The sequence below is a fragment of the Paraburkholderia sp. Clong3 genome (assembly GCF_050436485.1).
GTDB lineage: Bacteria > Pseudomonadota > Gammaproteobacteria > Burkholderiales > Burkholderiaceae > Paraburkholderia > Paraburkholderia tuberum.
This window is the reverse complement of record NZ_JBNDMH010000003.1, coordinates 2,754,629-2,982,559: the sequence shown is the minus strand read 5'-3', so window position 1 is coordinate 2,982,559 and position 227,931 is coordinate 2,754,629. Positions and strand designations below refer to the sequence as shown.

Here is a 227,931-nt window from a genome sequence, read left to right as displayed (position 1 = left end):
GTCGAACTTCGCGAAAACGGACGCGGGCCGCGATTTCACGCTGGGCATGCAGGCGCTCAAACGCGTCGCGCAGCCTGACGATATCGCGGGCGCCGCCGTGTTCCTCGCCTCCGACGACGCGCGCTGGGTAACGGGCGACACCTTGCGCGTCGACGGCGGATCGAAGCTCTGAGGTGCTCGCAGCCGCGCGCCGTTCTGAATCGCGGCGCGTGCGATCGTTCAGACGTTGTGGACGAGCGCCGCGCCCGCGATGAGCGACGCCTGGCGTGCGCGCCTGGCACGCGAGCAACGCGACGATCTCCGCGATTGTCTGGGGCATGACCAACCTTCTTTTCAAACGCCTGTGTTACGGAGCAATTCGTGCAGGCGATTGCGCGGCAGCCGTATCGATGCTGTTGCTCGCACTCGCCGCGCGCATTCATTCGCTGCCGCTGCTGATCGTCTCCGTCCTCGTGGCGCGCATCGGGTACGCGCTTCTCTTCATGGGCGGCCTCGCGTTCGCGATTACGGCGTCCCACGCAGGCCTGAGCGATGCCGTCACGAATTGCGCATCGCGATAGCTGTAGCGTGCGTGCTGACGGCAGCAAGCTCGGGAAGGTTCGGGACATCTTGTAGTAATCCGTGATGGGCAAGCTGTCTGAGCGAACGGTTGCCCGCTTCGAAAGTACGCACGAGTGCGTGCGCAACACGTGTTTCCGGCAATATGCCGAGGTGCTGAAAGACGTGCGGCGCCCTGATCCGTTCGACATGCCTACCAGGCATGCCCTCCAGCCTGGAAAGTCTTTTTCACGGCCGCAAGAGACGCCTAAAGTTAGCTCCGTCATGCTCACCGAGCAGCGCGATACGACCGACGTGTCGTGAAACCCACTGACAGGAGCCTCAAATGAACCAACCCGTCGTTCTCATCACTGGCGCCCTGACGGGCATCGGCCGCGCAACCGCTTTTGCGTTCGCCCGTTCAGGTGCGCGGCTCGTCGTATCCGGTCGACGCGCTGCGGAAGGCGCAGCGCTTGAAGCAGAGCTTCGCGTAGCTGGCGCCGAAGCACACTTCGTACAGGCGGACGTGCGCCGCGACGACGAAGTCCGCAACCTCGTGGATCAAACCGTCGCCCGCTACGGCCGGCTGGACGTGGCCGTCAACAACGCCGGCACCGAAGGTCGGCCTGGGCCCGTCGTCGAGCAGACCGCCGACAGTTATGCCGACACGTTCGACACCAACGTCCTCGGAACGCTGCTGAGTCTCAAGCACGAACTGCGCGTGATGACCGCGCAAAAGGCCGGCAGCATCGTCAACATCTCGTCGACTTACGGTCACGAAGGCGCTGCGTTCGCATCGGTCTATGCAGGCAGCAAGCATGCCGTCGAAGGCATCACGAAATCGGCCGCGCTTGAAGTTGCATCGACGGGTGTTCGCGTCAACGCAGTCGCGCCGGGGCCAACCGACACGGGAATGCTCGACCGCTTTACCAGCACGGCCGAAAACAAGGCAGCGCTCGCCGCCACGGTGCCGCTCGCGCGCATCGGCAAGCCCGACGACATCGCCACAGCGGTGCTCTATCTCGCTGCCGACGGCGCCGCGTTCGTCACCGGTCAGATCCTGACGGTCGACGGCGGCAAGACGGCAGGCTAAGCGACCTGACATGCTACGCCTGCGTAGCGACTGCTTTGCGGGCGAGTCAACTCTTCTCATCGAACTGGACCACTACATGAATACCGATCTCACGCTTTACGAATCCAAGGCTTCTCCCAACGCTCGTCGAGTCCGCATTTTTCTTGCCGAGAAAGGCATTGAGATTCCGACGAAAGCTGTGGACCTTGGTGCGAAAGAGCAATTCTCCGATGCGTACGTCGCAATCAATCCTCGCCGACAGGTCCCGACGCTTGTACTCGAAGACGGCACGGCGATTGGCGAAGTCCCTGCAATCTGGCGCTACATCGAGGACGCGTATCCCACGAAGGCCGCATTGCTAGGCACGGCGCCGCAAGAGAAGGCGCTGATCGCCATGTGGGAGCGGCGCGCCGAACTCGACGGATTTGCGGCCGTGATGGAAGGCGTGCGAAACGCGGTCGCCGGATTGAAGGGGCGTGCATTGTCGGGCCCGCATGCTTATGAACAGATTCCTGAGATCGTCGAGCGCAGCAAGCTGCGCGTAGCCAACTTCTTCGCCGACTTCAACGAGCGTCTAAAGACGGTTCCTTTCGTGGCAGGCGACAAGTTTTCCGCCGCTGACATCACAACGCTGGCTACCGTCGATTTTGCGGCGGGCGCCATGAAGATGAGCATTCCCGCCGAATTCGATGCCCTACAGACCTGGTACGACAAGATGTCGGACCGCCCTTCTGCGAAGGCATAAAGGACCGGACACGGAAGGCGATGCCCGATGTTTGGGCATCGCTACGTTGGCTAAAGAGTTCGTTTCAATCCTGGAAGGTGAAAGTCGCGCTATCGCGGTTCGGAACACCGTGACTGGTGGGGATCCGATGTTCGTCGTGCCCCGTCGCCATCCCGGAGGCCCGGCTCCCGAAGTGAAACAGCCAATCGAGTGTCCTGGCGGTGCCCCGGTGAACGGCCGAAAGGGGCCGGGTGCCGACTCATGCCATTGGCATACATGCTTCGCCCTTGCAGGGGTGCGTTCGGCAGCCGGGACCCGTTTGAGACACTCAATGTCGCCGAAAGCAGCCGCTCGACGGCTCGACCACGTCGCCGCGCTACCGCAGAGAAAGCTAGCGGCGCGGAGAATCATTGGAGCTGCTAGCGCCACCCCATTTGCGCTCCCGACCCGGCAACTCCTGCAGCATAGTCATGAACGCTCGCACCTTCGCGCTCAGAAGCCGGCGCGAATTGTAAAGGGCCCAGATTTCCACGGGCGAGCCCGCCTTTCCCCAACAGGCGAGTCTTCCTGTCGACACATCATGCTCAACCAGCAAGCTGGGCAAGAGCGCCGCGCCTACGCCCTCGAGCACCGCGTCACGCACCATCAGCAACGATGACAGCCGCAACACGGGCATCGGCCTGATCGCTATCGCACCACCGTCTTCCGTTCGCATGTGCCATAACGCGCCTGATGGTGCCGCGGCCGACATAACGGCCGGCACCTCCAACCCGGTTGCATCGGGTGCCGGTCTCGAAGGTATCGACATGCCCGGCGCCGCGACCACGAGGCGCTCGTCACCGAGGATGCGCCGTCCCACGAGCTGCTCGCCATGCGCCGGGTCGATACGGATAACGAGGTCGTAGCCGTCCTCCACCGGATCCACGATGCGGTCTTCTGCAATGACCTCAAGTTCGACCTGCGGATAGGCGAGCGCAAAGCGCGCAGCGATCCGGCACAGCACGACATGCGCGAAAACGACAGGCGCGCTGATGCGCAGCCGCCCGCGCGCCACCGGGGCGCGTGAGGCGAGCGCTTCACCCGCCTCCTGAATCTCAGCCATGAGCCCCCGCGTGCGTTCATGGAGTGCAACGCCCTCTTCTGTCAGACGCAGCCTGCGTGAGCCTCGCTCGATCAGCCTGACGCCGAGGCTTTCCTCGAGCTCGGCCACGCGCCGCGAGAGGGTGGCCTTGGGGCGGTCGAGCGCCCGGCTGGCGGGCCCAAAGCCACCGTGCAGTGCAACTGCATTGAAATCGCCGAGCGACGTCAAATCCATGATCGTTCCGTTTACGAGACGAAGTGTATGAATTCTGGCACTTTCGACTATTGAGCGAAACGACTATTGTTTGTCTCACGGGCGGACCCAGCCCATCCACTTCAAGGAGATACCCATGGCAGTCCTCGTTACAGGCAGCACGGGCGTGATCGGTAAGCAGGTTATCGAGCATCTGGGCGGCAGCGGTGCCGAGGTACGCGCGCTGACCCGCACACCGGAGAAAGCGCAATTTACTGGTGGCGTCACCGCAGTGAAGGGCGACCTGTCCGACGTCGACGCGGTGCGGCAGGCGATGACCGGCGTCAGCACGTTGTTCCTGCTTGCGCCCAACGTCGCGGACGAGCTGACTCAGGCGGTGCAGACCCTGAGCGTCGCACGGGAAGCGGGTGTGAAAGGCGTGGTTTATCTGTCGGTGTTCAAGGGCGCCGAATACGTCGACGTGCCGCACTTCACCAGCAAACATACGGTCGAGCGCATGATCGAACACCTCGACCTGCCGGTGACAGTGCTGCGCCCCGCGTATTTCATCCAGAACGACGTCCGGCAGAAAGACCCGCTGCTTTCGCACGGCGTCTACGGCATGCCAATTGGCGCGAAAGGCATTTCCATGGTCGACGTCCGTGATATCGGCGAGGCTGCCGCGCGCGAACTGCTGCGCCGCGAGCGTGGCTCAAACCCGCTGCCGGGCGAGACGTACGAACTCGTCGGTCCTGACGTGATCAATGCGCAGACCGTGGTTTCGATCTGGGCCGAGGCGCTGGGACGTCCCGTCCGCTACGGTGGCGACGATCTCAACGTCCTTGAGCAGCGCCTCAAGTCGGTTGCTCCTGCCTGGCTCGCATACGACATGCGGCTCATGATGGGCCGGTATCAGCAGGACGGCGCGGTCGCGTCCAGCGCGCACGTCGAGCGTCTGGCGACGCTGCTGGGACGGCAACCGAGATCCTATCGGGACTTTGCCGTCGCCATGGCTGCGGCGTGGGCTAAGGACTGACCTGCCAGGATACGCGATCGCGACTTTCAGAGGCTGGCACGCGCGACGGGGGGCTTGACGGGGCCGACCCCTGCTCGCGGGTGTATTCCGCTGCTTATGAAGGCCGCGCGGATATCGACCCAGCGTGACACTCGTGGCTTCAGGGAGCGGACGTCCGTAAATCGTCTCCAGAAGCACGAACGATTCAACGCGTTTCCCGCCGACTTCAGTCAGGGCCTCGCATCCTCTGGCTTGGGGCTCCTGGCATCAGCAAAGCGGCTTTGTACCGCGACGAGTTGGTCATCAGTGGTCGCCACCAGCCACAACCGTGCGTGCTCCGCGATTTGGCGGTTGTGGTCCTTCAACGGGCCCATTGCCGCGGCGGACTTCCAGACCACGGGGCCAATTCGGCTGCTCCTGCCCGACGGCGCACCCACCAGCAGGCAGTATGGCCCAAGAGGAAGCGAGACAAACGGAAGGGCCGGACTAGCGCGCACGCGCCAGTCGATGAACGGCGCCTCGCTGATGAGCAGGGGCGTGGGCAAGCCGTAAAGCACACTGAAATCGTACAGCGCCAATTGCTCGCGCATGCCCGCGTAGATACGTCGGATATCGTCGACAACCGCAGCGCGGATTTCATCCTCGAACATGGGTTCTTGCGCATAGCGTGCGGCGGCCTGCTGGGCGCTCAACTGATATGCGCTGAACAGGCCGAGTTCCATGCAGTCCTGCACTGCGCGCTGGACCTCCACGATAGTGCCGGCCTCCTCGGGCCTGCCTAACTGCGCTGCCCTCAAAAACCGGGCGAGTCCCGCTTCCTGGATCGCAGGACCTTCCACAGGCGCATCGTCGTCAGCATCCTTGTCGAGCGGCACGTGAATGTATTCTTCGGCCGCGAAGCGCGACTTCTTGCCTTCGTCAAACTTGATTTCGCCATCGGTGCAGTCCAGATATCGGGTACCGATTCGGCCATGCTCCCAAACCCAATTCTTCAGGAGCGGACGTAGCGGATGCAGTCTGTCTTGATTAGCCATCGAAGCCTCCAGGTACCCCAGTATAGATCCACATGACCGCTTGCTACGTTGGGGAGGGACATGGCATCAAATCTAACCAGTGGATCGACCTTTTCAAATCAGGCTTTGGGTCTCGCTGGCCAAGCACAGACTGGCCAGATCGGCCGCCCTCGAAATACTTGACGGGGACGGACTCAGGGCTTGTGGCAGCCGCTCAGCGACCTCGCAGAGCCGTTCGCGACGGTCTCAAATTGGCCGAACCGAGACGGCCGGTGACCGTCTCAGGCCGACCCGTTGCAGTCCTTGAAGCCGTACTGTGTCAAAGGCCGGTGTCAAGTACGCAGCGGACGCCGCCTGACAATTACCACAACCGCAGGCGGCGCATCGCGTTCGATCATTCTCTGCTGGACTTTGCCGCGGCTTGCTCGATCAGCTTTGCGACTTCGGCCGCATGCGAAATATAGGCGACGTGGCTCGAGTTGATTTCGACCGTGGTGCTCCCGGCGCGCTTGGTCATGAAACGTTCGAGATCGGGATTGATTGCGCGGTCTGCCGTCGCGACGACTGCCCAGCTCGGCTTCGTTTTCCATGCCGGGCTTGTGATCGGCACGCCAAACGACTGGGCGGCCGGCATCACCTGTGAAATCGCCATGAACTTCGCTTCGGCGGTGGGTACGTCGGCGGCAAAATCCGTATGGAACTGGGCCTGGTCGAGATACAGGTAGCCGTCTGCGGTTGCTTTGATTGCCTTGGTCGCGGGCGGCATTTTTTTTGTCAGATCCATCGGGCTTTCGCCGGCATCCGGCTGGAATGCAGCCACGTAGACCAGGCCCGCCACCTTCGCGTCGTTGCCAGCCTCCGTCACCACCGCACCGCCGTAGCTGTGGCCGACGAGGATGCTCGGACCATCCTGTGCATCGATTACCCGCGTGGTTGCCTTCACATCATCTGCGAAGGAGGTTTCCGGCTCTTGCACGACAGACACGTTGTAGCCGTCGCGCGTCAGGATTTTCGACACTGCCTGCCAGCCCGAGCCGTCGGCGAAAAAGCCATGGACCAGCACGATGTTCTTGACCGGCGCGGCCACCGCGGCCTGGGAACCCAGGGCGGCGAAGGAGAGAGCGAGTGCGGTGGCGATACGTGTTACACGTAAGGCTGCTTTCATTTTCAGGCTCCAAAAAGATCAGGTGATGAGAAGGTGTCGATGGGCATTCCCGATCGACCAAACCATCCTACTGGTAGGATGGTTTGGTCGCAAGTACTTTTTTAGAAATTGGAAATTTTCGCGCTCCGAATGTAGACTTACACTTAATTCAACCGACTCGATGGTAGAGGGAAATGACAGCGACCGGCGAAACCACCGCGGCGAAAATCGTCGAGGCAGGGCGACAGCTCATCATGCGTCGCGGCTACTGCGGGTTTAGCTATGCCGACGTTGCCGACGCGATCGACATTCGCAAGGCGAGCATTCACCACCACTTTCCCGCCAAGGCAGATCTGGTAATCGCCGTGGTGAAGCAGTGGCGCGAAAAGTTCGACTCCGACATGGCGTCACTGGAGGCGAGTGGTGCCGACGCTCTGGCGCAGTTACGGGCCTATATCGGCTTTTGGGAACGCTGCATTGCGGACGACAGCACGCCATTCTGCGTAGCCGGCATGCTTGGCGCGGAACGCCCGGCTTTGCCCGACGAAGTGGCGCAAGAGGTCAGAGCGTATTTCGAGAACCTCGCGGCGTGGCTCGAACATGTGCTCGAGTCGGGCGCGAGAGCCAACCAGTTCAAACTGAGTACGTCGGTTCAGGCTGAGGCCGCAACGCTCGTGTCGTTGGTCTACGGTGCGATGCTGGCCGCGCGGGCCTATGGCAACGCCGCACTCTTCAAGGACGTCACAGACGGCGCCGTCGAAAGGATTGTCAAGCCACGCAAAAGAACCCGAATCGCCTGACGGTTGGCACGCCAGGTCTCTCGGCGTAGACGACGAATCCGGCGTCGGGGTACCTCGCGACTCGCGCTCGGGATGGTCTTGGACCGCGTGAATTTCGAGTCGTGATCACAGGGCGTGGGCGTTCGGACTGGCGCGGGCAGTGCTCAGCGGATAATCGCAACAACCGACAATGCAAAGTGAGTGTCGCGGGCGACTGGCGGCTTGTTGGGGCGGACCGGACGCCCGAGTGTCCAGCTAGAGCGGCAGACGAGCCCCATTGCCGCCAGTCGCATATGCGAAAAGCAGACGTTCACAGCGCGGAGTCGGCGGCTATCTCAGCGCGCTGGCAGCGTGAATCCGGGGGGCGCCCATTTCCTGGGCCTTGTCGTCCAGCAATCAACGTTCGTGAGCAGCAAAGGTGCGATGACAATAATAGGAAAGCTCGTATCCCTGGTAAGCCGTCGGACCTTGCGGGCTGAAGGTCATGTCTTCGCCATAACGCCCGAGCGCATCGGGATTGCGGAAGGGATACACGCTGCGCTTGCGATGGCGCCGATGCTCTGTGCCGCGGCGATTCTCGGTCGTTCGGATATCGCTTTCGGAGCCGTCGCGGCGTTCTGGAACTGTCTCTGCGATCCGCAAGGGTCCAGGTCACAGCGCCTGAAGGCGATGGCCATCTTCACGGCCATGGGCGTTGTCGTCATGCCGCTGGCGTCCTATGCCGCGCATTGGGGCTATGCCGTCAGCATTGTCACCCTGTTTGTCCTGGTCTTCCTTTGTGGACTGACACGGTCCTACAAGCCCTCGCTCGGGCCTATGCCGGCGCAGGCGGGGTTGATTGCCTCGCTCGCGGTCGTGATCGGAATTGCGTCGCCCGAGCCGCTTGCCGCTGCACTCGCTCACGGTGGCTATTTTCTGCTCGGGTCAGCCTGGACCATGCTGTTTTGCATCTTCCTCTGGCCCGTCCCGTTCCCACAGTCCGCGGGCTTCACGCTCGCGACGATCTTCGGCAGGCTCGAGGACATGGCTGGTTTTTTGGAGTCGCTGGATTCGCGGCCTGGAATGGATGTGCAGGGCTGGACCGAGTTCGATACCGTTTATCGCCGCGGGGTGCGCATGTCGATCGAGCGCGGCAGGGCATTGGCGGCGCATGATGTTCGCAACGGCCCTGATCTCGGGCCGGGCGTCGATGCCGCGGGCAGGGTGTTTTCCACGCTGATCGCAATCGGTCATGCCCGACGCAACGCAGCGATTGGCGACGACGATGGATCGCGGCAATCGCTCCAGGGCCTGCGACAGTTGCTGCAAAGCGTGGCCGCGCAGGCACAGCAAGAACTGCACATTCCCGATACGCTGATAGCGCAAGCACACGCATTGTTGCGGCAGACGGCTGAACGGACGGACCAAACGGCAAGCGCCGTTGCCTTTGCGGCAAGGGCCATCGCTCGGCTCGCGGACGGGCGACACGCGCTCGCAATGGACCCCGAGACGCCCACGCCTGCCGCCGCTCGCGCGGTCAAGATTGAAAGGCTGGTCTGGGACCATGCGCTGAGGGTGGCTGTCGCATCGGTGCTCGCTTTCATGATCGGCACATCGCTGAGTGTCACGTTTGCATACTGGGGCGTGATCGCTGCAATCGTCGTGACCCAACCGGTTTCCGCCAATACATGGTTGCGCGTGCTGGAGCGTGCATGCGGCAGCCTCATCGGCGGAACGATCGCCGCTGTTCTTCTGACGAGTCTGTCCGGTCCGGTTGCGGTGACATTGGCAATCTTGCCGCTCGCCGCGGTGACCGTCGCATTGAGGTTGGTGAACTACGGTCTGTTCGTTGTCTTCCTGACGCCGATGTTCATGCTGATGTCGGATTTCATCCATCCGGCGGAGGGACTGATTGTCGCTCGTCTTACCAATGAATTCGTCGGTGCCTGCGTAGGCGTGGCGGCGAGCTTTCTTCTCTGGCCGCAGAAGGAGAGTAACGCGCTGAATGCCGTGATCTCAGCCGCGATTTCGGCCAACATGGCATTCGCGTCCGCCGCGCTTCGGATGGCTGGAGGATCGACCGCCACCCTCGATCGCCTCCAACGCGAAGCCGGTCTGGCCAGCTCACGGCTTGAAGTTGCGAGAGAACGTATGCTCCTGGAGGGCCAGCGGCGATCTGCGCGGCTCGAACAACTGCGGAACCTGACCGTCGCGGTGCGGGTGGTTTGCGGCGCCGCCGCGGTGATCGAAGTCCTTCGGAGCGGGGAACCGGACGCACATGACCGGGAAAGGGCCAATCGCTACGATGAGATGACCGCCACACTGCTGGAAGCCCTGACGTCGAGGGAAGCGATGCCACTGAATCAGTCTTTTGAAACGCCGGCAGATGACCTCGAACAGGCGATCCAGCATCTCGTGACCGCATTTGATAGCTACGTGGGAACCGTATAAGAACGCCAGCGAGCCCCTGTTTGACCGCGGCCTTGCGTCGGGGAATTTCCGCGTTTTCGTGACCGTATTCTTTCAAGCGAAATGACGGCAAGTCCGCTCGTCTACGCAATGCCGACGCTGCACAACCCTCTTGGCTGGGTAATGAGCGCGCGGCGGCGCCGCGAGCTTGTCAGTATCGCTCGACAGCATGGACTGATCCTCATCGAGGACGGGGCCTACGCATACCTCGCAGAAGATGCTCCGCCGCTGTTGGCATCGATTGCTCCGGAGACGACGATCTATGTCTCGAGCTTGTCGAAGAGTGTCGCGACAGGTCTGCGCGTCGGTTTCGTCTGCGCACCACGCGAATGGATTCCCAGGCTTGAACGGGTAATCCGGGCCACGACGTGGAACACTCCCGCAACCATGACGGCAATCGCCTGCAACTGGATAAACGACGGCACGGTGGCCCGGCTCGAAGACGAGAAGCGGCGGGATGCGAAGACGCGCCAAATCCTTGCCGCCGAAGCGCTCGGCAAGCTTAAGACGATGAGCCATCCAGCGTCGTACTTCATCTGGATCCCCCTGACGCAGGAAGTCCGCGCCGACGCGATTGCGATGGCGCTGATGCGTGAGCGCATTTCAGTGTCGACGGCCCTGCCGTTCGCGACATCGACGCATGTCCCTCACGCCATCCGCCTCGCGATTGGGTCCGTCGATCTGGCCACGCTGCGCCGGTCGCTGGAAACAGTGGCCCGGGTTATTACCGAACAGAGCTACTGACCGGCAAGCGCGAGGGCGCGGTCTGTCCACCAGGATTGTCCGGCCAGGACCTGTCGTCTCACTACGACGTACTTTCTGTTGCGATGCAATCGTAGAACACGCCGCGACATACCCTTTCCCGACGACATCGCACGAAACGACCCTCGAAACGGAATGCGTCGCTTTCGAGTTGCCAGCACAAGCATAAGACCGCTTCGTTCCTGCACAAACCGGTGCAAAACGGAAGGGAGAAATGTGCTGACTGGTGCGCAGCGCCCGCGCACGTCCGCAGCCACCCTGGATGGATAGCATCGCGTTGTAAAGCGTCGAGGTCCCATCCCCGGACTGCGACGTGTGTGGTAGTGCCCGCACCTTCGTGTGCGGGTTTTTTTCTGCCTTTTGGAGGCAGGGAAATGAGGCTGGGTGCAAATGTCTCCAGTGTGCGTGAGTACCTCGGATGGACGCGAACTGAGTTCACGTATCGTTTCGCGCCCGCCACGTTCGACCATAACAACAGGAAGCGCTGCTACGACAATCTTCGTTCGCTCGAAGTGCGAAAGCAGCATTCGTCAGAATTGCTTGCGTGGATGGAACCCGTGCTGAGAATCAGCGTCGCCGTGTTGCAGACCGACGATCTGACCCAACTCACGCATGATGCGATGTCATCGTTGCGTGCCCGGTATGTCGGCCCGCCGATGGATGCGCTTACGGTGGTGGTGAACCGGTGCTGTGATGGTGTCGAGTCGACGCCTGATGAATACCGGGCCGCTATGGAACAGGCGGATAAAGCCGGCAACCGCGAAGAGGTGTTGCAGTTGCTGGAGAAAATCGCAACAGAACGGCGCAAGTGGCATCGTGGTGGATCGCCCCTGGCCCAATCGCTGGAATCAGGCGTAACGGCAAAAGGCCCGCGCAGTAGCGGGCCTCTTCGCAGGAAAAGTCGCATTGAAGCGGGACTTATTCGACGGGCATGTTAGCAATGTTTGCCGACGTTGATACACCGATGTCTACTACCATCACGACAGCCATGCCGGAAAACCGCGCTTAGGGACGTGCTCGCTTCACTTTCCGTCGCAGCAGTTATTAGGACAACCGGGGGACAGTTCAATCTCCACACGTCTGACCTTTTCAGGCGGCTCGACGAAATGCTCAAGGGGCTTGTATATTCCAGCGCGGACGTCGTATGGAACTTGAGTAAGACCAAACTGTATCAGCATTGCCTTTGCTGTGTCCGCACGTTGCATTGCCAATTGCTTAGGCTCTTTTTCGCTTGCCTCAGCCACTCCACCAATGGACAGTACCTCTTGAATAGGATACTTAAGGCGCATGTCGATGGCCCAATTTGCCAATTTTAAAATTTGATCCGCCGATACCTGCGTCGAGTTTCTTTCAAAATACAAATCGATATTTTGACCCGGAAGGTTCTGAGATGTATTGCATGCTTGTGCGCTGATAGACAGCAGCCCAAATGCCACGGCACCCAATTTAATATTCATATACGACGTATCCCGCCAGGCTATCTGCATTATTAATTGCTTGCTGCGGATTTTCTTGTCCCCAGGTTGCCAAGAATCTTGTGATCGTATATTTCCAATCTTTGCTCCCAAAAGTGTCCGTAAAGTGCGTGCACTCATGAATGATCGTTGACAGCTTCGAATCCCCTCCTGACGTGAAATCACGGGTTTCGCAAAAGACCTCGTGAATACTAATGGTATGCGTGGCTGTATCAGGGGCGCAAACGTGCGCGGCAGAACCACTGCTGACCGGATGGGGCAAACACCCAAGAACACGGTCAAGCTCAGGAGACTGCCGAACAAAATTCTTGGGTTGGAGACCACGCATAACTCTATTGACTGCGGTAAATCCTTGAATCAGAAGATCGCGCGTTGCATTGTCCTTCGTGCCAAACCAATTGGCGACGCGCGCTTGCTCTGAAGGACTCCATGTCTTCAATGCAGCTATTCGCTTGTCAACCAAAACAACCGCATCGTCGCGCAACTTCATGACCTTGGCGCGAAATTCGGCGTCCGTCATGTTTGGGCATATTGGTGTAGTGTCAATTGTCACATAAACCATTGAGCCTGGATTCGTGTTCGTCACGGCGCCAGAATGAACCTCGAACCATTCTTCATTTTCGTTCGCCTTGAAACCGTACTTATTGCGTTCACCAGATTCGTTCATTCCGGATTTCTCCTGTAATGTAAAGTGTCAAGCTTGATACTGCATTCGTCTTGATGCGTTCGGTCTTTCCATGCGTCTCGATCCCTCACTACAGGAATCCCCATCAGACGCCCGCGCTGATTTCGAGTATTAGCCGCCGCGCGTCTTTGGTGCTGATTCGCTGTGTGCGACCTGCGGCGTCCGTGACGCCACTTGCTACTACGTTCAGACCAACACGCGCTCGATAGCGCGCGTTCGCGAATGGTCGGCCTTTACGATCTCTCAGTACGAACTGTTCATCGAAACGATTCCGGGAGCGTTCCCGGCAATCGCACGCCCATGCGTAACCGAGGGCTTCAGCCATCTCGTAACCATTTGAATACGACTTCAGCCTATCGAACGGAAACCATTCGCCGGTTTCTGCGTTCAGCGCCATTGCGGACGGCATTGGCGGGAAGTTTGAGTAGATTGAATAGGTGATACGGCAAAGCTGGCATTCTTCCTTGCCCCCGGTTTCATCCTGTTTCTGTTGTTCCATCTGACCTCTGCTGATTTTCCAGAACACACCCGACGAATAAACCATCCAAACCGCGACACGGTCAATGACTTTAAATTGAGATAAAACTGTTGTGACAGATATTCACAATTGCTCTGCCCATCTCATTTTCAGGTGCATTTTTCCAGTATCACCGTCCAACAAAAAAAAGCGGCATTGAGCCGCTTTTTTTCCGTAAGTGATCGACGCCGGTTAGTGCTTTGTCCACGAAGCGTCCATAGCCGCCAGTTTCCCGTTCGCGCCCTGCGCAGCGTCAGCGAGAATCGCTGCGGCGTCCTGCGGTGTCAGTTGGCGGTTAGGAAGCCCCCTGGCGTCGAGCGCAAGCACCGTGAACAGTTCCTGATCGCAGCGATTGGCGGCGTGGTAGTCCTCGCCGAGCTGGATCATCACCTCCAGCAGGTTCCGGTGTTCGTGCCTTTCCTCTGCAGTCACAGCAGGACTCCTGAACATCGAGGTCGCAAGTGTAATCAGATGTCGGAGTTGCTGCCCCTGCCGGTCGCAAAGATGGAAGGCGGCCAGCGCGAGCCGTTCATACTGGAGAGCGTCTACAGGGGGACGGTAGGGAGATTGCTGCTTCCTGGTGGGTTTGGTCATGCGCGGTCCCGGTTATCGTGAAAGATCGCCCGGACACATAGGGAGGTCCCGCGCGCGCTGGAAACCGACGAGATCGCCGGCGTGGTTGCGGCCTACCGCCACGGCGCTGAAAACGCCAGAAAGGCAGGGTTCGACGGCGTGGAAGTCCACTGCGCCAACGGTTATCTGCTTGACCAGTTCCTGCAGGACTCCACCAATCAGCGCACTGACGCATATGGTAGGTCGATCGAGAACCGTGCGAGACTGCTGCTCGAAGTCACGGACGCGTGCGTCGCCATATGGGGCGCCAACCGGGTCGGCGTGCATCTGTCTGCGCGCGGTGACGTGAAGTCGATGGGCGATTCGGACCCTGCGGCCACCTTCGGCTATGTCGCAGGCGAGCTCGGCAAACGCCGCATTGCCTTCATCTGCGCGCGTGAAGCGCTGGGAGACGACCGGCTCGGACCCGCGCTGAAGGCAGCATTCGGTGGCATCTATATCGCCAACGAAAAGATGACCAAGCACATCGCCGAACGTTTGCTTGCGGTCGGCGACGCCGACGCGGTTGCTTTCGGGCAGATGTTCATCGCCAACCCGGACCTGCCGCGCCGACTTAGATTGGACGCATCGCTCAATGAGCCGCGGCCCGAGATGTTCTATCACCCAGGGGCAGAAGGGTACACGGATTACCCGGCGCTTGCCTGACCGTACAAATAGCCACCCCCGGGCCTCGCACCGGCGAGGCTTTCTTTGGGACGATCAGCCCAGACAACGGAGAAGCCCGCCAGGTCGACGTACGCTTGCACCTGGAGATGCCGCTTCGGACCTCATCCGCATAGCCAGCCAGGTGCCCATGGGTCAACGCCGTTCTTACCGTATGTTTCACAACTCAAGGCGAACATGGAAGCAGCGATCGTCCCTAGGGTCTGTTTACATATGGAACGCACGTGCGTTGCCGCGAGAAGGGCCGCTCGCAAGGATTGCGACGCCGCGAATACTCCGACGTATTCGCAAGGAGCATGACGCAGCGAGCGGCCCTTCTCGCGGCAACCCCCGTTCTGAATTTCATTCCAGGGGAATGCCCGCTATCGGCCGCATGGCGGCGTCGTGCGTCGCTCACGTGGCGCGGCCACGCAGCGCTCCTTACTCCTTTTGCCCTGCGCCCCGAAGGAAGTCCCCTTGGGGGACGGCCGATAGCGGGTATTCGCACGTGTGTTCCATATGTAAACAGACCCTAGGCATGCACCGGCATCGCAGACGAAAGCGAACGAATCGACAAGCCGTTTTTGGAGCCGGAGCTCTGGTCCCCCAGCGGTCAGTCGATGGCTGGCGAACAAACTTCGCCGTCCATCGCACCGGGAGCGCGGCCCATCCCGAAAGAGTCCGGGTGGGCTGCATCAGCTTGCAGGCATGCCCGGAATGCTGACGCCGAACGACTGAAGCAATAGCACCGCATTCAGCGCGAGGATGACGACCGTCGCGGCAATCGCTGCAATGTCCGTTAGCCGTCTATTGACGAACTCGCCCATGATGTCTTTGCGGCGGGTGAAGAGCACCAGCGCCACCATTGGGATCGGCAACGCAAACGAAAGTACGACCTGACTGATCACCAGCGCCTGGGTGGCATTCACGCCGAGGCCGACCACCACGAACGCCGGCACCATGGTCACCAGACGTCGCACCCAGACGGGAATCCGGAAACCGACGAAGCCCTGCATGATCATCTGGCCAGCCATGGTGCCGACAACGGAACTGGAGATACCCGAGCTGATGAGCGAAATCAGGAAAACCGCCGCCGCGCCCGCACCGAGCAACGGCGTGAGCGTATGGTAAGCAGTTTCGATTTCCGCGACGTCGCGGTGGCCGGCATGGAATGCCGCGCTGGCCATGATTACCATGGCCATGTTGACGAGACCTGCGAAGAAAAGCGCAACGATGACTTCCCGGTTCGAAAAACGCAGCAGTGCGCGGTGCTCGTTCGCGTTGCTCGCCGGAGTCCGGCCCTGAGTCAGCCCGGAATGGAGATAGATCGCATGTGGCATCACGGTGGCGCCCACGATACCGACCGAAACGGTCAGCGCTTCCCGGTTTGGCATTGAGGGCAAGATCGAGTGCAATCCGGCCTGTCCCCATGCGACGGGCGCAATGAACAATTCCACCAGGTAACACAGACCGATCACAGCAACGAGCGCGCCGATGATGATCTCCATTGGCCGGTAGCCGCTTTTTTCAAACACCAGGATGCCGTATGTCACCACGGCGGTCACCGCCATGCCGGCCATCAACGGCATTTTGAGCAGCAACGCGAGGCCGATTGCGCCACCGAGGAATTCGGCCAGGTCGGTTGCCATCGCAGCCACTTCGCTGACACACCACATGACGAAGACGGCCTTGCGCGGCAGTTGCTCGCGACACATTTCCGCCAGATTACGGCCCGTCACGATGCCGAGTTTGGCAGAGAGCGCCTGGAACAGCATGGCGATCAGGTTGGCCATCAGTACCACCCACAGCAGCGTGTACCCAAACTGGGAACCGGCCTGGATGTTGGTCGCGCAAATTGCCTGGGTCCATGTAGGCGATCGAGGCAATCACTGCGGGCCCGGCGAACAGCAGCGCAGAGCGCAAGCCGGTTCGTTTGCCGGCCAGCACATCGCGAATCGCAACAGTCGTGCGATCTGTGAGCGTATTTTTGCCGGCAGTGCTGTTCATGGACACTTCCCGACTTCTCTGGACAAACGTGGCACTGCTATTACTCCAGGTTCTTTAGCGCGTGATGGCAATATACAACGGCCAAACTCCGCGGATGAACGGGGCGGGTGCTGCGCAAAGCGCGCCCGGGGCCGCGGGAAGCTCGGTCAAATACGGCGAAATCGCATGCGCATCGTCAGCTTCGCCTGAAATTTGTTAGGCTACTGACAGGAAGCGGTTGAGCATCGCTCCATATCAGCGCCATTCGCAATTCGTCCTTGCGTGACGGTGAATCCATCCAGCAGAATGAGTGGTTAATTCTCTCATGCACGCCCTCCATGAAGCTTTCACGTCGCGAAGTACTTGGCCGTAGTCTGGCCATTCCCCTGAGTCTCGGCCTGTCGCCTTTCCTCGCCCTTCGTTCAGGTATCGCCAGCGCGGCGCCCCCCAATCTCGCTATCGTAATGAATTCCGGCGAAGCCAGCGTTTCGGTCATCGACATGGCGTCGCACAAGATCGTCCGGACATTGCCGACGTTGCGCGAACCCAGTCACTGGGCGCTTTCGCGCGACAGAAGCAAGCTCTATATTGCCGACGCCAGCGGCAATGCACTGTTCATTGTCGACCCGCACACCGGTTTGGCGCTTGGCCATAAGGTGATCGCCGATCCGTACCAGCTTGGCTTCACGCCGGATTTCCGCTACCTCGTCGTCAATGCACTGCGGCTCAACTATGTCGACATCTACCGCCCCGACGACCTGACGCTCGTCAAGCGCTTCTCGCCCGGCGGCATGCCGAGCCACCTCGACTTCTCGCCGGACTCGCGCTGGAGCTTCAATTCGATGCAGGAGTCCGGCACGCTCGTTTCATTCGACCTGACGAACCTGACGATCCGCTGGAAGTCGAACGTCGGATCGACCCCCGCCGGCGTGCTCTGGCACAACGGCAAGGTACTGGTCTGCGTGATGGGCAGCGACCATGTGGCGGAAGTCGATCCAGTGACGGGTAACGTGCTGCGGCGGGTGAAAACCGGCGTCGGCCCGCACAATGTCTTTCTTACGCCCGACGGCGCGACGCTCTACGTGAGCAACCGGATCGGCGGCTCGCTGGTGGCGCTCGATCCAACCACCCTCGAGCTTCGTCGTACCTATCCGTTCCACGCTGCGGGGCCAGATGATATTGCTGTCGGCCCCGACGGCAAGCTATGGGTGACGCTGCGTTTCCGGGAGCAGGTCGCCGTACTCGATCCAGCCAGCGGTAACTATGAGACCATTAATGTCGGACGCTCGCCGCACGGCATCTTCCTCACCACCGAAATGAGCCGCCCAGGTCTCGTTACCGCCGAAACGCTCTAACGCCCATCATGCTGATATTTCTCGACAGATTCTTCAATATGCTGGCCGGTGAAATCGACCAGTATCTCGTTCTGCCGTTGCTGTATCACTTCGGCTGGATGCAATGGGAAGAGCTTTCCTTCGACTGGGCGCTAATCTGCGTCTATGGCCTCTTCGCGGTTATCGTCACGTATGCGGTTTGCTGGCCGCTCGAAGCACTCTTTCCGATCGAACGCTGGGATGACCGCAAAGCCGTCGTAACCGACGCGTTCTATACGATCCTCAACCGCGTCGGGGTGTTGCCTGTCGTCAGTTTCCTGCTGTTCTACCAGGTGCAGGTGTGGGTGAACGGCTTCGTGGTCGATCACGGCTACATACCGCCAACGCTTGAGACGTTGATACCGCCGCTTCTCGGACATCCGGTCATTACCTTCATCGCGTACGCGCTGATTCTGGACTGTGCCGATTACTGGCGTCACCGCCTGTCGCACTCATACCGTAGCTGGTACGCACTGCATGCGTTGCATCATGCGCAGCGACAGATGAGTTTCTGGTCGGACGACCGCAACCATCTGCTTGACGACCTGGTCGCCGCAATCTGGTTCGGCATCGTCGGCCTCGCGATCGGTATTCCGCCGCTGCAGTTTCCGCTGCTGTTCCTGTTCATGCGCTTCATCGAAAGCCTGAGCCACGCCAATATCAAGCTTTCGTTCGGCTGGCTCGGGGACCGGTTGATCGTCTCGCCACGCTTTCACCGGTTGCATCATGGCCTGCGCGCGGCCGGCCGCAATTCCTGTAACTACGGCGCCGTCTTCCCGATCTGGGACGTCGTGTTTGGTACAGCGGACTTCTCCGCCGAGTACCCGCCTACAGGCGACCGGCGCGCACCGGAATCGATGGCCACGGGCGGCTACATCGCACAGCAACTGGGCGGCTTGCAGTTTTTCCATGAACAGTGGCGGCAACCGGCAAAGGCTCGTCGCAGTTCCTCCTGAGAACATCCCTGCATTGCGCCAATGCCCAAACGGGCCGGTTCATGTGCGCCTGGATTTGGTCCGGACCGGCTGGTGCAAAGAACCTGTCAGCAGACGTAAAGCATCTGCTCTGTGCCTTTGAACCTGAGGTGCGATAATTGCAGTTGCCGGTTTCAGAATGCCCGGATGCCGGCATTTACCCGCGCTCTATCCAGCTATCCTCAGTTCAAAGAGTTCGAAGTGGTAAAGACTCTCAAGCAAAGATCAGGGCACATACACGTCGCGATACGGCCTGCGCTCCGGCAACATAGGGGGCTGTCTCTCCCCGACGCGATGCGCCCGTCAAGGCGCCCATGGAGTGAATGATGTTGCGCAGAACCAGTTCCTGGTTTGTGCGTTACACGCCCCGCGCGCGCGTTCGCACGCTCGCGCGTAAAGCGATCGGGCTGGCAATCTTTGTCAGCGGTTCCGCAGTGATTGTCGTGTATCTGCTACGACGCGTCTCCGAAGGCTAAACGTCAAAGACAGGCGTGGCGCATTTGATTTCCAGGCAGTCCCGCGATGCAAACGTCGGGCGTCTGGAGCTACAGAGCAGCGCCCTCGCGGCTGGCAGCCCGACGCTTCGACTTCCTTTCCCTGGCGTTCAGGCGCGATCACCGGAGGCACAAGGCAGCCGTAGTGTTAGAACGGGCAGCGCAGGTGACGCAGTGACGTACCTGCTAAATCTGGTTGGCGATGACAGTTACGGTATGGCCGTGAGTGCCGCAATCTCGATGACAACGTCTGTCACTTGAATGGCCGCGTTCGCGGAGTCAGCGGTCGCTCGCGTAATGCCGTTAGACGTCTCAAACTAGCCGACACCCGTCCGACGCGATCGGCCGCGCCCGGACCCGTTTCTGCCACTGCGGTAAGTTTCCCATGATGGACACCTCCTGTTCCAAAGGATAGGTGTGCACGAAAGCGGGTCAACTCCACAGCACGAAAAACGCATCCATACATGGGCCGGAGACCGGCCTCTAATTAAACTCGTCATCAATATCTACTGCGTGATTCGTATGAAGGTCAAATTGGAAAGGCAATGACGAAGACGATTCGCTGCCAGTGGGACAGTGGAGAGATCGCGCTGGACGTGGATGAGGCCGGTAGCGGCGCTTCGGTCGTCCTCCTGCCGGCCCTGAGTACGATTTCCACGCGCCTGGAGATGCGCCCGCTGCTCGACTTGCTCGCGCCTCAGTTTCACGTGACGACGGTTGATTGGCCGGGGTTCGGCGATCAGGCGCGGCCAAAGGAAGAATGGTCGCCGGAGCTTCTCTCGGAGTTTCTTAACTGGTTTCTAAGCGACATCGTGGCACCACCGCACGCCATTGTGGCGGCCGGACATGCAGCCACCTATGCGCTTTACCAGGCCGTCTTGCGCTCAGATACGGTTGATCGCCTGGTCCTCATCGCACCGACGTGGCGCGGCCCGTTGCCGACGATGATGGGTGGCCAGCGGGCCTGGTTCTCCCGTGTGCGCTCTGCCATTGATCACCCCCTCGCTGGCCCGCTTCTCTACCGGCTCAACGTCAGCCGCCATGTCATCACCATGATGGCGAGAGAACACGTTTACAGCGATCCTGACTGGCTTGGCGGCGATCGTCTCGCGGCCAAACTCGCCGTCACCCGTGCACCCGGAGCCCGGCACAGTTCGGTACGCTTTGTGACCGGTGCGCTAGACCGGGTCGCCAACCGTGCGGCGTTCCTTGATCTTGCGCGCCGAGCCAACATTCCGATCCTCGTGATCTACGGCGATCAGACGCCGCCGAAATCGCGTGTCGAAATGGAGGCGTTAGGACAATTGCCAAATGTTCAGGTTGAATGGGTCATGAAGGGCAAGCTCGCGATTCACGAAGAGTTTCCAGAAATCGTCTCCATTGCCATCAGGCGGTTTTTGACGAAGGAATCGCCGCTTTAGACGATCAACGACAGACGGTCATAGCCAGACGCTCTGGAATGCTTCCTCTATCAACTGTCAGGCACAGGACGATGCCTGGAACTCCATCGGGCTGCACACCTCGCCAGGCATCCCGGAGCGCGTGTCGCCGCTCGCGAAAGTACTTGCAGCCGCAGTGTGCACGGATCTCTTCGCAGCGCATTTCGAAACCCGCAGGGATGGGGAGCGCGCTGTCGAGCGCGGTGCGCACCTCATGGATGACGCGCATCGCGATCCGGCCGGGCATCAATCATCCGCATTACAGACAGCGGGTTATCCGGGCGACGCATAGCCAAATATGGCCGCATTACGAATCGATGTGCACCGACACGCCGGTGGACGAATAGACCGGCGTCGCCTTGTGGCCGTCGACCGTGATCGTCGTGAACTGCTTCGTCGCCCCGTTGCCATCGATCAGATCGATGGTGTCGCCGACCTTGGGCGCATAGCCGCTCACGAACTTCACGTGTAGCGTGCCGCCGGCGATGGTCAGCTGATTCCCAACGTACAGTTGGCCGGCGCCTTTACCGTCAATGTCGAGTTCGAGTGTCGTGCCGGCGAGCTGCGTGTACTTGCCGACGATGGACACGGGCGACGCCGCCGCGATGGTGATGCCACCCGCACCCACATACACGTCGCCCGTGCCGAACGCATTCGGAGAATCGGCCTCGAGCACGCCGCCGCTTACCTGGGAGCCGCCCGACCAGGTGTTGTTGCCGCCGAGCTTCAATGTTCCGCTACCCTGCAGCGTCAACTTCCCTGCGCCGGCAATGTCGTTGCGCCACAAATCCGACGCGTTGAATCCGCCTTGGGACGCATCCATCGAAACGATGACGCTGCCATGGAACGCACCATATCCGTCCCCGGCTGCAAACATGTTGAGGCGGCCCCACCCTTCCGCATCGTCCATGACCGGATAGCCGGAAGGAAGCTCGGTCGTTTTGAGCACCACGCGGCGCTGCTCAGCGCTCAGATACGGAAAGCGCGTCTCCAGTAACACCTCCGCACCCTTCGGCACAACGGGAGGCGCATTGGTCGATTCGATCGGAGCAAAGCCGAACGTCATACGGCGAGCGAAGTCCGCTTTGTTCGTCGCGTAGTCGGCGAAGCGGTCCGTCGCTGCCGTGCCGGAGTGGGCGAAAGCGGCGAAGCTCGTCGAATTGGTATTCGTCGACTGCATCAGGGCCGCGTGCGCCTGGCTAAATGCGGCGCTCTTCAATGTGGCGTTGCTCGGATCGGAAAGATTCGCAGCAGTCGCCGCAAGTGCAAACATTCGACCAGCAATGACGTCGAGCGGCGAGTGCATACCGGCGAAAATGCGGTTTTCGCCAAGTTCGAGGCCGCGGCTCGCCATCTCCTGGAACCGCTCCGGCAGCACGTAGGCCATCGTCATCGCGTCGCGCATGGCCTCCGCCTCGTGACCGCTGATAAATCCGCCATCGGTCGAAGGCGTGGTGCTCTCGGCAGGCACCAGAGTCGGATCTACCACGACACTCGTGCTCCAGCGGTATGGCCGGGCGTATTTGTAGAAGCGCTTGGCCGGCTCGGTGGACGCGTTGTTGCCCATGATGTTGAGCAGGTCGACAACCTGGCCGAAACTGGTGTTGCCGCCACTGCTGCCGACGCCGATGTTGTTGCCGTTGTCGTTGTACAGAACGGTCGTCGCATCCGCCGGAATCGACGTGATGGTCGTTACCTGCTGCGCCGCCGCGCGCCACGCATTGGTGAGCGGTCCCATGCCATCGGTCACGCTATAACCTTTGCCGCGCCGGTCGTCGTAGTAGGCTGCGTCGGCCTGTGCCGGAGTTCGGTTGGTCGTCTCGGCGACCACGAATTGAATGTTTGCGGCATGGACGGCACTGTTCACGACAGCCCCACCCGGCGTACCGTCATTGGGTAGTCCTGTCCACGTGGACTGCACGACAGCCGGAAAGGAACCATTGGCGGGCGCGGAGACACCCGCATCGACGATCTCGGTCAACGGTTGCCAGATGTCGAGGAATCGCGAGACGACACGCACGCCCGCATTCGTGGCGAGCGTCGCATATCGCGCATCGCCGCGCTGGTTAGTCGCAATCGTGTCGACGAACGCGGGCACGTCGGGGATTGCGGCGTTGTCGACAAAACCGGGGTCGGCAGGGGGCGCCGGGATCGAGGCCGTCGCCGTCGTCGTCGAAGTGTTCGAGGCGCTCGGCGTAGAAGAATCATTGCTACCACCGCACGCGGCTAGTATCGCCACGCTTGCGAGCACCGTGAGGCGCAGCGGGAGAGGGACGCGAAAATGTGGCATCACGAGACTTTCTTGTGGTTGTTGGTGGCGTCGGATTGTGCGGGTGAATTATTACGGCATTGTTGCGACTGATTACGCGGTATCGGATATCGTGGCGCGATTCGCAGGTATCCCGGAAGACCTGGTGGTCGAAGCTGCACATGCGTCGCAGACGTGTGAACGCAGAACTCCTTAGTATTTGATTGCGGCTCATCCGCATTCGCGAAGCATGCGAAAGGTTTCATTCCGCGAGGTATTGGTGCAATGTCGATTCGGAACGCCAACCACAGGGCGATCCTTTAACGGACAACCGTTTCGCGTGAGCCTAAAACCACCCCTTTACCGTCGCCACTCGCCAGACGACAAACATGACGAGGCCCACCGACGCGGCGGTCAACAGAATGAAATCAATCGAGCGCACTAGCTTTTTCATATCGACGTTGGATCGGACGCGCGACGTCCGCATGAGAACCGGAAGTTAGGCGTGTGGAAGTACCGAAACGCTCGTATGGAATGTCGAACGCTCACCAGCACTTCAGTGATGCGAGAAAAGCGCGTTATCTGAGGGCGTTGCGTAGGAAAGGCGATGTCCGGATTGCGAATTCACAACCGGCCCTGAACCGTAGTCGTTATTCGCGTGTGCCTGCCGCGGGCTGCTCTCGTCCGGATAGTGCACTTTCGACTGATGGAGCGTGCCGTTCTGTTCCGCCTGTATGACGTTCGCTTCCACCTCGGAGCGAGTGAGGGGCTGCGCCGACGAGAGCGCTGGAATGGCGATCGTGGTTGCAAGGATCGCATGAGCGATAAGTGCTTTCATAAGTTGGCTCCTTGGTGAATAGGCAAATTTCGATGGATCGAATGGACCACGCTAACTGCATTGAAAGCGAGTCGTTCTTCACGCAGAGGCGGACCGCGAACAGATAGCGATCGACGGGGCGCCCGGGATTCAGTGCGTGGATATGAAGGTACGCCCTGCAACCTTAAAAGCCGCTTATCCCGTCTCCGAAAAATGCGCGGCATCCGCCAGCCATGTTCCGACCGTTTATCAATGAAAAGGCGATCTGGCAGTCGTCTTTGACGAACCGGGTTCGCCTGACTCGCCAGGCACTGCGGACTGACCCGCCGCAACCGCGAATATCCGCACTTCGCCGCCAAACCGGGCCATCATGGCGAGCATTCAGCAGATGTTTTTCGAGCGGACGGAGGCTGCGTTTGTTGCAGGCGCTTCAGTACCGCACGCTCCGACGCGCCTCGCGCTTGCTCGCATGGCGTGGACGACGAGACGGCCACGCCGGGCACCACGCGTTAGCGCCCGGCATTGGACGACCGAACGGTCTGATCAAATGAGGGTCGGTAAATCTGTGCGCTATCGAACACACGCCGGCGAGTCGAATGTCCATGATTTACCGGGAAACGTCATTCCCCTAAGCCGTTTCGAAGTGGCCAGCCGGACTGACTTCGATGGGTGTCAGCATGGCTTGTGCGTAACGCGCTATATTTGAAACCTCACTGCGCGATGCGGCAATGCTCGTATTCGCCCGACAGGCGACGATCTCGAGCTTCTTCTGCACGGCGACGCCCTACTTGCTGCGCGTGTATGCGCCGCGAAAGCTTCGTCTATCGTTGTGAGCGTTGGTGATTTTCAATCCCCGAGATTAACCGGGCTCGTGTTGGACCGTTGCAGACAGGCCTGGCTCGGGTCTTCCGCTTAACCACGACTTCACAGGACGGCAATATGTCACTTCGTATCAATGACACCGCGCCCAACTTCACCGCGCGGACCACGCAGGGCACCATCGATTTCCACGACTGGATCGGCGACCAATGGGCGGTCCTGTTCTCTCATCCGAAAGACTTCACGCCGGTTTGCACGACTGAACTGGGCTACATGGCGAAGATCGAGCCGGAGTTCACCAGGCGCAACGCGAAGCTGATCGGGTTGTCGGTCGATCCGGTCGAAGACCACGAAAAATGGGCCGCGGACATCGAGGAAACGCAGGGCGCCGCCGTCAAATACCCGATGATCGGCGACACCGACCTCGCGATCGCCAAGCTGTACAACATGCTGCCGGCCGACGCGGGCGATACCAGCGAGGGCCGTACCGCCGCGACCAACGCGACCGTGCGCTCGGTCTTCATCATCGGTCCCGACAAGAAGATCAAGCTGACGCTGACCTACCCGATGAGCACCGGCCGCAACTTCGACGAAATCCTGCGCGTGCTCGATTCGATCCAACTGACCGCCAAACACAAGGTCGCGACGCCGGTCAACTGGAAGCAGGGCGAAGACGTGATCATCACGTCCGCGGTCAGCAACGACGAGGCGCAGCAGATTTTCCCTGGTTTCAAGACCATCAAACCGTATCTGCGCACCACCAGGCAACCGGGTTGACAGATGTGGCACGGCGGCCGCGTGCGGCCGCCTCGCCGACCTTCCTAAGGGATACAGATGATTTTTCGTCAGCTGTTCGATCCTGCTTCGTCGACCTACACATACTTACTCGGCGACAGCGGCGAGGCGGTGCTCATCGACCCCGTCTACGAGCAGGTGCCGCGCGATCAGGCGCTGCTGCGCGAGCTGGGCCTATGGCTGCTCACGACGCTCGATACCCACGTGCACGCTGATCACGTAACCGGCGCATGGCGCATGCGTTTGCGTTGCGGCAGCGAGATCGGGCTTGCCGGGGTCGTCGAGGCGAAAGGCGTCACGCGAGCGCTCGCGCATGGCGATCGGATCGACTTCGGCACGCGTCATCTGACCGTGCGCGCGACGCCTGGCCATACGAACGGCTGCCTGACCTACGTGCTCGACGATCTGAGCATGGCCTTTACCGGCGACAGCCTGCTGATTCGCGGCTGTGGCCGCACCGATTTCCAGCAGGGCAGTCCGCAGCAGTTGTTCGCGTCCGTGCGCGAGCAGATCCTGTCACTGCCGGACGACTGCCTCCTCTATCCCGCGCACGATTATCGCGGCATCACGGTGACGAGCGTGATCGAGGAGCGGCGCTTCAATCCGCGTCTGGGTGGCGACGTCGACGTCGGCGATTTCGCCGGGTACATGAACAACCTGAATTTGCCGCATCCGAAGCAGATGGCGGTCGCGGTGCCCGCAAACATGCGTTGCGGGCAACCGGAAGGCGGCGCCGAAGTTGCGACCGAAACGCCGGATTGGGCACCGTTGACGCTGCGCTTTAGCGGCGTGTGGGAAATCGAGCCGATGGCGCTGCTCGAACATGGCGCCGCGTTTCAGATCGTCGATGTGCGCGAGGCGCCCGAGTTCATCGATCGTTTGGGTCATCTGCCGGGCGCGAAGCTGGTGCCGCTGTCGCAATTGACAGGGCGGCTCGATGAACTGGAGCGCGAGCGGCCGGTGGTCGCGGTGTGCCGGTCCGGCGTGCGCTCGGCGCAGGCAAGCGTGTTGCTGACGAAGGCGGGGTTCGGCAAGGTGGCGAATCTTGCCGGTGGGATGCTGCGGTGGAGGACGGAGGGGTTGCCGGTTGCGTCGGATAGTGTTTGAGGGGGAGTCGGCGCTTCGGAACCCCCACAAGCTCAGCCTTGGCCTTGGCGACAGCCTCGACCTTGCCCCAAAGCCGCGCCAGCCTTCGAATAGCCAGCGCTCCGTTGCGCCGGCCGCGTGACCAGCCAGATCCCCCGCATACGAGCACCAGGAAATTGAAAACGGTAACTTTGCCAACGTCGTTATATTTCAGCAGAAGACTCCACAAGGTGAAGGCCACTGCGGACAGCAAAGCGAGATAGGCCAGCAATGCCATCGATCCCAGCGTGAACGCGTGCAGCGAACCACCGGTCGCGTAGCCCGCCGCAAGCAGAACGGCGCCGCCAAACCCGAGTTGATAACCCGTCATGACCATGACGTCCATGCTCTGCGAAATGTGCTTTCCGGGCGGTTTCAAGGGTGAAGCGCAACGGGGTTAATGAAACGCAGGCGGATGCGGCTGCTTCGCGTCTTGCCACGCGTCGCACGGGCACGCCAAATACGGCCGCTGAGACCCATCGGCCATCGAACGAAATGCCACGGGCGACCGGACGTTACGCCGGCTGCTATGTCCGCATCACTGTGTCGGGCGATCTTCCGACCATGCGCTGGCGAGTGGTGCGCACCTTCACACCTGCGGCGCAGGCACCCGTGGGTCCAGTCATTGTGCGCCGACCGCGCGATGCTCGCTCGCGCGGCTTCACCCGGTGCGGACGTCGATTGTCGATCCGCACGCGACTCGTTCGTCGTATAGATGGAACCGATCAGGTTCATCGCCCAGGAGCGCATCATGCGCAAGCACATCGTTTCCATGTTCCTCAGCCTGGATGGCGTCGCTCAATCCCCCGGCGCGCCCGAGGAGGATGCCAGTGGTGATTTTCGTTTGGGTGGCTGGATCGTCCCTTACGCCGACGAAGCGGTCGGCGCAAGTGTGCATCATCTGCTCGCGCAGCCGTTCGAGTTGCTGCTAGGGCGTTGCACGTACGACATATTCGCGCCTTATTGGCCATATGTACCGGCCGATTCACGCAACCGCGACATGGCCGACCAGTTCAATCAGGTCCGCAAGCACGTGGCCACGCATCGATCAGATACGCTCGGTTGGCACAACAGTCATGCGCTGAAGGGCGACCTTGCCGACGCGATACGCGCGCTGAAACTTCAGGACGGTGCCGATCTATTGACGTTCGGCAGCGGCGACATGGTGCGCCAACTGCTGGCGGCGGGCCTCGTGGATGAACTCCAACTCCTGATTTATCCCGTCATGCTCGGGCACGGCAAACGCCTGTTCGGCAACGACGCGCAAGCGTCCGCCTTCACGCTGGCACACGCGACGAGCACCCCCGGCGGCGTGCTGATCACGCGCTACACCCGCAACGGCGAAGTCCGAACCGGAACGTTCGAGTAAGCGCGAAGCTTCCGATCGACGCTTACAAACGAAGGCCTATTTCTTCCTCACGTCCCGCGCTCGCCTGCCACGCGCCACGGTATCGGCGAACAGGTCGATCACGACCTCGCGCAGCCAGCGATTGCCTTCATCCTGATGGACGCGCTCGTGCCACAACAAATGGATCGGCGCGGCGGGCAGCGTCATCGGCAGCGCGCGCAGGCTGAGCGAGAAGGGCGTGGCCAACTCCAGAGCGAGGCGCTCGGGCACCGTGGCGATCAGGTCGGTACGTTGCAGGATGTAGCCGACGCTCATGAAGTGCGGCACCGTCAGTCGCACCTGACGCCGCACGCCGCGCCGTTTCAGCCACTCGTCCACTTGACCGTGGCCGGTGCCGGCCGACACCACCACCAGATGCTCAGCTTCGCGCCACGCGGAAAGCGTGAGCGGCGCGTCCTCGAGTGGGTGAGTGCGCCTGAACAGACAGACGTAGCGCTGATCGAACAGACGCCGCTGATAGAAACCACCCTTCAACTGCGGCAACAGACCGATCGCCAGGTCGACCCGGCCGTCGGCCATTTCGTTGCTCAGATTGACGCTCGTATTGCGCACCGTATTCATCGCGATGCCTGGCGCGACGCGCGACAATCGTTCCAGCAATGCGGGCAAAAACACGACTTCGCCAATGTCGGTCATACCGATCGTCATCGTACGGATCTCGCGCAGCGGATCGAAGCCCGTCACCGGATTGAGCGCGGCGTGCAAGGTGGCGAGCGCCTGCGAGACCGGTTCCGCGAGACGCAGCGCGAACGGGGTAGGCACCACGCCGCCCGGCGCCCGCACGAACAGCGGATCACCGAGCAGGCGGCGCAGCTTCGCGAGCGCATTGCTGACGCCCGGCTGGCTCATGTTCATTTGCTCGGCGACGCTCGCCACGCGCCGCTCCTGCATCAGCCGCTGGAACAGCAGCAGCAGGTTGAGATCGAGATCGCTCAGTTCCATGGTCTCGGCATGACCTAAGGTCATTCATTTCAGTGATGAAGTAGATTCATTTCATCTTATTGAGTAATGATCGTCTAGTGCTGAAAATACCAACACGGTATCCGCATGCGACGCGCCGGGCGCGCGTTCCAGAGTGGCCCGAATCGATAAACCCGCATATCGGAGACACAATCATGAACCGGATGGATCTGAGCATCGCGATCGTCGGCGCCGGCATCGGCGGCCTTACGCTGGCGCTCGCACTACGCGAACATGGCATCGATGCGCAACTCTACGAGCAGACCGATGAGTTGCGCGAAGTGGGCGCGGCCGTCGCACTGTCGGCCAACGCGACGCGCTTTTACGAGCGCATGGGGCTACGCTCCGCGTTCGAATACGTGTGCGCCGAAGTACCCGGGCTCATTTATCGTGATGGCCGCAGCGGCAGCGTCATTGGACATCATCGCGGCATGCCCAGCTATCGCGAGCAGTTCGGTGGCTCGTACTGGGGCGTTCATCGCGCCGATCTGCAGGCGGTGCTGTCGAAGGCAGTTGGTCTCGAGTACATCGAGCTCAGCCATCGCCTGGTCGATCTCGTGCAGCATCCCGATCGCGTGAGTCTCGCGTTCGACAACGGTCGGCGCATCGATGCCGATCTCGTGATCGGCGCCGACGGCGCACGCTCGATTACGCGACGCTGGATGCTCGGCTACGACGACGTGCTGTATTCCGGTTGCTCGGGCTTTCGTGGCATCGTGCCGGCCGAGCGCATGGACCTGTTGCCCGATCCGGAGACGATCCAGTTCTGGGTCGGGCCCGGCGGCCATCTGCTGCATTATCCGATCGGCGACAAGGGCGATCAGAACTTCCTGCTGGTCGAGCGTCATCCGTCGCCGTGGCCGTCGCGCGACTGGGTCATGCCGTCGACCGAAGGCGAGCAGTTGCGCCTGTTCAAGGACTGGCATCCGGCCGTCGTGCAGATGATCACGGCCGTGCCGATCAGTCAGCGCTGGGGCCTGTTTCACCGTCCGCCGCTCGGCCGCTGGAGCAAGGGCCGCGTGACGCTGATCGGCGATGCCGCGCATGCGCTCGTGCCGCATCACGGCCAGGGCGCCAACCAGTCGATCGAGGATGCCGTGGTGCTGGCCGCGCAACTCGCCAAGGCGGGCCCGGGTAAGTGGCGGGAAGCGCAGGAAGCCTACGAGCGTCTGCGCCGGGGCCGCACGCGCAAGGTGCAGTACGCGTCGATCAGCACCGCGGACGTGTTGCATCTGCCGGACGGCCCCGCCGCGCAGGAACGCAACGCGCGGCTAGGGGCGCGCGACAGCATGCTGCATCACCTCGACTGGATTCACGATTTCGATGCGCTTGCGCAAGAGCCGAGCGCGCGACAAGGCGGCACGTGGCTTTGAGCCTCTCCATGAGGCTTCAATAGGGAGGCGGTGGGCCGCATGCTCATGCCAGGCGCCTCTCTCCAGCCACTACGCGTCACATGCAACCCATTGACCGAGTGGCGCGTCAACCTGATCACGTTACCTATATTGCCGCTCGTCTACTATCCGGGAAACTGCGCGCCGGTCGCAATTGCACCTATGTCGCTGCGATCGCAGCCCTTTGTGCTTGCGCTGATTCGCGGCTGACGGTTATTTCTACCAGCTGTCAATGGCCGGTAGCGGCTGGCGACACCACGCTCGGGGTCGCCAGCGTGTCGTTGCTCTTGGGAGCGGCGGTGGTGTCAGACGTCGAGCTGCTATTGCTGCTCGGCAGGCCCGAGTTCGGTGCCTTGGCGCCCATGCCGCTGTCCGAGTTGGTGGTGCCCGGCATGCCGTAGCCGCCCGTCGTTGCGCCGTTCATCTGGTTCGACGGACTAGCCGTGCTGCCGGCTGTACCGGTCGAACCGCTGCCACTCTGACCTCCGGCCGCCTGCGCATAAGCGCCGCCCGACAGCGAGAGTGCGGCGACGGCCGCGACTAGTGTGATGGTTGCCTTGCTCATGATCCGCCCTTCCTTAATTGGACTGGAAGATAGACGCAGACGGTTCCCGCCCGCGCTACAGCAATGTCGCAAACAGCGTGCCGCGTGCTTTTGTAGGCAGCGAAGCGATCGGCGGCGCACGAAGTGGCGGTCGTGGGGCGACTCCAGCCGTTGGATCGCACGAGATCTGCCGCGAAATAAGCCCCTCTCCGCTGGAATAAACCCCGCGCCGTTCTCGTTCATTGACCGTTAAGTCCTTTGGGCAGAACAAGGAGTGCGGTCATGAAGTCTCTACTCGCTCTATTCGGCGTCGTTGCATGCGGCGCGGCCGTCGCGACTCTGATGTCATGCGGCGGCGGTGGCGGTGGCGGTGGCGGCGGTGGCGGTGGCGCGAGTTCGAGCAGCGCGAGCCCACCCGTCCAGTCGTCATTCGCAGCGACGGCCCTCGTATCCGATGGCGCGGTGCCCGCAGCACACACCGACGCTAATCTGAAAAACCCTTGGGGCGTCGCATTCAATCCCAAAGGTTTCGTCTGGGTCGCGGACAACGGCACCAACGTCGCGACGCTCTATGACGGCAATGGCGTGCCGCAATCGCTGGTCGTCACGATACCCGACGGCAAGAACGGCTCCGCATCGCCCACGGGCATCGTTTTCAATGGAACACAAAGCTTCGGCGTCACGGAAAACGGCAAGTCTGGAGTCGCTGCGTTCATCTTCACGGGCGAAGGCGGCACCATCACCGCGTGGGCGCCCGCCGTAGGGCCGACCAATGCGTTCGTCATGTACGACGACGGTACGGGCGGCGCCGTCTACAAGGGTCTCGCGCTCGCCGCGATGAACAACGGCAACTTCCTTTACGCGACGGACTTCCATAACAACAAGATCGACGTCTTCGATACCTCGTTCACGAAGGTCGCGATGCCCGGCGCCTTCACGGACCCGGCGATTCCAGCCGGCTTCGCGCCGTTCGGCATTCAGGCGATCGGCTCGAATCTGTTCGTCACCTACGCGATGCAAGACGCGGCCAAACACGACGATGTCCCGGGCGCGGGGCTCGGCATGGTCGATGTGTACGATACCGCGGGCAACCTGAAGCAACGCTTCGCGACAGGCGGTCCGTTGAACGCGCCGTGGGGCATTGCGCAAGCGCCCGGTAACTTCGGCTCGATGAGCGGCGCAATTCTGATCGGCAATTTCGGCGATGGCATGATCAATGCCTTCAACGCGTCGAGCGGTCAGTCGATGGGACAGATCAGTGGACCGAACGGCAGTCCGATCGTCGAGCAGGGCGTGTGGGGCATCGCGTTCGGCAACGATCTCAGCAATCAGCCTTCCAGCACGCTCTTCTTCGCGGCGGGGCCGAATGACGAAGCCGATGGCGTCTACGGAAGAATCGATCTGAATACGGCGTCGAGCTCAGGTACGAACACGGGCACGAACACGGGTACGAACACCGGCACAAGCGCGGGCGGCGGGATGAGCATTGGAATGTAGCGCTAAGCGCGCAATTGAGAAGCGCCGCTCTCGATGCGAGAACGGCGGTATTGCTTATGCGAGACGATGTGTGCTTGAGCAGTGCGTGTGATGATCATCACATCCACGCGTGGTTGAGCACCAGCGATGTCAGGTCCTGGCTGCCCTGACTCACATCTGATTCTGACGCCGGCATGTCCGCAATATCTGCTGAACTGCAAATGCCCCTCGCACGGTTTGCACATTCTGCAGCGGGCAATCGTAGCATTTTGCGGTTCGGTGCAGCACTTGGCCGACGCCCGTCTTATACTCGACCCGCGAGAGCGGGATCGATCTCGTTGTTCGTCAGGCCGAATTCCGCCATGCGAGCACGATGATCTGGCGAGCCCAGATATGAACGAAGGGCTGTGTTTACCGCCTGGATCAGATCGCTGTTACTTCTATTGAACGAGAATGCCCCGAGCGGAGGCTTCTGCTGCTTGCCCTTCGTTCCCGGTTCGTGCTCGATAGCCTCGAGCATTGAGCCTCCGATCCGGTTCGCAATGTTCCGATTCCCCAAGGCCGTGCTCGCATACGCATCGACGGCGCCAGAGAGAACCGCTTCGACAGCGTCGGCCTGATGCTCGAAGACGACTATTTGGTCCTCGCTTACGCCAGACGCTTTCGCTGAGTCGTGCTGCACCTGTCCGGCTATGATGCCAAGGCGCGCATCAGCGCGTTTGGCAAGCGACACGTAGCTGTCGAGCGCTTTCGGGTTTCCAGTCCGAACCAGAAAACCGTCTGCGATCCCCCATACCGGGACGCTGAACGCGACCATATTGGTGCGTTCGCGTGTGACGAACAGCGGAACGTTCATATCCCACCTGCCTGCTTCAACGCCGGGCAGAAGTTCACTAAACGACGTCAGATGATGCTCGATCCGGGCTACGCCGATCCCTCGAAGAACCGCGTCGGCCAGATCGATGTCAGCGCCCGTGGCGGTACCATCTGCTTCCGTCCAACCGAACGGGGGTTCTTCGATGTACGCAATCGTTACCTTCATCGCTGTGTCTCGCCAATTGGGAACGGCCATCAAATGCCGGGCCGAATGTTGACGATTCTACTTACATGCGCGGTTGTCGTTGCGGCGGCTCTCTCTGAAACGAACGCGGTTATGCCTGGATCGGGTGTCGGTCTTATGAACGTTGGTTGGATTGCGCGGCATCGCTACGGAAACGCACCCACGTCTTCCGGTCAATCAATGGTCACAACCCTGTCACGCACTGCCTCAAGCGAACCGGCAGTTGCTCAAGGAAAGATTTTTCGCGCTCACCACAATATTCGCGCGCCTGAAACGTCTTCAGGCGCATGGAACCGCCACCCACCTCGCACCCGATGACCGACCGAGACAGCGACATCACCGCGACCGTGGTGCGTGAGCGCACGAGGCTCGTCAATTTTATCCGGCGTCGAATACGCGACCCGGATGATGCCGAGGACATCCTGCAGGATGTGTTCCACGAATTCGTGCAGGCTTACCGGCTTCCCGCTCCGATCGAACAGGCGAGCGCGTGGCTTTTCCGTGCCGCGCGCAATCGCATCATCGATGGTTTTCGCAAGAAGAAGGAGCAGCCGCTGACCGATCTGTCTGAGGCCGACGACGACGCCAGCGGTGAGTATCGCCTCGACCTCGCCCTGCCGGCGCACGATGCAGGCCCCGAAGCGCTTTACGCTCGCGCTGTATTGCTCAAGGCCTTGCAGGATGCGCTCGATGAGTTGCCGCCGAATCAACGTGAGGTATTTATCGCGCACGAGCTGGAGGGGCGGTCCTTCAAAGACATGGCGGCGGAAAGCGGCGTCGCGCTCAATACGCTGCTTGCGCGCAAACGCTACGCGGTCTTGCATCTGCGCGCCCGACTGCAGGCCATTTATGACGAACTGGATATATAGAGGAGTCGAGGGATGAAGTTTCGAATCAGATGTGTGGGCAAAGCGCTGCTGGTGGTGGTCGCCATAGCCGTGCTCGGATGGGTGGTCATGACGCTATGGAATTGGGTGATTCCGGCGCTATTCGTTGGCGCCCGTGCGATCGACTTCGCGCATGCGTTGGGCTTGCTGGTTTTGAGCCGCATCCTGTTTGGCGGATTCCGCGGACACGGCGGCTGGCGCGAACGGCGTCACTGGCGCAAATGGGAAGCGATGACGCCCGAAGAACGGGAGCATTTCCAGACGGCATGGCGATCGGGCCGCGACCGGCGCGCGGGAGATTGACCATGCGCGAGACATCAACGGGCGACTGCAAACAGAAGCCGGGCGTGATTGCGCCAGTCGTCGACCTGAAACGTTGCGAAGGCAAGGGCGATTGCCTGGAGGTCTGCCCTGAGAATGTGTTTGAGATCCGGCGCATCGATGAGGTCGATTATCTCAGCCTCGATTTGATGCACCGCCTCAAGCTACGCGTGCATGGAATGAAAGTCGCCTACACACCGAACGCGTACGCCTGCCGGTCGTGCGGTCTTTGTGTGACGGCGTGCCCTGAACGCGCGATCAAGCTCGCCAGAACGGCATAGCGTTACGCGTTTTAAGAGCAGCGCAGGCCGCCTGGCGCAGTGGTCAGTATTATCGATCTCCTCAAGGAGCGCACATGGCTTCATCAACCACGGATCTTCTGCGACAGCTTCACGAACAGAGCCAGACAGAAGTGATAGCCCGCGCACAGGCGCAATTTCAGGGATCGAGCGAGGAGTTTCTGACTCTCGCGGAGGAATACGAAACGCTCGTACCTCGACTCCGTGGACGGTTTCTCGAAACGCTCGGGCTATCGAGCGAAGATTTCGAATCCTCGCAAGGTGCTCCTCTATCGTTAGCCGTGTCAGCGGAAACGGGACGGTTCTTACGCAACATGGTGCTTTCGCACAGACCAGCTCGAATCCTCGAGCTCGGCAGTTCCTGCGGTGTGTCCACGCTGTATTTCGCCGAGGCCCTTCGCACGTTAGGCAGTGGCACGGTTGTCGCGACTGAACTCGATGCTGTTAAGTGCGCACATCTTCGGGCCCACGTCAGAACGGCGGGCGTAGACGCTTATGTTGACCTGCGGGAGGGCGACGTCTTCCAGACCGTTTCCGAACTGGACGGCACTATCGACATGGTGTTTATCGACGTCTGGGCCAACACCTATCTGAATCTGTTCAAGCAGATTGAGCGCCTGCTACGCCCGGGATCCATCGTTCTCGCCGACAACATGTACACCGCCGAGGACGCCGTTCGGCCATACAAGCACTACCTCGACGACGATCCGCGCTTTTCGACCACGACGCTGGACTTTGAATCAGGGGTCGAATTTACAGTCGTCGTGTCATAGGCTGACGAAGAGTGGACGCCGTCCAGAATCCGGTTCATGTGCCATTCAATCTGGAAGGTTCGGCGATGCGATGTCTTGTCGACCATCCGGGGCGGATGCGCTAAATGTCATAGCAACTCCTCGTTAAGTCCGGACAGCACGATGGCGGAATGGCCTGCGCTGCGCCTGTGGACAGACTGCGCGCAAGTCGTGCTGCCCCCGCCGACCTACGCATTCCCACGCCGGGCCCCCGGGGCCGCAGGCGGCGTATCAGCCATCCGACCTGCTGCGGCGCCCGCTGTCCGGCGTGACCGGGTCGTCGAGCGCGTCGACGAGCGTGCGCCGCCCCGCGTCGAGGAGTTCGTCGGCGAAGGCCGGATCGGCGCCTGCGATCGCACGCGACAGCACGAGCGCCCCGACCATCTGACTGAACGCTGCAATTGCATCGCGACGGGTTTGTTCCGTCGTCGCGCCTTCCGTGGCGATCATGGCTGCAAGCCGGTCGAGATACGCGGCGAGGCCGCGCGCGTAGGACGCACGCGCCGCGTCGGTCATCCGCGGAGCGTCGCCAGCGAAGCCGGACAGCGGGCACCCTGCTTCGACGTTGTCGCGGTGCGAGGCGGACAGGTAGCGTGCCGCCTGCTTCCCCAGGCTGCCGCCATTTGGCGAATCCGCGTAGTCTTGCATCGCCTTTTCCATGACCGCGGTGACCAGCGCATCCTTCGACTTGAAGTGGTTGTAGAAGCCGCCCTGGCTAAAACCGGCTTCCTTCATCAACTCCGTCAGCCCCACGGCATCGACTCCGCGTACCCGGAAAAGCCGCTCGGCGGCCGCGACAATCGCGCTGCGGTTCTCGGCGGCCTGCTGTCGTGACACCCCCATCGATCTCTCCCTTATACAAGCGATCGCGTCGATTGAAAAACACAATGTCGATCATCATTGACATGCCGTAATTACGTCGACACAATGCGCCGTAAGACGATGGTGATCGACATTGTCACGAGTGTAGCCGACTTTCGCGCACAACGCGAAGCAACGCCGGCGTGGCACGGATGGCAGTCCAGGTTCGTCGCGGTTCTTTGATGCCGGCGGGCGGCGGGCGGCGGGCGACCGACGTTGGCGCCGTTCGGCGGCGCAACGGTTCGGTACGCAAGGGCAGGTTTGTTTTCTCCGGATTTCACGCGCGCTGCGAACCGGCGCACATGCGATTCATCATGCGAAAGGATGAGATATGAAGATCGAAGGTGCTGTTGTTTTCGTGACGGGTGCGAACCGCGGGCTTGGCCTCGAGTTCGCGAAGCAGGCGCTCGAAAGAGGAGCGCGCAAGGTCTATGCGGGCGCGCGCGATCCGGCCAGCGTAACGCTGCCGGGCGTCGTGCCCGTGAAGCTTGACGTGACCGATCCGGCGGCCGTGGCCGCTGCCGCCGACGTGGCGGGCGACGTCACGCTTCTGATCAACAACGCGGGCATCGCGCGGCTCGGCAGTCTGACGGACGACGGCGCGCTCGACGCGTTACGCGATCACTTCGACACCAACGTGTTCGGGATGCTGTCGATGTCGCGGGCGTTCGCGGGCCACCTTGCCGGCAACGGCGGCGGCGCGATCCTGAACGTTCTGTCTGTTGCGAGCTGGATAAACCGGCCGATCCTCGCGGCTTATGGCGTGTCGAAGTCGGCCGCGTGGGCGGTGACCAACGGCCTGCGTCACTCGCTGCGCGAGCAGCACACGCAGGTGGTCGGGCTGCATGCCGGTTTTATCGATACGGATCTGACGCGCGGGCTGGAAGTGCCGAAGGCGACGCCGGCCGACGTCGTGCGTCAGGCATACGACGCGATCGAGGCAGGGGCGGAGGAAGTGTCCACCGACGAGTTCACGCGGCAGGTGAAGGCCGGGTTGTCGGCAGGCGTCTATCTCGACGCTCCGGCGCCGCACTGAAGGCGCTGGAGCGCCCGCTCGTCGCGCGCGGGCATCTGGACGGAAAAGCAGGTCGCGGGCTGGAAGGAGGTGACCTCTGCGGTTCACGCAGCCGGCGGTCTGATCGTCTCCCAGCTCTGGCACGTCGGGCGAGTCTCCGATCCCATCTTCCACGCCGGCGATATGCGCCACGAATGGCCGGTAGTGGCGTGCGCTGCCCCATGCATGAGGGACCGTTTCCCGTGGCACGTAAAGCGGCGATCTGCGGCAGGCGACCCGGAGCGCCCAGCCATCGCTACAAAAAGCGGACGCATGACGCACGTGATCAAACTGGAGTTGCTCCAATGCAGCTATCCGTGTGCGTATTTCAAGTACCTGCAACACGGATTGCCCGCACGGCCTGTTAGCGTCCCGGGCTCACTCGCCTGGTGGCAAGGAAGCCTCAACCGCGGACCGCCGCAGTAACCACAATGAGAGCCGAGAAGATCAGCGCCGGGGCGAGATGCCGGAACGGTTCCCGATTTCGTAGCAACGTGAAGAGCGCACCGATCATGATCGCACCGGCCAGCGTTAGGCCTAAGACTCTGGTTTGTCGTCCAGCAAGAAGTGCCGCACTCAACAACTCGAGAGCGCCACAGAGCCACTGAAACCATGCCGGATAACCCCAGCGCGCGAAGTCGCGCTTCACCGCGCCGGGTCTTGCGAGATTGACCACCCCAGCAACCGCGAACAGAACCGCTACGATCGTCGCGAGGATCGATTCTAAAGACGCACTGTTCCACGCCATCGTCATGCTCCGTTGATTTGCTGAAAGTGTTTTTGTGCAGAGAGGTCCGCAATCAGGCCGGGGCCATGGGGCTCCCACGCAAGAACTCGGCGGGCATGCTGGCCGCTTACTGTCTGGTCGAGCGCCAGTGCGTCAGCGAACAGTCCAAGCGATTTGCGAGCATCGTCGAGCGACCAGAGTTCGACGCGATCGGCGCCGACCGAGGCCCGAATCGCTTCACCCATTTCGGCAACGGCAACGGCATCTTCCGCGACCACGTTGAAGATCTGTCCCGTAACCCGACCGTCCCCGCTTGCCGCCTGCTCCACCGCGCTCAGGTAAGCCGTGGCGAGATCGTCGACGTGAACGGCAGGCCAGTGATCGCGACCATCGCCGACGACCCTCACACTGCCGGTCTGACGGACCATCCCGGCAAGCATGCCGAAGACGCCACCGCCGTAGCCGTGCACCATCCCCGGCCTGAGAATCACTGCGGCAATCGAGCGGCTCGCCGCTAGCGCCCGCACATGTTGCTCCACTGCGGGCCGCCAGGCGATGAGTGGTGTCGGGTTCAGCGCCGAAGCTTCAGTCGCGGGCTCCCCCTCCGTATTGCCGTAGACCCAGGTGCCCGACGTATAGACAAACGCCGCGCCCGGCTGCAAATGCGAAAGCATCGCTACAGCCGCAGCCTCATCAACGGCACCGGCGGAAGCATCATTGGTCGACGCCATGTGCACCACGCCCTCGGCGGCCCCGGCGGTCGCAGCGAAAGACTGTGGCTCACGCAGGTCGCCGGAATGCAGTTTCACGCCGAGATCTGCTAGCGCGCTGGCAGCAGCCGACCTGTCCTGGCGCACCAGCGCCGTCACCTGATGGCCGCGGCTGATTGCCTTGCGCGCGACCGCTTGCCCGATGTAGCCAGTACCACCTGTCATGAACAGTTCCATAGCGTTCTCCTCGATGATTGCCTGCGAAGTTGATAAGTCACACGAACGAGACTTGCCGGTCTCGTTTTGACAAATCTAAACGAGACTGACCAGTCTTGTCAACTACTCGGCGATCTGTTATTTATCTGGGATGAACACTCCCTCTCTCCCCGACCTGAGCCCGCTGCAACGCCGTAAGCGGTCCGCCATCCTCGAAGGCGCGAGAACCGTTTTTTTAAGCCAAGGTTTCGGCCTGGCAACAATGGACGATGTCGCCGCGGCCGCTGGCGTCGGCAAACAGACGGTCTACCGCCACTTCAAGTCGAAGGAGGCGCTCTTCGTTGGTCTGGTGAGCTCGATGTGCGCTCAGGTGGGTGGACTTCTTGCCGGGGCTCAGGACGAGCAATCCGATGGATCACCCGAAGTCGAGTTGCACGAGTTGGGGTGGTTGGTGGCACGAAGCCTTATCGTGCCGGATCACCTGCGGCTTTACCGGGCCATCGTCGCTGAGGCCGAGCGTCTTCCGGAACTCGGCCAGGTGTTTTACGAAAATGGCGCAAAGGTCGTGCGTGCCTTCGCGGCAAAAATTCTGCGAAAGCGATTTGACGAATCGACTGCTGTATTGCGGGCAGCGACATTCGTTCAGTTGGTGCTAGGCGACGCGTATCTGGAACTGTCAATTGGCTACACGGTGCCCGATGTTGAAGCGCGCTTTGCGCTGCAGATTGACGAGGCGGTGTCGGCTGCACTTCGCTAAAATGGGCCAACCCTGGCAGTTTTCCGCGTAGCGACACTCCACATCAGTTCATTTTGACGCCGCAACCAGACTAAGCGCGTATGCTGGGAATACCACCTTGTCACGCAACGCATCAGGAGCAACACCATGGCCAAGAGTCAATTGCGCAGCACTCGCGAAGCGAAAAAGCCCAAGCAACCCGCGAAGCCGTCAGTGCCGGCGAAGCCGTTCAGCACGGTTCGTTCGCGGGTTGCGAACGAAGCTGTCGCCAAGAAGAAGACGTAAATCGGTTGGCCGCGGACACGCGGCACAGCGATCACATGCAAGTTGTAACGTTCACCGCAGTAAATTGATATCTCCACATTGAAGGCGCAAACCGCTTCGGGAGGCGCATCATGATCCATCACCACTCGGACCCCACTTTTCGTGGGCTTCCGCTCACGGCCGAGCAAGACTCGGAAATTCGTCACTACCTGAACAGGAAGGCCAAGCTGGGCAAGCCATGGAATACTCCCGAGCTGCGCGGGATGCTTGAGGACATGCTGCTGCCGCCAAGTACCGACGACGACAGCGAGAGCGATATCCCGGGCGACGCGTCGAGCGCCGCTGAGCGCGCAGCCGCGTTCGTCGATCAGGACATGGAACCAATCGAGGCGTATGAGGAATTGCATGCCGCGATGGAAGCCGAAAGCATGAAAGGCGATCCGCACTAGCGGGAGCGCGCCGCGCAGGTAGTGAGCGTGCAACCCGGTCCATCTGAGGCGTAGAACGAAGGACGACACATGGCACTCAGTTTTTCCAACCCCAGCCGCAGCTATGATGGGATCAGGCATGGCGTGTGGTTCTGGGGATACGACAAAGCACGCGAGATTACCTTCTTTGTGGAAGACCGCGTACTGAAGCATTTCGACTCCGCCCTCGGTACTGACGAAGCCGAGGTGCTGGCCTCCTTCGACCGGAATCGCAATGAGATCCTGAAGGTCGCCATGACCCTGTATGCCGAGGGGCCGCAGACTCTCTACACGCTGCACTAAAGCTTCATCCGGTCACCCATGCTGAATGAGTTGATCCAGTTCAGGCGATCAACGCGTTTTCATGCAGGCTCGATCCGCTGCTGCCGGTCGACGGCTTCCGCATCCTGAGGCTGTTTTTGATGCACTTCGGCCAGTCGCCGGGGCGATCGCTGACGACTTCTCGACCGAAGTCGACTCTTGATATCAGGACTGGCAAGGCAGTTATAAGTCTCCTTTGCCTGCCTACATTTGTGCATCCACGACCTGGAAGGTCGGGATGCAGGACACCTTGCACGTCTGGAGGCCCTACCATTGATAGCGCACGCCGAGATCGCCCGCGACGCCACCACGGCGGACATTGCTGTCTCCACTCACGGCGAACTGGTAGCCGAACTGTCCGTAAAGGTTCAGCCGCTCCTTGAGCCTGGCGGTGACACCGCCGGCGAGCTCCAGTCGCGTGGCCTGCACATTCAGCGGCACCCGGTCATTGGCGAAGGTCGTGGTGGCCTGGGCATTGAAATCCCGCCACAGATTGGCACGCACATACGGCTGCCACACCGCTCCCTGGCTGCCTTCGATGGTCCACTTCCCGCGCACGCCGAGGCGGCCACTCGCGCCCGAAGTGGAGCCGAGGGAGACTTCACCCAGACCATCGTTCGCGTCGGAGAACGACACGTGCTGCCAGATGATCTGCGCCTGCGGCTCCAGCTCGAAACCCGGGCCGAGCGGCAGGGGGATCGGATAGCCCCCCTCGAGTGATGTCGCGAAGCCCGTACCCCGGACCGGCAGATTCGCAAACTGAGTGGTCGCGGCGCCGTCGTAGTGCGTACCCTGCACAACCGCATCGACATACCAGCCGCTGGGGCCGTAGTCCGTCCAGTAGCCTCCGCCTGTATATGCATTCAGATGCATTGAGCCGGTGTGCTCCAGCGTGTATCCGGTTGCCGCTGCGTTGGTGACCAGGCCATCGACATCTGCACTGCCGTAGCCGTATGCAAAGTAGACGCCTGCAGCGTCGCGATGACCGGGCCAGACGCTTCCACGCCATAGGTCGAGACCGGTCTGCACGCCTCCGACTCCGCCGCTCACGCGCGGATCGGCGTAAGCCTCGTAGCGGTTGTCGATCTGGCCGCCGAACACGCGTCCCCAGGCGGAGCTTGCCCAGCCCGAGCCGCCCGCGCCGCCGCTCTCCGTCGTGAGCGTGTCGCCGATGCGCTCATGGAGCGTCCCGAGCATCTCGACACCCATCTGCCGGGCGACCGGTTGAACTACGCCATAGGTGGCCAGTTCCGGCCCGATGATCGGGTAGACGCCTGGCGGCAGCGGATCCGGTGGGGGCTCGGTGCCAGGTCCAGTTTCCGGTTCCTCTTCGCTTCCCCCCGGTGGGGGCGGCACGACGAACGACGAGCGCAGAAACCAGTCCTCGGGATTGCTGCTGTTGAGGCCACCGCGAAACAAACGATAGTCTTCGGCGCCACCGCGCGCCTCGCCGACGAGCGAAAAGGCGTCCGACGCCGTGGTGCCACCGTTGGTTGTCTCGACGACGAGAATGCCGTTCCCCGTCGTCAATCCACCGGAGCCGCCCGCGTTCGTGATACGTACGGCTGAAGGGTCGGCGCTGCCGCCGTTGATGATGAGTCTGTCCGACGGCGAGCCATCCAGACCGAGGAACGTGCGCAGCGCGAGCGTGCCGCCGGCACCCACGAAATTTTTGACAGTCATCGCACCGAATTGCCCTGCCGGGAGCCCGAAGCCCGGCTCAACCGTTCCGGCATTGGTGACGGTGTTCAAGTCCGTTCCTGTACCGCCTAGGGTCCCGTTCGCCTCCACATTGACCGGCGACTGCAACGAGCCGGTCAGATTGAGCACGCCATTGCGAACGTTGGTCGGACCAGTAAAGGTGTTCTGGCCGGATAACGTGAGCACGCCGTTGCCGGCCTTGGCCAGTGCCCCGCTTCCGGAGAGCACGCCGGACCAAGTCGCACCCATGCCGTTGGTGTCGATGGTCGACGTCGTGCCTCCGACCAGCGTTGCGTTGACGCCTGCGCTCAGCGCCGAACCCACCACCTGTATCGTTCCTCCACCGAGATTGAATGCATAGGTGCCACCCAGATTGTTGAAGTCGCCGAACAGCGAACTTCCGCCAATCTGCAGTGTGCCGCCCGACAGGTTATACGTGCCGTTGCCGGCCGCCGCGAGGAACAGTCTCGACGCGCTGCCGATTGCAAGGGTACCGCCGGTCTGGTTGATCGTACCGGTGCCCTGGCTACCCGTGGACGTGACGTTCGAGCCGATGAACAGCGTCCCGTTAGCCACGTTGAAGGTGCCGCCGCTCAGGTTGAGCGTGCCGCTGCTCGGGTTGCCTTGCGTATTGCGGCCGAGCGTCATGAAGTCGGTGGTGCTGTTGCCGAATGTGACCGTTCCGCCCGCCAGGTTGTAGGTGCCCGTACCGCCCTGGTTGCCGATGTTCAGCGACACCGGCGTGCCCGGCATACCGAAGACGACGTTGCCCGCGGTCTGCGTAACCGTGCCCGTGCCGCCGAAGTCGCCGACCTGGAGCGCGGAGTTGAACGTTAGCGTGCCGCCGCTCACGTTCAACGTGCCAGACGGCGTCGATCCGGGAAGAGTTGGGGCATTGCCCAGGCCCAGCGAAAGATAGTCGATGGCGGCGTCGCTGCTCGTCGCCGCCAGTCCACCGCCAATCACGAATGCGGAGCCCCCCGGATCCTTGCGCCGTCGATCGTCAGTGTTCCGCCCCCCGTTTTGACAAACTGGCCTTGTTGCGACGTTGGATCGCTCGCAACGCCAGCATTGTTGATCGTGCCGGAGAAACTGGTGCTCGTGTTATCGGTGCCAACAAACAGAACGTTGTTGGCGGGGGTGTCGATCGTTTCGCTCCCGGAGAGATTGGGCCGTTCAGTCACCGTCTGCTGCGCCAATGCCGGCACGGGTGACAGGCCCATGAGCCATATGGCATGGAGGATGCAAAAAGGGTTGAGTCGCTGGTGCCGCGTCGTCAGCGGAATCGTCAATCGACCGCGCGCGCCGCCGGCCAACGTGCTTAACGATGCGCGATGAATCGCTCTTGCCGTCACGATGACCCTCCGTTACCTGCCGGTGGAAGTTTGCCAAGTCAAGCGAGCTTGACTTCCGGAGACCGACCCATCGACGTTGACTTTGGAAAGCATCTCCCCGAACAGTCGTTGCCTTACTGGTTGTGCGCACGCGATTGAGTTGTTGCCAAGTTCTGCTAAGAGTAGGTAGGCAGATTGAATTGTCAAGAATTAGCCCGGAAGGCTTCGATTGCGGTCCTGTCATGCGAGTTACCAACGGCTCGCCGCCCAAGAAAAGCGCCTAAGCATATCGTCGTGTCCCGATTGGATCTCCGCTTTCCAGATTGCCACTGACGTTTGACTGTCCCGGCGATGCTTCCGGTGAGCGGCTCCTCGCGGCCGAGCGCAGCCGTTTACCAACCGCGCAACAACCCGGTGATACTTCGGCATCCACTCAGTCAGATCGCGCCTGCCTCAGTTAGAGATGCCTCGGACCCGCCGCGATGCCTCCCGCATCCGTTGGGACTTCTGCTTTCCCAACCATTGCAGCGATTCCCGCACGACCTCGGGCGGAACCTCATTGAATGACGCGCTGCGAATCAGCGCCTCGCTTGCGGCAATGTCGTTGAACTGCCCCAGCTTGTTCTGCACGGATGTCAATTCCTTGATGGTGCGACCGTGTCCGCTTTTGATAACGGGTTGAAAAAACTCCAGCAGGTACCTCAGTTTTTTGCCTGCCTTTCGAACGTCGTGAAGATCCTCCTCGTGAGTGTCCTCGCTGCGTGCAGCGCGTCTGCTTCGCTTTTGAAGTGCACGCCGTGCTAGACGGACACGCTTCTCGGCGAACGCCTGAACGGGTAGATTGTCGCAACGCGACAGCAGTGTGGTTTGCGCGCGAAGCAGGACATCGTTCAGAAACGCCTCGACATCGTCGCTTTTGATCATCGTCCGGCTATGCACCACCGCCTGCGCGCGCTTCTCGCGCGCCGCGGCCACCAGCAGTTCGATCGAGGCGCCGGACTCCTGGGCGGCTCTCAGCAGATCGCCTGCTATGTCCCAGTCACGGGTTCCGCCTGCCACGGCCGCAAGACGCTTGAATTCTTCGGTGGCTTGCGCGGTCGATTCCTCTCCGAGGTATGGAGAGTACGCCCAGTACAAAGCCCGAAGCTTTCTGAAAGCCACGCGAAGCTGATGAAACCCTTCTGCATCGCTCTGCGTGGATAGCTCTCTTGCCCTTTGCACGGCTTCGGCCACCACCGGCGCCGCCAGCGACGAGAAGGTACTAGCGATGGAACTCGTTTTTGAAAGTGATGAACCTGCCGTCCGGCGGTTGACTTTGAAGAGAGTGTTTGGCCGTGGCAAGGACCAGTCACCATCCATATTCATTGCAGCCTCGAGTCGAATAGAAAATCCATTTGCCGAGACCTTACCATAGCGACCCTCTAGCGCCGAGATTGTGACGCGTTGATGACGCACTTTAAGCTGCCGCGCGTCCGCTGTCCTCGCTTCGAAACATTACCGGCTTCTGCTGTTCTGTATTAGGATGCTCAACTATGTCTGGCAACGCCCGATACGCCGCCGTGTGGTGCGCGTCTTGAGAGTATCTGGGGCATAAGTGGGAGTTCGGTTTGAAAAAACGCGCCACCGTGATCTGTCGCAGAGGTAAGCGAATCCTTCTGGTCGCACGTAGTCAAGCAAAGTGGGCTTTACCGGGCGGGATCCTCAAGCGTGGAGAACATCGCACGGACGCCGCACTTCGGGAACTCAAGGAAGAAACTCAACTATCCGGCAAGTCGGCCAAGCATCTCTTCGACTTCCGTGGCAAGCAGAAGCACCATCACGTGTTTTCCTGCGAAATCCCGAATCGGGCCAAAGCTCGCCCGAGTAACGAAATAGCCAGGTGTCGCTGGGTTCACATGGACGAGATCCGTCGCCTCATGACCAGCGGGCCGACGACCGATATCGTGAAGCTCATGTATCAGCGGCGCAGGAAGTAGCCCAGACCTTCAACTGATACCCCGGCGTCCGATTGCACTGCCAGGAACTAAACAAGCGAGGCCGGCGCACCAGCCTCGCTCAGAATTTCGAAAGCCCGAAAAACTACGCCGCGAACTTGAGCGCCTGTGCGAAATCCGCAATCAGGTCGTCGATATCCTCGATGCCCGCGGACAGCCGCAGCATGCCGTCGGAAATGCCCATCGCCTTGCGCGTTTCCGGCCCGGCTTCGAAAAAGATCGTCGGCGCGACGGGAATGATCAGCGTGCGCGTGTCGCCGAGACCGGTCGCCTTGACCGGCAGCTTGAGCGCGTTGACGACTTCGACCATGCGATCCACGTTGAGTAATTCGAACGACAACAGCCAGGATGCGCCCTTGAACAGCGTCTGTGCGATCTCGTATTGCGGATGGCTCTTCAGGCCGGGATAGAACACGTTGCCGATCGCTTCGTGCCCTTCGAGAAACTGCGCGAGCGCGAGCGCATTGTCGCTGCTTTGCTTCACGCGCAAGGCGAGCGTTTCCGCGCCCATCGCGATCGAGTGCGCCTGCTCGGACGACAATGCCGCGCCCATGTCTCGCAGGCCTTTCTTGCGGATCTGCAGCAGCCCCTGATCCTTCGCCGCCGAGCGCCGATAGTCGTCGGCGATGTTCGGATACGCGCTCCAGTCGAACAGACCGGTATCCGTCACCGCGCCGCCGAGGGCCGCGCCATGACCCGCGATAGTCTTCGTCAGCGAGTTGATGACGAGGCTCGCGCCGACCGCCTTTGGCTTGAACAATGCGGGCGAGGTAATCGTGTTATCGACGAAGTACACGATGCCGCGCTCACGGCACACGTCACCGATACCTTGCAGGTCGGGAATCTGCGTGCCCGGATTCGCGATGGTTTCGACGAACACCATGCGCGTATTCGGCCGGATTGCGTTCTTCACGTCGTCGACGTTGCACGCGTCGACGGTCGTGACTTCGATGCCGAGCGCCCGCAACGTGCCGAACAGACTGTTGGTGTTGCCGAACACGTAGCGGCTCGATACGAGATGATCGCCCGCGCGCAGCAGCGTGAGGAACGTCGCGGTGATGCCGGCCATGCCTGTGCTGAAGCAGATGGTGCCGACGCCTTCTTCGAGGCTGGTGATCTTGCGCTCGAGCGCGGCGGTGGTGGGCGTGCCCTGCCGTGCGTAATTGAAGCCGCCTTTCTTCGTGCCCTGGAACACGCCGATCAGGTCCTCGACGCGCTCGAAACCATATTGCACGGACGTATGAACTGGCTGACGCAAGGCACCGTGCTCGGTGCCCGCAATTCTGTCGCCGTGAACGATGCCAGTGGTGAAACCTTGCTTGTCCATTCCTTCTCCGCTTTTTTAGATCGATTGCTTCCAACCGATTATCGCCTGTAACCGCTCGCCGGCGAAGTCCTTGGCGTCCCGTCCGGCGGCGCGGGACACCCCGAATGGGCAAAACCCGCTCCGCGATGTTGCGCTGCGGGGTTGACTAGCCTCGGTGGCACGAACAGGCTCTAGGTCTTCATCGACCAGCACGGGAGCGAACGTGGCCGACCCTGATCATCCTGGTAGCAAGCCGAGGACGGCGCACATCATCGCCGCGCAGGCGAGCCCATGCGACGAGCTCGTCATCCGCACGCAGCCCATCACGACCGGCCGCCCATGCCAGCGCAAGCGCCTCGCGCTGGCCGCGACGATCGGTGGTTCGAGCATGGCGTTCATCGATGGCTCCGTCGTCAACGTCGCGCTGCCGGCCATTCAGAGCGAACTCGGCGCGAGCGTCGCGGCGATGCAGTGGGTCGTCAACGCGTATCTGCTGTTTCTCGGCTCCCTCGTGCTGATCGGCGGATCGATGGGCGACAAGCTCGGCCGGCGCACGGTGTTCATCGCGGGCGTCGCGCTTTTCACGCTGGCGTCGGCCGCTTGCGGGTTTGCACCGAATGCGTTTGCGCTGGTCGCCGCGCGCGCGGTTCAAGGCATCGGCGCATCACTGCTCGTACCCAGCAGTCTCGCGATCATCGGCGCGGTGTTCGACGACGCAGCGCGCGGACGGGCAATCGGCACCTGGGCGGGCGTCGGCGCGATCACGTCGGCCGTGGGGCCGGTGGCGGGCGGCTGGCTCGTCGACGCATGGTCGTGGCGCGCGATCTTCTTCCTGAACGTCCCGCTCGCGGCGCTGACGATCGCGCTCGCCATATCGGCGGTGCCCAACAGCCACGGGGCCGATGCGCCTGGACAGCTCGACTGGTCCGGCGCACTGAGCGCGGCCACGGGCCCTCGCCGCGCTGACGTTCGGCCTGACCGAAGCATCGGCGCGTGGCTTCGCGCATCCGCTCGTATTCTGTGCGATTGGCGCCGGCGTGCTGATGCTCGCCGCATTCGTGACAATTGAGGCGCGCAGCCCCAACCCGATGATGCCGCTCGACCTGTTTCGCTCGCGCGACTTCGCCGGCGCCAACCTCGTCACACTGCTGCTTTACTTCGGCCTTGGCGGCACGTTCTTCTTCCTGCCGTTCACGTTGATCCGCGCGCATGGCTACACCGCGACCGAAGCGGGGGCGGCGCTGTTGCCGGTGCCTTTCATCATCGGTTTGCTATCGCGCTTCACTGGCGGTCTGACTAGCCGCTTCGGTTCGCGCACGCTGCTGACCGTTGGCCCGGGCGTCGCCGGAGTCGGGTTCACGTTGCTGGCGCTGCCGTTCGTGCGCGGCAGCTATTGGGCTGAATTCTTCCCTGCGCTCGTCGTGCTCGGGCTCGGCATGACGATCACCGTCGCGCCGCTTACCACGACCGTGATGGGCGCGGTGCCGAGCGACCGCACAGGCGTGGCGTCCGGCATCAATAACGCCGTTGCGCGCGTGGCGGGCCTGCTGGCGATTGCGGTGCTCGGCATCGTATTCGTGTGGTCGCACCACGCGGCGCTATCGGCGCGCCTCGACGAACTGCATGTGCCGCGAGATACGCGCCAGATCGGGCAATTGCTGGCGCCGGTCGAGCAAGCGGGAGGGGCGGTGGGCGACTCGCATACGCCGCGCGAGACATCCGTGGCGCGCGCGCAAGCCGATGCGATGACCGACGCGCTGCGGGCCGTCGCGCTCGTCTGCGCCGCGTGTGCGTTCGCCGGAGCGGGGCTTGCGATGGCCACCATCCAGCCGCTGCAACGGCCGGCGGTGGCGCGCCCGGAGTGAGAAACGAAACTCAGTGGTGAACAGGCCGCACCGGGGACCCCGTCGGCCGGATCACCGCGGCCGCTCGCGCCTCGATTCTTGCCGCCGACGAAGTCGGTTGATGTGGCGCGCTGTCGTACCCGTTCATTTGTTCATCGATGATGAAATCCGCGACTCTCATCGCGTCCATCGAGTTGCCGTCCACGTCGTTCCACTCGCGAATCGCGCGATTGACCTTGGTTAGCGCGGTGACAGCAAGCAGTATGGCGTCGGTCTCGGTGATCTTGCCTTCGAGATCATCTACGAGGTAGTCCGCAACACGTAGAGCCGCGCCGATCAGATTGCTGTCGTCGCTCAAGTCCGTCAGTACCGCATGAACCACTGCGAGGCAAGCATCTTTGCGTGCAAGTGCGATGTCTGTCATGAGGTTCTCCATAGTCCAGGTGCAAACACAATTTATTCCGGGTGCTCCCTGCATGTCGAATGCGCCCACCTCGAAGCCGCCACCGCGCTGCCTTTACCAGCGCTGGTGGACGTGCGGCGCGATATGGCGCTGATAGACATCCCGGACCCGTTGCATTACCTCGTCGGACAGCGGCGCGAGGCTCGCGGCCGAGACGTTCGACGCCGCCTGGGCCGCGTTTTTGCTGCCCGGGATGATGACGGAGACGGCATCCTCCATCAGGATCCAGCGCAGAGCCAGCTGCGCCATGGAGGCGTTCACGGGTACCAGGCCGCGCAGTTCGTCGACCGCTTGCAACGCGACGTCGTAGGGCACGCCGGAGAACGTTTCGCCGACGTCGAACGCCTCGCCATGCCGATTGAATGCACGATGGTCGTCTGATGCAAAAGTCGAATCCGCGGACATCTTGCCCGTGAGCATGCCGCTGGCCAGAGGTACTCGCGCGATGACTGCAACGTCTTTCTTTTGCGCTTGCCTGAAGAACAGATCGGATGGACGCTGACGGAACATGTTGTAGATGATCTGCACCGAAACCACGTTCGGATATTCGATCGCCTTCAGCGCTTCTTCCACCTTTTCGACCGACACGCCGTAGTAGCGGATCTTGCCCGCGGCGACGAAGTCGTCCATTGCGTCGAACACCTCGGGACGGTAGTAAACCTCCGTCGGCGGGCAATGCAGCTGGACCAGGTCGAGCGTGTCGACGCCGAGATTCGAGCGACTCCGGTCGATGAAAGCTTCGAGCTCGCGCTTGTTCAGATAGCCGCTGGTCACATGCGGGTCGAGTCGGCGCCCGAGCTTGGTGGCGACAATCGGACGTTCGCCGCCTCGTTGCCGCAGCACGTCGCGGATGATCCGTTCGGAGCGACCGTCGCCGTAGACATCGGCCGTGTCGATGAACGTGACACCGTTATCGAGCGCGGCATTTAGCGCGGCCTTGGCGTCATCTTCCGCAACACTGCCCCACGAGCCGCCGATCGCCCATGCCCCAAAACCGATTTCCGACACATTCCAGCCGGTACGACCAAATTTTCTCGTCGAAAGCGTCATTTCGATGCTCATCCTCTGTTTTTTTGCGAAGTTGCGTTGCAGGCGGTTCATGACCCTTGCGGGAGCGCCGGCGACCTTTGTACATAGTGTAGCAAGCGGGCAGGGCCGTTGAAGTGGGGTATGCGTCCGGACGGAATCGATGATCGCCCGCGCGATGCGATGAAGTATGATTTCCACGGCATCGAAGCGGCTGCTCCGACAACAGGACGTGGAACCCGGAAGAAGGTGGCGTAATGACAACCAACGCAGGTTCTGAAGGCATCGCGAAGGACGGGCTCGGCGTCACGCGCACGAGTGCACGGATTCCGGCCATCGCACCATCGCGAACCGCGCTTGTCGTCATGCACTACCAGACCGACATTCTCGGACTCTTTCCATCGGTCGCGCCCGCCTTGCTCGTCAATACGCGCAGCTTATGCGACGCGGCCCGGGCCAAGGGCGTCAGCGTCTATTTCGCCAACCTCAGGTTCAGTCCGGGCTATCCGGAAGTCAGCCCGTTGAACAGGAATGGGCAGGGAATCAAAAGTCTTGGCCTCTTCCTCGCAGACCGGACCGCGCCGGAGTTGGGCCAGCAGGCCAACGAACCGCTCGTCATCGCGCATCGTGCGAGCGTGTTCTTCGGCACCGATCTGGAGGCGAAGCTTTCGGGGCAAGGTATCGATTCGCTGATCATGGTCGGCATCGCGTCGACCGGAGTCGTGCTCTCCTCGGTCGCGTACGCCAGCGACGCGGACTTCCGCCTGTATACGGTGAAGGATTGCTGTTACGACCCGGACCAGGTGGTCCACGAGCGTCTGTTTTCTACCGCATTCGATTCACGCACAACGGTGCTGTCACTGGCGGATGCGCTACTGCTGCTCGCGTAGACCAATATCGCCAGCTCGATTACGTCTTTCCCCGGCGTTCCGTTGGTTTCGCTACGAACAAACCCCGCTATCGCACCAGCGCTTTCGGGCCGCCCGGCGTGACCGAGTAACCGTCGTTCAACGTCTGCAGGAATGCGATGACGTCGCGAATCTCGGCCTCGTTCAGCGCGGGCTTGCCGCCGAGCTTCCGATCCATCGGCGCATCCGCGAAGTCGACGTTGTTGCGATAGCGGCGCGGCAGATCGTCGAATTTGTCGACCTTGCCGTTGGCCCCCTTCGGATACCACTTTGCCGGATTGGTATCGCGCTCGACATAGAAGCGCATCACGTCCTCGAGCTTATGAAAGCGGCCGTTGTGGAAAAACACCGAGCGCGTCGCAACGTTGCGCAGCGTCGGTGACTTGAACATGCCGCAGAAGCCGGTTTCCTTTGCCAGATCCGAGCGATAGGGGCCGCACAGCCCAAGGTCGAAATACGTCGGATCGCGATTGGCCGGAATTTCAGGGTTGCGCGGCACCCCGAGCGCAATGAACGAAAAGTCGGCGAATTGCGCCGGCCGTCCACCGGGCCCGGGCGCGTCCAGATGGCATTTTGCGCAATTGCCCTTGTCGGGGTTGTTGAACAGCGCGTAGCCGCGCAGTTCCTGCGCCGTGAAGTCCGCATTGCCCGACATCGCCGCATCGAACTTGCTCGTGTACGGATGGAAGCTCATGTCTTCGGTCTGAAACGCTTCGAGTGCTTCGCCGATGTGCGCGAATGCCTTGTCCGTCTGCGAGAAGACCTGGGCGCCGAAGACCTTTCTGAAGGTGTCGGCATAAGCGCTGCGCCGCAGCTTCGCGACGACTTCGGCCGCGCTGCGGTTGGCCATCTCGTTCGGATTGAGCAGCGGCATCGACGCCTGATCGTGCAACGATGCGGCGGCGCCGTCGCGCATGAAGCCGCCCGTCGGTCCTTCGTCCTCGGTATCTTCCGAGGCGGGCGTATAGAAGTGCCGGCTGAACAACGGCGTGAAGCTCAGATAGCGCAGCGACGGCACCGAACGCGTACCCGGCTGGCGCATGTCGGCGCCGCCCAGTTGCACGGCAAGGCCGTTCGGTGGACCGTAGGCGTGCTCGGGACTATGGCAGCTCGCGCATGACATCTTTCCCGAGGCCGATAGCGACGCGTCGAAGAATATCTGTTTGCCAAGTTCGGCCCGCTGGCTCAACGCGGCCGCGCTCGCGGGGTAGCGAACCCATCTTTGCACCGAGACTTTGGCGGCCGCCTTGGGCACCGCTTTCGATGCCGCGGCAAAGCCGCCCGCGGCGGCCGTCAGTCCATTGCCCGACGGTGCTTGTGCCGTGGCTGAAAAGCTCGCACCCAGCGTGAAGGCGGCGAACGCGGCAATCGTTACAGCGCCCAATCCACTCGCCACTTTGAAGCAATCTCGAATCATCTGCATGCGTGCGTCGTTTCAACGGAAGACGGTGGAGCGAAGGCCCCACCGTTTTTTCGATGCTCTCGTCGATCAGAAATTGAACATCGCCATCAGGTCGCCGATCGAAGTCGTGTTGATCGGCAGATACGGGCTTTGCGTCGAGGTGACCGGATTCGGCAGACGGTCGCGGCTACGCGTCGACAGCGGCTGCAGGCGCCAGTTGCGTTCGATGAATTTGAGCACCGACGCATGATCGTAGTACGTGTGGTCGACCATCCCCTTGCGGGCATACGGCGACACCACGAGCATCGGAATGCGCGGACCGTCGCCGAAGAAATCGAGGTTCTGGATCGCGCCGGTGTCGAAGTGGCCGCCGCCTTCGTCGGTGGTGATCAGGATCGCCGTATGCGCCCACAGCGTCGGATTGGCCTGGACGTTGGCGATCACGGTCTTCAGGAACGCCTCATAGGTGGCCGGTGCCGAATAGCCGGGGTGACCGCTGTCGAGGTTCTTCGGCACGACGAACGACACCGCGGGCAGCGTGCTGTTCTTGATGTCGTTGGCGAACGTCGTCAGATCGGTCAGGTTCGCCTTCAGCGCGGGCGTGCCCATCACCTTGCTCGACGCGACCAGCGGGTCGCCGATCACGTTGTACTGCGCCGACTGTGCAAGCGCCGCCGCCTGCGCCGCCGGCAACCCGTCCGCGAGTTCCAGCAGCTGGGTTTCAGCTGCAAGGTCGCTGGTGGTGCGCCCGCCCGTATACCACTTCCACGACACGCCCTTGGCGGCCAGCGCCTCGGCGATGGTGGGCACGGTCTGCGGCGGGTAGTTGTAGTTGTTCGGACCGATCGGCTGGACGTTGCCGTTCAGGTCATAACCGGGGTTGTAGTTGTTGACGAGATAGTACTTGCCCGCGTCGCAATTGCTTGCGACCTTCTTCGCGGCGAGGAAATTGAGAATGGCTGACACGCCGGCCTGGCTCGCATCGGAACAGTTCACGTAGGAGCCGCCTTCGTAGCCGTCCTGGGTGTAGAAGTTCGCCGTTTGCGCCATCGGGTCAGGATTTTCGATCTGGTTGGCCGGCGGCGTTGCGACGGTGCCGGCCGTGTTGAAGTACGGCTCGTCGGCCGTCGCGATCGAGAAGAAGTTCGCGCCGGTGCCGCCCATGATCGACTGGTGATAGTTGTCGCTGACCGCGTAGGTTTGCGCGAGTGACTGGAAATACGGCGCATCGCCGGTCGACATGTTCATGAAGCCCATCAGTTCGCCGCCCTGCGACGGATTCTGCGGCGTGATGCCGGTCGTATCGCCGCCCTGGCCGACCGTGGTGGCCACCCACGTGAACATGTCGTGCTTGCTGTTGTCGCCGCCGGTTTGCTGCCACATCTGGAAGAAGCGATGGACCGGGTCGCCGGTCATCGCGTAGAGCGTCAGCAAGGGCGCGACGGCCGTGACCTGCTGCGCGTACGGTACGTACCTGGTGATCTGGAACGGGCCGTTAGGCAGCGTGGCCGGGAAGCGCGTGTCGGCCGTGCCGCCGCCGGTCGTGAAGGTCTGGAGGTTTTCGATGCCGATCTGTTCCGGCTGCGGCAGAGTCGCATACGCCGCGCCGCGCGTCGGGTTGATCGTGTAGGCCGTTTGCGTCGTGCCCTGGTTCTGGGCAGCCTGCGCGAAGTTCGGACCCGGCGTGCCGTCCGCGTTGATGATGCCTTCCGACAGCAGGTTCTTGACCGTCTGGCCGTCCGGCGCGACGTAGCCGCCGAACAGGCCGTCGAAAGTCTGGTTCTCGCCGACCACGACGATGACGTGCTGAATCGGCGTCGTGGTCGCGCTGTTGCTCAACGCGAGCGCCGAGCTCACGGCGGCGGCCGGCATCGCGCCGGAGACCGCGCCCGTGGGCGGGATCGAAACCTGCGCGCGGCTGGCGTCGACACCGGCGGCGACCGTGCCGGCGTGCACCGTGAAGCGCGCGATATCGAACAGGTTATCGAGCGGGTTACTCGCATTCGCCTGATAGGGCGTGCCGATCGGGTCCGCGACGGTATTGACCGGCACGTTGAACGCGCTGAACAGCGGCTGCAACGCGCCCGCGACGGCCGCGTCGGCCTGGGCGATGCTGCTCGCGGAGATCTTCGCCGACGCGATCTGCGCGCTGGTCGGCGCGCCATTGGGCACGATCCCCAGCACGCGCTGCGTGAGCAGCGACGTCAGCGGATTCAGATTGGCGACCACGGACACGGCCGCACCCGACGACGCGGGCGCGGGATCGATGACCGCGGACAGGCTGGCCGGCGTGCCGTCCGCATCGTTGAATGGCGCGGTCAGAACGAACGGCGCCTTGCCCGTCATCGACACGGTGAACTTGCCGGTCGCGTCGGTGAGGCTCGACTGCGTGCTCTTTCCGTCGCTGTCCGTCACCGTGACGGTGACGCCGACGATGGGCGCGCCGGCGGCGGCGATGCCCGTCGCGGTGACGCTGGTGCTGGTATTCGCGCTGGCACTCGAGCCGGTGGCGGGCGAGCTGACATTGTCGGGGCCGCAAGCGGCGAGCGAAAGCATGACTCCCAAACCGGCGAGTGTCGAGGCGCTTCTTTTCATGGTCGTTGGGTCGTGGGGGTTGTCGGTCGTCGTTTTTTTTCTGTGCCGCAAGACTCAAGACCGCTCGACGTCGCGGGCCTCACTGGCGCCGCGATCTTCCCAACGCCATATGACAAGGCCGTGATGACGTCCCGCGGCTCGATCGACGGTTCTCTCTAATTTGCTACGACGGCGCGGTCGATATGGCTCGACCGGCGACGCCCTGCTTGTGCAAGCGGGCCGACTTCCTGCATGCGAGCATGATTCACGCCTCGCGCATGCCATACTCGGCGATCACGATGAGTTACTCGCCACATCGGCATGTGATTTGCTGGCTGATACTGGAAGAGAAACCAACCGGATGACAAAACGTGGCGTCGAAAACAACGGGCATCGCCCCGCTCCAGATGTTCGAAAGCGTCGTCATCCGGTTGTACGACGGCGGCGTCCTGTCGCCGGCCGTGCTCGAACGTGTGATCGGCGCCTTCGCGCAAGCGGATGTCGACTGGCATGACACGGTGGAGGGCCGCTCCGTCGACGGTCGTTCACTGCACGAAATCGTCGCGCTGACGATGCTGCCGGGACAACCTGTCCGATCGGCATCGGCATCGTTCATGACTGTGATCGAACACATCGCGGGCGTCGCGCCGGATACGGACGAGAAAGCAGCGCAGCCAAAAACCGCGCGACGCAAAAAAACCGCGCCGCCGGTGGATGAAACGGACGCGGAGTCGGAGTCCGAATCGCGAGAACTGCTTGCGCAATTGTCGGGCGACGGACGATCCAGCAAGCGCCGCCGCGCGACCGAACAGGATCGGCCGGCGGGTTCGCGCGGTTATAACCCGTTCGTCAACGCACGGCCGCCGCGTTCGAAGAAGCCGTGACGCCGGTTGCCTTCGTCGACAGAAACGGTCGTTGGCATCGTCGTTCTGGTCGGCGACGAGCGGGGTGAGTTGCACTGACATCGTGAGGACGTCTCGCCGACGGGGGCGTTGGCCCGACCCGGTTCCCCCGCTGCCGTACACTGTCCGCTGGCCGCATTGCCCGCTGCCCGCCAGCTCCAACCCATGCCCACTTCACTCAGTCCCGCCAACTGGCTAATCGCCCGCCGCGATGCCGAAACCGGCATCGAGAGCCTGCGCGCGCATTTCGGCGGCCACGCCTACGATCCGCACGATCACGACGACATGTTGATCGGCTATACGGAGCAGGGCGTGCAACGCTTCCAGTGTCATCGGTCGTTGCACACGAGCGTGCCGGGCCGCGCGATCCTGGTCGAGCCCGGCGCGCTGCACGACGGTCACGCGCCAGAGGCGGCCGGCTTCACCTACGCGATGCTGTATCTGCCGCAAGCCTGGGTCGAGCGCGCGGCGCGGCGGCTCGATCTGCCGGGACTGGCCGGCGTCGAGGCGGCGTTCGGCCATACGCTGGTCGACGACCGTGCGCTCGTCGATGCGATCGGCCGGGCCTTCGCCGCGATCTACGGCAACGAGGGCCGGCTCGCGCGCGACCAGACGCTCGATCGTCTGCTGCTGCAACTCGGCGCCCAGCTACGCGATGCGCCGCTGACCGGCGACCCCGCTGCGTCACCTGCGATCACGCGGGTGCGCGATCTGTTGCACGAACACATGGACGGCAATCTCGGGCTCGACGAACTCGCCGAAGTTGCCGGCATCGACCGGTTCAGGTTGACGCGTCTGTTTCAGCGCGCGTTCGGCACCTCGCCGCATGCGTATCTGGTGCGCTTGCGCCTGCGCGCCGCGCGGCGCCTGCTCGCGACCGGCCGCACGCCAGCGCAGGTCGCCGCCGAAGTCGGCTTCGCGGATCAGAGCCATCTCGGCCGCTGGTTTCGTCGGGCGTACCGCATGACGCCGGCGGCGTACCGGCAGATGTGCACAAACGTTCCAGACCGATCGCGCGGCATCGTCGATCATGAGCGGCTCAACGAGGAGTCATCATGTTCGATACCAAAGTGGCGCTGATCGTGCGCAGCGATCTCGCGGTCTGGCAGAAGCTCAATGTGGTCGCGTTTCTCGCGACCGGTGTCGCGGCCGCGGCGCCCGATGCGCTGGGCGAGCCCTACGAGGATGCCGCCGGGCACCGCTACGGCCGCATGCTCGGCCAGCCGATGATGGTGTTCGCCGCCGACCGGTTCGGTCTGCAGGGCGCGCATCGGCAGGCGCTGTCGCGCGAGCTCGGAATCGTGCCGTATGTGCACGCGATGTTTTCGACGGGGCATGACGCGGCGAATCGCGCAGTCTTTCGCGCCGAGGACGCGGCGAATCTCGATCTCGTCGGTCTCGCACTGCACGGACCGAAGAGAGCCGTCGATAAGGCCGTGAAAGGTTTGGCGTTGCACGAATGAGTCAACGAGTGCGCGAGTCGCTCGATTGTCGACGGTACTCGCGCCGAACTCTAAAAGAAAAACGTTTGCCGCGCCGGACGCGAATTGCGTTAAAACAAAAAAGGCTTATTCGGCGAATGCACGGGGCATATCCAAAGGGCATAGATCAGAAAGGCACAAGTAACGCACCCCCTCAATAGCGGATCGTGCCGCCATCGTGGCAATGCGATTGCAAGTCTTTGTCGAGAAACGAATTGTCGGCGATTGCACCCGCGCGCTCGCCAACTCGTTTCAAATGGCTCTTTGCAACAACGGCTTTCTACAGCACGGACATGCTCGCAAGAAATCCTTGCATATACGTTTCCTCCTGAATTTGACCTCAGTCAGAATTGAACGTGTTGATGTTACACTGCAAGCCGCTGGAGCCATTCTGGCAAAGGGCTTTGGTGTTTCCAGCTCAAAGTGGTTTGAAACGCGTCCACGACTTGTCGCCGGTGTCGTGCGTGCGGCAGCCATTCACTGGACTTCTCCAACACCCTGCTGCGTTCCCGGATTCCTCAGGTACTAATACCGTGTACTCTCAAACGCAAATCGACCCGGTGATCAGCTTCCGCAACTCGCAGCGCGAGCACGTGCGTGGGACGATCATTAACCTCCAGAGAAAGTCTTTGGTCATGGAGGTCTATAACCCCTATTCCATCGTGCAGGTCAGCGAGGTGTTAAGCGAGCTGAGCGTGCGCATGGGCACCAAGAATGCCTATCTCGGCAAGGCGGTGGTGGTGAGTCTGGTGAACACCGGTCTGACCGCGGTGGTTTCGCTGGCACTCATCGACGAATGGCGCGAGCTTAGCGTTCTGCCCAATGAAGCGAAGTCGGTCGGCCGGGAAGCAGAACTCTTTATCAGCGACTGGGACGCGCGCTTCAATATCCGGCGCGACTATCAGATCGTCGTGAACGAGATGCGCGCGTTCCTGTCGGAAGTGTCGCGCTGGGTCGAGCAGGTCGACCTGACCGAGAGCTTGCCGAAGACCGAAGAAGGCAGGCTACGCGAGGACCTGTTCTACGAGCTCGCCACGCCGATCATGCTCAAGATCAAGTTCTTCCTCGACCGCCTGGAGGAAGAGGCCGAGCGCGTCGACGCCGAGACCGCACCCGTGCATCGCACGTATGCGCAAGCGGCACTGCATCCGTTGCTGCTGCGCGCGCCATTCGTCTACCGCACGTTCACCAAGCCGCTCGGCTATGCCGGCGACTACGAGATGGTCAACCAGATCCTCAGCGATCCGCAGCAGGGACCGACCACATACTTCCAGATCGTCAATACCGCGTTCCTGCACGCGGCGGTCGCGACCGCGCACCGCAACCGCATCACGCTGCTGATCGACTTTCTGACGCGTCAGGCCGAAGCGGCGCGCGCTGCCGGCAGGCCGTTCCGCATCCTCAACGTCGGTTGCGGGCCCGCTTTCGAGATCCAGCGCTTCGTGCGCGAATATCCGCATCCGGAGCTGCTGTCCTTCGAGCTGGTCGACTTCAGCGAGGAAACGCTGGCGTTTACGAAGGACGCGATCGAAAGCTCGGCGAATGCCGCGGGCCATAAAGCCTCGGTGCAAATGGTGCATCAGTCGGTGCACGATCTGCTCAAGCGTAAAATTTCAACGGACCCCTCCGCGCGCGAATTCGACGCGGTGTACTGCGCGGGTCTGTTCGACTATCTGTCGGACAAGGTCTGCGCGCGTCTCCTGAGTTACTTCGCCGCTCGCACGCGAGCTGGCGGTCAGTTGCTGGTCACCAACGTCCATTCGGCGAATCCGGAGAAGTACGGGATGGAGCATCTGCTCGAGTGGTATCTGATTTATCGGAACGAAAGCGGCATGAGCTCGCTGCTTCCCGCCAACTCCACTGACCAGAAGCTCTACGTCGACAAGACCGGGGTGAATGTGTTCGCGGAAGCCACGATCCTCTGAAACCGTGTCGACATCCCTGTTCATGACTACCAGTCCCCTGCAGAGCGGCTATCAAACCGAGCTGGCCGACTTTCGCGTCACGTTCAGCCGGGGCGGCGCGTGCACAGCGATTGCGCTCGTGCTGCTCGGCGTGGGGCTGGATTACGCGCAGTATCCGCAGTATCAGACGTCGTTCGCGCTCGCGCGCCTGCTCGTGTCGTTGATGATCGGCGGTATCATCGCCTTGCTCGACACCAGCATGGGGCGGCGGCTTACTCCATGGCTGACGTTGTCCTGGCTGCTGCTGCCGCAGGCGATGATTTCATGGATGATCTGGCGCACCGATGGTGTTCTGTCGCCCTACTACATGGGCCTGAATCTGGCCATCTTCGCGTCCGGCATTGCGTTGCCATTCGGTCTGTGGCAAAACCTCGTGTTCGGCGTGCTGTCCTGCTTTCTGTATCTGCTGGCCTGCCTGTTGCCTCCGCATGAGGGCGTGCCGCTCGGCACGATGACCGTCAATGTTCTGCTCCTTCTGTTCGCCGCTGCCGCAAGTGCCGTCTACACGTTTTTCAACGAACGCGTGCGCTTCATGCTGTTTCGCCTGAAGGCCGAGGTGTCCGAGAAAAACGCGGAGGTCTCCGCGAAGAACGCCGAACTCGAAGTGATCAATCGGCAGTTGCTCGACATCAAGGGCCAACTGCTGCAGCAGGAAAAAATGGCGGCGATCGGTACGCTCGCGGCCGGCCTGCTGCATGAAGTGAACAATCCGGTGAACTTCTGTCTGATGGCAATCGAGGTTGCGCTGGAAGAGCCGATCTCGAAGAAGGAGCCGACGCTGCAGGAATGTCTGGTCGATGCGCGGCAGGGCATGCAGCGGATCCAGCACATCGTGTCGGACCTGAAGACGTTCGCGTATCGCAAGCCCGGCGCCGAGGCGGAGCTGGGCACGCCGTTCCTGTTCGAAAAGGCGCTCGATTCGGCGATCCGGCTCGTCGGCCATGAATTGCGGGGCGTCACCGTCACGCGCGAGCTGCCCGCGGATACGCTGGTGCAGGGCGACGAGGCGGCCATCATCGGCGTGCTGATCAACCTGCTGTCGAATGCGGTGCTGGCGATGCGCAAGGCGGCCACGCCCGCGCCGGCGATTCACGTCAACGTCAGATGGACCGAAGACCGCCTGCATGTGACGGTAAAAGACAACGGGCCGGGCATCGCGCCGGAGCATCTCGCGCGCGTGTTCGAGCCATTTTTTACCACCCGCGAAGTGGGACAGGGCCTGGGCCTCGGGCTGTCGATCAGCTATGCGGTGATCGAGCGTCACGGCGGCCTGCTGTTTGCTGAGAGCGAGCAGGGAAGTTGGGCGTCATTCAGTTTCGATCTGTCGCCCGCACCCTGAGAAACACCATGAATGACATCCGACAGACACAGCCCACTCTTCTCTACGTCGATGACGAAGAGTTGGCCTGCAAATACTTCGCGCGCACCGTAGGTGCCGATTACGAGGTCCTGCTCGCGACGAGCAGCGACGAGGCGATCGCTATCCTCGAGCAGGACAACGCCCGCATCGCGGTGCTGGTCACGGACTTCCGCATGCCGGGGCGTGACGGTGGCGACCTGCTGCGCCAGGTGGCGCTGGAATATCCGCACATCGTGCGGATTTTGGTTACTGCTTATGCAGACGTCGAGATGTTATTGCAGACGGTCAACACCGGCGAGGTGTTCCGCATCCTCGAAAAGCCGCTGAAGCCGGCGGCAGTGCGCGATACGCTGCAACTGGCGTTTGATCGTTACCACGAACGCGCGATGCAGAATCAGCGCCTGATCGCCATCGACGAAACCCTGGCGTTCATCGCGCACGAACTGAACACGCCGCTCGCGGCGATCGCGTTGAACGCGCACAGCATCGAAGATCGCATCGACGCGGAGCGCGATGCGGAAGGCGAAATTCTCGGCGCCGCGAAATCGATGCGCGAGAGCGCGCAGTACTGCATGGCGGTGGTGTCGTCCTTCTGGCGCTCGGTACACAACGGGCGGCGCCGGCAACTGGAGGGCGACGAGGCGCGCATCGAGAGTACCGCGCATGGGCTGATCTCGGCATTGCTCGATACGTATCCGTTTACGACCGCGCAGCGCTCGTGGGTGCAGGTCGACGTCGACAGCGACTTTGCCGTGCTCACGCAGCCGAATTGCGTGGCGCTCGTGCTGTCGTCGCTGTTGTCCAACGCGTTGCGCGCGCTCGCGGATGTGCCGTCGCCGTCGGTGCGCTTTACCGTGACAACGGAACCCCACCCGAGCATCGGCATCTGCGACAACGGGCCGGGAATTCCGCCCGAAATCAAAGACCGCCTGTTGACGGACCCAATTACAACGCACGCGAAATCCGGGGGGAACGGCTTGGGCCTGATTCTATGCAACCGTGTCATGCAGTCCTGTGGCGGCGGACTCAGGATCGAGTCCACGTCGGAGGGAGGCACCACCGTAGTGCTGGATTTCCCCCATATCAAAGGTCAAACGCACAGGAGCTGTTGATGAACGAAGCAAAAGCCACAGAGGAGTTGGCGCCGGCGATCATCTTCGTCGATGACGAAGCTACCGCCGTAAAGTACTTCCAGCGTGCCATCGGAAGCCTGGCGCCGGTCCTGACTGGCGGCTCGGTGGAAGAGGGCAAGGCGCTGCTCGACGAGCACGGCGACAGGGTGGGGGTGCTGGTCTCCGACCAGCGTATGCCGGGCGAGTTCGGCAACGAGCTGCTGCGCTATGCGAGCGAGCGCTTTCCGCATGTCGTGCGGATTCTGACCACCGCGTATTCGGAAATCGATCAGACCGTCGCGGCCGTCAACCTCGGTCATATCCATCGCTACATCAAGAAGCCTTGGGACATCACGGCGCTGCGCATGGAACTGAAGCAGGCGCTCGAGCTGGCCGAGCTGCGCAAGGAGCGCGACACGCTGGTGCGCGAGAAGCTGGGCGTGCTGCAAAAGCAGGTGGTCGCCACTCGCATCGGTCTGGTGCGTTCGCTGTCGGCCACGCTGATCGGGCCCGAGCGCTTTCAGCCGGTCGAGACGTATCTCGCCGCAGCGGTACTCGCCGACGTGCCGAACTCCGAGCCGGACTGGCTGCTGCAGGACTACTCCGATCTGATCGCGGCCGAGAGTGCCCGCAGCGGCGCGTTCGGTCATACGGTGGCCGCGCACCTCGCCACGCTGCGTAACCGTCACGGCAGCGCGAGCGTGACTGCGAGCGACGCACTGACGACGCTGGCCGGGGTATTTTCCGAGGCTGGCATCAATGTGCGCCGCGAAGGCGATGGTCTCGTGTGCGACCAGCCGGCCACACTCGCGGAGTTTCTCGCGGAGCCGGGCAACAACGCGGTGTCGAGCGGGCACGCGGTATGGCTGGCGAGCCTTCTGTGGCTCGACGGCAATGACGGTGCACTGCAGCCGGCACGAGAAGGCGATGCGATCGCGTTCCGGCCGGCGCAGCGCGGTAGCGAGTTCGCCGCCGATCGCCTCGCCACGTGGATCGAGCAGTTCTGATTACCTTGCTTCGAGGGCGCGGCGTCTGACGCGCCACTACTCGCACTGGCTTCGCGCTGCAACCCGCCTCGGCTAGCAGCGCGAAGCTGACAACGGCTCGCGCGAGTCGTTCGAATGTTTTTCCACGCGCGCGGACAGACAGCACGCTCTTTTCACCTCGACAAGCGTTGCCTGTCAGGCCTGACTTCTCAAGCCTGAACGCGCGGCGCGAAGCGCCGCGTCCGAATCCACTTGGTCGCCACCCACTTGTCGCCCGTGCGCAGCGGCGTGCTCGCGTGCAGCGAGCTCGGATCGCACAGCCCGTAGCGGTTGCCGTATTCGAAGTAGAGCGCGTGCCCGCGCTGCGGCGCGACCGACCAGCCAAGCTGCGGAAACACCGTCTCACCGCCGCCTTCCACATCTTTCAGATACATCAGCAGCGTGCCCATGCGCTGGCCGCTGCGCGCGATCGACTCGCGATTCGTTTCGTTGCTCGTCATCAGATAGTCGACGTGCGGCGTTGACTCCGCGCCTTCCTCATAGTGCAGCATTTGCAGGCCTTCGCCGTTCTCGACCGGGGTTGCCGTGAGTTCCGCGATGCGCGCCTCGATGCGCGAGATCAACGGCGTCTCGCCCAAACGGAAAAACATCCCGTGACTGCTGCGATGACCGGCGATCACATCGCGGCCGGTCACTGGATCGACGACGGCCGACCGGTCGAGCCGCGGCTGTGCGAGCGCGATCAGCTGCTCGCATTCATCGGCACTCAGGAAATTGGCGATGTGCACGGCGGCCGGTCGTTGCAGCCGCGACAGCACGCGCACCTTGCGCTCGCCGAGTTGGATCAGCGGAGCGTCGGGCACGCGCAGCGGCTCGGGCTGGTAGCTGAGCGGCGCGCTGCCGACTTCGAGCTTGTCGCCGGGCAGCGCCATACCGTACAGGAACGCCGATGCGACCGCATCGACCATCGCCGACGCGAGCTCGGCCGCGTTGTCGCGGCTCACCAGTTCGTTGACGATCGCTTGGGGCGCGACGCCGCGCGAAAGGTTGGCGGCGATCCAGTCGCGGACTTCGGCTGGGAAATTGACGGTGATGGACATCGGGGCGAGGTTGTGGGGTGTCGTGACAGTCGCGGCGCGCGCGACGCTGGCTCGCGATCGTAGCGGACGATTGTGACGATTCTGGACGCACGGCCCGGTTGTCAGTTGGCTGTCGTCTGTTACCGCATGTTGCGATGTCCCGCCGGGCCCATAACTCTGCCCATGCGGGTGTCCGCCCCCACGTGCCGCCCGATCGATGCCCCGGACTCTTCCACCGGCCAACATGTTGCACCCCTGTAACTCAAGGCCGGCGCAAGCCGGTTACATTCACGCATGCCCGTATTCAAGCCCTCGCCCCACTTCCTTACGTTTTCATAACAATACGTCCGAAGGCGTTCGACTGATGACAACGCGCGTGAACCATGGCACTTTTGCGCAGTCCCGTCAGCGGACGAGCTTCCAACCGAGTATCAACACCCATATCCGTTCCCGGAGATCAACATGAGCGAAACCGTGTCCCCGCCGCCAAAGCGCTCCCGACGCGGGCTCATCATCTTCGCGGTTGTCGTGCTCGTGCTGGTCGCGCTCGTCGTGGTTCATCTGCTGACGCGCAAGAAGCCGGTGCGCGAGAACGCGGCGATCGTCGTCACCGTCGCGCAGGCGACGCTCGGTTCGATGCCGGTCACACTGAGCGAGCTCGGCACCGTCACGCCGATCGCAACCGTGACCGTGCTGCCGCAGCTGAGCGGCTATCTGACCGAAGTCGGCTATCACGAAGGCCAGGAGGTGCAAAAAGGCCAGTTCCTCGCGCAGATCGATCCGCGCCAGTATCAGATCAGCAAGCAGCAGGCGGAAGCGACGCTCGCGAAAGACCGCGCGTCGCTCGCGCAGGCGCGCGCCGATCTCGAGCGCTATACGCAGTTGAACGAACGCAAGTCGATCGCGCAGCAAACCTTCGCGGATCAGCAATTCCTCGTGCAGCAGGACGAAGCGGCGGTGAAGGTCGACCTCGCCAACATCGCCCAATTCGATCTCGACCTCGCCTATTGCCGCATCACCGCGCCGATCGCGGGCAAGGTCGGCTTGCGGCTCGTCGATCCGGGCAACTACGTGACCGCGTCGTCGTCGACGGGCATCGTCGTCATCACGACCGAGAAGCCGACCACGGTGCAGTTCACGGTGCCGCAGGATTCGCTCGCGTCGATCCTGCAGCGTCTGGCCACCGGCGCGAAGCTGCCGGTCACCGCGTATTCAAGCGATAACTCGCGCGAGATCGCGACCGGCACGCTGTACGCGGTCAGCAACCAGATGGCCACCGCGACCGGCACCGTCACCTTGCGCGCGACCTTCGCGAACGACGACGAAACGCTGTTCCCGAACGAGTTCGTCAACGTGAAGCTGCTCGTCGACACGATGCAGAACGCGGTGCTCGTGCCGACCGCCGCGGTACAGTCCGGCGCGCCGGGCGACTTCGTCTATCTGGTCAATCCAGACAGCACGGTGTCCGTGCACAAGGTCAAGCTCGGACCGGGCGACGGCAAGAACACGGTGATCGTGTCGGGACTCGCGGCCGGCAACCAGGTCGTGACGGACGGCATGGATCGTCTGAACGACGGCGCGAAGATCCAGCCGGCGCATCCGAAGTCCGCCGCCGCGGCGAGCGGCACGTCCGCAACCGGCACGTCCGCAACCGGCACGTCCGCCACCGGCACGTCCGCCACCGGCCCGAAGGCGCCCGCCGCCGCGTCCGAAGCCGCGCCGGCGTCGAGCGCGGCGGCATCGCCTGCGCCGGCCGCGTCCGAAGCCGCCTCGTCGTAACGGACCCCCGCGCCGATGAACATTTCCCGCCTGTTCATTCTTCGCCCGGTCGCGACGCTGCTGCTGATGATCGCGCTCGTGCTCGTCGGTCTGATCGCGATGCGCGTGCTGCCGGTGTCGTCGCTGCCGAACGTCGACTATCCGACGATTCAGGTGCAGACCTTTTATCCGGGCGCGAGCCCGACGGTGATGGCGACCATCGTGACCGCGCCGCTCGAGGTGCAGCTCGGCGAGATTCCGGGCCTGCAGCAGATGACCTCGTACAGTTCGGACGGGGCGTCGGTGATCACGCTGCAGTTCGATCTGTCGCTGAACCTCGACATCGCCGAGCAGAACGTGCAGCAGGCGATCAACGCGGCGAACAGCTATCTGCCGTCGGGCTTGCCGGCGCCGCCGACCTACGCAAAGGTCAATCCCGCCGACCAGCCCATTCTGACGCTCGCGGTGACCTCGAAGTCGATCTCGCTGACGCAACTGGAGGACGTCGCGAACAACCGCCTCGGCACGAAGATCTCGGAAGTGGCGGGCGTCGGCGTCGTGACGACGAGCGGCGGCAACGTGCCCGCGATCCGCGTCGAAGCCGACCCGCACAAGCTCGCCGCCTACGGTCTGAACATCGACGATCTGCGCACGCTGCTGAGCTATGTGAACGTGAGCCAGCCGAAGGGCAATTTCGACGGCCCCGATCTCGACTACACGATCAACGGCAATGATCAGATCACCGATCCGAAGGACTACCTCGACACCGTAATCGCCTACCAGAACGGCTCGCCCGTATTCATGCGCGACGTCGCGCGCGTGAGCCAGGCTGCGCAGGACGTCGAGCGCGGCGCCTGGTACAACGGCTCGCCCGCGATCGTGCTGAACGTGCAGCGCCAGCCGGGCGCGAACGTGATCCAGACGGTCAACCAGATCATGAAGGAGCTGCCGCAGCTCGAATCGACGCTGCCGGCCGGCATGAAAGTGACCGTGGTGTCGGACAGCACCGGCGTGATCCGCGCGTCGGTCGCGGACGCCGCGTTCGAACTGATTCTCGCGATCGTGCTGGTGGTCGCGGTGATCTTCGTGTTCCTGCGCAACGTGCCCGCCACGCTGATTCCGAGCATCTCGGTGCCGGTCTCGCTGATCGGCACGCTCGCGGTGTTGTACCAGCTCAACTACTCGATCGACAACCTGTCGCTGATGGCGTTGATCATCGCAACCGGCTTCGTGGTCGACGACTCGATCGTGATGATCGAGAACATCGTGCGCTATCTGGAAGAGGGCATGTCGCCGCTCGAAGCCGCTCTCGAAGGCGCGGGGCAGATCGGCTTCACGATCCTGTCGCTGACTATTTCGCTGATCGCGGTGCTGATTCCGCTGCTGTTCATGGGCGGCGTGATCGGGCGGCTGTTCAGCGAGTTCGCGGTGACGCTCGCGGTCACGATCGTGATTTCGGCGGTCGTGTCGCTGACGGTGGTGCCGATGCTGTGCGCGCGGATGCTGCGCGCGCAGGCCGAGCGCCATCCGAGCCGCTTCGAGCGCATCAGCGAGGGCCTGTTCGACAAGACGCTCGCCGCCTACGAGCGCGGCCTGCGCTGGGTGCTCGATCATCAGACGCTGACGCTGATGGTCGCGATCGCCACCGTGGTGCTGACCGGCATCCTGTATGTGGTGATTCCGAAGGGACTGTTTCCGGTGCAGGACGTCGGCGTGATCCAGGGCATCAGCGTCGCCGACAACTCGGTGTCGTACGCGGCGATGGTGCAGCGCCAGAGCGCGCTCGCCGAGGCGATCCTGAAAGACCCGGACGTGGTCTCGCTGACGTCGTACGTGGGCATCGACGGCACCAATGCGACGCTGAACAACGGCCGCTTCCTGATCAATCTGCGCGAGCGCGACCAGCGCTCGGATACCGCCCAGGAAATCGCGCGCCGGCTCGCGCAGGAAGTCGCGCACGTGCCCGGCGTGAAGCTGTTCATGCAGCCCGAGCAGGACCTGACGCTCGACACGACCGTGTCGCCGAACCAGTACAGCTTCGTGTTGCGCGGACCGAGCCAGCAGGCGTTCCAGAAGTACGTGCCGGAACTCGTCGCGCGCCTGAAGCAGATTCCGTCGCTGTCGGACGTGCAGAGCGATCTCAATAGCGACGGCCTCAGCGTGAACGTCGAAGTGAACCGGCAACTGGCCGCGCGCTTCGGCATCACGCCCGCGACGATCGACAACGCGTTGTACGACGCGCTCGGCCAGCGCATCGTGTCGACGATCTTCGAGCAGTCGGCCCAGTACCGCGTAATTATGGTCGCGAAGCCGGAAACGATGCCGACCGTGCAGTCGATCGGCAATCTGTATCTGCCGAGCCAGACCAGCAGCACGGGTCAGGTGCCGCTTTCCGGCATTGCGAAGATCCAGATCGGGAAGGCGCCGCTCGTGATCAGCCATCTGGCGCAGTTTCCGTCGGTGACGGTGTCGTTCAATCTCGCGAAGGGCGCATCGTTGAGCACCGCGGTCAAGGAGATTCACCGGGCCGAGCAGTCGATCGACCTGCCGCCGTCGATCACGTCGTCGCTGCAAGGCGCGACCGCGGCGTTCGAGGATTCGCTCTCCAGCGAGGTCTACCTGCTGATCGCGGCGCTCGTTGCCGTGTATATCGTGCTCGGCGTGCTGTACGAGAGCTTCATCCATCCGGTCACGATCCTGTCGACGCTGCCGTCGGCGGGTATCGGCGCGCTGCTCTCGCTGATGCTCGCGGGTATGGATCTCGACGTGATCGGTATCATCGGCATCGTGCTCCTGATCGGCATCGTCAAGAAGAACGCGATCATGATGGTCGACTTCGCGCTCGATGCCGAACGCAATCATGGCAAGGCGCCGCGCGATGCGATCTTCGAAGCGTCGCTGCTGCGTTTCCGGCCGATCCTGATGACGACGTTCGCCGCGATGCTCGGCGCACTGCCGATGCTGCTCGGCACCGGCACCGGTTCGGAACTGCGCCGGCCGCTCGGTCTCGCGATCATCGGCGGTCTGACGCTGAGCCAGGTGCTGACGCTGTTCACGACGCCGGTGATCTATCTGTTCTTCGACCGTATGGCCACGCGCGTGAACCGCTGGCGCGCCGAGCGCGCCAGGCGCAACGGCGGCGACGAGCCGGGCGGGCGTCCGCCGGAAGGCGGCGCGGAGGGCACGCGGTGAACATCCCGGCGATCTTCATCCGGCGGCCGGTCGCGACGACGCTGCTCGCGATCGCGATCCTGATCTCCGGCACGCTCGCGTATTTCCGCATGCCGGTCGCGCCGCTGCCGAACATCGCGTTTCCGGTGATCGTCGTGCAGGCCAACATGGCCGGCGCGAGCCCGAACATCATGGCGTCGACGGTGGCCGAGCCGCTCGAGCGGCGGCTCGCGACGATCGCCGACGTCGCGGAGCTGACCTCGATCAGCTATGTCGGCTCGTCGTTGATCATCGTCGAGTTCGGCCTGAAGCGCGACATCAACGGCGCCGCGCGTGACGTCGAGGCGGCGATCCAGGCCGCGCGCGCCGATCTGCCCACCACCTTGCGCAGCAATCCGAGCTACCGCCAGTACAACCCGGCCGACGCGCCGATCATGGTGCTGTCGCTGACCTCGGACACGCTGACCAAAGCGCAGCTCTACGACTCCGCCGATTCGGTGATCCAGCAGCAACTGTCGCAGGTGCAGGGCGTCGGCCAGATCACGCTCGGCGGCGGCGCGTTGCCGAGCGTGCGCGTCGAGTTGCAGCCGGGCAAGCTCAATAGCTACGGGATCGGCATGGAAGACGTGCGCGCGGCGATCAGTGCGGCCAATGCCGACAGCGCGAAGGGGCATATCGACGTCGGCGATCAGCGCTACGTGGTCACGTCGAACGATCAGATCACGCACGCGGCGCCGTATCGCGATCTGGTGGTCGCGTATCGCGACGGCGCGCCGGTGCTGTTGCGCGACGTCGCCCAGGTGCGCGACTCGAACGAAAACATCCGCAACGCGGGGCTCTTCAACGGCAAGTCGGCGATTCTCGTGATCGTCTATCCGATGCCGGGCAGCAACGTGGTCAGCACGGTGCAGCAGATACGCAACGTGCTGCCGGCGATCGAAGCGACGTTGCCGAGCAGCGTGCATGTCGATGTCGCCATCGATCGCTCGCAGTCGGTCACCTCGTCGGTCAGCGATACCGAGCGCACGCTGTTCATCGCGATGCTGCTGGTGGTCGGCGTCGTGTTCATCTTTCTGCAGTCGCCGCGCGCGACGCTCATACCGGCGGTCGCGTTGCCGCTGTCGATCGTCGGCACCTTCGGGCCGATGTATCTGCTCGGCTATAGCATCGACAATCTGTCGCTGATGGCGCTGACCATCGGCACCGGCTTCGTCGTCGACGACGCGGTCGTCGTGCTCGAAAACGTCGTGCGGTACATGGAGCAGGGGTTGGGTCCGAAAGAGGCCGCGCTGAAGGGCGCGGGCGAAGTCGGCTTCACGGTGATCTCGATGAGCCTGTCGCTGATCGCGGTGTTTCTGCCGATCATCCTGTTTCCGGGCATCGTCGGACTGATGTTCCATGAGTTCGCGATCACGCTGTCGATCGCGATCCTGATTTCGCTGGTGATCTCGTTGACGGTCACGCCCGCGATGTGCGCGTACGTGCTGAGCCGCGACAACGCAGGTCATTCGAAAGCGCGTTGGGCGCGGTGGATCGAGCGGCAGTTCGATCGCTTCAAGGACGTCTACGCACGCACGCTGACGGCCGTGCTCGATCATTCGCTGCTGGTGATCCTGCTGCTGTTCGCGCTGCTGGTCGGCAACGTGTTCTTGCTGAAGCTGGTGCCGGCCACCTTCTTCCCCGAGCAGGACACCGGCATCGTGATCGGGCAGATCATCGCCGACCAGAGCATTTCGTTCACGGCGATGCAGAAGAAGCTCGCGCAGTTGCAGTCGATCGTGCAAAGGGATCCGGCGGTGCAGTCCGTCGCGGGCTTTACCGGCGGGCGCGCGCTCAATACCGCCAATGTGTTCATCGAGCTGAAGCCGCTGTCGCAGCGGCACGCAACGGCCACCCAGGTCGTCAACCGGCTGCGGCCGAAGCTCGACGAAGTGTCGGGCGCGCGGCTCTTTCTGCAGGCGCAGCAGGATTTGCGCATCGGCGGGCGGCAATCGGCGGCCGAGTACCAGTACACGCTGACGAGCGACGATTCCGCCGCGCTGTTTGCGTGGACGCCGAAGCTCGTCGCCGCGTTGTCGAAGGAGCGCGGGCGGCTGCTCGACGTGAACTCCGACTTGCAGCAGAACGGCCTGCAGACCTACCTGACGATCAATCGCGCGACCGCCGCGCGCTACGGCTTTGCGCCGAATCAGATCGACAACGTGCTGTACGACGCGTTCGGCCAGCGCACCGTGTCGACGATCTACAACCCGCTGAACCAGTACTTCGTCGTGATGGAGGTCGCGCCTGAGTACTGGCAGTATCCAGAGACGCTGAACCGGATCTATCTGAGCACGTCCGCCGGCAATCCGACCGGCACGGCCGCGACACGGATGCCGCGCGGCACGGTGTCGGCGACGACGACTACCGCGACCACGACCACGACCGGCACGTCGTCGAACACGAACTCGCGCAACTCGGACGCGCAGTCGAACGCGACCAACAACAGCATCGCCAACAGCAAGGGCGGCAGTTCGACCGGTAGCGCGGACAGCACGGCTGCCGAAACGATGGTGCCGCTGTCGGTGCTGACCTCGTATAGGAACAGCCATACGTCGACGCAGGTGAACCACCAGAGCGGGCTCGTCGCCGCGACGATCTCGTTCAACCTGCCGGCCGGCGGGTCGCTGAGCCAGGCGGGCGAGGCGATCAACGAAACGATCCGCGAGATCGGCATGCCCGCGAGCATCCACGGCTCGTTCGCGGGCGCGGCGGCGGCCTATTCGCAGTCGATGGGCGTGGTGCCGCTGCTGATTCTCGCGGCGCTCGGCGTCGTCTACATCGTGCTCGGCGTGCTGTACGAGAGCTCGATCCACCCGCTGACGATTCTGTCGACGCTGCCGTCCGCGGGCATCGGCGCGACGCTCGCGCTGCTGATCTTCGGCACGCCGTTCTCGGTGATCGCGATGATCGGCATCATCCTGCTGATCGGTATCGTCAAAAAGAACGGCATCATGATGGTCGACGTCGCGATCCAGTTGCAGCGCCAGCAACAGATGCCCGCGCGCGACGCAATCCACGCGGCCGCGCTGATCCGTCTGCGGCCGATCATGATGACGACGTTCGCGGCCGTGCTCGGCGCGGTGCCGCTTGCGGTCGGCATGGGCCAGGGCGGCTCGCTGCGTCAGCCGCTCGGTATCACGGTGATGGGCGGGCTGATCCTGAGCCAGATGTTTACGCTCTATACGACGCCGGTGATTTATCTGTATCTCGACCGTCTGCGTGCACGGCTGGTCAGATGGTCCGCGGGGCTGCGCTGGAACCGCGACGCGAAGCCGGGACAAGCGGATACGAAGGCATGACGATGAAGATTTCGACTGAACGAATGACAGGGTCTCGCGCCGGGTTGCCGAGCATCGCGACGCTCGCCGTCGCGATGCTGGCGCTGTTCAACGCCGGCTGCGTGGTCGGCCCGGACTATCACCGGCCGCAGGTCAGCGTGCCCGCCACGTACTCGGAACTGCCGGGCTGGACCCAGGCCGAGCCGAACGCGACCGGCCCGAAGGGCACATGGTGGAGCGCGTTCAACGATCCGTTGATCGACGAACTCGAACCGCTCGTCGCGGTGTCGAACCAGACCGTGCGCGTGGACTACGCGAACTACCAGCAAGCGCTCGCCGAAGTGCGCGCCGCGCACGCGGCCCTGTTTCCGACCATCGGCGCTACCGGTTCGGCGACGCGCGAACGCGCGAGCAGCGGTTCGGTCAGTGCCTCGGGAAGCTTCGTCAATGGTACGGCGACGCGCATCGTCAATTCGGGCTCGCTGGAAGGCAACGTGAGCTGGGCGCCGGACCTGTGGGGCCAGGTGCGCCGCACCGTCGAGGAAAACGCCGCGAGTGCGCAGTCGAGCGAAGCGACACTCGCGAATGCGACGCTCTCCGAGCAGGTCGCGCTCGCGACCGCGATCATCGAGCTGCGCACCAGCGACGCGAACATCGACCTGCTGCAGCAAACGGTCGTCGCGTATCAGCACTATCTCGACGTCGTCACCGAGCAGGATCGCGCGGGCACGATTCCGCCGAGCGACGTGATCACCGCGCGCAGCCAGTTGAATACCGCGAAGTCCGATCTGATCGCGCTCGGCGTCGCGCGCGCGCAGAACGCGCATGCGATCGCGGTGCTGGTCGGCAAGAACCCGGAAGAGCTGTCGATCACGCATAGCACCGCGATGCCGGCGCTGCCGTCGGCGCCGGTCGGCGTGCCGTCGACGCTGCTCGAACGCCGCCCCGACATCGCCGCCGCCGAGCGCAAGATGGCCGCGCAGAATGCGGCGATCGGCGTCGAGGTGGCCGCGTATTACCCGGACATCTCGCTGTCGGCCGTGGCCGGATTCACGCAGTCGCCGCTGTCCGGTCTGCTGAAGGCCGCGAACTACGTGTGGTCGCTCGGCGGCAGCGCGACCGAGACGCTGTTCGACGGCGGCCTGCGCAGCGCGGATGTCGACGCGGCGAAGGCGGCCTACGACGCGGCCGTTGCCAACTATCGCGGCACGGTGCTGGGCGCGTTCCAGAACGTCGAGGACGATCTGTCCGGCCTGCGCATTCTCGCCGAGCAGGCGCTCGTGCTCGAAACGGCGGTGCGCGACGCGGACCGTGGCGCGGAGATCGCGTTCAACGAATACCAGGCGGGCACCGTCGATTACACGACGGTCGCGATTGCGCAAGCGACGCAATTGACGACGCGGCAGACCGCGCTGAACGTGCAGGAATCGCGCTTGCTGCACGCGGCGTCGTTGTTTGGCGATCTGGGCGGCGGGTGGTCGACCGATGAGCTGCATGATCCGCGGCATCCGGCGGCGGCTTCATCGCCTTCGGCTGCGTCTGCTTCATCGGCGACGTCTGCGGCTATCATGCCGGGCGCGCGGCAAGTGCGGCACGATCAAAACGACTAAGGACGAGCATTGGCCAAAGGCACCCATGGGCAAGACGTCAGCGACCCGGTATCGACACCCGAAGACGACGCGCCACACCACGCACCGCCGCCGCGCGAAGTGACCTCGCTCGGCCTCTTTCTGATCTTCGCCCGCATCGGTCTGACGAGTTTCGGCGGCGGACTGAGCGGCTGGTTCATGCGCGAGTTCGTGCACGACCGCCACTGGATGAGCGAAGACGAATTTCTCAACGGCCTCGCGTTGTCGCAGGCGCTGCCCGGTGTCAACGTGAAGAATCTGGCGATCTGGATCGGCTACCGGCTGCTCGGCTGGCGCGGCGCTGTTGCGGGATTCTGCGGCATCATCTTTCCGGCGGCCGTCGTGATCATTCTGCTCGGCGCGTTCTTCTCGGCGATCGCATCGTTTCCGCTCACGCATATCGCGCTCGCTGGCGCCGCGGCCGGCGCGATCGGGCTGTCGCTGTCGATGGCGATCACCGCCGCACGCCGGCTGCCGCGTCGCGTGTTTCCGTATCTGGTGCTGCTCGCGACGTTCGCGGCTGCGGCGGTGTTTCGCGTATCGCTGGTGTGGACCGTGCTGATCGCCGGCGCGTTGAGCGTCGGCTATGAATACGTGCGCGAGGCGCGCCAGCCCTGATCGGCTTTTATCGCCGCTAGTCAAACTCCACAAAAGCTTCTGCCGTGTTCAGAACTCTTATCGCCCTGTTTTCGGTGTTCGCGCCGCTGTCGATCGTCACCGTCGGTGGCGGGCAGGGGATCATCCCCGAAGTGCAGCGCCAGGTCGTCGACGTGCATCACTGGATGACCCATGCGCAATTTCTCAGCGACTTCGCGATCGCGCGGCTCGCGCCCGGTCCTGGCTCGCTGCTCGCGACGCTGATTGGCTATCAGGTCGGCGGACTCGGTGGCGCGCTCGTCGCGACCGTCGCGCTATTTGGGCCGACTGCGTTTCTGATGTATGGCGTCGTGCACGTATGGAACCGGCACGAAGGCGCGCGCTGGCTGAATGCGTTGCAGGCCGGGTTGCGGCCGGTGGCTGCCGGGTTGATTCTCGCGGCCGTCTATGTGCTGATCAAGGAGCTCGAAGGCGGGTGGATTGCGTGGCTCACCGCGGCCATCGCGACCGTGCTCGTGATGACGACGCGTATCAATGCATTGGTGCTGATCGCGGGCGGCGCGGTTGTGTTTGTGGTGGCGCATTTTGCGGGGTTGCTGTAGCGCGCCACCGATACTTCTTCCTAGTTGTGTGTAATTCGCCTGATCGTACTGGTCACGAGATCCACGTAGAACAGGTCGCCATTCTGGCCCGCCTTCAGATCCACCGGTCCTCCCTGCAGACCCCTTGCGAAAGTCTGGGGCACATTGTTCGGAGGTTGCATGGTCCAGATGCATTGCCGCAGAAGATCACCAAAGTACAGTGCGTTTTTGAATTGAGCAGGGTAGGTTGTGCTCGTATCGTCGGTAAACCCGATCGCAGAGATGACACTCCCGTTCTGGTCCGGCCCTCCGCCGTTCCGCTTGCCGCCGCAGGTTCTTCCACGACTGTCATCGGCTGAAATGTAGCTCGTGTGAGCGTACGCATAAAACGGCGCCGTGGCACCCACGAACTTTCCGCAGTAGCCCGTATTTTGATAGTCGGGCTCGGGAGCCGCAGCGAAGTTGGCGCCAGGGCTCCATCCTTCGTAGCACGGCCAGCCGAAGTCTTGGCCGTCGACAGTGACATGATCGATTGCCTCCCAACTGTTCCAGCCCACATTGCCGATATACAGCTCGTCCGTACTACCAGGCAGGCGGGCGAACCGGAACGGATTGCGTAAGCCTTGCGCAACCAGGGCAACGCTTTGAGTTGTCGAACCCGGGTTCGTGATCCGGAGAACAGCGCCGTCGCTATATGGAGACACGCCTTGACTGCGAAACGCGCCCTGCGGCAGATTCGTGCCATCGCCGCACGCAGTATCCAACTGTCCGTAGTCCACCTGATCGAAGCTCGCGCCGTCGCCAGCGCTAACGTACAGCGTTCTGTTGTCAACTCCGAAGACTAGTCCGCCAATACTGTGAGACGTGTAGAAAAAACACCACGTTTGATTGCCTGACCCTGCGGGAGGGAGGATCTTCGTTTCGGTCGTGCCCGCTCCCGCCGTTGTCAGCAGCGAAAGCTGGCCGTGAGTCAGAACGTTTCCGCTACAGGCGCCTGTAGCTGGAGGCGTCGTGTAAAGCACGTAAATTTTGCCGTCGTTCCGAGGATCGACCGCAATCCCGAGAAGTCCCCGGTCGACATCGTTGCAGACTTCATTGCTGAGGTCGGCAATCAACGTACAGGTAGGCGTCGCCAGGTCGCAATTCCAAACCCTGCCGCCTTTTTCGGCGATGAAGACCCTGGTCTGGCTTGCGTTGAAACTGATTGCCGTCGGCTGATTGAGACAACCGCTGTACAAAATCCGCTCTGTAAATCCCTTTGGAAGCACCGGCTGCGGCCGGGTCGTGGAGACGGGCTGACATGTGACCGATTGCCCAATGGCGACGGAGGTCGGTACACCAGGGTTCCTGGGAGGATCGGCGTGCGCCGGATCGGCGAAACATGCCAACCCCAGCAGCGCTGCCAGTATGACGATCACGCGGGTCTGAGTTGCCCGCCAGAAAACACGGGGCGACACCTTATCCTCCTGTTCGCGAGTTGAATACAAAAACACCAGCAGACGTACGACCGGAGCATTGACCGCTGTATGTGCATCGCGATTCGCGAATTGTGAATGGTTGAATGATAGGACTCACACCCGTGAATGGTGGCCAATTCTCTGCCGCCGCACGCCACCTCGCGCAAGCCGCATAACGTCCACTCACGCGTTTTCCATGTTGAACTGGCGACGCTGGAATAGGTGGCCTCGTTCAATCGTCATCCTTGGATGGCGCCGCTTGGCGAGATCCTGCCCCACATTTCTTCGCGTTAAATGCCCTAGGACATTAATTTCCTCCCCCGTTTCTGCCGCACTATGGGAGATCAGGCGAGACGACGCCGACTCCTCACGGAGCCAGCATCCACCACAACATAGGAGCAGCGGTGATCGAGCAGTGGCGCGAGGCCGTGCGCGCGGTGCACGGCGTGGAATCGAAATACAAGCGACTGGTCAAGGCGATTGCCGGCGACATCGAGAGCACGTCGCTGCCGCCGGGCGCGCGCCTGCCGCCGCAGCGCGACGTCGCCGCCGAACTCGCGATCAGCGTGCAGACCGTGACCAACGCGTACAAGGAACTGGAGCGGCAAGGCCTGATCCGCTGCGAGGTCGGGCGCGGCAGCTTCGTCGCGGCTCGCGTCACCGAAACGATGTCGAGCTACATGCTCGATACGGCCGAGCGTTCGGTGGTCGACTTTTCGATCGCGCGCATCATTCACACGTCCGAGCATGACGCGATGTGGCGCAAGGTCTGCGCGACGCTGTCGACGCTCGACGATCAGCCGTGGATTCGCGCGTTCCGGCCGATCGCGGGCTTCGAGCATCATCGCCAGGCGGGTATTGCATGGCTCGCGTCGCTCGGCATGCCGGCTTCGGCCGATACGCTGCTCGTCACGAACGGCGCCGCCCACGGCATTTTTCTCGCGCTCGCTTCGCTGGTGGGGCCGGGCGACACCGTGCTGTGCGAAAGCCTGACGGATCACGGCGTGATAGGTTCGGCCAACGTGCTCGGCTTCACGCTGAAGGGCCTCGAGATCGACGAGTACGGCATTCACCCCGAGCATTTCGAGGAGATGTGCGACAGCGAGCGCATCTCGGCGCTCGTCTGCACACCGACGCTGAACAATCCGACCGTCGCGTTGATGCCCGATTCGCGGCGTCGCGCGATTGCGAAAATCGCCGAACGCTATGGCGTATACGTGATCGAGGACGACGTGTACGGGCCGTTGCCGGCCAAACATTGCACGCCCATTTCGAGCCTGATTCCGGATCTTTCGTTCTACTGCACGAGTTTTACGAAGTCGGTGATGGCCGGCTTGCGCATCGGTTACATGACGACGCCGCGCCGGCTCGCGCTGCGCGCCGAGAGCGTGCTGCGCGTGAGCAGTTGGATGGCGACGCCGCCGATGGCCGAGGTCGCCACGCGCTGGATCGTCGACGGCACGGCCGCGCGGCTCGTCGAAATTCAGCGCGAGCGGCTCGGGCGGCGTCAGTCGCAATTGCAGCAGACGCTCGGTAAATATGTCCTGGGCGCGCATCCGCAGGCGCTATCGGCGTGGCTGCGGGTGCCCGATCACTGGCGCACCGATCGGCTGGTGCGCGAACTGCGCAACCGCGACATCGCAGTCACGTCGCCCGATCCGTTTCTCGTGCGCGACGCCGACCGGCCCAACGCGGTGCGGGTTTGCGTCGGCGCCGAGGTCAGCGAAGACGCCTATAAAGCCGCGCTCGAAACGATGCGCGACGTGTTCGAGCAGTACCCGCAGGTGCACGATTTCACCTGATCGCGCCGGTGCGCGAATTGCGTAACGCTGACCGAAATGAACTAGGACAATAAAAATCCTTTTTTAGAACACTAGACTGGGCTGCATGGAAAGCGATGCGGTCGCGAGTCACTGCGGTTATCTGCGATAGCCGTGCCCGCATCGAATAGCGAATCGACCTCTTTGATGCAGGGCCTCGTGCATGTCCGTTCCATCGTTAGCCGATCTTTCGTTAGCCGACATTTACCGCGCGCGCAGCCGTATCGACGCTCGCGTATGCCGTACGCCGCTCGTCGAATCGCCGAGCCTGTCGGCGCACGCGGGCACACCGGTTTATCTGAAGCTCGAAACCGTGCAGCCGACCGGCAGCTTCAAGCTGCGCGGCGCGACCAATGCGCTCGCGCAGTTGGCCGAGCAGGGCTGCACTCGCGTGGTGACCGCATCGACCGGTAATCATGGCCGCGCGCTCGCGCATGCGGCGCGCGCGCTCGGTATGGACGCGACCGTGTGTCTGTCGCGCCTCGTGCCCGCCAACAAGGTCGACGCGGTACGGGCGCTCGGCGCGCACGTGCGCATTACCGGCCAAAGTCAGGACGAGGCCGAGCACGAAGCATTGCGGCTCGCGCGCGAAGAAGGCTATGCATACGTGCCGCCATTCGACGATCCGCGCGTGATCGCCGGACAGGGCACGATCGGACTCGAAATCGTCGAGGCCTTGCCCGATGTCGCGAACATCGTCGTGCCGTTGTCGGGCGGCGGGCTGTTTGCCGGCATCGCGCTCGTGGCGAAAAGCACCAATCCCACGATTGGCCTGACAGGCGTCACGATGGCGCGCGGCGCCGCGATGCATGCGAGTCTCGCGGTCGGACGGCCGGTGCTGGTCGAGGAAGTCGACACGCTCGCCGATTCGCTCGGCGGCGGCATCGGACTCGAAAACCGCTATACGTATGCGCTGACGCGCGATCTGATCGACGAGACCGTGCTGCTCGACGAGGCGTCGATCGCGCGCGGCATCGCGCATGCGTATCGGCAGGAACGGCTCGTCGTCGAAGGCGCGGCGGCGGTGGGGATTGCCGCGGTGCTCGATCACGCGCTGCCCGCTGAACGCATCGCGCGCGGGCCGCTCGTGCTCGTCGTGACGGGCGCGAACATCGATATGAATCTGCATCGGCGGATCATCGGCAACGAAACCTCGCAAGCCGCGCCGTCACCGAACTCACACACCCCATCATGACCTCGATCACGCTCCTTGGCGAAGCCGAGCTTCGCAAACTCGTGCCGCTCGATCTCGCGACCATCGATCAGATCGAAGCCGCCTTTGTCGCGCTCGCGACCGAGGCGGTCGCGATGCCGCCGATCCTGCGGCTCGATCTGCCCGCGCATAACGGCGAAGTCGACGTGAAGACCGCGTGGCTGCCGCGCCTCGACAGCTTCGCGATCAAGGTCAGTCCGGGCTTCTTCGACAACCCGTCGCTCGGTCTGCCGAGCCTGAATGGTCTGATGCTGGTGTTGTCGGCGAAGACCGGGCTGACCGAGGCGGTGCTGCTCGACAACGGCTATCTGACCGCGATACGCACGGCGGCCGCCGGCGCGGTCGCGGCGCGCTGGCTCGCGAAAGCGCACACGCCGCAGGTCGCGGTGATCGGCGCGGGCGAGCAGGCGCGTCTGCAACTGCGGGCCCTGATGCTGGTGCGCCGCGTCGAACACGTGCGCGTCTGGGCGCGCGACGCGGCGAGCGCGCTGCGTTTCTCTGCGGAAGTGAACGACACGCCCGGCGTGCGATGCGATGTCGCGGCCAGCGTTCATGACGCGCTCGCCGAAGCGGACGCCGCGATTACCACCACGCCGAGCCGCACGCCGCTGATCGAAGCCGCCGATCTGCATCCGGGCCTGCACATCACCGCGATGGGTTCGGACGCCGAGCACAAGAACGAAATCGCGCCGGCCGTGCTGGCGGCGGCGCGCTACGTGTGCGACCGCGCGCAGCAAACGCGCGTGCTCGGCGAACTGCATCACGCGCTCGCCGCGGGCACGATGCGCGACGATGCGGCGATCGTCGAATTGGGCCAGGTGATCGCGAAACAGGCCGCGGGCCGCACGAGCGACGCCGACGTGACGATCTGCGATCTGACCGGAACCGGCGCGCAGGACACCGCTATCGCCGCGCTCGCATTGCAGCGCGCGCGTGCCGCGAAGGCGGGAACGACATTTGGCAACGATGCGCCGCCTAAATGACGCGCGATGAACGGCAATACGCCGCGCCAGCGGCTCACGAAGGAGTAGCACAGATGCGGGCATCCCCGATTCAACCGACGGTCGATTTCTACGCCGATGGTGAACAACATGGTTTCCTGAAGCTGCCTCATTCGCACGACGTCTCCGCATGGGGCGCGGAGATGATCCCCATCACCGTGATCAGCAACGGCGAGGGACCGACCGCGCTGCTAACGGGCGGCAATCACGGTGACGAATACGAAGGGCCGATTGCGCTGTCGAAGCTCGCCGCCACGTTGAAGGCGAGTGACGTACGCGGGCGAGTGATCATCGTGCCGTTCATGAATTTTCCGGCGTTTCGCGCGGGCACGCGCACGTCGCCGATCGATCGCGGCAATCTGAATCGCAGCTTTCCGGGCAAGCCGGACGGCACCGTGACCGAGAAGATCGCCGATTATTTTCAGCGCTATCTGCTGCCGCTCGCCGACTATGTGCTCGATCTGCACGCGGGTGGCCGCACGCTCGACTTCGTGCCGTTCGCCGCGATTCACGTGCTGCCCGACGCGACGCAGCAGGCGCGCTGCGAGGCAGGGATGCGCGCATTCGGCGCGCCGTACTCGATGCGGATGCTCGAACTCGACAGCGTCGGCCTTTACGACACGGCCGTCGAGGAAGCGGGCAAGGTGTTCGTGTCGACCGAACTCGGGGGTGGTGGCACGGCGACCGTGCAGAGCGTGGCGATTACGGAGCGCGGTGTGCGCGGCTTTCTGCAACATGCTGGAATCATCAGGCAAGACGAAGCAATGGGTCACTCAAGGGCGAGCGCGCCGCGCACGACGACGCTGCTCGATATGCCCGACGGCACCTGCTACACGACGAGCGAGCACGAGGGCCTGCTCGAACTGTGCAAGGACCTCGGCGACATGGTCGACGGCGGCGAGGTGATCGCGCGGATTTACGACGCGAAGCGCACCGGCGCCGCGCCGATCGAATATCGCGCGCGACGCGGCGGCATGCTGGCCGCGCGGCATTTTCCGGGGCTCGTGCAGAGCGGCGACACGGTCGCGGTGGTCGCCGACGTGCTCGAACGAGGCATACCGGTAACGGTCTGAACGCGCGATGAAATTCGACCGCTACGATCTCGCGATTTTGCGCATTCTCGCGAGCGATGGACGCATCACGAAGTCGCGCCTCGCCGAAGAAATCAATCTGTCGATTTCGCCGGCATGGGAGCGCGTGAAGCGCCTCGAAGAAGAGGGCGTGATTCGCGGGTATCGCGCGGATATCGATTGGGTGCGCGGGTTCAAGGGCAGCCGCGTGGTGGTCGAGGTCACGCTCGCGCGTCATACGGCGCCGGACATGAGGCGCTTCGAGGAGCGCATCGCGGCCGCGCCCGAAGTCGTGCAATGCCTCGCGACGGGTGGCGGTGTCGACTATGTGATGCAGGTGCTGTCGCGCGATATCGACCACTATCAGCGCTTCATCGATACGTTGCTCACCGACGAATTGGGCATCGAAAAGTACTTCACCTATATCGTCACGAAGGTGGTGAAAAGCGGGGCCGAAGGCTTGCCCGAATGGGCGGAACAATCGTTTGGCGAAAACGGCTGAGTGGCGCGCTACTTGCGATCGACTTACGACGAAAAGCCCCACCCGAAAAAACGATAACCATGTGGCGAATTGCAGAAAAAACGTAGCCTTCGAGAAGCGGCAACAAAAAAAACCGCAGTGCCGCCGGACCTACAGTGATAGCAGACATCGCACACAGGAGGTCGTCATGTTGCTGGGTCATCCGGTCTTATTCAAATCGCTGTGCTACGTGGATGGACGCTGGGTTCATAGCGCGAGCGCCGCGAGCGTCGCGGTGCAGAATCCCGCGAATCAGGAAGTGCTCGGCCATGTGCCGATGCTCGAGGCGGCGCAGATCACCGCCGCGGTCGATGCCGCGCAGCGCGCGTTCGACACGTGGCGCTGGGTGCCGGTCGCCAAACGTTCGGCGCTGCTGTTGCGCTGGCATGAACTGATTCTGCGTCATCAGGAGGATCTCGCCGCGATTCTGTCGCTCGAACAGGGCAAGCCGCTTGCTGAAGCGCGCGGCGAAATTGCGTATGGCGCGAGCTTCGTCGAATGGTTCGCGCATGAGGTGCGCCGCCTGAATGGGCGCACGATTCCGACCCATATCGATGGCGCTCATCTGGGCACGATCATCGAGCCGGTCGGCGTGGCCGCGCTGATCACGCCGTGGAATTTCCCGTGCGCGATGCTCACCCGCAAGGCCGCCGCCGCGCTCGCCGCCGGTTGCACGGTGGTCGCGAAGCCCGCGCACGAGACGCCGTTCTCCGCGCTCGCGCTCGCGCAACTCGCCGAAGAAGCGGGCTTTCCGGCCGGCGTGTTCAACGTCGTGCTCGGCGAGCCGCAAATGGCGATGGAAACGCTGGTTTCAGATAGCCGCGTGCGCTCGGTCAGCTTCACCGGCTCGACGCGTGTCGGCGCGCTAGTGATGCAAACGGCCGCACGGGCGGGCATCAAGAAGACCGCGCTCGAACTGGGCGGCAACGCGCCTTTCATCGTGACCGAAGATGCGAACCTCGAACACGCCGTGCGCGTCGCGGTCGCGGCGAAGTTCCAGACCTCGGGCCAGGACTGCTGCGCGGCAAACCGGATCTTCGTCGCGCGTTCGTTGTATGAAGCGTTCGTCGCGCGATATAGCGATGCCGTGAAGGCGTTGAAAGTGGGCGGCGCCTTCGACCCGAACGTGGACGTCGGCCCGCTGATGCACCAGGCCGCGTTCGACACGACCGTGCAGCGCGTCGCCGACGCGCGTGAGAAGGGTGCGCGCGTCACGGTAGGCGGCGCGGCGCACGAGCGCGGCGGCTGGTTCTTCGAGCCGACCGTGGTCGCCGATGCGGCGCCCGGCATGCGCATTTACGACGAAGAAAATTTCGCGCCGATCTCGGCGGTCACGCCGTTCGATTCGCTCGACGAAGTGGTCGAACGCGCGAACGACACCGAGTATGGACTCGCCGCCTACGTGTGCGCGAAAGATCTGAACACCGTGTTTCAACTGATCCGCCGACTCGACTTCGCGATGGTGTCCATCAACGGCGCGAAGTTCACCGGCGCACCGATTCCGTTCGGCGGCATCAAGTCGTCGGGGCTTGGACGCGAAGGCGGCGTCGAAGGCTTCGAGCCGTTCGTCGAGACACGTTATTTCTGCCTTGGCCAGCTTGGCTTGCCGGTCAGCGACAGCGCCCCCGCTCGTGCCGCTGCACATGCGATGGCGACGGACGCAACGGCCTGAACCTACCGATTCATTCATCCAGACATCACACGAAGGAGCGACCCATGACTCAATTCGATCAACTGCTGAGCGCCGATCGCGCGCACTTCATGCATCCGTCGACGCACGCGCACGATCACGCGAGCGGCGCGCTGCCGGGCCGGATCGTGACCGGCGCGAAAGGCATCCGTATCGAAGACCATCAAGGCAAGTCTTTTATCGATGCATTTGCCGGTCTTTACTGCGTGAACATCGGCTACGGCCGCACCGAAGTGGCCGAAGCGATTTACGAGCAGGCGAAGAAGCTCGCGTATTACCACACATATGTCGGCCACTCGACCGATACGATCATCGAGCTGTCGTCGCGCATCATCGACTGGTCGCCGCAGGGCATGAAGAAGGTGTACTACGGCATGTCCGGTTCGGACGCGAACGAAACGCAGATCAAGCTCGTCTGGTACTACAACAATGTGAAGGGCCGCCCGAACAAGAAGAAGATCATTTCGCGCGAGCGCGGCTATCACGGCTCGGGCATCGTCACCGGCAGTCTCACGGGATTGCCGAGCTTCCACCAGTTCTTCGATCTGCCGATCGAGCGCGTCAAGCATACCGTGTGTCCGCACTGGTATCGTCGCGCGCCGGCCGGTATGAATGAAACGCAGTTCGTCGCGTACTGCGTCGACGAACTCGAAAAACTGATCGCGCGCGAAGGCGCCGACACGATCGCGGCCTTCATCGGCGAACCGGTGATGGGCACGGGCGGCATCGTACCGCCGCCGGCCGGTTACTGGCCCGCGATCCGGCAGGTGCTGAAGAAGCACGACATCCTGTTGATCTGCGACGAAGTGGTGTGCGGTTTCGGCCGGCTCGGCTCGAAGATGGGTGCGCAGCACTACGGCATTCAACCCGATCTGATCACTGTCGCGAAGGGTTTGACGAGTGCTTACGCGCCGCTGTCCGGCGTGATCGTCAGCGAAGGCGTATGGGACGTGATCGATAAGGCATCGCAGGAATCGGGTGCGTTGGGGCATGGCTGGACCTATTCGGGCCATCCGATTTGCGCGGCGGCGGCGCTCGCCAACCTCGAGATTCTCGAACGCGAGAACCTCACGCAGAATGCGGCGCAAACCGGCGCTTATCTGCTGGAGCAATTGCATGCGGCGTTCGACTCGCATCCGCTCGTCGGCGAAGTGCGCGGCGTGGGCATGCTGGCCGCGCTGGAGTTCATGGCCGACAAGGATGTCCGCACGCCGTTCGATGCGGCGCTGAAGGTCGGGCCGCGTGTGTCGGCTGCCGCGATGCAGCGTGGACTGATCGCGCGGGCGATGCCGCACGGCGACATTCTCGGCTTTGCGCCGCCGCTGGTGACGTCGCGCGGCGACGTGGACGAGATCGTGAAGCTGACGCGCGAGGCGGTGGATGAGGTGGCGTCGCAGGTGTTTGCGCCGGCTGCTTCGCTTTGATGAAATGAGGTGAACGAGAGCCCCGGCCGCTGCGATGCGGTTCATGGTCGGGGCTTTCATTTAGTTCGTGCGGTAGTGCCGCCATAGCTTCATGATGGCACATAGGCAAGCGCTGCCACGAACAATTCAATAGTCACCCACACTACGAAATATAGAATCCGAAGCACGCCACCATGCGAGCGCCTCGCTTTCCGTCCACGGATAGGTGTATGGGTGGACATAATGGATCGACAGAACGAAAAGGCCGAAAAATAGCGCGACCTGAGATCGCAAGAACAGCTACTTTGGCGCTGAAAGATTCAGTCGCGCGGCCAGATCCGGATGCGCTTCGCCTAGACATCGAAGTGCCAGCGCTCCAAGCTTGCGGGCCGATTCGTCATCCAATGGAGTTTCCGGTGCTTCAGGAATATCGAGGAACATCGCCCGATCCAGGGTTGATTGAATAGCACGACGCGACACGTTGCTCATTTTGAGCGTATTCGTGTCGTCGTCGTAGATAAAGACGACAGCAAGGTCTCGGACCATCAATAGCCTCTGCACTGGTTGTATGTTTCAAAAGCACGTTGCTCGCACGCAAAGCGAGTTCTCAAATCGCCGCCGTATGTTTTTGACAGCATCTTGCACGCGATCATATTGCGCTCATATTCCATCTCGCACTCGATCTCTTGTCGTTCGCTCACACCGCGTGCACCAAGAATCGTCACGTCTCCGCCTGTCGAAGTGTCAGAATACTCGAACGGCTGGGCATTGCCCAGATTCTGCGGTATGGGCGGGCTGCTGCCATATTGCGAGCGTGCCATGCTAACGTCGTCCGCTTGTTGCGCGCGCCCGCGACAATCGCACGCCCATGCGTAACCCAGGGCTTTGGCCATTGCGTAACCGGTCGAATACGACCGAAGCCTATCCTGCGGAAACCATTCGCCGGTTTCGACGTTCAGCGCCATTGCGGATGGCATTGGCGGAAAGTTTGAGTATACCGAATAGATGATACGGCAAAGCAAGCACTCTTCCTTGCCACCGGTGCCGTCCTGTTTCTGTTGTCCCATTTGACCTCTTCTTATTTTGCAGAAAACACCCGACGAATTAACCATCCAAATGAGTCGTCGTCAACAGAATTAATTTGGGATAGAGCCGTTTTGACAAACATTGACAATAAGCATTGTCCAACGGCAAATGAACCTGAGGCCCACAGGGTTCGTATCGACGATTCGCCGATAGGCGGCGAGTCCGTCACAGGAGGCGATTATCGACGGATGATCGTCGATTTGAACGAAACCACGATCCGCACCCGACTTGGAAAATTCTGATTGCCACGGCCGAAAAAAAGCCCGCCTTGCTGGGCGGGCTCGCATATTCCTATTGCACCGAGAGTTACCGAAAGCTAATGCGCGGCTTCGCCGCCATAATGCCGATCCGGAATCCTTCCTTGCCCTTGCTGACCACCGCATACGGAATCGCGCCGCGCGCGCGGCATAGCTGGATGATGGCCGAGCCGACACCGCCGGACGCGCCGGTAATCAGCACCGTTTCGCCGTGCTTGACGGCCGCGCGCTCGATCATCTGCTCGCCGGTGTGATAAGCGCACCAGAGCGTGGCGAGTTCGGCGTCGGAACAGGTGCAGTCGACCCGATGCGCGTTTTCCGCGGGCACGGCCGTGTATTCGGCGTAGCCGCCGTCGCGGCCGTGGCCGATGTAGTCGATGTCGGCGAGGCTGTCGTCGTCGCGGTTGTAGATCGACGCGTCGACGATCACGCGCTCGCCGATACGCGCGTCGCTGACGCCGCGACCCACCGCGACCACGCGTCCGACGATATCCGCGCCCTGAATGCGCGGACACGTCAGCGTCGAGCGGCCGCGTCGCCACGTCGACACCGCTTGCGGATCGTCGTCGGTGCCGTAGGCGCCCTGGCGGACCCACACGTCGGTATTGTTGAGACCGCATGCGGTGACGTCGATCAGTACCTCGCCAGCCGCGCACGAGGGCACCGGCACGTCGTCGCGCTAGACCAGTTTGTCGAGGCCGCCGTGCGCGGTCAGCACGACGGCCTTCATCGTTTTCGGAAGCATGTTTCCCCTTTCGTTGAAACGGGCGTCGTGCTTAGCGAGTACATGCGGGCACGACGCCCGCGCAATCACGGTTTGACGAACAGCTTGCGTGGCGTCCTGCAAAAGGTCTCGACGCCGGTCCGCGTAATCAGAATGCTCTCGGTGATTTCGAGGCCCCAGTCGTCGAGCCACAGGCCCGGCATGAAGTGAAACGTCATGCCGGGTTCGAGGACCGTCTTGTCCCCAGGGCGCAGGCTCATCGTGCGCTCGCCCCAGTCCGGCGGATAGCTCGCGCCGATCGGATAGCCGCAGCGGCTGTTCTTCTCGATGCCGTATTTATGCAGCACCGCGAAAAATGCATTGGCGATGTCCTCGCAGGTATTGCCCGGTTTCGCCGCGGCGAGCCCGGCTTCGATCCCTTCGACCACCGCGCGTTCGCCTTCGATGAAATGCTTCGGCGGCTTGCCGAGGTAGACGGTGCGCGACTGCGGGCAGTGATAACGCTTGAAGCAGCCGGCAATTTCGAAGAACGTGCCGGCGTCCTTCGCGAACGGCGTGTCGTCCCAGGTCAGATGCGGGGCGGCCGCGTCGGCGCCGGTCGGCAGCAGCGGCACGATCGCCGGATAGTCGCCGCCATAACCGTCGATGCCGGTAATGCCTGCCGAGTAGATCTCCGCGACGAGGTCATTCTTGCGCATGCCCGGCTCGATTCGCTCGACGATGTGCGCGTGCATCTTCTCGACGATGCGCGCGGCCACGCGCATGTACTCGATCTCGCGCGGCGATTTGACCGCGCGTTGCCAGTTGACGAGGCCGGTTGCGTCCTGCCACTTCGCTTCGGCCAAATGCGCGACGAGCGAGCGATAAGCGGCGGCGCTGAAATAGTAGTTGTCCATTTCGACGCCGATCTTCGCGTTGGCCCAGCCGCGCGCCGCGATCACGTCGCGCGCGAGGTAGTCCATCGGATGACGCGCAGTGGATTGCACGAAATGATCCGGATAGCCGACGATCTGATCGTGCTGCATAAAGACGGTGCGCTTGGCACCGTTCGCGTCCTGACCGCGGCCGAACCAGACCGGCTCGCCATCCAGCGCGAGCAGCACGCACTGATGCACGTAAAACGACCAACCGTCATAGCCGGTGAGCCAGGCCATATTGGTCGGGTCCGACACGATCAATAGTTCGATGCCGGCCGCCTGCATGGCCTTGCGCGTCTTGGCAAGACGCGCGGCGTACTCGTCGCGTTCGAACGGCAGGCGCACGACGGGCGCCGCGATTCGCGATTCGTGTTGCGTCGTAGCTGACATCTTCCCCTCTCTCTCCGAGCGTGACGTCGTTGCGGAAAGTGGCGCCCGGTGCCAGTGAACGGGGCGTCCACGCGTATCTCTCGCCGCAGTCTAATGCCGCGAAAAAACGCCGCTGAATGTGCTAGTTCAATGTTCGCGACGTTATCGACGGACGCTGGCTCTTTGTTGCAGTGCACGCTGCGCCGCCCTCGTCCGCGCGTAAAAAGAATTGTTCTAGAGCAATCTGGATCGCAAATATGGCTGCGTATTCTGGTTCGCACCACACGTACGACGAACGGGACCGAATCGATATGAACACCGCGCGAGTCACCGATCTGTTGAGCGCTTCAGGCATCGCCCCGGCAAGTCTTTCCTCCGAGGAGCGCGCGGTCGCCCCCGCAAGCACACCGGCGCGCCGACACGAAAGCCCGGCGAGCAAGCCATTGATCCGGCTCGACCGGATCACGAAACGATATGGCGCGCTGACCGTGCTCGACGAACTGTCGCTCGGCGTGATGCCCGGCGAGAAGCTCGCGCTAATCGGTCCGTCGGGATCAGGCAAGACGACGATCCTGCGCATCCTGATGACGCTGGAGACGATCGATGGCGGCCATATCGAAGTGGACGGCGAACAGCTGTTCCATATGCCGCGCGGCGGCCAGATGGTGCCTGCGAACGAACGGCATCTGCAGAAGATGCGCGAGAAGATCGGCATGGTGTTTCAGCACTTCAATCTGTTTCCGCACAAGAGCGTGCTCGACAACGTGACGCTCGCGCCGATGCTGACGAAGGGCGAGAGCCGTGAATCGGCCGAGAGGCGCGCGCTCGACCTTTGCGGCGAGAACGAGGCGAGGCCACAGCAGGGTCATTTGATGACGCTGCCGTCGCTGATGCGCTGAGAGCGCTGCGCGACGCCAATCATGTTGTTTTTCCCGAACGCGCGCGACGCGTCGCCGACGCACGCGTACGGATTACCGCATCCGTTGCAGGCTTTATGGAAAACCCCGATGCCTGCATCGTCCTAGAACATCGTTGCAGGCGCGGGTCGCCGGTATCGTGGATTCGGGCGACGTTGCCTGTGTCGCATAGAGACACCCCAGGAGAAGACATGCACTACGTACATTCATGGACCGCGCAGAGCCCGCAACCGCAGGCGCGCAGCTTGCTGCGACGCGCAATCGCGGCGTCGGCACTCGGAAACGCGACCGAGTGGTTCGACTACGGTATTTACGCCTACGGCCTGAGCTATATTTCGGCCGCGTTGTTTCCCGGCAGCACCGCGCAGGCCACGTTGTTCGCGCTCGCGACGTTCGCCATTTCGTTTCTCGTGCGTCCGCTAGGAGGATTGTTCTGGGGGCCGCTCGGCGATCGCCTCGGCCGCAAGCACGTACTCGCGTTGACGATCATCCTGATGTCGGTCGCAACGCTGCTGGTCGGACTCGTGCCGACTTACGCGAGCATCGGCTGGTGGGCACCGGTTATCCTCGTCGTTCTGCGGATGATCCAGGGCTTTTCGACGGGCGGCGAATATGGCGGCGCGGCGACTTTCATGGCCGAATACGCGCCGGACAATAAGCGCGGCTTTTGTGGCAGCTTCCTCGAATTCGCGACGCTGTCGGGCTTCTCGCTCGGCGCGTTTCTGATGCTCGGTTGCTCCGTCGTGCTCGGCAACACGGCAATGCATGCGTGGGGATGGCGTCTGCCGTTTCTGATTGCAGCGCCGCTCGGCCTGATCGGTTTCTATCTGCGCTCCAGGCTCGAAGACACGCCGGTCTTTCGCGAGCTCGAACAAACGATGCACAAGGAGCAGCATAGCTGCGTCACGCTGAAGGCATTGCTGCGCGACTATTGGAAACCGCTGATCCAACTCGGTGGACTCGTGGTTGCTTTGAATGTCGTCAACTACGTGCTGCTCGCCTATATGCCGACTTTCATGCAGAAGCAGCTCGGCATGAGCGACAACATGTCCCTGCTCGTGCCGCTGATCGGCATGCTCGCGATGATGGTGTTTCTGCCGTTCGCGGGCACGTTCTCGGATCGCGTGGGACGCAAGAACGTCTGGTGGTTTTCGCTGATTGGCCTATTCGTCGCGGCGATTCCGATGTTCCTGCTGATGAAGCTCGGCGTGGCGGGCGCGTTCATCGGCTTTGCGGTGCTCGGGCTGTTGTACGTGCCGCAACTGGCCAGCATCTCGGCGATGTTCCCCGCGATGTTTCCGACCCAGGTCCGTTACGCGGGGATGGCGATTGCGTATAACGTGTCGACGTCGATTTTCGGCGGCACGGCGCCGATGGCGAACGAATGGCTGGTCGCGCATACGGGCAATGCGCTGGTGCCCGCTTATTACATGATGGCCGCGTGCGTCGTGGGGGCGATTGCGTTGATCTACGTGCCTGAAACGCGCGGGTGTTCGTTGCGCGGGCAAGGCATTCCGGGGAAGCAGGAAGTGATTGGTTGAAGTGACATGGCGTGGCCAACCGCGTATCGATGCAGTTCGGCCACGCGTGTTTGATTGAGCGTTTATTTCAGCTGGCTTTGCGCGAGCCTCGACTTCAGCAGTTCGTATTTCTCCCGCGACGTATCAGCGAACGCCGCCTCACGACTCGAACGCGTATCGTCGAATGGAATCGGCTCGGCAAACTGGCTGACCGTCAGATCCCATCTGCTGCCGTCGATCAGATTGTAGAAGTGCGTGCCCCCCGACGTACGCGTCGTCAGAATCTCGCCACCGAAATAGTCCTGCATGATCAGAGACGTCACGCTGCAATGATTCTGCGCGGGATTCGTCGACGACCACGCGTGCGCGGGGCTCGACGTATCGCCGGCCCATACGCGTGCAAGCACGCGGTATAGATCGATGGGCGTCGCAAAGGGCTTCGATACGGCAGGCGGCTGTGCTTCCTGTGTCATGGCGGCAATCCTTCGTTCGATGAGCGGATAAGGTCGTGGAAAACAAAAAGCCCCGTCGTTGCCGGCGGGGCTTTCTGGCGCATGTCGCTGCGACTGATGTCTAGCGGCGTATGCGTATGCGAGTCCCCACAGGCAGTCCCACGCGGGCATGCGCATGATGATGCTTTGCAGTCGGGCGGTACGTGAGGGCTTGCATGGTGAGCGAGTGTGCATTCGATTGCGCGACGCGTCAACGAATCATCGATGACTGCGTCGCGCTGACCGTGCTTACGACTTCGCGCCGCTCAGGATCGCGAGGCTCGGGCAGTAGTGCGTCGCGCTCAGATACGCGGCCTGCTGCGAGCGCACGCCTGCGCTGCTCGACGTCGGCGGATCGATGAATACCTGCGCGTTGTTCGATCCCGCCGGTGCCGTCAGCGTCATCGTCACTTTCCACCAGTTGCCGGATTTCACCGCGCTCAGCGCCGTCGCTTGCCCCGCGCCCCACGTGCCGCGCACGATCGCGCCGGTGTTGGTGTTCAGCACCCAGCCGAACTCGGTGCCGCTCGGGTCGTCGGTCTGGATCGAGCCGCCGGGGAACACCGTCGCGTTGGTGGTGGCGAGCACGTAGTCGGTGAACGTGTACGACTGGCCGCCCTGCACACGGATCACTTCGTGAATGTTCGACACGGCCGAACCGTTCGTGCTCGTGACCGTCGCGGCGCCGCGATCGACGCCGGAGATGTCGGTGGCGGGCACGGCGGTGCCGCCGCTCGACTGGAACCACGCATCCGGCGTCGCGAGACTGAGCGGCGAGTTGATGAGGTTGTTCGCGTAACAGGCCGACGCGGCCGCGTTGGTCGGCGGCCCGTAGAAGCTTGCGATGCTCGCCTGGATCGCGTTGTCGGTCGTATCGGACGTCGCCTTCGTGATGATCGCGCCTTCGAAGAACTGGATCGGCGCGGCGCTGCCGTCGCCGCCTTCGCCGAGCGACAGACCGCCTTGCCATTGGCCGTTGAATGCGTGACCGGCGTCGTTGCCGAAGTTTAGCGCTTCAGGCGGCGTCTGATCGTATAGCGACGTCAACACGCTTTGGGAAGCGGAGCCGCCTTTGACCGCGAACAGATTCGACGCGGTGACCGGCGAATACTTCGACAGCACCGTCACGAACTTCTCCTTCGCCGGCTGCTGCGGACCATACAGATAGACGCCGGCTTCGGCATCGACGCCCGGCCAGTTGGTATCGAGCGCATTGCACACCGGGTCCTTCACGTTGGACGGCTGGATCGAGTCGCCGTCGCAATAGCCGAACACGGCCGCGTTGCCGTTCGAGAACGCGAGTGCGAACATTTCGCCTTCCACTTCGCCGTGAGAATAGGTGCTCGGATTCGCGCTGTTCTCCATGTTGCCGTAGGTGCCGCAGCAGGTCGACGACTGGCTGTAGTGCGCGCCGGCCACCATGTACTCGGCGATTTCGCTATCGCCGATCGACTGGTTCACCGTGCCGAAACGTTTGCGATAGGCCTGGCCGGCCAAGGTGCCGAGAGCAGGAATCTGCACGCCGTTCGTCGTAACGAGAGCGAGTTTGGCCGGCGTGCCGGTAAGCGCGGGCAAGTCGTTGCCGATCGTCAGTTGCTGCGTCGGCGCCTGCGCGGTCAAGGCGGTCGGCGGTTGCGCCAACTGAACGGTCAAGGCGCCGGAGGTGCCGGGCAGTGTGATGGTCGCGAAGCCGTTGAGGACCGGTACGGTGGTCGTTGTGCTGCCGTTCTGTACGGTGAGCGATTCCGTGCCGTCCTGGTTCAGCGTCAGCGTCGCGGGGACATTACCGAACGCGCCGTTTTTCAGCGGCGCGACCAGATCGATCTGATCGTAGATGTAGGTGACCGAGCAGGTGGTGTTGTTACAGAAGGATTGCGTGCTCTGCACATTCGCCGAGCCGACCAGCGAGCGGTCGCCGCCCTTCAGCGTGCTGTTGGTGTACGGATAGACGTCGAGGGTCGTGTTGTCGGACGCGCGTTGAATCTGGAACAGCGGGCCCGTGTAGTTCTTCGTCAGCAGTCGGGTCACGCTGTGCGCGGCGGAGCAGGGCGTGTTGGCCGTGGCGGCAACGTCGCAGGGCAGTGGAATAGCCGTCGTCGCGTTGTTGTCCGCCGATGCATTCGAATTCGATTGCGATGCATTGCTGATCGGCGCCGCGTTCGAGGTGGCCGCGTTCGCCACCGGCGATGTCGACGCGCCGCTATTGTCGCCATTGCATGCGGCGAGTCCGACGGCCATCGCCAGCCAGACCGCCACTAATCCCATTCTTCTGGACATCATGACCCCTCCTGTTGAACCGCTGATCGGTTGAAAACACTTAGTTGATCTGGATAAAGAATCGAGACAGCCGGCAGGCCGGCGCCGAACGTCCGGCAGGTAATAATATTAGTCAATAATATTGATTTGACGGCATGGGGTAATCCCCATGCGAACTGAATGAAAATGAAAGAATCCGAACTGCTCGCGGCATGCGCCTTCCGCATAAGCTAGAGTCTTGGTTGGATTATTACTAATATTTTGTGCAGCGCGGCATGCTGCATGCCGGTCTGCGCGAGGGTGTGAAGCGAAGGGGATAGAAATGAACGCGGCGCGCGTTGAATCAGGCGTTCGACCGCGGATGGCTTGCGCCGATGTGCTTCAACGCAATTCAACCGCCGGACAGAACCGTGTCCTCGACTTCGTAGCGCTCATTGCCAACTGAAATCAGATTGATGCCGGCATGCTTGCGCGTCAGCGTGTCGCCGGGCATCGGCCGATCGCTCGCGGACGCGGCCGTGCCGACTACCCGGCCGTCGACGCCGAAGAAAATCGCCCGTGTGGCGCCATCGGGCCAGTAGACCACGACCGTAGTCGATCGATCGCTGTGATGCACGACGCCGAACTTGCACATCGTTTTGGTCTGTCCGTTGCCACGCTCGCACGGCAAAGTGCCGCTCGCGCTGATAGGCGATTCCTTCACGGGCCCGTGGCCGTTATGCGAGCCGGCCTGAGCGCTTTCAGTCGAAATCGAAATCAGCGTTACGCCATCCGCTTCGCCGACCACGCGCGCGTGCCGCTGATGCCTGGCGATCGCGCGCACGGCGGCGCCGTCGCGCGAGCCCGGACAGCCGACCAGCATCGCCATATGGTCGAGATAGTTCACGGTCGCGGCCGACTCGCCGAGCCGCCGGCATGCATCGCCCGAGTGCGGATAGCCATCGCCGAGCACGACGAACGACGCGGGCCATTCGAACGGTTTCTCGATGCCAGCGGCCTGCGCGGAAGTCGAAGCGCCGGCGGCACCGAAAGCCATCGCCGCAATCGCCGCGTACGGCGCCGAAGCAAAAGACCGGGTCGTGCGTCGCATCGAAGTTCTCCTCGGCTTGCTCACGTTCGAGCCGCGCCGGCCGCCAACGCGGCCTGCGCCCGTTGCAGCCACTCGCGATTATGCTCGCGCGCGTGGCGCGGCCAATGTTTGGCGTCCTGCACGATTTCCGCATAGAGCGCGCCGGCGCGGCGGCGGTCCGCATCTTCCGGTTGCGCGGCGAGCCAGTCGGCGAACAGGCAGCGCGGCGCGACGTCGGTCGCGCAGGTCAGCGCCTGTTCGAATGCCGCGCGTGCGCCCGGCGCATTCCGCGCGGCCAGCGTGCGCGCGTTCAGCAGCGCCGGCTCGCCCTGGTTGCGTGCCCGCGGATTGACCGAGAACAGATCCGCCAACGTCGCATCCGCGGCCGTGTAGTCGCCGAGCGCGAACTGCGAGCGCGCGAGACCGAGCAGCAGCGCAGGATCGTTTGCAAATGGGCCGTTCGCCGCGGTCTGGAAATGTTCGAGCGCTTCGCGCGGATTGCCGGCCGCGAGCAAGGCCTCGCCGAGCCGCATCCGATGCTGCACGGTCGGCGCGCGGTCGAAATCGGCGCGCGCTTCACGCAGCGCGCGATTCGGATCGACGAATTGCGTGATCGCCTGCGTGGCCACCCGCGCGCCACGCGAGTGGCGCAGATCCGGCAGATAGATCGCGAAGAAGTACACGACGCTGCCGAGCAGCGGAAAAGCAAACAGAATGAATAGCCAGTAGATGCCCTGGTTATTGCGCATCGCGTGGACGGCGAAAAAGATCGCGATGAAAACGTGAAGACCAATTCCAAAAAAGTAGGGCATATCGATTCAACCTTCGAGCATGAGGAAAAGCGCGCCGCGAGCCCGTCTTTGGCGTAACCGGGCCCTAATGCAGCGAACCGACCCGCAGATACGCGAATAGAAGCGACAACGCCACGACGATCACGCCGGTGGCAACGACGAGACGGTTGGCCAACAGTCGGCGCATCGCAAGTCTCCTAGACGAAACTGTAGCGTTCGGAATGGTAGCGGATGCGCGGCACTTTCATTTCGCCGAGCGCCGTTTCGATCGCATCCATCATGGAGTCCGGGCCGCAGATGAAATACTCGTGATCGGCGAACTCGGGCGGTAGATGTCGCCGGAACATCGCGGCGTCGATGCGCCCGACTTCCCCGCTCCAGCCTTCGGGCGGGTCCGACAGCACATAGACGATGCGCAGATCGAGCCGCGCTTTCAGCGCATCGAGCTCCTCGCGGAAAGTCAGCGAGTCCCAAGTCTTGCCGCTGTACAGTAGCACGAGCGGACGTTGGTCGCCGCGATCGGCGAGCGTGCGGATCATGCTCATCATCGGCGTGATGCCGATACCGCCCGCGATCAGCACGTGCATGTCGGTCGGATGCCCGATCGTGAACGCGCCATACGGTCCGTCCAGATACACACGCCGACCTGTTTCGATCGTCTTCACCTGGCTCGTGAAATCGCCGAGATTGCGGATCGTCATTTCGACGCGGCCGTTCGCGGCCTCGGCACTCGACGAGAACGAAAAAGGATGTCCGGTGATCCTGAACGGGCTGCCCCACACGTTGAGCCAGCCGAACTGGCCGGGCTTGAAGCGAAAGCCAGCGTGGCCGTCGGGCTGCATCACGAGCGTCGTCGTGTCGCCGCGTTCGGCGCGCACTTCCGCGATCCGGTACGGACGTCTGATCATGAAGAGCGGCTTGAACAGACGCACGTACAGCAGCAGCGCTACCCAGAATGCTGTCATGCAGATCCACAGCGTGCGCTTGAACGGATCGGTCAGGTAGAAGCCCCAGCCGATCATATGCAGCACGCCGCCGAAGATCGCGACGAGCGCGAGCCCGATATGCGACAGATGCCACAGCTCGTAACGAATCTTCAATTGCTTGCGCCATAACGCGGTGATCACCAGCACGATCACCGAGCCGATCGACAGGAACGCGAACCACGCACCCCACGGTACCTCGAGCAGCGAGTCGGGCATCGCGACCTTGTCCGAGCGGATCGCGAACAGGATCAGCGGATGCACGACGACCAGGCTGACCGCGAGCAGCGACACGCGTCGATGGAAATGATAGATAACGTCCTCGCCCCACGGCTCGGTCACGTGACGAAAGCGCGCGGTGAGGCCGAATTGCAGGCCCATCATCGCGAGTCCGGAATAGCCGAGCGCCACCGAGAATTCGGTGCCGAAGTTGCGCGCGGGCGGGAGCGTACCGGTCAGCAGCGCAAACAGCGGTGCGAGAATGAACAGTAGATAGATGACCGACCAGACGGCCTTGTGCACGAGATCTCGAAACTGCATCGGTGCTTCTCCATGCCGGGTGCGGCGGTCCCGCTCGCGCTCAGTCCGCGTTCAGACGCAGGTGGTGAGCAGCAGCGCGGGCCCGAACGTGATCACGGTCGCGACCAGCGCCGCGATCAGGGTCCAGACGACGACGGTATGCATGAACGAGCTGATGCGTTCGGGACCAGGGTCGCGGGTCGCGGCGCGATAGCGCCATAGCCAGCCGATCGCGATCAGATGCAGCAGCAGAATGATCGCGAGACTCGCGCGCAGCGGGCCGGTGGGCCACGCGAACGCGCAGCCGATCGCGTGCAGCGCATACAGGATCACGAACGCGAGACACCAGATCGTGAAGCCGACGGCGAGCCACCACAACCGCCGCGGCGAAAGCGGACGCGCATTCATGGTCTGGCTCCCAGCACGGCGACGAGGCTCGGCAGCGCGAGCACGAGTCCAAGCGCGATGATGCCCGTCGCCAGCGTGTAATCGACCCACAGGCGGGTAAGACGCAGATCGGTCAGGCGTCGCGCGGAAACGAAGCCAGCGCCGACGCGCAGCACGTTGCTGACGAGGAACAACAACCCGACGCCCGCGTGAATTGCGATGTACGTGAGCAGCGCCGCGGCCGTCGCGCCGAGCGCATGTTCGCGCGGATTCGGTGTCACACCGTTGATCAGCATTACGCAGGCGATGAGCGCGACGATCAGCGCGATCGCGCTCAGCCCGATCGTGCCGTGCGGTTTGCGCTCGGCGGCGGCCGCGCGCAACGAGCCACGCGTGGCGGCCGCGGCCACCGCGAGCGCGACGGCCGCGACCAGCGCGAGCCCGCGGTTCGGATGCGGCGTCACGGCTGCCGGCCAGTTCGGCGCGGCAATCCACAGATAGAACGTGCCGAAGATCAGCGAGGTGAACAGCGTGCCGTTCGCGACCAGCGCGCAGATCATCGAAAGCCATGACGGCGAACCGGCGACCTCGGTATGTGGCGGCACGCTGACGCCTCGGCCGACCGGCAGCGCGCCATAGTCGCGCGCGTGCCCCGCGCTCTGGCCCGCGTAGATGAAGAGGCCAAACGTCACGAATGCGAATGCGACCGACAGCAGATAGAACTTGAACAGCATCGCGAGCACCGCGGCGGCGGTCATGAGCGCGGTGACGAGCGGCAGATACGTCGAGTTCGGCAGCACGATCAGCTGTTCGGGCTCGCCCGATGTCATATGCACGCCTAGCGTCTCCTGCCAGCCGTTGCGCGTGAAACCGAGGTAACCCTCGCCGCGCGCTAGAGAGGTCGCTAGCTTGCCCGGGGGCACCTTTTCGGTTTCGGCGTCCATGTGCGGGATCGACGCGAATGCGTACGGCGCGGGCGGAATCGGCATCGCCCATTCGAGCGTGGTCGAGTCCCACGGATTGCGTCGCACGCGCTGGCCGAAACGCAGCTGCGCGACGATGTCGATCACGACGAGCGCGAAGCCGATCGTCATCACGAAGCTGCCCACCGACGACAGCAGATTGAGCCAGTTCCAGCCTTCGTCGCCGCTATAGGTGAAGACGCGCCGCGGCATGCCTAGCAGGCCGGTCAGGTGCATCAGGAAGAACGTCATGTTGAAGCCGATGAACACGAGCCAGAACGCCGGCACCGAAAGGTTATGCACGGCGGTGCGCCCGGTCAGCAGCGGCAGCCAGTAATAGAACGCCGCGAGCATCGGAAACGCGAGCGCGCCGGGCCACCACGTAGTGCAGGTGCGCGACGACGAAGTAGGTGTCGTGCGCCTGCCAGTCGAACGGCACGATCGCGAGCATCACGCCGGTCAGCCCGCCGCACGTGAACACGAAGAAGAAGCCGAAGATGTACAGCATCGGCACGTCCCAGCGCGGGCGGCCGTGCGACAGCGTGGCGAGCCACGCGAAGAACTGGATCGCGGTGGGCACCGCGACGATCGCCGAGCCCGCCGAGAAGAACGCGAGGGCCAGATGCGGAATGCCCACCGTAAACATGTGGTGCACCCAGATGCCGAAGCTCAGGAACGCGAGCGCGATGATCGCGACGACGATCGTGCGATAGCCGACGAGCTTGCGGCGCGCGAACACGGGGATCATCGTCGACAGCACGCCGGCCATCGGCAGGAAGATGATGTACACGTCCGGGTGGCCGAACAGCCAGAACAGATGCTGCCACAGCAGCGGATCGCCGCCGCGCGTCGGATCGAAGAACGGCAGGTTGAACGCGCGCTCCACCTCGAGCAGCATCGAGGCGAGAATCAGCGGCGGAAACGCGACGATCATCATCATCGCGGTGACGAGGATGTACCACGCGAAGATCGGCATGCGATCGATCGACATGCCCGGCGCGCGTATCTTGAGGATCGAGACGGTGAGTTCCACCGCGAGCGAAAGCGCTGAAATCTCCACGAACGTGATGCCAAGCAGCCACACGTCGGCGTTCAGTCCGGGCGTGTACACGTTCGAGCTGAGCGGCGTGTACATGAACCAGCCGCCGTCCGGCGCGGAGTGCAGGATCAGCGACACGGTCAGGATCGTGCCGCCGAACAGATAGCACCAGTACCCGTACGCGGTCAGCCGTGGAAACGCGAGGTCGCGCGCGCCGATCAACTTCGGCACCAGGTAGACCGCGAAGCTTTCCACCATCGGGATCGCAAACAGGAACAGCATCATCGACCCATGCATCGTGAAGACCTGGTTGTAGGTTTCCACGTCCATGAAGGCCGCATGCGGCGTCGCAAGCTGCACGCGCGTGAGCATGCCGAGAATCCCCGCGATCGCGAAGAACACGAAAGACGTGATCATGATGCGCAAGCCGAGGACGGTATGGTTGACCGAGGTAAGTCTCTGCACGCCTGGCCCGGTGGCCCAGATCGCGGCAAGCTGGCGATGCAGCCGCAGCGCGGTGATGCCCTGTGATGGCGGCTCGACGGGCACACTCATTTCTTCACCTCCCCGTTGGCGGCGGCGTTTTTGACAGCAGCCGGAAAATCTTCCGGACGATCGACGATCACGGTGAAGTGCATCCCCGCATGACCGATGCCGCAAAACTGGTTGCATTGTCCGGCGTACTCGCCGGGCTGATCGGCCTGGATACGCAGCAGGTTGTGGTGGCCAGGGACCGCGTCGATCTTGCCCGCGAAGCGCGGAATCCAGAACGCGTGCACGACGTCCATGCTGGTCACGACGATATCGACCGGCGTACCCGCTGGCAGATGCAGCACGTTCCCGGTTTCGACGTTGCCGAGTTCCGGATAGCGGAAGGTCCAGCGCCATTGCTGCGCGATCGCCTCGATGCGCGCGGGCGCATGCGCGCGCAGCGGCAGCAGCAATTCGCCCGCGTACAGCGCGTAGCAGATCAACGGGATCAGGATCACTGCCGGCAGCACGAGACCGCCGAGCACGATCCAGCGCGCGGGCGACACGTGCGAGCCCCAGCCGGGCCGGAAGACCGTCATCAGAAACAGTACGAGCACCATCGCGAACAGGATCGCGGCGCCCGCCAGCATCACCCACCACAGCCCGGCGATCGATGCGGCGGCCGGACCCGATGGCTCGAGCGTCGAGAGCGGCCCGGTGCAGCCGGACAACGCGGCGAGCGATCCGGCTTGGACGGCCAGGCGCAAGCAGCTATGATGGTTTGCACCACCAGGCATCCGATGCGAGGACACACCATCATGGCAAACAAAGGCAATGCTGGAAACGAGACGCGAAGCGAAGTGATGCTCGAGCTGTTGCGGCTCGACAAGGGGTCGGTGGTGGCGCTCGTCGGTCATCCGATTCACGTGATGATGGTGCATTTCCCGATCGCGTTCGTCGTCGCGACGTTGGGCGTCGACGTAATCTACTGGTGGACGGGCGACCCGTTCTGGATTCGCGCCGGCTTGTGGGCCGCCGGCTTCGCGTTCTGGAGCGGCGTGGCTGCGAGCGTGGTCGGTACCGCCGAGCTGCTGCTGGTGCGCGGTATCCGCCTGAAGGAAGCGAGCTGGTCGCATGCCGTCGCCGCGATGACGCTCGTCGCGCTCGCGGGTGCGAACTGGGGCGTGCGCCTTTATTACCCCGATGAGATCCTGCCGCATGGGCTCGTGCTGTCGGTGCTCAGCTCGGTGATGACGGGCTTCGCCGGCTGGCATGGGGGCAAGCTCGTGTTCGATCATGGCGTCGGAATTCTCGTTTCGCCGAAGGAGTGATGCAGCCAGCGGCCAAGTCCGCCGGGCTCGAACAGATGCGGTGCCAGCAGGTTCGAGTCGATGTGAGGCTTGGCCAGCACGATCCAGATGATCGCGACGATCACGATCAGATAAGCGATGGTCAGCGCGATCGCCGAGGCACGGCTGAAGCTGCCGTCGGGCAGATACAGATCGTGCAGTACGAGGCCGGCCAGCACATGCAGCATCGCCATGATGCCGACGAACACCATCTTCGCGGTGAACCATTCGACGAAGGTGGCCTGCAGAAAAATCAGCGCGCTGCCGCTCGCAATCGCGACGAAAGCGGCGGGCGAGGTCAACTCCACGAACACGAGACGCGTGATGCGGTGCAGCCGGTCGAGTTCGGTGCCCGCCGCGAGCCCGCGGCGCTGCCAGAACAGATACGGCAGCACGATCAAACCGCCCGACCAGACGGCGATCGCGGCCAGATGAATGAACTTCAGCAGGGTCGTCACAGCGCGGGCTCTCTGACGCGCAGGCTTGACCAGACGAGCGAAAGTCCTGCCGCGAGATAAGGGATCATCGCCAGTACCCACATCAACAGTCCGGCGAGTTGCTGGTCGGCGAGCGGGGTGAGCCCCCACGCGGCGGTGGTCGCGAAGTGCGCGACGTAGAGCGGCACCGGCGCGAACACGATCAACGCGCCGAGCAATCCCATATGGCCGATCGTCGCGACGAGCGCCATCAGCGCGGGGCCGGTCGGCAGCGACGGCGAGAAGATGCTGCGCCACATGAGCCATGCACTGCCAAGCAAAGTGATCTGCATCAGCCAGTAGCCGGGTACGGTCGACAGTCCCCATGCATACGGCCCCGGCGCATGCCACAGCCAGATGATCACCGCATGCGCGGCGACTACCGGCACGAGCGGCGGATGCGCGAGGCGCGGCAGCGGAAACGCGAGTGCGAGCAGCGGCGCGACGGCGGCGATCAGAATGATGTGATGGGTGACGCGTGCGGAGAACAATGCCGAGGATAACGCGCAGAGCGGCGACACGAACACGAGGGCCATCAATGCGACGGCGCCCCATCCCGCCCGTGCATTCGCCGAGCGGTTGCTGGCCACGAACCATGCGAGCGCCGCGAGCGCGACGAGCAATGGCGGATCCGTATTCCAGCGCAGCCACAAGCTTTCAGGGACAGCCGCGGGACCACAGTAGGCGACAGGAAAATATGGCATGGGCGATGTCTTCAACGAGTCCAGGTGCTTCTTCAATACACGCAAGCAAACGCGTGACAGATAACGCCTTCGAATTGTCGGGACGGCTCACGATCCAACTGATCGCTCGTGTACTCTAGCGCAAATAAACTGTTTAGGGACGGCTATCTGAATCCTGTAAGTTTTTGCGTGACAGAATGTTTTCAATTTGTCACTCGAGGCGTTTGCCGGCGGAATAAAAGCCGGTGTAATGGCGGCGGTAAGATTGCAATGGTGCGGCGCAATACTTCAGGCTGACCTGCCCGGCGTACTATGATGAAATCATGTGACGGAGGCCCGCCATGTTTCATGATCCCATCCGAATTCCCGCAATGATCGAATTGACATTGCTTGCGATCGTGCTGATCGTTGTCAGCATCGTACGCGCGAGGCGGCAAAGGGAGCGGGCGCGGAATCGGGCCATGGCGGAGCAGCGAAGCTCTGATAAAACGCGAATGTAATATTCGCGTTTACTGCATCTTTTAAGACTTTCGTATTCAGCTATTTTGCTGGTCTTTGTTACTTCTATCGATGGCTTTTCGGCGTGGCGACAGCCGCGCCGGTCGACTTTATAGCGGTGGACGCTCCAGTTGGACCCACTGCTGCACGCTGGCGCGTTGCCATTGTTGCGTGGCGTACTCCTTGAGCTTGTGCGGAACGGAATCGCCATTCAGCACGAGGCGATTGAGCATCAATGCGAGGTCCGTATCGGCGATGCACCACTTGCCGAACAGATTTGGCGAATTGGCCGGAAGCAATGCATCGGCGGCGGCGAAGAGTTTTTGTGCCGCTTCTTGTGCGCTGGCGGAAAGCGGGCCGCCGCGCGATCCGTAGAAAATGACTTCGGTGGAGCGCTCCTCGCGAACCGGCAGCAGATCGCTGCGCAGCCAGGCCTGCAGCTGGCGCGCTCGCGCGCGCAGACGCCGATCTTGAGGATAGACCGGGGTGTCCGGAAAAGTCTCTTCGAGGTACTCGGTGATCGCCGACGACTCGGATAACGCAAAGTCTTCGTGTATCAGGGTCGGCACGCGCCGCGTCAATGAGCGGGCCGCATAGTCGGTGGCGTGATTCGCCTTGTTCGCGAGATCGACGGTCGAAAGGTCGAACGGCAAGCGCTTCTCGCGAAGCGTCACGAAGACGGACATCGCGTAGGGGCTGGCGAATTGGGCGTCGGTGTAGAGGTGGAAGGGCGGGTGTGCCACAGGGGCTCCGTTTTCGTTAGTCATCGATGTCGAGCTTCGAATACTAGCTGCTCGTCGCGCGCCGTGCAGCCTTTCACCAGTGCGGATTGGCCATCTCGCAGGCGAGCAGGCAGCCTAACGCCGACACGGTGCCGACCGCGCCGAGACCAAATCCTACGGCAAGGTTCTCCGCCGTCGTTGCGCAACCCTGCAGCAGCGTTATCGACGTCAGCAGCGACGCGAGAAAAAGACGATACCGAACTCGCGAAGAAGATGTGCGTCGTGGTGACATGATATGTTCGCCGTGAAGGGCGCTCTTTCAGCGCATCAGCGTACGAGCATAGCGGCCCATCATTCGTCGCATTCACCCGAGTAGCGGGCGACGAGCGTCAGACCTTACGAGCTCTTGCGAGGCGCCGGGCCGCGCTCGAATCGGTCGCCGGGCAGCGATACGGGGAGAACGCCTCGTCGGTTTTTCGACCGGTATTGCAACTGCAGAACAAAATCACGCGAGGGGCTTCAAAAAAATAATCAGGCTGATACAATGGCGCCCCTCTGCCCAGGTGGCGAAATTGGTAGACGCACTATCTTGAGGGGGTAGCGCCGAAAGGCGTGTGGGTTCAAATCCCGCCCTGGGCACCATTTCGAGTCGTCGATTCGAATCTTCAAGCGCTTCGCGCTTTCTTCAGGCAACGGCGGCCGTATCAGACCATCGCGTTGTCTCCGCTTCTGCGCTCAGAACTCGTTCCGATAGGCAAATAGCCCCGGAAGCCCGCCGCTCATCACGAATAGAATTTTCTGTCCGGCACTGTACTTCCCGTTGCTCACGTTTTCCACAAGACCCGCAAATGCTTTGCCGCTATACACGGGATCGAGCAACAGACCTTCCGTCGATGCCATCAGCCGAACAGCCGCGCGCATGTTATCGGTTGGAATGCCATAGCCGGGTCCGAGCTGCGCTTCGTCGATCGAGATGGCGTCATCACTCACGCTTAGGCCCGGATCGATCAGCCTGACCGTCTGATTCGCCTTATCCAAAGTAACCGTGCGCGCGTGGCCAGCATTCCCATACACCGTGAATGCGGCAACACGCGACGGATCCAGGCCCAGCGCAACAAAACCCGCGACCAGCCCCGCATGCATGCCGCCGCTTCCATTCGGCACCACGACGCGATCGAAGGCCACGTTTTGCGCTTGCGATTGCGCGACGATTTCAGCTGCGCAGTCCGCGTAGCCGAGACAACCGACCGGGCTCGAACCGCCCAACGGACACACATAGACGTTACGGCCCTGCGCTCGCAACTCGTTCGCGCGTTCCTCGGCGAATTGCAATGCGTTGGCCGTGCCGGGAAGATCATGCACGCGTGCATCGAATAGCGCATCGAGCAGCACGTTGCCGTTCTCCATGTAGTCGTGGTCGAAACGTGGCACGGTTCTCGTCAGCACCAGCTCGCATCGAAGTCCGACGCGAGCCGCCGCGGCCGCCGTGAGGCGCGCATGATTCGATTGCCGCGCGCCGACGGTAACGATGGTGTCCGCGCCGCGCGCGAGCGCTTCGCCAATCAGGAATTCGAGCTTGCGCAGCTTGTTGCCGCCGCCACCTAGTCCCGTCAGATCTTCTCTTTTGACGTAGATGTCCGCCCCGCCGAGGCGAGCGCTCAGACGCGCAAGGTGCTGAATTGGCGTCGGGCCTTCGAGAAGCGCATGGCGCGGAAACTTTGATAAATCGAGGCGGTGCGATGAGGCGGAGTTCATGGTCGTGTGCGCGCGATTGAGTTGAAAGAGCCGTTTCCATTCATTTGACTGACGCAAAGTTCTCTTTGACTCGAGTGCTCAATGCGTCAACGTCCGTATCCCAGCCAGTAATTTATCAACTTCGGCGTCGGTGGTCAGATAGCTGACCGATGCGCGCGCGATCTGTGTCAGCCCTCTGCTGTTCATATCGAACGGCGTGTACGCGACGCCATTCGAGCCGATCGTGATGCCCTGTGCCGCCAACGCGCCTCGCACCGACAAGGCATCGAGTCCGGCGACGTTGAACGACACCAGACCGGATCGCTCGACACCCTGGTCGAGCACCCACACGCCCTCCATCGCGGCCAACCGCTCGCGCAATGTCTGCGCGGTCCGATCGATCTGCGCGCGGATGTTGTCGATGCCGATTTCCAGCGCTTCGTCCAATGCATTCGCCAATCCGCAATGCAGTGCAAGCGACGCTTCCGACGATTCGAAACGCACGGCATCGTCGCGCAGTACAGGGTCGCCGTTGGCGTCGAGCGGCGCGGAATACGTGTCGACGAAGGCCGGCGTCAAGCGGGGCAAAAAATCCCGCCGGACATATAGCAGCCCGGTGCCGCGCGGTCCACGCAGTGCCTTGCGGCCCGCGCCGGCCAGCACATCGCAGCCGACTTCGACGACGTCGATCGGAAGCTGTCCGACGGCTTGCGCCGCATCGATGAAATACGGAATGCCGTGACGGCGTGCTATCTGCCCAATCGCGGCGGCCGGATTGATCAGTCCGCCATTGGCCGGCAGCCACGTCAGCGCAATCAGTCGGACCCGGTCGTCGAGCAGCGCTTCGAGCGCGCGAGGATCGACCCTGCCGCTCTCATCGGAAGGAATCGTCTCTATCGATGCGCCCGCGCGCTGCGCCAGAAGACGCATCGTCGCGAGATTGCCGCCCCATTCGTGCCGCGCAACGAGGATGCGTTGCCCCTCGCGCCACGGACCCAATGCCGCGAAAGCAGCGCCCCAGCCCGGCGAGTTGCCCGTCGTCAACGCGATCTCGGCGGGCTGAGCGTTCAGCAGTCGCGCGGCGAGCGTGCGCGCCCGTTCGGTCTGTTCGCGGGCAGCCGCGCCCGCTTCCATGGGTCCCATCGAGGCTTCGCGCAACAGATGCGCGTGAATCGCTTCGAGCGTGGCGGCCGACGGCAGCGACGCGCCCGCATGATTGAAGTGCGTGGTACTGCGCACACCGGGTGTGCGGGCACGTATTGCGTCGATGACAGCGGGCGACAGCGGAGAAGACATGGCGGCTCCGAGTGTATGAGTTGAATTCAGACGTTCTTCAAGGCGACAACCGCTTCGACTTCGACGGCGACCCCTGCCGGCAGCGACGCAACACCCACCGCGCTGCGCGCGCGTGACGGCCGGCGTCACCGAAGATCTGCACGATCACGTCCGACGCGCCATTGGCAACCGTGCTTTGAGCACTGAATGCCGGCGTGCTCGCGATGAACACGTTCAGGCGCACGATGCGTGCCACGCGCTCGAGCCGGTCGCCCGTCGCCGCGACGATCTGCGCGACGACACCAACCCTTACCCTCCAGCATCATTCCTGCCACGCTTCTCCTTCCGGATACCAGTACCTGTCCAGCGTCCCTTCCAGCATCTCGATGCTATACCCGGCCCTTTGCGGCGGCATATAGTGCCCGTTGCGGATCGCGACGGGATCCACAAAATGCTCGTGCAAATGATCGACGTATTCGAGCACGCGATTCTCGAGCGACGCCGACACGCAGATATAGTCGAACAGCGAAATATGCTGCACGTACTCGCACAAGCCGACGCCACCCGCATGCGGGCACACCGGCACACCGAACTTCGCGGCCATCAGCAGTACGACGATCACTTCGTTGAGTCCGCCGAGCCGGCAACTGTCGATCTGGCAGAAGTCGATGGCTTGCGCCTGCAGCAGTTGCTTGAACATCACGCGATTGTGGCAATGCTCGCCGGTTGCGACGCCAATCGAACCGAGCCGCCGGCGAATCGCCGCATGACCGAGGATGTCGTCGGGACTCGTGGGCTCCTCGATCCACCACGGGTCGAACTCGGCGAGACGGCGCATGTTCGCGATCGCCTCATCGACGTCCCACACCTGGTTCGCGTCCATCATCAGCTTCCGGTTCTCGCCGATCTCTTCGCGCAGAATGCGCGCGCGCCGTACGTCTTCCTCCAGATCGCCGCCGACCTTCTGCTTGAAATGCGTCCATCCCTGCGCGACGCCTTCGCGCGTGAGACGGCGAATCTTGTCGTCGTCGTAACCGAGCCAGCCCGCCGATGTCGTATAGGCCGGATAGCCGTGCGCGAGCATTTCCTTTTCACGCTCGCCCTTGGTCTTCGCATGACGATGCAGCATCGCGAGCGCTTCGTGCGGCGTGAGTGCGTCAGTCACGTAGCGAAAGTCGAGGCAGCGCACGAGTTCTTCCGGGCTCATGTCGACCAGCAGCTTCCAGACCGGCTTGCCGACGGATTTCGCCCACAGGTCCCACACCGCGTTGACGACCGCCGCGGTGGCAAGATGAATCGCACCTTTGTCCGGGCCGATCCAGCGCAGTTGGCTATCCGAAGTAAATGCGCGCCAGAAAGGGCCCATATTCGCGGCAATATCTTCGAGCTTCTTGCCGACGATCAACGGCGTGAGTGCATTCACGGCGGTCACGCAGATTTCATTGCCGCGGCCAATCGTGAACGTGAGGCCGTGGCCGGTGAGATTCGGCGTGTCGGTTTCGAGCGTGACGTAAGTGGCGGAGTAGTCCGGCGCGGCATTCATCGCGTCGGAGCCGTCCAGCGAACGTGAGGTGGGGAACCGGATGTCCCGAACGGACAGCCTTGTGATCGTTGTCATCTGCGCACCCTCCGGGGCTGTGGCTATCGGCTTGTCGTCTGCGGACGCAGACGGATCGGTTTCGTGCGCACGTTCTCTGTGTGCGCGTTCCTGCTGCGCATACGGGTAAGCCCGGAGTTGCCAGATACCAGGCATCCCCAGGTATTTCCAGGAATTTGTACGCGTTGACAACACGGCATTCACTTTCTAGCATGCTAGCATGTCTTCTCGAAATCAAGGCCTTCGTGAATTCCTCGACCGAACTTGAGAATGCCGCCGGGGACCCGTATGTCGCACTGCAAAAAGTCGGCGGCGGCGAGCGCGGCAGCTTGACCGACGCGGTCGAGGCGGCGTTGCGAGAAGCGATCGTTACGTTGGCGTTGGAACCCGGCATGATGATCGACAAGATGGCCGTGTGCAAACGGATGGGGGTGTCGCGCTTTCCGGTGTCATCCGCGTTGGCGAGGCTTGCGCATGCGGGTCTCGTCGAGGTTTTGCCGCAACGCGGCACGCGCGTCAAACCGATCGCGCTGGACGACATCCGCCAGCATCTGTTCATCCGCAGCGCACTGGAAGTCGAGACGGTGCGTGGGGTCGCGCTGATGCACGACACGGCGACGCTCGACGCATTGGCACGCAATCTCGATCAGCAGCGCAGTCTGGCTGGAAGTGGCGAACGTCTGGCGTTTCACGCGCTCGATCTGGCTTTCCATGAAATCCTGCTCGACGCGGTGAAGCTGCCGCGCGTGAAGGAGATCGTCGCGGTGTCGCGCAATGCGCTGGACCGCGCGAGACAATTGCTCGCGAGTCCAGAACGGCTCACGCATACGCTGGAAGAGCACGAGAGCATCTTCAAGGCCCTTTGCGCCGGCGACGGCGATGCGGCCGCGAAAGCGATGCACGATCATCTCGACCAGGTCGTCGCCGAATTGCACCGGTCCGCAAAAGAGCGGCCCGACCTGTTCGCGCCCTGAATGAAAGCTGGAATGAAAGCCGTTGTTCAAGCCGTAAAAAGCTCCACCGTAAAAACGTTGGTGATATAGGCAGCCGTCAACAGATCAGCACATGAACCCACTCATTTCCGTCAGCAATCTTTGCAAGAGCTTTCCGGGCGTAAGAGCGCTTCATGACGTCCGGTTCGAACTCATGGCCGGCGAGGTCCATGCGCTGATGGGCGAGAACGGCGCGGGCAAGTCGACGCTGATGAAAATTCTCGCCGGCGTCTATACGCGCGATTCCGGCGAGATTCTCTTCGACGGCAAGCCGGTCGATTTTCAAGGTCCGCGCGACGCGCAAGCTGTCGGCATCGGCATCATTCATCAGGAACTGCAACTGATGAATCATCTGAGCATCGCGCAGAACATCTTTATCGGCCGTGAGCCGCGCAAGGGTCTGGGTCTCTTTCTCGATGAAGACAAACTGAATGCACAGGCAAGCGAGATCCTCGCCCGCATGCACGTGAAACTCGATCCGCGCACGATGGTCGGCACGTTGACCGTCGCGAGTCAGCAGATGGTCGAGATCGCGAAAGCACTGTCTTTCGATTCGCGCGTGCTGATCATGGACGAACCCACGTCCGCGCTCAACGATGCCGAGATCGCCGAGCTGTTCCGGATCATCCGTCAATTGAGAGAGCGCGGCGTCGGCGTCGTCTATATCTCGCACAAGATGGACGAGTTGAAGCAGATCACCGATCGCGTGACCGTGATGCGCGACGGTGAGTATGTGGCCACCGTGCCGACCGAGGGCACCGGCGTCGAGACGATCATCGGCATGATGGTCGGACGCACGCTGGGCGACGTGACGCCGGTCGAGAGCGTGCCGGTGAAAGGCGAACTCGCGCTCGAAGTGAGAAATCTCGTCGCAGGTCCGCTCGTGCGCGACGTCAGTTTCGAATTGCGCAAGGGCGAAATACTCGGTTTCGCAGGCTTGATGGGGGCGGGCCGCACGGAGGTGGCGCGCGCGGTGTTCGGCGCCGATCCGGTCGAATCGGGGGAGATACTCGTGAAAGGCGTGAAGGCGTCGATCAAGAGGCCCAGTGATGCGGTCAAGCGCGGCATCGGCTACCTGTCCGAAGATCGCAAGCGCTTCGGTCTCGCTACGGGAATGGACGTCGAATCGAACATCGTGATGGCCGATCTCGGCAAGTTCCTGTCAATCAATATGTTTCTGCGCCGCGGGCAGATTCGCAAAAGAGCGCAGCACTTCATCAAGCTGCTTGCGATTCGCACGCCTTCGGCGACGCAGCAGGTGCGGCTCCTGTCGGGCGGCAATCAACAGAAGATCGTGATCGCGAAATGGCTCGAGCGCGATTGCGACGTACTGTTCTTCGATGAACCGACGCGCGGCATCGACGTCGGCGCGAAAAGCGAAATCTACAAGCTGCTGCGCTTGCTGGCGGCGCAAGGCAAGGCGATCGTGATGATCTCCTCCGAGCTGCCGGAAGTTCTGCGCATGAGCGACCGCATCGTCGTGATGTGCGAAGGCCGCATTACCGGCGAGCTGTCCGCCAGCGAAGCGACGCAGGAGCGCATCATGCATCTCGCGACGCTGCGCGAAACCCCGAAAACGGTACAAGCCTGAAGAGGTCTACGACATGACATTGCGAACGAATGCCGCGGCGCTGGACAACGAAAGGCGCACTTCCGGGCTGAAAGCGCGAATTTTCGCGCCGACCGCCGTGCAAAAGATGCTCGCGTTCGCGAGCCTCATCCTGCTGCTGGTGTTCTTCAGTTTCGCGTCGCCGTCCTTCATGCAGATGGACAACATCCTCGGCATTTTTCAGGCGACAGCTGTGAACGGCGTGCTGGCGATTGCCGCCACGTTCGTGATCATTACGGGCGGCATCGATCTGTCGGTCGGTACGTTGATGACATTTACCGCCGTGATTTGCGGAGTGTTTCTCACGTACTGGCATCTGCCGATGTGGATGGGCGTGCTCGCGGCACTCGCGACGGGCGCGGTATGCGGCACGGTATCGGGCACGCTGACCGCCAAAATGAAGATACCGCCATTCATCGCGACGCTCGGCATGATGATGCTGCTCAAAGGTCTTTCACTCGTCGTGTCGGCGGACAAGCCGATCTATTTCACCGATACCGAGAACTTCTACCGTATTTCCCAGGATTCGCTGATCGGCTATTTCCTGCCGAGCGTGCCGATTCCGAATGCGGTACTGATCCTGTTCGTTCTCGCGATCGTCAGTTCTATTACGCTCAATCGCACCGCGCTCGGCCGCTATACGTTCGCACTCGGCAGCAATGAAGAAGCGGTGCGGCTCTCGGGCGTCAATGTCGATCGCTGGAAGATCGCGATTTACGGCGTGGGCGGCGCTATCTGCGGCATCGCGGGTCTGCTGATCGCGTCGCGGCTCAATTCGGCGCAGCCGGCGCTCGGTCAAGGCTACGAGCTCGATGCGATCGCGGCGGTCGTGATCGGCGGCACGTCGTTGAGCGGCGGTTCGGGAACGATACTCGGCACCATCATCGGCGCTTTCATCATGAGCGTGCTGACCAACGGACTGCGCATCATGTCGGTCGCGCAGGAGTGGCAGATCGTCGTGACCGGTTTGATCATCATTCTGGCGGTGTATGCGGACATCCTGCGGCGCAGCCGGAGAAGTTGACGCAGGAGCAAGGCAGCAGCAAATAAGCAGGGAACGCAGGAGCACGAGAGAGAGGGCACGTGAAGGCTTTCTCGAAAGCTCGATAGCGGCTTGATAGCCCAACCATTGGAGGAGGCCCCATGTTGAAGAGAAGACTGATCGGTATTGTGGTCGGTGTCGGTGCGCTCGTCGGCGGAAGTAGTCTCGCGTATGCGGACGAGCCGTATATTCCGCTTATTTCGAAAGGCTTCCAGCATCAGTTCTGGCAAGCCGTCAAATCGGGCGCCGAGCAGTCCGCGAAAGCGAACAACGTCAGGATCACGTTCGAGGGACCGGAAACGGAAGCGATGGTCGATAAGCAGATCGACATGCTGTCGGCCGCGCTCGCGAAGAAGCCGCAGGCGCTCGGCATCGCGGCGCTCGACAGTAAGGCGGCCATCCCCTTGCTCAAGCGCGCCCAGAACGACAAGATTCCGGTGATTGCATTCGACTCGGGCGTCGACAGCGATATTCCGTTGACGACCTGCTCGACGGACAACGTCGCCGCCGCCGCGCTCGCCGCCGACAAGATGGCCGCGCTGATCGGCAATTCCGGCGAAGTCGGCGTGATCGTGCACGACCAGACGAGCCGCACCGGTGTCGATCGCCGCGACGGTTTCGTCAATCAGATCAAGTCGAAGCATCCGAACATCAAGATCGTGTCCGTGCAATACGGCGCCGGCGACCACCTGAAGTCCGCGGAAATCGCCAAGACCATGATCCAGGCGAATCCGAACCTGAAAGGTATCTTCGGTGCAAACGAAGGTTCCGCGGAAGGCGCGGCGATCGGCGTCAAGGAATCGGGCAAGAAACTCGTGCTGATCGGCTTCGACTCCGGCAAGGAGCAGAAGGAGAACATCATGTCGGGCTTGATGGCCGGCGCGATTACGCAGAATCCGGTCGGTATCGGCAAATGCACGGTCGACTCGGCGGTCAAGGCGCTGCACGGCGAGAAGCTGCCGAAGAAGATCGACACCGGTTTTTACTGGTACGACAAGACCAACATGAACGATCCGAAGATCGCAGCCGTGCTGTACGACTAAGCGAGGCCGGCGATCGCGACTCGGGAAGCCGAGGCTGCGACAATCATCAAAGAGGGAGAGCCACGCTCTTCCTCTTTTTATTGCCGTTCCGCAACTTCGGAACCGCGCTATATCGAGCGGTCCGTTGCGCCGCAACAACATGTAATCCGAACGCTCGTACTCCGTCGAGCAAGTTGGGATTCGCGCTCATGCAGTGCTTTTGATCCACGGCTGCCGGTCATTTCACGCCATTGCATGCATTAATCTGATACTTTATGTTTATGTAATCGCTGCACGAGCCGTCCATTCGCATGCCGATTCGGACCCACCCACCGTCGAATGCGCAGGTCATGGCTTTTACCGAACCAAGGTCTCCATTTTTCAAGTGGGTCGCGTCCTCGGCTCAGAACCTGAGTCCGGACAACCGGCAGATCCTGCTTGCCAACCTGTTCACGCGAACCGCATCGATCGTTTTCGCGTCGATTTGCGAAATCAGCGTTTGCGCAACCGCGTATTATCTTTATCCGATTCCTCTATATGCCGCGTGGGGTATTGCGGTCGTCGCATTGCTGATCGCGCGGCTTACGCTGATCTGGTTATGCCGCACGCGGGCAGCCCTTGGGCTGCCCACGCCGACTTCCGCGTTTATTTTCGCGAGTCTGTTGTGGAGCGCGTTATTCGGGTTTGGCACATTCCTGTGCAATATCAGCGGAAGTCCCACGCTTTTTCTGCTTGGAAACGTTTGTGCGGTCGGTGTGATCGGCGGATTGGCCGGACGCAATGCGGGCACGCCGCGGCTTGCGTTATTGCAGATCGTTTTTATTCTCAGCTTTCTGAGTGTCGGCGCGGCGATGTCGCCGGGCAATGGCAAGCTCGTGCTGCTATTTCAGGCTCCGTTTTGCGCGGCCGGCTTCTTCACGGTCGCGCTGCGCAGTAATCGCGACACCGTTGCGTTGCTGCTCGCACGGGAAAACAGTCATCGCCTCGCGCGCCAGGATAGCCTGACCGGTTTGCCGAATCGCGCGCGTATCAACGAGCTGCTGATCGAACGCACCGGCGAGAGTTCGACGCGGCAGGGCGAGGCGTTCGCGGTGCTGCTGATCGACCTCGACGGCTTCAAGGCGATCAACGACAGTCTCGGTCATGCCGCCGGCGACCAGATTCTGCAGGAAGCGGCCTCCCGTTTGTGCGATCTGCTGCCGAGCGGCGACCACGTTGGCCGCCTGGCAGGCGACGAGTTCGTCGCGATTTCGGACGACGCCGGGCAGCTTCGCGACGTGCGCGTGCTGGCCGATCGCATCGTCAGAACGCTGGCGCGGCCGTTCGTGTTGAGCGAAGCGCTCGTGCATATCGGCGCGAGCGTCGGCATCGCGCTCTATCCCGAACATGCGAAAACGGGTCCGCAATTGCTGATCTGCGCGGACCGCGCGTTGTACGGCGTCAAGCGCAGCGGCAAAAGCGCGTTCGCGATTTTCGATGCCGAGAAGCACGTATCCGACGAAAGCCTGAGCCTGCTGCGCAGCGACCTCGAAGGCGCGCTGAAGTCGTTCAATGGTTTGCGCATGGAGTATCAGCCGATCATCGATCTGCATACCGGCGCGGTAGCGGGCCGCGAGGCGCTGATTCGCTGGGCCCATCCGACGCGCGGCGAGTTGTCGCCGTCCGCGTTCATTCCGACCGCCGAGCGCACCGGCCTGATCCTCGCATTGGGTGAATGGGTGCTGCTGCAATCGTGCATGGCGGCGTCGGCGTGGCGCGACAAGGTGATCGTCGCGGTCAATGTATCGCCGGTGCAATTGCGCGAGGAATCGTTCGCATCGACGGTGACGGCAATACTTCGGAAAACGAGGCTGCCGCCGACGCGGCTCAATCTCGAGGTCACGGAAACGGCACTGCTGAACGACGACGAAGTGACTCGCCGCAATATCACCAGATTGCGCGCATTGGGTATCGGGCGGGCGCTCGACGACTTCGGCACCGGCTTTTCGACGATGTCCACGCTCGTGCGCTTCTCCTTCGACAAGCTGAAGATCGACAGTTCGTTCGTCCGCGAGTCCGTGCATGGGCGCGAATCGGCGGCCGTGGTGCGCGGCATCGTCGCGCTGGCGCGCGAGATCGGCATGCCGACCACGGCCGAGGGCATCGAAACCCAGGAGCAGCTCAATTTCGTGCGCGTTTGCGGTTGCACCCATGCGCAGGGTTATCTGCTCGGCAAGCCAATGTGCAACGAAGAAATCGAGCAGTGCGAAGCGGTGCTCGACGCGCGTGTCGCCGACAAGGCCGCGCCTGCGGACTTTTGATATCCGTTACCGATGCGATCGAGGTCGTGATGTCGTCTCCCTTGCAATTTCAACTGCGAATCACCGCGTCGATGGAACTCGCCAACTCGCTGCGCGCGGACCCTTCGTGCGCCGCGCATCCAGCGCTACGTGCCATTTTGCAGACGCATCACGCAACGCTCAAATGCCAGTTCGATGCATTCGCCGACTACGTGAGCGAAGCGGAGAGAATGGGCATCGAGAACTACCCGCTTTATCAATGGACACGGCAAACCATCGAGAACCCGGAGAAGAAAGCGAAGTACCTGCAGTCGTTCACGCTCCATGTGAATGGCGACGAAGTGTATGACAAGGACGTCGCCGATGCTCTCGAGGCCGGCTTGTCGAAGCTGATCGACGCGAACGGTATTCTTCGCGTTTCGAGGCACGACACGAATCCCGGGAACAATCCGCAGCCGCCCGCGCGCGTGTGAGGCAGCCGTTCAAATTTCACTCCGAAAGCTTCGTCGTTAAGCGATGTAACATTTGACGACATGCCATAAAGTTCGTGAGACGATGCAGCTTCACTTATTTTTGTGGGAGTACGACATGGGACTTCTGGACGAAGTGGGCAAGATTGCCGGTGCGGTTGCCGCCGTTGAAGCCGCTGAGAAAGTCGATCCACAAGCGGGTCTGCTGACCAAAGGCGTGGCCGCTATCGCCGGTTTCGAAGGCGCTGGAAAGCTGGAATCGCTGGTGGAAAAGAGAGAAGAAGAGAAGCAGGACGACGCCGACCACGCTCAGGCCGCGGACGATACAAGCTCCCAGACCTGAACGGACGTCAAGCGGATTGCCGGTTGCATGCGCGCGATCGAATCACGCGCTGCACCGGCAATTTGTTTTTATAAACCTTTCGATATCGAACCCTCCTTCCGCTATTCGCCCGATGTTTCATCGGGCTGTCATCGCCGTCCGGCTACGATCGTCCGTCACTTTCCGTCCGCGCTCGCCCCGCGGGGCGTTGTTTTGCGCTGGCATTCTTCCACCTGAACAACCATACCGGACATGTCGAACAGAAAAATCGTCAAGACAACGCCTGCCGATGAGCACGCCGCATCGATCGTCTCGCGTCGCGGCTTTCTGAAGTTCGCCGGCGCATCGAGTCTCGCGACGGCGGCGGGCGCGCTCGCATCGACCGCGCGCGGCGCCAATAGCGGCACACCCGATGGCACGCCCGAACAGATCCATCTGACCTGGGGCAGCGACCCGACGAGCGAAATTACCGTGTCGTGGTCGTCGCTCGCGCCCGCGGTCAATCCGCAGGTGCGCATAAGCGGCGCCAATAACGGGGACCACGCGAAACATACGGTGCACGCGGTGCAAAGTACTTACACCGACGGCATCAACGGCGAGGTCGTATTCAACTATCACGCGCGCGTGCGCGAGTTGAAGGCCGACACGAGCTATCAGTACGAAGTGACGGCCGATAACGACGGCAATGCAGCGCAACCCTTCACCGCGAGTTTTCGTACCGCGCCGCGCGGCCGCGCGCCGTTTCGCTGGACGAGCTACGGCGATCTCGCGACGCCGAATACGAAATGGGTGCTGTCGTCGCCGCAAAGCCGCTTCGCGGTGGCGGCCGTCGAGCGCTTTCAGCCGCTCTTCCATCTGCTCAACGGTGACCTCTGCTATGCGAATCTGAATCCGACGCAGCAGCCCGAGGTGTGGCGCGACTTCGGCAACAACGCGCAGACGTCGGCGTCGAACCGGCCGTGGATGCCGTGTCCCGGCAATCACGAGCTCGAATTCAACAACGGCGAGCAGGGCCTTGCGTCGTATCTGTCGCGCTACGTGCTGCCCGATAATCACACGCGATTTCCGGGCCGCTGGTACAGCTTCCGCGTCGGCTCGGTGCTGTTCATTTCGCTCGATGCGGACGACGTCGTCTATCAGGATGCCGCCGCTTTCGTCGCCGGGCCCGCGCCGCTGACGCCGGTCGCGAGTACCGGCAATCCGCCGATTCCGGCGGGCACGTCGCTGTACGTACGCGGCTATAGCAATGGCGAGCAGACACGCTGGCTCGAAAAAGTGCTGCAGCATGCATCGCACGATAACGACGTGGACTGGATCATCGTGCAGATGCATCAGGACGCACTCAGCTCGTCGAAGACCGGCAACGGTTCCGACAAGGGCATTCGCGAAGCGTGGCTGCCGCTGTTCGATCGCTATGGCGTGGATCTCGTGCTGTGCGGTCACGATCACGACTACGAGCGCAGCTATCCGGTGCGCGGTTGCAATCACAACAAGGGCACCGACATCGCGACGGGGCACCCGGTCGATACGTTGCAGCCCAAGCCGATCATGTCGGCGGTATCGGCGGGTGCATCGACGTTCGATACGAGCCACGGCACGATCCACCTGATTCTCGGCGGAGGCGGCACGAGCGCGCCGCTCGACGTGTATGGCGTCGATGCTGGCACAGGCCTGCCGCAGGCGCGCATCTTCACGAAGCCGAATCGCCCGGTGCCGTCGACGACCGCGGGCACGTTCGTGCGCGCGAGCGCCGACGCGGTCGAAGACGCAATCTGGTCCGCCCAACGCGACACCGGCACCGGCTACGGCATCGCGGTGTTCGACTACGATCCGGGGCAGCCCGGCGGCGACACCACGATCACGATGAACTACTACCACGCGCCGGGCGCGGATCAGATGCCGACACCGGAATACGATCTGTTCGAGACGATCGAATTGAAGAAGAAGCGGCGCGGGTAGAAGGATAGATTTGATTCACTGATCGGCATTCAATTTTCAGGGGCCGCTCATCACGAGCGGCCCTTGTTTTTTCACGATCACCGCAAAAACAACGCCCCATTCATTTTGTTACACGTCTTACCGCCACGGACTGTCGAGGTTACAAAGCCCTTTCCGAAGCCCCGCTATACTCGGCGCCGTCTCACTAAAACAAAGACCCGATATGTCGAAGAAAATCATCCAGATGGTTGCCGTGGCTGCATTGAGCGCCGCGGCGTCGTTGCCGGCACTCGCCGGTGATATGAACAACATGCTCGGTGGCGCGCTCGGCGGCGTCGCTGGCGCGGCAGTCGGCGGCGCGGTGGGCGGCAGCACCGGCGCGGTGATCGGCGGCGCGGTGGGCGGCGGGGCGGGCGGCGCGGTCACGTCGAATCGTCGCGAACGTACCGGCGCGATCATTGGCGGCGCGCTCGGTGGCGGGGCGGGCACCGCGGCCGGCAACGCGATGGGCGGCCGCACCGGCGGCCTGGTCGGCGCCGCGCTCGGCGGCGGCGCGGGTTCGGCGCTCGGCGGCAACATCTCGCGCTCGAACTCGTATGCCAACGACTACTCGCGCGGCCACCAATCGGGCAAGCACCATCACAAGCATCGTCGTTACGACTGAGACGGCTTGACATCGACAGGGCCGGTCCGCGTCCGCATCACGGACGAACGCGGCGGCCCTCGTCCATCACGCATGCAGAACCAGTTTCTGAATACGCCAGTTCAGCAACTCGGCAACGAATAATACGTTTTCCGAAGGACACGCCATCTCGTGAATCCAGCCGAACTGCTTCGGCTGTTTGCCCGCTTTTCCAAGCACACCGAGCACTTTGCCGTCGAGCGTCATCTTGTAGATGCGGCCCGGAAACGCGTCGGCGCTATAGAGCACCTGATTCGGTCCCGGCGAGATGCAGATCGCCCAAGGCGAGCCCGGCGCGAACGTGCCCGCCGCGAGGTCCGCTTCGCTCGGCATGTTGCCGATCGCGGGGCGCGCGTCCGGCGGCACCGGTACGTCGATCGTGAACTGGCGCAGGAACGTGCCCTCGGTATCGAACACCTGGATGCGCCGGTTGCTGCGATCGGCCACATAAACGTGGTCGTGCGCATCCACCGCGATGCTATGCGGCGTATGGAACTGCCCCGGTCCCGTGCCGCGATCGCCCCATGACTTCAGCCAGTTGCCGTCGCGATCGACCTTCGCGACGCGCGAGTTGATGTATCCGTCGCTGATATAGGTGTTGCCCGCCTTGTCCCACGCGACGTCGGTCACCTGGCGAAAGCGTCCGGGTTCGGAGGGCAGCGGCGGATTCGGATGCTTGAGCGGCGCGGTCTCCTCGTCCGATGCTTCCTGCTTGCGGCCGAACACCATCGCGACGCGTCCGTCCGGCGTGAACTTGATCACCATGTCCGAGCCCTTGTCGGTGACCCAGATGTTGTCGTGCCGGTCCACCTTCACCGTGTGCGCGAACGACCACGCATACAGGTTGTGGCCGATCTCGCGCACGAAGCGTCCATCGGGCGCGAACTCGAGCAGTTGCGCGGCGGCCGCGCCATATGCGGGGCCGGTGGTGTTGCCGCGCGACAGCACGAAGATATGGCCATGCGAATTGAGCGCGACGCCCGAGCATTCGCCGAAGTACCTGTCGTTCGGCAAACGTACGGGGTTGGCAATCGAGTCATAAGCAATCGTGGGCACGGCCGGTGTGTCCGCGGCGAACGCCGGCGGCATGGCGAGTCCGGCGGCGCTACCCGCAAGCAGGCTCATGAAAGTCCGTCGGCTCATCGCCCGGTGGTCGGGACCGCCGCAGCATGCACAAAACGACTCGTATCGCTCGCTCATTCGTTGTCTCCTTTGGTCCATCGCTTGAAGTGTGCAAAGGCAAGCCTAGTGCACAAAACGTTTAATGGCTAAATCGTTTTGGCGATGCTGAAAGAGACGCTTCCCGTTATGCGCGATCATGTGCTAGTGGTGGCAGATGCTGTCCAGGTCGCGGCGCGCGGCGGCGCGGTACCGCTCGGCATCGCGAGCCAGCCCGCTTTGCTACTATGTAAGACCGCGACTGCTTAGGTCCGCTTTAGTCCCGCGTTGGTCCATCACACAAGGAGATTCGAATGAGCAAAGGTTATTGGGTGTCGTCGTACCGCAAGACGAACGATCCGCAGAAACTGGCCGCATACGCGCAACTGGCCCCGGCCGCGGTGGCGGCGGCGGGCGGCAAGTTCCTCGTGCGAGGCGTGGCGGACGAGGCGCGCGAGCAGGGCCTCAAGGAGCGCACGGTCGTAATCGAGTTCCCGACGTACGAGGCGGCCGTCGCCGCTTACGAAAGCGAGGAGTACAAGAAGGCGCTGGCCGCATTGGGCGATGGCGTCGAACGCGATCTGCGCATCGTGCGCGGCACCGACTGACGCGCGACCCGCAAGCGAACACTGCGCGGCACGCGCCGCGCAGTCACTCACTTCACCGCGCCGAGCGCGAGCCCCTTCACCATATAACGCTGCAACCACGCAAACACGATCGAAACCGGCAACGTCGCGCACAAGGTCGCGGCCATCACCAGATGCCATTCGACCACGTACTTGCCCGCGACCATATCGGTCACCTGCACGGTCAGCGTCTTGTTTTCCGGCGAGCGGATCAGCGTATAGACGATCGCGAACTCGTTCCACGCATTGATGAACGTGAAGATGGCGGTCACGACGATCGCCGGCACCGCGAGCGGCAGAAACACCTTGAACACCGCGCGCGCGCGGCTGCAGCCTTCGAGCCACGCGGATTCCTCGAGATCCTGCGGCACGGTCTGAAAGTACGACGACAGCATCCACACCGCGAACGCGATATTGAACGCCGCGTACGACACGATCACGCCGATCCTCGAATCGACCAGGTTACCGTCGCCCCACGGAATCATCGCCGCGAGCCGGAATAGGCCGACCACCAGCAGGATCGGCGACAGCATCTGCGTGACGAGCAGGAACTGCCGATACAGGCCGCGTCCGCGAAACGGGAAGCGCGCGAGCGCGTAAGCGGCGGGCAGGCTCACCGCGAGTGCGAGCGCGGTGGACAGGAAACTGATGATCGTGCTGTTGCGCAGCGCGACGCCGAAGTTGGCCGCGTCCCACATGTCGATGAAATTGCGCCACTGCCACTGCACCGGCAGCCAGCGCGCCGGATAGACGAAGATCTCCGAGGCCGGTTTGACCGCGGTGAAGAACATCACCGCGAACGGAAACAGGATGACGATCACGAGCGGCGTCAGCGCGATCCAGCACCACAGCGAGCGTTTCGTTTTCGCGCTCAGACTCATGATGGCACTCCTTCTTTCGCGCGTTGCAGACGTAGATAAGCGATCGAGAACACGAACAGCATCACGAGCATGATCAGCGAAACGGCGGCCGCTTCGCCGGGACGTCCGAGTCGGAAGCCGAGTTCGTACAGGTAGGTGACGAGGATGTGCGTGCTGTTGTCGGGGCCGCCTTGCGTCATCACCCAGATGATCGGAAACGAGTTGAACACGTAGATCACGTTCAGCAGGATCGCCATGTTGATGAACGGGCGCAGCAGCGGCATCGTCAATTGACGGAACTGCTGCCAGGCGCTCGCGCCGTCGATACGCGCGGCTTCGTAGATATCGCTTGGCACCGAAGACAGGCCGCCAAGAAAAATCGTCACCGTGAACGGAATCGACACCAGAATGCCGACCGCGATTTCGACGGGGAACGCGAACTCGGGCGTCGCGAGCCAGTGAATCGGCCCGCCGATCAGGCCGAGCCGCTGCAGCGTGACATTGACCATGCCGTAGTCGTCGTTGAAGGCCCAGCGCCAGACGACGGCGGTCATCGTCAAAGAGACGGACCACGGCAGCATCACGATCGTGCGCGCCACGCCGCGGCCGTGAAACTCCTGGTTCAGAATCAGTGCGACAGGTACCGAGATCAGCACCGTGCCGCCCACCACGCACACGGTCCAGATGATCGTGCGGCGTACCGAAGCGAGAAACACCGGGTCCTCAAACACGTTGACGAAGTTCTGCGCGCCGGTGAAGTCGCGGATCGCGCCGAAGCGCGATACCTCATGCAGCGATTGCCACACGATGTTGAAAATCGGATAGCTGATGATGAACAGCGCGAGCACGAGGCTCGGCGCAATCAGCAACCAGGGCGCCTGCGCGCGCGAAGAAACGGAACGGCTCATGCGTGCTCGATCGTAAGACGCGCCCGCTCTCTGGCGGCGGGCACGACGGAATGGGCCGGAGGGTGCATCGTGCTGCATAGGCTCGAATGTGGGAGTGGCGCGGCGCAACGCGCGGCGCTTGAGCTACGGCGCCGCGCGTCCCCTGTTCGTCTCGTTACTGTCAAAAGCCGCGTATCAGTGACCGAGCGACTTGTTCGCCTGCGCAGCGGCCGCATTCAACGCTTCCGCCGGTTGCGCCTTGTTCAGGTAGATCGCCTGCATCGCGTCGGTCACGGCCTTCGCGGTGTCTTCCCAGCCGGTCACGGTCGGCGCGAAGTGAGCGGTGGGCAGCAACGCGATGAATGCCTTGACGTCCGGATCGTTGAACGCCGGGTCGGTCGCTTCGGCCTTCGTGGTCGGCAGGAAGCCTTCGGTCGTCGTGAACTCGACGCGCGGTTCCTTCGTGAACAGATAGTCGAGGAACTTCCACGCGGTCTTCTTTACCTTCGAGTTCTTGAACATCACGATCGAGTCGGTGACCGCGTAGGTGGCGTGCGTCGTGCCCATCGGCAGCGGATCGATGCCGTACTTCAGGTTCGGCGCTTCCTTCTTGATCTGCTTGGCGAGGAACGGCGCGGAGATCACCATCGCGACGCGGCCCTGCTTGAACAGGTTCTGCACGTCTTCGCGGCTATAGCCGGTGACGCCCGGTTGCGTGAGGCCCTGGTCGATCATCTGCTTGTACATCGTCGCGGCCTTCACGCCCGCCGGCGAATTGAACGCGGCCTTGCCGTCCTTGCCGACCACGTCGCCGCCCATCGTCCACAGCGCGTAGTAAAAGTAGACGTCGGTTTCGATTTCCTTGCCTTGCAGACCGAAGCCGGCGATGCCTTGCGCCTTCAGCTTCTTCGATGCATCGATCACTTCATTCCAGGTCTTCGGGCCGTCGGGGTAGCCGACCTTCGCGAGCAGATCCTTGTTGTAGTACAGCGCGCGCGCGGAAGCGGCGATCGGCAGGCCGTAGGTCTTGCCGTTGATCTGGCCAGGCGCGAGGAACGGACCGATGAAGCGGGCCTTGAAGTTCGCGTCCATATAACCGTCGAGCGGCTCGGCGACGTCGTCCTTCACGAAGTCGAGCAGCCAGCGCGTGCCGACGATCGCGAGGTCCGCGTTGGCGCCGCCGGAGATGTCCGTTTGCAGCTTCTGTTGCAGCGTGTCCCAGTTCACGTCTTCGATCTTGATGGTCGTGCCGGGGTTGGCCTTCTCGAAGTTGCGGGCCATTTTCTCGAAGTACGGCGCGGTCGCGTCGCTGTAGTGAGCGACCGTCACGCGGACCGTCTCGGCATGGGCCGAGACGGCGATACCTGCAAACGCGAGCGCCACGGCGACTTTGCCTAGCGCGAGGGAAGCACGGGCATGCAACGACATTTTTCTCTCTCCTGTGGGTGGTTTGCCGCCGTCGCCGGCCGCCTTGGGTAAATTGTTTGAAAAAATCCTACATGACGCAAAATAGCTTGTCACGTAGGGTCTGCGATATTTTTTCTCGGGCTGTTTTGTGCCTAAGATACTGTAAAACATGGGGTATTCTGCACTGCGCGACGGGATTGGAAACCCACTCTTCGGGATGACAGCAGTCGTCGCGAGCCGGATATGTAGGAAATTTACAGCGTTGCGCGTAGCGCGAGCCGGGTGGCGGACGGCGCCGGCAAGACGGCCGAAACGGCCAGGCCAACGAGCGAGGAACACATGGATCGTGTCGTATTGGTAACGGGCGCATGCGGCGGTATCGGCAGCGTGTTATGCGAGCGCTTCGTCGAGGCGGGTGACACCGTGCTCGCGCTCGACATCGACGCGACCGCGCTCCAATCATTGAGCGCGCGACTCGGCGCGCAACGGGGCGCGCAACGGGGCGCGCAACAGGGCGCGGACCAGGTCGTGCCGGTCGCGGTCGATCTCGGCGACGCCGCTGCGGTGCAGCACGCGGTGGCCGCGGCGGTCGCGCAGCGTGGACCGGTCGACGTACTGGTCGCGAACGCGGGCGCGGCGCTCGGCGCGTCGCTCGCGACCACCGACGCCGCAAGCTGGCAGCGCGACATCCATCTGAATCTGAACGGCACGTATCACACGGTGGAGGCGGTGCGCGCGTCGATGATCGAACGGCAGCGCGGCGCGCTCGTGCTGATCGGCTCGGTGAACGGTCTCGCCGCGCTCGGTCATCCGGCATATAGCGCCGCGAAGGCCGGCCTGATCAGCTACACGAAGGCGCTCGCGATCGAGCTGGGCCGCTTTGGCATTCGCGCGAACATCGTGTGTCCGGGCACTGTGAAGACGCAGGCGTGGCAGGCGCGTGTCGAGAAGAATCCGCAGGTGTTCGAGGAACTGAAGAAGTGGTACCCGTTGCGCGACTTCGCGACGCCCGACGACATCGCCGATGCGGTGCTGTTCCTCGCATCGCCGCAAGCGCGCGTGATCACCGGCGTCGCGTTGCCGGTCGACGGCGGCTTGATGGCGGGCAACCGCCTGATGGCGCAGGAGCTGACGCTCGAGTCGTTCTGAGCTGCGCGCGGCGCGTGCACTACGATACCGGCAATACAACATCGGCAATACAACACACAGCAAGACAATGAGGACAGCATGGCAGCAGTGCAACTGAGCGGCATCTTCAAACGCTATGGCGACACCCAGGTCGTGCACGGCATCGATCTCGACATCGACGACGGCGAGTTCGTCGTGCTGGTCGGTCCGTCGGGCTGCGGCAAGAGCACGCTGATGCGGATGGTGGCCGGGCTCGAGGAAATCAGCGGCGGCGATCTGATGATCGGCGGCACGCGCGCGAATACGCTCGCGCCGCAGCAGCGCAACATCTCGATGGTGTTCCAGAGCTACGCGCTGTATCCGCATCTGTCGGTGTATGAAAACATCGCGTTCGGTCCGAGAATCCGCAAAGAATCCTCGGAGAAATTCAAGCCGCGCATCGATGCGGCCGCGAAGATGCTGAACCTCAGTGACTATCTGGACCGCTTGCCGCGCGCACTGTCGGGCGGTCAGCGGCAACGCGTGGCGATGGGCCGCGCGGTGGTGCGCGAGCCGTCGCTGTTCCTGTTCGACGAACCTCTGTCGAATCTCGACGCAAAGCTGCGCGTGCAGATGCGCACCGAAATCAAGGCCCTGCATCAGCGCTTGAAGAACACGGTGATCTACGTCACCCACGACCAGATCGAAGCGATGACGATGGCCGATCGCATCGTCGTGATGAACGCGGGACGTATCGAGCAGATCGGCCGTCCGCTCGAACTCTATGACCGGCCGGCGAATCTGTTCGTCGCGAGCTTCCTCGGCTCGCCGTCGATGAATTTCGCCGAGGGCGTGATCGTCAATCGCACGCAGGGTGCGGGCCTCGCGTTGAAGCTCGCGGACGGCAGCGAGGTCGCGCTCGAACGCACGCCTGCGTCGGCTGTGGTCGGTGCGAAGGCCACGCTCGGCGTGCGGCCCGAGCACGTCGAGATCACGACGCAGATACCGGATGCCGCGCTCGACGTCGAAGTGATCGAGCCAACTGGCGCCGAAACGCACTTGTACGGGAAAATAGGCGGCGCTTCGTGGTGCGTGACCACGCGCGAGCGCTCGAAGATCGAGCCCGGTCAGCGTGTCGCGCTGCGTCTGCCGGCCGAACACATCCATCTGTTCGATACGGAGAGTGGACGCAGGCTGGTCTGAACCGCGTGCGGCTTGAACTTTGATCAGGCCGATTGAGCCGAACAAGCTGCGAGCGACGCGGATCCATATGAAACAGCCCCTAAGGAACACCGGGTGTCCGCACCGAACTTGATTCCCCACATCCGCAGCGCACTCGCGAGTCTGCGGCCCGCCGAGCGCAAGGTCGCCGACATGGTGCTCGCCGACGTCGACTTCGCGATGCGCGCGAGCATCACCGAACTCGCGCAGCGCGCCGACGTGTCCGAGCCTTCCGTCACGCGTTTTTGCCGCGCGATCGGTGCGCACGGTCTGCGCGACTTCAAGATGCAGCTCGCGCAGAGCGTCGCGGGCGGGCTGCCGTATGCATCGACCGCGGTCGCGCGCGACGACGACGTGCAGACCTTGATGGACAAGGTCGGCGAAGCGGCGATCGACGGCATCACGCATGCGCGCGGCGCGCTCGATCCTGCCGTGCTCGAAAGCGCGATCGCGGCGCTTTCGAGCGCCCGGCGCGTGTTTTTCTTCGGCGTGGGCTCAGGCTCGGGGCTCGTCGCGCAGGACGCGGCGCTGCGTTTTTTGCGCATCGACATCGCGGCGGCCGCGTTTACCGATGGTCATTTGCAGCGTCTATACGCGGGTCTGATGGAGCCGGGCGACGTCGCGTTTGCGATCTCGCATTCGGGGCGCAGCGTCGAAGTGAATGAAAGCATCCAGATCGCGAAGGAGCGCGGCGCGACGACGATCGCGCTGACCAACGTCGGCTCGCGACTCGCATGGCTCGTCGATATTCCGCTGCTGCTGCGCGTGGCGAGCCCGATCGATCCGAACACGCCGGGCGTGTCGCGGCTCGTGCATCTGTGCATCATGGATGCGCTCGCGATCGGCGTCGCGCTGAAGGCCGGGCCCGAGACGCTGGAAAAGATGCGCCACGCAAAGGCGCGGCTCGCGCCGCATGAGCCGGAAGGGGCGGGCGGGTAAGGCGCGCACATTCCGCGACTTTCGTCGTCGCTCCAGCTAGAATCGGCTCGCAGCGTTCCCGTTTACGTCCGTCCGCCCATGTCCTCCCGTTCTGCCGACACCGCATCGCACGCGCCATCAACGACCACCGCCGAACGTGTGCCGACCCTGCTGCTGGCCGCCGCGCTATCGCTCGGCAGCGCGACAGCGCTCGGCTTCGCGCGCTTCGCGTACGCGCTGCTGTTGCCGTCGATGAAACTCGACCTCGGCTGGAGCTTCGCGCAGGCCGGCGCGATGAACACCGCCAACGCGCTCGGCTATCTGCTCGGCGCGCTCGTGTTTCCGCGCCTCGCGCGCCGCTGGTCGGCCGGCGCGCTGTTCGCGGCCGGTTGCGTGCTGACCGCGCTGCTGATGGCCGGCAGCGGCCTCACCGCCGCCACGCATGCGCTGCTGACGCTGCGCGTGATCACCGGTGCGAGCAGCGCGGCGATCTTCATCGGCGGCGGCGTGCTTGCGGCGCGGCTCGCGTCGGCGCGACCGCGCGACGCGGGACTCGTGCTCGGTCTGTATTACGGCGGTACCGGCTGGGGGATCGTCGCGTCGTCGGTGCTGGTGCCGGTGACGATCCTTGATGCCGCCCACGGCTGGCAATTCGCGTGGTTCGCGCTCGCGGCGGCCTGCGCGCTGTTCGCCGCGGTCGCGATCGGCGCGTCGCGCAGAATCGAGCGCGCGTACACGAGCGCGGCGGCTGCGGCGCATGCGGCCGGCGCCACCCCTGCCCCGGGCTGGCCGCACTTCGCGGCCGCGCTCGCGGGCTACGGACTGTTCGGCGTCGGCTATATCGGCTACATGACGTTCATCGTCGCGCTGCTGCGCAACGCCGGCATGAGCGCGGCGGTCGTCACCGGTTTCTATCTACTGCTCGGCGCGGCGACCGTGGTGTCGGCGCGGATCTGGTCGACGCTGCTCGATCGCATGCGCGGGGGCCAGGCGCTCGCCCTGCTCAACGCGCTGCTGGCGATCGCGACGCTGCTGCCCGCGCTCTTCACGCAGCCGTGGGTCGCGTTCGTTTCGGGCGCGCTGTTCGGTGCGACGTTCCTGTCGGCGGTCGCGTCGACGACCGCGTTCGTGCGCCACAATCTCCCCGCGAGCCACTGGGCGAAGGGCATCAGCGCCTTCACGATCGTGTTCGCGTTCGGGCAGATCGTCGGGCCGGTCGTGATCGGCTGGGTGTCGGATGGCGCCGGGCTCGCGCGCGGGCTCGTGTATTCGGCGCTGCTGCTGGCGGCCGGCGCGGTACTCGCGGCGTGTCAGAAGGCGTTGCGCGCGACGTGAGTCGCCTTGTGCGTGCTTCGTATTCAGCGATACGTCCAGCACCGATGCGCGACGAACGTGAGCGGCGGCACCACGCACACGACGAGCGCGATACCGAGCGCGGGCGGCCCGCCCGCAAGCTCCGTCAGGTGCGATACGAGCGCGGTCGACGTCAGGCCGCCCAGCGACACGACCACGAACCGCCCAGCGTTCAGCAACGCAGGCAGCGCAGAAAAACTCCAGAACGTGTTCAACAGATAAGAGGCCGCCGTCGCCCAGGTGAACGCGATCGCGTTGGCCCACGGCGGCGACATGCCGGCGTCCGCGATCAGCGTCAGCGCAATGCATACATGCAGGCCGGTCGCAATGACGCCGCTCGCGCCAAAGCGCATCAGCCTGACCCGTTCGACCGGCGTCATCGCGACCCTCTGTCGCGCTTGCGCAGGATCGCGAACAGCGATACGCCATAAGGCAGCGGCGCATGCGCGAGCCAGTGGCGCTCGGCGCTGAAGATGCGGTACAGCGCCGCGTTGAGCAGCCACGGCGGAATCGCGTCGCCGCTCGAATGTTTGCGACGCAGCAGCCGGTCGGCCCAGCGCGCGGCCACCGCGACCGGATACAGCAGCGTGTTGAAATAGCTGATGCGTTCGACTTCGTAGCCGGCCACGACCGCGCAGCGCATCAGCGAGCCGCGGCTATAGCGGCGGTAGTGGTGGAGGAAAACATCGTGAGCACTCCAGAGACTTTGTCCGGCCGGCACCGTCACGATGATGCGGCCTCCCGGCGTCAGCAGGTCGCGCATGCGCGCGAGCGAGCCGGCGTCGTCGGCGATATGTTCGAGGCAGTCGAAGAAACAGATCAGGTCGAAGCGTTCGCCGTGGAACGGCACGTCGTCGGGGCAGTGGCCCGCGCGGATGTCGAACTGGTTGCCGGTCTTGCGCGCGCTCAGCGCCCGAGCGGTCGGGTCCATCTCGAGGCCGCTGACGGCGCCGAAGCCGGCCAGCATGTCGAGGTTGCCGCCGGTGCCGGAGCCCACTTCGAGCACGCGTGCGCGACGCGGTAACGCGAGCCGTTCGAGCAGCGTGCGCAGCACGTCGCGCCGCGCGCGAAACCACCAGTGCCCGGCTTCGGTCTTGGCCATTTCGAGGTAGGCATCGGGAGACATGGTGGACTCCTCCGATTTCAGTGGCCGACTACGCGAAACCGCGGCGCGGCACGCCTGCGTGTCAGTTCGACGCGCGCCACGTGCGCCGCGCGCGCATCCTGACGCACGCCCGGCAACATGCTGACCTTGCTCTTCGCCTGATAGCGACGCCGCACCAGATAAACGGGCCGTTCCTTCGACTCGTAGTAAATGCGCCCGACGTATTCGCCGATCACGCCGATGCCGATCAGCTCGATGCCGCCCATGAACAGCATCACCGAGATCGTGGACGCGTAACCGGGCACCGGATTGCCCGACCACAGCGTGCGGCCGATCACGAACCCGCCGTAGACGAACGCGAGTGTCGCGATCGACAGTCCGATATAAGTCCAGCTGCGCAACGGTACCGTGCTGAAGCTCGTGATGCCTTCGAGGGCGAAGTTCCACAGCCGCCAGCCGGAGAACTTCGAGTGACCGGCACTGCGCGGCTCGCGTTCGTATTCGACGATCACGGTGCGGTAGCCGACCCACGCGAACAGGCCTTTCATGAAGCGACGGCGCTCCGGCAGGCTGCGCAGCGCGTTGACGACCTGCCGATCGATCAGCCTGAAGTCGCCGACATTCTCCGGCAGCTTCACTTCGGACAGCGCGTTGTGCACGCGATAGTAGAGCGCGGCCGCCGTGCGTTTGGCGAACGTATCGCACAGGCGGTTCGTGCGTTTGGCCGCAACCACTTCGGCGCCCGCGAGCCAATGCTCGACCATCACCGGGATCAGGCTCGGCGGGTCCTGCAGGTCCGCGTCGATCGGAATCACCGCATCGCCGAACGCTTCGTCGATGCCGGCGGTCAGCGCCGCTTCCTTGCCGAAGTTGCGCGTCAGGTCGATCACGCGGATGCGCCGGTCGCGGCCGCTCTGCGCGATCAGCCGATCGAGCGTCGCGTCGCTGCTGCCATCGTTGATGCAGACGATCTCGAAGCGCGTGCCGTCGATCGATTCCAGCACCGGCACGACCGCCGCGAAGAAGCGTTCCACCGCGTCCTGCTCGTTGTAGAACGGCACGACGAGTGAGATCAGCGGCGTGGTTGTATGAGTTGGCATGACGCTTCCCCGTTTATCGAATGATTCGAACCGCGTGCGAATAGGCGAGGGTGGTGCGCTCGCCGCGTTCTTCGTCCATCACGCGCACGCGGCGCACGACGATCAGCAGCACCAGCAGCAGAACGATCGGGCCGATCTGCGGCAACTCGGCCGTGCGGTTGAAAAGTTCATAGACCGGCAGCAGCCACGCGAGCGCAATCACACTCTGCTCGCCGCGCAGCCAGCCTTCGCCGATGCCGAGCGCGGTCAGGCAGGCCGTCGCGATGCCGAGCCACGCCAGTTCGTAGTGCCACACGTAGGGGTTCGTCAGCAGCGTGGCGACGACGAGACTCGCCGCGCGCAGCCGCGTGTCGCGCGTGTTTCGCCACACCTGCCATGCGGCTGCCGCGGCGATGAGCCCGACGCAGGCCTGGGCCGCAAAGGCCGCGGCGATCGGCGCACCGCCCTCGCGCAGCACCGCGAACGCGGTCGGCGACGCGAGCCAGTAGCCGCGGCATTGCTCGAGCAGCGTCTCACGCGCAATGCCGGTGTTGACGAAGAAGAGCCGCACCGATTGCACGCCGCATATCAGCACGCTGAACGCGCCGAACAGCGCCGCGCTGAACGCGGCGGCCGCCAGCGTGCGCCATGCGCGTGCGGCAATCAGCACGAGCGGAAACAGCACGGCCATCTGCGGCTTGATCGCGAGCAGACCGAGGCACAGCCCCGTGCGTACCGGATGCCGCCGGAGCCAATGCAGCGTGAGCGCGGCGATGCCGGCGGTCAGCAGCGAGTTCTGGCCGAAGATGGCTGGCACGAACACGCACGGCGAGGCCGCGACGACCAACCATGCGAAGCGCGAGCCCCTGAAGCTGTCGGCAAGGCCCGACACGCGCAGCGTGCCCGCGCTGAGCAGCGCGATGCCGCCGCCGACGAACACGAAGTACATGACGAGCTGCGGTAACAGCGCGAGCGGCGCGATCAGCAGGAGGAACGTCGGCGGATAAAGCCAGGGCATCACGCTGTCGTGGCTCACGTTCGTGAATAGCGCGCGCTGTAGCTTGTCGAACGACGCATGGTCATAGACCTGCATGGCCGAACCGTGCAGCAGTCCATACGAGGCCGACCAGAAAATCGAAAAATCCTCACCGGGACGCGTGAGCCGCGGGTCGGTGAAGCCGTGGCTCGCATAGGCCCACAACGCGATGATCCCCACGTACAGTACGCACATCCCACAGCAGTAGAAGACGATACGCTCGGGCGTAAGCCAGCCGTGAATCTCGCTGTCGCCGCTGCGCATGCGTAGTTGTGATGCGTACATGATCCCCGCCCCCCGCGTGATCCGGATCGGGTCTATCGACCCGCCGTTCGTTCTGTTTATAGGTTCCGTCTTGTATGTGTCGGCGCGCGACATCGAATTAAAAACCGTGTCGTTGCGCTGAACCGGTCAGCTCATTGTTGGCGGAAATTGATGCGACTTTCAAGCTCGCGTTTTCCTGGCCGCGAGCCGCGCACTGCCGACTCCGCCAAATAGCGGGCCAAACGGCCAGTCTTATGTGCGCCAACGCACCAAGCCGTCTCGCCGATGAGACGCTTTGGACCGGCGCGCCCTTCGGGAACGGCGATTTTTCGATGGAATTTCATTTTTACCGGACTAGGGAAAGTCCTGGGAAAAAAATGCCGAGCCTTGCCCGGCGGGGCATTACGCGATCCGCGAAGTGTTCGGCGGGTCAGGCAAAACGTTGCGCATTCGGACATTTCGGACGCGAATACGGCGGGAGGCTGGAGGCCAGTCGGCTCGAACCCGCGTCATTACGCTGTTTTCGCAAAGCTGGTCCCGTCCTTGCGATAGGGAGTGCGCGGAAGTCGACGGCACGATGCTGCGGACCTGAACAGGCAGCACACCATGGCGAGAGAGAGGGAGCCAACGTCGACTGACTAGCGGGTGCCGGCCTCGAGCCGACGCCAAGAAAAAAATCACGAAAGACGGGGGATGTATGCACAACAAGATCACGCGACTGCGCGGCGATACCAGGCCCGTGTGCCGCGCACATCGTGCGGCCATGCTGCGCCAGCGGCACGCGGCCGCGATGCTGCGGCTCGCCCGGCAGCTGCCGCTTCACTTTCCCCGTTTCCTCCAGTTCGTGTCGCCCAGCGTTGCGACCATGCGGATCAAACACCGCGCGACGCTGATCGGGCGGCGAAACTAGCCAGCAGCTTCCCGCATTTCCCTGCAGTACCCGCAGTCCCATCGCCCACGCCAATCCTGGTAACGGGTTCCATTAGTTAGTCTTCCAGAGGAGTCGAATCATGAAGAACATCATCGCTGCCGCAGCCCGTTTCGTTCGTGACGAAGACGGCGTGACCGCCATCGAATATGGGCTGCTCGCCGGCCTGATCGCGCTGTTGATCATCACCGGCGTGACCACGCTCGGCCAGCATCTGCAGACGATTTTCAACAACCTCGCTGACTCGGTCTGAGTCAGCGAGTCGACGGACGAACCTCGCGATTCGTCCGTCCCCTTCCCACTGGAAAAAGGAGGTCTGTCATGAAGAACCTGATTGCTCGCGCAGCACGTTTCATTCACGACGAGGACGGTGTGACCGCCATCGAATACGGCCTGCTCGCCGGCCTGATTGCACTGCTGATCATCGGCGGCGTGACCACGCTCGGCACCAACCTCAGCGCGATCTTCAACAATCTCGCTGACTCGGTCTGACGCGGCTCAATCATCCTTGACGAGGTCATCATGACGCTGCCACCTCTGCCGCCACATCCTGTACCGCTGTGCGTGATCGTGCTGGCGATCGTGGCCGCGAGCACGGACATAAGCGCGCGGCGCATTCCGAATCGCCTGATCTCACTCGGACTCGCCGTCGCGCTTGCCGTGCAGATGTCGATTCAGGGGCCGCTCGCCGGCGCGCTCGACTGGTTGATCGGGGCGGCGTGCGGCCTCGCTTTGCTGTTGCCGTTCTATCTGCTGGGCGGCATGGCCGCCGGCGACGTGAAGCTGCTGATGATGATCGGCGCGTGGGTCGGACCCGCGCTGACCTGGCGGATCGCGGTTGCCACTTTTCTGCTCGGCGGGCTCTGGTCTCTGCTGATCGTGCTGCGCCGCGGCCGCTTCGCGCGCGTGCTCGCGAATCTGCGGCAACTGCTCGGCGGCCTCGTCGTCGCGCCGCTCGGACAGCCAAACCTGATCGATGCGCGGTCCGGATCGGTCGGGTCGATTCCCTACGGCGTCGCGATCGCGGCCGGAACCCTCGGAATGCTGTTCGCGGCCGCGCTATAGCCGGACGTTTCCACTGAACGATGCGGGAGTGTTGCCATGAAAAACAGTCGGGCTTTAGTGATGCTGACGATCGCCGTGCTGGCGGGCCTCGCGGCCGTGAGTTTCGCGTCGCGCTGGCTGCTGCAGACGTCGTCGGGCGCGGTGACGTCGGTTGCGGTGGCGTCGTCGGAAATCAGCCTCGGCCAGCCGCTGAACCAGAACCTGGTCCACCTGGTCAGTTGGCCGACTTCGAGCGTGCCGCCCGGTGCGTTCGCCGACGGCAAGGCGCTCGAAGGGCGCGTGCTGCTGACGAGTCTCGCGCCCGGCGAGCCGGTGCTCGAATCGAAGCTCGCGCCGCAGGGCACGAAGGGTGGCTTGTCAGCGGTGATTGGTGAAGGCAATCGCGCGATCACCGTGCGCGTGAACGACGTGGTCGGCGTCGCGGGCTTCGCGCTGCCGGGCAACTACGTCGACGTGATCGTCAATACGCAGCAGACGAACAAGACCGACACGCCGCAAAGCATCTCGAAGATCGTGCTCGAAAAGATCCTCGTGCTAGCGGTCGCGCAGCAGGTCAGCCGCGATGACACCGCGCCGAAAGTGGTCAACGCGGTGACGCTCGAGGTGACGCCCGAGCAGGCCGAGAAGCTCGACCTCGCGCGCAGCGTCGGCACGCTGTCGCTGGTGCTGCGCAATCAGGTGGACAAGCAGACCCCGAGCACCGGCGGCGCGACCAAGCTGACCTTGCTCGACGTGCCGGCTTCGGCGCCGGCGGCGCCCGAGGTGCATCCGGTGCGCACCCACTATGCGGCGCGTCCGGCGCCCAGGCGCGATTGCGTTGGCGTGCTGTCGGGGGTGACGGGCAGCGTCGAATGTTTCTAGCGCGGTCGCGGCGCGCGGGTTTGCGCGAGTTCACGTCAGGCGCCACGATCTGAATCAGAAGGCCATTAAAAGACGTCTCGGTTCACACCTATCGAGCGACGGGGGCAGCAACATGAAAACACAACAACGGTTCTCATCCGGTGGCGGCAAGCATTGCCGCTCGCTCGGCGGCACGGTGCTCGCCGCCGCGCTATGCGCCGGATTGACGGCCGCACACGACAGCGCGGCACAAACGATGGCCGCCGCGCAAATGCCGCCGGGCTGGGGTGCGCAGACAGCGCCGCTACCGGTCGGCCGGGGCGCCGTGCCGATGCTGGTCAGCAACACGCCGATGCCGACCGGCGCGACGAGCGGCAGGGGGGTCGCCCCCGCGCAGCTGACCGGGCCGAACTGCACCGGCGAGATTCGCGACGAATCGAGCGTGTCGGTGGCAGTCGGCAAGTCGATTCTGGTGCCGCTCGTCGAGGCCGCGCGCAACCGCACGCTCGGCAATCCGGTCGTCGCGCAGGCGACGCTCGTGTCGCAGCGCACGCTGTACGTGGTCGGCATGAGCGTCGGCACCACGAACATGATCGTGCAGGGCCGCAGCGGCGCATGCCAGATCATCGACGTGAGCGTCGGCGTCGATGCCGAAGGGCTGCAACGCACACTCGCGCAATTGCTGCCGAACGAGCGCGGCATTCGCGTGTCGAGCGCGGCCGGCAATCTCGTGCTCGCGGGCCGCGTGTCGAGCGGGCAGGCTGCGCAGCAGGCGATGACCATCGCCGGCGCTTACGCGGGCGCGCAGCCCACCCAGCAAGACCAGGCGAGCACCGCGAGCTTTGGTAACGGCGGCACGATCTCGCAGCAAAGCTCGAGTGTTAGCAAGGGTTCCGAAGTCATCAACATGATGACGGTCGATTCGCCGCAGCAAGTGATGCTCGAAGTAAAGGTCGCCGAGGTGTCGAAGACGTTGCTCAATCAGTTGGGCGCGGCGGTCAACATCCAGGGCGGCTTCGGTTCGTGGACCGGTGCGCTCGTGAGCAGCCTGCTCGCCGGTGTCAGCAGTGGTATCGCGGTGAGCAAGGCGAACAACAGGCCGTTCAATATCGCCGTCGACGCGCAGAAGAGCGACAGCCTCAGCAAGATTCTCGCGGAGCCGAACCTCGTCACGCTGAGCGGCCAGGAAGCGTCGTTCCTCGCGGGCGGCCGGGTCTTCATTCCGGTGTCGCAAAGCAACGGCTCGGGCGGCTCGACGATCACGCTGCAGGAAGAAGAGTTCGGCGTCGGCCTCAAATTCACGCCGACCGTGCTCGCGGGTAGTCGCGTGAATCTGAAGGTCGCGCCGGAAGTATCGGAACTGTCGCCGACCGGCGTCACCGTGTCGGCGAGCGGCACGAGCAACACCTCGGTGCTGCCGCTGATCACGACGCGGCGCGCGTCGACGACGGTGCAGATGAACGACGGCGAGAGCTTCGCGATCGGCGGGTTGATCCAGAACAACATCACCGGCTCGCTGAAGGCGCTGCCCGGCATCGGCGAAGTGCCGGTGCTCGGTGCGCTGTTTCGCAGCACGTCGTTCCAGCAGGATCGCACGGAGCTGATCTTCATCGTCACCGTGCATCTGGTGAAGCCGCTGCCGGCGGGCGACTATCCGCTGCCGACCGATAGCTTCACCGGTGTATCCGACGGCACGGTCTACGCGACCGGCAACATGGAAGGCCGCCGGCCCGCAGCGCAGGCAGCGGGCGCCGCGAACCCGAATGCGCCGCAGATGCCCGCGCAACCGCAAACGCAACCCGCGTTGCCCGCACCGGTTCCGACGCCGGCACCGACCGAAGGCTCGACCGCGCCCGCCGCGCTGCTGCCGCGTGACACCCAGGCGGACCGGCCGGCACCGTCGGCGGCGGTGCCGCCACCGGACAAGACGACAGCAACGGCAGCGTCGGCAGCGCAAGCGCACACCAACGCCGAACCCGCACTCGCCAAAGCCGACGCCGTGAGCCCGGGCTATTCGACGATCAAGGCCGCCCAGCCCAACCCATAACGCGCCGCGAAGGAGACTCTCATGAAACCCGAACATCTTCTGATCCCGCGCCGCGCGGCGTTGCTGCTGATGCTGGGCGGCTCGTTGAGCGGCTGCATGTCGAGCTCGCCGATCTGGGACGCACACGTGGGCGACGCCGTGCGCACCGTGACGCAGATGCAGATCATCGATCCGCATGCGGGCGAGCACACGCCATCCACACCGGGCGTCGACGGCAAGGCCGCGGTCGCCGCCCAGCAGCAGTACGACAAGTCGTTCCAGACGCCGGTCACGACGTTCAATCCGTTCGTGATGGGTATCGGCAGCAGCGGCGGCAGTCAGTGATGGCGAACGCGGCGCATGGGGCGGACGCGCCGTCCGCCGGTTAATTCGACAGCTCGGTTGGGAACATCATGATCAACATCCTGGCTCTCTCTGAAGACGGCGCACGGCTCGCGCAGATCGCGCATCTGAGCGGCGAAGCCGGCGACTACCGGATCACGCGCGCGATGGGCACGCCGTCGCTGCTCGGCGAACGCGGCGACACGCTCGACGCGTTCGACGTGCTGATCGTCGACGCCGCGTCGCTAAAGGATGCGGAGCTCGCGGTGGTGGAGCGCCTGCATCGCGAGCATGGACGGCTCACCTGCATCCTGCTGATTCCCGACGCATCGCCGCAGACGCTGATCGCCGCGATGCGCGCGGGCTTTCGCGACGTGCTGAACTGGCCGCTCGATTCGCGCCAGTTCGGCGACGCGCTGCAGCGCGCGCAGGCGCAGAGCCTGCAAGGCGGCACGCGCGATACGCGGATTCTGTCGTTCGTGTCGTGCAAGGGCGGCGCCGGCACCAGCTTCATCGCCGCGAACGTCGCGCATGCGATCGCGACTCTGCCGCAGAAAAAGCGCGTTTTGCTGATCGATCTGAACCAGCAGTTCGCCGATGCCGCGTTTCTGGTCTCCGACCAGACGCCGCCGTCGACACTGCCGCAAATCTGCGCGCAGATCGAACGCATGGATGCCGCATTCTTCGACACGAGCCTCGTGCACGTGAGCGACAGCTTCCATATTCTCGCCGGCGCGGGCGACCCGGTGAAGGCGGCCGAGATCAAGGAAGACCGACTCGAGTGGCTGCTCGGCGTCGCCGCGCCGCATTACGACTTCGTGCTGTTCGATCTCGGCCAGACGCTGAACCAGCTGTCGATGCTCGCGCTCGATCGCAGCGACCAGATTCATCTCGTGCTGCAGGCGAGCATGCCGCACGTGCGGGCCGGCCGCCGGCTGCAGGAGATTCTCTGCTCGCTCGGCTACGCGCAGGAGCAGATGCGGCTGATCCTGAACCGCTATACACGGCACGGCGAGCGGCCGCGCGCGGCGCTCGAATCCGTGCTCGGCATGAGCGCGTATCAGGTGATCCCCGAGGATGCCGAAACGGTGACCGATGCGATGAACCAGGGACTGCCGGTGTCGAAGACCGCGCGCGGCAGCGGGGTTGCGCGCAGCCTGCAGGCGCTCGCCGAAAACATCGCGGCACGCGCGACCCAACCGGGGCGTTCGCGCGCGAAGGGCGAGTCGCTGTTCGGGCGGCTGCTGGGCCGCCAGCCGTCGCCGAAACTCGAAACGCTTTAACCGTGCTGCAACGCTACACGATCAGAACAGGGGAACGTCATGTCGCTTCGTGAGCAGATTTCCGCGCAACGCGTGCAGCCGCTGGGCGAACGCCAGGACCCGGCGGGCGCCGGCATGTTGCGCAGCGCCTACCAGAAACTGAAACGCGAGATTCATCAGGCGGTGCTCGAACGCGTCGAGCTCGAACGGCTGTCGCGCCTGCCGCCCGAGCAGGTCCGCCAGGAGATCGCGACGCTGATCGGGCGCATTCTCGAAGATCAGAAGGCGCCCGCCAACGATCTCGAACGCCGGCAACTCGTCGGCGACGTGCACGACGAAATGTTCGGCTTCGGTCCGCTCGAAGTGCTGCTGCGCGACCCGACCGTGTCCGACATTCTGGTGAATACGCATCGTCATACGTACGTCGAGCGCCGTGGCCGTCTCGAAGCGACCGATGTGACCTTCTACGACGACGCGCATCTGATGAAGGTCATCGAGAAGATCGTCTCCGGCGTCGGCCGCCATATCGACGAATCGAGCCCGATGGTCGACGCGCGCTTGCCGGACGGCTCGCGCGTGAACGCGATCATCCGGCCCTGTGCGATCGATGGTCCGTTGCTGTCGATCCGCCGTTTCGCCGCCAATCCGTTGCAGGTTGCCGACCTGATCGAATTGCAGAGCCTGACGCCGCCGATGGCCGAAGTGCTCGATGCGCTCGCGCGCGCGAAGGTGAACATCCTCGTGTCGGGCGGCACGGGCAGCGGCAAGACCACGCTGCTGAACGTGCTGTCGGGCTTCATTCCGGGCGACGAGCGCATCGTCACGATCGAGGACGCGGCCGAGCTGCAACTGCGCCAGCAACACGTGCTGCGGCTGGAGACGCGTTCGCCGAACATCGAGGGACGCGGCGAGATCACGCAGCGCACGCTGGTGCGCAACGCGCTGCGGATGCGGCCCGACCGCATCATTCTCGGCGAGGTGCGCGGCGCCGAAGCGCTCGACATGCTGAACGCGATGAACACCGGCCACGAAGGCTCGCTGTCGACGATCCACGCGAACACACCGCGCGATGCGCTGACGCGCCTCGAAAACATGATGACGCTCGGCGGCCTGGCGCTGCCGACGCGCACGATGCGCCAGCAGATTTCGTCGGCGATTTCGGTGGTCGTGCAAGCCACCCGTCTGACCGATGGCCGCCGCAAGATCGTCAGCATTTCGGAGCTGACCGGCATGGAGGGCGACATGATCAACATGCAGGAGATCTTCGTGTTCCGCCGCTCCGGCGTCGACACGAAGGGCAACGTGCGCGGCCATTATTGCGCGACCGGCGTGCGGCCCAAATTCGCCGAGCGCTTGCAGGCATTCGGCGTGGCGCCCTCGGAGCAGGTCTACGATCCGGCGCGTCGCTTCGAAACGACATGACAGGTATGGGCAACGCGCACCAACCGCTCGCCCGGTGTTTCAGGAGACTTGCATGAGCCCGATTTTCTACGCGTCGATCATTCTGCTGTTCGCGGCCGTGGTGCTCGCGACGAGCGGCGTCTACGAGTATTGGAACAGCCGGCACGGCCCGGTCGCGCGCCGCGTCGATTCGCGGATTCGCGCGGTATCCGCCGGCGGCGCGTTGAGCAGGCAGCGTCTTTCGATTCTGAAGACGCGCACGATGGCCGACTCGGCGGTGCTCACGCGGCTGCTGCTGCGCATGCCGCGCGTGCATGCGCTCGATCTGTTTCTGCAGCAGTCGGGGCTATCGTGGTCGGTCGGGCGACTCGTCGGCACCTGCGCGGTGTGGCCGCCGTTCGTGCTGATGGCGGGCGCGAGCCTCGCGATGCCGTGGGTCTTCATCGCGGGCGCCGCGGCGCTGTCCGGATTGCTGCCGATCGCCTACGTGCAGCGGCGGCGCAACCGGCGCATCCGTCAACTCGAACGGCAACTGCCGGACGTTTGCGACATGCTGTCGCGCGCGTTGCGTTCGGGCCATGCGTTCACCGGCGCGATCGATATGGTCGGCACCGAGTTCGCCGAGCCGATGAGCGGCGAGTTCCGCATCGTGTTCGACGAGATCAACTACGGCGTGTCGATCAGCGAGGCGCTGACGAATCTCGCGACGCGCGTGCCGATTCGCGATCTGCGTTACTTCGTGATCGCCGTCGTGATCCAGCGCGAGACGGGCGGCAATCTCGCCGAAGTGCTCGACGGCATCACCGCGCTGATCCGCGACCGCTTCAAGCTATTCGACAAGGTTCGCGTGCTCGCCGCCGAAGGCAAGATGTCCGCGTGGGTGCTCGGCCTGCTGCCGTTCGGCGTCGGCGCCGCGATGATGGCGATCAACCCCGGGTTCCTGAACGTTCTGTGGCAGGACCCGGCGGGCGTCAAGATGATCGCGGTGGCGAGCGTGGCCATGCTGTTCGGCATTCTGTGGATGCGGCACATCGTGAAGATTCGCGTCTGAGCGGGCGAGAGGTCATCGGGGAAGGACCATGCAAACACTGAACATCACGCAGATTCTGTTGCTTGCCGGCGTATTCGCGATCGTTTTCGCGGCCGCGTTCGGCGCGATGCATCTAAGCACGCCGCGCGACATGAGCCGCCGTATCGAGCAGGCGGGCGGCGCGAATGCCGTCCCGGCGCCGGAGCAACTCGACGCCGCCGCGCAGACGCCGTGGTACGAAAAGCTCGTCGAGATTTCGCAGCCGATCTCGAAGCTGTCGGTGCCGAAGGACGGCTGGGAGCAATCCGCACTGCGCCTGCAATTGATGACCGCCGGCTGGCGCTCGGCCAACGCCGCGCCGATCTATCTGGCCGCGAAGACCGCGCTCGCGCTGACGTTGCCGCTCGTGGCGATGCTCGCGCTGTACGGCTCGTCGTTCGCGAATTCGCTGCTCGAACGCGCGATCGTGCTGGTCGTGCTGGCCGCGCTCGGCTACTACCTGCCGAACGTCGTGCTGTCGCGCCGCATCGCAGCGCGCAAGCGCAGCATCGTCGAGGACTTTCCCGATGCGCTCGATCTGCTGACCGTGTGTGTCGAAGCGGGTCTGGGCCTCGATGCGTCGCTGATGAAAGTCGGCGAGGAAATCCGCCTTCGCAGCGCGGTGGTCGCGAGCGAGCTCGAACTGATGCTGCTCGAAATGCGGTCAGGTTTCTCGAAGGAAAAGGCGCTGCGCAATTTTTCGCTGCGCACCGGTGTGGAAGACATCGACTCGTTCAGCGCGATGCTGATCCAGGCCGAGCGCTTCGGCACCAGCATCGGCGCGTCGCTGCGTGTGCTGTCCGATACGCTGCGCACGCGGCGCCGGATGCGCGCCGAGGAGCGGGCCGCGAAGATCGCGCTGAAGTTGCTGTTTCCGTTGATGTTCTGCATTTTTCCGGCGCTGCTCGTCGTGCTGATGGGGCCCGCGATGATTCATATCTATCGCGATCTGCTGCCGAGCATGGCGGGTGGTGCATGACCACGCACTTCGTCGCGGGTGGACCGACATGTGGAACGAACGGAGGGAGCCGGTGAAACGCACGAGACAACGTGGCGCGGCGGCGGTGCTGATTGCGCAAACCGCGAGCTGAAGCGCGCAGGACCTGTTATGGATTGTCGCGCGTCTCGGCCGTGCGTCTGCCCTGGAAGACCGGCAGCCGCCAGCCGTAGCGCAGCGACGCGAGCCGCACCAACACGCAAGCCAACGTCGCGAACCACGGCGTCCACCAGTCCGTCCAGCCCGCGTACGAAAAACCGACCTGCACCGCCGCACCGAACAGCGCGGCCGACGCATAGATCTCGCGCTCGAGAATCGCGGGCACGCGCGAGAGCACGACGTCGCGCATCACTCCGCCGCCCACCGCGCTGACGACGCCGAGCAGAATCGCGAGTTCGGCATTGTGGCCGTACGTGAGCGCTTTCTGCGCGCCCGACACCGCGAACAGACCGAGCCCGATCGCGTCGAAGAACAGCACCGGCTGACGCAGCCGGCGCACCTGCGGATACGCGAGAATCGTCACCGCCGACGCGGCGAGCGCGGTGGCCAGATAGCGCCAGTTCGACAGCCCGGCCGGTGGGATCGCGCCGATGCACACGTCGCGCACGATGCCGCCGCCGCACGCGACCATGAAGGCGATCACGACGATGCCGAACAGGTCGAGCCGTCGTTGACGCGCGGCGACCGCGCCGCTGATCGCGAACACGAAGGTGCCGATCAGATCGAGAACGGTATAGACGGCGTGTGAATTCACTGAGTCGTTTCGTGTTGGTCGAGCCACGCACCGGCCGCGCACAACATGGCTTCGAGACCCGTGCGCAGGGTCGGGTCGAGCACCGGTGCGAACTTCGGAGAGTGATTGCTCGGAATCTCGTTGAGTTTTTTCGCGGCGAGCGCTTTGCGGAACACCTCGGGGTCCGTGCCGCCGACGAACCAGAACGAGTACGGCACGTTCCATTCGCGGCCGAACACGCTGAAGTCTTCGCTCGCGGCGGCCGGCGGCGATTCGTACGCGCGCTCGCCGAACTGCGCCTCGAACGCGTTGCGCACACGCTCGGTGGTCGCGGCGTCGTTGATCGTCAGCGGATAGCTCGATAGCGTCGTGAATTCGGGTTCGCGCGGCGCGTTCGACGCCACGCATTCGGCGCAGCAGATGCGGCGGATCGCGCCGAGCATGTACTCGCGCACGTCATCGTCGTAAGTGCGCATGTTGAGCTTCAGCGTCGCGTCGTCGGGGATGATGTTTTCTTTCGTGCCGGCCTGCAGAGAGCCGATGGTCAGCACGGCGCTGTCGCTCGGCGCGATTTCGCGCGACACGATGGTTTGCAGACGCAAGGTCGTCGAGGCCGCCATGATGACCGGATCAATCGACGTCTGCGGTTGCGAGCCGTGCGCGCCGCGGCCGAACAGCTTCACCTTGACGCTGTCACCGGCCGACAGGATCGTGCCGCTGCGATAGCCGACCGTGCCCGCCGCGCCGACCATCACGTGCTGGCCGAGAATCACGTCGGGCTTCGGAAAGCGCGTGGTCATGCCGTCGTCGAGCATGCTGCGCGCGCCGCGGCCGACTTCCTCACCGGGCTGGAACACGGCCATCAGCGTGCCGCGCCATGCGTCGCGATGCCCTGCCATCAGACGCGCGACGCCGAGCAGCCACGTGACGTGCATGTCGTGGCCGCACGAATGCGCGACGCCGACTTCGAGCCCGTCTTCGTCTTTCGCCCTCACCGTGCTCGCATAGGGCAGGCCGGTCGCTTCGGCCATCGGCAGCGCGTCCATGTCGGCGCGCAGCATCACGGTGGGACCGTCGCCGTTGCGCAGCAACGCAACGACGCCCGTCACGCCGACGTTGCGCGTCACCTCGTAACCGAGCTTTTCCACGTAGTCCGCGACGATGCCCGCGGTGCGCACCTCCTGCATTGACAGCTCGGGGTGCGCGTGCAGATCTTTGTAGATCACTTCGAGTTCAGGCAGCAACGCGTCGATCGCGGTCGCCATCGTTTCGATCAGCTTCGACATGGAGGGCTCCTTGTTAGCGTGAGCGCAAGGGAAAGCGGCGCAATGCGGATCGTCCGTCAGGATCTCGCAGGCGGCGCGCTTGCGGACTCGCTTTCGAGCAGGCTGTGCGAAAGCTTGCGGAGCAGACGCTCGAGCGTCTTGCGCTCGTTCTCGCTGAGCGCCTTCGCGAGCTCGACCTCGAGTTCGGTGCCGACCGTTTCGGATGCCTGCGCAACTTCGAGGCCTTGCGCCGTGGCGCGCAACGCGATGCTACGGCGGTCAGACGCATGCATGCCGCGCGCGATCAGTCCGCGCGTTTCAAGCTCGGCGAGGACCTTGGAAAGCAGCGTCTTTTCGATCAGCGCGCGTTGCGAAACGGACTTGGGGGTGATGTCGGGCTCCGCGCAGACGAGGCGCAGCACGCGCAGCGCACGCACGTCGAGATCCCAGCGCTCGCGGTAGACCAGGTTCGCGCGGTTGATCAGCAACGCGCTGGTCAGGTCGAGCCTGAAAGTCAGGAAGTCCGAATACAAGAATTTGCTCCGCTGTCCGCGTCATACGCAGTGCAGGCATTATAGGCAAGTAGTTGAAATTTTCAAATACTTGCGCGGAGCGGACGGTTTGCGCAGTCAAAGTTGCTTGCAATAGAACGTCGTGGCGCACAACGCCCCGTCGGGCATCAGCGCGTAATTCGGCACGCTGCCGACGCGTTGCCATCCGGCGCGCTGATAAAGCCGTTCGGCATCGCCGCCGGTCACGGTGTCGAGCACGAGAACCGATTTCTTCTCTTCCCGCGCGATGCGATCGAGTTCGCTCATCAGAGCGTGCGCGACGCCGCGCCGGCGTGCTTTTCTGTGCACGAGCATCTTCGCTACGTCGGCCCGATGTGGCTGATTTTCGGGTTGCGCGGTAATCAGCTGCACGGTGCCCACGATATCGCCGCTGTGATCTTCGGCGATCAGCAATACGCGCTCGCCACGCGCGACGCTCTCCACGACGTTGCGCCAGAACGCGAGCGCCGTGTTACGCGAGATCGGCAGCATGAAGCTGACCGATGCTCCGCCTTCCACGCAGTCGATCAGCACGTCGGCGAGCGCTTCGACGCAGGCCGAAGCTTCGCTCGCGCCCACGCGCCGTATGGTCACGTTATCGCTCATCCGTTTCTCCGTTCGTTGACTGGCGATGTGGTCAGCGCGACGAGATAGCGCGCGCGTTTGCGAGTGGGGTTACGGAACACGATCGGGCTGTCGAGCCGCATCGCCAGGCAGTCGCCGGTCTTGAGCCGCCAGCTGGTGTCGCCGACCGTGATTTCCATCGACCCGTCGAGCATCCACACCTGTTGATGAATGTCCGCGTCGCGCGCGCCGGTTTCGTAACTGACGCGCTGACCGGCGGGAAAGTTGACCTCGACCAACTGGATCGCCGAGCGCGTGGTCGGCGACAGATGACGTCGCACATACCCCGAGCTCGGATCGGTCCACACCGCCTGCTCGGTTGCGCGACTGACCGGCGATGGCTCGGCAGCCGGCGCGCCATCCTGCTCGAATAGCGACGCGAGCGGCACGTTCAACGCGGTCGCGAGTTTGTCGAGCACGGTCGCGGTAGGGCTGCTCTGGCCGCGCTCGATCAGCGAGATATTCGAGCGGCTGACTTTGCTGCGCTCGGCCAGTGCATCGAGCGACCAATTTTGAGCTTCGCGCAGTTCTTTGATCCGGCGCGCGATCTGGGCGTTGATGTTCATGTAATCCAGTTTAAGGGATGCGGTCTCCATTAAACTAGACGGCGGCTTTTTTGTTGTCAATGCGCAAATGCCCACTCACCAATTTGAATAAAAACCCGCACAAAATTGCCGACTCTTTATTCGCTTTGATTCGCTAACTTTCAATTAGCCTGTGTCGGAAAAGCCTTACGCCCCATTACGCATAAAATTACACGTATTGGTATAAATACCGATGCTGTAGTCAGACTACATTCCTACATTACTCACCACGAAGAGTCGCTACAGCCCATCCAGTTGCGCCGATTCTTCTTCCCACAGGCAAACGTTTGCAGTCATCGCTGCATGCCTGTTTTCGCGTCCGTTTTCCATCCCCCGACGCGCTCCGTTGCCCCAGAAAAGCACAATTTCGGAGAGACACCTATGCAGAAGAAACTATGGCCGGCCGTCGCGATAGCGGCGGCCGTGAGCGCCGCTGCGCCCGCCGCTGCGCACGCGGACATCCCCACTCCTGGTCTCGACTTCGCGCCCATGTCGACGGTGCTGAACGCGTTCGCGTCGGCCGCGGCGCATCGGCGCGCGGAAACGCTCGTCAACAAGATGACGATCGACGAAAAGCTGCAGTTCATTCACTCGCAGTACGCGATGTCCGCCGTGCCGGGCGGCGGCGCGGGCTACATTCAGGGCGTGCCGCGTCTCGGCATTCCCGACCTGAACATGGTCGACTCGGCCACGGGTTCGGGCAGCACCAACCAGCCATCGACGACCTTCCCGGCGACGCTCGCGGTAGCGGCGAGCTGGGACCGCGCGCTGTCGTGGAACTTCGGCAAGCAGATCGCGATCCAGTTGCGTCAGCAGGGCTTCGGCATGGGGCTCGGCGGTGGCACCAACCTCGCGCGTGAGCCACGCGGTGGCCGGCTCTTCGAGTATCTCGGCGAAGATCCGGTGCTTGCCGGCGAGATGCTCGCCGAGCGCACCGACGGCACGCAAAGCCAGAAGGTCATCGCGACGATCAAGCACTACATGGGCAACGAGCAGGAACATAACCGCGGCGGCGGCAATAGCCAGATCGACGAGCGCACGATGCGCGAACTCTATCTGCTGCCGTTCGAAATCGCCGCGCGCCGCGCGCAGCCCGGCAGCGTGATGTGCAGCTACAACGAGGTCAACGGCATCCAGGCCTGCGAGAACCCGCACATTCTCAACGACGTGCTGAAGAACGACTGGCACTTCGAAGGTCAGGTGCAGTCGGACTGGGGCGCGACGCATAGCACGGCACCGGCGATCAATGCCGGTCTCGACGAGGAGGAAGACGTCGGTTCGACCGTCTATCTGACGCCCACGCTGGTCAAACAGGCGATCGCGAACGGCTCGGTGTCGACCGCGCGCCTCGACGACATGGTCGAGCGCAAGCTGTATGTGATGATCCGCACGGGCGTGATGGACGATCCGCCGAAGGGTGGCGCGACCATCGACTTCTCGGCCGCGAGAGCCTTCACGCAGTCGGTCGAAGAGCAGTCGATGGTACTGCTGAAGAACGCCAGCAATCAGTTGCCGCTCGCCGCTGGTTCGCTGTCGCGTATCGCGGTGATCGGCGGCCATGCCGACGCGGCGGTGCTGACGGGCGGCGGTTCAGGCAACACGCGCGATCCGGTGACGGGCGCGTTCGCCGGTTGCGGCGGCTTGACGTTCGGCACGGAGACGGGCTGCAGCTGGTGGACCAACCCGTGGCTGAAGCTGAACACGCCGATCGTGTCGGCGATCAAGGCGCTCGCGCCGCAGGCCACCGTGACCTTCGCCGGCAACAGCGATCAGCAGTCGCCGTTTGCCGCCTACACGCAGCAGCAGATCACCCAGGCGGCCACGCTGGCGGCCAACTCCGACGTCGCGATCGTCGTGGTCGCGCAGCCGGCCGGTGAGGATATCGGCGATCTGCCGAGCCTCGGCCTCGCGAATCCGACCAACCAGGATGCACTCGTCGAAGCGGTTGCGGCGGCCAATCCGCACACGATCGTCGTCGTCGAAAGCGGCAACCCGGTGCTGATGCCGTGGAAGGATAGCGTGTCGGCGATCATCGAAGCATGGTATCCGGGCGAAGGCGGCGGCAATGCGATTGCGAACGTGCTGTTCGGCAAGGTCAATCCTTCCGGCAAGCTGCCCGTCACGTTCCCGGTGCGCGACCAGGATACGCCGACGTGGGGCACGAATGGCGCGTTTGCGGCGAACCCGGTGTACGCCGAGAAGCTCGATATGGGCTATCGCTGGTACGACTCGCAGAACATCACGCCGATGTTCGAGTTTGGCTATGGCCTGTCGTACACGCACTTCGCATACTCGGGTCTGTCGGTTCAGCATCTGCCGGGCGGCCTGATCGACGTGTCGTTCAACGTGCGTAACGATGGTCGCGTCGCCGGTGCGGAAGTGCCGCAGGTGTACCTCGGCGTGCCGTATCAGGGTGAACCGCCGCGGCGTCTCGTCGGCTGGGACAAGGTGGGTCTGAACCCGGGCGAATCGCGTCGTGTGCACGTCGTCGTGACGCAGCGCATGCAGAGCGTGTGGGATACGACGAGCAACCGTTGGCTCTATGTGCCGGGCAGCTCGGTGTACGTCGGCGCATCGTCGCGCGACATCCGTCTGCAGGGGCAGGGCTAAATAGTGTGACGGTGTAGCGAATGCGGGCGCGCCAGGTTGCGCGCCCGCCTGTATTGTTGTTTACGCTTTCAGCGTGTTCTTGTAGAACTTTCCATCCTTCATCACGATGCGCAGGTTCTGCTCCGGCTTCGCGATCAGGTCGAGATTCTCGAGCGGATTGCCGTCGACGAGCAGCAGATCGGCGTACGCACCTTCCTCGAGTACACCGAGCTTGCGCGGGTACGGATTGCGGTGCCCGGACAGCGCGAGTAGCTGGCCATTGGTGCCCGTTGCGATGCCCAATGCTTCGGCTGCGCTATACCACGCCTTCATATGCGTGAGCATCGTGCCTTGCCGTGCGGCCACGGCCTGCGAAAAGATCAGGTCCGTGCCGAACGCGACCTTGATGCCATGCTTGCGCGCGAGCTTGAAAACCCTGTCGGTGCCCGCGATCACCTGAAGAAATTTTTCGCGGATCGGTGGGGCGAGCGGACCCGCGTCGTCTTCGTTGACGAACGGCTGCGTGCTCAACCACGTGCCGTTCTTCGCCATCAACGCCGCAGTCCTGTCGTCCATCAGATGACCGTGCTCGATGCACTGCACGCCTGCCGCAACGGAGCGCTGAACCGCTTCGGACGTGTACGCATGCGAGAGGATATAGGTGCCCCAGTCGGCCGCTGTTTCGACGGCCGCGCGCAACTGCTTTTCGGTAAACGTGAGCATGTCGAGCGGGCTGCGCGGCGTCGATACCCCACCGGCTCCGACCAGCTTGATCTGCGTCGCGCCCTGAATGAACTGCTCGCGCACCCGCAAGCGGACTTCGTCTTCGCTGTCGGCGATCGCGAAGCCACCGTCCCGTTCCAGTTGGGTGACCTGGTTGCCGGCGCGCGGCAGATCGCTCAGCGCACGAAAATCGCCGTGACCCCCGGTGGTCGTGATCATCGCGCCGGACGGATAGATTCGCGGCCCGGAAATCATGCCGCTATCGATTGCCTGCTTCAGCGCGAATGACGGGCCGCCCGCGTCGCGTATCGTTGTGAAGCCGCGCAGTAGCGTACGTTCGGCTTCAGCGCTTGCCGCAAGATGGACGAATGCAATGTCGGATTGAAGGATGACCTGAATCGGCACTGCCGCGAGCAGCGCGTGCCAGTGCATGTCGATCATGCCGGGCATCATCACCTTGCCACCGCAATCGACGAGCGTTTTGCCGTCGATCGAAGCCGGTTGACCCCGACCCAACTGGCTGATGCTGTCACCCTCGACAACCATATAGAGGCCGTCACGCAACGTCGACGATTTGCCGTCGAACAAGCGGAAGTTCGTGAACAGCACCGGCTTGTCCGGCGGTGCTGGCGGTTGGGTGGTTTGAGCATTGACAAGACCGGGCAGAACCAGGCTCAGCATCGAAGCGGCGAGACCGGTGACGAAGCCGCGCCGCGACAGATCGGCACTGATACGGCGGTTGGCATACTGCGCTTGAGACTTGTCACAAAGACATGAAAACGACGGACCGACTGTTTTATCGCCGATGTACTTTCCTGAAGGCATAGCTCACCCGTAACGTAGATCACCGCGCATCGAAAGCCGCCATCTGACTACATTTCACACCTGGCGACGCGAAAGTCAAGCCCGCACAGATTATCGCCTACGAACGAGGATGGCAAATTCGCGTCGCTTGATACAAGCATTGAAATTGCATCTATTTCTCGATTACGCGGTTGCCGCATGTAATTAGAAAAATATGCTTGCGACGGGCGAAAGGAACGGGCTATGCTCACGCCACGTATTCTGTATGTGAATCCCCCGAAATAAGGCACGATTCCCTACCCTGCTTGGGGGGGGAGATGTGCCAAACAAACGTCCCAATAAAGCGGATGCATCGGCTATTACAAACGTATTTTCTATCATCGCGATTATCGAGCGAGGCGATCGGTCATTCTTTTAACGCCGCTGCAATTAGAAACTCAACTATTTCACAATTTCGCCGCCACTCCATGAATGCCGGAATCGGAAAAATCGCATTCAGTCTTTTTTAATCTTTTTCACGGAAAAACAGAAATGATCGATGTGTCAAAGCCGCGTATGCTCAAGGTGCTGGCGGGGGCTGGCTTGTCGCTGTTTGCCGTCACGGCGATGGCCGACGATACGCTCGGTTTGTCGGAAAGCCTGTTCTCCATCGGCGCGCCGGAAGTGACGCAGGCGCCTGGCGCGAGCGCGAGCCCGTGGCGCTTTGCGGTTGGCGCAGGGGTCGTGAACATGCCGAAATTTCCGGGCGCGAGTGGCACGAAATGGGAGGTGGTGCCGTCGGTGAGCGTGAATTACGACCGCTTCTTTATCGGCGCGAATCCAGACGCGGGCTCGGTGCTATCGCTGGGCGCATATCTGTATCGTGATAGTAACTGGCGCGTCGGCGCGGCGTTGACCTACGATTTCATCGAACCGCGCAGCGAGTCCGACGACTCGCGGCTACACGGACTCGGCGACGTCAAACGCACCGCGCACGCGGAGCTGTTCGGTGTTTATACGTGGGAGTTCGTCACGGCACGCGCGAGCGTTTTGACCGATGTTGCCGGCAACGATCGCGGCACCGTCGCGACTTTCGATCTGTTGGGACGCTATCAACCCATTGCGCAACTGACGCTCAGCGCAGGCCCGGGCCTGACGTGGGGAAGCGACAAGTACAACGAAACCTATTTTGGCGTGAATTCCGAGCAGAGCGCGCGCTCGGGATTGCCGACCTACTCGGCCAGTTCCGGTTTGAACCAGTTGCGCTTCTCAGTCAACGGGGTTTACCGGATCGCGACGCGTTGGAACGTCGGCGCGAGCGTGTCGTTCGCGTGGCTGCGCGGCGACGCGACCGACAGCCCCATCACCGAAAAGACGAGTCAGATTACGTACGGCCTTTTCGCCAATTACCTCTTTTAGTCGTCCGCCAAAAACGAAGGCCCGCTGCACCCGATCGCGTGGGTGCAGCGGGCTTTCCCGTTCTACGAGTCAGCAAACGCTTCGTCAATTCTTCTGCGCGAGCAGCGCCTGAATCCTGGCTTCGGTCTGCGCATAGGCGCCTTCTCCAAAGTGCGTGTAGACGATATGACCTTGCTTGTCGATCAGATAGAACGCGGGCCAGTACTGATTGTTATAGGCATTCCAGGTCGCGTACTGGTTGTCCTGCGCAACCGGATAGCTGATACCGAACCGTTTCAGCGCGGTCTTCACGTTGCCGGTGTCGCGTTCGAACGGATATTCCGGCGTATGCACGCCGATCACCGTGAGCCCCTGATCCTTGTACTTCTGGTTCCAGCTTTTTACGTAAGGCAGCGTGTTGGCGCAATTGATGCAGCTATAGGTCCAGAAGTCGACGAGTACCACTTTGCCGCGCAATTGCTGCAATTTGAGCGGCTCGCTATTGAGCCATTGCGTGATGCCTGTGAGCTCGGGTGCGGGCGAGCCGCTTTCCTGCGGCGCGGCGATGGCGACCGTACTCGTCGCGATCAACGCGCAGGCGGCAAACGCGGTGGACAGTGCGAAGGTTTTCAAGCGGGTAGTCATGTCAAAGTCCTTTGAGTGAGGGGAAAAGACCGGCGAGCCGCGCGTACAGCAGCACGTCGTACTGCAAATAGATGGCGAGGGCGGTCAGCATCACCAGTACGCCGAATACCTGTTGCAGGCGCTCCGCGTGACGTGAGACCACACGTACATGACGCGTCACGTAATGGCCGCCGTAGATGATCGCGAGCATCGGAATCGCTGCGCCGATCGCATACAGCGTGAGCAGCAGAGCCGACCAACCGAGATCCTGAGCCTTCACGACGAGCACCAGAATCGACGCGAGCACGGGGCCGGCGCAGGGCGTCCATACCGCGCCGAGCGACATGCCGAGCACGAAGCCGCCCGCGTTGCCGCTGCCGGGTTGCGTCCCTGGCGCAATGGCCGCGCCGATGCGCTCGAGCGGCCCTTGCAGTTGCGCGACGAGCCAGTCGTAAGGGCGCGGCCAGATACGCAGAAGCCCGGACAGCGCGAGCAACGCAATGCCGGTATTGCGCAGTACCTGTTGCGCGACGTGCACGGTGCTCGACACCGCGCCCAATAGCAGCGCGAAAGACGCGAAAGTCAGAATGAAGCCGGCGACGATGAACAGTGGCCGCGTGCGGCTCGGTCGTTCGACGGAAGTGCCGAGCAGGATCGGCATCACCGGCAGCACGCAGGGAGAGGCAATCGTCAGCAGCCCGGCGAGCAGGGCGAGCGGAGTTTCGAGCGTACTGTGCATGTTGGGCGTTCCGTTGGCTGGGATGGCCGTATTGGAACGCCCGCACGTATCTGGTTTATGTCGGGGTCAGGCGCGCTTGCAATGTAGTGTGTCTGCGTATGGCGCGGATACATTGCGACACAAATCGGTTGAGCAACCGATGCGCGCGGGGGGGCGAGGCGGCGGTAGCCGAACGCTGGCTCAGCGCGCCCTGCGCTTACGCACCGCGGTTCCGGTCGCGGCTGCGACGCTATTTGCGCTGGACGTGGAGAACATCGGCATACGCTCCTCGATCCAGCGCAGCAATTCGAGAGGTCCCGGTGCGAGCGGCCGGCCGGTCTTGACGAGCACACGCGCCTGCGCGCCGGAAAACAGCGGATGCGCGATCGGTATCGTCGTCAATTCGCCGCTCGCGATTTCGCGGTAGGCAGCGAATTCGCCGATCAGCGTCATGAAGTTGTCGACCGTGACGAAGCGCTTCAATGCGCTCAGTGAGTTGGTGGTCAGCGTCGCGGGAATCGACACGTTTTCGGCGAGTTCCGTCATCTTGACGACATGACCGATCCCAAAGGTGGGTGGCATCAACGCGAGCGGCCACGCGCGCAGGTCGTCGAGCGTCGCGGGTCGCTTGCGCTTCGCGAGCGGATGGTCGCTTCTTAGCAACAACACGACCGGCTGCGGCGAACTCGCGCGATGCGCGAGGCGCGCATGAGGCGGCGGATTGTACGCAAGCCCGATATGCGCACGACTTTCGGCGACTTCTTCCTGGATCGCGTCGACCGCGAGCATATCGAGGCCGATTTCGAGTTCTGGATATTGGACGCAGAATGGCGCGAGCACATCGTCGACCAGCGTATCGACGAAGCCTTCGCTGACCGCGAGCCGGATCTGCCCTCGCTGCAGGCCTTTCAACGCATGCAATTGATCTTCGAGCTTCTCCTGCTGCGAACGGTAGCCGCGCCAGAATTCGAGCAGATGCGTGGCCGCTTCGGTCGGCCTGACTCCGCGCGGCTGCCGCTCGAACAGCACCGCGCCGAGTTCGTCCTCGAGCAGCTTGATCTGCCGCGTGATCACGGAGGGTGACGTATTGATGCTTTCGGCGGCGCCGCGGATGGTGCCGTGCGTGAGCACCTCGTTGAAGTAGCGAAGGCGTTGCTGGTTGATCTCGCGCATGTGATTTGTCGATTGCGATTAATGTGTTGCTCACAAGGCAACGATTTGTGAACTTAGTTGCTCTTGCTGATGAAGGCTTGCGCTGTCACTATGTATCTCAAGCGGTGCGACAGCGGTAAGCCAGTGGTTCAGTCGTCAAGGCATCTCGTCTCGTTCGATTCGTTTCAGATTGCCATTGAAGTCTGCTCTGCCTGCACGGTGCCCGCATGCGGCTGTGTGATATCGCGCGCGAGCGGACCCGATCAATTCCGTATCAAAGCCTTTGCTTGAAGGAGAACAACCATGTCGGATCAGATCAATAGTCGCCGCCGCCGCTTTCTCGGAACGGCGGTTGCCGGTATCAGCCTGCTCGAATTGGGACTGGGCGGACTCGCGCATGCGCAATCGGCCGACGCGGCCGGCAATGCGAAAGCGGGCGCGCGCGTGGCGTCGTTCGAGAACATTCGCTCGATCAATGCGGGCACGCTGAATGTCAGCTACGCGGAAGCGGGCCCGCAGAACGGACCGGTGGTCATTCTGCTGCATGGCTGGCCTTACGACATCTACAGCTTCGCCGAAGTGACGCCGTTGCTGACGGCGGCCGGTTATCGCGTGATCGTGCCTTACCTGCGCGGCTACGGCGGCACGCGTTTTCTGTCGGCGGATACGCCGCGCAATGGTCAGCAGGCGGTGGTCGCGGTCGACATCATCAACCTGATGGACGCGCTGAAAATCGACAAGGCCGTGCTCGGCGGCTTCGACTGGGGCGCGCGCACGGTGAACATCGTCGCCGCGCTGTGGCCGCAACGCGTGAAGGCGATGGTGTCGGTGAGCGGCTATCTGATCGGCAGCCAGGACGCGAACCGCGCGCCGTTGCCGCCGAAGGCCGAGCTCGCGTGGTGGTATCAGTTCTATTTCGCCACGGAGCGCGGCCGCGCGGGCTATGAAGCGAACCGTCATGACTTCAACAAGCTGATCTGGCATACCGCCTCGCCGAAATGGAACTTCGACGACGCCACGTTCGAGCGCTCCGCCGAATCGTTCAATAACCCGGACCATGTTGCCGTGGTGATTCACAACTATCGCTGGCGTCTGGGACTCGCGCAGGGCGAGCCGCAATACGACGAACTCGAAAAGCGCCTCGCCTCCGGACCGACGATCGCGGTGCCGACCATCACACTCGAAGGCGATGCGAACGGCGCCGCGCATCCCGAGCCCGCAGCATACGCGAAGAAGTTTACCGGCAAGTATCAGCACCGCAATATCAGCGGCGGCATCGGCCATAACCTGCCGCAGGAAGCGCCGAAAGCCTTTGCGGATGCGATTCTCGACGTCACCCGCCTTTGATGGAGCCGGCGCGCGCCGGCTTCTTCTGAACGGAACCCCAGCAGTCGAACGTACGGCTGCTGGGGTTTTTTCATGAGCGGGCCATTTGCAACCCACCTGCGACCCGCACGACGCATGCGACGCCGGCCCTGCACGGCAGGTTCGGAAGTGGGTCTTTGTATCGCAATGTATCAACGGCATACGCAGACAAACACGCTTGCAGAAATGGGGGGTGACGAAAACATTGCAGATACGTTGGAGCGTTCTAATGTCTTCACGCAAGGTTGATTCACAACGTTGCGTGTGAATCAGGCGGGACGTCACAGTGTATCTACGTCGATGGCTTCGCGTCCCGCTCAATCCTTATCCCTGATGGTTCGATACCCGGAGAAGACTCATGAAACTCGTTCAATCGCTGATCGTCGCCGCACTCGTCGCCGTTCCCGTCGTTTCGTTCGCGCAATCGCAGCCGCAACAGGCACTCACACGTGCCGAAGTCCGCGCGCAACTGGTCCAGTTGGAAAAGGCCGGCTACAACCCGGCCAGCGACAACACGCAATACCCGCGGAACATCGAAGCGGCAGAAGCGCGCGTCAGCGCCGGCAACGGCGCTACCGCCTACGGCGGTGTCGCGAATGGCAGCTCGGCTTCCAGCTCGCATGTGCCGATGAAGCATGCGGCCGCGAATGGCGCCAACGACGGCTCGAACGTCGTTGGCCTCGGCGCGATCTACGCGCACTCCTGATTCGTTGATCCCTGAATGTTTTGATACCCGGAGAAGACTCATGAAACTCGTTCAATCGCTGATCGTCGCCGCACTCGTCGCCGTTCCCGTCGTTTCGTTCGCGCAATCGCAGCCGCAACAGGCACTCACACGTGCCGAAGTCCGCGCGGAACTGGTCCAGTTGGAAAAGGCCGGCTACAACCCGGCCAGCGACAACACGCAATACCCGCAGAACATCGAAGCGGCCGAGGCGCGCATCAGTGCGGGCCATGACGCGGCCGCCTACGGTGGCGTCGCGAACGGCAGTTCCGCTTCGGGCTCGCACGTGCCGATGAAGCATGCGGCGGCGGATCGCGTGTACGACGGCTCCCACATCGTCGGCCTCGGTTCCATCTACGCGCATTCGTGATCGATGCAAATGAGCAGGCCGTCCGCGTGCATCGGCTCACGTCGACGCGCGGACTCCTTGTTTAACTCAACCTGTCGAGACAAAAACGATGACGACGCTGCTGAAAAAAATTCTGGGCTCCGTTCTGTTGCTGGGCGGACTGTTCGCGTTGCAGGCCACGGAGTCCGCGCAGGCGGCGCCGTCCGATGACCTGAAGGGCAAGAACGTCGTTCTCGTACACGGCGCTTTCGCTGACGGGTCCAGCTGGGACAAAGTGATCCCATTGCTCGAAGCGCGCGGCCTGCACGTGGTGGCCGTGCAGAATCCGCTGAGCTCGCTCGCCGACGACGTGGCGGCAACCCGGCGCGTGATCGCGCAGCAGAACGGGCCTGTGATTCTGGTCGGCCATTCATGGGGCGGCGTGGTGGTCAGCGAGGCCGGCAACGACGACAAGGTGAAGAGCCTCGTGTACGTCGCGGCATTTGCGCCGGACAACAGTCAGTCCATTGCCGACATCACGAAGGACCAACCCGCGCCAGTCTGGGCGAGCGAATTGCGCAAGGACTCGGCGGGTTATCTGACGCTATCGACCCAGGCGGTGCTGGACGACTTCGCGCAGGATCTGCCGCTGTCGCAGAAGCGCCTGATCGCGGCGACCCAGCAGCCTTGGGCCGCCGGCTGTATCGACGACAAGGTGACGAACGCCGCGTGGCATGGCAAGCCGTCGTACTTCGTGGTGTCGGGCCGCGACCGCATGATCGATCCGTCCTTGCAACTGGAGATGGCGAAACACATCGACGCGAAGATCACGCGCGTCGCGACGAGCCACGTCGCGATGCTGAGCCAGCCGCAGGCCGTGGCCGACGCGATCATCGCCGCCTCGCGGGCCGCGCATTGAAGCGCGCGCAGTCTTGTCAATCAGATTGCGATTGACGGAATGCTCTTCATGCAGTGCAGCGCGAACATCGAGCGGCTATGGCGAATGCCTGCGATCTTGTTTTTGCTGATCGAGCAATGCGACATAGCCGCGGATATACCCTTCGTTTTCGAGGCTTCAGACAATGGAGATACGGCACGTTTGCGGCTTCACCGGTTCTGTCCCATCAGTACCTCGTCGAATGAAGCGCCTTGGTCGGCCAATCATCAGCACTTTTTGCTGGGCAGTACTTTTGCGCTGATATTCGCGTTGGGCGTGGCATCGGCGGCAATCTTCCCGCACCGTCTGCGTACGGTTCTACAGCGGCCGACGCGGCTGCGCATCGCGAACCGTCTGATGGGGAGCTTGCTGGTAGGGATGGGCACGCTGATGGCGGCGGTACGCTGACCATGAAACGATCCGCATACCGCCGCCGCAGGAACAACGTCATCCTTATCGTCTGTACCGCGCGATATCAATGGAAAATGAGGTACAGGATGATCAGTACGATCACTGGAACGCCGAGCAGCCAGCCAAGTAGGTAAGGCATGATGTCATCTCCTTTCGTATTGAAGTTCGAATACGCAGGAGTTTCAGCAGGTAGCGTGCCTGGCTCGAAGATGTCGATCTATTCGGGCAATCGAACGACGGCAACCCCGATGGTCCGCGTATCGGGCTTTAGCCATTGTTCGAAAAGCCGAGCGTCATGTCGGCGAATTTGCCGTCCTTCTGTAGCCTTGCATTCGCGAGCACGATATCGATGCCATAGCCGATTCCCGAACTTGCGCCGTAACCAGCGCGACCTGATTGGCCAGTAACTTTTCCATCGAGTGCTTCGGCAACGACGAAAAAGCGAAGCCGCCACCTATCGGCACGCGACATCGCGCGGATAGACGGCGGCCCGCCTCATGTTCCAGTCCACTACGCGTGGTCTATATCACACCGGCAACCAGCAGAACGATCACCACGATCAGTACGATGCCGAGTCCACCGGTCGGACCATAGCCCCACGATCGGCTGTGTGGCCACGCTGGAAATGCGCCGATCAGCAGCAGAATCAGCACGATTAGAAGAATGGTTCCTAGCATGTTATGACCTCCGCCTGGTTGAGAGACCTGCTTTATCTACGTTGGCCACAAGGCCGCAGGGTAATCCCTAGGGAGCAAACCTTGTGCCCAAGGTCGATCCTTTAATCAGATCACCGGGACGGCGCGCGGCGCGTGCGGAGATTCTCGAGCCAATTGAAACGGCACCCGTCGCGCTCAAAACCTGAGCCGGGTGCCGTTTTTCCAATTGCGGACACGTCGCGCGTCCTATAGATAGGTTCCGCTGATGCGGCCTTCGAAGATCGCGGTGTTGATGTCCCAATCGTCGACGGTACCCGTGCCGCCACCGTCCACCTTGACGACTACCGAGCGGCCGCCGCGCAGCGTCTTCATCTGTTCGGCGCTCAGCGTTTTCTCGTCGGATGGCTCGCCCGCGCCGGGCGGCAGGTCTTTGATGATCACAGTGGCTTTCATGGCATTTCTCCTTGACGTGGAAAGGCGAGCACAGTGCGGCGCCCGCATCGATTTCTGCAAGGCCTATGCCAATGTGAGGGAACGTGCGCCGCAACATGGAGCGGGGGCCGCGATGCGAAGCCTGGCAAGGTTCCGCGCGATAGCCGCGTTGAATCGCACTGAACACGATCGCGATTGCGCGTCGATGTGTTTGCGCGCGTCCCACGAGTCACGAGCGAATGGTTGGGGCGCAGCGCAGCGTCGCGCGTGGCGAACTCAGGCGTCCAACACTCAATCGCAAGCGCAAACAGAAACGGCACGCGCCATATGCGCGTGCCGTGATGGTGAAACGCCCCGGCGAGGAATGCTAGCGGCGCTGGCGTCTACGCGGCGAGGCTGCTTCCGCGATACGCAGATGCGCGGCCGGAAAGCCCGGCGGGTACTCGACGACTCGCATCGCGGCCGGCACCAGCGGCGCGGCGAGACTCGAGCGCGCGCCGACACGGGCGCCGCCGACGATCGCGGCCATCGCCTCGCGGTCCAGTTCGACGCTTTCGGTCAGATCCTTGATGCTCAGCTTGGCCATGATGGCTCCAGAAAGACGCTCCGGCGGCCAGACCCGTTCGGGTGCCGGCCGCCGTGCTCGGAATGTGTTCGGCGTGTCATTCGTTGTATTGAGGTCTCAACGCACTATCAGTATAGGAAATCCATTCGCGGCGCGGATGGCCGTGGTGTTGCCGCGGCAGTGAAGGAACCCCCAGTCCCCCGCTGCTGCCCCGGCTTACACGGCGGAGTAATTGGCGCCCGACAGGATAGGGTCGACTTTCAGCTTCAGCGGCAGCACGACGCCTGGGCCGATCGAACCGATGTCATTGAGCGCTGCGACGTTGACGATTTGCTGCTGATCCAGTTTCTGAGTGACGTTGACGTTGACGTTGACGTTGGCGATGCCGGCAAGGCTGCCGAGACCACCAAGGCCCGAGGGCATGGGCACGTTGCTGCCGGTGCCGCCGGCGATCCCGGACATGGCCCGGCGGTCGAGTTCGCGCGTGCCGGACAGATCGCGAATCATGAGGGATGACATGGCGTTTCTCCAAAGACGTACGGAAAGCGGACATGAATGGCTCGCGGCGAAGCGGCCCGCGGCTGCGGGCGCCTCGCCGCACCACGCACTATTAGCGGTTGCTGTTGCTCGAATTGATATACGGCGAGAAGTCCGACGTGATGCCGCTGGCGAGCGCAACATCGTTGCCGTTGGCGTTCTGGAAGTTCAGTTCGTTACTGATCAGTTGCGTGGTGGTGCTGTTCTTGACGCTGGTCGGCGCATAGACCGGGGCGAAGCTGTAGTACTTGCTCGGGCCGAAGCCGCCGCGTACGGCTTGCATGGCTTTGCTGTCGAGTTGTTCGGTGACGGACAGGTCTTTGATCATCAGCGTTTTCATGGTGAGTCTCCTGAAAGAAGTTTTCGCAGTGTTGCGAGTGGTTTCGAGCAATTCGTTTGCTCGGACATCACTAACGCACAGGCTGTGCCAGTATTAATCAAGGATCCTGAGGAAATCGGCGAAGCCTTGTCGTATCAGGGTTTTGCGCGTGGATGGACCACCGTGCCGGTCAGCTCGAAGCACGCTGACGCGCTCGGAGCGGTGGCCGCCGTCCGACATCGCGGCGGACCCTGTTGGATGGCGCACGACATTGCGCGAGCCAGCACGCGGCGCGGCGCGCGGCTCATGCCTGGTTTGCGAAAGCGCGGACCGGGAGCTAGTATCGAAACGGCACATGTAACTGGATACGACAGGTTTTCTATCGACCCGCGTGGCGTCGGTCGCATGCGACACGGTCCAGCGGCAACGGTGGTGCTTCGCACAAATGGCTAGCCTTGCGCGTGTGATTCTCGACTTCCAGAGCGGCGAGCTGTCGCGTGACGAGTTCGTCGCGCAGCTCGACAGCGCGTTGGCGACCGAGCAACTCGGTCCGACGCGGCTGCTGGAGATGCTGTACGCCGCGCATCATCGGTCGCCGTTGCCCGACGATCTCTACCTGGAAGTGCGGCGGCGCATCGAGCTGCTGCGCGTGTCGAACGTCGCGGCGGGTGGCGAGGAAACCGGCATCCAGACCACGGTCGATCTACCGTCGCTGCGTTCGTCGAGCGCTGGCAGTGCGGGCGCCGCGAGTACTGCCGGCAGCGCCGCGCACGAGACCATCAAAGGCATCGGCGATACGCTGAACAACCGCTTCGTGCTCGAGGAGTGCCTCGGCGTGGGCGGCATGGGCACCGTGTACAAGGCGCTCGATCTGCGCAAGCTCGAAGCGTCGGATCGCAAGCCCTATCTCGCGATCAAGGTGCTGAACGTCCAGTTTCGCGGCAATCCGAATTCGCTGGTCGCGCTGCAGCGCGAGGCGCGCAAGGCGCAGGTACTCGCGCATCGCAACATCATCACCGTCTACGACTTCGACCGCGACGGGCCGATCGTCTATCTGACGATGGAGTACCTGAGCGGCAAACCCTTGAGCCAGCTGCTGCGCACGCCGGGCTATCAGGGCATGCCGGTGCGGGCCGCGCTGCCGATCGTGCGCGGCATGTGCGCGGCGCTCGCGTACGCGCACGAACGCGGCTTCGTCCATTGCGATTTCAAACCCGCGAACGTGTTTTTGACCACGAATGCCGAAGTGAAAGTGATCGACTTCGGCATCGCGCGCGTATTCCAGCGGCCTGAAGAGGAGAGCGACGCGACGGTGTTCGATCCCGGCAGTCTCGGCGCGTTGACGCCGGCCTATGCGAGCCCGGAGATGATCGAGCATCGCGAGCCGGACCCGCGCGACGATATCTACGCGCTTGGCTGCATCACGTACGAGCTGTTGACGGGACATCATCCGTTCGATCGCCTGTCGGCCACGCAGGCGCGCAATGCCGATTTCAAGCCGCAGCGTCCGGCGAATCTCGATGCGCGACAGTGGCGCGCGTTGCGTGCCGCGTTGTCGTTCGATCGCAATACGCGGATACCGAGCGTCGTGCGCTTTATCGCCGAGTTCGACAATGAAGCGCGCGCGGAGAAGTCCGGGACGCTCGCGTGGGTCGGGCTCGCTGGCCTCGCCATCGTGTGCGCGGTCACCGTGGGCGTGTTCGCTTTTCGCTCGGGGTCCAGCCGGCAGCACGCCGCACAAACCGAGGCGGCGCGATCGCAGGGCGATCAGGTCGATCGGGCGGCTGGGGCGTCCGCTGTCGCGCCTGCAACGAATGTCGCGCAGACAACGCCTCCTCCGGCGCCCGCGCCGAAGCCCGCGTTGACGCTCGCCGCGATCACGCCCACGCTTGCCCAGGTGCCGTGTTCGGCTTTATCGGGCGCGGTGCAGGACCACGCACTGACGGTACGCGGTTTCCTGTCGCAGCGATACGGTGCCGCGCATCTGAAGGAGACGTTGGCGGCGCTGCCTGGCGTCGATACGGTTTCGCTAGACGTGCGGCCGCTCGCCGACGATAAATGCGACTTCGTCAAAACGCTCGCGCCGTTTCTGGTGCGCAACTGGCAGGCGGGGCGCGTGGCGTCGCTGCAGATGCGTCCGCCAAGCGGTTTTCTCACCGAGAACGACTCGCTGGTGGTCGACCTGAAAGCCCCGCCGTTCGATTCCTTTGCGACCGTCGACTACTACCAGCTAGATGGCCACGTCGTGCACATGGTGCCCAGTCGTCTGTGGCCGGACAATCAGATGCAGGCGAACGGCGGTCCGTACACGATCGGCAGCAATGCGGGCGATTGGACCGTATCGAAGCCGTTCGGCTCGGAAATGGTGGTGCTGGTGGTGACGCCGGTGCCGCTGTTCGACAAGCTGCGCCCGGAAAGCGAAGCGCGCGCCGATTATCTGCGCGCGCTCGAGACCCGGCTCAAGCAGATTGGCGGTCAATACGGGCAGGATCGCCTGTTGGCGGACTTCGCCCCGCTTACGACCAGACCCGCGACGCGATGATCCGTCAGGAAGCCAATCGACACGGCTTTTAGTGCAGATCCTTGACGACGCGAAAACCGTTCTGCGATTGGCGCACGCCCGCGCTGTATTTGAAGCGCGTCGCGCTGAGCATGTAGTCGCCGCCTTCGCGCCATGAGCCGCCGCGAATCGCGCGCATCTCGCAGCCGGGCGAGTCCCACGCGTGGCCATCGACGGGCGCGCCCTGATAGGTGTTGTGCCAGCAGTCGGCGGTCCACTCCCAGACACCGCCGTTCATGTCGTACAGACCCAGCGGATTCGCGGCGAACGTGCCGACGTTTTCCGGGCCTTCCTTGTGCCACGGGTCGCCGCAGTCCTTGCAATTGGCGTTGCCCTTGCGCATCTGCTCGCCCCACCAGTACGCGGTCGTGGTGCCGGCGCGGTCCGCGTATTCCCATTCGGCTTCGGTCGGCAGACGGTACGGTTTGCCGGTCGTTTTGGCGAGCCACTTGACGTACTGCTGCGCGTCGTCCCAACTGAGATCACGCGCGGGTGCGGTCTTGATGCTATTGCTCTGCGGCGTCAGCTTCTGGCAGGCGCCGGCGGCGACGCACGCATTCCATTGCTCGACCGTCACGGGGAATTTACCGATCGCGAAGGGCGCGCCAATGCTCACGTGATGCACGGGCTTTTCCGACGGATCGTCGGTATTGCTGCCCATTGCGAACGAGCCGGCGGGTACCGCGACCATGACCGGACAAGCCGCGCAGTCGCGGATTTCACCGGCCGTCGGGGGATGGGCGACGGTCTTTTCGGCGAATGGCGCCGCGGCGGCCGTGGCGGGCGGCGTTGGCGATGGCGCGGCGGCGGGGCGCGGTGGCGGCGCGGCTGCGCTGGCTTGCGTCGCGGGATGCATGACGTGGGCAGGCGGCGTGGGTGGCGCGACGTGACCGCTCTGCGTCGCGGGCGCGGCTGGCGGTGCAGCCGGCGCGGCGCTCACCGCGGGAGCCGATGCCGCCGCGCGCAATCGATCGATACGCGCATGCGCGAGTGTGGCGAAGCGGCCATTCGGATAGGCCTTCAGATAAGCCTCGTAATCGGCTGGGTAGTTGCTGTCCTTGATCGAATCCCAGAACGTGATTTCGTATTGTTCGCCGCTTTCCTTGGGCATGATGCCGCGACTGCGCGGCGTGATGGCGCGACGCTCTGACGTATTCGACGACTCGATAGCGCCTTCGCCACTTGTGGGAATGGATGAACGCGCGACAGAGAGCCACGGTTGCTGCGTTCCGCGTGTAGCGGCGCGTACTTCGGCGCCGACCTGTCGGAACAGCGCGGCGAGCGATCGGGACGATGCGTCGGCGTCGTTGAGCGCTTGCAGCAAGGCATCGGTATAGACGCCATGGCGCGGACCGTCCGCCGCGAAACCGCCCGGTGCGGTTGCATAGGCAATCACGGTGTTGGCAGCGATCCTCGGTTTATCGATCGCAACCGCGGCGGGGGCAAATGGATTGTCGAGGCACGTATCGAGAATCACGAGATTGAGCCGGCCGGCACGGGCGGATTGCATCGCATGCAAAACGGTATTCAGATCGACGCCGTTATTCAGTAGCGACACCGGCGCGCGGATGTCGGCTCGCGCATCGAGTCCCGCCGGCAAAAGCAGCGTTTGTGCGCCTACCTGCATGCCGTGTCCGGCGAAATAGAACACTCCGATATCGCCTGTTTGCAATCGTCGTTGAAATTCGTCGATGGCCGCGCGCATTTGCGGCGGCGTAGCATTCGTGCGCGTGATGACTTCGAAGCCACGCGCACGGAGCGCAGCGCCGATCGATTCGGCGTCGCGCGGCGCGTTGGCGCGGATCGGGTTAGTGGCGTCACCGTAGTCGCCATTTCCGATCACGAGCGCGACACGCCGCGAATGCGTGTCGTCGCGTGACGAAGCAAAGGGTGAAGGGAGCAAAGCGGTGTCCGCCGGCCGCGCCGGATGACTCGCTACCCAAGCCGGGCTCGGCTCGATGCTTTCACGTTGCGTCGCGGCATCGGCACTGTCCCACTGCGCCTGGATTGCCCCAACCATGCACACCAGCAGGAATTGTCGCCACATCTTTATATCCTGTTTGTACCGGACAGAGTTCAGGCATTCGTGCACCACGCTCGCGCTGCCTGCGCTCTTGATTAACGATAGCACGCGCTTTGCGTCACAACTGTCCGGGAGTCCTTAACGCGTCATACGGTTAACGAGCATTGCGTATCTTTTTGGCAAGATACGTCCTAAGCTGATTCACAAAGTCACGTCACACGGTCGTTTTAACTAGGTGGCTGCCTGCCGGATTCAACCCGCGACGTGCCGCTCGAACACCCGGAAGGTCATCGATAGCCGGGCCCAAGCCATGACTCCTGTTCGGGAGAGTGCGCTATGCGAAGAACCCGTGTTTCCTTTCTTTTCGGCAGTCGTGATCCGGCGCAAGCGCGTCGCGGCGGATTACGCGCGGCGGTGTGCGCGACGCTCGTCGCGGTCTGCCTCGGTATCGGCACTGGCGGCGTTGCGCGCGCCGAGCGGACACCGTCTCCGCCGGGGGCCGAGGAGTACATCATCTGGCCGTCGGATGGCGCGGTGATTCACGGCGGAAAGTTGTGGGTGCGCATGGGGCTGCGCAATATGGGCGTGTGTCCGAAGGGCGTCGCGTTTCCGAATACCGGCCACCATCATCTTCTGATCGACACGGATTTGCCCGCGCTCGATCAGGAGATTCCATCGGATCGCCAGCACCTGCATTTCGGCGCGGGCGAAACCGACGCGCGCATCGAGTTGCCGCCCGGCAAGCACACGCTGCAGCTGATTCTCGGCGACCATAATCACGTGCCGCACGTGCCGCCCGTGTATTCGAAGAAGATCACCATCACCGTGCTAAAGAACTAACGCGGTCCGTTCGTTCGAACTGGTCAAGCCGGAACGGAGAGTCCTGATGAAGAAGATCATTGCGGCCGCGGCATTCGTCGCAGCGGCGCTGACGGTATCGACCGCGCCGCAGGGCGCGTGGGCAGCGACGCCGTCGCCGCCCGGCGCCTACGCGTATATCGGCTATCCGAACGATGGCCAGGTGGTGCCCGCCAATAAACCGTTTCGCGTGTGGTTCGGTCTGCGTTTCATGGGGGTCGCGCCGAAAGGCGTGAAGTACCCGAACACCGGCCACCATCATCTTCTGATCGATACCGATCTGCCGCCGATGGATCAGGAGATACCCTCAGATCGCCATCATCTGCATTTCGGCGCCGGCGAAACGGAAACGATGATTTCATTGCCGCCAGGCAAGCATACGCTGCAGCTGTTGATGGGCGACGACATGCATATGCCGCACAACCCGCCGGTGTATTCGAAGAAGATCACGGTGATCGCGCGCTGACTGTCATCGAGCAGCCAACAATGGCGCGCGCGCTGTCGGCTGCGATCCACCATTCACCGGTCTCGCTCTGCCGCTCGTCAGCGTCGGGACAGCGGGTGCGATCTTCCTGGCCTTTGCTACAAGGCGTTCAGGACGCGAATGACGAAAGCAAGGCACTCCTGGCATAGCCCATGCATCAGTAGCGCCCGAGCAGACAAGTTGCTCGAACCCGACGCACCACGATGCGCTTTCCCATTCCCAGGAGATTTGCCATGAACACGCTGATGATCAAGGACCTGTCCAACACCGAACAACTCGACAGCAAGGCGATGAGCGCCGTGCGCGGTGGCAACGGCTACTATTCGATGCCGTCGTACCTCAGCTACGCGCCCGTCTATGCGCCGAGCAGCATCAAGAACGTCTCCACGACGCAGATGATCAACACGGAAATGAACATCCAGAGCGCGAACGGCAACGACTCGGCGCTGGTCAGCGGTACGACCACCTACATCCAACCGACCATTTACTCGAGCAACGTCAACAACGGGTAGTGAGCGGCGCACGCGCGGCCCGGGCGGCCGCGTGTGCGTGCCCCAACAGGCGCATCGCTCAAAAAGACCGCTAATCCAATCGTCCTTTCCACGCATCCTTCGCGTATCCGCCGCTCCCCGCATCGACTTTTCCGCCGCTTCATTGCCGAAGCCGCGCGGAAGCGGCTCGGGCTGAAAAACCGGGCATCTCGCGCGAAACAGGCGGGTGCAACTGGAGACCACCGTGTCAGCATTGCCGGAGTCATCGTTCGATTCGTCGTGTGATTCGCTGGACCTTCAGCGGGTTCCTGCTGAAGCCAGGACGCCTCGCCGCATAGCCCGTGTACTGCGCGGGATCTGCGCGGCAACGATGTGCGCTTTGGCAGTGAGCGCGTGCGTCGACGTCAGCATGCCGGCTTATCAACGCCCGGACACGCCGGCCAAGACATCGTGGTCGGATCGCAAGGGCGCGCCGGTATCGGCCGCACAGACGATCGAGCGCGACTGGTGGAAGGGCTTCCAGGACCCGTACCTCGATACGCTGATCGACAAGGCGATCGACGGCAACTTCGATATCCGGGTGCTGGCCGCACGCATCGAAGTCGCGCACACGCAGATCAGCGAGACAGGCGCGGCCGCATTGCCGACGGTGGACCTCGGTGCCGGCGCCGACTATACGAAGACGACTGGCCAGCCTTTGACGAAGACGTACAACCTCGCGCTGCAGGTGAACTGGGACATCGACATCTGGGGCAAGGTCGAAAAAGGCGTGCAGGCGCAAAAGGCCGAATTCCACGCGAGCGAGGCGGATTGGCGCGCGGGGTATCTCGAACTCGTCGCGAATGTGGCCAGTACCTATTTCCAGATCCTGCAATTCGACGACCAGATCGCACAGCAGCAAAAGACCATCGCCACGAACAAGCAAATCCTGACGATCTACGAAGGCCAGGCGCGCAATGGGCTCGTGCCGCAAACGCAGGTGTTGCGCCAGCAGGCGGAGATCAACCGGCTCACCAACGATCTCTATGATCTGCGCCGATCGCGGGCGGTCTCCGACAACGCGTTATGCACGTTGCTCGGCGTGCCGGCCGGCGAATTCCATGTGCCGCAGGGCCATTTACAGGAGCGCGTGAAATTGCCGGGCGTGCCCGATGGTTTGCCCGCGCAATTGCTGTCGCGCCGCCCCGACGTGGTGGCGGCCGAATTCAGGGTGCTCGAGGCCTATGACCTCGTCGGTCAGTCGAAGCTCGCGCAATTGCCGAGCATCGGCCTCACCGCGCAAGGCGGCACGGCAAGTTACGCGCTTAACCAGTTGCTGAAGTCGTTCACGTTCGGCCTGATGCCGAGCATCAATTTTCCGCTGTTCGATCCGGGCGTGCGCGCACATGTGAAGGTGACCGAGGCGCAATCGAAAGTCGCCGAGCAGCAATATCGCGTGGCCGTGATGGGCGCATTCGAGGAAGTGGAGAACGCGCTCGTCAATCTGAGTGCCCATAAGGCGCAGCACGCGGAATTGCAGCAGCAGGTGTCGCGCCTGCAGATCGTCGCTGATCAGATCCAGTCGCAACTGCGCCTTGGCGTCGTGTCGCAACTCGAAGTATTCGAAGACGAGCGGACCTTGCTGGAGGCGCAACAGGCGTTGCTGGAAAACCACCAATTGATTCTGTCCGACACGGTAACGCTTTATAAGGCGCTCGGCGGCGGATGGCCAGGTGTCGACGTGCAAGCGCAGGTCAAAGAGAAGTAACGAAACATTGAGCTAATCCACGAGTTGGCGTACCGCGCGGGTATTTCGTCGGCTGACGGCTTATCCGCGGTCTTCTCATCCGGCGATATCCAAATTGACACTCTCGATGCGTGACTTACAATCCTTTAGGGGTCAGCGTTTGCGTGGCTCTTCACGACAATATCGTTGCGCCGTTGTTCTTCGTCCAGTTCGCCCCGCGTTCCCGCCGCGGCAGGTAAACGCTTAGCGATCCAGATAAAATGGCCACCGGCGAAGCTCCGATTGCTGAAATGCGCGTGACAGTGGACGCTGCCTTCGACGTGGTGTTGTCACCGGTTGCCTGCGCGCAGCGCCCCGCGCTCGACGCCATTCGCATCGTCGACAACCTGTTCGCCATCGGCCGCAGCGAAGCGCCGTTCAGCGACTATCCCGCACCATGGACCGCCGCTCTCTCGCGCCGACATGCGCGCGTTTTCATCGAGCATGGCGCGATTTATGTTGCCGATCTCGGCAGCAAGAACGGCACGACGGTCAACGGCATCGCGGTGCGACAAACCCCCGCGCGTGTACGCGCCGGCGATGAACTCTGCTTTGGCGGCGAACTGCGCTATCGCGTCGGCATCGAGCCGCGCGCGCGCGTCGTCACGGGTGGAAGCGCTTCTCCCCTCATTCATCTATTGCTGGTGCCGCAGCGCGATGACCTGGGTCTGCAGCCGGTCGACGTGCTGGCTTTTCCATTTCTGATCAGTAAAACGGACGAGGTTTTCTCGCGCTACAAAGACCGTTATCCGCACCAGGTCAATTACATTTCCCGGCGCCATGCGCACCTGTTTCTGAAGGGCGGCGAGCTGTATGTCGAGGATCTCGGCAGCACCAACGGCACGTTCGTGAATGGACAGCGGATCGGCGAATCGGCGCTTGCACTAGCGGACGGCGATGTCGTTGCATTTGGCGGCGACCACTTCGTCTACAGGGTGTCGCTACGGAACTCCGCCGACGGCGAACCCACCGTGACCCAGCTCTCTCTTCAGCCCGCTGTCGACAGTGCCGCCGATGCCGACAAGACGACCTTCGTCGGCGCTGCGCATTCGTTTCTCGACATCTTTTGCGTCGATCCGGCGCTGCAACGCGAAGACGAAGTGAATGACGCGGCGCAGCCGGGCTCCGCGCGCGCGAAGCGAGACGGAGTGGGGACGGCAAATGGCGCGCAGGGCGCCAAAGGTGCGCAAGCGGGGCATCCCGCCGATACGAGAGACGGCGCGAACGAAAGAAGCGGCAAAGCTAAAAGCGCGGCAAGAGGTAAGCCGCGTCGCTGGAAGATGATCGCCGGCGAACTCCACAAGGCGTTAGCGGACGGCGAGCGCACCAATGTGCGGCGCGCGGCGGCATGGGGCGCAGCGGGTATCGCGATCGTGGTTGCGCTTGGCGTGGGCCTTTATCTGCACGGTTCATCGGAACGGGAGTTGAAGAGCCTGCTCGCGAGCGGTGATTACTCGAGCGCTCTCACGATGGCGCGCGGCTATCTGGCCACGCATCCGGCGGACACGAAAATCAGCTCGCTCGCGAGCGAGGCGTTGTTGAAAGCGAACTTGCCGGGCTGGATCGAAGCCGTGCAAAAAGCGCAGTTCGACCAGGCCGACACGCTGCTGAAGAACATGAGGGCGTTGAGCGGAAATGACGCCGATGCCGCGTCGCTGGTCGGCGAATTGCAATGGGTCGGCGATCTCGAACGCTTCGTCGCGGCGCGTGGCGGCGTCGACGCGCCAATCCGCATGTATACGGACGAAGCGACGATCAACGGTCTGCTGCACCGCTGGGACGATGACGCGGCGAGTCACCAGCGCGCGCTCGATCGGATTGCGAGTTACGTGCCGGTCTTCGCGGAGCCCTACGCACACACGCTCAGCCATCTGCGCAAGCTCGAAAGCGACGATTCGGTGTACGTCGCCGCGATCGATCGGCTCAATGGCGTAATTCATACCGAACTTTCGCGCGACAAACCCGAGGCGCTGCCGCCGGTACTCGACGATTACGCGCAGCGTTATCCTCGGCTCGCGGGGCTCGATAGAGTGCGCGACGATTTGCGCCAATACACCGGGTTGCTGAATGCCGCGTTGAGCCGTCAATTGACGTCATTGTTGGCGATGATGAAAACGGTGCGCTTCAGTACGCCGCCTTTTCAGGCGCAATTCCAGCAGCTTGCGGCGACGCGCTTGCCGTCGCCGGACATCGTTCAACGGCAGGACGCGGTCGATGCCGCGTGGCAGCGCGGCGACGCGCAGCAGGCGCTGAACGATTTGCAGTCGATGCCGGCGAGCCCGTGGTCCGATGTGCTCGCGGCCGAAGCGACGCACAAGAAGGCGTTGTCCGATCAATACAACGATCTGCGGAAAACGCGTGACGGGAAAGATTACGACCAGCGTCTGCTGTCGTTCTACGCGAGCCTCGATCCGCGGACCGACGCATGGTTCGTGCAGGCGCTCCAGAAAGACGTGGCCGCATTGCATGACAAGGCACTCGCGCATGCGCAAGATCTGCTGGTGCGCGCGCAAAGCCTGTGGAAAGAGTACCGCGCGAACGGCCCGATCGGCGGCACGCAGCGGCTCGAAGCCGGCATCTCGCCGGGCTTTCGCAACGAGGCGCGTCTGCTGAGCGAGGCGCAGACGGCGGCACGCCAGGGCATGCGCATCTATACGCAGTTGAAGGCCGATCATCCCGCCGACTTCGATCGCCTGCTCGCGGATATCGAAGCCGAAGCGAGTTTGCAGCGCCGCTCGTTGACCGAGTTGCGCATGGTGCTGGACCCTGGGCTGCTGAAAGCGAAGCTCGCGTTGATTGGAGGCGATCAGAGTGAAACGCGATCCTCACCCTAGACCGTTGTCGGAGGCGCTCGAAGATCATAGCGTCGAAGGCATTGCGATTCTGACATCCGAGCCGGTGCGGCTTGCGCGCGCGCTGATCTGGGCGATGGTCGCGCTCGTCGTGTCGGGTTTGCTGTGGTCGTTCGTCGGCCGCGCGGATGTGATCGTCAGCGCGCCCGGCACGTTGTCGCCGGAATCGGAGGTGCGGCGCATCTATACGCCAATCGACGGCGAACTCGCGGATCTGTATATCGCCGAGGGGCAGCCGGTGTCGAAAGGCGACGTGCTCGCGCGGCTCAATGCGCGCGGCGCGATCGAGGCAGCGAGCAACGCGTTACAGGCACAAGTGAAGCTCGAAGACGCCGAACGCGAATGGAAGCAGTTCCCGGAGAAGAAGGCGTTGATGGAACGCAAGGCCGCGTCGTTGAAGGCGCAACTCGAAGTCGAGGAGCGCTTGCACGAGAATCGCGTTTCAGAAGGCACGACGAAGCTTGCCGAAGGGCAGAAGGCCGAACTCGACGAAGCGCGCAGCTCGCTCGACAACGCGCGCCGCACGCGCGAAGCGGCGAATCAGGAACTCGATCGCTATTCGCGGCTGTTCGCGCAGCCGGGCGGCGGTGGCATTGCCGAATTACAGGTCGAGCAGAAACGCACGGCCGCGCTCGAAGCGGATAACGCTTACCGTGTCGCGCAGTCGAAGCTGGCCGAGCTCGACTTTCGTCTGAGCCATGAATACGCGCAGGCCAATGCGCAACTCGCGACGAGCGGCCAGCAAAGCACCGATCTGCAGCTGCAATACGATCAGGCGGTGCGCGACATCACCGATGCGGAAGACAAACTGCGCGTGCAACTGCAAAGCGCGCGCCTCGAAGCCGATGCCGCCGCGCGCGTGCGTTTCGAGAACATCGATAAAGACAATTTTCTGCTGATTCTCGCGCCGGTTTCAGGCGTGATCACCGACGTCACGTCGACGCAGCGCGGCGACAAGATTCAGGCGAATGCACCGCTCGGCGGCATTGCGCCAAAAGACGCGCGGCCCGTGCTGAAGATCGAAATCTCCGAACACGACCGCGCCTTTCTGCACGTGGGCCTGCCTGTCAAATTGAAGTTCAACGCGTTTCCTTACCAGCGCTACGGGTTGATCAGCGGCACGCTCGCATATATCTCGCCGGCCACGAAGCCATCCGCGCAGGACAAGCAGCCGGTCTACGAAGGCCGTGTCACGCTGGACAAGGACTACTACCAGGTGGCCGGCACGCGTTATCCGCTGCGTTACGGCATGACCGCCAATGCGGAAATCGTCGTGCGCGAGCGGCGCCTGATCGACCTCGGTCTCGATCCGTTCAGAGAGGTGGCGGGTTGAGCGCGCGAATCAAACATCCACGAAAGGAGCCGAGCAAATGACCGCGATAGTGCGTATCGATGACGAAGTCGTGGACGTGGACGAGTTCATTCGTCTTCTGAAACTGACCGGCCAGTTCGAGAGCCTGGTCGAGCAGATCGTGCGCGACAAGCTTACCGTCCATGCGGCGAAGAAGCAGGGCGTCGCCGTCAGCGCCGACGAAATCCAGCAGCGCGCGGACCAGTTTCGCCGCGTGCGCGGGCTGCATCGCGCGGCGGACATGAATCATTATCTCGACGCGCTGCACGTGAGCCTCGACGAATTCGAGGCGTTCATTACCGACGGGCTCTATCAGGAGAAGATGCTCGACGACATCGGTAACGACGCGGCGATCCATGATTACTTCGCGCTGAATTCACCGAAGTTCGACGCGATCGAAGTCAGCCATATCGTGCTCGATAGCGAAGGCAAGGCGAAGGAAATGATCTCGTACCTGCACGACGACCCCGACGCCTTCGGCGAGATGGCGCGCGAGCATTCGATTGCCGATACGCGCGAGTCGGGCGGCGTGATCGGCAAGGTACTGCGCGGTTCGCTGAAGCCCGATATCGAGGCGAAGATCTTCAATGCGGCGGTCGGCGATCTGCTTGGGCCGTTTCCGTCGGCCGACCGTTCGTGTTTCGAGATCTTCGCGGTCACGGCCAAATATCCGGCCACGCTCGATGCCGACGTGGCCACCGAAATCCGCCGTTTGCTGCGCGAGAGCTGGCTCATTGCCCGCGCCCAGGAACACGTGATCGAAGCGCGCTAGTGCCCGACTAGCGCCCGATAAAGCGAGGCTCACCGATACATGGACGCCCTCCAGACCGCGCCATCCGCGCCTTCCACCGCCGATTTTCTCGCTTCGGTGGAGATCCTGTCGCCGTTCTCGCGCGACGAAATCGAGCGGCTTGCCGAGTACGCGCAGGCAAAGTTCTATTCGTTCGGCGAAACGGTGTGCTCGGCCGGTGAAGTGGCCGAAGGTCTCTACGTGATCCGCTCGGGCACGGTACGAATCTTCACCGAGGAGCACGGCAAGGAATCCAGCATGGGCGTGCGCAAGTCGGGCGAGATCTTTGCCGACATTGCGATGTTGCGCTCGTACGTTCACGAAGCGTCGGTACGTTCGTCGGGCAAGACCGAAGTGCTGTTCATTCCGCGCAGCGCGATCGAACCGGTGATGGCGGGCAACGCCGCCGCGTTGGCGTTCGTCGCCAGCTATGTGGCGATCAATTCGGCCGGGGGCTTCGTCGCGCAATTGTTCGATCTGCGCGGCAAGCTGAACAAGGCGGAACTCGAAGAGTACGTGCGCAGCGTCGGCGCAAAACGGGTCGCTGCCGGCAAGGAGATTCTGAAACAGGAGGGCCGCGACGACAGGCGGCTCTATGTGGTGCGGCAAGGCCAGGTGCGCATCGTGCGGCAGGAGGAGGGCCACGACTATACGCTCGCGACGCTCGGCAAAGGGGAGATATTCGGCGAGAAGGCGTGCCTGATGCGCCAGGAACAGATGGCATCGGTCGTTGCAACCACCGACACGCGGCTGCTGGTCATCCCCGAGCGCACCGTTCATTTCATTCTCGAGCGCAATCCGAAACTGCGAGAAGTGCTCGACGAGCGCATCCGCTATGGCGACCGCGAATTACAGCGGCAAAAGCGGCTCGAGCAGCGGCGCAAGCTGCCGTTGATGCTCGACCTGCAGAGCAAACCGGAACTCGGCGAGAAGATCATCCGGCGTTTCGCGCTCGTCGAGCAGGCCGAGGAGATGGATTGCGGCGCCGCGTGTCTCGCGATGATCTGCCGCCATTACGGCATTCCGATGACGCTCGGCAAATTGCGCGAACTCGCGAACGTGACGACGCAGGGTGCGACGCTCGACAGCCTCGCGCGCGCGGGCGAGTCGCTCGGCTTCACGACGCGCGGCGTGCAATGCACGTTCGATTCGCTGCGCGGCTTCGATCTGCCGTTCATCGTGCATTGGGAGGGCTATCACTATGTGGTCGTGTACGGGCTGTCGAAAGACCATGTCTGGGTGGCGGACCCGGCACTCGGTTTCAGAAAGCTGAGCGTCGAAGATTTCGAACGCGGGTGGAGCGGCACCTGCCTATTGTTTACCGGCGGATCGCAGCTGCTGCAGATGTCGGCCGAGCGCTCGCCGTGGATTCGCTTTGTCGGCTATCTGAAGCCGTACCGCAAGATACTCGGCTATCTGTTTCTGGCGACCTTCGTGATTCAGGTGCTCGGCGTGATTCCACCCCTGATCATTCAGAACATTCTGGACGGCGTGATCGTGCATCAGAACGTCAGTCTGCTGCATATGCTGATCGGCGGGCTCATCATCTCCAATGTCTTCACGCAGCTGATGTCGACGATTCGCGCGTACCTGGCGAACTTCATGGTTCGCAACATGGACTTCGCGATGATGTCGCAGTTCTTCAAGCATACGTTGTCGCTGCCGTTCTCGTTCTTCGCGAAGCGCAAGACCGGCGATATCTTCGCGCGCTTTCAGGAAAACCAGACGATCCGCGCGTTCCTGACCGAATCCACCGTGACGACCGCGCTGAATCTGCTGATGATCTTCATCTACTTCACGATCATGTTCGTGTACAACGTGAAGATGACCCTGGTGTTGATCGCGTTCGTCATTCCGATCATGGGGCTCACGGTGATCGCGACGCCGAAGATCAAGGGCTACGCACGCGAGGTGTTCACGGCGTCGACCGAGGCGAAGTCGTTCCTGATGGAAGCTCTGGCCGGCGTCGAGACCGTCAAGGGCATGGGCATCGAGCGGCCGGTACGGTTGCGCTGGGAGAAGAAATACGCAAAGGCGCTCGAATTGCAGTATCGCGCTCACGCATTCAATATTCTGGTCGGCTTTGGCAGTCAATTGCTGAATGCGGCAACGACGATTGCGATTCTTTGGGTCGGCGCGAATCTGGTACTCGCGCGTGAATTGACGATCGGTCAGCTGATCGCGTTCAATGCATTCATGGGCAGCGTATTGAGTCCGCTGATGGGTCTCGTCGGCTTGTGGAGCATGCTCAACGATGCGGGTGTCGCGATGGAACGGCTCGGCGATGTGCTCGATATCGAGCCCGAACAGAAGCCGCAGGATTTGCCCTCGCGCGTGATGCTGCCGGAGCTGCAAGGCGAAATCAGCCTGCAAGGCGTGTACTTCCGCTATGGCGAGGAGGATTCCGCTTATGTGCTGGAGAACATCAGCTTCGATATCAAGCCGGGTGAACTGGTCGCGATCGTCGGGCGCAGCGGGTCGGGAAAAACCACGCTCGCGAAGCTGCTGGTTGGCTTCTATCAGCCGAGCGAAGGGAAAATGATGATCGACGGCTATGACTCCGGCGTGATCGACAAGACTTATTTCCGCGCGCAAATCGGCTACGTGATGCAAAGCAATCTGCTGTTCTCGGGCACGATCGCCGAGAACATCGCAAGCGGGGACGACGCGCCGGAGCGCCGCCGCATCGAGGAAGTCGCGAAAATGGCCGACGCGCATGGCTTCATCAGCAAGATGCCGCTCGGTTATGAGCAGATCGTCGGCGAGCGCGGCATCGGTTTGTCGGGCGGTCAAATCCAGCGGCTTTGCATTGCGCGTGCGTTGTATCACGATCCGCGTCTGCTCGTGTTCGACGAGGCGACGTCGGCGCTCGACTCGCAATCGGAAAGCAATATTCTCGGCAACATGCACGACATCCTGAAGGGCCGCACGGCGGTGATCATCGCGCATCGGCTCAGCACGATCATGCGCGCGGACAAGATTCTCGTGCTGTATGAAGGCGCGATCGTCGAACAGGGCCGTCACGAGGAGCTGATCCAGCGCGGCGGCATGTACTATCAGCTCGTGCAGAAACAGTTGAGTGCATCATGATGAAGATACTCGACCAGATTGAAGAGGCGAGTCCCGCGATATCGTACGCGGGACTGATCGAGCGGATCGAGATCCTGCGCTCCACGTTGCGCTGGTCGTCGCGGCTCGAACGCGCCGATATCGACAAGCTGCTGAGGCAGGCCACGTCGTTGCGCGACGAAGTGATGCAGCTTTCGCACAAGGAGCGCTTCGTGCAGGCGGCCACCGCGGGCGAGCCGCAGACGAGCGCGGAGCAATCGCGCGGTGCGCGCCGCAAGGCACTACTCGAACGCAGCTTCATTTTCGAGGGCACGTTCGGCGACAACCCGCGTTTGCTCGAATCGCTCGAAATCGCGGAAAAAGCGGCGCCAACCGATTTGCCGGTGTTGATCGATGGAGAAAGCGGCACCGGCAAGGAGCTGATGGCGAAAGTGATTCACGCGAACGGCTCGCGTGCGGACAAGCCGTTCATTTCGGTGAACTGCGGCGCGATTCCGGACAATCTGCTCGAATCCGAACTATTCGGGCATCGCAAGGGCGCATTCACCGGCGCGTCGAACGACCGCAAGGGCAAATTCGAAAGCGCGCATACGGGTACGATCTTTCTCGACGAAATCGGCGAGTTGCCGCTCGCGGGCCAGGTCAAGCTGCTGCGTGTGCTCGAGGCGCACGAGATTCAACGCGTCGGCTCCGACGAAACGATCGCGGTCGATACGCGCATCGTCGCGGCGACCAATCGCAATCTGCGCAAGCTCAGCGAGGAAGGCCGGTTTCGCGAGGATCTGTTCTACCGGCTCAGCGTGATTCACGTGACGTTGCCGCCGCTGCGCGAACGGCGCGACGAAATTCCGTTGCTGATTGCGTGGTTCGGCGACGAAGCGGCGGGCACGCTGAAACGCCGGCCAGTCAGGTTGACGCCGCGTTTGCGGGACTTTCTATTGAGCTACGCGTATCCGGGCAACATTCGCGAATTGCGCAACGTGATGTACCGCATCTCATGTCTGGCTGCAGACATGGCCGACGTCGAGCATTTGCCGCTCGATATGCGACCCGCCGCACCCGGTTCGGCGGCGGCGCAGGCGGAGGGCGGACAGGCGAGCGGCGAGCAGCCGATCAGCGTCGCGAATCTGATGTCGTTGAGCGACGCGAAGCGGGCGGCCAGCGACGACGCCGAGAAAGCGTTCCTCGAACGCGGACTGCGTGAAGTCAGCGGGACCGTCGCCGAACTGGCGCGGCGCATCGATATGAATCGCTCGCACTTGCAGATGCTGCTGAAAAAGCACGGCCTGCACTCGAAGGATTTCCGCAATCGCAATGCGCCGTCCACGAAGAACGGCGCGAACGAGCGCGACGAGGAAGACGACGAAGGCTGAGTGAAGGACCACTGAACGCTCGGTGAAACGCGCGCCTGAAGATCATCAAGGCGCCGGGTTCAGCAAGGTCTTGTCCGCCGCATTCGGGTCCTGCGCTTCGACGACCACTGCGGTGATGTTGTCGCGCCCGCCGCGCGCGAGCGCGAGGTCGACGAGTTGGCAACATGCGTTTTCGCGCTCCGCCGTGGTCAGCACGTCGGCGATCTCGTCGTCGCTCAGTTCGTTGCTGAGACCGTCGCTGCACAACAGGAACACGTCGCCGTCGGCGACTTCGATCGCGTCGTCGTCGAGTTCGAGCGAATCCGTTGCCCCGACCGCGCGCGTGATCATGTGCTGCGCGGGATGATGGCGCGCCTCTTCGTCGGTGATGACGCCGAGCGAGCGCAGCTCCTCGACCTGGCTGTGATCGCGCGTCAGTTGCCGCAATTGCCCCGCGCGGTACAGGTAGATGCGGCTGTCGCCGGCCCACACGTAGCCGCAGAAGCGATCGCATGCAAGCAGCACGACCACGGTGCTGCCGATGCGCTGCACCTGGCGGCGCGCGGCTTCGTCGCGCAATTGACGGTTCGCGGTTTGCAGACGCGCGCGCACATCGGCGATCAGCATTCTGAGGCCGTGCGGCGCGGCCAGTTGAGTCAACGCGTCGATCACGGTGCGGCTCGCAACGTCGCCGACCGCGTGACCGCCCATCCCATCGGCGACAGCCCAGCGTCCCGCTTCGGGCTCGTCGAGGCAGGCATCTTCGTTGATTTCGCGGACCCGTCCCGGGTCGGAACGCGCGGACGACGTCCAGCGAAATTGGCTCTCGCATGTCACAACGGCTACACCATATCGTTTCGGTTGCGTGCGTCCGGAGACACGGTGAGGTTTGCGTTCGCGCCGGTGTTGCGTACGTCGACCGACTGGAACTGGTTGATCATCTGGTTAGCATAGAAGTTGTTGGAGACCTCGTACAGATTGACCACCGGCCCAATGCTCGGCGTTTGCGGCACGTACGGCTGAATCCAGCCATAGATCCATGGCGCGCCGCCGCCACCGCGAATCGCCGCCATCGCTTTGCGATCGAGCGCGAGGTTCAGCGAGAGGTCGTTCAATTTGATGCAGGACATGTCGTTCTCCGGTTGGTCGCGTGCGCAATGCGCGCGGCTGAATGGACTCTGCACCAGATGGTGCAAAGGCCATGCCAATCGGGGGCGGATTCGACGCGAAGCCCGCGGCGCATTGACTGGCGCGGCTTGCGCGGCCTTACCACGAACGCGGTCGACGCGATCGGTCGGCTCGCGGCCAACAAGCCCACATTCGAACAGGTGTGAGACCCAACACATTCGGCGGGGTCCCACGGGTTCTCCATGCAGTTGAAATCAACCCGCGACACGGCTCGCAAATGAGCGTCGCACACCAACAGAGCAGCGCGATTTCTGTTGGTCCCGTCCTGACATCTACCTCTTCAGAAAACCGCTCGATCGGCCGTCAACCCTGTAAACAGGGGTTTTCCGGCGCCTGGCCCGGATGATGCAAAAGCTGTCGCAACAGTGTTGGAATGCGAACGAGGCCAGCCATGAACACCCAAACGCTCGATACACGCGACGACGACCCGCAATCCGCAGCCGCTTGCGACACCGCATCATCGACGATCGATCTGCCGATCGGCGCGCACCTGGTCACGCAACGCAACGGCTACGAACATCACGGCATCTATGTCGGCAACGGCCGCGTCGTGCACTACTCGGGCTTTGCGGCCTCCGCCCATCCCGGACCGGTCGAGGAAGTCGAACTCGCGCGCTTCGCCGCCGGCCATTCGCTGTCGGTTCGCGCGACGCCGAGCGCGATCTACGTCGGCGCCGATGCGGTGCGCCGCGCGCGCTCCCGCCTCGGCGAAAACCGCTATCGCCTGCTGACCAACAACTGCGAACACTTCTGCGCGTGGTGTCTGCTCGGCGAAAGCCGCAGCGAACAGGTGCATTGCTGCTTGCGCCATCCGGGCACGGGCATGCGCGCACTGCTGTGCCTCGTGAAGGCGTTTGTCGAGAGCGGGGCGAGGAACGAACACCGCGTGGCGCAACTCGCGCAACTCGCGTGAACGCAGCGCGTCAGGAACGGGACGATTCGAGGAGAACATCATGGTTGCCGCAGAAAAAAGCTTGCACTGGGCCGTCGACAAATGGCTCGCACCCACGCCGTCGATGCCCGCGCGCGTGGTGCGGTTCTGCCATCGCGCGTCGCAACAGCAACGCTATGTATGTGTGCAGGCGTTGAAGCCGGAAGGATTGCTGTCGATTTTCTTCTTCCGCCACGGCGACGGTTCGTGGAACGTGTTCCCGCCGCAAGCCGAGCGGCCCGCGATGAACGGGTATTGCCGCACGGCCGCGTAGGAACTCATGCGTGACCCGCCGTGGCCGCTTCCTTGGCGAGCCACTGACTGAACAGCAACATCGCCGGCGTCATCGGCTTGCCCTTCAGGCAGGTCAGCCAGTAACTGCCCGCCTTGACCTCGACGTCGAACGGGCGCACCAGACGCCCGGTATTGATTTCCCGTTCGAACATCAACGCAGGCACGAGCGCGATGCCCGCGCCCTGTATCGCCGCTTCCACCATCAACCGCGACGAATCGAACACCGGTCCGCGCACCGGCCGCGGCGCGATGCCCGCGGCCGCGAACCAGTTCATCCAGTCGTCCATGCGGTACGAGCGCAGCAGCGTTTCGTTGGCGAGATCGTCGGGCCGTGCGAGGCGCGCGGCGATCTCGGGCGTGCAGAGCAGCGCGAGCGGCGCGTCGAGCAGTTTGGTGGCGAGCGAGCCGGGCCACGTGCCGTCGCCGAAACGGATCGCGAAATCGAGGCCCTCGGTCGCGAGGTCGACGAGGTTGTTATTGGTCAGCAGCCGCAGCTCGACGAACGGATGCGCGTCGCGAAACGACTTCAGGCGCGGCATCAGCCAGCCGACCGCGAACGTGCCGACCACACCGACCGTCAGCACCTCGTGAAAATGCCCGCCGTCGAACTGCTTGAGCACCGCCTCGATACGATCGAACGCGTCGGACAGCACGGGGCGCAGCGCGAGCCCTTCGTCGGTCATCGCGAGGCCGCGCGGCAAACGCTTGAATAGCGCGGTGCCGAGCCGCTCCTCCAGCGAGCGCACCTGCTGGCTGACCGCGGCTTGGGTCACGTTCAGCTCTTGCGCCGCGCGCGTGAAGCTCAGATGCCGCGCGGACGATTCGAACGCGCGCAGCGCGTTGAGCGGAAGATACGGTCTCATGGTGCAGATACAAGATTTTCTTGTGAGTGGGCTAACTTATCACCATCGGCCCACTTCGCCGACTCCCTGTCTGTTATTCGCCAGTCGAATTGTGCGACACTAGGGCCACATCGACGGGGGCCATCGCATGCGCGGCGCCGCGCCAGACGCGCGGTGGCGAGTCGGCAATGAAGAGCCGGCAATTGTGAGCAACGGTGAACGGCCGCCACGGATTGCCTCGATGTAGGTGGTGAGAAGTTGACTGTCCAGATGGAATGCTCGACATGTTCTGCCGACGTTCGTCCAGGTAAGCCGTCGGCTCGTGCAACCTTGCATCATTGCCCTCGATCGGGAGTCCGCTATGTCCGTGTATGTTCTGGCCTTGCTGATTGGCGTCGTCGCCGGCCTTCGCTCGATGATCGCCCCCACCGCCGTCAGCTGGGCCGCGCGTCTGGGATGGCTGCCGCTGCAAGGCACGTCGCTTGCCTTCCTCGGCTTCGCGGCCACGCCGTATATCTTCACCGTGCTGGCGGTCATCGAACTGATCACGGATCAATTGCCCGAAACGCCGAGCCGCAAGGTGCCGCTGCAGTTCGGCGCGCGAATCGTGCTCGGTGCGCTGAGCGGCGCGGCGATCAGCGGCGCGCATGGCGGCCTGGCGGGCGGCATGATCGTCGGGGTGGTGGGCGCGGTGGTCGGCGCGGTAGGCGCGGTGATCGGCACGCTCGGCGGCGCGAAGGTGCGCAGTTCGCTCGCCAGCATGTTCGGGCGCGATGCGCCCGCGGCGTTGATCGAGGACGTGGTCGCGATCGTCGCGGCTGCGTTGATCGTCGTGTCGTTGCACGGGTTCTGACACGAACGCAAAAACGCGGCGGGACGCTTTGCGCGTCGCCGCCGCGTTCGGTCGCTGCCCGCAGCTTATCGAACCCGGGCGATCCGCGCGGCGGTCGTGACTTGCGTGACCGGCGCCGCCGCCGTAGAACTCGCCGCCACGGGCGGCATCAGCTTGCCTTGCACGAGCAGCTGAAGCGTCTTCACGACCAGAATCGCGATGATCGCGTTCGCCACCACGAACAGAACCGGTGCCGCGAATTCGATCGGACCCGTCGCGCCGCGTTCGACGAGACGCAGGGCCATCGTCGGCAACGCCGCTACGCCGAAGCTGAACGCCCAGTAGCCGGGCACGAATGCCTGTTGGCGGATCCACGGCAGCAAACGCAGCAGCATCAGCGCCTGATAGAGACCGTAGCCGAGCAGCGCGTAGGCGAACAGATCGGGCGTGCCGCTGGTGAGGCTCAAATACGCGACACCACCGACGACTGGCGGCGCGAGTTGCACGCCGAGGGTCGGGCGCAGCGCTTCGGGCAGCGGTTCATGCACGGCGGCGCGATGCAGGATCATCGATTCGAGCGCGAGCCACGCCAGCATGCCGCCGCCGAAAAACAGCTCGCCCAGTTGATGGAAGCCGAATGCGGCCGAGCTCGCCGCCGCGACGAAGCCCGCTCCGACCGTCGGCAGATAGATCGCCGGCGTGGTCAGTTCGGGCTTGCGGCCGCCTTGCCACAGCTTGCCCTGTAGATAGACGCCGAGCCCAAGTTGCGCGATCGCCGCGATGCCGTACAGCGTCAGCGCGAGGGTATGCGCGTACGGCTGCAGCAGTTGCGCGGCAAGCAGCGTCGAGATCGGCGCGAGCGCGACGAACGAAGACTGCACCGGATGGTCCAGTTCGGCGCGTGCGTCGGCGGTCCGTGCGAACCACTTGTGCGCGTAGGCGGACAGAATGATGACCCAGACGGCGAGCGCCGCGATCGTCACCACGCTGCCGGCGACGGCCGGCAAATGCCACAGGCGGATTGCGACGCGCCACAGGTTGGCCAGCGCCAACGAGCCCACCGCGATGCCGAGGAAGCTAGCGGGAACCGCACCACGATTGCTGTTCATGACGACCTCCGAAAGTTGCGTCGCGCTGCGGGTTGCTGGCCATGCGCGTTCGATGGCCTACTGTAAAAGGCCACGGAGAATCGCAGAACGCTGCAAACGCTCGACAAATGGCGCGAGCGTCTCAAGCTGTGTTTTAGCGGGGGAAAGGGGCAGAGAAGGCGGGGGGAGGAAGGGCGGCCGTCAACCACCCATGCGCACCAGCATTGCCAGCAGCCGGTCGAATGAAAGCGGCTTGCGCGCGTAGGCAATATGCGGATTCGGCTGCACCGGAATGTCCGATGCGGCACTGCACAGGATGATCGGAATGTCGCGCAGCTCTGGGTCCTCATACAGTGCCGCGCACAACTGGAGGCCCGACATGACCGGCATCATGCAATCGGACACGACGATACCGGGCCGGCTCGAGCGGACCAGTTCGAGCGCGACGGCGCCGTTCGACGCCGTCCGTACCGCATAGCCGTGTCGTTCCAGCAGCAGCCGCCACACCGTGAGGATGTCGAACTCGTCGTCCACCACCAGAATGGTTTTCATGAGCGGCTAGGTTTTTCGCCGCGATTGCAGCGTAACCGACAGGCCCGGCGTCGATTGGATGCCCGCGGCGCCGGGCGAGCCGTCGATCACGTCGAGTCCTTGCGACGAAATCGACAGTTCGCGCAGTGACGTGTCGTGCGCGCTTTCGCGTTGCTTCACCACCGAAATCACGCGCCGCAGTCCGCCTTCGGTCTCGGCGTAGCGCAGCAGCACGAGGTTTTCGGTCAGCGCCGACACGCGCACGGCCTTCGCGTGACCCGGATCGCTGTACAGCGGCAGCTCCTCGGTGACGAGCGTCGTGATGGCCGCTTCGCGCAACTGATGCAGCAGTGCGTTCAGGAACAGGCCGAAGCGCTCGGTACGCAACGCCGAATCGCGAAAGCCCTCGACGCCGTCGATCACGATGCGCGTCGCGCCGGTCTGCTTGACGGTGGCGAGCGCTTTCGACGCGATTTCATCGACCGCGAGTTCGATCGCCGGCTGCCAAAGCACCATCAGACTACCGTCCTGCCACGCATCGGCAAGCGCGATCGACACCGCTTCGGCCTTGCCGATGAGTCTCTGCGGACCCTCGTAGAAGCCGAGATACACGCAACGCTCGCCGCGTGCGAGACCGGCCGCGAGGAACTGCAGGCACAGCAGCGTCTTGCCGACGCCCGACGGGCCGATCAGCGTGGTCGTCGAGCCTTGCGCGAAGCCGCCGCCGAGCAGGTTGTCCAGATGCGGCAAGCCGAAGCCGAGCCGGGCTTTCAGATCGACGGGGCCCGCTTGCTTCGCGCATTGCGCTTCGAGGCGCGGGAACATCAGCAGCCCGCTGCCGGCGATGCGGAAGAAGTGCTTGCCCATCAGATGATCGCGCGCGCGCATCTTGTGCACTTCGATTTCGCGCGCGCGCCGCATGCCGTCGTGATAGCGGTTCAGCTCGATCAGACCGTCCACCAGCGTGTGCTCGGGATGCGACTCGTTGCCCGACAGCGGCGCGAGCAGCAGTGTCGTGCAGTCCATCGCGGCGACCAGCGCGTTCAGCTCGTGGATGAACTTCGACAGCGACAGCTCGGTTTCGCTGAATTCGCGCGCACTGCGAAAGCCGTCGATGATCATCAGGCTCGGCCGGTAGTCGTAGATGCTCGACGCGATCAGCTTCAGGAAACCGTCGAGTCCGTCCTGCATCAGCTCGTGATAGCCGGACACGAACAGCATCTGCTGCGCGACCGCGGCTTCGTCGAAAAAGCTCAGGCCTTTCAGGTGAGCGAGCAGCTTGTCGTGCGATTCGGCGATCAGCGTCATGTACAGCACTTTCTCGCCTTGCCGCACCCGATGAAAACCGATCTGGCTCGACAGGATCGTCTTGCCGGCGCCGGCCATCCCCTCCAGTAGATAGACGCCACCGCTCACCAGACCGCCGCCGAGGATCTCGTCGAAACCGGGCACGCCGGTTTCGACATTGCGTCGCGCCGCGTCAGGCCGGGCCGCGTTAGGTCGCGCCGCGTCGGACGGGCGAGACGTGTTGGATGCGTCGGTAGTCATTGTCGATGTGTCGTTCAAAGTGCAAGCGACGGCCTGGTCGTAACCGTCCTGTGCTCAACCCCGTGGTGGCAGCAATCCCCATTCCCGATCGCGAGCGACAGTGTCCCGCGGCGTGAAATGCGGGGAGTCTATCCGGCAACGCGTGCCCGGCGAACGGCGTGTGCTCGACGGGGCGGCGTGAGAGGGCGAAAAAGGCCGGCGGCGAGGAGCCCGGTGCATGCGGTATGAGTGGGGAGTGAAGTGCGGTGGCCGGTCGAATTTGCAAACCGATGCAATGAAACGGAAAGGCGAGCGCTTCGCTCATACGGCGCCGCAGGCTGCGCTCGAGGCTGCCGATCACATAGGTCAGGTGCAGGTTCGAACGGCGGCTGCGAGCGGCGCCGGCTTCGGCGGACGGCTTCTGATGCTGGTTCATGGTGTACCGGGTGACGCGCCTCGCCGTATACAATTCGGCAGCGCCTGATCCCAGCGGGCTTTCACCCGCCTATTTGCCAACCGATCCAACCCATGCCGAATCCGACCCGGGCCTTTCTTCTCGGCCCGCTCCTGAAAGGCGTTTCACGCTCCTTCTATCTGACGCTGCGCGTGCTGCCCATCGGCATGCGCGATCCGATCGGCCTTGCATATCTGCTCGCGCGCGCGGCCGATACGATTGCGGACACCTCGCTGATCGCGCCGGGCCAACGCCTCGAATTGCTGCTCGCGTTGCGCGATCAGGTCAATGGCGTGGCCGTCGACAGCGCGCCGTTCCAGCGCATCGCCGCGGAAGTCGCGGGTCAGCAGGCGCAGTCGGATGAAAAGCTGCTGCTCGAATCGTTGAGCCCCGCGCTCGACGTGCTCGCGCAACTGAGCGAGTCCGACCGCCACGCGGTGCGCGCGATCGTCACGACGCTGACCGAGGGCATGGAATTCGATCTGCGCACGTTCCCCGACGAACGCTCCGGCCAGATCGCGGCGCTGCGCGAATACGACGAACTCGATCGCTATACGTATCTGGTCGCGGGCTGCGTCGGCGAGTTCTGGACCACGATGACTTACGCGCACATGCCGGCCACGCTGAAAGAACAGCCCGACACGATGAAGCAGCGTGGCGTGCGTTTCGGCAAGGCATTGCAGATGACCAACGTGCTGCGCGATTGCGGAAAGGACTTGCGCATCGGCCGCTGCTATCTGCCGCAGAGCATGCTCGAGCGCCACGGTCTGAGCGCGCGCGATCTGCTGCAACCGGCCAATTCGATGCGCGCGCGGCCGCTGCTCGTCGAACTGCTGCGCAAGACGCTCGATCATTTCCGCGCGGCGCTCGACTATACGCTCGCGATTCCGGTGAGCGCGGTGCGCTTGCGGCTCGCCTGCCTGTGGCCGATCCTCATCGGCCTCGACACCTTACTGCTGCTCGCGGATAACGACGCGTGGCTGGATCCGGCGAAAGTGTCGAAGGTGACGCGCCATGACGTGTATCGGATCATCGCGTCATCGCTGCTGCTGGTGCCGTCGAATGCGCTGGTCCGCCATGCGATCAATAGCCGCATCGCGCGGATTGAAACTCGGCTGTAGGCGTAAACGCCTACGGTTGCGCGCACAGTCACGCGCATCGAATAAAACTGAATCGCTTCAATGCACTACGAATCGCCCGCAGTAGCCGCGATTTATTCTGGATCATTGAATTTTCAACAATCGGGAAAGCCCCAGGCCACTGCATTCGCGCTTCACGTTAGTCTCTTCGAAAAGGAGGCGACCCATGCGACAAGCGTTCAATATTGCGTTGGTGCTTTTGCTTGGCTATCTGATGGCGGATCGGGCGTTGATGCGTGCGCAGGCGGGCGAGGTCGGCACGATTACGTGTCACCAGGGCGCGGCGCTCGTCAAATCGGACGCGTTGAAAAAGGGCTTTGGTGACGCTGGCGCGAGCGCGCAGAGCGAGAGCTTCCTGTCGAGTTGCCTAGTGACCGGGCGCGGCCAGGTCGGCAATCTGATCGCACGCGACTGAGCGCGGGCAGCTGAGAATTCATCGCGGCGCACGCAGAGCGTCGCGAAAAAGCGCCCAGACCGTGAAGGCCTGGGCGAAGTCATCGGGAGCCCGATGACGGAGGTAACCACATACGAACTGGCCCGCGCTCGGAGATACCCGAGTCGCGGGCCAGTTCATTTGAATCGGGGGGCGCGTCGCAAGGACGCGCTATCTGGAAGTGCTCGCGGTTCGTTTCGCCGTACGGCTTCGTGGCCACACAGCTGCGCTTGACGAACCGCCTGCCACCTACCGCTTACTGACCGAAGTAGACCGACTTCGGGCCACTCGTCGGAGCCGCATGGCTCGTTTGCGACGTACCGCTTACCACACCACCGAAGCCGGTAGCGGCTTGACCGACGCCGTTTTGCGCGTCGACGCGGGCTTGCGCAGCCTGGATGTCAGCCGGGTAGTGCGGGTCGGCGTGACCAGGTTGATAGCCTGCCTTTTCCAGTTGGATCAGCTCGGCGCGCACTTGAGCGCGGGTCACGGGCTGGTTGGCTTGCGCGAACGCGGCGACCGGAGCGGCGACAGCGACGGCGATGACAACGGCTTGAATCAGCGATTTCATGATACTTACCTCCAGTTCAGGGTTTTATCTTGCTGCGAACTTGCTTGTTCGTAGTCAGTGATTGCATTGTAATTTGGCGAACTTGACAGAGTAAGTCGTGAGATAGGTAATGTTTGTTGCGAAAATTGATATAAAGCGACGGAACTTTTAGGGTTAACGCGTAGACGTGTGTCCGGTGTCACAGGAAATGAAAACTATGCGAGGTCGGTGACGTCTGAGCCGCTCCCCTCGTATCGGCGACTTCCCGTCATGCCGGCGAGATTCGGGCTCCCTTTAGTTAAAGTATCTGCGTCTGTTGCCGATATGCCGTGTGAGTGCCGACCCGTCAAGAGTTCCAGGCAGCCCTGTTTTATAAACATTCATTCAGGTGCCGATCGATAGGCGTCGTCGATGACAAAAGATCGGCCGGCAGCGAGAAAGATTTGTGATGAAATGCGCAGCAGCATGCCGGTCTTCGTCACAACTTACCGCTGCAGGGACGCCGCCATGGTTATGCAAGTGATTCGACCGCGATGAAAGTTTCACCGGTTTGCCATCGAATGCGCCCATAGCCTCTGCCGAGGGCCGCCCAATCCATGCCGAACCTGAAAAAGTGAACCCCACGTGCGACAAACTGAGTTTGGCTCCTTGCTGTCGGTCTTGGCCTGTTTCATTCTTTTCTCGTTGTGCGGTTGCCATCAGCGAGACCACGATTCTTCGAGCACGAGCGGGCCGGCCAGTACCACCATCACCGCCTTGGTCTGGGCTCCTGACTGGCCGGAAGAAATGCTTCAGATTGCTGCCGAATTCAGCAAGCTGAATCCGGACATACACGTGGATGTGCAGTTCATGATTGGCAATTCGGTGGAAGAAAATATCAAGCCGCGGATCGCCTCCGGCAACTTGCCCGATCTGGTGAGTATCAACCCGAATGCCTACGCGGCCGACCTGGCCGATCAAGGGCTCCTCGCCGACGTTAGCAAGACATCCGCCTGGAACAACATGCTCGATCCTCTCAAAAAGGACTGGACCAGTCGCCAATCCAGGCACTTTGGAATAGCGGGGGGAATGGCTACGACTTTGATCTATTACAACCAGGACATGTTTGCGAAGGCGGGGATCAGGGAGCTGCCGACCAATTTCAACGAATTCCTGGCGGTTTGCGAACAGCTCAAACGTGCGGGCTATACGCCAATAATGTGGAACGGCGGCTTCCCAAATATGCTTGGCAACGGCCCCTTCAGTTCAGGCTTTGCTAACAATGTGGTTGCGCGCGAGCCAGACTGGAAGGACAAAATCAGCGATGGCACACTGGATTTGAACACCCCCCAGGTAGCGGATATTTTCGCCAGGATCAGGCTGATGCCGGAACGGGGTTTCGTACAGGAATCGTTCATGACAACTGGCTACGATGATGGCATACGGCTATTCAAGGAGGGCAAAGTCGCGATGGCTTTTCACGGTAGCTGGGCAGCCGGTCTGTTGCTGCACGGCAATCCCTTTGAAGTTGGCGTGCTCATCCCGCCCTGGAACGCGCCAGGCGAGCAGGTGGTGCCCGTGATCGGCAGCGAAACCGGGTTTGCGGTGTCGGAAACGCCCAACAAGGCCGCGGCAATGCGTTTTCTCGAGTTCGTCGCTGGGCAGGGGTTTTCCATCCTCCAGACTAAGCGCCAGAACATTTCTCCATTCAAGCAGTTCCCGGGGACGGTGGTGAGCGATCAGAAGATTGTCGACTACACAAACATGGTCAGTCGCTATGCTGTGACCGGCAGCCCGTACTATTCGTTTCTACCTTCCAATTCCATCGAGCGCTTGCATCGATTGATACAGGATGTGCTGTTCAGGAAAATCACGCCAATGCAGGCTGCAAAACTCCTGGACGAGTCTGTTAAGAATGAAGCGAAGATGCACTACAAATGAGCCCATTGATCGCCTGGCTGCGAAGCGCATTCGCCTACTTCTCGTTGGATCTGCTGCGCCGGGTCGAAATTCGCTACCGGCTGATAACCGCGTTTATCCTGCTTTCGCTGATACCGATACTTGTCTCCAGCTACATATCGTATGTGGAGTCAACAGCAGAGTTCAAGCACAAAGCGGAGATATTTTCCAAAGAGGTAGTCAAACAGGTATCCAAAAACATCTCGTTACGGATGGAGCAGATCGAGACGGAGAGCAGCCTTCTGGTGCTCTCCGATCAGGTTCAAGACGCGCTGACCCGCATCGCACACGGCAATGAAAAGGAGCAGAGCGAAGCTCGCCAGGATCTGACCCGACTGCTCCTGGAGCACTACGGCGCGGTTGATTTCATCAACCAGAAATATTTTCTCGACAAGGACAACCGGATCACGGACACCCAGGCGTTCGCGCAATTGACGCGGAGTGTGGTGCATCTGGTCCAGCAGGCTCCCGATCGAAATGGCCGGCCTTACTGGGGCAGCTATGACAACGGGGCCGGTCAGCAAGATCTCGGGATGGTGCGCGCCATCATCGGCAAGAGCGACAATCGGCAGATCGGTAATCTGGTTCTAGTGATTCGCCCCGAGTATTTCTCAGCGATTTTCAATGACGTCGCCGTGGGCAGTGGAACGGAGATCTATGTACTTGACGCCAGCAGCGACAAGCTGATTGTTCGTGCCGACGGCTCTTCAATGAGCACCGACGGAAAGGCTGAACCGGGTCTGCTCGAAAGAATCACAAACGCCGATCCGCACGGCGAGCCAAATGGCTTCGTCGACTTCCATGGCAAGAATGGCGACCGATATCTCGCTGCATACACGGGTATCGCCGGCACAAAATGGTTTGTGGTCAGTACGATCCCGGAGAAGAAGTTGACGGCGGAGGCACAGTCCGTACGCGATCAGATCATACTGGTGGGCATTTCGGGGTTTCTGCTTTCGATCTTCCTCGCCAACTTCATTTCACACAGCATCTCTGTACCGCTCAAAGATCTGGTGCGAAGGATGGACGACACCGGTAGCGATGCAGGCGCAGAGGCGGAGGCATCGGTGGACGCGCGCAGTGAGATTGGCGTAAAGGATGAATTGGGCAGATTGGCGCACAGGTTCGAACGAATGAGTGCGGCGATCGGGCAGAAGATCCAGAAGATCAACGAGATCAACGCTACCCTGGAGCAGACGGTCATCGAGCGAACGGCCGAGCTCGTCGCCAAAGAGCAGGAGTCGCGCACGTTGATCGAGAATTCACCTGACACGATCACGCGCTACGACCGGGAGCTGCGCCGCACCTACGCCAATCCGGCTTTCTGTGTCTCGGCGGCCCGCAGCCTTCGCGAATCGCTCGGCAAACGGCCCTCAGAGATACCGGGCGGTGCTAACGCGCTGGCTTACGAGAAGAAGATCAGCGAAACCATTACAACCGGGAAAAGTCGCCAATTCGAACTGAGATGGCTCAGTAAGGACGGACAGGAACAGTGCAGCCATATCAGGCTCACTCCAGAGATCGACGCGTCGGGCGAGGTGAACTCCGTGTTGGCGGTCGGTCGTGATTTGTCGGACCGGATGGCATTCGAGGCAACGATATGGAAACAGGCTAATTACGATGCGCTGACCCATCTCCCGAACCGCCAGATGTTTCATGCCCGTCTCGAGCATGAAGCCGGCGTGTCCCATCGCTCCGGGCGGCCGATGGCCTTGATGCTGATCGATCTCGACCGCTTCAAGGAGGTCAACGACTCGCTCGGACACGATATGGGCGACATCCTGCTGATCGAGGCCGCGGGGCGCATTACCTCGTGTGTGCGTGAATTCGACACGGTCGCTCGACTTGGCGGTGACGAGTTCACGGTGATTCTGCCCGAGTTGGACGACACCGGGAGCATCGAACAGATCGCGAAGACGATCATCGCCACGCTGGCCCAACCCTTCAAGCTTGGTCCGGACGAGGCTTTCATTTCTGCGAGTGTCGGAGTCACGCTTTATCCTGACGACGGGACAGAACTGGATGTTCTCTTCAAGAATGCCGACCAGGCCATGTACGCGGCCAAAGCCGCGGGGCGCAACCGTTTCCATTACTTTACGCCCGAGTTGCAAGTGGCGGCAGAAAAGCGCCGGCGTCTCACGAGCGATCTACGTACCGCCCTGCAAGCCGAACAGTTCCGTGTTTATTACCAGCCTATCGTCAATCTGGCGACTGGCGAAATTTACAAAGCTGAAGCGCTAATTCGCTGGCTGCACCCTGTGCGCGGCACGATCAGTCCAGTGGATTTCATCGCATTGGCCGAAGACACGGGGCTCATCGTTCCGATCGGCGATTGGGTGTTCAAACAGGCCGTGCGCCAGGCGCGTCAATGGCGCCGACGATTCCATCCATCGTTTCAGATCAGTGTCAACATTTCACCGGTGCAGATTCGCCAGGACAATCTGGTGTGTATCCAATGGTCGGAATACCTCATTCGGCAAGGCATGCCTAGACAGAGCGTGGCAATTGAAATAACCGAAGGGCTGTTACTGGACGCCGAACTGAACGAGAAGTTGCTGAGTTTCCGCGAGGCAGGAATCGGGATTTCGATCGACGACTTCGGGACCGGTTACTCGTCCTTAGCCTATCTGAAGCGCTTCGACATCGATTATCTCAAGATCGACCGTTCATTCGTACAGAACCTCGGTTTCGACGGCGGCAATCAGGCGCTCTGCGAAGCAATGGTCATGCTCGCTCACAAGTTGGGATTGCAGGTTATTGCCGAGGGGGTCGAGACGACGGATCAACGTGATTTTCTCGCCGCCGTGGGTTGTGACTTTGCGCAAGGCTTTTTGTATTCGGAGCCGGTTCCATCTGATCAATTTGAGGAGCGGGTGTGGCCGACAGCCAGGCAGGCGGCTCACCAGGAGGTGCGCGACGAATCGTGAGCTATCGCCGAACGAGTGTATGCCAGGTATCGAGAAACGAGCCCCGGTTACGGTAGTCTCGAACGGTCGAAAAAAGTTCGACCGCAGTCCTCCGAGTTTTCGGGAGCAAGTCGAACGGCCATTCGCTCACAATGGGTCATCCGCCTTATTTTGGTGTAAGCGGTTCACTCCGGCCGCCCGGTATCATGTTTACCTCACGCGCGGACTCGGACCAAATGAACACTGCCAGCAACACCGACAATGAACAGACAAGTGCCATGGGGCTCGCACGGTATGCTTACGAGTACATCGAGGCGGCACACGTCGTGGACGAACAGATCGGCTCGCAGAACGGCTACGAGTTGGTCTCTCCGATACCGGCGTACTTCCTCGCAATGCACGGCATCGAATTGACGCTGAAGGCGTTTCTCCGTCATCAAGGCATAGGTGTGCACGCTCTGTCAAACCCGCGAGAGTACGGGCATGACCTTCACGGCTGCTTCCGGAAAGCAAAGGAACTAGGGTTGCTCGACGTATTCACGATGCGAGTTGGAGACGCTGACGCAATGGATATGCTGGTTGCACTGAACCATAGACAGGGGCTGCGATACATTCGCACTGGAAAGAAACACTTCCCGCTGTGGTCTATCGTTGAAAGGCTAGCGGTCCGCCTTCACCAGGCGGTCGCTCCAATCGTTGGATGTAAAACGTTCGACGTGACGTTCGGCCAGCCGCCTCAAGATTCAGTCGGCTGAATTTCGCGGCGCAATCTTGCGCTGTGAGCGACATTGTTACACTGGCGTCAAGATAACAACGGCGGCCGACCTTGGCGACGGCCGCACACGTTTTTCAGACCACACTGACGGCTGCGCTGACGTACTCACATCCGCCTTTAATCTCGAGCGGCCGCCAACTGCATTCACACCTTTTTTCGAGTGCGAACTAACATGAGCATCCTTCCTGACTGGAATTCGATAGAAAGTACCGCCCGTTTTAGCAATTTCCTTTTTTGGGTCAGCATCATTGCCTTGCTTGCTCTGGGTGCAGCGGAAGTAGGTACGCACATCTACGGAAATCGGTCGAGTTTCTTGGCTAGTCGGGATGCCGAAGCCAAACTAGTGCAATATCAGGATAGAAGCCTAAGCCTTGAGCAAATCAACGAGATTGGCAAAGAGCTTGGCCCCTTTGCGGGACGCAGTATTTATGTGGGATCGTTTGAAGGGCATGCCGAAAGCGCACGGGTAGGAACGATTATAGTTACCGCTCTTAACAAGGCTGGCATCCATGTCATAAATCGGTTAGGACTTGTGGTCCCAAACTTGGCTAGCAAAGGAATGGAGTTCGGAATTCGGATTGTGGGAGCAAACCTTGACCGTCCGTTCACTGATGCGCTGGAGAAGTCGTTTGGCGCGCCCGGACGTTTAGTAACCAATTCCACGGTGCTAGATGCGACCATGAGTGTTGATGGCGCGGTAGTGGGAATGATGATCCTGATGAAGGCTCCAATGCCTACCGGCTTAGAGGCTCAAACAAGTTCTCATTAACTGGCACGGACTGTCGACCGGCGCTCCCCCCAAAAAACGAAATGAAACGACTCCGACGCCAAATGACTGCGGAAGTCGATTATGCGACGTGTATCGTTGAGCCGCGAACGGTCGATAACTGAGGCGGATTCAACCGGTCGATGCAATAGTTCGATCGAATCGTTCAGCCGGTGTTTCGTAATCCAGGGTCTTTCGTGGTCGCTCGTTCAGCCTTCGTCCCACTCGTGTAGACTGCGCGGTTGTCCCAACAGATCGACCACCTCGACCCGGCTCTTCCTCCTGGGTCCGGCGTGTGTCAATGCCCGCGTTCGACGCGCCCCCGACAATGCTTGATGGTTTTGACCAGCTGGTAGCAGACCCGAGCGAGTACTCGATCGAGCCGCCAGCGGAAGAACAAATAAAACGGATGCATTTCTGGAACACCCCCTGATTGAAGCGGAAATCGAATTGCTGGTTGATTGCCTGATCGGCGACGCCGCGCCGGACGAGGCAATCGATGTCGCGTCGAATTCCCGATCCAGCGAATTCGACATCGCGACACGCGCGCTCGCCGTCGACGGCTGGTGTGTCGTGTCGAACTTTTTGTCACAGAGCCAGACGCAGGCCTTATCGACCGAATGCATGGCCATGCACGACGCGCAGCTGCTGACACCAGCCCGTGTGGGGGCCAATCGCGCTGCCACACTTTTGCGCGGCGATAGCACGCACTGGTTCCAACCCGACGCGCTGAGCAAGCGGCAGCAGGCGTTCGCCGATCGCATCGACGCGCTACGGAACGCGCTCAACCGCGACCTGTTTCTCGGTCTGGTCGATAGCGAATCACACTACGCGGTATATCCGCCAGGTGCCGGATACGCACGCCACCTCGACTGCCTGCGTAACAGCGACAGCCGCGTGATTTCCGCTGTGTTCTAACCTCAACGAAGCGTGGCAGGACGCCGAGGGCGGCGCACTGCGGCTATACCTTGCCGATCAGTCTTATCACGACGTCTTTCCGCGCGCCGGAACGCTGCTCTTGTTTCTCTCGGCGGAGTTTGAACACGAGGTGCTGCCCGCCACGCGCGACCGCATGAGCATTGCATGCTGGATGAGGCAGAGGGTGTAAGCCGAACCGCGTGCGCATCTATGGTTAACGATCCAGGATCGCGCCCTTTCGGATCAGCTTGACAATCAATTGCCGGATTTCGTTAGTGTCCAGTTCGGCATGGTGCCGATAGCATACGCGCGAAGCCAACGCCGAGTCACGACAATGTGGCCGAGCTCGGAAGCTCAATCAAGCCGTGAGCCCTCCTTTCGCCCCCGTCACGCCGGGTGCAGCAGACGCGGGAACAGAGCCCCCAAAAAATAGCTCAGTGTCGGAGATTTTCCTCGCAATCTTCCCAGTACCGAAGCGGGTCGCGATGTTGTGGATAGTGTAAGTTGAGCCACTCTGACAACCTGGCCCAATCGGGATGGTTGGTACCAGTTTGAGCCGACCAGATCGACGACCTCTCAAGTACTTGACCGTTCACGCGATCACGGACGAGCAAGCTGCCCAGTCCGCTTGAACTGTCCGTCTGTGACTCAACCAGATACCGCGGCAGAATCCTGAGCTCAGCATCCTCGGCCCACCCGTATAAGGCGCGGACCACGCCGGACGGATCGCGCAACTCTATGGGTCCGCTTTCCGGGCGAACGGCTGTCCAACCTTCAGGAAACTCAGTGACAACCTCGTTTTTACCTTCCCTTACCCACTTCGCGCGCCCCCGAGCACACTCCCATTCGAGCGGCGTATAGCTGTTGACGTACTCCACCGACAGGCAACTGCCATCGCGCACGGCAGCAATGGCCTGCATTTCTTCAATCGTTAGCGGCTTCGGCCCACCATGATATTTTCGCTGTCCCATGAGCGCGCTACGCCTGATCGCTGTAGGACACCAGGCTCCAGTCCGCATTGGTGCGGTGCTTGCGCATGCCAAGCAGCGAATCGAGAAACGGAACGGGACGACGATCGTCCATGACGAGTTCCGGCATCACTTCACCTTTCCTGAAATGTCGTGTCGCCTCATAGCTGACCGACGCCCAATGCTTGTCGCACCACACACCACTCTCCGGGCAGACTTCACCCGTGCGCGCGACCGTACCCAAAGGCACGCGCTCGGCCTTCGCACTTTTGACCGGTGCAAGCGGCAGGCCCGTGGCGGGATCGAGATTCTTTTCCTTCGCCAGGCGCGCGACCAGACTCTCTTCGGGTTTCTGCGGCGGCTTCACGGCGTCCTGCTCCTTCTGCCACTGGAACGTGCCATCCCACTCCGGCAGCTTCGCGGGAGGCAGCGGCACGATCTGGTCGATGTCCGGCACCTTGGGATTCAGGCCGTCGTTGGCGTCGAGGAATTGGCCGATCAGTTTGTAGCGGCGCGAGCGCTCAGGATCATTCGGAAGGGCAAGGTAGTCGATGCGATCGTCCGGTGATGGTTTTTCGAAACCATTTTGCAGAGCATACGCAGCCAGGCTGTTGCCTGCCATAACGCCCTGCTGGAAAGCCTTGACTGCTTCTGCATAGTACTTCTCTCCCGCACGGCCCATAGCCAGGGAGGTCGCGGCCTTGCCATGTCCTTGATCCGCTGCACACCGGTACATTTGCAGTGCAATCTCAGGGGCGGCGTCAATGGGGTCCAGTTTCTCCGCGAGGTAATACTGCGCGTCCGGACTGCCCAGGTCCGCCGCCTTGCGGAAATAGCGCAAGGCTGTCACGCTATCCTGCTTCAGGCCGTAGCCGAGTTCTAGGTAATGGGCGATGTCGTAATAGCCACCGGGCACGTCCTGTTTCACCAGTTGGATTGCCAGATCGACCGACTCCTTCGATGCATTTGGCGAGTCGGCCAGCCCCGTCGATACCAGTTGCTGAAGATTGCTATTGGCCTTGTAGTGACCGTGGGCCGCCGCGATCCGGTAATACCGTGCGATATCGTCAAAGTCCTTCGGGCCGTCCTGCTTCTGCAGCCATCGACCGTATTTGAACAACCGCTCGGTGTCGGGATCGAGCGGCGGCAGGTGGTCAGCCTCATGCACACACGTAAACGCGAGGTTCGCGCGCACGGCGCTCAGGTCAGGTAGTGAAGTCAATGGATTCTCCTTGGTGCAGGCGCAGGCGAGGGTCGCCAGCAGGGCGATCAGCATGCCTTGTCTCATGGGTCAGTCCTCGTAAGTACGCGCAGGCGAGGTGCGCAGGAAGCCCACGAGCGATGCCATAGGGGCCATCTTTCTATTCTGGTTCTTGGTGTTCATGGAAATAATGTAGCTCCACCGCTTGTACGCCTCCGACACGTCATCCGTCGCCCCCTTTTCGTCCGTATGAAGCTGTCCTCGCCAGTTCCGGCAGACCGTTGCAGCGCACCGATTGCCGCCAGTGAACCCATATGCTTTACTTCGACTTGCTCCACCGCACTGCCTAACCACGGCGGCGCTAAAGAGCGCTCGACCACCTTAGCTTGCCGAAGCGCCACGTGCGACGCCGAGACCTGGAGGCACTTGCGCCGCGCCTTATCGGCACGTCGCGTTCGCCGCTCACAAGGCGCCTGGATCGGAGCGATCGCGGAACACTTTAGTCAGCGACGTGGGGCCGCGTGGGCGATTGACCGAAATGTGACGGCGTTCGGCTGTATCTCATCGTCGGGCGAGCGTCGCTTCATGGCCGCACGGAGCCAAACGATCGGACATTGACTACCTGACGGCTGCGGCCGCCAGGCAAAGCGCATGCTGGCGACTATCGCCCGGCAACAGCGTGATCCTGACGGCACCCGATGTCCGCCCAACTGATGCTTTCGCGCACGCGCTCCAGCGTTAGCTTGGGAGGCGTATCGTGCCCGTGGCGGTCTCGGCGGCCGACGACGAGCGCACGACCGCAGATCCAGTCGTTACGCAGCAGGCTAGTCAGGAACCAGGGCGGGCGTTCCCGGCGCAGCTTGCCGATGTCATCCACATACATCTCGTCAATGTTCACATCCAGCGCCAGCGCCTCGGTTATGTCGCACCCGATAAGCGTGCTCGCGCTCGCGGCATCCGGGCCTTCGCGTTCGCCGTTGTAGTCAACCTCCGTCACCGTGCGAGTGTGCGGATCAATCAGGATCGCTCTCATGTCATAACTCCTCTTTCGCCGCGAAGGCGTGGCCCGTGGTTACAGGTTCTTCATAACTCATTTCCAGTTGGAGTACTAATAGATTTCTCTGCGAATGCAGGACGCCCGGAAAACTGAGAATGCGGGATCGACAGCTCCGCCAGTCCTTGGTCACAGGGACACCGACCCAATATTCGTGCAAGCTTGCTGGCCTCAAGCCGGGTATGTACGCGATGATAGTGCGCAATTCAAGCGACTCCGCCCTCTCTCGCCCGGAGCTGAACAACGCTGCGCAGAACTTCGCTATCCTTCGGCGGATTGCAATGAATCTGTTACGGCAGGACAGGACTACAAACGTTGGAGTGAAAACCCGCCGCCTGAAGGCCGCGATCAGCGATCGCCTATCTCGAAAAATTGTGGGCTGGCATTCAAATTAACAATTGACCAATCACCCTGTCAAACAGACAGATTTAACGAAATTTGATATTTAAAATGCGGCCAGCATATCGTTGTGCACGCAATAAGCGAAAAACCACTTGTCACCTCCAAGAAAAATCCATACGATCCAACCCACGCAATGCCGCAAGATATCAAAAAAACGGCAAAACCATTCTCTTAGGTAAGACTCCTAACTTTGAGATGACAACCAAAACGCCCAAAGAAAATTTTCGTCGGCGGGCACAACCGCGGGGCTGTCAAATCGCGGAGCGATACAAGGACTCACGGACAATCATTGACAAGGTCACATCAGTCAGTGAGCAAGAAATCAGAAGGATGGACAGTAGCGTTGACTGAAGCTGACACTTGCCGTGAATACGTCACGCCTGCGTTGCAGAAGGCAGGCTGGGGTGACGCTCCCTGCTCCATCGGCGAGCAGCGACCGATTACAGACGGTCGCATTTTCCTGATCGGTGGCAAGGCGCGGCGAGCGAAGGTGCGCAAGCCCGACTACATCCTCTACTACCGCCGCGATTTCCCGATTGCCGTGGTCGAGGCCAAGGAAACCGGGCTGCCTGCGGAAAATGGGGTGCAGCAGGCTCGCGAGTATGCTCAGACGTTGAATCTGCGGTTCGCCTATGCCACCAATGGCCTGCGCATCATCGAGATCGACTACACCAGTGGTACCGAGCGCGAAGTGAAACGGTACCCTGCGCCAGAAGAACTATGGGCGCGCCTGAACCAGTCGGTCAGCCTGACGAAAGCCGCACTGCAAACCCTGCTGGAGCCGTACAACCTCGTCTCCGGCAAGACGCCGCGCTACTACCAGGACGCGACCATCCGCGCCGTGGTCGAGGCAATTCTTTCCCGCAGGAAGCGCGTGCTCGCGACGCTTGCCACTGGCACGGGTAAAACCAGTGTGGCCTTTCAGGTGTGCTGGAAACTCTGGAACAGCCGATGGAACCGCAATGGCGAGTACCGTCGTCCGAAAATCCTGTTCCTCGCCGACCGTAACCTTCTGGTGGACGATCCGAAGGACAGGGACTTCATCCATTTCGGCGATGCGAGGCACAAGATCAGCAGCGGCGACGCCAGCCAGGCGCGCGACATGTATTTCGGCATCTATCAGGCGCTCGTCACGACCAGCGAAGATGTTTTCCGGCAGTACCGGCCAGACTTCTTCGACCTCGTCATCATCGATGAATGCCATCGTGGCGCGGCACGCGACGACAGCAGCTGGCGCAAGGTACTGGACTACTTCTCCGGGGCGGTCCACTTCGGCATGACCGCCACGCCGTTGCGCGACGAATCGCGCGATACGTACGATTATTTCGGCAATCCGGTTTACCTTTACACCCTGAAGCAGGGTATCGAGGACGGCTTTCTCGCGCCGTATCGCGTGCATCGCGTCATCACCAGTGCCGACGCTGCAGGCTGGCGACCGAGCCGTGGCGAGGTGGACCGCTACGGGAGGGCCATTCCGGACGACGAGTACCAGACCAGGGATTTCGAACGCGTTGTCGCCTTGCGCGCCCGCACCAAGGCTATTGCCAGGCACCTGACCGGCTTCATGCGTGGCAGCGACCGCTTTGCCAAGACCATCGTGTTCTGCGTCGATCAGGAGCACGCATCCGAGATGCGGCAGGAACTGGTGAACCTCAATGCCGACCTGACGAAGGAATATCCGGACTATGTGTGCCGCGTCACCGGAGACGAGGGCGACATTGGCCTTGCCCACCTCGCCCACTTCCAGGACCTCGACAAGCCGACGCCAACCATCGTGACCAGTTCGCAGATGCTCACAACCGGTGTGGACGCGCCCACTGTCAAGAACGTGGTGCTCGCCCGTGTCGTCGGTTCGCAATCCGAATTCAAGCAGATCATTGGGCGGGGCACGCGTTTGCGCGTTGACTACGGCAAGGAGTTTTTCAACATCCTCGACTACACGGGCACGGCAACCCGGCACTTCGCCGATCCAGATTTTGACGGCTTCCCGGTGCTCGTGGAGGAACAGACGGTAGACGATGACGGCACCGTTACCGCGACCGAAATCAGCGAGCCGGAGCAACCGGACATTCCCCAGGCCGACAGCGCTGACGAGGAACCACAGCCCGGTGAGGGCGGTGGCGAGATTGTCGGCGGTGACGAGCCGAATGAACCGCGCAAGTATTACGTCGATAGCGGCGAGGTTGAAGTCATCGGGCATCTGGTTTATGACCTTGATGCGGACGGCAAGAAACTGCAAGTCGTGCGCTACACCGAATACACAGCGCGATCGGTGCGTTCACTGTTCCCGGCCCGCGAGGAACTGGAAAACGCCTGGGCAAAGCCAGACACGCGAGCTGAAGTGCTGCGCGAACTGGCCGAGCGGCACATCAGCTTCGATGAGCTCATCGCCGCCACGGGCCAGCCCGATGCCGATCCGCTGGATCTGCTGTGTCATCTGGCATGGAATGCGCCGCTGTTGACCCGCCGTGAACGGGCCGAACGCGCGAAGAAGCTGCATCCCGATCTGTTCGCGCGATACAGCGGTCTTGCGCGCGACATCCTCGGCCTGCTGATTGACCGCTATATCGAGCGCGGTCTCGCCAAGTTCGACAAGCCCTCCGAATTGCTGACGGTCGAACCCTTCGACCGTTTTGGCAGACCTTCTGAAATCGCCGCCTACTTCGGTGGCCCGAAAGCACTGCGCGCGGCCTTTGGCGGCCTGCAGCAGGCGTTGTATCAGTAAACGAAAGAAATCATGGTTCGAAAAGCAAAAACCGGAAAAGCCGTGCAGACCACGGCACAGCAGCTCTCCGCCCTCATCAAGTCCGTGCGCCAGATTCTGCGCAAGGACAAGGGCCTGAACGGCGATGCCGACCGCCTGCCGCTGCTGACGTGGGTGATGTTCCTGAAGTTCCTCGATGACCTTGAGCAGAGCCGCGAAGATGCAGCCGCACTCGATGGCGAAGACTACGAACCGCTCATCGAAGCGCCGTACCGCTGGCGCGACTGGGCGGCGAGGCCCGATGGCATCAATGGTGAAGAACTGCTGGCGTTCCTGAGCAGTGACAAAGCCGTGCGCCCGGACGGTAAACGCGGACAGGGCCTGTTCGCCTATCTGCGCGCGCAGGGCGACCGTGACGACCGCAACGGCCAGCGCCGGGTCATCGCCAACGTGTTCAGGGGCGTGCAGAACCGCATGGTCAGCGGCTACCTGCTGCGTGACGTGGTGAACAGGATCAACGCCATCCATTTCACTTCAAGCGAGGAAATCCACACGCTCTCTCACCTGTACGAATCCATGCTGCGCGAAATGCGCGATGCGGCAGGTGATTCCGGCGAGTTTTACACGCCGCGCCCGGTGGTCCGCTTCATGGTGCAGGTGACCGATCCGCGTCTGGGAGAAGCCGTGCTCGACCCGGCGTGCGGCACGGGCGGCTTTCTGGTCGAAGCCTACGAACATCTGCGCAAAAAGGTGGGCAAGGACCTGAAGCTGCGGGCTATGTTGCAGAACCACACCCTGTACGGCCAGGAAGCCAAGCCGTTGCCGTACATGCTGGCGGAAATGAACCTGCTGCTGCACGGTCTGGAAACGCCCCAGATCAGCTACGGCAACACGCTGGACGTCAAGCTCAACGACATCGGCCACACCGAGCGCGTGGACGTGATCCTGACCAACCCGCCGTTCGGCGGCGAGGAAGAAGCGGGTATCAAGGCGAACTTCCCGCCGACCATGCAGACCGGAGAGACCGCGCTGCTGTTCCTCCAGTACATCATGCGCAAGCTGCGCTTCAAGGACGCGATAGTGCCAAAGAATGGGGACATCAAGGCGCATCGTGCCAGACGTGGCGGGCGGGCGGCTGTGGTGGTTCCCAATGGCACGCTGTTCGCCGACGGCGTGGCAGCAGTCATCAAGGAGCAGCTTCTCAGGGATCTCAACCTGCACACCATCCTGCGCCTGCCGCAGGGTGTGTTCGCGCCATACACCGACATCCCGGCCAACCTGCTGTTCTTCGAACGCAGCGGACCGACGCAGGACATCTGGTATTACGAGATTGCTCAGCCGGAAGGCCGCAAAAAATACTCCAAGACCGCCCCCATGCAGTTCGATGAGTTCGCCGACTGCCTGGCGTGGTGGCCAGACCGGAAGGAGACGCCGCAGGCGTGGAAAGTCAGCGCCAGCGACATCGCCGCGCGCGGCTACAACCTCGACGTGAAGAATCCGAACGTGAAGCATGAGTTGGAGCACATCGCGCCTGCGGAACTGGTGGCACGCATGCGGGGACACGAAGGCGAGGTTTTGCGGCTGCTGGGAGAACTCGAAGCGCTGGTCGGCGAGGTGGCAGCGTGAGTAATTGGCCGATGGTTTCGCTTTACGAAATTGTCTCGCAAATTGATCGCGCTGAGCCCGTGAAGACGGACAGCAAGTACCGTTTGCTCGGTGTACGCCTGGAAGGAAATGGTGCATTTCACCGCGAAACGCTTTCTGGAAATGAAACATCAGCAACGCGCCTGAGCCGTGTTGAAGTCGGCGACTTCATTTACAGTCGTCTGTTCGCATGGCGGGGCGCTTTCGGCATCATCGGGCCGGAACTCGACGGCGCATTTGTGTCCAACGAATTTCCGCTATTCCGCGTAGATGATTCGCAGCTCGATTCCAGGTTTCTAAATCGCTGGTTCCAACTTCCGGCAACGTGGAAGCGCGTCGAGGAAGATTGCACTGGCAGCACGCCAACAACACGTAACCGTTTCAAGGAAGCATTTTTCTTGAAACTGGAAATCCCGCTTCCGCCGCTGCCCGAACAACGCGTTATCGTCGCCAAGCTGGACGATCTGAGCGACAAGACCACCCGAATCAACGCTCATCTGGATGCCGTTGAGTCCGAAGCCGACCGCTTGCTGGCGCTGAGTTTCCGTGATGCCATCGCCAGTGTGCCGTATCGCCCGATGAGTGAAGTTGCGCCGCTGGTGCGGCGTGAAGTCGAGATTGATGCGGAAGCCAGATATCCAGAACTCGGCATCCGTTCCTTTGGTAAAGGCACCTTCCACAAGCCTGCGGTGTCGGGAATGGAACTCGGTACGAAACGGTTGTTCCGCATCGAACCGGGCGATCTGCTGTTTTCCAACGTCTTCGCATGGGAAGGCGCAATCACTATTGCGCGACCAGAGGATGCCTGGCGCTTCGGTTCGCACCGATTTATGACCTGCGTGGTTGACTCGCAGAAAATCGAAGCCTCGTTTTTGCTTTATTACCTGCTCGGCAATGAGGGCTTGGAGAAAGTGCGCGAAGCATCGCCCGGTGGAGCGGGAAGAAATCGAACGCTTGGCGTCGAGAAGTTAGCCAGAATCGAGGTGCCGGTTCCACCGATGGCAGCGCAACGCGATTTCACCACGCTGCAAACCGCCGTCACTGAGCTCAAGGCGAAGCATGCCGCCATTCGCCAGTCCAGCAGCGCCGTGGTGCCAGCGGCTTTGGAACGTCTTTTTGGTGCGCACCGCACGCCCGCAGCGCAGTATCGCCGACCGGAACATCCGCCAGGTTGCGCCGCCATTCAGGCCTCTTTGTGTAACGACGACCTTGTCGTCGAAGCTGAGTGACTACTGATACGCCATGAGCACCATTGCACCGCATTACCGAAGCGTACAGCGGTTGCTGCAAAGCCAGTCGTTCTCCATCGACGAGTACCAGCGTGAGTACAAATGGAAAAAGGAAAACATCGACGAATTGCTGTCGGATCTGCAGGCGAAGTTCTTCAGTCACTACAAGCTGGGCGATGAGACCCCTGCGGTCAGTGGCTACAGTGAGTACTTTCTCGGCCCTCGCCATCGACTCGCGCATGCGAGATACCGACTCGTAGGCAGCAGGCAACTCGATCGCCATCGGAAGAGTAATGAGGTTGTCTTTCCAGAGTTTGGCTTCGTCGTCGACGCGCTCGACCTCGTCGAACACCCCTGCATCGAATGGGTTCTCTGGCCGGCTCGATACTTTCACGTTCCCATTAGGCAGACCCTCGAAAAGGCGCTCGGCATCATGGCGGGTACGTTTCGTCTTTCCTTTCTTCATTGGGCTCTCTGCAACGAGGTTGTCGCTAACGCGTAGGCCATAACGACCGAAATCGGGCGCCACTTCCTCTCACGCGCGTTTGAAGATGCTCACGATCCTATTCTGCGCTATTCGCATGTTACCGGCTTGCGCGGCGGCAATGGCGCGGCTTATGCCGCCGCTCCTGCCGCCGGACATCAGACGGGTCGATCCTCGCACAGGATCAGAGGATGAGCGGACGGGCGTCTATCGACTTCTCGCGAAGTCTCCTTCTACCACAGCGGTTATCGAATGGAAGGAGGTGGCAGAATCCGGGCAACTGAACTGCCGTACCCGACCCTGAGCAGCCCCTCGCCTCTGCCAACAACGGACGTTCGGAAATCAAGCACTGTTCGGAGGCGCAACTGCTTGTGTCTCCTCGAGAGATTCGAGCGCTGGACTTTCAGGTTCCAGTTCAGGGCGGGTCTTAAGCCAAAGTCCAAAGTCGCGCATGACGTCGACGACAGGCTTTAGCCGCTGCCCATCCTCGGTGAGTTGGTACTCCACCTTTACCGGCACTTCGGCGAACACTGTCCGTTGGACCAGGCCGACCTGTTCGAGTGCACGCAAATCAAGCGTCAACATGCGCTGCGATATTCCCGGGACATCCCTGCGCAGATCGTTGAACCGCTTTGGCCCATTCAGCAAATATGACACCAGCAGCAGGCGCCAGCGACCACCCAGCAAGCGCATTGCCTCTTCAACTGAACACCCTGTTGCGCTTATCTTCATTGCTTTTTCCCGCTTAAGTATATTTTTTGTACCTATACTGAATATTCCACGCCAAAGTGAACAGGGATTCCACGGCAAAAAGAACACGAATTCCACGGCAAAGTTAATGCCGATTCCACGGCAAAAAGAACAGGGTTTCCACGCCATCGCGAACACGGTTTCGGGGTGGCGGCGACGCGGGTCAACGGTGGCACGATCGACAGTTTTGTCGGGAGTGCCGAATGGCAAATGTCAGGTTGACCATGCGCAAAATCAGGGAAGTGCTGCGGCTGCATTTCGAGTGTGACCGCAACCAGAGGGAGATCGCCGACGCGGTCGGTGCCTCGACAACGACGGTGTGGCATTACCTGCGCCGCACGCGGCTGGCGGGGCTGGGCTGGCCCCTGCCACCGGAACTGCTGACGGACGACGCGGCGCTCGAGGCGAGACTGTATCCGCCGCCGGCACGGCGCGAGCCAACGCGCGGCATGCCGGACTGGCCGGCGGTGCATCGCGAGATCGGCAGGAAAGGCGTCACGCTCGATCTGCTGTGGCAGGAATACAAGGCGCAGCATCCGGACGGCTGCGGCTATAGCTGGTTCTGCAAGGCTTACCAGGAATGGGCGCAGCGGCTTCCTGTCACGATGCGGCAAACGCACGTGCCGGGCCAGAAGCTGTTCGTCGACTACTCGGGCAAGAAGCTCGGCATCATCAATCCGGACACCGGTGAAGTCCGCGAGGCTGAACTGTTCGTCGCCGCGCTCGGCGTGTCCGGTTTTACCTTCGCTGAGCTCACCTGGACCCAGCAGTTGCCCGACTGGATCGGCTCGCACGTGCGCGCCTTCGCGTTCTATGACGGCCTGGTCGAGATCCTGGTGCCCGACAATCTAAAATCGGGCGTCCACAAGCCGGGGTTCTACGATCCGGACATCAATCCAACCTACCAGGAAATGGCCAGGCATTACTCCGTGGCTGTGATCCCGGCTCGCAGTAAAAAGCCGAGGGACAAGCCGAAAGCAGAGCTGTCGGTCCTCCTGGTGCAGAGATGGGTCCTCGCCCGCCTGCGCAACCAGCGCTTCTTCAGCCTGGGCGAGGCCAACCGGGCGGTCGCCGCGTTACTGGGCGATCTGAACAACCGGCCCTTCAAGAAACTGCCCGGCTCCCGCCGTAGCGTCTTCGACGAAATCGATCGTCCGGCACTCAGGCCCTTGCCCGAGCAGCCCTATCAGTACGCTGAGTGGAAGGTCGCGCGTATCGGCCCTGACTATCACGTTGAACTTGATCAGCACTATTACTCGGTCCCATATCGCTACGCGCGCGAACAGGTCGACGTGCGCCACACGATCAACACCGTCGAGATCTTCCATCGCGGCCAACGCATTGCCGCTCACGGCAAAAGCGCTCGCCGTCGCTACCACACCACGATCGACGCGCACATGCCGCCGGAGCACCTGGCGGTCGCCAAGGGCTGGGACCCGGAGCGGCTGCGCAACTGGGCCGCCGACATCGGCCCGCATACGGCGGCTGTCATCCAGCACCTGCTGGGTGCCCGCAAGCACCCCCAGCAGTCGTATCGCACCTGCCTGGGTGTGCTGCGCATGGGCAAGGATTACGGACGCGACCGGCTCGAAGCTGCCTGCCGCCGCGCGATCGATCTGAAAGCGCCGAACTACAGGTTCATTGACTCGACGCTGAAGAACGGCCTGGACCGGGAGCCCGAACCTGCCACCGGGCAGGCCGACCTGCCGCTTGTGCATGCCAACGTGCGCGGGCCTTCGTACTACCACTGAAGCTGAAAGGGAGTCTATATGCTGCATCATCCCACTGTCGACAAACTGCACGCGCTGCGCCTGCCCGGCATGGCGGCGGCGCTTGCCGAGCAACAGTCCCAGGACGGCATTGACCGACTGGGCTTTGAAGAACGTCTGGGGCTGCTGGTCGAGCGTGAATCCAGTGAACGTGACTCGCGACAAACGGCGGCCCGGCTGCGCCGGGCCAGACTGAAGGTCCCCGACGCTTCGCCCGAGGACATCGACTATCGCACCGCCCGCGGCCTGGACCGGGCGCTCACCGCCCGACTGCTGACCGGTGAGTGGCTTCGGGAGAGGCAGAACCTGATCCTGGTTGGCCCGACCGGGCTCGGCAAGAGTTGGTTGGGTTGCGCCTTCGCCATCCAGGCGTGCCGCCAGGGGTTCTCCGCCTGCTATCTGCGCGTGCCGAAACTGAACGAGGAACTGGCGATCGCACACGGCAGCGGGCGCTACGCGCGATGGCTCGCCCAACTTGCCAAGACGGATCTCGTGATTCTCGACGATCTGGCAATGGCGCCGCTGACTGATTCCGCGCGGCGCGATCTGCTTGAGGTTCTTGACGACCGTCGCGGGCACCGCTCCACGCTCGCTACCTCCCAGATCCCGGTGGACCACTGGCATGAGGCGATCGGCGAACCCACTGTCGCCGACGCGATCCTTGACCGGCTGGTGCACAACGCTCATCGCATCACGCTCGCGGGCGAATCGCTGCGCAAGACGCGCAGTCGATTGACCGCAAAGCCGCAGTCCGAGTAAAAAGGTAAAGGTCCCGCGTCGCTGCGCTCCGTTTGTTCGCGATGGCGTGGAATCCTTGTTCACTTTGCCGTGGAATCACGATTCACTTTGCCGTCGAATGGCTGTTCTCTTTGCGTGGAATACGCACCTATACCACAAAATTCTGCCTTCTTCTCTTTTTATCCTCGATGGGCGATATTAGTTTCCACCCCACACACGTGGCGGTACATGTTTTCGGTCATGAGGAAAAACGCATGAAGCTATATCACGCACCCGGTAGTTGCTCACAAGCGATTTGCATCGTCTTGCAGGAAACCGGGTTGAATACGGAAATCATCAAGGTCAATGCCCGCAAGCATTTATTGGATGACGGAACTAGCTACTACGATCTTGCCGAACTGGGATACGTACCGCTCTTGCAGCTAGACGATGGTACGTTTCTGCGTGAAGGACCTGTCATCGCGCAGTATCTTGCCGATCAGCGCCCCGAGTCGGGATTGGCACCCGCCCACGGCACGAGAGAACGCTACCGGATGCTTGAATGGCTCAATTTTCTGACTTCTGAAGTTCATAAAGGCTTCATCCCATTGCTCTATGCTGTCGCGGCGGGCAGATGGGTCGATACCGCCAGGCCAAAGCTCGAAAGCAGGTACGAGTGGATTAATCAGCAGCTCGCTGGGAAGCAGTTTCTAATGGGAGACGTTTTCACCATCGCCGACGCCTATCTGTTCGCGCTAACGGGCTGGGGTAAGGCTACATGGATGCAGTCCGTGTACAACGCGAACGTTGATTTCAGTTTGCACCGTCACCTGCAGGCTTGGTACGAACGTGTCAGGGATAGGTCAACGGTCCAGCGCGTCCTGAGTGAAGAGGGATTTCTAGACAATTGAAGCGTGATGCCGGATGAGTTCTCGGTCGACCCCTTCTTTCGGCAGACGCAGGTCGTAAATTGTCAGCGATCTTACCGAGGGCGTCGACCGTCCGTTCCTGGCCGACTGCTGCCTGCTGGCGTTCAAGGCTGGATTGCGTCGCCGCCGAGGATCTGCATCAGAGTCTTCGCGTTACGCTGCCCTTGGTCCTCGTAATTGTTGTTCTCTACACCGACAACCGTTACAGGCGACGACGGAGGACAGTGAACGACCCCACAACGGCCGTCCGGACTTATCGAAAGTGGCCGTTCGAAACATAGACCGCGCTAGCGGCTGGCCGGGGCTTTACGGTCAGCCTCGATTAACATCGAAGCGGGATCAACGATTTGGTCGGTCCCGCTCCGCTCGCTCTGCCGAAACTACCACCCCGCTCGAGCGCTACCTATCATCGTCGCCACGATATATCCCGCAATGCGCGGATTCTCCTTGATTCGCCGGGTGCTGTAGCCATACCAGTCATGACCGTATGGCACATAGACGCGCACGTTGAAACCTTGCGCAAGCAGACCGTCGCGCAGCGGTTCGCATACCCCTAGTAGCATCTGGAACTCGAATCGTGACCTGTCAATCCGCTCGCGTTGCAGCCAATCGATCAGCGCATCTATCAATTGGGCATCGTGCGTTGCAATACCTACGAATGCCCCCGCCTGTATTGCGCTCGAAACGTGCCGAACGAAGTGGGTATTGATCGCAGCACGGTCTCTCGATGCGCCGTCAACGAGATGCTCGTTTGCCTCTGCATAAATTCCCTTGCAAATGCGCATTGAGCTTTTGCGTGCCTGCAGCGAGACAATGTCCGTGTTCGTCCGCGTCAAATATGCCTGTAGTGCGATACCGACTGGATACCCCTCGGCTTCGAGCCTGCAGAAAGCGTCGAGCGTTTTCTGGGTGCAACTGACGTCCTCCATGTCGATGCACGCGCTGATTCCGTGCGGCGCCGCCGCCCGCAAAATCTTCGAGACACGCGTCAGGCACGCGTTTTCGTCGAGATGCAGCCCCAGCGCGGTCAACTTTATCGACAACTCGGTGCGCATATTTTCCGCACCGAGCGCCTGAACGAGATCGAGATAATCGCGAGTCATCGACTCTGCCTGATCCAAAGAGGACGCAGTCTCGCCCAGGACGTCGATGGTTGTTCGGAAGCCTTTTGCGTCGAGCGCGTGGATGCGCGCGAGGGCGTCGACTAGCGTTTCGCCGGCAATGTAGCGGCGAGAAATCTTACGGATCAGTGCACGAGGAACGAGCGGGATGGCGCGAGCCGCCATCGTATTGAAAATACGCATGTTGTGGTCTCATGAAAATGCAATCGCACGAATCTAGAGGCAAGAAATTCGATTCGAGCGACATCACCGGACTGTTGTTCACAGGCCCGGGACGAACGCCAGCGTCGATGCAATTACCGCATCGACACAGGCTTTCAGTGCATTTTCGAGGGAGGCCAGGCAGCTGCGTGCATTGTTCGAATGGAGGTTTATACGGTTAACCGTGGGGCGGATCAAGGCCTGCTTTCGTTACTTCAGTCAGGCTCCGTGATCGTAGCACGAGCGAAGGAGCGCTGGTCGTGAACCGGTGAACGATCTTGGCCGACCTCTGCTTGACGACTATCGGCAGAAACCGACCCACAGTACACCCTCAGCTTTCTCGATAACAGACATTCACGAGGATCACGTCGACAGCTGCTAGGCTACCGGGTGCACACAGTCTCCACAGACTGGCATCTCGTTGCGCCCGCTGAGAAGCCGATGGGACCGGTCCGGATCGTACCCACAGTAGAGCTCTGGACGCGTTGTCTTTAGAACCTGTGTGGCGCCGGACGAAAGCGCTGTGAACGGCGTCTGCACGCGTATGCCCGGATCCTGGCGCCTCTGGCTCACACTCTCCTACAAACGAAGACCGGACGCGCATTTCAGCGCTTCCTCCCAGAGCCGCTGTGTTAAAAGCCCGGCATCCTCCTCGCGCGCCAATGCTGCCGCTTCGCCCGCCCAGAGAAGCGAAAAATCGCTGTATCCACTTTTCTCGAACGCGACGCGAAGCGGATCCACTGCACCGGTTGCCAGCGGAAATGTCGGTGCGACCGCGCTCATCGGTCCTTGTTCGCGCATGAAGCGGGTCATCAATCCACGTGCCGGCCGACCCGTGTAAAGATTAGTCAGCCGTGTCATGTCGTCACGCGCGGTTCGCAAGGCTGCGCGGTGAATGCCGGACCTGCCAGCCTGAGGCGTCATCAAGTAGGCCGTTCCCAACTGCACGGCACTCGCGCCAAGAGCAAAGGCTGCTGCAATCCCCCTTCCGTCGGCAATCGCGCCCGCTGCGATAACAGGTACGCTCACCGCGTCCACGATCTGCGGTAAAAGCGCAAATAAGCCGGGTTGCGCAGTGATATCTGTGGTGAGGAACATGCCCCGATGGCCGCCGGCCTCTGCGCCCTGCGCGATGATGGCGTCGACACCGCGACTCTCAAGCCAGCGCGCCTCGTCGACCGTCGTCGCAGAAGACACAATCATCGCACCGGTACATCTCACCCGCGCAAGCAGGCCCTCGTCAGGCAGCCCGAAGTGGAAGCTGATCACAGGTGGCCTGGTCTCTTCGATTACATCGCACATGGACTCATTGAAAGGCGCTCTGCCCGGTCCTCTTTGGGCAGCGGACAAATCAAGGCCGACTTCCCTGTAATAGGGGGCGAGTAATTCGAGCCATATCGCTTCAGCTTCCTCATCCAGGCTCGGCGAGACGTGACAGAAGAAATTCACATTGAACGGAGCTGACGTTTCCGCGCGAATTGCGCCGATCTGTTCGCGTAGCTGCGCAGGAGTGAGCGCTGCACAAGCAAGCGAACCTAGGCCACCTGCCTGGCTGACCGCAATTGCAAGGGGGCTCAGAGAACCGACCATCGGAGCTTGAACAAGAGGAATGCGGGAAGGGAGTGTCATTGTCTCGTCTGCAAGAAGGCTAATATTTTCCGAGGCGGACTTCGGAGATATTGGAGGTGGGATGCCCGCGCTGTTGGTGCAATCCTAGCTTGGGCGGTGAAGAGAGGCGATGTCACCTGCATTGCTGGCGAGCCGATTGTCGGCAATCCAGCCATTGACGGTGACTGACCGCAGTTGGCCGACTGCTGCCTGCTGGCGTTCAAGGCTGAATTGCGTCGCCGCCGAGGATCTGCATCAGAGTCTTCGCGTTACGCTGCCCTTGGTCCTCGTAATTGTTGTTCGCTACACCGACAACCGTTACCGGCGACGACGGAGGACCGTGAACGACCCGGAAGCGTCGTTCGGATTCGGGCTTTGGCAATGACCGCTCTCAAGTATAGCTGTCGATTGCCCCATGAAGTTGATCGGGGCGTTAATCGGTCCCAGTAGGCGCGCGCTCAAGATGAACACCCCTGTCCGACCTCATATTGAGCGCGCCATAACGCTATCCGAATCTTGTCCAACTTTTTGGCTCACTGCTACTCGCTTGCTATTGCACATACATCCACATCCCGTATCACTAAAAATACCATGCTCATCATTGCATTCCACTATGACAGAATGGATCACTCACCGGCCGTCCGGATTACCGGAGAAGTCGAACAGTGAAACGTTCTCCATCCTCGATCAGTTCTGGTTCGGTCCTATTGTGTTCTCGCATACATTTCACAATTTTGCGCGGAACACCCATGCCGGAATGTTCAAGGTATCCGTAGTCGCGCATAATGTCTTTGAGAAGTTGATTTCGCGCGGCGCGGCAGCCAGTAAGCATTCGTGCGGGTGTAATGCCGTTAGGCAAGCGGCCGGGAGAAGTGACTTCTAGCCGATCCTCATAGATCGAAAGCTCAATATCGGTGCTGGAAAGCAAATAGTCTCGATGCACCAGGGCGTTAACGATCGCCTCGCGAACAGCCTCGACGGGATAGGTCGGGCGGCTTTCGCGCCGCGCGCCGCCTTCCTCGAGTTGCCCGCCAATCGGCGTATTGCGTTGGACGAATGCAATGGCTTGCTCCACAAGACCGGCATCAACGATCTCGTCGGCATTGTTTAGCAAAGGAGACATAGGTCCCCGCAAAGCAGCTCTTTCACGGGCCGCGTAGTCTTTTTCTACGCCCGGATAAGCGACGGCATCGATGCCGGCTTGTGGCAGGAATCGATTTGGTGTCCGGCCGAACAGAAGAACGCCAGAAACAGTAATACCGTCCTCGACCATGATCTCCGTATTAAAGAGTAAGGTCTTCCACGCAGATTCATCATTGATATCCGGCGCATCTTGCCCTCTCACGTATACGAAATAATTCGATAGACGCCGCATGTCCAAATCGTCCAAGGTTGCGCCGGATACGGGTCGCAGTTCGGCACGGAAGCTGCCACGCTGCTGGAAAAGCCGGCCGAGTTCCTCCGGAGTTGGCTCGCGACTCTGGGTTCCAACTCGAATAAAATACGCATTCTTGTTGTTGTGCCAAAGGGTATGAACATCAAATCCGCGTGAAACACGCACAATCGCAACGTCCTTTCCCGGCTCAACGTCTTTGATCTGCTCGTAGAACGGAATCAGCCCTGGTCGTATTTTGTCTCGGCAGGCTGTCATAACCCACTCTTCTAGGCGTTGCCGCGTGATGCCGCTGATGCTTCCGTCATCCTCAACCCCCAACAAGACGATCCCGCCCTCAAGGTTGGAGAAGGCGACGAGTTCTTTCGCCAAGTCATGGTTTTGAATATCGTCACGCTTGAATTCGACGCCTGAGCTTTCGCCATTGCGGATGATTTCAAGCAATTCGGTGTGGGTCATGGTCATATCTAGAATCCATATTTCTGGCGGCGCATCTCAAAAGCGGCCTTACCGCCTTCAAGGATTTCTTCCACCATCTCGCGCACGGGCGCCATATCAATCGAGCCCACGTGCCGTTCGTTGATGCGCCCTTGAACAGCCTCATTTTGAACGCCGGTCGAAAGGCCGATAATTAGCTCGGCGTCGCCAAGCACTGGGATATTGGCATTGTGCGTCGAAAAGACGAATTGTCGCTTACGCTTTTCGTCCTTCATTGTCGGCACAACGCCTTCCGTGATGAAGCGATTGTCGAGATCGTCCTCGGGCTGATCTACGACGAGAGGGGCTTCCGACTCCAACAGCAGAAGCAGGAGAACGGCCGTTGCCTTTTGGCCGGTCGAGAGGGCCTCAATCGTTTGCCACGTTTCCGGGCCGCCTTCGGAGGAGGTGTTTAGCTCCATCTTGGTAGTCGCGGGCAACTCCAGCTCTTCCAGCCGCATGAAAATATCAGGCCCTGCCTGGGCAAGGCGCTCAGCAGCGGCGGGCGGAATGCTGTAGTTACTGACGAGCGAATCTTTACCCTCACGGCAGCGTTGCGCGAAGTCCAACAGCGACAGGGTATCGCGGCTTTTTAAGCGTTCCAGCAGTGCTGCAAGATTTCCGCCAATTTCATCACGCAAAAGCTTTTCTAGCGGCTCACGATTGCCGCCCATCGTAACCGCGGCCCGCACCCGGCCACACAGCATTTTGGAGACACGCTTGGCTGCCTTCTCCAAGGCGCGATACTCGCCGGACTGAAGGTTGACCCACTCATCGAGCAAGTTGCGCCGATTCTGCTCGTACGCGACCAAGTCACGAGTGAGCGCTTCCCTTTTTTCCCGAAGCGGCCTTAATTCCTCGATCTGCCGGCGCAGACGGATGAACTCCTCGCCGTCAATCTTGGACTTCTGAAGTTCGCGCAAGAGGGCTTGGTAAGTGGCTTCTGCTGTTTGCTTGCGTTCGTCCCAACGGCTACGCAGGGCCGACAGGTTAATATCGGAGGTGGAAAGCGCCTGTTCGATCTGTCCGGCAATCGTTTGAAGTTGCACGGTCACCTGGTCGAGAATCGCTGCACCCTCTAGCAGCATCTCACGGTTCGGGAGGCCTTCCAACGCCTTGGCGGATAGGAAAGCAGTATCGATCGGCAGAAGTCCGGCCAGTTCCTCGCGCAACGTCGAAACTGGAGACAGCCTTTCTTTGATGGTCCCCAAAATTCGCTCCTCCCGTACTAGGAGACTCTTCTCCTTCAATCGCTCTTCCAAACCAGCGTCCTGAAATCGCTTTTGCGTTTCTTCCAGGCTCGGCAAAAGGCTAAGGCGCTCCTCGATCAGCTTGATTTCCCGTTGCACATCATCGATCCGGCCGCGTGACCGTTCGAGTTCCAGGCGCAATTTCGCTTTTTGGGCGCCGGCATTCGGATCACGCTCGACAAATCGCTCCAACAGGAGCGTAAGCTTCTGTCGGCTCTTGGTTAGTTCAGAGATTTCGTGTTGGCCGAATATCTCAACGCCCGGTGCCACATCAAGAGGCGACAGGTTTAGAACCTTACCAAGCTCGTCCTTGACCACAGGCGGGTTGGGTATCGTCCGCTCGATCGTGTAATCATGCCTGGCGGGATGATGTGACCGCACGAGCAACGAGATCTTGGTACCACTTTTCAGGACGTGCTTCAGAACGCCTTGGTGGGTCTTGTTTGCCTCTTCTCCAATGGGATCGATGGCAAGTGCGTAGCGAAGGCTCTCGATGACCGTCGATTTCCCCGTGCCCCGCCCCCCCACCAGCACATTCAGGTTGCCGTTGAAATGCAGGCGCGTTCCGTCAAGGAATCCGCCTTCCCAAGTCATGGCGATGAACTCGGCATGGGGCTCGGGGTGGGGAGCGCTGTGCAGGCGTATCCGAGAGTCTGGATCAAGAAACGCTTGACGTAGGCCCTCCACCGACAGAGCCGACATTTTGATAAAGCAGCTTGATCGTGGCTCAGCCAATTCCTCTGGGCTGTTCACATCGGATGCATTGATAATGGCGACGCGTCGTTCTCGCCTATGCGCCGTATCCTTGTTCTCCAAGATGGCGCGCACGTTTTGCGGAGCGTCGTCAACTGCTCCAGGCAGGGCGCAGGCGTAGAGATCAGCGGATTTCCACGCATTCATGCGCGGCTGCCCCTCAAGGGTAGCCAACAGGCCGTTGTCTGCGGCGACGTGGGCGGCGATTGCGATGCCACCCTGATGGTGTACGCGGGCCAGTAGATCAAGGCAGTTCTTGTCGCCTAGTGGTGAGAGCGCTGCGTGATCGCGCACGCCCATTTCGCCAATAAAACGTTCCAGGAGATTGTCTTTGTCAGGATCATAGAGGCATAGAAAATGAACGCCATCACTGGTTGCCGCCTCGAAGCCGCCAAACGCGAAAATGCCAGCCGCCCGAACCGCATTGATTAGGCCAAAGGAATCACTAACGCGGTAGTGATCAGTGATGGCAATCGCTTCGATGCCATTGTTATGACAAGCCTCGATGATCGCGGCGTTATAGTCCGCCTCGTTTTGAAACGCGGACCGCTTGGCATGGCGACCGTGGTAAGCAAACGGGTTAACCTGAAGAGCGCAGCGATAAAAACGCGCGCCATTCGGCTGCTTCAGCGCTTGATTGAGCGCCTGAGATCGTGTCATATCGTTTTGCATCATCCCCATGTCCTGCTTGCAATTCAAGCTTATTCGCTCTGGTTCAGCATTAACCCGCATTCGGCAATTGATCGGAGACGTACTTTTCGGCAGCATCGCGGATAACCCAAGCGATGGAGACCTTCTTCTGCAAGGCGATGTGTTCGAGAAGACGATACAACTCGGGCGGGAAGCTCACCGAGGCACGAACCGCCGCATCGCCCCTCGCTCTTGCCCCTTCCTTATTCCTGCCGATTGTCATCATGAGTTCCGTTGGCTAAGTTGCACCACTTTACACCATTATGATGCAATTCTCAGTGTGCTGCCGACGTTCGCAAGTATGGACCATGACAGCGGCACTCCGCGCCGGCGGGGCGTGAAGAAGGCTGGACGTAGCTAGCGTGGTGGATGTTGCGGGCAAAGTGGGGCATGTGTGCAGCCGCACTACCTCGGTGTGTCGGCCCAAGTCCCGTAGTTGCCTTGTCACAGGCCGTACATGCCCCAAACGGGTGATGATGCGACCTTCGTCTTTGCATGCCGAATGGCTGCTTGCTGAGGCGGATTCAACCGGTGGATGCAATAGTTTGCTGGAATCGTTCGGCGGGCGTCTCGTAGTCCAGTGTCTTTCTTGGACGCTCGTTCAGTCGTCTTGCCACAGCGTTGAGTTTGGCCTGCGAATACACTGACAGATCGGTACCTTTCGGGAAGTACTGCCTCAATAGTCCATTCGTGTTCTCATTCGACCCACGCTGCCAGGGATGTTGCGGGTCGCAGAAGTAGACGGCAATGTCGGTGGCGACGGTGAAGCGCTTGTGCCCGGCCATCTCCGTCCCCCGATCCCAGGTGAGCGACTTGTAGAGTTCCTGCGGTAACTTGCTGGCATGTTTGATGAGCGCATTGATGACCGTTTCGCTGTCCTTGCTGGCTATCTTCACCAGCATGACATAGCGTGTCTGGCGCTCGACGAGCGTCGCAATCTGGCTGCTGCCGCTACCGCACAGCAGATCACCTTCCCAGTGGCCCGGTACCGCGCGGTCTTCAACGCTAGCCGGGCGTTCGCTGATCGATACGGTGTCACGAATCCTGCCGTGATCCTCCGTCTTTAGCGTGTGATGGCGCGAACGGCGCATGGCCCGGGTGCGCCGCAGGTGCTCCAGCAACTCCTTCTTCAGGGCCCCACGGGCCTGTATGAAGAGAGAACGATAGATTGTCTCGTGGGACACGTGGTAGTCCTCGTTGTCTGGGTACGCGCGTCTGAGCCATCCGGCGATCTGCTGCGGTGACCACTGCAGTTGTAGCTTGGCTGCCACGATGTGCGCCAACATCCGGTGCTCAACCAGTTTACAGGCTTTGGGTCGCTGCGCGCGATCCCACGCGAGCTGATCGGCGTGGCTTGCCCGATAGCCGTCCGGGCCGCTGTTACGTTTGATCTCACGACAGATGGTGGAGGGAGCTCGCGAAAGTCGCATGGCGATTGACTGGATCGAATCGTCGGCCGCAAGTGCCCGTGAGATCTCTTCGCGCTCCTCCAGCGTCAATGCCAATCCCGATCGATGCCTTTGTGGTGGCTGGATTCCACCTGTCTCAGCCAGAATCCCCTGTACAGACGAGTGGTTCCGCTCAAAAAGCTGGGCGATCTTCTGGAGAGACTCTCCCTTCCGCCAACGTTCCCACATCAGCGCTTTCTGCTTCTCGCTGTAGTAAATCCGGCGTCGCTGTTTCATCTGCAACACTCCCACTGCTTGCGCAGTCTTCAGTGTGTTGCATCCACCGGTTGAATCCGCCGAGAGGAACAGACGTCTGAACGTCAGAGCGACGGCATAAGCGAACGACGCGTCTTGGCCGCACTGTGCCTGTCACGTCGCGGCGATTGTCGCCCCCCACGTTATCCGCAGCAGCCGACCTATTCTGCCAAGAATCGCTTGATCGCTGCTGAAAATTCGACATCGTTGTCGAGCATCATTAGATGGCCGCTATTGGCAATCGTGTAATCTCCAGCGCATTTTTTCGATGCCCAGTCCGGTACGTTCCAGCCTTTGCGGGAGTGCTCACCGGACAGCAAATACACCGGATGCCGATCGAAGACCTGCTCGAGCAATCTTAGGTAATCATCTTTTCCCGTTGTTGTGACTACAGATTGACCCATTGCGCGGAGAGTGGATGCTGGTTGATGAGCAAGCCACCGGGCGGCGATCTCGCCAACATACGGCGCAGATGTAGTAACGGAACCGCTGATCCAGGCTAGTGGGTCAGCACGAAAATCTGCCAGCATGGCGTCAGCCTCGCTCTGGTTCATCCGTCCTACCGACGCGGACCAGAACGCATCCTCCAACGTGAAATTCCCTTCGACATTGACGATCCTGCGGATGTACTCAGGGTAGGTCCGAGCGAACAACATAGCGATCGCACCACCAACGGAATGACCAACCACGTCAACGGGTTTGCTTCCAAAACGGGCATCCACGAACGCTCGCAGATGCTCGACTTGGCCCGGTAGGGATATGGCATTGAACGGAACGGTTTGGTGCTCGCCGTACCCAAGCAGATCGGGCGCGGCATGCGGCAACTCGTAGCCGGTGACGTCGAGCGTACCGATGAAGCCGTGAACGAAAACGACAGGAGGAACGTTGCTCATGCTTGTTAGATGGGAACTGTTTGAAGTCGTTGGGCCGGCATCTCGATGCGACGAGTGGCGAGCCGTTGAGGAAATTGTCAACGGTTTTGATCACCGTGTCGACTGTCTGTTTGTGGCCGTTGTCCGCGCGATAACGCTTGTCGCCGGGAAAATAGCCGGCGGCGCTGCGCTGCGGCGGTCCCGCACCGAAACTCCCGGTTTCTGTGGCACGATTCACCGTCGGCTTCACTGATACCGTCACTGCCAACCGGCCACTGCGTCAAAACGATTGAAATAGTCGAAGAAATCCAAGGTCCCCGATTTCACGAACTCTGGCATCCGGCAACGTTCCGCACTACCACCGCTTTGCGGCGTGCTATTTCTGCGAGACCGGATTGACGGACGAGGCCGTTTCTTCCGCATCGTCTCGCGCGATGCCCGGCGTCGCCTCACGGACCGATTGCCGCAAGCGCGTGAACGCCTGGCTCGTGCGTGCATTGCGTTGGTCGCGTGCGTCGTAGAAGTCCTTGCTGAGCCACTGGCCGAGACTCATCATCAGCGAGCCCAACGCGCTCTTGAAGCGCACCCATGCGTTACCAGTGCGCGCCAGTTGCGCGGCCGCCTCGACCGCCTCGGCGGCGAGCCGGTCCAGTTCCGCGTGCAGATAGTCGGCGAAATGATGCAGGCCATGCTGATTGCCATTCGACGATTTGCGCTCCAGTTCGACGTGCTGCGCAATCAGCGATTGATTGGGCACGCGAATAAACGGCGGCGTATTGGTGCGCGCGCCGCCGCCACGGCGAATTGCCACACCGAGGTTCGCGGACGCCTCGGTGCGCTTGCCGAGCGGTGGCATTTGCCACTTGTCGCACAGGTACTTCAGCAGGCTGCAATGATCGAATCGTTCGTTGCACACGCCGGCTTCGCACCACGGTGACACCAGGATGGCGGGAACACGCACGCCGAGTCGTTTGAAATCGAAGCTCGCGGTGTGGTCGTCGGGCGCGAGCGCGTCGGCCGGCGGCGATACGTGGTCGTAGAAACCGCCGTGCTCATCGTAGAGGACCACCAGTAACGTGCGCTCCCACAGCGCCTGATTCGAGCGCAGCGCATTGTAGGTATCCGCGATCAGCTTCTCTGCCTTCATGATGTTGTGCGGCGGATGATCGTCGTTCTGCGCTTCGCCGAAGTACTTCGGCTCGATCAGTACGAATTGCGGAAACTGACCGGCGGGTCCCGCTGCGTCCTCGAAGAATTTATCGAAAGAGCGGTAATTCGCGAGGTTTTCCGCGCGTCGCTGGTTCTTCAGCAGCAACGAGGCGGGGAAGTCGTAGAAATAGACGCTCCACGTTTTGGGCGCGGCGTTCAGCCGATCGAAAATCGTGTCCTGATCCTGCTCGGTGTACCAGCGCGGATTGAGCCCGTCGAGTCCCGAAGGCATTCCGATCTCGCCTTTCGACGTACCCGTCAGCGCGAAAAAACGGTTGGGCCACGTCGGCCCCGGCAATGACGAGAACCACCGGTCGCACACGGTGAATTGCGAACCGAGCGTGTGCAGCGCGGGCAGAAAGCCGAGCGGGTAATAGCCCATCACGTCTTGCCGCGCGGCGAGGCTGCTCTTCGGGTAGTCGTTCACGAACGTACGCACGAAACCGCTGTTGTCGGCGGCGATCTGTTCCATCACGGCCTTGTGCTCGTGATTCGGATCGTGCTTCATCTGCCGCTCGCGCGTTTCACGCGGATAGAAGGTGTGGCCTTGACCGTCGGCGTTCGATTTGCCGGCCGCGTTGCGCACGCCGTCCAGTTTGTCGTGCACGGCGTCGAGGCAGCCGAGCATCTGGTCGAACGAGTGATTCTCCATCAACAGTAGCACGACGTGTTCGATCGGATCGTTCCGCGCGTTCTGCTCGACGTCACTCATCTTTTATCGCTCCACTCGGGACGGGATGGACTTCGCGTTGCCAACTTAGCGCAAAACGCGCGCTGGCGAAAGAGCCCTGCTTTGAGGCGGACATGCACGCGACGGTCAATGTACTTCGTCGCGTGCATGATTCGCTTAACGTAGCATCGACTCAACTGCCGCCCGAGAAGATCGGACCTTGCCCGCCCGGCGCGAACGATGGGAAGTGGTCGCCGGACGGCGCGGCCGCCGCCGGCGCGTGCGCTCCCGACTGCGACGCCGGTTCGCGCAACGTCAACGCGCTATCGGCCGTGATCGGCACGCTCGGCTTCGCGAGCAGCTCGGTCTTGCGCATCGAGCCGACCGACGTGCCGAAGTAATAGCCGATGATGCTGATCCACGCGGTTCCCAACGCGCCGACGATCACGTTGACGAGATCCTTGTTGCTACCCGGCAAAGGCTGGAACGCCATCAGCAGCAAAATGCCGAAGAAGCCGGTGGTGACGGCCATCGCGAGCACCTTCGGGACCCAGTCGCGATTGGCGACACCCATCGCGCGTGCATTCGCAGTATCGCTCGTGGCGATGCGGGCCATGTCGGCGTCGTGCGCGAGGCTCGACTGCGCGGCCGTCACCATCAACTGCTGCAATTGCAGCGAATTCGCGCTTTCGGCCTGGCGAAGTTTTTCGAGTGCGCCGGGGTCGTTCAACGCGGGTTCCACGAAGGCCGGGTCGCCCGGCGTGCCGAGCGCGTGCGAGATGATCGCGGCGGCAGCGGTCACGCCGAGGCCGACCGGACCACCCACGAGCCCGGCGAGAAGCGGGGCGGTGCTATTGATATTCTTCGCAACTTTAGACCAGTCCATCATGCTGCTCCCAGGAGAAGATTGGCTGCCATGCGTTCGGTCCAGCCGCGGCTGAAATTCGGCCACGAATGCAGGTTCCGCAGGTACCGCAGACGATACGCGGCGAAGCGCATCACGAACTTCATCGGATCGGCGTTCTTGACCGCATCGAGCGTGTCGGGGCCGAACTTGCCGTCTTCCTTGGCGCCGGACGCTTTCTGCATCCACAGCACGACGAGGCCGCCGTTGTAGTTCGCATCGAAAATCTGGAAAGCCACGCGCGGATCGAGTTCGTCGAGATGCAACGGGTCCCAGTACCTGCGCTTGGCGATCTGATGGGCGGTATCGAGCGGCAGGTCTTTCATCGGGCCGTTATAGCCCTCACTGCGCGCGACGCGCGCTGTCACACCCCACATCGTTTCGCCGCCTGGATCGGCCGGATTGAAGCTGTACCCGCCTTCGTTTCCGATCAAGGCTTTGAACGCATCTTCGAAGCTGTCCATCGAACTGTCTCCTGTTCGGCTGTGTTGCCAACTCAAATGGCGAATGCGCGCGGCTCAGGCCGCTTGCATCGCCCGTCCTACGGCGTCGCGTACCGTATCGAGCGATGCCCGAAGCGGGTACGACGTCATGGGATTCGAAACGGGCTTGACGCGCAGGTCAGGCCTCGATGTCCGGGTGTCGGCTTCGTCGGGCGATGCGTCCGTCGAGAGCGCCAGCTCGCGTTCGCGCGCCGACAACGTGCCGGCGTCGAGCTGCAATGCCTGTGCATACTTGCGCGCGGCCTCGCGCAGCGCGCCTTTGTGTTCCAGCGCGTGGCCCCATTCCACATAGGACGGCGCGAGATCGGGACGCAACGCGACGGCGTGCGACAGCTTGTCGATTGCTTCGTCGTCGTGGCCGGTTTTGACGAGCGCCTCGGCCCAGTCGTGCAGCGTGTCGACGGAGTTGGGGTTCATCTTGGCAGCCTGCCTGAATGCTTCGAGTGCTTCGCGATCGTGCTTCTTCGAATGCAACAGCACGTCGCCGAGCAGTCGCAGGTTTTCAGCGGTGCGCGACTTTTCCTTCGCGCCGGCCCGCAGTTCCTTTAGCGCATCGTCGATGCGGTTCTGCTGTTCGAGCGCAATGCCGAGACCCGCGCGCAGCACCGCCGAGTGCTTGTATTGGGTCAATGCTTCACGGATCTGCTGCTCGGCTTCTGTCGAGCGCTGCTGACTGTCGAGCAACCACGCCTTGCCCGCGACTGCCCATTGGGCTTGCTCGGATGAGGGCAACGCGAGGACTTCGTCATAGATCCCGACGATCTCGCGATAGTCGCATTGCGCGAGCGAGCACTTGGTCTTTTGCACCTGCGTGTACAGATGACTGGCGAGGATGTTAGGTTCGGCGAGGCGCATCGCCGTGACTGCGATGTCGTGCACGAGCTTTTCGAGGTCGCGCCCTTCGAACGGCACCGTGCTTTCGCGGCCGTTGAACGGTCCGTGTTCTATCTGCACGTGCGCGACGTATGAATCCGCGCTGCTATTTGTCTTCGTGATGCCGATGTGCACGGCGACATCGTCGCGTTGGAGCACGCCTTTGATGAAGCGCACCGTCGTCGCATACGACATTTCCTGACCCGGAATCTGGATGTCCTGTTGCGCGTCGTTGCTGGTCATCGTGTCGTGCGGAATCGATTCGGCATCCTGGCCGATTTCCTTCATCGCCGACATGATCCGCTCGGCGAGAAAGTTCGCCGTATAGCCGCGCTCGGTCAGCGTTTGCGGTGTCTCCACCGGCGGTACCAGCAATTGACGCGTGAGCACGCCGCGCACGACGAGGCAGATGGAACCGATCGTCAGTAGGATGAACAACCAGGGCAAGACATACGGCCAGAGGCGTTTCGGTCCGCGGCCGATCACACCGGCGGTGTGCAAGCCGAACAGCACGAATCCGCTCGAATGATGACGATCGCGGCGATTCGCGGTGTTGGCGCGCATGAACGGGCCGCCGTACCCGTTGGTTGACCGGCGTTGACTCTGTGCACTCGACATGACTCACCTCGCTTCGATCCGCGATCGATGTTGGCAATCGCCTGACTTGCGCGGTGGGTATGCATCGAGCGTGCCATAGCGCATGGAACGGGCTGGCAGCCGGATGTTGGCTTCTGGTGGGGGATTGAAAGAGAAAAGTGTTGCGAGGTGGCCAACGTATTGCGAAAAACAGTTTGCTGGCGGGAGACAGGATGTGCGTTAGCAAATAAAAATGCCGCTCAGTCCAGAAGACTGAGCGGCATCGGTGAAGCGAACTACTGTTTGTGGACTCTGCGCTGCCGTGGCTTAAACCGAACTCGGCCGCCACTTCAACAATCGACTCTCCACCGCGGTCAGCAGGTAGTCGGCGGCAAGCGCGACCACCGCCAGCACGATCATCGCCGCGAACACGCCGGCCGCATTGAACGCGCCCTGTGCGGTGGAGATCAGCAAGCCGATGCCCTGCTTCGAGCCAAGAAACTCGCCGACCACCGCACCGACCAGCGCGAAGCCGAAGCTCACGTGCAGGCTCGCGAGAATCCAGCTCAGCGCCGACGGAATCACGACCGAGGTCGTCACCTGACGGCGCGACGCGCCGAGAATCTGCGCATTCGCGATCATGTAGCGATCCGCTTCGCGCACGCCCTGGAACGCGTTGGCGAACACGACGAAAAACACCATCACGACCGCGAGCGCGACTTTCGACGCCATGCCGAGCCCGAGCGCGATCACGAACACCGAGCCGAGCACGACGCGCGGGATCGAGTTGGCGATCTTGATGTAGAGGCTGAACACGTCGGAGAGCAGCTTGTTGCGGCCGAGCACGATGCCGCAGAAGATGCCCCCGATCGAACCGATGATGAAGCCGAGCCCCGTTTCCTCGAGCGTGACCCACACCTGCGTGAGCAGCGGCCCTTGCGAGGTACCGTTCACGAACCAGTCGACGATCTGAGCGAAGATCTCGGTCGGCATCGAGAAGAAGAAAGGGTCGATCCACTTCAGGCGCGCGGACAGTTCCCAGCCGCCGAGCACGACCACGAGCAGGAGAATGCGCAGCGAAATCACCAGAACCTGGCGCTGGCGGATCTTCTTCTGCGCAATACGCTCGACGTGAGCGAGCGACGCGGCGTCGATGCCCGAGGGCATCATCTGTTGAGAGGGTGTAGACATGTTTGCCGTTCCTTGATTAACCGATCTGCACTTCTTCGCGCAGGTCATGCCAGATATCGCGCGAAATTTCGATGAAGCGTGAGTCGTAGCGGATCTCCGATGTGACGCGCGGTCGCGGCAGATCGATTTCGTAGACTTTCTTCAGCGTGGCGGGGCGGGCAGTTAGCACGAACACGCGGTCGGCGAGCGCGATCGCTTCTTCGAGGTCGTGCGTGACGAACACGACCGAGCCGGCGCCGCCCCACAATTGCAGCAACTCGTCCTGCATCAATGTGCGCGTCTGCATGTCGAGCGCCGAGAACGGCTCGTCCATCAGCAGGATTTCCGGCTTGTTGATGAAGGTCTGCGCAAGCGCGACGCGCTTGCGCATGCCGCCGGACAGTTGATGCGGATAGTGCTTGCCGAACTTGTCGAGGCCCACGCGGCGCAGCCATTCGTTCGCTTCGTCGTAAGCGGCCGATTTCGAGCGGCCGCGATACAGCGGACCCGCCGCGACGTTGTCGAGCACCGAGCGCCACGGAAACACCGCATCGGCCTGAAACACGAAACCGATGCGCGGATCGATGCCGTCCACCGGCGCGCCCATCACGCGCACTTCGCCGGTGGTCGGCTTCAGCAAGCCGGTGATCATGCTGAGCGTGGTGGACTTGCCGCAGCCGGTCGGGCCGACCACCGCGACGAATTCGCCGCGTGCCACCGACATGCTGAAGTCGCGCAGCGCGATCGTGGCCTTGCCGTCCGGGGAAATGAAACGGCACGACACGTTGCGCATTTCGATCGCTGGCGTCTCGCGTGACATAGGTTGATTCATCGGCGGGTGCCTCGCAGTTCTGTGAATATGAAGGAAGCGTTACTTCGACGCGGTCTTGACCGGCACCGACACGTAGTCGTTGGTGTAGGTCTTGGCGAGATCGATATGCTTGCCCTTTACCGACGGATTGAATGCGGACAGCACCTTCAGCACGGTATCCGGGCCGTCGGCGGGCATCTTGCCGTCCTTCGTGAACATCGGCAGCGACGCCTTCAGCGCGTTCACGTACAGGTCCTTGTTGTTGCCGTAGTAGTCTTTCGGCATCTGCGCGGCGATGTCCTCGGCGCTATGCGTCGCGATGTAGTTCAGCGTCTTCACGAACGCATGCGAGAGCTTCGCGGCCTCGTCCTTGTGCGCTTCGGCCCACGCGCGCTGCACGTAGAAGCTCGAAGCGGGGTAGGTGCCGCCGAGCGCGGCGCGCGTGCCGTCCACGTTGCGCATGTCGACCAGCACCTTCGCGTCGCCGGTCTTGAGCAGTTGCGAGACGGTCGGCTCGGTGGTCATGCCGGCGTCGATGCGGCCTTGCTTGACGGCGGCGATGAAGCTGTTGTCCGCGCCGACCGGCAACATCGTGTATTGCGTCGACGGCACGCCCGCGCGCTGCGCGAGGTACTGCGTGAGGAAGCTGGTCGACGAACCGAGGCCGGTCACGCCGAGTGTCTTGCCTTTGACGTCGGCCATGCTCTTCAGCGAATCGGCCGCCTTCGTCGAGACCATTTCTACTTCGCCCGGCACCTGGCCGAAGACGACGAGCGCCTGCACTTCCTTGCCCTTGCTCTGCAGGTCGATCGTATGATCGTAGAAGCCGACCACGCCTTGCACCGCACCCGCGAGCAGTTCGTTCTCCGCATCGACGCCGGCCGGCTGCGACAGGATCTCGACGTCGAGGCCTTCGTCCTTGAAGTAACCGAGCTGCTCGGTGAGCTTGGCCGGCAGATAGATGATCTTGGTGGCGCCGCCGACCATGATCGTGATTTTCTCGGCGTGAGCGGCGGCCGATGCGGCGGCAAGGGCGAACGCAACTCCTGATACAGCGGCAATCTGGCGCAAGGTACGCATGAAGCAGTCTCCTTAGGTGGGTCGCCGCGAGCGTGGTGCGCGGCGCTTTTCTGGGTCAATGGGGGCGATTATAGAAACGCGAAACCTTCTGGCAGCTTTCGGGGTTTGGCGCAAAACATGGGTGTTAACCCGAAAATGCGCCGAAAATGCGCCGAAATTCCGCGCGAATCGGCACTGCGCTCGCGGCGGGCACTGGACGTATGCGGCAAACCACACGGTATGCGCGCAGCCCCCTTGTTTTAATGCACAATCGACGACCTGACTTTTGCCGTTGCCGCCATGAAGCTGCTGCTGATCGAAGACAACCCCACGCTTGCGCACTGGCTCGCGAAGATGCTGGAGCAGGAGGCCTTCGCGCTCGACGCCGTGCAGGACGGCGATGAAGCCGACCGCCTGCTGCGCACCAATCACTACGACGTGATCCTGCTCGACCTGAACCTGCCGAAGCTGTCGGGCAAGAACGTGCTGCGCCGGCTGCGTCAGCGTGGCGACGCGACGCCGGTGCTGATCCTCACCGCGAGCGGCTCGATCGACGAGAAGGTGGAGCTGCTCGGCGCCGGCGCCGACGACTATCTGGTGAAGCCGTTCGAGGTGCGCGAGCTGATCGCGCGCATCAAGGTGGCGATTCGGCGGCAGTCGCCGTCGAAAGCGGGCGAGGTGGTGTGCGGCGATCTGTCGTTCGACATCGACACGCGCCAGTTCACGCTGAAGGGCGCGCCGCTGAATGTGACGCCGCGCGAGCGTTCGGTGCTCGAAGCGCTGATCTTGCGCCTCGGCAAGACGGTGACGAAGCCGGCGCTCGTCGATGCGATCTTCACGCTCGCCGACGAGCCGAGCGAGGATGCGGTCGAGATCTACATTTCGCGTCTGCGCAAGAAGCTCGATGGCAGCTCGGCCGCGATCGTCACGCTGCGCGGGCTCGGCTATCTGCTGCGCAAGCGGGAAGACGACCAGTAACGATGGCCAATAGCCTACGCATACGCCTGCTGTGGTGGCTGCTCGTACCGCTCGCGCTTTATGTGTTCGTGACCGGCAAGACCGAGTACGACAACGCGCGGCACACCGCGAATCTGGTGCAGGACAATCAGCTGGTCGCGTCGGCGCGGATGATCGCGGGCGAGGTCGAATGGAGCGACGGCTTTCTG

205 protein-coding genes, 1 tRNA gene and 13 pseudogenes (2 of these 219 only partly in view) are annotated in these 227,931 nt (G+C 62.1%); 118 read left to right on the top strand and 101 right to left on the bottom strand.

Annotation, left to right across the window (positions count from 1 at the left end; all coding sequences use genetic code 11):
• From OKW30_RS37115 to OKW30_RS37095, 5 genes are all read left to right on the top strand, one after another.
• A protein-coding gene (locus tag OKW30_RS37115; RefSeq protein WP_184070358.1) for an SDR family NAD(P)-dependent oxidoreductase crosses the window boundary here: on the top strand, positions 1-172 show its end. Its footprint begins 575 nt before the window's first position; 172 of the gene's 747 nt are visible here — the last part of the coding sequence; the start codon falls outside the window, past its left edge; it ends in the stop codon at positions 170-172.
• A 217-nt stretch (positions 173-389) separates the two neighbouring features.
• Positions 390-560: a hypothetical protein gene (locus OKW30_RS37110; protein ID WP_184070356.1), complete on the top strand. Its 171-nt coding sequence runs from the start codon at positions 390-392 to the stop codon at positions 558-560.
• Between the two features lie 64 nt (positions 561-624).
• Positions 625-861, top strand: a complete 237-nt coding sequence (locus tag OKW30_RS37105; RefSeq protein ID WP_429349084.1) for a hypothetical protein — start codon at positions 625-627, stop codon at positions 859-861.
• A gap of 22 nt (positions 862-883) precedes the next feature.
• On the top strand, positions 884-1,630 hold the full coding sequence (locus OKW30_RS37100; protein ID WP_429349083.1) for an SDR family NAD(P)-dependent oxidoreductase: 747 nt from the start codon (positions 884-886) through the stop codon (positions 1,628-1,630).
• Positions 1,631-1,706: 76 nt separating this feature from the next.
• Positions 1,707-2,354, top strand: coding sequence for a glutathione S-transferase (locus tag OKW30_RS37095; protein WP_429349082.1), 648 nt, complete (start codon positions 1,707-1,709; stop codon positions 2,352-2,354).
• Between the two features lie 370 nt (positions 2,355-2,724).
• On the opposite strand, the gene OKW30_RS37090 is transcribed toward OKW30_RS37095, so the two are convergent.
• Positions 2,725-3,648, bottom strand: coding sequence for a LysR family transcriptional regulator (locus OKW30_RS37090; RefSeq protein WP_429349081.1), 924 nt, complete (start codon positions 3,646-3,648; stop codon positions 2,725-2,727).
• 115 nt (positions 3,649-3,763) lie between these two features.
• Between OKW30_RS37090 and OKW30_RS37085 the strand changes: the two genes are divergently transcribed.
• Positions 3,764-4,642, top strand: a complete 879-nt coding sequence (locus tag OKW30_RS37085) for an NmrA/HSCARG family protein (protein ID WP_429349231.1) — start codon at positions 3,764-3,766, stop codon at positions 4,640-4,642.
• Positions 4,643-4,851: 209 nt separating this feature from the next.
• Here the strand turns inward: OKW30_RS37085 and OKW30_RS37080 are convergent, their stop codons facing one another.
• Positions 4,852-5,655, bottom strand: a complete 804-nt coding sequence (locus OKW30_RS37080) for a hypothetical protein (protein WP_429349080.1) — start codon at positions 5,653-5,655, stop codon at positions 4,852-4,854.
• Positions 5,656-6,028: 373 nt separating this feature from the next.
• On the bottom strand, positions 6,029-6,799 hold the full coding sequence (locus OKW30_RS37075; protein ID WP_429349079.1) for an alpha/beta hydrolase: 771 nt from the start codon (positions 6,797-6,799) through the stop codon (positions 6,029-6,031).
• A 173-nt stretch (positions 6,800-6,972) separates the two neighbouring features.
• Between OKW30_RS37075 and OKW30_RS37070 the strand changes: the two genes are divergently transcribed.
• The 4 genes and pseudogenes from OKW30_RS37070 (at position 6,973) to OKW30_RS37055 (ending at position 11,705) form a co-directional block, all read left to right on the top strand.
• Entirely contained in the window at positions 6,973-7,578 is a 606-nt protein-coding gene (locus tag OKW30_RS37070; protein WP_429349078.1) for a TetR/AcrR family transcriptional regulator, read from the top strand.
• A gap of 384 nt (positions 7,579-7,962) precedes the next feature.
• Positions 7,963-9,987: an FUSC family protein gene (locus OKW30_RS37065; protein ID WP_184070340.1), complete on the top strand. Its 2,025-nt coding sequence runs from the start codon at positions 7,963-7,965 to the stop codon at positions 9,985-9,987.
• Between the two features lie 99 nt (positions 9,988-10,086).
• A pseudogene (locus tag OKW30_RS37060) lies at positions 10,087-10,749 on the top strand (aminotransferase class I/II-fold pyridoxal phosphate-dependent enzyme); the annotation flags it as partial.
• A 392-nt stretch (positions 10,750-11,141) separates the two neighbouring features.
• Positions 11,142-11,705, top strand: coding sequence for a hypothetical protein (locus OKW30_RS37055; protein WP_429349077.1), 564 nt, complete (start codon positions 11,142-11,144; stop codon positions 11,703-11,705).
• Between the two features lie 84 nt (positions 11,706-11,789).
• Here the strand turns inward: OKW30_RS37055 and OKW30_RS37050 are convergent, their stop codons facing one another.
• The 4 genes from OKW30_RS37050 to OKW30_RS37035 all read right to left on the bottom strand — a co-directional run bounded on the left by OKW30_RS37050 (position 11,790) and on the right by OKW30_RS37035 (position 14,038).
• Positions 11,790-12,224: a hypothetical protein gene (locus OKW30_RS37050; protein ID WP_429349076.1), complete on the bottom strand. Its 435-nt coding sequence runs from the start codon at positions 12,222-12,224 to the stop codon at positions 11,790-11,792.
• On the bottom strand, positions 12,214-12,909 hold the full coding sequence (locus tag OKW30_RS37045) for a M35 family metallo-endopeptidase (RefSeq protein ID WP_429349075.1): 696 nt from the start codon (positions 12,907-12,909) through the stop codon (positions 12,214-12,216). The genes OKW30_RS37050 and OKW30_RS37045 overlap by 11 nt, the downstream gene beginning before the upstream one ends.
• A 103-nt stretch (positions 12,910-13,012) precedes the next feature.
• On the bottom strand, positions 13,013-13,426 hold the full coding sequence (locus tag OKW30_RS37040; protein WP_184070328.1) for a hypothetical protein: 414 nt from the start codon (positions 13,424-13,426) through the stop codon (positions 13,013-13,015).
• Between the two features lie 210 nt (positions 13,427-13,636).
• The gene (locus OKW30_RS37035; RefSeq protein ID WP_429349074.1) at positions 13,637-14,038 is read right to left on the bottom strand and encodes a hypothetical protein; all 402 of its coding nucleotides are present in this window, start codon (positions 14,036-14,038) and stop codon (positions 13,637-13,639) included.
• Positions 14,039-14,083: 45 nt separating this feature from the next.
• Between OKW30_RS37035 and OKW30_RS37030 the strand changes: the two are divergent.
• Positions 14,084-14,722 (top strand): annotated as a pseudogene (locus tag OKW30_RS37030) (alkene reductase); the annotation flags it as partial.
• Positions 14,723-15,414: 692 nt separating this feature from the next.
• Here OKW30_RS37030 and OKW30_RS37025 read toward each other — a convergent pair.
• Positions 15,415-16,726: pseudogene (locus tag OKW30_RS37025) on the bottom strand (Nramp family divalent metal transporter).
• A 317-nt stretch (positions 16,727-17,043) separates the two neighbouring features.
• On the opposite strand from OKW30_RS37025, the gene OKW30_RS37020 reads away from it, so the two are divergent.
• From OKW30_RS37020 to OKW30_RS37010, 3 genes are all read left to right on the top strand, one after another.
• Positions 17,044-18,060, top strand: coding sequence for a YncE family protein (locus OKW30_RS37020; RefSeq protein ID WP_260336540.1), 1,017 nt, complete (start codon positions 17,044-17,046; stop codon positions 18,058-18,060).
• Between the two features lie 8 nt (positions 18,061-18,068).
• On the top strand, positions 18,069-19,034 hold the full coding sequence (locus tag OKW30_RS37015) for a sterol desaturase family protein (protein ID WP_429349073.1): 966 nt from the start codon (positions 18,069-18,071) through the stop codon (positions 19,032-19,034).
• A gap of 1,057 nt (positions 19,035-20,091) precedes the next feature.
• A complete protein-coding gene (locus tag OKW30_RS37010; RefSeq protein ID WP_429349072.1) occupies positions 20,092-20,967 on the top strand; it encodes an alpha/beta fold hydrolase in 876 nt (291 codons plus the stop codon).
• Between the two features lie 325 nt (positions 20,968-21,292).
• Here OKW30_RS37010 and OKW30_RS37005 read toward each other — a convergent pair whose 3' ends face one another.
• Both OKW30_RS37005 and OKW30_RS37000 read right to left on the bottom strand, forming a co-directional pair.
• Positions 21,293-23,275 carry a phosphatase PAP2 family protein gene (locus OKW30_RS37005; protein ID WP_429349071.1) on the bottom strand — a complete coding sequence of 661 codons (1,983 nt, stop codon included), beginning with the start codon at positions 23,273-23,275 and terminating at the stop codon, positions 21,293-21,295.
• 514 nt (positions 23,276-23,789) lie between these two features.
• Positions 23,790-24,071, bottom strand: coding sequence for a DUF4148 domain-containing protein (locus OKW30_RS37000; RefSeq protein ID WP_429349070.1), 282 nt, complete (start codon positions 24,069-24,071; stop codon positions 23,790-23,792).
• A gap of 918 nt (positions 24,072-24,989) precedes the next feature.
• Between OKW30_RS37000 and OKW30_RS36995 the strand changes: the two genes are divergently transcribed.
• Complete coding sequence (locus OKW30_RS36995; RefSeq protein WP_187616109.1) at positions 24,990-25,646, top strand: peroxiredoxin; 657 nt, start codon at positions 24,990-24,992, stop codon at positions 25,644-25,646.
• 57 nt (positions 25,647-25,703) lie between these two features.
• A complete protein-coding gene (locus tag OKW30_RS36990) occupies positions 25,704-26,771 on the top strand; it encodes a rhodanese-like domain-containing protein (RefSeq protein WP_429349069.1) in 1,068 nt (355 codons plus the stop codon).
• Between the two features lie 196 nt (positions 26,772-26,967).
• Here the strand turns inward: OKW30_RS36990 and OKW30_RS36985 are convergent.
• Positions 26,968-27,120, bottom strand: a pseudogene (locus OKW30_RS36985) (EamA/RhaT family transporter); the annotation flags it as partial.
• Between the two features lie 420 nt (positions 27,121-27,540).
• Between OKW30_RS36985 and OKW30_RS36980 the strand changes: the two are divergent.
• Positions 27,541-28,158 carry a dihydrofolate reductase family protein gene (locus OKW30_RS36980; RefSeq protein WP_429349068.1) on the top strand — a complete coding sequence of 206 codons (618 nt, stop codon included), beginning with the start codon at positions 27,541-27,543 and terminating at the stop codon, positions 28,156-28,158.
• 36 nt (positions 28,159-28,194) lie between these two features.
• Here the strand turns inward: OKW30_RS36980 and OKW30_RS36975 are convergent, their stop codons facing one another.
• A complete protein-coding gene (locus OKW30_RS36975; protein ID WP_184070308.1) occupies positions 28,195-29,139 on the bottom strand; it encodes a LysR family transcriptional regulator in 945 nt (314 codons plus the stop codon).
• A gap of 173 nt (positions 29,140-29,312) precedes the next feature.
• Between OKW30_RS36975 and OKW30_RS36970 the strand changes: the two genes are divergently transcribed.
• Positions 29,313-30,530 carry an FAD-dependent monooxygenase gene (locus tag OKW30_RS36970; RefSeq protein WP_184070306.1) on the top strand — a complete coding sequence of 406 codons (1,218 nt, stop codon included), beginning with the start codon at positions 29,313-29,315 and terminating at the stop codon, positions 30,528-30,530.
• A gap of 247 nt (positions 30,531-30,777) precedes the next feature.
• On the opposite strand, the gene OKW30_RS36965 is transcribed toward OKW30_RS36970, so the two are convergent.
• The gene (locus OKW30_RS36965; RefSeq protein WP_184070304.1) at positions 30,778-31,113 is read right to left on the bottom strand and encodes a hypothetical protein; all 336 of its coding nucleotides are present in this window, start codon (positions 31,111-31,113) and stop codon (positions 30,778-30,780) included.
• Positions 31,114-31,374: 261 nt separating this feature from the next.
• Here OKW30_RS36965 and OKW30_RS36960 point away from each other — a divergent pair, with 261 nt between their 5' ends.
• Positions 31,375-32,589: a TIGR03118 family protein gene (locus tag OKW30_RS36960; RefSeq protein WP_429349067.1), complete on the top strand. Its 1,215-nt coding sequence runs from the start codon at positions 31,375-31,377 to the stop codon at positions 32,587-32,589.
• 150 nt (positions 32,590-32,739) lie between these two features.
• On the opposite strand, the pseudogene OKW30_RS36955 reads toward OKW30_RS36960, so the two are convergent.
• Both OKW30_RS36955 and OKW30_RS36950 read right to left on the bottom strand, forming a co-directional pair.
• A pseudogene (locus OKW30_RS36955) lies at positions 32,740-32,826 on the bottom strand (VF_A0006 family four-cysteine protein); the annotation flags it as partial.
• Between the two features lie 46 nt (positions 32,827-32,872).
• Positions 32,873-33,610, bottom strand: coding sequence for a transporter substrate-binding domain-containing protein (locus OKW30_RS36950; protein WP_187627228.1), 738 nt, complete (start codon positions 33,608-33,610; stop codon positions 32,873-32,875).
• A gap of 305 nt (positions 33,611-33,915) precedes the next feature.
• Between OKW30_RS36950 and OKW30_RS36945 the strand changes: the two genes are divergently transcribed.
• The 4 genes from OKW30_RS36945 to OKW30_RS36930 all read left to right on the top strand — a co-directional run bounded on the left by OKW30_RS36945 (position 33,916) and on the right by OKW30_RS36930 (position 35,908).
• Entirely contained in the window at positions 33,916-34,497 is a 582-nt protein-coding gene (locus OKW30_RS36945; RefSeq protein ID WP_429349066.1) for an RNA polymerase sigma factor, read from the top strand.
• 12 nt (positions 34,498-34,509) lie between these two features.
• Positions 34,510-34,818, top strand: a complete 309-nt coding sequence (locus OKW30_RS36940) for a hypothetical protein (RefSeq protein WP_184070297.1) — start codon at positions 34,510-34,512, stop codon at positions 34,816-34,818.
• A gap of 2 nt (positions 34,819-34,820) precedes the next feature.
• Positions 34,821-35,117, top strand: a complete 297-nt coding sequence (locus OKW30_RS36935) for a 4Fe-4S dicluster domain-containing protein (RefSeq protein WP_187627225.1) — start codon at positions 34,821-34,823, stop codon at positions 35,115-35,117.
• Between the two features lie 74 nt (positions 35,118-35,191).
• A complete protein-coding gene (locus tag OKW30_RS36930) occupies positions 35,192-35,908 on the top strand; it encodes an O-methyltransferase (protein WP_429349065.1) in 717 nt (238 codons plus the stop codon).
• 249 nt (positions 35,909-36,157) lie between these two features.
• On the opposite strand, the gene OKW30_RS36925 is transcribed toward OKW30_RS36930, so the two are convergent.
• Entirely contained in the window at positions 36,158-36,769 is a 612-nt protein-coding gene (locus OKW30_RS36925) for a TetR family transcriptional regulator (protein ID WP_429349064.1), read from the bottom strand.
• Between the two features lie 349 nt (positions 36,770-37,118).
• Here OKW30_RS36925 and OKW30_RS36920 point away from each other — a divergent pair, with 349 nt between their 5' ends.
• The gene (locus tag OKW30_RS36920) at positions 37,119-37,823 is read left to right on the top strand and encodes an SDR family oxidoreductase (RefSeq protein ID WP_429349063.1); all 705 of its coding nucleotides are present in this window, start codon (positions 37,119-37,121) and stop codon (positions 37,821-37,823) included.
• 30 nt (positions 37,824-37,853) lie between these two features.
• Positions 37,854-37,988 (top strand): annotated as a pseudogene (locus tag OKW30_RS36915) (alkene reductase); the annotation flags it as partial.
• 256 nt (positions 37,989-38,244) lie between these two features.
• Here the strand turns inward: OKW30_RS36915 and OKW30_RS36910 are convergent.
• Both OKW30_RS36910 and OKW30_RS36905 read right to left on the bottom strand, forming a co-directional pair.
• The gene (locus OKW30_RS36910; RefSeq protein WP_244145114.1) at positions 38,245-38,589 is read right to left on the bottom strand and encodes a DoxX family protein; all 345 of its coding nucleotides are present in this window, start codon (positions 38,587-38,589) and stop codon (positions 38,245-38,247) included.
• Between the two features lie 2 nt (positions 38,590-38,591).
• Complete coding sequence (locus tag OKW30_RS36905; protein ID WP_429349062.1) at positions 38,592-39,515, bottom strand: NAD-dependent epimerase/dehydratase family protein; 924 nt, start codon at positions 39,513-39,515, stop codon at positions 38,592-38,594.
• A 130-nt stretch (positions 39,516-39,645) separates the two neighbouring features.
• Between OKW30_RS36905 and OKW30_RS36900 the strand changes: the two genes are divergently transcribed.
• Positions 39,646-40,251 (top strand): TetR/AcrR family transcriptional regulator, encoded by a 606-nt coding sequence (locus OKW30_RS36900; protein WP_429349061.1) that lies wholly within the window; start codon positions 39,646-39,648, stop codon positions 40,249-40,251.
• A gap of 137 nt (positions 40,252-40,388) precedes the next feature.
• Here OKW30_RS36900 and OKW30_RS36895 read toward each other — a convergent pair whose 3' ends face one another.
• A complete protein-coding gene (locus OKW30_RS36895) occupies positions 40,389-40,634 on the bottom strand; it encodes a hypothetical protein (RefSeq protein ID WP_429349242.1) in 246 nt (81 codons plus the stop codon).
• On the opposite strand from OKW30_RS36895, the gene OKW30_RS36890 reads away from it, so the two are divergent.
• A complete protein-coding gene (locus tag OKW30_RS36890) occupies positions 40,626-40,943 on the top strand; it encodes a hypothetical protein (RefSeq protein ID WP_184070281.1) in 318 nt (105 codons plus the stop codon). The genes OKW30_RS36895 and OKW30_RS36890 overlap by 9 nt on opposite strands.
• Positions 40,944-41,012: 69 nt before the next feature.
• Positions 41,013-41,264 (top strand): DUF1488 domain-containing protein, encoded by a 252-nt coding sequence (locus OKW30_RS36885; protein WP_018425166.1) that lies wholly within the window; start codon positions 41,013-41,015, stop codon positions 41,262-41,264.
• Between the two features lie 285 nt (positions 41,265-41,549).
• On the opposite strand, the gene OKW30_RS36880 is transcribed toward OKW30_RS36885, so the two are convergent.
• From OKW30_RS36880 to OKW30_RS36870, 3 genes are all read right to left on the bottom strand, one after another.
• On the bottom strand, positions 41,550-43,949 hold the full coding sequence (locus OKW30_RS36880; RefSeq protein ID WP_429349060.1) for an autotransporter outer membrane beta-barrel domain-containing protein: 2,400 nt from the start codon (positions 43,947-43,949) through the stop codon (positions 41,550-41,552).
• Positions 43,946-44,338: a hypothetical protein gene (locus OKW30_RS36875; RefSeq protein WP_429349059.1), complete on the bottom strand. Its 393-nt coding sequence runs from the start codon at positions 44,336-44,338 to the stop codon at positions 43,946-43,948. Before OKW30_RS36875 ends, OKW30_RS36880 begins: the two co-directional genes overlap by 4 nt.
• Positions 44,339-44,770: 432 nt before the next feature.
• The gene (locus OKW30_RS36870) at positions 44,771-45,682 is read right to left on the bottom strand and encodes a CHAD domain-containing protein (RefSeq protein ID WP_184070279.1); all 912 of its coding nucleotides are present in this window, start codon (positions 45,680-45,682) and stop codon (positions 44,771-44,773) included.
• A 242-nt stretch (positions 45,683-45,924) separates the two neighbouring features.
• Between OKW30_RS36870 and OKW30_RS36865 the strand changes: the two genes are divergently transcribed.
• Positions 45,925-46,293, top strand: a complete 369-nt coding sequence (locus OKW30_RS36865; protein WP_184070277.1) for an NUDIX hydrolase — start codon at positions 45,925-45,927, stop codon at positions 46,291-46,293.
• Positions 46,294-46,396: 103 nt separating this feature from the next.
• Here the strand turns inward: OKW30_RS36865 and OKW30_RS36860 are convergent, their stop codons facing one another.
• Entirely contained in the window at positions 46,397-47,638 is a 1,242-nt protein-coding gene (locus tag OKW30_RS36860; protein ID WP_184030122.1) for a cystathionine gamma-synthase family protein, read from the bottom strand.
• Between the two features lie 202 nt (positions 47,639-47,840).
• Here OKW30_RS36860 and OKW30_RS36855 point away from each other — a divergent pair.
• A pseudogene (locus OKW30_RS36855) lies at positions 47,841-49,482 on the top strand (MFS transporter).
• 10 nt (positions 49,483-49,492) lie between these two features.
• Here OKW30_RS36855 and OKW30_RS36850 read toward each other — a convergent pair.
• Positions 49,493-49,885 carry a hypothetical protein gene (locus OKW30_RS36850; RefSeq protein WP_187627216.1) on the bottom strand — a complete coding sequence of 131 codons (393 nt, stop codon included), beginning with the start codon at positions 49,883-49,885 and terminating at the stop codon, positions 49,493-49,495.
• Between the two features lie 93 nt (positions 49,886-49,978).
• Complete coding sequence (locus OKW30_RS36845) at positions 49,979-50,974, bottom strand: aldo/keto reductase (RefSeq protein WP_429349230.1); 996 nt, start codon at positions 50,972-50,974, stop codon at positions 49,979-49,981.
• Between the two features lie 233 nt (positions 50,975-51,207).
• Between OKW30_RS36845 and OKW30_RS36840 the strand changes: the two genes are divergently transcribed.
• Complete coding sequence (locus tag OKW30_RS36840) at positions 51,208-51,840, top strand: isochorismatase family cysteine hydrolase (RefSeq protein WP_429349058.1); 633 nt, start codon at positions 51,208-51,210, stop codon at positions 51,838-51,840.
• A 67-nt stretch (positions 51,841-51,907) separates the two neighbouring features.
• Here OKW30_RS36840 and OKW30_RS36835 read toward each other — a convergent pair whose 3' ends face one another.
• Both OKW30_RS36835 and OKW30_RS36830 read right to left on the bottom strand, forming a co-directional pair.
• Positions 51,908-53,281 (bottom strand): cytochrome-c peroxidase, encoded by a 1,374-nt coding sequence (locus OKW30_RS36835; RefSeq protein WP_429349057.1) that lies wholly within the window; start codon positions 53,279-53,281, stop codon positions 51,908-51,910.
• A 66-nt stretch (positions 53,282-53,347) separates the two neighbouring features.
• Positions 53,348-55,855: an alkaline phosphatase family protein gene (locus tag OKW30_RS36830; RefSeq protein WP_429349056.1), complete on the bottom strand. Its 2,508-nt coding sequence runs from the start codon at positions 55,853-55,855 to the stop codon at positions 53,348-53,350.
• 350 nt (positions 55,856-56,205) lie between these two features.
• On the opposite strand from OKW30_RS36830, the gene OKW30_RS36825 reads away from it, so the two are divergent.
• From OKW30_RS36825 to OKW30_RS36795, 7 genes and pseudogenes are all read left to right on the top strand, one after another.
• Positions 56,206-56,718 (top strand): hypothetical protein, encoded by a 513-nt coding sequence (locus OKW30_RS36825; protein WP_429349055.1) that lies wholly within the window; start codon positions 56,206-56,208, stop codon positions 56,716-56,718.
• A gap of 183 nt (positions 56,719-56,901) precedes the next feature.
• Positions 56,902-57,744: pseudogene (locus OKW30_RS36820) on the top strand (helix-turn-helix domain-containing protein); the annotation flags it as partial.
• Between the two features lie 47 nt (positions 57,745-57,791).
• Positions 57,792-58,199: a DUF2000 domain-containing protein gene (locus OKW30_RS36815; protein WP_184070267.1), complete on the top strand. Its 408-nt coding sequence runs from the start codon at positions 57,792-57,794 to the stop codon at positions 58,197-58,199.
• Between the two features lie 551 nt (positions 58,200-58,750).
• The gene (locus OKW30_RS36810; RefSeq protein WP_184070266.1) at positions 58,751-60,142 is read left to right on the top strand and encodes a class I SAM-dependent methyltransferase; all 1,392 of its coding nucleotides are present in this window, start codon (positions 58,751-58,753) and stop codon (positions 60,140-60,142) included.
• Between the two features lie 22 nt (positions 60,143-60,164).
• Entirely contained in the window at positions 60,165-61,520 is a 1,356-nt protein-coding gene (locus tag OKW30_RS36805; protein WP_184070264.1) for a sensor histidine kinase, read from the top strand.
• Between the two features lie 8 nt (positions 61,521-61,528).
• Positions 61,529-62,653 (top strand): hybrid sensor histidine kinase/response regulator, encoded by a 1,125-nt coding sequence (locus tag OKW30_RS36800; protein WP_184070262.1) that lies wholly within the window; start codon positions 61,529-61,531, stop codon positions 62,651-62,653.
• Positions 62,653-63,660: a response regulator gene (locus OKW30_RS36795; protein WP_184070260.1), complete on the top strand. Its 1,008-nt coding sequence runs from the start codon at positions 62,653-62,655 to the stop codon at positions 63,658-63,660. The genes OKW30_RS36800 and OKW30_RS36795 overlap by 1 nt, the downstream gene beginning before the upstream one ends.
• Positions 63,661-63,848: 188 nt before the next feature.
• On the opposite strand, the gene OKW30_RS36790 is transcribed toward OKW30_RS36795, so the two are convergent.
• The gene (locus OKW30_RS36790; RefSeq protein WP_429349054.1) at positions 63,849-64,739 is read right to left on the bottom strand and encodes a 2OG-Fe(II) oxygenase; all 891 of its coding nucleotides are present in this window, start codon (positions 64,737-64,739) and stop codon (positions 63,849-63,851) included.
• 441 nt (positions 64,740-65,180) lie between these two features.
• On the opposite strand from OKW30_RS36790, the gene OKW30_RS36785 reads away from it, so the two are divergent.
• Genes OKW30_RS36785 through OKW30_RS36760 form a run of 6 tightly spaced genes read left to right on the top strand, consistent with a single transcriptional unit; the run spans position 65,181 to position 75,794 of the window.
• On the top strand, positions 65,181-66,497 hold the full coding sequence (locus OKW30_RS36785) for an efflux RND transporter periplasmic adaptor subunit (protein WP_429349053.1): 1,317 nt from the start codon (positions 65,181-65,183) through the stop codon (positions 66,495-66,497).
• Positions 66,498-66,512: 15 nt separating this feature from the next.
• Entirely contained in the window at positions 66,513-69,668 is a 3,156-nt protein-coding gene (locus OKW30_RS36780) for an efflux RND transporter permease subunit (protein WP_429349052.1), read from the top strand.
• A complete protein-coding gene (locus OKW30_RS36775) occupies positions 69,665-72,988 on the top strand; it encodes an efflux RND transporter permease subunit (protein WP_429349051.1) in 3,324 nt (1,107 codons plus the stop codon). Before OKW30_RS36780 ends, OKW30_RS36775 begins: the two co-directional genes overlap by 4 nt.
• On the top strand, positions 72,985-74,577 hold the full coding sequence (locus tag OKW30_RS36770) for an efflux transporter outer membrane subunit (protein WP_429349050.1): 1,593 nt from the start codon (positions 72,985-72,987) through the stop codon (positions 74,575-74,577). The genes OKW30_RS36775 and OKW30_RS36770 overlap by 4 nt, the downstream gene beginning before the upstream one ends.
• Before the next feature lie 9 nt (positions 74,578-74,586).
• On the top strand, positions 74,587-75,213 hold the full coding sequence (locus tag OKW30_RS36765; RefSeq protein WP_429349049.1) for a chromate transporter: 627 nt from the start codon (positions 74,587-74,589) through the stop codon (positions 75,211-75,213).
• A 44-nt stretch (positions 75,214-75,257) separates the two neighbouring features.
• The gene (locus OKW30_RS36760; protein WP_184070248.1) at positions 75,258-75,794 is read left to right on the top strand and encodes a chromate transporter; all 537 of its coding nucleotides are present in this window, start codon (positions 75,258-75,260) and stop codon (positions 75,792-75,794) included.
• Between the two features lie 20 nt (positions 75,795-75,814).
• Here the strand turns inward: OKW30_RS36760 and OKW30_RS36755 are convergent, their stop codons facing one another.
• Entirely contained in the window at positions 75,815-77,191 is a 1,377-nt protein-coding gene (locus OKW30_RS36755) for a PQQ-dependent sugar dehydrogenase (protein WP_429349048.1), read from the bottom strand.
• Between the two features lie 443 nt (positions 77,192-77,634).
• Here OKW30_RS36755 and OKW30_RS36750 point away from each other — a divergent pair, with 443 nt between their 5' ends.
• The 7 genes from OKW30_RS36750 (at position 77,635) to OKW30_RS36720 (ending at position 85,968) form a co-directional block, all read left to right on the top strand.
• Positions 77,635-79,032 carry a PLP-dependent aminotransferase family protein gene (locus OKW30_RS36750; RefSeq protein ID WP_429349047.1) on the top strand — a complete coding sequence of 466 codons (1,398 nt, stop codon included), beginning with the start codon at positions 77,635-77,637 and terminating at the stop codon, positions 79,030-79,032.
• Between the two features lie 181 nt (positions 79,033-79,213).
• Positions 79,214-80,245: a hydroxyectoine utilization dehydratase EutB gene (gene eutB / locus OKW30_RS36745; RefSeq protein ID WP_429349046.1), complete on the top strand. Its 1,032-nt coding sequence runs from the start codon at positions 79,214-79,216 to the stop codon at positions 80,243-80,245.
• Positions 80,242-81,246 (top strand): cyclodeaminase, encoded by a 1,005-nt coding sequence (locus OKW30_RS36740; RefSeq protein ID WP_429349045.1) that lies wholly within the window; start codon positions 80,242-80,244, stop codon positions 81,244-81,246. Before eutB ends, OKW30_RS36740 begins: the two co-directional genes overlap by 4 nt.
• A gap of 53 nt (positions 81,247-81,299) precedes the next feature.
• On the top strand, positions 81,300-82,337 hold the full coding sequence (doeB, locus tag OKW30_RS36735; protein WP_429349044.1) for a N(2)-acetyl-L-2,4-diaminobutanoate deacetylase DoeB: 1,038 nt from the start codon (positions 81,300-81,302) through the stop codon (positions 82,335-82,337).
• A gap of 7 nt (positions 82,338-82,344) precedes the next feature.
• A complete protein-coding gene (locus OKW30_RS36730; protein ID WP_429349043.1) occupies positions 82,345-82,836 on the top strand; it encodes an Lrp/AsnC family transcriptional regulator in 492 nt (163 codons plus the stop codon).
• A 166-nt stretch (positions 82,837-83,002) separates the two neighbouring features.
• A complete protein-coding gene (locus OKW30_RS36725; RefSeq protein ID WP_429349042.1) occupies positions 83,003-84,526 on the top strand; it encodes an NAD-dependent succinate-semialdehyde dehydrogenase in 1,524 nt (507 codons plus the stop codon).
• A 44-nt stretch (positions 84,527-84,570) separates the two neighbouring features.
• Positions 84,571-85,968, top strand: coding sequence for an aspartate aminotransferase family protein (locus tag OKW30_RS36720; RefSeq protein ID WP_429349041.1), 1,398 nt, complete (start codon positions 84,571-84,573; stop codon positions 85,966-85,968).
• A 60-nt stretch (positions 85,969-86,028) separates the two neighbouring features.
• Here the strand turns inward: OKW30_RS36720 and OKW30_RS36715 are convergent.
• The 5 genes and pseudogenes from OKW30_RS36715 to doeA form a co-directional block, all read right to left on the bottom strand.
• A pseudogene (locus OKW30_RS36715) lies at positions 86,029-86,247 on the bottom strand (hypothetical protein).
• Complete coding sequence (locus OKW30_RS36710; RefSeq protein ID WP_184040027.1) at positions 86,248-86,493, bottom strand: hypothetical protein; 246 nt, start codon at positions 86,491-86,493, stop codon at positions 86,248-86,250.
• Complete coding sequence (locus OKW30_RS36705) at positions 86,493-87,014, bottom strand: hypothetical protein (RefSeq protein WP_429349040.1); 522 nt, start codon at positions 87,012-87,014, stop codon at positions 86,493-86,495. The genes OKW30_RS36710 and OKW30_RS36705 overlap by 1 nt, the downstream gene beginning before the upstream one ends.
• Before the next feature lie 325 nt (positions 87,015-87,339).
• The gene (locus OKW30_RS36700) at positions 87,340-87,960 is read right to left on the bottom strand and encodes an alcohol dehydrogenase catalytic domain-containing protein (RefSeq protein WP_429349039.1); all 621 of its coding nucleotides are present in this window, start codon (positions 87,958-87,960) and stop codon (positions 87,340-87,342) included.
• A gap of 140 nt (positions 87,961-88,100) precedes the next feature.
• Positions 88,101-89,321 (bottom strand): ectoine hydrolase DoeA, encoded by a 1,221-nt coding sequence (doeA, locus tag OKW30_RS36695; RefSeq protein ID WP_429349038.1) that lies wholly within the window; start codon positions 89,319-89,321, stop codon positions 88,101-88,103.
• 290 nt (positions 89,322-89,611) lie between these two features.
• Between doeA and OKW30_RS36690 the strand changes: the two genes are divergently transcribed.
• Positions 89,612-90,199 (top strand): ATP-binding cassette domain-containing protein, encoded by a 588-nt coding sequence (locus tag OKW30_RS36690; RefSeq protein ID WP_429349037.1) that lies wholly within the window; start codon positions 89,612-89,614, stop codon positions 90,197-90,199.
• Positions 90,200-90,408: 209 nt separating this feature from the next.
• Positions 90,409-91,758, top strand: coding sequence for an MFS transporter (locus tag OKW30_RS36685; RefSeq protein WP_187627193.1), 1,350 nt, complete (start codon positions 90,409-90,411; stop codon positions 91,756-91,758).
• Positions 91,759-91,820: 62 nt separating this feature from the next.
• Here OKW30_RS36685 and OKW30_RS36680 read toward each other — a convergent pair whose 3' ends face one another.
• Both OKW30_RS36680 and OKW30_RS36675 read right to left on the bottom strand, forming a co-directional pair.
• Positions 91,821-92,210 carry a YunG family protein gene (locus OKW30_RS36680; RefSeq protein ID WP_184072728.1) on the bottom strand — a complete coding sequence of 130 codons (390 nt, stop codon included), beginning with the start codon at positions 92,208-92,210 and terminating at the stop codon, positions 91,821-91,823.
• Between the two features lie 267 nt (positions 92,211-92,477).
• Entirely contained in the window at positions 92,478-94,256 is a 1,779-nt protein-coding gene (locus OKW30_RS36675; protein ID WP_316251790.1) for an arabinofuranosidase catalytic domain-containing protein, read from the bottom strand.
• A gap of 25 nt (positions 94,257-94,281) precedes the next feature.
• Between OKW30_RS36675 and OKW30_RS36670 the strand changes: the two genes are divergently transcribed.
• Positions 94,282-94,539, top strand: coding sequence for a hypothetical protein (locus OKW30_RS36670; RefSeq protein ID WP_429349036.1), 258 nt, complete (start codon positions 94,282-94,284; stop codon positions 94,537-94,539).
• A gap of 336 nt (positions 94,540-94,875) precedes the next feature.
• Here the strand turns inward: OKW30_RS36670 and OKW30_RS36665 are convergent, their stop codons facing one another.
• The 7 genes from OKW30_RS36665 to coxB form a co-directional block, all read right to left on the bottom strand.
• Positions 94,876-95,574 (bottom strand): hypothetical protein, encoded by a 699-nt coding sequence (locus OKW30_RS36665; protein WP_429349035.1) that lies wholly within the window; start codon positions 95,572-95,574, stop codon positions 94,876-94,878.
• A gap of 20 nt (positions 95,575-95,594) precedes the next feature.
• Positions 95,595-96,365, bottom strand: coding sequence for a tetratricopeptide repeat protein (locus tag OKW30_RS36660; RefSeq protein ID WP_429349034.1), 771 nt, complete (start codon positions 96,363-96,365; stop codon positions 95,595-95,597).
• Between the two features lie 176 nt (positions 96,366-96,541).
• Positions 96,542-97,867, bottom strand: a complete 1,326-nt coding sequence (locus tag OKW30_RS36655) for a ferredoxin reductase family protein (RefSeq protein WP_184072736.1) — start codon at positions 97,865-97,867, stop codon at positions 96,542-96,544.
• A gap of 51 nt (positions 97,868-97,918) precedes the next feature.
• A complete protein-coding gene (locus tag OKW30_RS36650) occupies positions 97,919-98,254 on the bottom strand; it encodes a hypothetical protein (protein WP_018423781.1) in 336 nt (111 codons plus the stop codon).
• Positions 98,251-99,549 carry a cbb3-type cytochrome c oxidase subunit I gene (locus OKW30_RS36645; RefSeq protein WP_429349033.1) on the bottom strand — a complete coding sequence of 433 codons (1,299 nt, stop codon included), beginning with the start codon at positions 99,547-99,549 and terminating at the stop codon, positions 98,251-98,253. Before OKW30_RS36645 ends, OKW30_RS36650 begins: the two co-directional genes overlap by 4 nt.
• Positions 99,491-100,789 carry a cbb3-type cytochrome c oxidase subunit I gene (locus OKW30_RS36640; RefSeq protein WP_429349032.1) on the bottom strand — a complete coding sequence of 433 codons (1,299 nt, stop codon included), beginning with the start codon at positions 100,787-100,789 and terminating at the stop codon, positions 99,491-99,493. The genes OKW30_RS36645 and OKW30_RS36640 overlap by 59 nt, the downstream gene beginning before the upstream one ends.
• A complete protein-coding gene (gene coxB, locus OKW30_RS36635) occupies positions 100,786-101,472 on the bottom strand; it encodes a cytochrome c oxidase subunit II (RefSeq protein ID WP_184072742.1) in 687 nt (228 codons plus the stop codon). Before coxB ends, OKW30_RS36640 begins: the two co-directional genes overlap by 4 nt.
• 51 nt (positions 101,473-101,523) lie before the next feature.
• Between coxB and OKW30_RS36630 the strand changes: the two genes are divergently transcribed.
• Positions 101,524-102,036: a DUF2231 domain-containing protein gene (locus tag OKW30_RS36630; RefSeq protein ID WP_184040085.1), complete on the top strand. Its 513-nt coding sequence runs from the start codon at positions 101,524-101,526 to the stop codon at positions 102,034-102,036.
• Here OKW30_RS36630 and OKW30_RS36625 read toward each other — a convergent pair.
• The 4 genes from OKW30_RS36625 to OKW30_RS36610 all read right to left on the bottom strand — a co-directional run bounded on the left by OKW30_RS36625 (position 102,000) and on the right by OKW30_RS36610 (position 104,725).
• A complete protein-coding gene (locus OKW30_RS36625) occupies positions 102,000-102,512 on the bottom strand; it encodes a CopD family protein (protein ID WP_184072744.1) in 513 nt (170 codons plus the stop codon). The genes OKW30_RS36630 and OKW30_RS36625 overlap by 37 nt on opposite strands.
• Positions 102,509-103,234 carry a cytochrome c oxidase assembly protein gene (locus OKW30_RS36620; protein ID WP_260330684.1) on the bottom strand — a complete coding sequence of 242 codons (726 nt, stop codon included), beginning with the start codon at positions 103,232-103,234 and terminating at the stop codon, positions 102,509-102,511. Before OKW30_RS36620 ends, OKW30_RS36625 begins: the two co-directional genes overlap by 4 nt.
• A 587-nt stretch (positions 103,235-103,821) precedes the next feature.
• Complete coding sequence (yfcF, locus tag OKW30_RS36615) at positions 103,822-104,478, bottom strand: glutathione transferase (protein ID WP_429349031.1); 657 nt, start codon at positions 104,476-104,478, stop codon at positions 103,822-103,824.
• A 49-nt stretch (positions 104,479-104,527) separates the two neighbouring features.
• Positions 104,528-104,725: a hypothetical protein gene (locus tag OKW30_RS36610; RefSeq protein WP_184072748.1), complete on the bottom strand. Its 198-nt coding sequence runs from the start codon at positions 104,723-104,725 to the stop codon at positions 104,528-104,530.
• A gap of 265 nt (positions 104,726-104,990) precedes the next feature.
• Here OKW30_RS36610 and OKW30_RS36605 point away from each other — a divergent pair.
• Positions 104,991-105,075, top strand: a tRNA-Leu gene (locus OKW30_RS36605).
• Between the two features lie 93 nt (positions 105,076-105,168).
• On the opposite strand, the gene OKW30_RS36600 is transcribed toward OKW30_RS36605, so the two are convergent.
• The 4 genes and pseudogenes from OKW30_RS36600 to OKW30_RS36585 all read right to left on the bottom strand — a co-directional run bounded on the left by OKW30_RS36600 (position 105,169) and on the right by OKW30_RS36585 (position 109,060).
• Positions 105,169-106,188, bottom strand: a complete 1,020-nt coding sequence (locus OKW30_RS36600) for a D-cysteine desulfhydrase family protein (RefSeq protein ID WP_184072750.1) — start codon at positions 106,186-106,188, stop codon at positions 105,169-105,171.
• A gap of 78 nt (positions 106,189-106,266) precedes the next feature.
• Positions 106,267-107,463: an aminotransferase class V-fold PLP-dependent enzyme gene (locus OKW30_RS36595; protein ID WP_184072752.1), complete on the bottom strand. Its 1,197-nt coding sequence runs from the start codon at positions 107,461-107,463 to the stop codon at positions 106,267-106,269.
• A gap of 26 nt (positions 107,464-107,489) precedes the next feature.
• Positions 107,490-107,749 (bottom strand): annotated as a pseudogene (locus OKW30_RS36590) (RidA family protein); the annotation flags it as partial.
• Positions 107,750-107,764: 15 nt separating this feature from the next.
• Entirely contained in the window at positions 107,765-109,060 is a 1,296-nt protein-coding gene (locus OKW30_RS36585) for an L-fuconate dehydratase (protein ID WP_429349030.1), read from the bottom strand.
• A gap of 191 nt (positions 109,061-109,251) precedes the next feature.
• Between OKW30_RS36585 and OKW30_RS36580 the strand changes: the two genes are divergently transcribed.
• From OKW30_RS36580 to OKW30_RS36540, 9 genes are all read left to right on the top strand, one after another.
• On the top strand, positions 109,252-110,013 hold the full coding sequence (locus tag OKW30_RS36580) for a GntR family transcriptional regulator (RefSeq protein WP_187627180.1): 762 nt from the start codon (positions 109,252-109,254) through the stop codon (positions 110,011-110,013).
• Positions 110,014-110,104: 91 nt separating this feature from the next.
• Complete coding sequence (locus OKW30_RS36575) at positions 110,105-111,622, top strand: sugar ABC transporter ATP-binding protein (protein ID WP_429349029.1); 1,518 nt, start codon at positions 110,105-110,107, stop codon at positions 111,620-111,622.
• A gap of 13 nt (positions 111,623-111,635) precedes the next feature.
• Positions 111,636-112,664, top strand: coding sequence for an ABC transporter permease (locus OKW30_RS36570; RefSeq protein WP_429349028.1), 1,029 nt, complete (start codon positions 111,636-111,638; stop codon positions 112,662-112,664).
• 119 nt (positions 112,665-112,783) lie between these two features.
• The gene (locus OKW30_RS36565) at positions 112,784-113,725 is read left to right on the top strand and encodes an ABC transporter substrate-binding protein (RefSeq protein ID WP_184072762.1); all 942 of its coding nucleotides are present in this window, start codon (positions 112,784-112,786) and stop codon (positions 113,723-113,725) included.
• 329 nt (positions 113,726-114,054) lie between these two features.
• Entirely contained in the window at positions 114,055-116,004 is a 1,950-nt protein-coding gene (locus OKW30_RS36560; RefSeq protein WP_429349027.1) for a putative bifunctional diguanylate cyclase/phosphodiesterase, read from the top strand.
• Positions 116,005-116,033: 29 nt separating this feature from the next.
• Positions 116,034-116,456, top strand: coding sequence for a hypothetical protein (locus tag OKW30_RS36555; protein WP_429349026.1), 423 nt, complete (start codon positions 116,034-116,036; stop codon positions 116,454-116,456).
• 115 nt (positions 116,457-116,571) lie between these two features.
• Positions 116,572-116,796 carry a hypothetical protein gene (locus OKW30_RS36550; protein WP_429349025.1) on the top strand — a complete coding sequence of 75 codons (225 nt, stop codon included), beginning with the start codon at positions 116,572-116,574 and terminating at the stop codon, positions 116,794-116,796.
• Between the two features lie 231 nt (positions 116,797-117,027).
• Positions 117,028-118,734, top strand: coding sequence for a fibronectin type III domain-containing protein (locus OKW30_RS36545; RefSeq protein WP_429349024.1), 1,707 nt, complete (start codon positions 117,028-117,030; stop codon positions 118,732-118,734).
• Between the two features lie 202 nt (positions 118,735-118,936).
• Complete coding sequence (locus OKW30_RS36540; protein WP_090807646.1) at positions 118,937-119,377, top strand: hypothetical protein; 441 nt, start codon at positions 118,937-118,939, stop codon at positions 119,375-119,377.
• A 66-nt stretch (positions 119,378-119,443) separates the two neighbouring features.
• Here OKW30_RS36540 and OKW30_RS36535 read toward each other — a convergent pair whose 3' ends face one another.
• A complete protein-coding gene (locus tag OKW30_RS36535) occupies positions 119,444-120,595 on the bottom strand; it encodes a peptidyl-alpha-hydroxyglycine alpha-amidating lyase family protein (protein WP_429349023.1) in 1,152 nt (383 codons plus the stop codon).
• Between the two features lie 272 nt (positions 120,596-120,867).
• Between OKW30_RS36535 and OKW30_RS36530 the strand changes: the two genes are divergently transcribed.
• The gene (locus OKW30_RS36530) at positions 120,868-121,161 is read left to right on the top strand and encodes a DUF1330 domain-containing protein (RefSeq protein WP_018423759.1); all 294 of its coding nucleotides are present in this window, start codon (positions 120,868-120,870) and stop codon (positions 121,159-121,161) included.
• A 47-nt stretch (positions 121,162-121,208) separates the two neighbouring features.
• On the opposite strand, the gene OKW30_RS36525 is transcribed toward OKW30_RS36530, so the two are convergent.
• The 3 genes from OKW30_RS36525 to OKW30_RS36515 form a co-directional block, all read right to left on the bottom strand.
• Positions 121,209-122,060 (bottom strand): carbohydrate ABC transporter permease, encoded by an 852-nt coding sequence (locus OKW30_RS36525; RefSeq protein WP_184072773.1) that lies wholly within the window; start codon positions 122,058-122,060, stop codon positions 121,209-121,211.
• Positions 122,057-122,947: a carbohydrate ABC transporter permease gene (locus OKW30_RS36520; RefSeq protein WP_429349022.1), complete on the bottom strand. Its 891-nt coding sequence runs from the start codon at positions 122,945-122,947 to the stop codon at positions 122,057-122,059. Before OKW30_RS36520 ends, OKW30_RS36525 begins: the two co-directional genes overlap by 4 nt.
• A gap of 174 nt (positions 122,948-123,121) precedes the next feature.
• On the bottom strand, positions 123,122-124,354 hold the full coding sequence (locus tag OKW30_RS36515; RefSeq protein ID WP_184024371.1) for an ABC transporter substrate-binding protein: 1,233 nt from the start codon (positions 124,352-124,354) through the stop codon (positions 123,122-123,124).
• Between the two features lie 318 nt (positions 124,355-124,672).
• Here OKW30_RS36515 and OKW30_RS36510 point away from each other — a divergent pair, with 318 nt between their 5' ends.
• The 4 genes from OKW30_RS36510 to OKW30_RS36495 all read left to right on the top strand — a co-directional run bounded on the left by OKW30_RS36510 (position 124,673) and on the right by OKW30_RS36495 (position 128,914).
• Positions 124,673-125,482 (top strand): SDR family oxidoreductase, encoded by an 810-nt coding sequence (locus OKW30_RS36510; RefSeq protein ID WP_429349021.1) that lies wholly within the window; start codon positions 124,673-124,675, stop codon positions 125,480-125,482.
• A 78-nt stretch (positions 125,483-125,560) separates the two neighbouring features.
• Positions 125,561-126,643, top strand: coding sequence for an ABC transporter ATP-binding protein (locus OKW30_RS36505; protein WP_184072779.1), 1,083 nt, complete (start codon positions 125,561-125,563; stop codon positions 126,641-126,643).
• Positions 126,644-126,736: 93 nt separating this feature from the next.
• The gene (locus tag OKW30_RS36500) at positions 126,737-127,600 is read left to right on the top strand and encodes a MurR/RpiR family transcriptional regulator (protein ID WP_429349020.1); all 864 of its coding nucleotides are present in this window, start codon (positions 126,737-126,739) and stop codon (positions 127,598-127,600) included.
• A gap of 78 nt (positions 127,601-127,678) precedes the next feature.
• Positions 127,679-128,914: a YbfB/YjiJ family MFS transporter gene (locus tag OKW30_RS36495; protein ID WP_429349019.1), complete on the top strand. Its 1,236-nt coding sequence runs from the start codon at positions 127,679-127,681 to the stop codon at positions 128,912-128,914.
• Positions 128,915-128,937: 23 nt separating this feature from the next.
• Here the strand turns inward: OKW30_RS36495 and OKW30_RS36490 are convergent, their stop codons facing one another.
• Genes OKW30_RS36490 through OKW30_RS36475 form a run of 4 tightly spaced genes read right to left on the bottom strand, consistent with a single transcriptional unit; the run spans position 128,938 to position 132,437 of the window.
• On the bottom strand, positions 128,938-129,312 hold the full coding sequence (locus OKW30_RS36490; protein WP_429349018.1) for a GtrA family protein: 375 nt from the start codon (positions 129,310-129,312) through the stop codon (positions 128,938-128,940).
• A complete protein-coding gene (locus OKW30_RS36485; RefSeq protein WP_429349017.1) occupies positions 129,309-130,058 on the bottom strand; it encodes a class I SAM-dependent methyltransferase in 750 nt (249 codons plus the stop codon). The genes OKW30_RS36490 and OKW30_RS36485 overlap by 4 nt, the downstream gene beginning before the upstream one ends.
• A gap of 17 nt (positions 130,059-130,075) precedes the next feature.
• Positions 130,076-131,137 (bottom strand): glycosyltransferase family 2 protein, encoded by a 1,062-nt coding sequence (locus OKW30_RS36480; protein ID WP_429349016.1) that lies wholly within the window; start codon positions 131,135-131,137, stop codon positions 130,076-130,078.
• A gap of 13 nt (positions 131,138-131,150) precedes the next feature.
• A complete protein-coding gene (locus OKW30_RS36475) occupies positions 131,151-132,437 on the bottom strand; it encodes a glycosyltransferase family 87 protein (protein WP_429349015.1) in 1,287 nt (428 codons plus the stop codon).
• 676 nt (positions 132,438-133,113) lie between these two features.
• Between OKW30_RS36475 and OKW30_RS36470 the strand changes: the two genes are divergently transcribed.
• The 11 genes from OKW30_RS36470 to OKW30_RS36420 all read left to right on the top strand — a co-directional run bounded on the left by OKW30_RS36470 (position 133,114) and on the right by OKW30_RS36420 (position 142,328).
• Positions 133,114-133,326 (top strand): hypothetical protein, encoded by a 213-nt coding sequence (locus tag OKW30_RS36470; RefSeq protein ID WP_184072789.1) that lies wholly within the window; start codon positions 133,114-133,116, stop codon positions 133,324-133,326.
• Between the two features lie 100 nt (positions 133,327-133,426).
• Positions 133,427-133,597, top strand: a complete 171-nt coding sequence (locus OKW30_RS36465) for a Flp family type IVb pilin (RefSeq protein ID WP_184024396.1) — start codon at positions 133,427-133,429, stop codon at positions 133,595-133,597.
• Positions 133,598-133,665: 68 nt separating this feature from the next.
• Positions 133,666-133,836, top strand: coding sequence for a Flp family type IVb pilin (locus tag OKW30_RS36460; protein WP_184024399.1), 171 nt, complete (start codon positions 133,666-133,668; stop codon positions 133,834-133,836).
• Positions 133,837-133,866: 30 nt separating this feature from the next.
• On the top strand, positions 133,867-134,409 hold the full coding sequence (locus tag OKW30_RS36455; RefSeq protein ID WP_184072791.1) for an A24 family peptidase: 543 nt from the start codon (positions 133,867-133,869) through the stop codon (positions 134,407-134,409).
• 36 nt (positions 134,410-134,445) lie between these two features.
• On the top strand, positions 134,446-135,270 hold the full coding sequence (gene cpaB, locus OKW30_RS36450) for a Flp pilus assembly protein CpaB (protein ID WP_429349014.1): 825 nt from the start codon (positions 134,446-134,448) through the stop codon (positions 135,268-135,270).
• 112 nt (positions 135,271-135,382) lie between these two features.
• Complete coding sequence (locus tag OKW30_RS36445) at positions 135,383-137,296, top strand: type II and III secretion system protein family protein (protein ID WP_429349013.1); 1,914 nt, start codon at positions 135,383-135,385, stop codon at positions 137,294-137,296.
• A 21-nt stretch (positions 137,297-137,317) separates the two neighbouring features.
• Complete coding sequence (locus tag OKW30_RS36440) at positions 137,318-137,620, top strand: hypothetical protein (RefSeq protein WP_184072797.1); 303 nt, start codon at positions 137,318-137,320, stop codon at positions 137,618-137,620.
• Between the two features lie 68 nt (positions 137,621-137,688).
• The gene (locus OKW30_RS36435) at positions 137,689-138,900 is read left to right on the top strand and encodes an AAA family ATPase (protein ID WP_429349012.1); all 1,212 of its coding nucleotides are present in this window, start codon (positions 137,689-137,691) and stop codon (positions 138,898-138,900) included.
• Between the two features lie 39 nt (positions 138,901-138,939).
• The gene (locus OKW30_RS36430; RefSeq protein ID WP_429349011.1) at positions 138,940-140,301 is read left to right on the top strand and encodes a CpaF family protein; all 1,362 of its coding nucleotides are present in this window, start codon (positions 138,940-138,942) and stop codon (positions 140,299-140,301) included.
• Positions 140,302-140,353: 52 nt separating this feature from the next.
• Positions 140,354-141,331, top strand: coding sequence for a type II secretion system F family protein (locus tag OKW30_RS36425; protein ID WP_429349010.1), 978 nt, complete (start codon positions 140,354-140,356; stop codon positions 141,329-141,331).
• 28 nt (positions 141,332-141,359) lie between these two features.
• Positions 141,360-142,328, top strand: a complete 969-nt coding sequence (locus OKW30_RS36420) for a type II secretion system F family protein (RefSeq protein WP_429349009.1) — start codon at positions 141,360-141,362, stop codon at positions 142,326-142,328.
• 127 nt (positions 142,329-142,455) lie between these two features.
• Here OKW30_RS36420 and OKW30_RS36415 read toward each other — a convergent pair whose 3' ends face one another.
• From OKW30_RS36415 to OKW30_RS36395, 5 genes are all read right to left on the bottom strand, one after another.
• Positions 142,456-143,100 carry a trimeric intracellular cation channel family protein gene (locus OKW30_RS36415; protein ID WP_429349008.1) on the bottom strand — a complete coding sequence of 215 codons (645 nt, stop codon included), beginning with the start codon at positions 143,098-143,100 and terminating at the stop codon, positions 142,456-142,458.
• Entirely contained in the window at positions 143,097-144,365 is a 1,269-nt protein-coding gene (locus OKW30_RS36410) for a M20 family metallopeptidase (protein ID WP_429349007.1), read from the bottom strand. The genes OKW30_RS36415 and OKW30_RS36410 overlap by 4 nt, the downstream gene beginning before the upstream one ends.
• Positions 144,366-144,421: 56 nt before the next feature.
• On the bottom strand, positions 144,422-144,877 hold the full coding sequence (locus tag OKW30_RS36405) for a MarR family winged helix-turn-helix transcriptional regulator (RefSeq protein ID WP_184072810.1): 456 nt from the start codon (positions 144,875-144,877) through the stop codon (positions 144,422-144,424).
• 96 nt (positions 144,878-144,973) lie between these two features.
• Positions 144,974-145,501, bottom strand: a complete 528-nt coding sequence (locus tag OKW30_RS36400; RefSeq protein WP_429349006.1) for an N-acetyltransferase family protein — start codon at positions 145,499-145,501, stop codon at positions 144,974-144,976.
• Positions 145,498-146,085 carry a helix-turn-helix domain-containing protein gene (locus tag OKW30_RS36395; RefSeq protein WP_429349005.1) on the bottom strand — a complete coding sequence of 196 codons (588 nt, stop codon included), beginning with the start codon at positions 146,083-146,085 and terminating at the stop codon, positions 145,498-145,500. The genes OKW30_RS36400 and OKW30_RS36395 overlap by 4 nt, the downstream gene beginning before the upstream one ends.
• Positions 146,086-146,484: 399 nt before the next feature.
• Here OKW30_RS36395 and OKW30_RS36390 point away from each other — a divergent pair, with 399 nt between their 5' ends.
• Positions 146,485-148,713: a beta-glucosidase family protein gene (locus OKW30_RS36390; protein WP_184072816.1), complete on the top strand. Its 2,229-nt coding sequence runs from the start codon at positions 146,485-146,487 to the stop codon at positions 148,711-148,713.
• A gap of 60 nt (positions 148,714-148,773) precedes the next feature.
• Here the strand turns inward: OKW30_RS36390 and OKW30_RS36385 are convergent, their stop codons facing one another.
• Entirely contained in the window at positions 148,774-150,240 is a 1,467-nt protein-coding gene (locus tag OKW30_RS36385) for an amidohydrolase family protein (RefSeq protein WP_429349004.1), read from the bottom strand.
• Between the two features lie 510 nt (positions 150,241-150,750).
• On the opposite strand from OKW30_RS36385, the gene OKW30_RS36380 reads away from it, so the two are divergent.
• Positions 150,751-151,617 (top strand): MipA/OmpV family protein, encoded by an 867-nt coding sequence (locus OKW30_RS36380; RefSeq protein WP_184072818.1) that lies wholly within the window; start codon positions 150,751-150,753, stop codon positions 151,615-151,617.
• Positions 151,618-151,701: 84 nt separating this feature from the next.
• Here OKW30_RS36380 and OKW30_RS36375 read toward each other — a convergent pair whose 3' ends face one another.
• From OKW30_RS36375 to OKW30_RS36365, 3 genes are all read right to left on the bottom strand, one after another.
• Positions 151,702-152,241 carry a thioredoxin family protein gene (locus tag OKW30_RS36375; protein ID WP_184024470.1) on the bottom strand — a complete coding sequence of 180 codons (540 nt, stop codon included), beginning with the start codon at positions 152,239-152,241 and terminating at the stop codon, positions 151,702-151,704.
• A 1-nt stretch (position 152,242) separates the two neighbouring features.
• Positions 152,243-152,959 carry a cytochrome c biogenesis CcdA family protein gene (locus OKW30_RS36370; protein ID WP_184024474.1) on the bottom strand — a complete coding sequence of 239 codons (717 nt, stop codon included), beginning with the start codon at positions 152,957-152,959 and terminating at the stop codon, positions 152,243-152,245.
• A gap of 180 nt (positions 152,960-153,139) precedes the next feature.
• A complete protein-coding gene (locus OKW30_RS36365) occupies positions 153,140-154,111 on the bottom strand; it encodes a LysR family transcriptional regulator (protein WP_429349003.1) in 972 nt (323 codons plus the stop codon).
• Between the two features lie 282 nt (positions 154,112-154,393).
• On the opposite strand from OKW30_RS36365, the gene OKW30_RS36360 reads away from it, so the two are divergent.
• The 4 genes from OKW30_RS36360 to OKW30_RS36345 all read left to right on the top strand — a co-directional run bounded on the left by OKW30_RS36360 (position 154,394) and on the right by OKW30_RS36345 (position 157,426).
• Positions 154,394-155,437 (top strand): alpha/beta fold hydrolase, encoded by a 1,044-nt coding sequence (locus OKW30_RS36360; RefSeq protein ID WP_187618648.1) that lies wholly within the window; start codon positions 154,394-154,396, stop codon positions 155,435-155,437.
• Positions 155,438-155,813: 376 nt separating this feature from the next.
• A complete protein-coding gene (locus tag OKW30_RS36355; protein WP_184072826.1) occupies positions 155,814-156,161 on the top strand; it encodes a DUF4148 domain-containing protein in 348 nt (115 codons plus the stop codon).
• Between the two features lie 40 nt (positions 156,162-156,201).
• The gene (locus OKW30_RS36350) at positions 156,202-156,549 is read left to right on the top strand and encodes a DUF4148 domain-containing protein (protein WP_187627138.1); all 348 of its coding nucleotides are present in this window, start codon (positions 156,202-156,204) and stop codon (positions 156,547-156,549) included.
• Between the two features lie 88 nt (positions 156,550-156,637).
• Positions 156,638-157,426 carry an alpha/beta fold hydrolase gene (locus OKW30_RS36345; protein ID WP_184072831.1) on the top strand — a complete coding sequence of 263 codons (789 nt, stop codon included), beginning with the start codon at positions 156,638-156,640 and terminating at the stop codon, positions 157,424-157,426.
• A 20-nt stretch (positions 157,427-157,446) separates the two neighbouring features.
• On the opposite strand, the pseudogene OKW30_RS36340 reads toward OKW30_RS36345, so the two are convergent.
• A pseudogene (locus OKW30_RS36340) lies at positions 157,447-157,524 on the bottom strand (AsnC family transcriptional regulator); the annotation flags it as partial.
• Between the two features lie 157 nt (positions 157,525-157,681).
• Here OKW30_RS36340 and OKW30_RS36335 point away from each other — a divergent pair.
• Complete coding sequence (locus OKW30_RS36335) at positions 157,682-157,852, top strand: hypothetical protein (protein WP_429349002.1); 171 nt, start codon at positions 157,682-157,684, stop codon at positions 157,850-157,852.
• A gap of 524 nt (positions 157,853-158,376) precedes the next feature.
• Here the strand turns inward: OKW30_RS36335 and OKW30_RS36330 are convergent.
• The 5 genes from OKW30_RS36330 to OKW30_RS36310 form a co-directional block, all read right to left on the bottom strand.
• Positions 158,377-158,532, bottom strand: coding sequence for a DUF3309 family protein (locus OKW30_RS36330; protein WP_018423731.1), 156 nt, complete (start codon positions 158,530-158,532; stop codon positions 158,377-158,379).
• 225 nt (positions 158,533-158,757) lie between these two features.
• Positions 158,758-158,964, bottom strand: coding sequence for a hypothetical protein (locus OKW30_RS36325; RefSeq protein ID WP_184072833.1), 207 nt, complete (start codon positions 158,962-158,964; stop codon positions 158,758-158,760).
• Positions 158,965-159,310: 346 nt separating this feature from the next.
• A complete protein-coding gene (locus OKW30_RS36320) occupies positions 159,311-159,529 on the bottom strand; it encodes a hypothetical protein (protein WP_184005151.1) in 219 nt (72 codons plus the stop codon).
• Between the two features lie 195 nt (positions 159,530-159,724).
• Positions 159,725-160,027, bottom strand: coding sequence for a hypothetical protein (locus tag OKW30_RS36315; protein WP_184072834.1), 303 nt, complete (start codon positions 160,025-160,027; stop codon positions 159,725-159,727).
• Positions 160,028-160,118: 91 nt separating this feature from the next.
• Positions 160,119-160,385, bottom strand: coding sequence for a hypothetical protein (locus tag OKW30_RS36310; RefSeq protein ID WP_429349001.1), 267 nt, complete (start codon positions 160,383-160,385; stop codon positions 160,119-160,121).
• A gap of 424 nt (positions 160,386-160,809) precedes the next feature.
• On the opposite strand from OKW30_RS36310, the gene OKW30_RS36305 reads away from it, so the two are divergent.
• The gene (locus OKW30_RS36305; protein ID WP_429349000.1) at positions 160,810-162,906 is read left to right on the top strand and encodes a protein kinase domain-containing protein; all 2,097 of its coding nucleotides are present in this window, start codon (positions 160,810-160,812) and stop codon (positions 162,904-162,906) included.
• Positions 162,907-162,934: 28 nt separating this feature from the next.
• Here the strand turns inward: OKW30_RS36305 and OKW30_RS36300 are convergent, their stop codons facing one another.
• Positions 162,935-164,971 carry an SUMF1/EgtB/PvdO family nonheme iron enzyme gene (locus tag OKW30_RS36300; RefSeq protein WP_429348999.1) on the bottom strand — a complete coding sequence of 679 codons (2,037 nt, stop codon included), beginning with the start codon at positions 164,969-164,971 and terminating at the stop codon, positions 162,935-162,937.
• Positions 164,972-165,283: 312 nt separating this feature from the next.
• On the opposite strand from OKW30_RS36300, the gene OKW30_RS36295 reads away from it, so the two are divergent.
• The 9 genes from OKW30_RS36295 (at position 165,284) to OKW30_RS36255 (ending at position 177,980) form a co-directional block, all read left to right on the top strand.
• Positions 165,284-165,787, top strand: coding sequence for a DUF4399 domain-containing protein (locus OKW30_RS36295; RefSeq protein ID WP_184024527.1), 504 nt, complete (start codon positions 165,284-165,286; stop codon positions 165,785-165,787).
• Positions 165,788-165,833: 46 nt separating this feature from the next.
• A complete protein-coding gene (locus tag OKW30_RS36290; protein WP_090807583.1) occupies positions 165,834-166,271 on the top strand; it encodes a DUF4399 domain-containing protein in 438 nt (145 codons plus the stop codon).
• Positions 166,272-166,522: 251 nt separating this feature from the next.
• On the top strand, positions 166,523-166,801 hold the full coding sequence (locus OKW30_RS36285) for a hypothetical protein (RefSeq protein WP_184072849.1): 279 nt from the start codon (positions 166,523-166,525) through the stop codon (positions 166,799-166,801).
• Between the two features lie 349 nt (positions 166,802-167,150).
• Positions 167,151-168,527, top strand: a complete 1,377-nt coding sequence (locus tag OKW30_RS36280) for an efflux transporter outer membrane subunit (RefSeq protein ID WP_429348998.1) — start codon at positions 167,151-167,153, stop codon at positions 168,525-168,527.
• 239 nt (positions 168,528-168,766) lie between these two features.
• On the top strand, positions 168,767-171,379 hold the full coding sequence (locus tag OKW30_RS36275; protein WP_429348997.1) for an FHA domain-containing protein: 2,613 nt from the start codon (positions 168,767-168,769) through the stop codon (positions 171,377-171,379).
• The gene (locus OKW30_RS36270; RefSeq protein ID WP_184024538.1) at positions 171,357-172,730 is read left to right on the top strand and encodes an HlyD family efflux transporter periplasmic adaptor subunit; all 1,374 of its coding nucleotides are present in this window, start codon (positions 171,357-171,359) and stop codon (positions 172,728-172,730) included. Before OKW30_RS36275 ends, OKW30_RS36270 begins: the two co-directional genes overlap by 23 nt.
• A gap of 37 nt (positions 172,731-172,767) precedes the next feature.
• The gene (locus OKW30_RS36265; RefSeq protein WP_184024541.1) at positions 172,768-173,520 is read left to right on the top strand and encodes a peptidylprolyl isomerase; all 753 of its coding nucleotides are present in this window, start codon (positions 172,768-172,770) and stop codon (positions 173,518-173,520) included.
• Positions 173,521-173,559: 39 nt separating this feature from the next.
• On the top strand, positions 173,560-176,628 hold the full coding sequence (locus OKW30_RS36260; protein ID WP_429348996.1) for a peptidase domain-containing ABC transporter: 3,069 nt from the start codon (positions 173,560-173,562) through the stop codon (positions 176,626-176,628).
• Positions 176,625-177,980: a sigma-54 interaction domain-containing protein gene (locus OKW30_RS36255; protein WP_429348995.1), complete on the top strand. Its 1,356-nt coding sequence runs from the start codon at positions 176,625-176,627 to the stop codon at positions 177,978-177,980. Before OKW30_RS36260 ends, OKW30_RS36255 begins: the two co-directional genes overlap by 4 nt.
• A gap of 45 nt (positions 177,981-178,025) precedes the next feature.
• On the opposite strand, the gene OKW30_RS36250 is transcribed toward OKW30_RS36255, so the two are convergent.
• On the bottom strand, positions 178,026-178,796 hold the full coding sequence (locus OKW30_RS36250) for a PP2C family protein-serine/threonine phosphatase (RefSeq protein WP_429348994.1): 771 nt from the start codon (positions 178,794-178,796) through the stop codon (positions 178,026-178,028).
• A gap of 5 nt (positions 178,797-178,801) precedes the next feature.
• Complete coding sequence (locus OKW30_RS36245) at positions 178,802-179,089, bottom strand: hypothetical protein (RefSeq protein WP_090807566.1); 288 nt, start codon at positions 179,087-179,089, stop codon at positions 178,802-178,804.
• 449 nt (positions 179,090-179,538) lie between these two features.
• Here OKW30_RS36245 and OKW30_RS36240 point away from each other — a divergent pair, with 449 nt between their 5' ends.
• Both OKW30_RS36240 and OKW30_RS36235 read left to right on the top strand, forming a co-directional pair.
• The gene (locus tag OKW30_RS36240; protein ID WP_184072861.1) at positions 179,539-180,060 is read left to right on the top strand and encodes a lecithin retinol acyltransferase family protein; all 522 of its coding nucleotides are present in this window, start codon (positions 179,539-179,541) and stop codon (positions 180,058-180,060) included.
• Between the two features lie 40 nt (positions 180,061-180,100).
• Positions 180,101-180,352, top strand: coding sequence for a hypothetical protein (locus tag OKW30_RS36235; protein WP_184024559.1), 252 nt, complete (start codon positions 180,101-180,103; stop codon positions 180,350-180,352).
• Between the two features lie 4 nt (positions 180,353-180,356).
• Here OKW30_RS36235 and OKW30_RS36230 read toward each other — a convergent pair whose 3' ends face one another.
• The gene (locus OKW30_RS36230) at positions 180,357-181,235 is read right to left on the bottom strand and encodes a LysR family transcriptional regulator (RefSeq protein ID WP_184024562.1); all 879 of its coding nucleotides are present in this window, start codon (positions 181,233-181,235) and stop codon (positions 180,357-180,359) included.
• A gap of 340 nt (positions 181,236-181,575) precedes the next feature.
• Here OKW30_RS36230 and OKW30_RS36225 point away from each other — a divergent pair, with 340 nt between their 5' ends.
• Complete coding sequence (locus tag OKW30_RS36225) at positions 181,576-182,067, top strand: DUF4126 domain-containing protein (RefSeq protein ID WP_090807556.1); 492 nt, start codon at positions 181,576-181,578, stop codon at positions 182,065-182,067.
• 65 nt (positions 182,068-182,132) lie between these two features.
• On the opposite strand, the gene tehA is transcribed toward OKW30_RS36225, so the two are convergent.
• From tehA to OKW30_RS36210, 3 genes are all read right to left on the bottom strand, one after another.
• Positions 182,133-183,155 (bottom strand): dicarboxylate transporter/tellurite-resistance protein TehA, encoded by a 1,023-nt coding sequence (gene tehA / locus OKW30_RS36220; RefSeq protein WP_429291719.1) that lies wholly within the window; start codon positions 183,153-183,155, stop codon positions 182,133-182,135.
• Positions 183,156-183,335: 180 nt separating this feature from the next.
• Positions 183,336-183,686, bottom strand: a complete 351-nt coding sequence (locus OKW30_RS36215; RefSeq protein ID WP_184072869.1) for a response regulator — start codon at positions 183,684-183,686, stop codon at positions 183,336-183,338.
• A 6-nt stretch (positions 183,687-183,692) separates the two neighbouring features.
• Entirely contained in the window at positions 183,693-185,213 is a 1,521-nt protein-coding gene (locus tag OKW30_RS36210; protein WP_429348993.1) for an RAD55 family ATPase, read from the bottom strand.
• Positions 185,214-185,720: 507 nt separating this feature from the next.
• On the opposite strand from OKW30_RS36210, the gene OKW30_RS36205 reads away from it, so the two are divergent.
• Together OKW30_RS36205 and OKW30_RS36200 are read left to right on the top strand one after the other, a co-directional pair.
• Positions 185,721-186,767 carry a phytoene/squalene synthase family protein gene (locus OKW30_RS36205; protein ID WP_184072871.1) on the top strand — a complete coding sequence of 349 codons (1,047 nt, stop codon included), beginning with the start codon at positions 185,721-185,723 and terminating at the stop codon, positions 186,765-186,767.
• Between the two features lie 184 nt (positions 186,768-186,951).
• Complete coding sequence (locus tag OKW30_RS36200; protein WP_129961873.1) at positions 186,952-187,200, top strand: hypothetical protein; 249 nt, start codon at positions 186,952-186,954, stop codon at positions 187,198-187,200.
• Between the two features lie 274 nt (positions 187,201-187,474).
• Here the strand turns inward: OKW30_RS36200 and OKW30_RS36195 are convergent, their stop codons facing one another.
• The gene (locus tag OKW30_RS36195; RefSeq protein WP_184024579.1) at positions 187,475-187,789 is read right to left on the bottom strand and encodes a DUF4148 domain-containing protein; all 315 of its coding nucleotides are present in this window, start codon (positions 187,787-187,789) and stop codon (positions 187,475-187,477) included.
• A gap of 663 nt (positions 187,790-188,452) precedes the next feature.
• On the opposite strand from OKW30_RS36195, the gene OKW30_RS36190 reads away from it, so the two are divergent.
• From OKW30_RS36190 to OKW30_RS36165, 6 genes are all read left to right on the top strand, one after another.
• Complete coding sequence (locus OKW30_RS36190) at positions 188,453-189,688, top strand: ABC transporter substrate-binding protein (protein ID WP_429349229.1); 1,236 nt, start codon at positions 188,453-188,455, stop codon at positions 189,686-189,688.
• Positions 189,685-192,633, top strand: coding sequence for a bifunctional diguanylate cyclase/phosphodiesterase (locus tag OKW30_RS36185; protein ID WP_429348992.1), 2,949 nt, complete (start codon positions 189,685-189,687; stop codon positions 192,631-192,633). Before OKW30_RS36190 ends, OKW30_RS36185 begins: the two co-directional genes overlap by 4 nt.
• A 215-nt stretch (positions 192,634-192,848) precedes the next feature.
• Complete coding sequence (locus tag OKW30_RS36180) at positions 192,849-193,367, top strand: hypothetical protein (protein WP_429348991.1); 519 nt, start codon at positions 192,849-192,851, stop codon at positions 193,365-193,367.
• Between the two features lie 192 nt (positions 193,368-193,559).
• Positions 193,560-194,156: a hypothetical protein gene (locus OKW30_RS36175; RefSeq protein WP_429348990.1), complete on the top strand. Its 597-nt coding sequence runs from the start codon at positions 193,560-193,562 to the stop codon at positions 194,154-194,156.
• Between the two features lie 447 nt (positions 194,157-194,603).
• Positions 194,604-195,071: a 2OG-Fe(II) oxygenase gene (locus OKW30_RS36170; RefSeq protein WP_429348989.1), complete on the top strand. Its 468-nt coding sequence runs from the start codon at positions 194,604-194,606 to the stop codon at positions 195,069-195,071.
• The gene (locus tag OKW30_RS36165; protein WP_429349228.1) at positions 195,061-195,261 is read left to right on the top strand and encodes a 2OG-Fe(II) oxygenase; all 201 of its coding nucleotides are present in this window, start codon (positions 195,061-195,063) and stop codon (positions 195,259-195,261) included. The genes OKW30_RS36170 and OKW30_RS36165 overlap by 11 nt, the downstream gene beginning before the upstream one ends.
• 244 nt (positions 195,262-195,505) lie before the next feature.
• On the opposite strand, the gene OKW30_RS36160 is transcribed toward OKW30_RS36165, so the two are convergent.
• The 3 genes from OKW30_RS36160 to OKW30_RS36150 form a co-directional block, all read right to left on the bottom strand.
• Positions 195,506-196,042 carry a hypothetical protein gene (locus OKW30_RS36160; RefSeq protein ID WP_429348988.1) on the bottom strand — a complete coding sequence of 179 codons (537 nt, stop codon included), beginning with the start codon at positions 196,040-196,042 and terminating at the stop codon, positions 195,506-195,508.
• A 7-nt stretch (positions 196,043-196,049) separates the two neighbouring features.
• Positions 196,050-197,315, bottom strand: a complete 1,266-nt coding sequence (locus OKW30_RS36155) for an SEL1-like repeat protein (RefSeq protein WP_429348987.1) — start codon at positions 197,313-197,315, stop codon at positions 196,050-196,052.
• Between the two features lie 586 nt (positions 197,316-197,901).
• On the bottom strand, positions 197,902-198,273 hold the full coding sequence (locus OKW30_RS36150) for a DUF3846 domain-containing protein (protein WP_429348986.1): 372 nt from the start codon (positions 198,271-198,273) through the stop codon (positions 197,902-197,904).
• A gap of 766 nt (positions 198,274-199,039) precedes the next feature.
• On the opposite strand from OKW30_RS36150, the gene hsdR reads away from it, so the two are divergent.
• The 4 genes and pseudogenes from hsdR to OKW30_RS36130 form a co-directional block, all read left to right on the top strand.
• Positions 199,040-201,421 carry an EcoAI/FtnUII family type I restriction enzme subunit R gene (gene hsdR, locus OKW30_RS36145; protein ID WP_429348985.1) on the top strand — a complete coding sequence of 794 codons (2,382 nt, stop codon included), beginning with the start codon at positions 199,040-199,042 and terminating at the stop codon, positions 201,419-201,421.
• Between the two features lie 12 nt (positions 201,422-201,433).
• A complete protein-coding gene (locus OKW30_RS36140) occupies positions 201,434-203,026 on the top strand; it encodes an N-6 DNA methylase (RefSeq protein ID WP_429348984.1) in 1,593 nt (530 codons plus the stop codon).
• Positions 203,023-204,273, top strand: a complete 1,251-nt coding sequence (locus tag OKW30_RS36135; protein WP_429348983.1) for a restriction endonuclease subunit S — start codon at positions 203,023-203,025, stop codon at positions 204,271-204,273. Before OKW30_RS36140 ends, OKW30_RS36135 begins: the two co-directional genes overlap by 4 nt.
• A gap of 13 nt (positions 204,274-204,286) precedes the next feature.
• Positions 204,287-204,436, top strand: a pseudogene (locus OKW30_RS36130) (GmrSD restriction endonuclease domain-containing protein); the annotation flags it as partial.
• 36 nt (positions 204,437-204,472) lie between these two features.
• Here the strand turns inward: OKW30_RS36130 and OKW30_RS36125 are convergent.
• Both OKW30_RS36125 and OKW30_RS36120 read right to left on the bottom strand, forming a co-directional pair.
• Positions 204,473-204,739 (bottom strand): annotated as a pseudogene (locus OKW30_RS36125) (hypothetical protein); the annotation flags it as partial.
• Positions 204,740-205,099: 360 nt separating this feature from the next.
• Positions 205,100-205,489, bottom strand: a complete 390-nt coding sequence (locus tag OKW30_RS36120; RefSeq protein ID WP_429349227.1) for a winged helix-turn-helix transcriptional regulator — start codon at positions 205,487-205,489, stop codon at positions 205,100-205,102.
• A gap of 221 nt (positions 205,490-205,710) precedes the next feature.
• Between OKW30_RS36120 and istA the strand changes: the two genes are divergently transcribed.
• The 3 genes from istA to OKW30_RS36105 all read left to right on the top strand — a co-directional run bounded on the left by istA (position 205,711) and on the right by OKW30_RS36105 (position 208,904).
• A complete protein-coding gene (gene istA / locus OKW30_RS36115) occupies positions 205,711-207,258 on the top strand; it encodes an IS21 family transposase (protein ID WP_184071870.1) in 1,548 nt (515 codons plus the stop codon).
• Between the two features lie 18 nt (positions 207,259-207,276).
• Positions 207,277-208,035, top strand: coding sequence for an IS21-like element helper ATPase IstB (gene istB, locus OKW30_RS36110; protein WP_429348982.1), 759 nt, complete (start codon positions 207,277-207,279; stop codon positions 208,033-208,035).
• 233 nt (positions 208,036-208,268) lie between these two features.
• A complete protein-coding gene (locus OKW30_RS36105; protein ID WP_429349226.1) occupies positions 208,269-208,904 on the top strand; it encodes a glutathione binding-like protein in 636 nt (211 codons plus the stop codon).
• A 398-nt stretch (positions 208,905-209,302) separates the two neighbouring features.
• Here OKW30_RS36105 and OKW30_RS36100 read toward each other — a convergent pair whose 3' ends face one another.
• The 14 genes from OKW30_RS36100 to OKW30_RS36035 all read right to left on the bottom strand — a co-directional run bounded on the left by OKW30_RS36100 (position 209,303) and on the right by OKW30_RS36035 (position 226,786).
• Complete coding sequence (locus OKW30_RS36100; RefSeq protein ID WP_429348981.1) at positions 209,303-210,226, bottom strand: proline dehydrogenase family protein; 924 nt, start codon at positions 210,224-210,226, stop codon at positions 209,303-209,305.
• A gap of 597 nt (positions 210,227-210,823) precedes the next feature.
• Positions 210,824-211,873, bottom strand: coding sequence for an NAD(P)H-dependent flavin oxidoreductase (locus OKW30_RS36095; protein ID WP_429348980.1), 1,050 nt, complete (start codon positions 211,871-211,873; stop codon positions 210,824-210,826).
• Between the two features lie 625 nt (positions 211,874-212,498).
• Positions 212,499-213,710, bottom strand: a complete 1,212-nt coding sequence (locus OKW30_RS36090) for an ATP-binding protein (RefSeq protein ID WP_429348979.1) — start codon at positions 213,708-213,710, stop codon at positions 212,499-212,501.
• A gap of 2 nt (positions 213,711-213,712) precedes the next feature.
• Positions 213,713-216,424: a TrlF family AAA-like ATPase gene (locus OKW30_RS36085; protein ID WP_429348978.1), complete on the bottom strand. Its 2,712-nt coding sequence runs from the start codon at positions 216,422-216,424 to the stop codon at positions 213,713-213,715.
• Positions 216,425-216,446: 22 nt separating this feature from the next.
• Entirely contained in the window at positions 216,447-216,641 is a 195-nt protein-coding gene (locus tag OKW30_RS36080) for a CopG family transcriptional regulator (RefSeq protein ID WP_429348977.1), read from the bottom strand.
• A 298-nt stretch (positions 216,642-216,939) separates the two neighbouring features.
• Positions 216,940-218,100, bottom strand: a complete 1,161-nt coding sequence (locus OKW30_RS36075) for an IS30 family transposase (protein ID WP_429347570.1) — start codon at positions 218,098-218,100, stop codon at positions 216,940-216,942.
• A gap of 179 nt (positions 218,101-218,279) precedes the next feature.
• A complete protein-coding gene (locus OKW30_RS36070; protein ID WP_429348976.1) occupies positions 218,280-219,011 on the bottom strand; it encodes an alpha/beta fold hydrolase in 732 nt (243 codons plus the stop codon).
• 355 nt (positions 219,012-219,366) lie between these two features.
• Positions 219,367-220,911: an alkaline phosphatase family protein gene (locus OKW30_RS36065; protein ID WP_429348975.1), complete on the bottom strand. Its 1,545-nt coding sequence runs from the start codon at positions 220,909-220,911 to the stop codon at positions 219,367-219,369.
• A 151-nt stretch (positions 220,912-221,062) separates the two neighbouring features.
• Positions 221,063-221,755: a hypothetical protein gene (locus OKW30_RS36060; RefSeq protein ID WP_429348974.1), complete on the bottom strand. Its 693-nt coding sequence runs from the start codon at positions 221,753-221,755 to the stop codon at positions 221,063-221,065.
• Positions 221,755-222,237 carry a glycoside hydrolase family 108 protein gene (locus tag OKW30_RS36055; RefSeq protein WP_429348973.1) on the bottom strand — a complete coding sequence of 161 codons (483 nt, stop codon included), beginning with the start codon at positions 222,235-222,237 and terminating at the stop codon, positions 221,755-221,757. The genes OKW30_RS36060 and OKW30_RS36055 overlap by 1 nt, the downstream gene beginning before the upstream one ends.
• Positions 222,238-222,291: 54 nt before the next feature.
• Positions 222,292-223,767 (bottom strand): tetratricopeptide repeat protein, encoded by a 1,476-nt coding sequence (locus OKW30_RS36050; protein ID WP_429348972.1) that lies wholly within the window; start codon positions 223,765-223,767, stop codon positions 222,292-222,294.
• A 285-nt stretch (positions 223,768-224,052) separates the two neighbouring features.
• Positions 224,053-224,916, bottom strand: a complete 864-nt coding sequence (locus OKW30_RS36045; protein ID WP_184061632.1) for an ABC transporter permease — start codon at positions 224,914-224,916, stop codon at positions 224,053-224,055.
• A gap of 16 nt (positions 224,917-224,932) precedes the next feature.
• The gene (locus OKW30_RS36040; protein WP_184024643.1) at positions 224,933-225,727 is read right to left on the bottom strand and encodes an ABC transporter ATP-binding protein; all 795 of its coding nucleotides are present in this window, start codon (positions 225,725-225,727) and stop codon (positions 224,933-224,935) included.
• A gap of 39 nt (positions 225,728-225,766) precedes the next feature.
• Positions 225,767-226,786 carry an ABC transporter substrate-binding protein gene (locus tag OKW30_RS36035; RefSeq protein WP_184073615.1) on the bottom strand — a complete coding sequence of 340 codons (1,020 nt, stop codon included), beginning with the start codon at positions 226,784-226,786 and terminating at the stop codon, positions 225,767-225,769.
• A gap of 279 nt (positions 226,787-227,065) precedes the next feature.
• Between OKW30_RS36035 and OKW30_RS36030 the strand changes: the two genes are divergently transcribed.
• Positions 227,066-227,743: a response regulator gene (locus OKW30_RS36030; RefSeq protein ID WP_018423692.1), complete on the top strand. Its 678-nt coding sequence runs from the start codon at positions 227,066-227,068 to the stop codon at positions 227,741-227,743.
• 2 nt (positions 227,744-227,745) lie between these two features.
• Positions 227,746-227,931, top strand: the 5' portion of a protein-coding gene (locus OKW30_RS36025) for a sensor histidine kinase (protein ID WP_187619659.1). The gene runs 1,200 nt beyond the window's last position; the window shows 186 of its 1,386 coding nt (coding positions 1-186); its start codon is at positions 227,746-227,748; its stop codon lies off the right edge, out of view.

What these genes read in the sequence shown, in the direction of transcription:
- OKW30_RS37110 (WP_184070356.1), top strand. Translation starts at nt 390, where the DNA reads ATGCTGTTGCTCGCACTCGCCGCGCGCATTCATTCGCTGCCGCTGCTG.
- OKW30_RS37105 (WP_429349084.1), top strand. Translation starts at nt 625, where the DNA reads ATGGGCAAGCTGTCTGAGCGAACGGTTGCCCGCTTCGAAAGTACGCAC.
- OKW30_RS37100 (WP_429349083.1), top strand. Translation starts at nt 884, where the DNA reads ATGAACCAACCCGTCGTTCTCATCACTGGCGCCCTGACGGGCATCGGC.
- OKW30_RS37095 (WP_429349082.1), top strand. Translation starts at nt 1,707, where the DNA reads ATGAATACCGATCTCACGCTTTACGAATCCAAGGCTTCTCCCAACGCT.
- OKW30_RS37090 (WP_429349081.1), bottom strand. Translation starts at nt 3,648, where the DNA reads ATGGATTTGACGTCGCTCGGCGATTTCAATGCAGTTGCACTGCACGGT.
- OKW30_RS37085 (WP_429349231.1), top strand. Translation starts at nt 3,764, where the DNA reads ATGGCAGTCCTCGTTACAGGCAGCACGGGCGTGATCGGTAAGCAGGTT.
- OKW30_RS37080 (WP_429349080.1), bottom strand. Translation starts at nt 5,655, where the DNA reads ATGGCTAATCAAGACAGACTGCATCCGCTACGTCCGCTCCTGAAGAAT.
- OKW30_RS37075 (WP_429349079.1), bottom strand. Translation starts at nt 6,799, where the DNA reads ATGAAAGCAGCCTTACGTGTAACACGTATCGCCACCGCACTCGCTCTC.
- OKW30_RS37070 (WP_429349078.1), top strand. Translation starts at nt 6,973, where the DNA reads ATGACAGCGACCGGCGAAACCACCGCGGCGAAAATCGTCGAGGCAGGG.
- OKW30_RS37055 (WP_429349077.1), top strand. Translation starts at nt 11,142, where the DNA reads ATGAGGCTGGGTGCAAATGTCTCCAGTGTGCGTGAGTACCTCGGATGG.
- OKW30_RS37050 (WP_429349076.1), bottom strand. Translation starts at nt 12,224, where the DNA reads ATGAATATTAAATTGGGTGCCGTGGCATTTGGGCTGCTGTCTATCAGC.
- OKW30_RS37045 (WP_429349075.1), bottom strand. Translation starts at nt 12,909, where the DNA reads ATGAACGAATCTGGTGAACGCAATAAGTACGGTTTCAAGGCGAACGAA.
- OKW30_RS37040 (WP_184070328.1), bottom strand. Translation starts at nt 13,426, where the DNA reads ATGGAACAACAGAAACAGGATGAAACCGGGGGCAAGGAAGAATGCCAG.
- OKW30_RS37035 (WP_429349074.1), bottom strand. Translation starts at nt 14,038, where the DNA reads ATGACCAAACCCACCAGGAAGCAGCAATCTCCCTACCGTCCCCCTGTA.
- OKW30_RS37020 (WP_260336540.1), top strand. Translation starts at nt 17,044, where the DNA reads ATGAAGCTTTCACGTCGCGAAGTACTTGGCCGTAGTCTGGCCATTCCC.
- OKW30_RS37015 (WP_429349073.1), top strand. Translation starts at nt 18,069, where the DNA reads ATGCTGATATTTCTCGACAGATTCTTCAATATGCTGGCCGGTGAAATC.
- OKW30_RS37010 (WP_429349072.1), top strand. Translation starts at nt 20,092, where the DNA reads ATGACGAAGACGATTCGCTGCCAGTGGGACAGTGGAGAGATCGCGCTG.
- OKW30_RS37005 (WP_429349071.1), bottom strand. Translation starts at nt 23,275, where the DNA reads ATGCCACATTTTCGCGTCCCTCTCCCGCTGCGCCTCACGGTGCTCGCA.
- OKW30_RS37000 (WP_429349070.1), bottom strand. Translation starts at nt 24,071, where the DNA reads ATGAAAGCACTTATCGCTCATGCGATCCTTGCAACCACGATCGCCATT.
- OKW30_RS36995 (WP_187616109.1), top strand. Translation starts at nt 24,990, where the DNA reads ATGTCACTTCGTATCAATGACACCGCGCCCAACTTCACCGCGCGGACC.
- OKW30_RS36990 (WP_429349069.1), top strand. Translation starts at nt 25,704, where the DNA reads ATGATTTTTCGTCAGCTGTTCGATCCTGCTTCGTCGACCTACACATAC.
- OKW30_RS36980 (WP_429349068.1), top strand. Translation starts at nt 27,541, where the DNA reads ATGCGCAAGCACATCGTTTCCATGTTCCTCAGCCTGGATGGCGTCGCT.
- OKW30_RS36975 (WP_184070308.1), bottom strand. Translation starts at nt 29,139, where the DNA reads ATGGAACTGAGCGATCTCGATCTCAACCTGCTGCTGCTGTTCCAGCGG.
- OKW30_RS36970 (WP_184070306.1), top strand. Translation starts at nt 29,313, where the DNA reads ATGAACCGGATGGATCTGAGCATCGCGATCGTCGGCGCCGGCATCGGC.
- OKW30_RS36965 (WP_184070304.1), bottom strand. Translation starts at nt 31,113, where the DNA reads ATGAGCAAGGCAACCATCACACTAGTCGCGGCCGTCGCCGCACTCTCG.
- OKW30_RS36960 (WP_429349067.1), top strand. Translation starts at nt 31,375, where the DNA reads ATGAAGTCTCTACTCGCTCTATTCGGCGTCGTTGCATGCGGCGCGGCC.
- OKW30_RS36950 (WP_187627228.1), bottom strand. Translation starts at nt 33,610, where the DNA reads ATGAAGGTAACGATTGCGTACATCGAAGAACCCCCGTTCGGTTGGACG.
- OKW30_RS36945 (WP_429349066.1), top strand. Translation starts at nt 33,916, where the DNA reads ATGGAACCGCCACCCACCTCGCACCCGATGACCGACCGAGACAGCGAC.
- OKW30_RS36940 (WP_184070297.1), top strand. Translation starts at nt 34,510, where the DNA reads ATGAAGTTTCGAATCAGATGTGTGGGCAAAGCGCTGCTGGTGGTGGTC.
- OKW30_RS36935 (WP_187627225.1), top strand. Translation starts at nt 34,821, where the DNA reads ATGCGCGAGACATCAACGGGCGACTGCAAACAGAAGCCGGGCGTGATT.
- OKW30_RS36930 (WP_429349065.1), top strand. Translation starts at nt 35,192, where the DNA reads ATGGCTTCATCAACCACGGATCTTCTGCGACAGCTTCACGAACAGAGC.
- OKW30_RS36925 (WP_429349064.1), bottom strand. Translation starts at nt 36,769, where the DNA reads ATGGGGGTGTCACGACAGCAGGCCGCCGAGAACCGCAGCGCGATTGTC.
- OKW30_RS36920 (WP_429349063.1), top strand. Translation starts at nt 37,119, where the DNA reads ATGAAGATCGAAGGTGCTGTTGTTTTCGTGACGGGTGCGAACCGCGGG.
- OKW30_RS36910 (WP_244145114.1), bottom strand. Translation starts at nt 38,589, where the DNA reads ATGGCGTGGAACAGTGCGTCTTTAGAATCGATCCTCGCGACGATCGTA.
- OKW30_RS36905 (WP_429349062.1), bottom strand. Translation starts at nt 39,515, where the DNA reads ATGGAACTGTTCATGACAGGTGGTACTGGCTACATCGGGCAAGCGGTC.
- OKW30_RS36900 (WP_429349061.1), top strand. Translation starts at nt 39,646, where the DNA reads ATGAACACTCCCTCTCTCCCCGACCTGAGCCCGCTGCAACGCCGTAAG.
- OKW30_RS36890 (WP_184070281.1), top strand. Translation starts at nt 40,626, where the DNA reads ATGATCCATCACCACTCGGACCCCACTTTTCGTGGGCTTCCGCTCACG.
- OKW30_RS36895 (WP_429349242.1), bottom strand. Translation starts at nt 40,634, where the DNA reads ATGGATCATGATGCGCCTCCCGAAGCGGTTTGCGCCTTCAATGTGGAG.
- OKW30_RS36885 (WP_018425166.1), top strand. Translation starts at nt 41,013, where the DNA reads ATGGCACTCAGTTTTTCCAACCCCAGCCGCAGCTATGATGGGATCAGG.
- OKW30_RS36870 (WP_184070279.1), bottom strand. Translation starts at nt 45,682, where the DNA reads ATGAATATGGATGGTGACTGGTCCTTGCCACGGCCAAACACTCTCTTC.
- OKW30_RS36860 (WP_184030122.1), bottom strand. Translation starts at nt 47,638, where the DNA reads ATGGACAAGCAAGGTTTCACCACTGGCATCGTTCACGGCGACAGAATT.
- OKW30_RS36850 (WP_187627216.1), bottom strand. Translation starts at nt 49,885, where the DNA reads ATGACAGACATCGCACTTGCACGCAAAGATGCTTGCCTCGCAGTGGTT.
- OKW30_RS36845 (WP_429349230.1), bottom strand. Translation starts at nt 50,974, where the DNA reads ATGACGCTTTCGACGAGAAAATTTGGTCGTACCGGCTGGAATGTGTCG.
- OKW30_RS36840 (WP_429349058.1), top strand. Translation starts at nt 51,208, where the DNA reads ATGACAACCAACGCAGGTTCTGAAGGCATCGCGAAGGACGGGCTCGGC.
- OKW30_RS36835 (WP_429349057.1), bottom strand. Translation starts at nt 53,281, where the DNA reads ATGCAGATGATTCGAGATTGCTTCAAAGTGGCGAGTGGATTGGGCGCT.
- OKW30_RS36830 (WP_429349056.1), bottom strand. Translation starts at nt 55,855, where the DNA reads ATGAAAAGAAGCGCCTCGACACTCGCCGGTTTGGGAGTCATGCTTTCG.
- OKW30_RS36815 (WP_184070267.1), top strand. Translation starts at nt 57,792, where the DNA reads ATGTTCGATACCAAAGTGGCGCTGATCGTGCGCAGCGATCTCGCGGTC.
- OKW30_RS36805 (WP_184070264.1), top strand. Translation starts at nt 60,165, where the DNA reads ATGACTACCAGTCCCCTGCAGAGCGGCTATCAAACCGAGCTGGCCGAC.
- OKW30_RS36800 (WP_184070262.1), top strand. Translation starts at nt 61,529, where the DNA reads ATGAATGACATCCGACAGACACAGCCCACTCTTCTCTACGTCGATGAC.
- OKW30_RS36795 (WP_184070260.1), top strand. Translation starts at nt 62,653, where the DNA reads ATGAACGAAGCAAAAGCCACAGAGGAGTTGGCGCCGGCGATCATCTTC.
- OKW30_RS36790 (WP_429349054.1), bottom strand. Translation starts at nt 64,739, where the DNA reads ATGTCCATCACCGTCAATTTCCCAGCCGAAGTCCGCGACTGGATCGCC.
- OKW30_RS36785 (WP_429349053.1), top strand. Translation starts at nt 65,181, where the DNA reads ATGAGCGAAACCGTGTCCCCGCCGCCAAAGCGCTCCCGACGCGGGCTC.
- OKW30_RS36780 (WP_429349052.1), top strand. Translation starts at nt 66,513, where the DNA reads ATGAACATTTCCCGCCTGTTCATTCTTCGCCCGGTCGCGACGCTGCTG.
- OKW30_RS36770 (WP_429349050.1), top strand. Translation starts at nt 72,985, where the DNA reads ATGACGATGAAGATTTCGACTGAACGAATGACAGGGTCTCGCGCCGGG.
- eutB (WP_429349046.1), top strand. Translation starts at nt 79,214, where the DNA reads ATGTCCGTTCCATCGTTAGCCGATCTTTCGTTAGCCGACATTTACCGC.
- OKW30_RS36740 (WP_429349045.1), top strand. Translation starts at nt 80,242, where the DNA reads ATGACCTCGATCACGCTCCTTGGCGAAGCCGAGCTTCGCAAACTCGTG.
- doeB (WP_429349044.1), top strand. Translation starts at nt 81,300, where the DNA reads ATGCGGGCATCCCCGATTCAACCGACGGTCGATTTCTACGCCGATGGT.
- OKW30_RS36730 (WP_429349043.1), top strand. Translation starts at nt 82,345, where the DNA reads ATGAAATTCGACCGCTACGATCTCGCGATTTTGCGCATTCTCGCGAGC.
- OKW30_RS36725 (WP_429349042.1), top strand. Translation starts at nt 83,003, where the DNA reads ATGTTGCTGGGTCATCCGGTCTTATTCAAATCGCTGTGCTACGTGGAT.
- OKW30_RS36720 (WP_429349041.1), top strand. Translation starts at nt 84,571, where the DNA reads ATGACTCAATTCGATCAACTGCTGAGCGCCGATCGCGCGCACTTCATG.
- OKW30_RS36710 (WP_184040027.1), bottom strand. Translation starts at nt 86,493, where the DNA reads ATGGTCCGAGACCTTGCTGTCGTCTTTATCTACGACGACGACACGAAT.
- OKW30_RS36705 (WP_429349040.1), bottom strand. Translation starts at nt 87,014, where the DNA reads ATGGGACAACAGAAACAGGACGGCACCGGTGGCAAGGAAGAGTGCTTG.
- doeA (WP_429349038.1), bottom strand. Translation starts at nt 89,321, where the DNA reads ATGTCAGCTACGACGCAACACGAATCGCGAATCGCGGCGCCCGTCGTG.
- OKW30_RS36690 (WP_429349037.1), top strand. Translation starts at nt 89,612, where the DNA reads ATGAACACCGCGCGAGTCACCGATCTGTTGAGCGCTTCAGGCATCGCC.
- OKW30_RS36685 (WP_187627193.1), top strand. Translation starts at nt 90,409, where the DNA reads ATGCACTACGTACATTCATGGACCGCGCAGAGCCCGCAACCGCAGGCG.
- OKW30_RS36680 (WP_184072728.1), bottom strand. Translation starts at nt 92,210, where the DNA reads ATGACACAGGAAGCACAGCCGCCTGCCGTATCGAAGCCCTTTGCGACG.
- OKW30_RS36665 (WP_429349035.1), bottom strand. Translation starts at nt 95,574, where the DNA reads ATGCGACGCACGACCCGGTCTTTTGCTTCGGCGCCGTACGCGGCGATT.
- OKW30_RS36660 (WP_429349034.1), bottom strand. Translation starts at nt 96,365, where the DNA reads ATGCCCTACTTTTTTGGAATTGGTCTTCACGTTTTCATCGCGATCTTT.
- OKW30_RS36655 (WP_184072736.1), bottom strand. Translation starts at nt 97,867, where the DNA reads ATGCAGTTTCGAGATCTCGTGCACAAGGCCGTCTGGTCGGTCATCTAT.
- OKW30_RS36650 (WP_018423781.1), bottom strand. Translation starts at nt 98,254, where the DNA reads ATGAATGCGCGTCCGCTTTCGCCGCGGCGGTTGTGGTGGCTCGCCGTC.
- OKW30_RS36645 (WP_429349033.1), bottom strand. Translation starts at nt 99,549, where the DNA reads ATGCTCGCGGCGTTCTATTACTGGCTGCCGCTGCTGACCGGGCGCACC.
- OKW30_RS36640 (WP_429349032.1), bottom strand. Translation starts at nt 100,789, where the DNA reads ATGAGTGTGCCCGTCGAGCCGCCATCACAGGGCATCACCGCGCTGCGG.
- OKW30_RS36630 (WP_184040085.1), top strand. Translation starts at nt 101,524, where the DNA reads ATGGCAAACAAAGGCAATGCTGGAAACGAGACGCGAAGCGAAGTGATG.
- OKW30_RS36620 (WP_260330684.1), bottom strand. Translation starts at nt 103,234, where the DNA reads ATGCCATATTTTCCTGTCGCCTACTGTGGTCCCGCGGCTGTCCCTGAA.
- yfcF (WP_429349031.1), bottom strand. Translation starts at nt 104,478, where the DNA reads ATGACTAACGAAAACGGAGCCCCTGTGGCACACCCGCCCTTCCACCTC.
- OKW30_RS36610 (WP_184072748.1), bottom strand. Translation starts at nt 104,725, where the DNA reads ATGTCACCACGACGCACATCTTCTTCGCGAGTTCGGTATCGTCTTTTT.
- OKW30_RS36600 (WP_184072750.1), bottom strand. Translation starts at nt 106,188, where the DNA reads ATGAACTCCGCCTCATCGCACCGCCTCGATTTATCAAAGTTTCCGCGC.
- OKW30_RS36595 (WP_184072752.1), bottom strand. Translation starts at nt 107,463, where the DNA reads ATGTCTTCTCCGCTGTCGCCCGCTGTCATCGACGCAATACGTGCCCGC.
- OKW30_RS36585 (WP_429349030.1), bottom strand. Translation starts at nt 109,060, where the DNA reads ATGACAACGATCACAAGGCTGTCCGTTCGGGACATCCGGTTCCCCACC.
- OKW30_RS36580 (WP_187627180.1), top strand. Translation starts at nt 109,252, where the DNA reads ATGCTAGCATGTCTTCTCGAAATCAAGGCCTTCGTGAATTCCTCGACC.
- OKW30_RS36575 (WP_429349029.1), top strand. Translation starts at nt 110,105, where the DNA reads ATGAACCCACTCATTTCCGTCAGCAATCTTTGCAAGAGCTTTCCGGGC.
- OKW30_RS36570 (WP_429349028.1), top strand. Translation starts at nt 111,636, where the DNA reads ATGACATTGCGAACGAATGCCGCGGCGCTGGACAACGAAAGGCGCACT.
- OKW30_RS36565 (WP_184072762.1), top strand. Translation starts at nt 112,784, where the DNA reads ATGTTGAAGAGAAGACTGATCGGTATTGTGGTCGGTGTCGGTGCGCTC.
- OKW30_RS36560 (WP_429349027.1), top strand. Translation starts at nt 114,055, where the DNA reads ATGGCTTTTACCGAACCAAGGTCTCCATTTTTCAAGTGGGTCGCGTCC.
- OKW30_RS36555 (WP_429349026.1), top strand. Translation starts at nt 116,034, where the DNA reads ATGTCGTCTCCCTTGCAATTTCAACTGCGAATCACCGCGTCGATGGAA.
- OKW30_RS36550 (WP_429349025.1), top strand. Translation starts at nt 116,572, where the DNA reads ATGGGACTTCTGGACGAAGTGGGCAAGATTGCCGGTGCGGTTGCCGCC.
- OKW30_RS36545 (WP_429349024.1), top strand. Translation starts at nt 117,028, where the DNA reads ATGTCGAACAGAAAAATCGTCAAGACAACGCCTGCCGATGAGCACGCC.
- OKW30_RS36540 (WP_090807646.1), top strand. Translation starts at nt 118,937, where the DNA reads ATGTCGAAGAAAATCATCCAGATGGTTGCCGTGGCTGCATTGAGCGCC.
- OKW30_RS36535 (WP_429349023.1), bottom strand. Translation starts at nt 120,595, where the DNA reads ATGAGCGAGCGATACGAGTCGTTTTGTGCATGCTGCGGCGGTCCCGAC.
- OKW30_RS36530 (WP_018423759.1), top strand. Translation starts at nt 120,868, where the DNA reads ATGAGCAAAGGTTATTGGGTGTCGTCGTACCGCAAGACGAACGATCCG.
- OKW30_RS36525 (WP_184072773.1), bottom strand. Translation starts at nt 122,060, where the DNA reads ATGAGTCTGAGCGCGAAAACGAAACGCTCGCTGTGGTGCTGGATCGCG.
- OKW30_RS36520 (WP_429349022.1), bottom strand. Translation starts at nt 122,947, where the DNA reads ATGAGCCGTTCCGTTTCTTCGCGCGCGCAGGCGCCCTGGTTGCTGATT.
- OKW30_RS36515 (WP_184024371.1), bottom strand. Translation starts at nt 124,354, where the DNA reads ATGTCGTTGCATGCCCGTGCTTCCCTCGCGCTAGGCAAAGTCGCCGTG.
- OKW30_RS36510 (WP_429349021.1), top strand. Translation starts at nt 124,673, where the DNA reads ATGGATCGTGTCGTATTGGTAACGGGCGCATGCGGCGGTATCGGCAGC.
- OKW30_RS36505 (WP_184072779.1), top strand. Translation starts at nt 125,561, where the DNA reads ATGGCAGCAGTGCAACTGAGCGGCATCTTCAAACGCTATGGCGACACC.
- OKW30_RS36495 (WP_429349019.1), top strand. Translation starts at nt 127,679, where the DNA reads ATGTCCTCCCGTTCTGCCGACACCGCATCGCACGCGCCATCAACGACC.
- OKW30_RS36490 (WP_429349018.1), bottom strand. Translation starts at nt 129,312, where the DNA reads ATGACGCCGGTCGAACGGGTCAGGCTGATGCGCTTTGGCGCGAGCGGC.
- OKW30_RS36485 (WP_429349017.1), bottom strand. Translation starts at nt 130,058, where the DNA reads ATGTCTCCCGATGCCTACCTCGAAATGGCCAAGACCGAAGCCGGGCAC.
- OKW30_RS36480 (WP_429349016.1), bottom strand. Translation starts at nt 131,137, where the DNA reads ATGCCAACTCATACAACCACGCCGCTGATCTCACTCGTCGTGCCGTTC.
- OKW30_RS36475 (WP_429349015.1), bottom strand. Translation starts at nt 132,437, where the DNA reads ATGTACGCATCACAACTACGCATGCGCAGCGGCGACAGCGAGATTCAC.
- OKW30_RS36470 (WP_184072789.1), top strand. Translation starts at nt 133,114, where the DNA reads ATGCACAACAAGATCACGCGACTGCGCGGCGATACCAGGCCCGTGTGC.
- OKW30_RS36465 (WP_184024396.1), top strand. Translation starts at nt 133,427, where the DNA reads ATGAAGAACATCATCGCTGCCGCAGCCCGTTTCGTTCGTGACGAAGAC.
- OKW30_RS36460 (WP_184024399.1), top strand. Translation starts at nt 133,666, where the DNA reads ATGAAGAACCTGATTGCTCGCGCAGCACGTTTCATTCACGACGAGGAC.
- OKW30_RS36455 (WP_184072791.1), top strand. Translation starts at nt 133,867, where the DNA reads ATGACGCTGCCACCTCTGCCGCCACATCCTGTACCGCTGTGCGTGATC.
- cpaB (WP_429349014.1), top strand. Translation starts at nt 134,446, where the DNA reads ATGAAAAACAGTCGGGCTTTAGTGATGCTGACGATCGCCGTGCTGGCG.
- OKW30_RS36445 (WP_429349013.1), top strand. Translation starts at nt 135,383, where the DNA reads ATGAAAACACAACAACGGTTCTCATCCGGTGGCGGCAAGCATTGCCGC.
- OKW30_RS36440 (WP_184072797.1), top strand. Translation starts at nt 137,318, where the DNA reads ATGAAACCCGAACATCTTCTGATCCCGCGCCGCGCGGCGTTGCTGCTG.
- OKW30_RS36435 (WP_429349012.1), top strand. Translation starts at nt 137,689, where the DNA reads ATGATCAACATCCTGGCTCTCTCTGAAGACGGCGCACGGCTCGCGCAG.
- OKW30_RS36430 (WP_429349011.1), top strand. Translation starts at nt 138,940, where the DNA reads ATGTCGCTTCGTGAGCAGATTTCCGCGCAACGCGTGCAGCCGCTGGGC.
- OKW30_RS36425 (WP_429349010.1), top strand. Translation starts at nt 140,354, where the DNA reads ATGAGCCCGATTTTCTACGCGTCGATCATTCTGCTGTTCGCGGCCGTG.
- OKW30_RS36420 (WP_429349009.1), top strand. Translation starts at nt 141,360, where the DNA reads ATGCAAACACTGAACATCACGCAGATTCTGTTGCTTGCCGGCGTATTC.
- OKW30_RS36410 (WP_429349007.1), bottom strand. Translation starts at nt 144,365, where the DNA reads ATGTCGAAGCTGATCGAAACGATGGCGACCGCGATCGACGCGTTGCTG.
- OKW30_RS36400 (WP_429349006.1), bottom strand. Translation starts at nt 145,501, where the DNA reads ATGAGCGATAACGTGACCATACGGCGCGTGGGCGCGAGCGAAGCTTCG.
- OKW30_RS36395 (WP_429349005.1), bottom strand. Translation starts at nt 146,085, where the DNA reads ATGAACATCAACGCCCAGATCGCGCGCCGGATCAAAGAACTGCGCGAA.
- OKW30_RS36390 (WP_184072816.1), top strand. Translation starts at nt 146,485, where the DNA reads ATGCAGAAGAAACTATGGCCGGCCGTCGCGATAGCGGCGGCCGTGAGC.
- OKW30_RS36385 (WP_429349004.1), bottom strand. Translation starts at nt 150,240, where the DNA reads ATGCCTTCAGGAAAGTACATCGGCGATAAAACAGTCGGTCCGTCGTTT.
- OKW30_RS36380 (WP_184072818.1), top strand. Translation starts at nt 150,751, where the DNA reads ATGATCGATGTGTCAAAGCCGCGTATGCTCAAGGTGCTGGCGGGGGCT.
- OKW30_RS36375 (WP_184024470.1), bottom strand. Translation starts at nt 152,241, where the DNA reads ATGACTACCCGCTTGAAAACCTTCGCACTGTCCACCGCGTTTGCCGCC.
- OKW30_RS36370 (WP_184024474.1), bottom strand. Translation starts at nt 152,959, where the DNA reads ATGCACAGTACGCTCGAAACTCCGCTCGCCCTGCTCGCCGGGCTGCTG.
- OKW30_RS36365 (WP_429349003.1), bottom strand. Translation starts at nt 154,111, where the DNA reads ATGCGCGAGATCAACCAGCAACGCCTTCGCTACTTCAACGAGGTGCTC.
- OKW30_RS36360 (WP_187618648.1), top strand. Translation starts at nt 154,394, where the DNA reads ATGTCGGATCAGATCAATAGTCGCCGCCGCCGCTTTCTCGGAACGGCG.
- OKW30_RS36355 (WP_184072826.1), top strand. Translation starts at nt 155,814, where the DNA reads ATGAAACTCGTTCAATCGCTGATCGTCGCCGCACTCGTCGCCGTTCCC.
- OKW30_RS36350 (WP_187627138.1), top strand. Translation starts at nt 156,202, where the DNA reads ATGAAACTCGTTCAATCGCTGATCGTCGCCGCACTCGTCGCCGTTCCC.
- OKW30_RS36345 (WP_184072831.1), top strand. Translation starts at nt 156,638, where the DNA reads ATGACGACGCTGCTGAAAAAAATTCTGGGCTCCGTTCTGTTGCTGGGC.
- OKW30_RS36330 (WP_018423731.1), bottom strand. Translation starts at nt 158,532, where the DNA reads ATGCTAGGAACCATTCTTCTAATCGTGCTGATTCTGCTGCTGATCGGC.
- OKW30_RS36325 (WP_184072833.1), bottom strand. Translation starts at nt 158,964, where the DNA reads ATGAAAGCCACTGTGATCATCAAAGACCTGCCGCCCGGCGCGGGCGAG.
- OKW30_RS36320 (WP_184005151.1), bottom strand. Translation starts at nt 159,529, where the DNA reads ATGGCCAAGCTGAGCATCAAGGATCTGACCGAAAGCGTCGAACTGGAC.
- OKW30_RS36315 (WP_184072834.1), bottom strand. Translation starts at nt 160,027, where the DNA reads ATGTCATCCCTCATGATTCGCGATCTGTCCGGCACGCGCGAACTCGAC.
- OKW30_RS36310 (WP_429349001.1), bottom strand. Translation starts at nt 160,385, where the DNA reads ATGAAAACGCTGATGATCAAAGACCTGTCCGTCACCGAACAACTCGAC.
- OKW30_RS36305 (WP_429349000.1), top strand. Translation starts at nt 160,810, where the DNA reads ATGGCTAGCCTTGCGCGTGTGATTCTCGACTTCCAGAGCGGCGAGCTG.
- OKW30_RS36300 (WP_429348999.1), bottom strand. Translation starts at nt 164,971, where the DNA reads ATGTGGCGACAATTCCTGCTGGTGTGCATGGTTGGGGCAATCCAGGCG.
- OKW30_RS36295 (WP_184024527.1), top strand. Translation starts at nt 165,284, where the DNA reads ATGCGAAGAACCCGTGTTTCCTTTCTTTTCGGCAGTCGTGATCCGGCG.
- OKW30_RS36290 (WP_090807583.1), top strand. Translation starts at nt 165,834, where the DNA reads ATGAAGAAGATCATTGCGGCCGCGGCATTCGTCGCAGCGGCGCTGACG.
- OKW30_RS36285 (WP_184072849.1), top strand. Translation starts at nt 166,523, where the DNA reads ATGAACACGCTGATGATCAAGGACCTGTCCAACACCGAACAACTCGAC.
- OKW30_RS36280 (WP_429348998.1), top strand. Translation starts at nt 167,151, where the DNA reads ATGTGCGCTTTGGCAGTGAGCGCGTGCGTCGACGTCAGCATGCCGGCT.
- OKW30_RS36275 (WP_429348997.1), top strand. Translation starts at nt 168,767, where the DNA reads ATGGCCACCGGCGAAGCTCCGATTGCTGAAATGCGCGTGACAGTGGAC.
- OKW30_RS36265 (WP_184024541.1), top strand. Translation starts at nt 172,768, where the DNA reads ATGACCGCGATAGTGCGTATCGATGACGAAGTCGTGGACGTGGACGAG.
- OKW30_RS36260 (WP_429348996.1), top strand. Translation starts at nt 173,560, where the DNA reads ATGGACGCCCTCCAGACCGCGCCATCCGCGCCTTCCACCGCCGATTTT.
- OKW30_RS36255 (WP_429348995.1), top strand. Translation starts at nt 176,625, where the DNA reads ATGATGAAGATACTCGACCAGATTGAAGAGGCGAGTCCCGCGATATCG.
- OKW30_RS36245 (WP_090807566.1), bottom strand. Translation starts at nt 179,089, where the DNA reads ATGTCCTGCATCAAATTGAACGACCTCTCGCTGAACCTCGCGCTCGAT.
- OKW30_RS36240 (WP_184072861.1), top strand. Translation starts at nt 179,539, where the DNA reads ATGAACACCCAAACGCTCGATACACGCGACGACGACCCGCAATCCGCA.
- OKW30_RS36235 (WP_184024559.1), top strand. Translation starts at nt 180,101, where the DNA reads ATGGTTGCCGCAGAAAAAAGCTTGCACTGGGCCGTCGACAAATGGCTC.
- OKW30_RS36230 (WP_184024562.1), bottom strand. Translation starts at nt 181,235, where the DNA reads ATGAGACCGTATCTTCCGCTCAACGCGCTGCGCGCGTTCGAATCGTCC.
- OKW30_RS36225 (WP_090807556.1), top strand. Translation starts at nt 181,576, where the DNA reads ATGTCCGTGTATGTTCTGGCCTTGCTGATTGGCGTCGTCGCCGGCCTT.
- tehA (WP_429291719.1), bottom strand. Translation starts at nt 183,155, where the DNA reads ATGAACAGCAATCGTGGTGCGGTTCCCGCTAGCTTCCTCGGCATCGCG.
- OKW30_RS36215 (WP_184072869.1), bottom strand. Translation starts at nt 183,686, where the DNA reads ATGAAAACCATTCTGGTGGTGGACGACGAGTTCGACATCCTCACGGTG.
- OKW30_RS36210 (WP_429348993.1), bottom strand. Translation starts at nt 185,213, where the DNA reads ATGACTACCGACGCATCCAACACGTCTCGCCCGTCCGACGCGGCGCGA.
- OKW30_RS36205 (WP_184072871.1), top strand. Translation starts at nt 185,721, where the DNA reads ATGCCGAATCCGACCCGGGCCTTTCTTCTCGGCCCGCTCCTGAAAGGC.
- OKW30_RS36200 (WP_129961873.1), top strand. Translation starts at nt 186,952, where the DNA reads ATGCGACAAGCGTTCAATATTGCGTTGGTGCTTTTGCTTGGCTATCTG.
- OKW30_RS36195 (WP_184024579.1), bottom strand. Translation starts at nt 187,789, where the DNA reads ATGAAATCGCTGATTCAAGCCGTTGTCATCGCCGTCGCTGTCGCCGCT.
- OKW30_RS36185 (WP_429348992.1), top strand. Translation starts at nt 189,685, where the DNA reads ATGAGCCCATTGATCGCCTGGCTGCGAAGCGCATTCGCCTACTTCTCG.
- OKW30_RS36180 (WP_429348991.1), top strand. Translation starts at nt 192,849, where the DNA reads ATGAACACTGCCAGCAACACCGACAATGAACAGACAAGTGCCATGGGG.
- OKW30_RS36175 (WP_429348990.1), top strand. Translation starts at nt 193,560, where the DNA reads ATGAGCATCCTTCCTGACTGGAATTCGATAGAAAGTACCGCCCGTTTT.
- OKW30_RS36160 (WP_429348988.1), bottom strand. Translation starts at nt 196,042, where the DNA reads ATGGGACAGCGAAAATATCATGGTGGGCCGAAGCCGCTAACGATTGAA.
- OKW30_RS36155 (WP_429348987.1), bottom strand. Translation starts at nt 197,315, where the DNA reads ATGCTGATCGCCCTGCTGGCGACCCTCGCCTGCGCCTGCACCAAGGAG.
- OKW30_RS36150 (WP_429348986.1), bottom strand. Translation starts at nt 198,273, where the DNA reads ATGAGAGCGATCCTGATTGATCCGCACACTCGCACGGTGACGGAGGTT.
- OKW30_RS36140 (WP_429348984.1), top strand. Translation starts at nt 201,434, where the DNA reads ATGGTTCGAAAAGCAAAAACCGGAAAAGCCGTGCAGACCACGGCACAG.
- OKW30_RS36120 (WP_429349227.1), bottom strand. Translation starts at nt 205,489, where the DNA reads ATGAAGATAAGCGCAACAGGGTGTTCAGTTGAAGAGGCAATGCGCTTG.
- istA (WP_184071870.1), top strand. Translation starts at nt 205,711, where the DNA reads ATGGCAAATGTCAGGTTGACCATGCGCAAAATCAGGGAAGTGCTGCGG.
- istB (WP_429348982.1), top strand. Translation starts at nt 207,277, where the DNA reads ATGCTGCATCATCCCACTGTCGACAAACTGCACGCGCTGCGCCTGCCC.
- OKW30_RS36105 (WP_429349226.1), top strand. Translation starts at nt 208,269, where the DNA reads ATGAAGCTATATCACGCACCCGGTAGTTGCTCACAAGCGATTTGCATC.
- OKW30_RS36100 (WP_429348981.1), bottom strand. Translation starts at nt 210,226, where the DNA reads ATGCGTATTTTCAATACGATGGCGGCTCGCGCCATCCCGCTCGTTCCT.
- OKW30_RS36095 (WP_429348980.1), bottom strand. Translation starts at nt 211,873, where the DNA reads ATGACACTCCCTTCCCGCATTCCTCTTGTTCAAGCTCCGATGGTCGGT.
- OKW30_RS36090 (WP_429348979.1), bottom strand. Translation starts at nt 213,710, where the DNA reads ATGACCATGACCCACACCGAATTGCTTGAAATCATCCGCAATGGCGAA.
- OKW30_RS36080 (WP_429348977.1), bottom strand. Translation starts at nt 216,641, where the DNA reads ATGATGACAATCGGCAGGAATAAGGAAGGGGCAAGAGCGAGGGGCGAT.
- OKW30_RS36075 (WP_429347570.1), bottom strand. Translation starts at nt 218,100, where the DNA reads ATGAAACAGCGACGCCGGATTTACTACAGCGAGAAGCAGAAAGCGCTG.
- OKW30_RS36070 (WP_429348976.1), bottom strand. Translation starts at nt 219,011, where the DNA reads ATGAGCAACGTTCCTCCTGTCGTTTTCGTTCACGGCTTCATCGGTACG.
- OKW30_RS36065 (WP_429348975.1), bottom strand. Translation starts at nt 220,911, where the DNA reads ATGAGTGACGTCGAGCAGAACGCGCGGAACGATCCGATCGAACACGTC.
- OKW30_RS36060 (WP_429348974.1), bottom strand. Translation starts at nt 221,755, where the DNA reads ATGGACTGGTCTAAAGTTGCGAAGAATATCAATAGCACCGCCCCGCTT.
- OKW30_RS36055 (WP_429348973.1), bottom strand. Translation starts at nt 222,237, where the DNA reads ATGGACAGCTTCGAAGATGCGTTCAAAGCCTTGATCGGAAACGAAGGC.
- OKW30_RS36050 (WP_429348972.1), bottom strand. Translation starts at nt 223,767, where the DNA reads ATGTCGAGTGCACAGAGTCAACGCCGGTCAACCAACGGGTACGGCGGC.
- OKW30_RS36045 (WP_184061632.1), bottom strand. Translation starts at nt 224,916, where the DNA reads ATGTCTACACCCTCTCAACAGATGATGCCCTCGGGCATCGACGCCGCG.
- OKW30_RS36040 (WP_184024643.1), bottom strand. Translation starts at nt 225,727, where the DNA reads ATGAATCAACCTATGTCACGCGAGACGCCAGCGATCGAAATGCGCAAC.
- OKW30_RS36035 (WP_184073615.1), bottom strand. Translation starts at nt 226,786, where the DNA reads ATGCGTACCTTGCGCCAGATTGCCGCTGTATCAGGAGTTGCGTTCGCC.
- OKW30_RS36030 (WP_018423692.1), top strand. Translation starts at nt 227,066, where the DNA reads ATGAAGCTGCTGCTGATCGAAGACAACCCCACGCTTGCGCACTGGCTC.